The organism is Belliella aquatica, assembly GCF_014637795.1.
GTDB classification, from domain to species: Bacteria; Bacteroidota; Bacteroidia; order Cytophagales; family Cyclobacteriaceae; genus Belliella; species Belliella aquatica.
The window spans coordinates 1-230686 of sequence record NZ_BMFD01000006.1 but is presented as its reverse complement, the minus strand read 5'-3'; the positions used below and the strand labels follow the sequence as shown (position 1 = coordinate 230686).

Sequence of the window (230686 nt, the reverse complement as noted above, 5' to 3'; positions counted from 1 at the left end):
AATCGCCAGTAATTTCAAACATACCCATTACAAATTCACCCGAAGTATCATAACCACAGGCTTTGCGAGGTTACTCAATGCAGCCCGGGTAAAAGGATTCAAGAGACTTTTCAGCAATCAGTATTCTTTACAGGATAAAATTCAAATCATCGGAGAAACAGAACAACTCCGGGATTTGGCATCAAGAGGAACGATCATCATGGTTCCAACACATTTTTCTAACTTGGACAGTATCCTGATCGGATGGATTATTTCTGTTTTGGGTTTACCACCTTTCATTTATGGAGCGGGACTGAATTTATTTAATATAGATATTTTCGCCTATTTCATGAATTCCCTCGGAGCTTACAAAGTAGATCGAAGAAAGAAGAATCTTCCTTATTTGGAGACATTGAAAACCTATTCTTCAGAAGCTATTCAATTTGGGGTTCACAGTTTATTTTTCCCTGGAGGCACTCGTTCTCGTAGCGGGAAGATCGAATCTAAACTCAAACTTGGTTTGCTCAGCACAGCAGTAGAAGCACAAAGGGCCAACTACCAAAAAGGAATCAATGATATCAGTGGCAAGGTTTTTATCGTGCCTGTCACGATCAATTATCACTTTGTATTGGAAGCACCAAGCTTGATCAAAGAATATTTGAGTATGACTGGTCAAGAAAGGTATTATGCAGAATCGGATGAATTTTCTACTTCTTACAAGATTTCGAAATTCCTCTTCAAATTCTTCACAAAAGGATCTGATATTTCAGTTTCGGTAGGAAGGGCTATGGACGTTCTCGGCCATTATGTGGATAAAGACGGGGAAAGTTTAGATAAAAATGGAAGAATCATCAAAACGCGAGATTATTTCATCGCAGATGGGGAAATCAATGTTGATCCCCAAAGAGAAGAGGAATATACGAATAGACTTGGGAATAGAATTGTTCAAGAATTTCACTTGATTAATCGGGTATTTAGCTCCCATTTGGTGGCTTTCACTGCTTTTCAGATGATCAAGAAAGTTAACAGAAAGCTGGATCTATTCAACCTTTTGAGACTTCCTGAAGAGGATATCGTAATTCCCTATGAAGATTTCAAAAATGAATGTCAGCGTGTATTGGATCAGATTTTTGAATTAAAAGCCAATAATAAAATCCATGTTGCTCCTCATTTGAAGAAAGGAATCGATGAAATCATTGCACATGGCCTGGACAATGTCGGCATGTATCATGCAAAACGCCCTTTGGTAAAAGACAGCCAAGGGAATATCATTACCGAAGATATGAGTCTTCTGTATTTTTACCACAACAGATTAGATGGATATGACCTCGAAAAACTCTTCTAAAAACAAATCGATAGGTGTAGTAGGGATGGGTAGTTTCGGAACTGCCATTGCCAACATGCTTGCTGAAAAGAATCCTGTTGTAGCTTATGCAAGAAGAGCCGAGCTTGTTGACGAGATCAACCAAGAGCATAGTGTAGACGGCTCTCCTGTAAGTGAAAACATCCTTGCAACGCAAGATCCTGAGATGCTTTGTAAATCTTGTGAAATCTTGTTTTTTATGGTTCCCTCGAGTGCTTTTCAGGAAGTAGTGAGGGCATTTTCACCTTATTTGTATCCGTATCACATCATCATTCACGGTACAAAAGGACTTTGTTTGAATTTACCGAAAGGTAAAACGCTTGCAGACATGGAAGTCATCAAGCGAGAGCATATTCTTACGATGAGTGAGGTTATTCTCAAAGAAACTGTAGTGGTCAGAGTTGGCTGTCTTGCCGGCCCTAACTTAGCGAAAGAACTAGCGAAAGGTCAACCAGCTGCAACTGTTGTAGCAAGCAAATTCAATGAAGTCATTCATCATGGTCAAAACTTATTGCGCTCGGATAAATTCCAAGTTTATGGCAACTCTGACATCATCGGTGTGGAGTTGAGCGGGGTATTGAAAAATATCATCGCTATAGCTGCGGGCGCATTGGCAGGTTTGGGTCTTGGTGAAAATGCGAAAGGCTTATTGATTTCCCGTGGAATGGTAGAATTGATTTACCTGGGAAATGCACTCGGTGGAAGTTTGAAGTCATTTGTAGGCTTGGCGGGAATTGGAGATTTGGTGACAACATGTAACTCCACACTTTCCAGAAACTACACGGTAGGCTTCAGGCTGGCACAAGGAGAAAGTCTGGAAACCATCCAAAATACCATGCAGGAAGTCGCAGAAGGGATCAACACAGTAAGGCTGATGAAGACTTTTGTAGAAGGGACCGGCATGCGGGCGCCAATAACTGAGAATTTGTATAAGGTGTTATTTGAAGATTTATTAATAGAAGATGCGCTTCAATATTTAATGAAATATCCTTTTAGCGTAGATGTAGATTTCTTATAAAAACCACTGGTGTATTCAGATTTGGAAATTGTAATTTTTTTGGCCTGATTGAGGATTGCTTTTGAATTCAATCATATCTATTTGGTAGGATTTAATCCTTTTCTCAAAAATTCAGACCTCTTGTAGGGGAGGGATTTTGAGAAAAACAGCAATCAAGGCGTCAGCAATTTCAATAAAATCCAAAATTTTGAAAAATCCACTATCCCTCAAAAGAGGCATTCAGAGATGGGATCTCGTATTTTTGATCATCAATTCAGTGATTGGAGCGGGAATATTTGCATTGCCAGCAAAGGTTTTTGCTTTGTCGGGCACTTATTCTATCCTAGCTTTTTTGGTTTGTGCTTTTGTGATGATGGTTTTGATTTTGGTCTTTGCGGAAGTCAGCTCGAGATTTGAACAGACTGGTGGACCTTATCTCTATGTGCACAAAGCTTTCGGAAGCATTCTTGCTTTTGTGATTGGGTGGCTTTTGATGTTGACAAGGTTATTCAGCTATGCGACTTTGATCAATCTGATGGTCTTGTACCTCTCGTTTTTCTCAGACTCATTCAATCAACCTGAAGTGCGAGTGGGAATGATTCTATTGATCACCGCTTTGATCACTTATTTCAATTGGATTGGGATCAAAAACACCGCTAAAGTCAGTAATATCCTTACCATTGCAAAGCTCTTTCCTTTATTGGTTTTTATCCTTGTCGGTCTTTTTTTTATCGATTTTGAAAACTTCAAAGGTGGTCCTGTCCCAAGTTTGAATGACTTTTCAGCAGCTTCTCTCCTATTGATTTTCGCCTTTGGAGGTTTCGAGGCAGGCTTGGTCAATAGTGGTGAAATTGTCAATCCAAAGAAGAACCTGCCTTTTGGATTGATTACCGCCGCAGCTGTGATTGCTGGAATTTACATTTTGATACAGGTCATATCGATAGGTACGTTGCCAGATTTGGCAAGTTCTGACAAGCCACTCGCTGATGCAGCTACTGGATTTATGGGCTGGTGGGGAGGTGTTTTTATCACAATTGGAGCTGTAATTTCTATTTTGGGCACGCTTAATGTCCAAATATTAAGTGGGTCAAGACTGCCCTTTGCCTTGAGTGAGGAAGATCAACTACCAAAAATATTCGGAAAAATCCATCCCAAATTTGCTACTCCTTATATTTCATTGTTATTCTTTTCTGGACTTGTTGCCTTTGTCGCCATATTTTGGGGATTTATGAACTCCTTGGCTGTATCAGTGATCTCTAGACTATTGCTTTATGCACTGGTCTGTGCATCATTAATCAAGCTGCGCAAAAACCAACCTCCTAGTGATAAATTTTTCAAAATCCGATATGGCAATCAAATGGCAATTGCAGGCATTCTGCTTACCATTTGGCTTCTTTCAGGAACACAAGCAGAAGAAATTATAGATACCTTTATCTGGACAGGGGCAGGACTAGTGATTTTTATGATTCATAGTTTGACTAAAAAGAAGGGGTAAAAAAGTTAATTATAATTTCTTTACAGAGAGTTATTTCAACCTTTTCTTCCAAATCTCAGGATCTCTACTTGTGTGAGTAACGGAAAAAACAATTATTAACCTAGTGTCCTCCTCAACCAAAAAATATATTTTATGTGGGAATTTATCAATTAAGATAGTTCTAATTCCCTTGTATACAACTTGACAATGCAAAGGGTGCTTTTGTATGTATTTTAATTTTGATCTTAAGCCGATTAAAAATTTCTTTGCTGCTATTTTGTTTTGTTTTTCATACCAAGAAAAAATTTCATCAATATCTTCTTTTGAAGCAGGCAATAATTTTACTTTGAAGATCATAATTTATCTTCTAATTCTTTTAAAAGGTCATCCCAATCTAGTAAATCGTCAGGATTATTTCTGTAAGATTCGAGCCTTTCATCTAAAAGATTCTTCTGAGCTTCCGATAAAGTAAATCCATGCTCTTCTTTTACCGACTGTAACTTCTGCAAAACTGAAGCATCTTGCAATTGAGAAAGCCAGAGTATTAAGTCTAATTTTATAGTCTGAATATCCATAGTGCCAGTTTTTTAATAAAGATAGCAAAATATCATGTTTTTGCTTATCATCTTTTCCCCAAAATATGTCCTACTATATTCTCTGCATGGACTATAGAGTTTTCAATGAAAAACTCTCTGGTATTTAACCCTCCACAAACTACTCCAGCTAAATAAACTCCCGGGATATTTGATTCTTGGTTGGTTTGATCGTAGCAAGGCTGTCGTTTATCATCCAAACTCAATTCTACTCCCAATTGATTTAACAACGAAAAATTAGGAACATAACCTGTCATCGCCAAGACAAAATCATTTTCGACGACTTTTTCACCATCAGGCGTGGTGATTACAACTTTAGTTTCTCTAATTTCCTTGATCATTGAATTTGAAAAAGCTTTGATAGAACCTTCTTTGATTCTGTTTTCTATATCAGGTTTCACCCAATATTTGACATTTGCATCTATACCGTCACTTTTCAGGACCATGGTGACCTCAGCACCTTTTCTCCAAGTTTCAAGTGCCACATCCACAGCTGAATTTGCACCACCAACAACAATGATTTTTTGACCAATGTACGGCCAAGGCTCTTTATAATAATGGGAAACTTTTGGTAAATCCTCCCCAGGAACTTTCATCAGATTTGGCAGATCATAAAATCCGGTGGACATGATGATATTTCTAGTCAAGTAAGTTCCTTTGGCAGTGACGATTTCAAAAATATCTTCCTTTTTGTCCAATGTCTTTACTTCTTCATATAGCCTGATGTTCAGCTTCCACTTTTGGGCTACCCTACGGTAATATTCCAAGGCTTCTGTTCTAGTCGGTTTATGTGAAACGGACATAAAAGGGATCCCTCCCATTTCTAACTTATCGGAAGTGGAGAAAAAAGTCATATTCAAAGGGTAATTATAGAGTGAATTAGTCAATACTCCCTTTTCGACAATCAAATATTTCAAATCTGCTTTCTCACACTCAATCCCACATGCCAGTCCAATCGGGCCAGCCCCAACGACCAACACATCCAATATCTCTTCTTGATTTGTCATCATACTCTATTAACCTCGTGTATAAAAATCTGTTTAATTAAGGTTTGAATACTTCAAACTCTACTTTAGAATCTGAAGTCTCTCCTTTCAATTGATCAAAAGTCCGCTCCAGCATCACTACTTCACCAGAATGTTTCCAAAGCAACACAGTGGAATTTACAGTCCCGTAATAATCATCTATTCGAATAAATTGCGCTGATAAATGCTTCTCTTGATGATAAGTTGCACCTGTATCAGGGAGCAGCTCATCTGGATCCATTTTCTTTGAATGAACTACTTCAAACATTGAACCGTAATCAAGCTGACCTTCTTCAATATTTTGCACTAAGCGATTTTTGGCGATTTCTAGCTTTGTCCATGGTGTATCTAAGAGCGCATTACTGATTCCGTAAAGTCCAGGTTGAATTTCCTCTATGCCATCCTTATAATTAGATAAGTAAAAAAGATGGTCTTGATCTCCTACAAAAAGATTAAAACCTTCATAACTGTCTTTTTCAGCTTCAATTCTTTTCAGATATTCCAAAGGAGAAATTTCACTTTCCAAAAAGTCTTTGACCAGATTACCTCTGGTTTTAGGATCTTTTTTTGGGTTCTTTAAATCCCTGTAGTTCGTCAAAGTAGCAAATCGACCATTGGGATGCATTCCCATCCAGGTCCCTCCTGCCTTTAGGTCTTTTCCGGCAAAAAAACCTTGTTCCCATTTGCTCAAACTGGCACTAGGTCTCTCAAAAAACTCATCTCTATTCCCCACGAGTATCAGCTTGTACTCAGGGTGATTTTTCCAATTAAACGCTATTAGACACATACCTGCAAAATATAAAAAAGGCCGATATATATCGGCCTTCTTCACTGTTTATATCGATTTTGAGACAGATAATTTAGGGTAATCTGTGTATCCTTTTTCTCCAGGCGTGTAGAAAGTGTCCGCATCCCAATCTGCTAAGGGTGCATTTTGCTCAAATCGCTCCACTAAGTCAGGATTGGAAACATAAGGCTTACCATAAGCTACTGCATCTGCTAAACCTTCTAAAATATAGCTATTCCCTTTTTCTTGATCAAAATTAGCATTGATAATCAAAGTTCCTTTAAAGATAGGTCGGTAACGCTCTGCAATCTTCGTTACTGCATAAGGAATGTCTGATACATCATTGAACGGCTCTGATAAGTGCAAATAAGCTAACTTATATGCATTCAATTTTTCGATAATGTAATCGAAAGTTGGAATCGTCTCCTCGTCCATCGTCATTCCGAATATCCCGTTGAGAGATGGATTCAGTCTTAATCCAATTTTCTCTTCTGGCATCACTTCTTTGATCGCATCAATTACTTCAAATAAGATTTTTGCTCTGTTTTCAATGCTTCCACCATATTCATCTGTACGGATATTCGAAGTCTTGTTGAAAAACTGATGTAATAGATAGCCATTTGAAGAATGAATTTCGACTCCGTCGAATCCTGCTTCCATCGCATTTTTGGCAGCTGATTGGTAATCCAAAATAGTTTGCTTGATTTCAGCAAGCTTCATTTCTTTCGGAGTCACGGTATCTTTGAAGCCTTCAGGGGTGAAAGATTTTGCATTTGGATTGATCGCTGAAGGTGCGTGAGGCAAATCTCCTCCATGAAAATCTGGATGTGACATTCTGCCTACATGCCAAAGTTGGATGAAAATCTTTCCTCCTTCTGCGTGCACAGCTTCAGTAACCTTTTTCCAGCCTTCTACTTGCGCTTTTGTATGAATCCCCGGAGAGTTGATGTACCCAACTGCCTTCTCGGAAATTTGAGATCCTTCAGTGATAATCAAACCTGCCGAAGCTCGTTGACGGTAGTATTCTACATGGATGTCAAAAGGTGCTTTTTCTTCATTTGTCGCTCTACTTCTCGTCATAGGAGCCATTACTACTCTGTTCGACAATTGAAAATTTCCCTTTTCTAATTTTTCTAAAAGTGGTTGCTTATTCATTTTAATAATTGGTTTTTTGATTTAATGTATATACAACTATTATTGAGCAATGTTCGTTCCACAGTCCGTTTTAAGATTTTTAAGAATATTATAAGTCTCTATTTTCCCGAGAATTAAATTCAATACGAAAATAATCGTAGTAAAATTTGGAATACGATTTTCTTCGTATAACTTTGTACGAAACATATCGTACATCAGAATTATGAAAGCGAAACCCACTGAATCTGAATTAGAAATCCTTCAAGTCATCTGGCAAAAAGGAAAAGTCACCGTAAGGGAAGTTCATGAACATCTTGCAACTATCAAAGATACCGGCTACACGACTACCTTAAAACAAATGCAGAATATGCATGCAAAGGGCTTGCTTCATCGAGATGAACAAAATAGAACACACACTTACACCGCTGCTATCGAAGAGCAGGCAACACAAAAAAACTTGGTGCAAAATTTTATGGCGAGTGCCTTCGGTGGCTCAGCAAAAAATCTTGTGATGCAGGCTTTGGGTCAAGGGAATCCTTCAAAAGAGGAGTTAGATGAAATTCGTGCTTTTTTAGATCAGATTGAAAATGAAAAATAATGGAATGGATTAATGAAATCATACCAGAAAACTACCTCTATGCAATCGGTTGGATGCTTGTACATTCAATCTGGCAGATAGCGGGACTTGGTTTAGTTTTGTGGCTTTCACTTGGATTTTTACATAAAAAATCTGCCGAATTAAAATACAGACTAGGAGTAATTACCCTGCTTCTGCTTGTCTTCAGTAGTATCAGTACAGAAATTTTCTATTTTGAACCTACTCATGAGTCGACTGCTAACCAAGCGATTTTTATTCCAGAAAATGATATTGTTTATCTTCCAACAGATTTTGAAGTGCCTAAAACTTCTGAAACAACTTTTGAAATTCTATCAAAGCAAATAGAAAGGAGGATTCCAATACTTGTTAATATTTGGCTGATTGGAGCAATCCTCTTTATGATCAAGTTTGGTGGTGCTTTGGCGGAAATTAGAAACTTGAGTTTAAAACCCAAAAAGACTATTGAGGGAAGTTGGCAGACTGCTCTGATAGACTTTTCCCAAAAACTTAAGGTAAAACAAACTGTCAAACTATTTCTTAGCAAGTTTGTCTATTCACCTGTGACTTACGGAGTTTTTAAACCTGTAATATTGATACCTGCAGGCTTGATTTTTCAATTGAGTCCAAGTCAAATAGAAGCAATCATTGCACATGAATTGGCACATATTAAAAGATATGACTATCTCGTCAACCTGATTCAATCAGCCATGGAAGTCATCTTTTTCTTCCACCCAGCTTTTTGGTACATCAATTCCATCATCAAAACTGAACGCGAACACGCTTGTGATGACGCAGCGATTCAAGTAGGTATCCGAGCTCGTGATTTGGCTGAGGCGCTCGTGGTCATCGTCAATCATGCTAAGCAATCACAGCCTCAGCTCGCTTTAGCAGCGGCGAAATCAAAGACTCCCACTTTAGACAGAATCAAAAGAATTATGGGGTTTCATACCTCCCACAAACAAACTTCCACTTTAACTCGATTTACCATGATGCTTACTTTAATTCTCAGCGCCTCACTGATCCTAGGAGCTCAAACAGATAAATCAAATGATTTTAACAGTGATCCCACGCTCACAAAGATTCATTCGGAATTTAATTTAGCGGATGATTTTTGGTTAAATTTTCCACAAGATGAAAATGCAGGTAAAAATATAGAAAAAGAGATAGCAAATGATTTGAAACACAATCTAGGAACACCACTCAAAGAATTGAGCGAGTCTTTAGGATTTATCTCAAAAGCATTTTCTGCTTTCTCAAATAATGCAGAAAAACCAAAGTCATATGACTTCAAAGTAAGTCTGTCCGAAGATGGGAAGCCATTTTCTATTGAAGATATTTCAAAAGACATGAAATCAGACCTTTTATCAAGATTTGATAATCATAAATTCTATGGAGACACTTTACATGTTTGGTCTAACTTGAAAACAGACAGCGACAAATCTTACATAAAATCGATCAGTGATAATCTCAATTCTAACGGTAGTGTTTCTCATACGATGAAAATTACTCCATTAGAGTTTCAAGGAGGTGATTTCAGTGCCATGCCCTTGCTGACACTTTCCGAAAAAATGACTATCCCACATATACATTTGGATTCCATTAAAAAACTAAACTCAAAACAAATTTCTCAAGTCACTATTAAAGAATATAAAGCGGATTCTGTATTGCTTAAAAAACTTTTAGAAAATCCTTCCTTCAAATTAGCTAATGATTCTTATGAAAAGTCTGATTCTAAACATTTTATCACTTTCTTAGAACCCTTTAAAAACGCTAAATTTGATCCATTAAAAAATATTACTCCAGGCTTCAAATTTAATTTAAATGTTGATTCCCTGATGATAAAGAAAGAGCTAGAGCTAGCTAAAATAAAGGCTAGTGAATTCGCGCAAAAGCAGACTTTGGGTTTAGCTAAAGTTCAAAGCGCTCCTAGAATTGGTTCCAATATCAATTCCCACCAAAAAGACTCTCTTGATCTAACAAAGCAACTTCGGGTAGCAGTAGAAAAACTTAAATCAGCTACTAATGAAAAGGAGAAAGCTGAGGCTGTCAAAAAAATCTCTGAAATAGCCAATTACCTTGACGACTATAACATCGGCAGAGTTCAGCCTCCAATGGAAGTCGATTCGGAAGCTTACAATCGCTTGCTGCTTGGCCAGACATATTCTACTTCTCCAAATTATTCTGAATCAAGGAAACTGACAGAAGCCGAGCAAAAAGAAAAGAAAAAACTTGAGGAAACATATAAAACTGAGTTTGACAAATATCAAAAGGAGTTTGGATCTTTTATGAAAGAGTACCAACAGAAACTAGAAACATGGCAAAAAGAACAAGAACCACTCCTCAAAGCCTATCAAGAAAAAATGGCTAAACTAGAAGAGGAAGCTAAACCCTTGATGGAAGAGTATCAGCAAAAGATGAACACCTGGATGAAAGAAAATGAAGGCAGGTTCAAATTTTATCAAGAAAAAATGAGCTCTCTTCAAAAAGAATATGCCATCAAAATACAAGAGCTTCAGAAAGAAATTCAAGAAAACAAAAAGTCTGAAAAAAACTGATCAATACAAAAACCCAAACAACCACAAAGGTATAGTATTTCCAAAACCGATTTCAATGTTATCCTTCAAAAGGAATGCATTCTCGGTTTTGGAAATTTGTTTTTTACCCTTGTTTGGCCCGCCAATCTCTATGGTATAAAATTCGTCTAACAAAAAATCCGCTCTAGGTGCCAAGTTTAGTTTCGCTATTCCTTTCACCTGATTTACAAAAAAAGTCTCTCTGACAGTCCCTTTATTTTCATAATCATCACCCAAAGCGTATAAGATATTCGGATTATTTAAAAACACTTTGTCAGGCTTTGTCAATATACCAGTACCTGAATTCACTTTATTGACAGATTGAATGATTCTTGCTTTTTCCAATAGATCTAAACTTTTGAGAAGGCTTGGCCTTGATATGCCCAATTTATTGCTCAATTCTGTAATATTCGGAGTGAAAGGTGCAGATGTAGCAATCAACCTACTGAGCTTTTTGAGCTTGACGAGGATGTCATAATTCAAATTCTCCACCGCATTCAAATCCACATCAATGATCAGCTGAATTGTATTTCTCAATCTTGACAAATAGGAAACCTTGCTTTCTTTGAAAAATGGATAAACACCATATCTCAGGTACTCTAAAAACTTTGCGTTTACTTGAATCTTACTATTCAATTCAGAAGCTATAATTACATGATCCTCTAAGATGGTTTGTAAAGAATACATAGGTAACTTCAAACCTAAATCCAACTCTATAAACTCTCGTAGAGATAATTCACGTAAATCATAAGTAACGGCCCTCCTACTCAGATCAGATTCTCCCGCATAGATTTCTAGAATAGACGAGGATGTAAATACAATCTTAAGCTTGGGGAAATTATCATACATCAACTTTAATTCCCTTGACCAATTAGGATATTTGTGAACTTCATCTATCAACAAATACCTTCCCCCTGACATATAAAATTCCTCTGCTAAGCTTAGCAAGTTATTGTCTGTAAAAAACAAGTCATCCATTGCTACATAAAGCGCGGTTCCATCCAATGGAAGATGCTTTTTTATATGTTGAAGTAAAAGAATCGTCTTCCCACTCCCTCTAGCTCCTTTGATGGCGATTAGCCGATCAGACCAATCAATTTGATCTAACAAATACCTCTGAAAATCCATTTCCACTGCTTGGACTTTCATAGCTGATAAAATTCTAAGCTTCTCCACGATTGATATTCAACTTTTTGTTAAGCAAATTTAGCAAATTAAAATCACTTTTGTTAAATACACTTAACAAAAATGACTATTTATTGTAAATCATAATTAACAATATCGCTAAATGAAGCGGCTTTTATTGGCTCTATCGTTCCTAAAAAGAGTTAGGACAAGTCGCTCATCGTCGTAATCGGAATATCTTTTCGCTTCAAATTTTCCAATGGTTTGACATCCGACTGTGGATAAGTATATCCATCTTCTTGCAAGGTCCAAAGTAAAGGTGCGAGGTTCTGAACTGCTGCTTTGCATCCTTGCAGGATAGCAGCCATGTTGCCCGTCTGCTTGGAAAGCTTGGCTTCATTTTCGATTTCGAAGGGTCCTTCAAAGCCCTTTTCTCTCAATGCCATTACAAACTTTCTCCAATCCATCGAATCACACAGCCCAAAGCCAGGTAAAGTTGCTTCGTAATGGTGTCTATCCCATTCATTGGTACTGTAAGGAACCCCCGCTTTCTTGGCCAATTCCGCTTTTACTTTTTGCATCGGGTACATATTTCCCCAAAATGGATCCGAAATATTCCTTGTGGATTTGACATGGATTCTTTTTAGTCTTGATAAATCGGTATGCTTGATCACCTCTACGGGATCTGTGTTTTGCCATACATCATGGGAGGGGTCATATATCTCTCCATGTGCATGGCTAGGAATCAATTCATACATCAATTTGCGTGCTGCCAAAACTCCGGTGAGATTATTAAAAGTGGTGGAATAGCCAGAAGACCGCCAACCTTCCATTGGGCAATTCTCATAGAGCACTGTCACGCCCAGACTCTCTGCATACTTAATAATAGGTGTGAAAATCCTTTGATATTCTTCCAGATTCCTTTCAAAACCATTTTCCAAATTACCCAATTCGTGATTGTAGCCAACGAAAGTCCCAACTTTGACATCATTTTCGTCCCCACCAAGCAAATGTGCCATCCGAATTAACTTGAGAAGATGATTTTGATTTTTGACCTTTTGTTCTTCCTCTCCCCCAATCAAATTGTCAAAAGCACCGACTGAAAGTCTAAGCTTAGCTGCATTAAACTTATCAATAAGCTGACTTGCTCTATTGGTATCAAAACCATCATAATTTAAGTGAGTCGCAACAAAATCATCTCTTGTCCCATTCTTTCTAAAAACACATACATCCAGCCCTTGTACGCCGGCTTCTTTTGCTTTCTCAATCGTCTGATCTATATCCAACTGATCAAATGCTGAGGTCATTATCCAAATTTGGTTATTCATCTGATTATTTTTATAGGTCTATTTTTGTTAAATTCTAAGATACTTGAAAGAATCCAATATTACATTTTCAAAAGGGGACTATGGAATACCTTTTGCATAATATGACAAACAATTCATTTGAAAATTGATTAGATTTGTAACAAAACCAACTTCTTACATATGAAATTAAATAAAAATTTAGCTTTTATTTTGGGCGCAACTTTATTCTCTGGAATAATTGCTTGCTCCGAACCTACAGATAAAATCGAGGCCACAGAACCTGACCCCTTTGCTGTAGTTTCTGAAAAATTGACATTCTCTGTTGATACATTATACTCTGATTTTGAAAACCCTTGGGGAATGACTTGGCTTCCAGATGGAAGAATGCTTGTCACTGAAAGAAAGGGAGAAATCCTGATTTTCAAGGATGATAAATACACTGGTGAAAAATTAACTGGAGTTCCGGCTGTTCATGAAGTGAATCAGGCTGGCCTTTTAGATATCGCCGTTCACCCCGACTATGCTAACAATGGCTGGCTTTATTTAGCTTATGCAAAAGACATGGGTGAAGGTGGGGTTTTAGTCATTTCAAGAGCCAAGCTTGAAGGCAATGCTTTGGTTGATTTGGAAGAACTAGCTGTCAACATGCCTGAGTGGAAAGGTGGACGACATTTCGGTACAAGGATCGTTTTCGATAACGAGAATTATCTTTATTACTCTAATGGAGATAAAGGAAACAGACCTCAAAATGCACAAGAATTAGATAATTCACATGGTAAGATTCATAGAATCCATGATGATGGAAGAATCCCATCTGACAATCCTTTTGTAGATGTAGCTGGAGCTATCCCAACCATCTGGACATATGGGAATAGAAATCCTCAAGGAATCATTTTTGATAAAGAAAACAACAGACTTTGGGCAGTAGAACATGGCCCTAAAGGTGGTGATGAATTAAACTTGATCGAAAAAGGAAAAAACTACGGTTGGCCAGAAATCACTTATGGTATTGACTATGATGGATCAATCATTACTGAGGAGACTGAAAAAGAAGGTATGGAACAACCTGTTACCTATTGGGTTCCATCTATCGCCACATGCGGAATGACTTTGGTGACTTCTGACAAGTATCCTACTTGGAAAGGTAATATCCTAGTAGCTGGTTTAGCAGGTCAGCAAATCGCTAGAGTTGAGTTGGATGGTACGAGTTATGTAGCCGAAGAAAAAATCCTAGATGGTATCGGTAGGGTGAGACAAGTATCTCAAAGCCCAGATGGCTATATCTATGCCATTGTAGAAGCAACAGGATTGATGGTGAAACTGATTCCACAGAATTAATCATTACAAAAAGCAAAAAGGCTATTCTGATTTAGAATAGCCTTTTTTTATGCTTCATACCAAAAATCCAGTGGGTTAGGAATCTTAAATTCCAAGCCAGTTTCTAGGATTTTTTCTCCGGAAATCTTTTTCCATTGTTTAGCTCCTGAATTATCATAAGATTGTGGAGGATCAAAACCCAGCTCGCTAGCGTTTTTTTCATAAACGTCCCTCCGCTGCGGATGCAGGGGCGTCACTCCATTAAAAGTCTCATTCCAAAGATTTTCCCGAATGATCCAAGCCAGCATATTCACGGCATCATCTCTATGAATATAGTTTACAGGTGAATCTCCTTCCACATTTTCTTTTCCTGAAAAATATCGTCCAGGAATCCTGTCTACACCAAGCAACCCTCCAAATCTCACTACCGTAAGATCATAAGTTTTGTCTCTCCAGAGCAAATTTTCAGCTTCCAAAAGAGCGATATTCCCTGTATTTTCTTTGGTAAGTAAATCCGATTCTCTAGCAGTCTGATTTTCATCTGGATAAACAGATGTTGCCGAGACATAAATCACTTTTGAGATCTTCTTTTGAAGGATTATTTCTTTCAGAAATTTGATTTGCTCAGGATGAAAGGTAGGAGCAGCCGTGCGTGTTCTTGGAGGAATATTGATCACAAGCAGATCCGTTTCAAAAAGCTTTTGAAATGCACTGCCTTCTGGATGTGGATTGAATTTCAAAACTGCATTGGTGTAGCCTTTTTTTGAAAGAAAATCCGACTTTTCTGGTGATGTCGTACTTCCTGATACTTGATGGCCGAGTTCTATTAAATGATCTGCTAACGGCAATCCCAACCATCCTAAACCTATAATTGAAATTTTCATGAAATATATTTAAGTAAAAAAACCCTCTCCAGATGAAGAGGGTTGGTTTTATTTATCTTTTTTTGGCATCGTGCCTAGTATATAATCCCATAGTGGAGAACTCACTCCAAATGCAACATCAGGATCCTTATAGTGATGCACTGCATGATTGACCCACAGGACTTTGAGGAAATTTTTTGGTGGCTGATATGCATGAACGATATAGTGAACTCCTAAGTAGGCAGAATATCCCAGCAAGAACCCAGGGAGAAAATATAAAGCATAATCACCCATAATCAGCGTGAAAACTAAATAAAAAACCAAGGCATAAAAGGCGCTTATAAATGGAGGCATTGCTAATCTATCCTTATCTTTTGGATAATCATGATGCACACCATGAACAGAATATTGGAGTTTGTCCTTCGCAGGAGTATCTGGTTCCATATGGAAAAAATGCTTATGCATCATGTATTCTACAAAAGTAAATGCAAAGATACCTATAAGCAAAACAGCAAGACCAATCGTCAGACTGATTGAAGTACCAGTGATCGCATAATAGAATGAAACTGTACTTATACTTAAAAATAAAATAATTGGAATACTAATATGTGTTCTGGATATTTTCTCTAATAGTGGGTTATCAAACATGTGGGCTGAACCATTATTGTCTGGTCTATCCAGCCTCCCTATTTTTTTCATTGTGGCACTCATAATTGTAGATTTTATTGATCTTGAATTCAACAAGTTAATTTTTACAAACACAGAATTTAATCCAAGTTCGGTTCAAATTTAACACCAATGGTTTATATAACGAACAAAAGTTTGAAAAGTTAATTTTTTTTTGGACTAAATCTTGGCTAATAAAACCTTAGCCTTTTCAATAGTTTGGTGATAAAAAGCCTCGTACATTGGTAATATATTGGTAACATCAAACTGCTTTGCTCTCTTCAAAGCGCGATCCTTGAAACCTGGTAAGTTTTCATCTTTCAATATCTCTAAAGCCCTCTTCGTCATCGTTTCTACGTCACCTATATCACATACAAAACCAGTTTCACCATCAATATTCAATTCAGGTATTCCACCGGCATTAGAAGATAAAATTGGCACTTCGCAGGCCATAGCTTCCAATGCTGCCAATCCGAAACTTTCTTTCTCTGACGGCATCATAAATAAATCCGCAACAGAGAGCACCTCTTCTACAGCTTCCAATTTTCCTAGGAATCTAATATCATCACAAGTGCCTAATTCGCGACACAATCTTTCCATCTTATCTCTTTCTGGACCATCACCAACTAGTAATAATTTGGCTGGAATAACTTTTCTTACCTCGAAAAACACCCTGATAACATCCTCAACCCTTTTGACTTTCCTGAAATTCGAGGTATGAACGATCAGCTTTTCATTGTGAGGACAAATGGCAAGCTTAAAATGGTCTTTTTTCTGTTTTTTGAATCGATCAAGGTCTATAAAGTTTGGTATTACCTCAATATCTCTCTTGACTGGAAAAAGCTCATAAGTTGCTTTTCTTAAATCTTCAGATACGGCTGTCACACCGTCAGACTGATTGATGCTAAAAGTAACTACAGGTTCGTAACTTGGATCTTTGCCTACCAAGGTAATGTCTGTGCCATGAAGCGTCGTAACTACAGGAATATAAATCCCCTCCTCCTTCAATATTTGTTTGGCCATATATGCCGCTGACGCATGGGGGATTGCGTAATGAACGTGTAACAAATCTAACTGTTCGTATTTGACTACATTGACCATTTTACTTGCCAAAGCCAATTCGTAAGGCGCATGCTCAAATAATGGATAACTTTTAATGTCTACTTCGTGATAGAATAAATTTTCACTAAAAAAATCCAACCTTGTAGGCTGCCTATAAGTGATAAAGTGAATTTGATGCCCTTCTTTGGCTAAAGCTTTTCCTAATTCAGTAGCGACCACTCCACTTCCTCCAAATGTAGGATAACAAACAATTCCTATTTTCATAATTTTTCTCTCAATTGGAAATAATAGTTCACTAACAACCAATGGGCTATATAATGTTCAATTTATCTAATTTTATTCCTCTGCTAATCTAGAAGGTCTCTCAGGCTTCATCATAGATCGGTAGATAACATCTTGAATTTCAGTTCGGACACCTTCCTTTAATAAAGCATTATTACTTGCATCAGGATGGACACGATTGGACAAAAACACATAGATTAAATCATTTTCAGGGTCAGCCCATACTGCTGTACCCGTGAAACCTGTATGCCCAAATGTGCTTTTTGGAGCTAAAACACCTGCTCCTCCACCTTTTCCTTTTTCAGGATCTGGCTTATCCCAACCCCAGCCTCTTCTACTTTGATTAGATTGTCTTTTTGTAAATTCTTTAATCGTCTTTTCATCCAAAAGATTGACATCCCCATATTTCCCTCCGTTGAGCATAAGCTGCATCATGACAGCAAGGTCGTTGGCAGTACCAAATAAACCCGCATGACCTGCCACGCCTCCGTACATTGCTGCTCCAGGATCATGAACAAAACCTCGAACTAGTCTTTTTCGAAACGCAACATCATCTTCTGTCGGTGCTATGTTTTCTAAGGAGATCTTCCTCAAAGGATTGAAGGTCAATGTATATAAACCCAATGGCGTATAGAAATTTTGATCCATAAATTCATCCATCGGCTGATTTGTCATTCTCTCCACAACTGCTTGCATCAAATACATCGTCAAATCCGAGTAAACATAGCTGTATCTTCTTCTGTTTGGATCAGGCTTTCTTAAATCAGACTTAATTGTCCAATTCCAAATACTATCTCTAAGACTTTGCCTACCATACATGTCATTTGAAATCGGAATATTATAATCTTCGGAAGCTGAATCTCGATAATACTCATTTTTCCAAGAACCTGCTTGTACTGTATTTACATAATAGGGAATGAAGGCAACCAATCCAGCTTCGTGAGCCATGATATCTTTCAGTAGCAAATCTCCCTTATTCGTAAGCTTCAGCTCTGGTAAATATCTTGAAATTGGCTTATCCATATCAATAATGTCTCTACTCGCCAAAAACATGACCGCTTGAGTAGTGGCCAAGACTTTGGTTATTGAAGCCAAATCATAGATAGTTTTGGTATTGACTGCTTGAGTTTTCTCATAATCGTGATAGCCGTAGGCCTTTTCAAAAACTACTTGACCATTTTTAGCAACCAAAACAACACCTCCTGGAGTTGCTTTCTTCCTAATCCCAGCTTCCATGATCTGATCTATCTCCGACAAAATCGTACTATTCATTCCCTGACTCTCAGGATAGCTGTAAGAAAGCTTTCCAAGACCTTCGAGATAACCTCCACTTCCTACTTTGATATTCTCACTGATTGATACAGGCATCATCCCTCTTGCGGCTCTCCCCCCGAATATTATCTCAGGTACAAGCCTCTGGGTAAATTCATTGTTTTCAAAAGTCAAAATATTGTGTGGCAAACCATTCAGACTTTTAGATGCATAGGCATTCCCAAAAAGTGCTACTATGACAGACTTTTCTTTGCTAAGTTCTTTAATAAAGTTGATATCTGACTGATTGATTCCAAAGCCTCGAGACGGACTATTCGTGAGACCCATTAAGCCTACAATCACCGTATTATAAGGGGCTAATTTGTCATTAATTTCTTTGATAGAATTGCCATTAACTCCTTTGTCAATATTAAAATGATCCACCTTGGCATATTTGTCAATTTTCTCTTGAAAAACTTTCCCATCTCCTCCAATAGTCAAGGAAGCGATATTTAACAAGTCTAGATTTCTCAAGGGTAAAAAACTATTTTTATTAGAAGTGACTGTTATTGAATTAGCAAATAGCCTTTCTACCAAAAGTGAAGTCTGCTTTGAATTTAATCGATCAATTAATCCGTCTATTTTAATTTTGGGAGCTTCGTTTAACCCAGCCCAATATTTGGCTTTCAAAACTTTGATTACTCTGCTATCTATTTCTTCTTGAGAGATTTTCCCCTCAGAGATGGCTTGCATGATCATCTCTTTGGCTTTAGGCACATCTTCTGAATAAAGTAAAATATCATTTCCGGCCTGCAATGCTAATAAATCTACTTCACCAGGTTTGTAATAACTACTCACACCTTTCATATTCAAAGCATCAGTAAATACCAATCCCTCAAAATTCATCTGATCTTTCAACAAATCAGTCACTACATACTTTGAAAGCGTAGTTGCTTTATTTTTTTCACTGTCTAGACTTGGGATATGCAAATGCGCCACCATCACACTCATCAAATCCTCGTCAATCAATTCTCTGTAAGGATAGAGATCAATATCAAAAATTCTATTTTGAGAATGTCTAATTACAGGGAGTGTGTAGTGAGAATCTGATTCTGTATCTCCATGACCAGGAAAATGTTTCGCATTGGCAATTACCCCATGCTCTTGCAAACCTTTCATATAAGCCATGGATTTTCTGGTAACCAAGCGCTTCTCCTCACCAAAAGCCCGGTAACCAATCACGGGATTATCTGGATTAGAATTCACATCCACTACTGGTGCGAAATTGATATGCATTCCTAGTTCAGTAAACTGTCTGGCGATTTCTTTGCCCATATCATAGATCAACTTCTCGTCAGGCAGTGCACCTAAGGTCATCGCCTTGGGGAATGTGATCACTGAGTCTAGTCTCATGTTGATACCCCATTCTGCATCCATCGCGATGAATAAGGGTGTATCAGAAATAGATTGGTAATAGTTAGTAAGATTAGCTTGTCTCACTGGCCCTCCTTGAAAAAATATCAATCCGCCAAGATTTTGCTCTTTAATTAGTTTGGCAATTTCCTCACGATGCTTGGCGTCTCGATTTGAATAAGCAGCTACCATAAAAAGTTGCCCTAGTCGCTGCTCAAAGGTTTGACTATTGAAAACAGAGTCAACCCAAGACATCTGTTTGCGGTAATCTCCCGCCATCAGAGGATCCTTTCTTTCTTTTATTGATTCTACCGAATCTTTTATAAAACTTGAGTTCCCAACTTCAATTGTATTGGCATTTGAATACATGCTGGGAAAATCCCAACCCGAAACTCCATCAGCCTGAAAAATCATAGCTAAACCTAAAAGTGTGCTCCAAACTTTTATCCGCATCCTGCTGTTTAATTTTTATTGCTTAATTTTTAAAATAACTTTGTATGAATATACATTGTATTCTGCAAACATATAGGAATTTTCCTTTGGTCTTGTATCAATTATGATAAAAGGACGTATGTCATGAATACAACGAGAAATATCAAAAAAGAATCTAATTCATTATGAAATTCCCTTCAATCTTTAGAACAGCTAAGCCAATGAGCTTCGATATCAAGCCAAGATATTACGATCCTGTGCGTGAAGAAATCGAACAACGAACTGCGAGGATCAAAAGAAATCTTCAGGCTGAAGGCGTTATAAAATCTGATGAGGAACTTTCAGAATCATTTATGCAAGATTATGGCTCCTCGATCAAGGGGGCCTTTACTCAAGGTGGCCCCATCAAAGGAAGACAATCATCACCGTTGACTTCTGCTGGATTCTTGCGATTTGTGATATTTTTACTCTTAATTGGAGGGTCCTTTGGATATATATTTTATGGCCCAATTGTTCTTTATGGCATACTCTACCTCACTGGAGGTGGATTTCTTTTTGGACTATTTTTAAGATTGAAAAGAAAACGAAGCCGATGAATGATATCATACAACTTCTTCCCGATGCAATTGCCAATCAGATTGCGGCTGGTGAAGTAGTTCAGCGTCCAGCATCTGCTTTGAAAGAAATGCTCGAAAATGCGGTGGATGCAGGTGCCACACAAGTTCAAGTGGTCGTCAAAGATGCTGGAAAGGCCTTGATGCTCGTCATTGACAATGGAAAAGGAATGACTTTGACTGATGCACGTATGTGCTTCGAAAGACACGCCACTTCCAAAATCAGAACTTCCGCAGACCTTTTTGCCATCCGTACTTTTGGATTTCGAGGAGAGGCTATGGCTTCTATTGCCGCAGTATCTCAAGTAGAGATGAAAACCAGGCAAGAAGATGACGAATTAGGAACCTTAATTCAAATTGAAGGGTCTGAGTTTAAGAAACAAGAACCTATTTCATGTCCTCAAGGAACTTCTATTGCTGTTAAAAACCTGTTTTTTAATGTACCTGCTCGCAGAAATTTTCTCAAATCCAATGCGGTAGAAATGAAACATCTCGTAGATGAGTTTCAGAGAGTAGCTCTCTCCTATCCTGAAATTGGATTTAAGTTTACTCAAAATGACATGGAGCTTTTCAACTTAGTCCCAGGAAAATTGAGTCAGAGAATCGTGGGGATTTTTGGCAAAAACTATCAAGGACAACTAGTCACTTGTCAAGAAGAGACACCTCACTTGAACATAAAAGGCTATATCGGAAAGCCAGAAAATGCAAAGAAGACTAGAGGAGAACAGTATTTCTTTGTCAACAATAGATTTATCAGAAGCAATTATCTTCATCATGCTGTTTCGAACGCATATGAAGGATTGATGCCCTCGGACATGCAGCCTTTCTATGTGTTATTTTTAGAAATTGATCCTTCACACATTGATATCAATGTACATCCAACCAAAACAGAAATTAAATTCGATGATGAACGTACTGTCTATGCCGTAATTCGATCAGCCGTAAAGCAGTCCTTAGGAGCACACAACGTGGTTCCTGCTTTGGACTTCAATATGGATGTGAACTTCACTGAAAATTGGAAAAATGACGAAGTTAGGAAAAGTGATGTACGATTAGAAAACACATATAAACCCGATGATTTGGGGAAGGAAAACAGTTATAAAAATTTCCAGACTCCAAGTTTCAGAAAGCAGGATGTATCCGGATGGGAGAGACTATTCGAAGGAGGAGAAAAGATAATCACCCCTGACTTCGATCAAAAAGACGCGTTGGATTCCTCTTCGGACTTTCTTACTTTCTCATCCAAAGCCAATGATTCGAATCAAAGAGAGAATATCTTTCCGATAGAACAAGAAAATACAGGAACCACCTTCCAAGTAGAACTGAGCTACATTATCGCCCAAATGTCTTCTGGCTTATTGATCTTAGATCAGCAGGCTACCCACGAGAGAATCCTCTACGAGCGCTATTTGAAGCAATTGAAAAATGCAGCTGGAATTTCGCAGCAGTGTCTTTTTCCTCAGCACATTCAACTCAGCCAATCAGATTTTGCGCTTGTGATGGATATCAAAGAAGAATTGAACAGCTTGGGCTTTGTAATTGTTGAATTTGGGAAAGAGACAATTCTCATTCAAGGTGTTCCCGCCGATATTCAAGTTACCAATGAAAAAGCACTCTTTGAAGGCTTATTAGAGCAATTTAAGCATTTCAAATCTGAGCTTTCCTTAGATAACCGTGAAAACCTTGCAAGATCTTTGGCAAAAAAATCTGCTATAAAAAAAGGAGCGCGACTAGATTCTACAGAAATGGAAACTTTGGTTGGCCAATTATTTGCCTGTCAAAATCCAAATTACGGACTTGGTGGGAACAAAACCTTTGTCAAACTTGATTTACATAAAATACACGCTTTTTTCAACCGATAAGCCATGTTTAGAAACTTAACACCTGTTGTTAAAAATTTACTCTTGATCAATATAGCCATGTTTGTCGTGGCAAGTTATTTGATGCCTCAGTTGGAGCGTGTTTTCGCGCTTTATTTTGTACAAAGTAGCTTTTTCCTTCCTACTCAATTTGTAACATACATGTTCATGCATGCCAACGGATGGCATTTATTTAGTAATATGTTTGGGTTGTTTATTTTCGGACCTCTTCTCGAACAGTTTTTGGGACCGAAAAAACTCCTCATACTTTGGATGGTTTGTGGAGTTGGTAGTGGTCTTTTATATTCAGGTTATAATGCCTACAAAATCAATCAGCTTGATAACAAGATTGAAGCTTTCTACGAAAATCCTAGCCCCGAAAAGTTCAATGATTTTGTAAGTGAAAATCGTCATTTATTCAAGCCAGGTGTTTTTGATTTTATTGATGAATACAGTAAAAATCCAGAGAATCCTTCGCTGATTCAAAGAGCTAAGGAAAACTTTATGGGAATTAGAGATTTTCAAATCAACATCCCCATGGTTGGGGCTTCGGGGGCTTTATTTGGGATTTTAATTGCTTTTGGTATGTTTTTTCCAAACACCGAGTTACTTTTATTGTTTCCTCCTATGCCGGTCAAAGCCAAATATTTGATTTTATTTTACGGATTATATACCATTTACAATGTGATTGTAAATAATCCCACAGATAATGTAGCTCATTTTGCTCACTTAAGTGGCTTAGTAATTGGGGCAGGTTTGGTATATTATTGGAAAAAAGGCAGAAACAATTTTTATTAAAATCTATAAACTATGTACGGAGGATTTTGGGATAACCTTAGAAATGCATTTAAGTACAATAACAATAGCCTATATAAGCTTATTGCAATCAATCTTTTGGCCTTTGCTGGGATCTTAGTTGCAAGAATTATCCTCAGCTTTGCTGGAGCAGCTGACCTTTACAAATTATTGTTGGGTTATTTAATGATGCCAGCTGATTTAGGTACATTCATACTTCAGCCTTGGTCCATTCTGACCTACATGTTTTTGCACGAGGGAATATTTCATATTCTTTTTAATATGATATTCTTATACTGGTTTGGTATGTTGGTCAACGAATACCTAGGCAGCAGAAAATTGGCAAACCTTTATATTTTAGGTGGAATCGCTGGGGCTGTGTTTTACGTTTTGATGTACAACATCTCACCGCTTTTCACCGACGTTGTTTCTGCCTCAAAAATGCTCGGAGCGAGTGCAGGCGTGTATGCCATTGTTATTGGTGCTGCGACTTTAGCACCCAATACAACATTCCGCCTTCTTCTTTTGGGGGATGTAAAGATCAAATATATTGCGATTTTCTATGTAGTGATTGCTTTTGCTAATTCTGCAGGTAGCAACGCTGGTGGTGAATTGGCACATCTTGGAGGAGCAGCGATGGGTTTTTTCTATATCTTACAATTGAGAAATGGATCCGACTGGGGGAGACCTGTTCAGGCTGTTGGGCAGTTTTTTGAATCTTTATTTTCCGCCAAGAATAAGATCAAAGTGACCTATAAAAAGAAGAGTTACTCAGAAGAAAAAACAACAAAATCTACCACTTCAAGCACTTCAGCGTCGTACCCAAAGTCTGCTGATGCTACACAAGAAGAAATCGATCAAATCTTGGATAAGATAGCCGATAAAGGCTATGAAGCACTCAGCAAGGAAGAGAAAAGAAAACTTTTTGAATTCAGTAAGAAATAAGCTTTAATTCAAATTCAGCACCGCGCCAACCCTCAATACTGGCCAACGGGTATTTTGACTTTGCATTTTGAATTCAGTAATGAAACCAAATTGTTCTGTTGCTTTGATGAATGCACCTGCACCGAAATTACCTCCTGGTCTTGTTTGTAATAGTCCAGCATCGCCAGGCTGCGTATTGATCCAATAATTACTGTATCCTACCAATAGATAAACTTGAGAAACTCCTTCGGTAAGGTAGTATTTCAAATCCATATTTAAATTGAAAGAATTTCCGATTTCGGGAAACCAAACAGTAAAAGATGGAGCTAAAGAGAACTTATCTACGAAAAAATATTCAGCACCTAAGAAAGTTCCCAATTCCTTGATTGTCAAGCGATAGTCCCCACCTGCCATCACCCTCGCCTCTCCTTGTTGTTGTGCTTGGAGTGATACTACCAAAAATGAGAAACACAAAATCAATACTATTTTTTTCATAGGAGCTAAAATTAAAATCCTCAGTAAAACCTAAATTTTTGATAAATTAATAGGCTTAACTGAGGATTCAAAATATGAAGCGGAATTCTTATTTTTTTGAACCTTATATTTACTCTGAGCCCAATTCTCCTACTTCATTTTTATTGGCCAATTGACCACATGCAGCATCGATATCTTGGCCTCTTGATTTTCTCACTTTGGCGATGATTCCTTGATTTTCTAAAATCCTCACATACATTTCTACGGCTTCTTGTGACGCTTGTCTAAATTCCCCTTCATCAATTGGATTGTATTGAATGATGTTGACTTTGGAAGGGATGATTTTACAAAATTTAGCTAAGGCTCGAGCATGAGTTTCATCATCATTGATTCCGTCCCAGATGACATATTCATAAGTTACTTTTCGCTTGGTCTTTTCATACCAATACTTCAAAGAATCTGCTAAATCCTCTACAGGGTTGACATTATTGATTGGCATCAACCTGCTTCGCGTTTCATTGATCGCAGAGTGAAGAGATATAGCAAGGTTAAATCTCACCCCATCATCAGCCATCTTTTTGATCATCTTGGGAATACCCACCGTAGAGAGTGTGATTCTCCTGGGGGCCATTCCGAGTCCTTCAGGAGATGTGATTTTATCAATCGCCTCTATGACATTGTTGTAATTCAAAAGCGGTTCTCCCATGCCCATGAAAACAATATTCGTCAGAGGCCTTTTAAAATACGTCTCTGCTTCATCTTTGATCGCTACTACCTGATCGTAAATCTCATCCGGATTTAGATTTCGCATTCTTTTCAATCGCGCTGTTGCACAGAAATTACAATCCAAGCTGCAGCCCACTTGCGAAGAAACACAAGCGGTAATTCTTTTAGAGGTAGGAATAAGTACAGATTCCACGATTTTGCTATCATATAACTTAACTGCATTTTTGATCGTCCCATCAGATGAATGCTGCATCAGATCCACAAGGATGTGGTTGATCGCAAAGTTGTCCTTTAGCATTTCTCTAGTTTCTTTGGAGATATTAGTCATATCATCAAAGTTTTTTAGAGATTTGTGCCATAGCCATTCGTAAACCTGCTTGGCGCGAAACTTTTTATCTCCCTTGCTAACAAAAAATTCTTCCAATTGGGCTAAAGTCAGTTTTCTGATATCTTGTTTTGCCGTACTTTCCATCCTGCAAAGGTAAGTAAATTAGGGCTGTTAAAAGTTCAAGAAGGAAAAATCTTAGAATTAGCATTGTTCTCTATAATTCTCTAGTTTTAAATCTCACCAAAAATTACCTCCTATCAAACGTCACATTCTTTTAGTTCTCTATTCTGTCAAACTCCTGCTCTCCAAGATCAAACTCCGAATTGGGATTGCTCTAGGTCTGGTAAAATCCATCCTGATAATGCCCTATATTGGTTTTGGAAATGAAAAAGAAGTTTATTTGCTGGGAAGAGTTCTCCGAAATAGAGAAGTCGGATACGCAACAATAGACGATAGTCGCTTCAAGAATTTCAAGAAAATGTACAAGCGATTTATGACTTGGGAAATTCCAAATATCAGAATTACGGCAAGTTTTGAAGGTAAACAATGGACGACGATGACTGATGAAGAAGGATACTTTGAGTTTCAGATTAAAGAATATTCTTTCCCAAAAACAGATCACTCTTGGAGAGTCTTTGACCTTGAACTTGTAGATCAAGTTTTGCCAAAACAGGGAATGGTGAAAACTGAAGCCAATATTTTTATCCCTACCAAGCTCGTAGAATATGGAATTATCTCAGATGTAGATGATACCATCGTTCCGACAGGAGCTACAAGATTTTGGGAAATGATCAAAACCACCTTTCTTGGGAACGCATATTCAAGAATCCCTTTTCCAGGAGTAGCTGCATTCTATCAAGCATTAGCAAAAGGAACTGATGGAAAAGAAAACAACCCTTTGTTCTATGTCTCTAGTAGCCCGTGGAATTTATATGATTTTTTGCTGGAATTATTGGTGGTACACCAAATTCCAAAAGGACCACTGATGCTTCGGGATTTGGGTTTATCGAGAGATCAATTTATTGCAGGAAGCCACTTCGATCATAAGCTCAATCAAGTAGAAAAGATTTTTAGGCTAGTTCCAGATATTCCATTTATTCTAATCGGTGACTCAGGACAGTATGATCCTGAAATTTACTTAGAAGTCATCAAAGATTTCCCAGGACGAGTCAAGCGAATTTACATTCGACATGTCGCCGAAAAAAGAAAAGAAGAGGTTCTCCAAATTCAAACTACCATGCTTCAACTTGGTGTGCAGATGCTTTTAGTTTCCGACACCGTTGAAGCTGCGGAAGATGCACTTGCTCAAAGATGGATTAGAGAAGTTGATGTGCAAAAAATTATTGAAGAGAAAAGCGAATCTGAAATCAAAAATCCCTAACTCCCAACTCTCCTTGCTGAACAAACCAATAATTAGTCCAGTCAAACTCCCAATTCATCAAATTCAGGTTTGATAAATTGATAGATGCATTTGCCCTGAATACTTTTACTGCTGATTCATTCAAGTCCCAGGTTAGGGGAACACCTTGGGAGAGAATCTCAGGAGCCATACCAGATTGCTCCAAAAAATAGGCGTTATTTTGACCCACTATTTGAATTCCCCCATTGGAATCGATCAATACTGCGGTCTTTTCATCTACTGCGATTGCTCTAATAGGAAAAGTCGATTCAGCACTGATTCTAGCCATGAAAGCGATTAAACGTCCCTCCCTATTTCTTTGCGAAAAATGCTGATCAGTAATCACATTTTGAAGTAATGGATGATTGATCAAACTCGATTCCCTTACAGTAAGCTTTGTATCAAATGGATTTCCCAAGGCCTCTGTGCTGAGCACGCTTCCATTCTCACCGGTATAGACATACTCTCCCATGATGGCACATCCTGCACTTGTTCCACCGATTGGGATTTTCTTTTCATGAATCAAATACTGAAGCGCTTCCTCGACTTTGGTTCCTTCCCAATATTTGAGATAATTGGACTGATCACCACCAGCGATAAAGACTCCCTCAGCATTTTTTAAGGTCTCAAAAACCCGAATATCGTTAGCAGCTTCCAAAGATGTGATCTTTAACGTTTCTACAGAGTTGGCATTACCTAATCCTAAAATATAGTTATTGTAAGCATCTGCCCCTGAGACTCGGATCACAACTATATCCCCTCCACCTGATTTTTCGATCATCCAACTGAATGCTTGGTCTACATCCGTACTTCCGCCCATCAAGATCACTCCTGTTTCTGAGCTTGTCTGAACATCTTCCTGATTACCAACTCTACCTAAAGAAAATGGATTGTTATCTTGATTTGGTGGTATTGGAGCTGTAAACTCTTCACTTCCATAACTTAAGAGTACTGAGGCAATTAATGATAGAAATATCATAATATAAGGTTTTATTGTTTTCACATTAGATTAAAATAAAGTGCAAAAATAACACCATCAATAATGCGGTCAGCCCCATCAAACCTGTCAAACTTGTATAGTATTTCAAGGCTTCTTTTACCGAAAGTCCCGAAAACTCCTTCACAATCCAAAAATAACTGTCATTTGCATGGGACACAGTCATTGCTCCAGCACCAATCGCAGCAATGAAAAGAGCAGATTGAGTTGAGCTTACCACCAAACTAGCAGGAACAATACTTAGAAATATTGAAGCGCTGATCACCATTGCAGAAGTACTAGAGCCTTGTGCTGTTTTAAAAAATGCTGCCATACTAAATGCAATCAAAATCCAGAAAAGACCATTTTCAGAACTTAGCAATGATCCTTGAATCAGCTCTTCCAAGCCTAAGCCTTTCAGAACAGCACCAAACCCCGCTCCTGCTCCTGTCAAAACCAAAATTGGCCCAGCTGTTAAAATCCCTTTTTCAAAAGATGCTTTTACCAAAAATTGCCCATCAGTAGGGTTTCTTAATTTTAGAAAGCCGATACCCATCCCAACTGAGATGGCGATAATGGGATGTCCAAGAATACCCAAAGCGCTTATAATACTTTCATTCTGAAAAAACTGCTCCAAATTACCCAAAGTAATCAAAAGCAAAGGGATGACAATCGTAGCTACAGACCAAAAAACGGAGGTGTTCTGATAGAATTCAGTAGGTTGGTCAGGTGTGTTTTCAATTGATTCAACCTGAGTTACCTTCAATTTTCTTGCCCACCAAGCTGTCACCAAAATCACAGGAATCAAAACTGCTAGTCCTATGATTAAAACTTTTCCCAAATAAGACCCCATCCCCATCAACCCTGCGACTGCTAGAGGACCTGGCGTAGGTGGAATCAAAATATGTGTTGCATAAAGTCCACCAGCCAATGAAATACTGAAAAGGAGCGGTGAAAACCCAGAAGTCTTTGCTAAATTTTTTCCGATAGGGTTCAAAAGAATAAACCCAGAATCACAGAATACGGGAATACCAACTACAGACCCCAAAAATGTGGTACTCAAGGCAGGAAAACGCTTACCTATTCCATTCCAGAGAAAATTTGCAATGCTTATCGCTGCGCGACTTTGATCAAGTAAAATCCCAAATATGCTTCCTAGAATGATTACCATTCCCACTTGCCCTATCAAAGCTCCAAAGCCAGCAGTGAAAACTTCAAGACTGTCCAAAAAACCCAAACCACCAGTAACGCCAACATATATCGCAGCAAAAAACAAAGCAATCAAAGGGTGGATTTTGAATTTTGAAGTACTCAAAACAATCCACAGAATGGCTAGTAAAATATGTAGGAGTATCCACATGTTTTGAAAGTAGGTGCTATTTACAATATATCCAACTTATTCATACAAGCTCTTTGAAATAGCACAAAAAAAGCCTAACCGATTGATTAGACTATAAGATTCTAGCGCTTAGAAAAGCAACTCATTGAAAATTAAGGTATAATGTAATACTTTTTCTTCTTAATGACTGTATAGAACTTGCATATGCAGGATCTGTTGCCTCGGGTCTATACATGTCCAGTAAACCGTGAGAAAATCTCACTTCAGGTGAAAATTTAAAGTATTTGAAATACATGTCAAATCCAAGTCCGAGATCAATTGTAAAATCTCTTCCCAAAGTAGCAATCGACTCTATATCAGCCTCCTCTTGGTCTTTTGTGCGAAACATAGCCGAACCTCCCGCTGTAAAAAACATTCTTGAGTTATTAAATCGTTGCGCTTTGTATTTAAAAAACAATGGAAATTCTACCATCGTAGCTTCATTTATCACTGTTTCTGTTGTGTAAAAATTGGTTTCGTTGATTTCCGCATCAGGAACACCACTAAAAGTATTGATATCAGTTCTGAATTCATAAAAAGCAACCTTCGGTGTAAACACAAGATTCAATTGATCATGAATTCTTACGGTCGCCAAAAACCCTAGAGAAAACCCAGGTGTAAAGACAGGCATGATGCTTTGAAGGTTTGGGTCAGAGAGAAACTCTTCGGTATATTTTAATCTCCAAGAATTGGTGTGAGTAGCCAGGAAAAACCCGTAAGAAATAAATTTATCATCTTGTCCAGACTGACTGATCTCATTGAATCTTGCCTGAGCAAAAACCGAACTGAATGAAACAAGAAGTGTAAGACTTAAAAGAATTACTTTTCTCCAATGTAAATTGAGCTGATACCGAATGTCAGTGGTTTGCATTTTGTGTTTTTAAAGCCTACTTTTTCCAAAACGTTTAGGAAATCTTCTCCGTCAGGAAAAGCTTGTACCGATTCAGGCAAATATGTGTACGCTGAATTATCCTTAGAAACGAGTTTGCCAATTTGAGGCAAAATATATTTGAAATAAAAGTTATATCCTTGTTTCATTGGGAATTTTTTTGGCTTGGAAAATTCCACGATTACTGTTTTACCTCCAGGCTTCAAAACTCTATACATGTCTGCAAGACCCTTTTCAAGATTCTCAAAGTTTCTAACACCAAAAGAAACGATGACAGCATCAAAATTATTATCCTCGAAAAGCAGCTTTTCTGAATCACCCATTTGCATGTCGATGATATGATCAAGCTTACGCTTTTTCATTTTCTTCTTCCCTTCTTCCAACATTCCCGAAGAAATATCTACACCGATGATTTTGTCAGGATTGAGCGCAAGGGCTTCAATTGCGAAATCTCCAGTTCCTGTCGCGATATCTAAAATGAACTTTGGCTTATCGGGCTGCAATAACTTGATAGCCTTTTTTCTCCAAATGATATCAATGCCCAAGCTCAAAAGATGGTTCAAGAAATCATATTTCTTACTGATGTTGTTAAACATCTCTGCTACTTGCTCTTTTTTACCCGAGTCTTTTTCTTTGTATGGTACTACTGACATGAATTCAATTATTTGGAGTTACAATATTACTAAGTAAACCTGAGCAATCGAAAAATGTTGAACATTAATGCATAAAGTTACCTTGATTTGTAAGCTTTCGAATACAGGAAAAAGGAAGTATCAATTGGCAAATCAGAAAATTTAGTAGGAAAGGATTACCTTTGTACAAAAATTAACATCATGATCAAAAATGCAACCTTTTTAATTAGCAATACAGACCACAATAAGTGCCCTGTTCCGGACAAAGCTGAATTTGCTTTTATTGGTAGGTCTAATGTTGGCAAAAGCTCGTTGATCAATATGCTTGCTAATAACAAAAATCTTGCGAAAACTTCTGGAAAACCTGGAAAAACACAGTTAATCAATCATTTTGTTGTGGACAACAAATGGTATATGGTGGATTTGCCGGGTTATGGATTTGCTAAAGTAAGCAAGAGTCTGAAAGCTGATTGGGAAGGCATGATCAAAGACTATTTGGTCAATAGAGAGAATCTCGTGGCTCTTTTTGTACTTATAGACAGTAGGCTTGAACCACAGAAAATCGACTTGGAATTCATTACTTGGTGCGGGGAGAGTGATATTCCTATTGTCCTGCTCTTCACCAAAGCTGACAAACAATCAAAACCTAAAACTCAGTCTACAGTAGCGAAATTCATTAAGGCTTCAAAAGCTATTTTTGAAGAAGCTCCCTTATATTTTGTCACTTCTGCCACTTCGGGAGATGGGAAAAATGAGGTCGTAACATTTATTGAAGAGCAAGTAGAAGAATATCGAGGCCAAACAAACTAGGGCTTGGGCTTTTGAAGCGAAGTTCTATATTTGCAAACTTATTTTAAGAAAACGTGACTATGAAATTTAACGAAATAGCGACAGTATCAGGCAAAGCAGGCCTTTATAAGATTTTGAAACCTACGCGTAGCGGAGTGATTTTAGAGTCTATGGATGATAAAAAAGGGAAATTGGTAGTTGGTGCAAACCAACGAGTGTCTGTTTTGAGTGAAATCTCTATTTACACCATGACAGAAGAAGGCGCTTCTCCACTTGAAGATATAATGATTAAAATTGAGGCTGAGTTCAAAGGAGACCTTGGCTTAGACAGCACAGCTGACGGGGATGAATTAAAGGCTTTTTTAAAGCATGTCCTCCCTGAATTTGACGAAGACAAGGTTTATCCTTCTGATATCAAAAAGTTAGTGTCTTGGTATAAAATCATAAGAAATTATGCTCCTGAAGTACTAGAAGAGCAAACAGAAGAGCAAAGCGAAGAAGAAAAAGAAGCTTAAAAAGCTCTTTTTAACCATAAAAAAACTCGCAGTTTGTAAATCTACATCTGCGAGTTTTTTGTTTCATAATTCATGATGTATGGAAAATCAATTTATACAAGAGACTTTTCAATTGATCAAAAAAGACTTTGAAATTGAGTCAAAGAATGACGTAGATGCAGAAGAGCAGCTTTTAGCCCTCCTTACCCCAATCATTCATCAAATGCTAAATCGGGACTTCGAAAGATTACTTCAAATCTGCTACAGGATCGATTTGGGTGAACAGCGTCTCAAAGAGATTCTTCATCATGCTGATCCAGAAAGCATGTCGAAAGAATTGGCACAAGCTATTATCCAGAGACAAATGAAGAAGATCGAAATCCGAAGAAGATATTCTTAATTATGCATTAGACTTTCTTATACTTTTTCTTTTGCCAAAAAGCCCATTGCTTCTTTTACCATAATATTTGACCCGATATAAAGCGGAGTCCTTTGATGTAAAGACGTGGGTTGGATATCCAAAATTCTATTTTCTCCATCGGTAGCAGATGCTCCTGACTGTTCCGCGATAAATGCCAGCGCATTGGCTTCATAAAGTAATCTAAGTTTCCCGTTAGGGTTTTTAGGATTTGCTGGATAGATGTAAATTCCACCCTTTAGAAGATTTCTATGGAAATCAGCTACCAAACTCCCGATATATCTTGCGCTGTACTCTCTTTCTTTACAAACTTTTAGATAATTCTTCAGCCCTTGATCAAATTGATTGTATCCACCTTCATTGATACTGAATATTTTCCCATCAGCAGGAGCTTTCATATCTGGATGAGACAGAAAAAACTCACCTAATGATTGCTCGTAAGTAAAGCCATTGACACCACAACCTGTCGTGTAAACCAACATCGTCGAAGAACCATAAAGCACATATCCCGCGGCTACTTGTTTGTTACCAGGCTGCATGATATCCTCTAATTGGATAGGGCTGCCGATTGGCGTCACTCTTCTATAAATTGAAAATATGGTTCCGATGGAAATGTTAACATCAATATTTGACGAGCCATCTAGTGGATCAATTGCGACAACATATTTTCCAGAGCTGTTTTGAAGATCTATGACTTCATCATCTTCTTCTGATACAATTGCACAAACTTCTCCTCCCTTTGTCAGTGCTCTTGTAAAACGAATGTTTGCAATAACATCTAACTTTTGCTGTTCTTCTCCTTGTACGTTGGTTTGCCCGAAGGCTCCGCCAATATTAGCAAGACCAGCTCGATTGGTCTCTCGATTTACTATCTTTGTGGCTAGAGCGATATCACGTAGCAATTGTGACAACTCTCCAGAAGCATAGGTGAAATCATCTTGTTTCTTTTTGATAAATCTGTCTAAAGTCTCTCCAACCGAATAGGCAATCGACGACTCGTTGTGAATATAGGGCTTAATTTTCATATCTTAGAAAAGTACAAATTATAAATTGAACAATTGAAATTACAACATAATTCTCTATGTCAAAAGTAAATGTTTTCAAATTTGGGGGAGCATCTGTAAAAGATGCAGATTCTATTAAAAACCTATTCAATATTATTTTCAATCGATTGCAAAATCCAACAATTATTGTGATTTCGGCAATGGGTAAGAGCACAAATGCGCTTGAAACTATATTGCAGCTAAAATTAGATAAAAAGTCCTTTTCTTCGAATTATACAATTTTTAGGGACTACCATATAAACATTTGTATGGAGCTCTTCCCGAAGAACCATGCTATTTTCAATATACTTGATGGGCAGTTTCACGATGTATTGGAAATGCTAAACGAAACTTTATTACCAGAGAATTACGATGAATACTATGATCAAATTATCTGCTACGGTGAAATAATTTCAACACTTATCGTTCAATCATTTTTGAGCTTGAAAGAAATAAAATGTGCTTGGCAAGACGCTAGAGAAATAATAGCTACAAATAGCGATTATAGATTTGCGAAAATTGATTGGGAAGAGACCACTCAGAACTGTGTCTCCAAACTGACTCCCATTTTAGAAAATAATACCGTCATCACACAAGGATTTATAGGAAGAGAAACTTCAGGAAAAACCACTACTTTAGGAAGGGAAGGCTCTGACTTTACCGCATCGATTCTTGCTTCTTGTCTGCAGGCAGACGCTGTTACGATTTGGAAAGATGTGGAAGGCGTCCTCAACGCTGACCCCAAAAGATTTGAAAAAACAATCAAATTTGATAAGCTAGATTACAAAGAGGCAGCCGAGCTTACGTACTATGGAGCATCAGTGATTCATCCAAAAACTATCAAGCCTCTAGCTAATCTTGGTATCCCGCTCTATGTCAAATCCTTTCTTAATCCAGAAGGTGCGGGCACTAAAATACATACCGTCACGACGCTGAATACCGTACCCTGCATTGTAGTCAAAGACAACCAAATCTTGGTCAGTTTCAGAGTGACAGACTTCACTTTCATTAATGAATCTCACATTCAACAGGTTTTTACGGTTTTAGAAAAGCTCAAACTCAAGGTGAATCTTCTGCAAACTTCAGCAATAAGCATCTCCATTGTCATCGACGAGCAGATCTTTAAATTGGAAAAACTTATGAAAGAACTCGAGTCGATTTTTAACATCAGATACAATGAACAGCTTCAACTTCTGACAGTAAAAAATCATACAGAGGAAATGGTAACCGAACTTTTAAAAAATAAAGAGATCTTATTGGAACAAGTGACTAGAACGACTTTCCAGATTGTCTACAAATTGACTTAAATCAACTTTGTTATGACCTTTTGAATTCCAGAAAGGTAGCTTTTGCCAAATAGTAAAAGGTGAACTAACAGGGGATAGAGATTATAGACGTCCTTTCTTTCATCAAACCCATCTGACAGAGGAAATACAGAATCATAAGCATCATAAAATCTCTGATCAAAACCTCCAAACATCCTCGAGAAAGCAATATCCATTTCTCTATTCCCAAAATAAACCGCGGGATCTATCAGAGCGGGGAAACCATTCGAGTCGGCCATTACATTTCCAGACCATAAATCCCCATGCAATAAAGCCGGGCGTTCCCTTGGAAAAAATTCTTGAAGTTTGGGGTAAATCGACCTGAATTTTTTAAGAAAATCTTCTTCAATAAGCCCATCGAAATAAGCCTTCCCCATAAGCGGTTCCAACCTTTGCTCTATAAAAAAATCTACCCAGGTAGTCGTCATTACGTTATTTTGAGAAAGTGAAGAAATATAATTTGAATCTGACAAACCAAATGACTCCTGACTAGCCATATGTAGTTGTGCCAATCCTTCACCTAATCTTTCCCAATAGTCAGTGGACCTTTCACCTGACTCCACCCATTCCATTAATAAATAATTATAATCCTCAATTTGACCGTAATGATAAACCTCTGGGACGGTCAATGGGCAATTGGACGCTAGAAGCTGAAGTCCATGCGCTTCTTTTTCAAAAATATCTCTCAAGGCTTCAAAGTTAACTTTCAAAAAGTAATTGCCTTCACTTGTACTAAGCTGAATCCCTTGATTGACGTTACCGGCTGCTACTAACCGAGATTGATTAATTGTAATTTCTTTGCCAAAGCTTAAAAAAAGTATTTGTTCATACCGGGCATTCAAATCAAACATAAACTTTATGCTCCTCTTTTAAAAACTCTAAGAAATGAGTGATAGATTCATCTAAGATATTGTAAACATTTTCGAACGCTTCTATTCCACCATAATATGGATCTGGAACTTCAATATTGTCTGGATGGGGCTGAAATTCTCTAAGAAGGTAAACCTGCTCATGCCTTAATCCACTACTATCTATAAGTCTTTCGATATTGATTTTATTAGACTTATCCATTGCTATCAAATAGTCAAACTCTCTAACATCTACTCGATTGATTTGTCTCCCTCGATGATTGATTTCCAAACCTTTATCTGCTGCACACTGAAGTGTTCGCTCATCAGGCAATTCTCCTATATGGTAATCTGAGGTTCCACAACTATCACTTTTAAACTTCATTGTGAGGCTACTTTCTTTAACTTTTTGATTGAAAATAGCTTCTGCAAGAGGTGATCTGCAAATGTTACCTAAACAAACGAATAATACTTTAACCATTGAATGCGATAAACTTTACTTTAAAACGTAAGCGAGGTACAAGATAAATAAATTTTACTAAGGATATCAAACACTTGAGACACAAAAAATAACAAAATCAAAATTTTATAAAAATAATATTTGGCGATACATTTTAATCCAATACTTCATTGAGTATAGATTGAATATAATCAACATTATAAACCACTTTTTTTACAAAATTCAAAATACACAAAATTTCATTTGGCTAAAGTTTTGAAAGATTTTTAACTATCGTTAATTTTGCATAACAATTTGGAAATCAAATGAGTTATAATTTATCAAAATGATAAATATTGAAACAAACTGAAAGTCAAGTATCGATTTGAGCTTCAGAATAATAGAATTTACCAAATTAAATAAGGAACAATTTAGCTTATCACAATTAAAATAATAGAATTATGTCATTAGTAGGAAAAAAAGCACCTGTTTTCAACGCTCCAGCAGTAATCAATGGTGAAGAAATCATTGAAGGTTTTTCTTTAGAGCAGTTCATCGGAAAACAAGAGGTTGTATTCTTCTTTTATCCAAAAGATTTCACATTCGTTTGCCCAACTGAAATCCTTGCATTTCAAGAAAAATTGGCTGAATTCGAAAAAAGAGGCGTAGCAGTAGTAGCAGCTTCTACGGATACAGAAGAATCACACCTAGCTTGGTTGAACACACCAAAAGAACAAGGTGGTATCATGGGCGTAACTTACCCAATCGTAGCAGATACAGCAAAAACTATCGCGCACAATTTTGGCGTATTGGCAGGAGAGTGGAATTACAATGAAGAAGGTGAATTGACTTTCGAAGGTATTCCAGTAGCTTTCAGAGGTACATTTTTGATTGATAAAAATGGTATCGTAAGACAAGAAACCATCAATGACCTTCCACTTGGAAGAAGCATTGACGAAACTTTGAGATTGGTAGATGCACTTCAGCACGTAGAAAAATTCGGTGAAGTATGTCCAGCAAACTGGGAAGAAGGAAAAGAAGCAATGACAGCCACCAAAGAAGGTGTGTCTGCTTATTTGACTAATAACTAAGATTAACATCTTAAAAAATTACAAACGCCTCGATCAAATTTTGATTGAGGCGTTTTTTCTTTCAAACTGATTCCCTTTAATTACTGGATTATTATTTCTAATTTTCCGATAACCTAATAAACCACACATAAATTACTTTTAAAAAATGAAATTGATATACAATTTTTCAATGGAGCTGTTCTCCATTCTTACCAATTTGCTCCAAAATACCAATCCGAAACTCAAGCTTTTTGTCAAAGGAAGAAACAAAGTTTGGCAAGTTCTTGAGGATTTTAAAAAGACTTCTAAGCAGCCAATTGTCTGGTTTCATGTCGCCTCTCTGGGAGAATACGAACAAGCCAAGCCTGTGATCCACCAACTTAAAAAGCAAAAACCTGACTTCAGTGTAGTGGTTAGTTTTTTTAGTCCATCAGGATATGAAAACGTTCGAAAAAAGAAACAAGAAGATGTGGATTTTATCACCTACCTTCCCATAGATACTGCAAGAAATGCGAGGCGCTTTCTCAAAATTCTAGAGCCAAAAATGGCCTTTTTTGTAAAATATGACCTTTGGGCGAATTATATTTTGGAGGCTAAAAATCAAAACATCCAGCTTTACCTTTTTGCTGCCGCCTTGAGGGAGGACCAAGTTTACTTCCAACCTTTTGGTGGTTTTTTTAGAAAAATCCTGAAATCTTTTGATCATATCTTTACTCAAAATGAAAGAAGTCTTGATCTACTGCATCAAATAGATATCAAAAACAGCAGTATTGCTGGGGACACAAGATTCGATCGCGTTTCGCAAATCAAAGCAGCACCAGTTGATTTCGGAGAGATTAAACGATTGATCACAAACAGAAAAACAATAGTAATCGGATCTGCATGGCCCCAAGACATGAATATTTTGATTCCTTTTATCAATGAGTCTGACCAATACAGTTTCATCATAGCACCCCACGATATTCATGACGGTACGATGACAGATTGGGAAGGAAAAATAAATAAGGAGACAATTAGATTTTCTCAAATCTCTACGAAAAAAAGTGCTGAAGTAATTATCATAGACAATGTTGGCATGCTTTCATCGCTTTACCAATATGCTTTTATCGCATACGTTGGAGGTGCATTTGGAAAAGGATTACACAATATCTTGGAGCCTTTGGCATTCGGTATTCCAGTAATTTTTGGTCAACTCAAAAAAGCAAAAAAATTTCCTGAAGCAAAAATCAGCTTAGATTATGGCGCTAGCTGTTCTGTTGCTACCTTTGATGAACTGAAGACTATTATCTCCGAGTTGGAAAACCCTGAACTTTATCAAGAAACTTGCAAAGCAGCAAACAAATTGGTAAAAGAAAATCTAGGAAGTGCCAAAAAAATCGTGGAGTTGGTATTGATCGAAAATCAAAAATAAATGAACGGAAGGGTAATCAAATCCACAGGCAGCTGGTATATTGTCAAGACCGAAAGTGGTCTTGTGAAGTCACGATTGAGAGGAAAATTCAAACAAGATGACCTCAAACTGACAAATCCAATAGCTGTGGGCGATTATGTGACTGTCGCTAAAGAAGATGGGCAACCTACTTGGACAATTGATGAAATCTTGCCAAGAGAAAATTATATCATCCGTAAATCAACCCGAAAGACTCATTTTTCGCATATCATTGCATCTAATATTGATCAAGCTTTTTTAATTATTACGCTTCGCAATCCTAGAACCTCGCTAGGTTTTATTGATAGATTTTTGGTGAGCACGGAGAGTTTTAGGATTCCCGCAAGCATTATTGTCAATAAAATGGACTTAGAGTACAAGGACAAAGACCTCGATTACCTCCAAGATATCCGTGATATTTATAATATTTTGGGATATAATGTTTTGGAAATCTCAGCCCTTGATGAAAGTGATCTTCAGGAACAGTTTATGCCCTTGCTGAATGGAAAAACTACGCTGCTATCAGGGCATTCGGGTGTAGGCAAATCAACCTTACTCAATAAAATCATCCCAGAAGCAGAACAAGTCACCCAAGAAATATCCAAATTCAGCGCGAAGGGAGTACACACGACTACTTTTGCAGAGATGTTTGAGATTCCAAATGGTGGATATTTGATAGACACTCCGGGGATCAAGGAGTTCGGGATATTGGATATCAGTGATTCTGAGCTCTCCCACTATTTCCCTGAAATGAGAAAATACCTTGGTCAGTGCAAATACAACAACTGCCGCCACATCAACGAGCCCGGCTGTGTGGTTTTGGAGAAATTGGAAAAAGGTCATATTCACCCTTACCGCTATGACAGTTATATCAATATCCTCAATGAAGAAGATGACCACCGATAGCATTAAGGAATAAATGTGTGCTAGAAAGTCAAAAAAGTTTGAAACCAAAATCATTTCCTGTAAATTCACTTTCTAAAAAAAACTCGAAAACCTTCAGATGATCGATCATAAAACTTTGGTACTTAACCACCGTCAAATTCAACAGAAAATAACGCGGATGGCTTATGAAATATACGAGCGCAACGCTACAGAAAACCAGGTTATTTTTGCTGGAATATCTGGCATGGGAAGAATATTCGCAGAACTTTTAGCCAACAAATTAAAGGAGATCTCTCCATTGGAGGTAGAATCTGTAGAAGTGCTTGTAGATAAAATGGCAATTGTCCAAGGAAATGTAACCTTGTCTGAAAATATCGACATGGAAAATAAATGCTTGATATTAGTCGATGACGTACTGAATACTGGCAAAACCTTAGCATTTGCACTCAAACCCTTTTTAGAGATTCCTATCAAAAAAATGGAGCTTGCAGTCTTGGTCAATAGAAGTCATAAATTATTCCCCGTTTCCCCTGACTACACAGGATTAGAACTTTCAACCACGCTCAACGAACATATTTCTGTCAACCTAAGCACTGACAATTACTCTGTCCACCTTCACTAAGCCCAAAATGTCTGTACACCAATCTTCCAATATCAAGAGAATCACCACACACACACTTCAAGAGATGAAATCTCGAGGAGAAAAAATCTCCATGCTCACGGCTTATGATTTTTCTATGGCTACCATTGTGGATGGTGCTGGAGTAGATATCATCTTGGTAGGAGATTCTGCATCCAATGTCATGGCTGGTCACGAGACGACTTTGCCGATTACAATGGATCAAATGATCTATCATGCAAGTTCTGTGGTACGTGGTGTGAAAAGAGCTTTTGTGGTCGTGGATATTCCTTTTGGGTCGTATCAGGGAAATAGTTCGGAAGCACTTCGGTCAGCTATCAGAATTATGAAGGAATCTGGAGCACATGCTGTAAAAGTAGAAGGAGGATCTGAAATCAAAGAATCTATCACAAGAATTTTGAGTGCCGGCGTACCCGTGATGGGACACCTAGGATTGACTCCACAATCCATTTATAAATTTGGAACATACACCGTAAGAGCTAAAGAAAAGGAAGAAGCAAATAAACTCCTTGAGGACGCTAAGATTTTAGAGGAAACTGGCTGTTTTGCGCTTGTTTTAGAAAAAATCCCAGCTAAACTTGCCAAAAAAGTAGCAGAGACGGTCAGTATCCCTGTCATCGGAATCGGTGCAGGTGGTGATGTAGATGGGCAGGTTTTGGTAGTTCATGATATGCTTGGCATCACCCAGGAGTTCAAACCAAGATTTCTAAGACAGTATGCTGATCTGCAAAACATAATGACTAAAGCTGTTCAAGATTACATCACTGACGTCAAATCAAAAGACTTCCCCAACGAAAGTGAGAGTTATTAAGGCTTCAAAATCACTCTCCTACTGACCTGCTCACCATTTTCTAATCTAAAATTCAAGATATACACTCCTGGAGCTAAAAATGCTGCTTGCAAATCGATTTCTCGATTTGATTGAATTTCTATGCCTTCAATTAAAACCTGACCAAGACCATTAATTAACCTCACCGTTGCCGATTGATTTGCGATTATGCGAATGGGACCATCAGTAGGGTTGGGGAATATTTTCACCAAAAATTCTTCACCTGATGGACTATCAATATTTTCAGAAGCCTTGAGGTAAATCAAACCTCCTGCTGTCGTCCCCAAAAGCAAATCATAATTGGAGCCAAATGCATCGGGAATGGCATTGATCCAAGTATTCCTGCCGAGTCGTGTAGGTCGAAACTCTTCTCCTATTCTAACCAAAACCTCTTCCCTATCACCTGAATTCATAAAATCGGCAATAAAAAATATACCACCTCGCTGATCTACTGCATACAAACTCGGTCGCTGCCCTGCAATAACATGAACGTTGAGATTGCGAGATGAAGGATTATCTTGGAATCCTAAAAAATTCCTTTCCAAGAGACTAAGTTGTGGCAAAGCATTAGAAAAATTCACTTCAAATAAAATCAACTCCCCTGTTTGCCTTGCTATTAGAACATAATTTTGATTCTCAAAAGAGAAAAACTCAAAATGATCCAGAGGTCTTGGCGTTATGCCCGGAACATTAATTTCTTGAAGATTTTGAAGATTTGACTGTGTAGCATAAAATAACTTCTTGACTAATGATAAATTCACGGTATCTGTTCCCGCCAGCCAAAAACTCTCTTGCCCTTGTGCATTCCGAAAAGCCTGGAATTGCAAATCGGTCAAATCAAGTTCCGATAATCCTAAATAATCTTCCTCTACAAATTCCCAAGCCTGATCGGTAACAGATATCCGATTCAAATTTCCTACGACCCGATTCCCGATTAAAGAATTTGCCGAGAGTAGAAGTGACCCATTTAACTTATTGCCTTGAAAAGAAGGCCTCGCATTTTCTCCCAAATCCAACATCTGGTTTTGAAGAAAAGGCTCCAAGCTCCCACCGTCAAGAGGAACAGAAAATATATTTCTAGCATAATCAGCCCGAAAAGGCCCTGCTATAGATGACGAATTGATACTAATCAATAGTTGATTTTCCCACAGCTGTGCAGCATGAAAAATAGGAAACTCCGGTAATTCCCCAACCATAGGAATCGAGGTCGCAAATTCATCAAAAACAGGATTGTTATTTGTCCCTTTGTTGGGTAAATAATAAAGTTGATTGCATTCATCCTGTCCCATCAACAAGTCAAATATCCCATCTCCATCAAAATCCGAGTATAAAATCGAGTGCCCTCCAGCGTGTTGGATTCTTTTGTTTTCATCATCAAGTATCCTCCCGATTGGAAAGCCTGAACAGGTAACTCCAAAACTAAAACCCCCACAACCACAAAACTCAAAGCCTCCCCATCTTGCCTCTGGAAACGCAAAACCATCAATATCTGCAACCCCTTTTCGCTCGATAGAGGTATTTCTGTAAAACTCCAAGAAATCCCCTGAAGCGAAATTGAAGGTGACAATATCCAAATCCCCATCTCCATCTACATCCATGATTAGCGGAATATCAAGATTATTCGCTTGAAGATTCGAGTTGTTGTCCAGTCTTAAAAAATTCTGAGCTAATTCCCAACTTGGAAAAGTCGCACCAACAGAACTGACATTTTTATAAGCTCTAATTCCAAAAGGACTACTTGTAAATAGATCTTTTTTTCCATCGCCATCAAAGTCAGCTAGAACCAAAAATCCATTTACATCGGAAGGAAAATAGTAAGCCAATTCAGGATAGAAAGTGTAAGCACCATTTTCAATTTTAAAAATAGAAATCTGACGGGCATTGATATCCCAAATGACCATTTCCTCTTCACCATCTCCATTCACATCCATTGTTTGGATCTGAGCGGCGTTGAGTCCTCCTGAAAAGGGCAATTCTAAATTTTCACCATTTTGAGTGAGATTTATATTTTGATCGAATTGAAAAGAAGTTTGCGCAAAGCTTGCGCTCAAAGTGAAAAGGAATAAAAAAGTTAAATACTTGATCATGGATATAAATAACGACAGAATTTTGATAAAGATGTTTCGAATATCTTAATTTTAAAGTCTAATTGTAAAATTAATGATGAACATCGAACTTCTCTACCAACACTTTCTCAAATCCTCAGGCATCAGCACCGATACAAGGAAAATTGATCAAGGAAATATATTTTTTGCACTTAAAGGACCAAATTTCAATGCCAATACATTCGCAGCACAAGCATTGGAAATAGGTGCCGCTTTGGTAGTGGTAGATGAAGCAAAAGTAATCCCGAATAGTGACCCGAAATATTTTCTCGTTGATGATGTTTTGACTGCTTTACAGCAACTTGCCCTGCATCACAGAAGACAAATCAGCATTCCAATTATTGGTTTGACTGGAAGCAATGGGAAAACCACATCCAAAGAACTCCTTCACGTCGTCCTAAAACAAAAGTTCAAAACCTCAGCCACAGTAGGGAATCTGAACAACCACATTGGAGTGCCATTAACTTTGCTCGCAATAGAAAAAGATACCGAGATCGCGATTGTAGAGATGGGCGCCAACAAGCAAGGCGATATCAAAGAGCTTTGTGACATCGCAGAACCTACACATGGGTTTATCACCAATATTGGGAAAGCTCACTTGGAAGGAATGGGCGGAGCTGAGGGTGTATTGAAAACAAAAACAGAACTTTTTCAACATCTTAGAGAGAACAAAGGAACAGTCTTTATCAATTCTCAAGATACTATCCTTTCCAACATGGCCAAGCGATTTGAAAATCCAATTCTCTACCCTGCAAAAGGAGATTTCTGTGAAGTCGAATTTTTCGATGCCAATCCCTTTGTAAGATTCAAAGTAGAAGGAAGCGAAGCAACACATCTCAGTTCCATGATAGGAGCATATAACTTTGGAAATATCGCCACTGCTATTACTTTGGGTAAGTTTTTCGGTGTACCTATAGAAAAGGCAGTTCAGGCTATCGTCAATTACAAGCCTTCCAATATGCGCTCCCAATTGGTCGAGAAGAGAAGCAACTTGATCATCTTAGATGCATACAACGCCAACCCTTCGAGTATGGAAGTGGCGATCAAGACTTTTGGCGAGATGACTGGGAAAAAACACAAGATGATCATCTTGGGCGACATGTACGAACTTGGTGATAGCACCCAAGTCGAACACGAGAAATTAGGTGAATTGGTCAGCCAATATGATTTTAATAAAATCTGCTTTGCCGGAAAGCATACTCAAGCGGCTTTGGCCAAAGCTCCGATGAAAGCACTCTATTTCCCAGATCCTTTTTCCTTCCGAAACTGGCTTCAAGACTCCAAATTCGAAGATCATCTGATCCTGATCAAAGGTAGTAGGGGAATGAAATTGGAGGGGTTGGTTGATTTTATATAAAAAACTCCCTAATTGATTTCTCATCATATAGGGAGTTTATCAAATTTAATAAGCTTACTCGACTATATTTCTAGAGCTTGAACTTGATCACTGGAGTAAACTCAAAACTTTCGAAACTATCAAAGCTATACCCTTGTGTGTAGAATAATCTAGATCTTAATCCAACCTGGAAATTTCTAATATCATAATAGTATTCCAATCCAACCCAAACACCAAAATCAATTACTCTTACTGAATTTCTAATATTTACTATAGTTTCGTCAGAGATAGCTATAATCCCGATGTCTTCATCTCGATATCTCAAATTATAGAAACCAACAGTTGTCAAAAGTTTATCTTCAATTAGATGCCTTTTCCAATGTATAGAGTGGAAATTTTTTGAATTTCTTAATAGATTATCATCAAAATTTATTGTGGTAAAGCTAGTATTTATCGATTGATTGTAAACTCTTCTATGGACTTGTTTTGAAAACCCAAAACCTATCTCATTTTTACCTTTCAATCGATAGCTGTATTCAAATCCAAAGATTTGACCCCAAACATCTCGTTCAGTTAAATCCAAAGTATTACCAGGCCCTCCACTATCAATACTTTTTGCAAAAAAATCATGTGATATGCCATAATTAAAATTCAGATTAGATTTTTCCAATATCTTATCAAATTTTTGAGCTGAAAGTTGAATGTAAGAAATAAATGTAATTATTGTGAGTAGTAATATTTTTTTCATTTCTATTTTTTAATACTAATAAAGATTATAAAAAAAATCAATGTGCTAATATTTAGTTTTAATTGATGGTCTATATATAATTCTCAATTTTCTATAATTTTAAAAAGATTTTTTATTTCTCTAAAAGTAAAAAAGTAATTTTTACCTGCAAGCTTTTATAAAAACTTTTTATTAGGTTGTCACCGAGTTAATTAATAAATCAACTAAAAAACATCCTCCATCTTCTTTGAAGGATGTTTTAATCGTCAAAAAAAATACTTTTTATACATTAAAATTTTTCTCTTTTCGAACCTCTCCTCAATTCTCGTGTTACTTTTACAAAAAATCCTATTATTATGCCAACTCCATACCTTGATTTTCTAAAAGAATTAGCCAGTAACAACTCCAAAGAATGGATGGATGCCAATCGGGATTGGTATCAGAAGGTGAGAGGGGAGTTTATTGAAGATGTAGGAGAATTGTTAGGCGGCATAACCTCTTGGGAGCCTGCATTGACGGCTTTTAAAGCCAAAGATTGTGTTTTCAGGCAAAATAGAGATATCCGTTTTTCTGCAAACAAAGCCCCTTACAAAACCAATTTAGCAGCATACTTCTCCGTAGGAGGTAAAAAATCCAATGATCCAGGGTATTATCTCCATATACAACCCGGTGGCAGTTTCATCGCTGGCGGAATATGGATGCCTCCCGCTGATATCCTGAAAAAAATTCGTCAAGAAATCGATTACTCTGGAGAAGAACTACTTAAGATCCTCAATGAACCCACTTTCAAGAAACATTTTTCCAGCTTGGAAGGCGAGCAACTCAAAACAAGCCCAAGAGATTATGATGCCGAGCATCCACATATTGATTTGCTGAGATACAAGAGTTTTATCGTATCTACGCCTTTGGCTGATAAAGACATTTCTTCTGGCAATTTCAAGACCAAAACCCTTGATACCTTCAGGCTGATGAAACCTTTTCACGATTTCCTTCACAAGGCAGTAGATGAAGCTGAAAGTGGGGAGGGGTTGTTGTAAGAAAGTATGAAGAAAAAAATATATAAGATAGTTATCCTAGAGCATTATTTCTTTTTCAATCCTAATTTTACAGTTAAAATAAAAGAGAAGATTAAAATAATTACGAATAAAATATTTTGGATTCCTATTACTACAAATACACTTTTGTATGCATTAAAAGCTAATGACTTATCCAAACTTGGCACAAAATGAACAAACAACATCATTAGCAATAAAATCGATACGAACATACTGATCTTAAATTCAAAATTTTTCATATTTCAGTAGGTATAAATCTTGATCCAAATAATAATTCATAAGTAGTAGATTCATTGAAATCGAATATGCTTGATCTAAATTGAAATTTATTTATCAATCGATCCTCAGTCAATATTTTTACAATTTCAATATATTTTCGAAAGTTTTATCCCAACAACACCTCCTCAATCATCACCGCTACTCCATCTTCTTTATTACTCAAAGTCACTCGATCTGAAATTGCCTTGACTTCCGCTCGTGCGTTGCCAACAGCTACTCCCATCCCTACAGCTTGGAGCATTTCTATATCATTATAATTATCTCCAAAAGCCATCACTTCATCCATCCTTATTTGATATTTTCGATCGAGTAGCAACTCAAGTGCTGATGCTTTGGATATTGATTTAGGTGCAATTTCTATATAGGTGTCTTTTGAGCGGTAGAGGTGCAAGTCTTCTCCAAGGTGTTGTTGCGCATTTTGGAAGAAAAAGTCAATCTCTTCTGCAGGTCCCATACACATCACTTTGTGCGCTCCTTTTTTTCTTGATTTCCACAAGGCCAAAACCTGATCTAAGGGTTGAACAGTGGGATCTACCCGCGTATTTCTCGCTTCCCGTTCTGCCCAATAGTCATATTGAGGTTCAAACCAATCCTCTCCTTGATAAAGACTCACATGCACCTGCGTTCCTTTGGCGATTTTGACCAATGCTTCGCAATGATCAAGTGAAATCGACACATCATCGATGATCTCCTTTTGCTCGTCATGGATGACAAAACCTCCATTATAACAAATCAAGGGCTCACCAAGTCTACCCATATCCTGCTGCAAATGGCGCATGGCATCAGGCATCCGAGAAGAAGCGAGTATAATTGGGAAATCTTTGGGTAATCGCGCTATCGCTTGAAGTAATCTTGGGGACAAAACTCTGTCCCCATTGAGTAAAGTACCATCAATATCGGTACAAATCGCTTTAATTTGCATTAACTTATATCGAATTCATCTGGGTTAAAATTATCGAATATCCCGGAAATTGCTCCAAATCCAATAAACATAAAGATTATTATACCAATTCCAAATGCAATGGCAATCCAAAGAAGTTTGGCTTTTGCCCAGTTAGCTTTGCTAGGGTTTCCATTTTTGTCCAAAGCCCATACAATAAGCATAATAAAACCTATTAGCGGGATATTGGCAATAAATACTGTCAAAAACCAATCTGAGGTGTTGACAGGTGGGTGTTGAAATTCTTGATTCAAATTCATAAAGCTGGGGAGTTTATTTGAGTAAATTTATTTTTATCGCTTATTAATAGAAACGGAATCTCCTCTTTCGTATTAGTCTCTAATCCAATTTTAAAATATAATGCTTCGCCTAATTAATAACTAATCTACTATTAATAAATAACTATTAATTAAAGGAAATCTTTGACTTCAAATACATATTCGGTTATCGCGATATTGTCTGGATTAAACGGGTCCGTTTGAATCAGATAAATCATAATTTTTTGGTAATCTTCAATCTTTGAAAAACCTTCCGCATATAGCTCTGCACATTTTCTAGCTGTGCCCTCTTCATTAAATCTTAGCGCTTCAGAATTTCCATTATAAAGCTTCAACTCAATCGTACCGGCAGCTTCACCATTTTCTGTTTTCTGCTGCAGATTCACTTCTGTTCTCTGAAAAGCTCCTAAAGCAACTATCTCATCGGAAGGCAAGAAACCCTCTCCAATAAAATTATCCATGCCCCATTTGAGTCCCTTAAAAACATCCTCCACATCACAAGAAGACAAAGAAAAAACCAAGCAGAAGGCTATTAATAATGAGCGTTTTTTCATTTTGCAGCTACTGCTTCGATTTCTATTAGTAAATCAGGATTGGCTAAAGCATAAACAGCGATGGTACTTCTCGCTACTTTATTCGGATTTTCATCATTATTGAAATACTCCCCATAGGCATCAAACCAAGCCTGCCAATCTACTTTGCCATCTTGATCTGGAGCCAAGTAAACTCGAAGGAAAAACACATCTTCCATCTCAAAATCAGCTTCTTTCAAAGTAGCTTTGATTTTTTCTAGGGTACTGATGCTTTGCTGATAGGTATTGCCGTAGCGCTCGTAAGTCCCTGGTACGGCTTCAGGATTGATCGCATCTGCTACCAATCCCGAAGTATAAAAATATGATTTGTCTGCAGGAATATGTACTCCCTTGAGAATACTCGCATCAGGTCTATCAAATCGCGTAATGATCAATTCTTTTTTACTAGACTCTACTTTATCATTTTTCTGATCAATTTTCAGATGACAGGCACTTAGAACCGCCCCAATCAAAACAAAATATATCCAGGATCTCATTTTCATTTGGCGTTTTTCTCTTTTATCCTTTTATCTACTCTGAGAATAAAATCACTTAATACATTCATATAATTGATAAATGCATCATAAGGAGAATCGTAAGGGCTAAAATAGGCGTGAATATCTCCATCTGAGAAAAACTTGGTACACATATAATAGAAGTGATCAGATGTTTGTAAATAAACCCAATCCCTTTGAATCTCAGCATCATCGATCTGCTTGACCTTTTCCTCTAATTCATAGAGCTTTCCAAAGGCCTCATCTTGCAAATCATTCCCCAACCAAGCTGTCAAATCCCGCTCTTCATCAGCCCAAGAAATAGGTGTTGGGACGTGAATTGTAGAAATCATCTTCGCGCCTTTGAGAACTTCTGATGGAGTAGAAAAACCAAAATCACTGCCGTTGAATACCGCATTTGGCAATGCTCTCATAAATTCAAATATTCCTGAATCTGCCCATTGATGCTCTCCGAAGGTTTCATAATCCATAAATAGGTTTAATGTTTCTTCTTCTTTTGGAATATTATTGATCCATCTGACAAATTTGTCAGTGGTCAATGGATAATCTGCCCAAGTTTTATTTGAAAATCTGAAAGCAATATCATCACTGAGTTGGAAGTTTTTCAAGAGGACTTTCAGCTCAGGTTTGATTGAATTTTGGTAAACATAATTTGGACTCTTCCAGCCCAAGATATGCTTAGCTCCTTCTGTCAAAATCCCCTCATAACCCATCTCTGCTACTGTAGCACCGATAGAATCTGAATAGATCAATTCTGTATTTCTAAACACCCTTGGCTCATAGCCATCAAAATGCTTTTTGATTTTTTCCTTATGTGTTTTCACCATTCTGGTGAACTCATCCTTACTTTTTAAGGCACACAATGCATGACCATCGGTCTCACTCAACAATTCCACATGACCCGTAGCCACGAGTTTCTTAAAACTCTCGAGTACATCAGGTGCATAAGCTTCAAACTGATCTAAACAAACGCCTGAAATTGAAAAACTGACTTTAAAAGCCCCATTATAATGGTTGATCAAGTCTAACAGAAGTGCATTCATGGGTAGATAGCATTTTTGTGCTACTTTACGCATGATACTTTTATTGCTGTAATCGTCCCAATAATAATGATCATCACCTATGTCAAAAAAACGATAAGGCTTAATCCTTAAAGGCTGATGTACTTGAAAATAAAAACAGATCGTTCTCATGGCTATTCTTTAGTTATTTTTTCATAAACAGTGACTAATTTGGCAGCGACGTGTTCCCATTTTAAATTTTTCAATTCTTCGCTACCTAATTCTTTGAACATTTTGGAAATGCTCGGATAATGAAGCAAGGCAAAAATGGCATCTGCCATCGCATCGACATCCCAAAAATCAATCTTGACAGCATTTTGCAAAACTTCAGCTACTCCCGATTGCTTGGAGATAATCACTGGAGTATTGTGCCTGACCGCCTCTAGAGGTGCAATTCCAAATGGCTCAGAAACAGATGGCATCACATACACATCTGACATGGCGTACATGTCATCTACATCTTGACCTTTGAGGAATCCTGTAAAATGAAACCTTGTTCCCATACCCAATTCTGCTACTCGATCAATCATCCTATTGAGCAGATCTCCATTACCTGCCATGACAAACCTCACATTTGGATCTCTATCGATGACTTTTTTTGCTGCTTCTACAAAATACTCAGGCCCTTTTTGGAAAGTAATCCTTCCCAGGAATGTTACAATTTTTTCAGGAACCTTTTTCTTTACTTTGGACTCGATAATACTTGCATCCAACACCGCATTGTGGAGTACACTCACTTTATCTGGATGAACACCATATTTGTTGATGACAATATTTCTTGTCAGATGACTAACAGCGACCACATGGTCAGCAGCATGAAGTCCTGCATATTCAATATCAAAAACTGGCTTGTTTACAGATTCTCCCGATCTGTCAAATTCAGTCGCGTGGATATGCGCTACAAGTGGTTTTCCGCTCATATGCTTGGCCGCAATTCCCGCAGGATAGGCTAGCCAATCATGGGCATGAATGACATCGTGATCTTTTGATTTTGCGATTTGAGCCGCGACTAAAGCATATCTGGAAACTTCCTTCATGAGGTCTTTTCCATATTTACCGCTAAACTCAAATTTATTGCTAAACACACTTTCATCTACATCCACCCTGTCGTGCATGGCATAATCAGTATATTTTTTGAATTCCTCAGGCCCCAAATAAGGAACTAAAAAACTCCCTACTTCCAAATAGGTGAGATTCTTCCAAATCTGCTTGAATTTCTTTTCTCTATAATCTATGGTCACACCGCTAGCATTAACAAAATCCGCTAGAGGCTCCTCATCTCCCCATAGTTTAGGAACTACAAAAATAATATCCTGTTTGTGATGAACGAGTCCTTTGACCAAGCCATAACAGGCTGTTCCAAGACCTCCAGATATATGTGGTGGGAATTCCCACCCAAACATTAAAACCTTCATAAAATAGCGTTAAACTTTGTTCACTAAATACATCATTCTTAATAACTCACCTACACTCCATGCTTGCGAAATCGCTCCCTTTGGGCGGTGTGGGGGATCACCATCATAGATTTCAGCTACAGTCCCAACACCATATTGAGTCATCACACTATCAAAACCCTTGATGATTTTTTCGATGAAGTTTTTACCTGACTTATCATGCAGCTTTAAGTAGGCCTCTGCGAAGTGTCCCAAAAGCCACGCCCATACTGTTCCATTATGGTAGGCAACATCACGCGTATACTGATTGCCAAAATAGTAACCTTTATATCCTGGATCATCTGGGGATAGTGATCGCAATCCCCTAGGAGTAAGCAATTTAGATTTTACAATCTCTAAAATACTGTCCATCTGACTTTCTTCCAAAGGACTGTAAACCAGAGAAGTAGCAAAAATCATATTCGGCCTAATTGCCCAATCCTTATAATTTCCATTGATATAATCTGCCAAATAGCCTTTCTTTTCATCCCAAAACTCTTCCACGAAACTTATTTTGACTTTTTGGGCCAAATCTCCAATCTCGCTGTCGTCAGTCAGCTCGTTGTAAAAACAAAGTGCATTATACCAGAGTGCATTCACTTCAACAGGACAGCCGATTCTTGGTGTCACAGGTCCATCAGAGTTGACCGCATCCATCCATGTAAGGGCGATACCTTCTTCTCCTCCGTACATCAAGCCGTTTTCAAGCATGTGGATGTTGTAGTCTGTTCCAGCTCGATAGCCATCGATGATCCCTTTCATCTTTTCTAGATACTTCTTTTTAATAAGCTTCGTATCTCCCGTGAAAGCCACATACTGCTGCAGTGACCAAAAAAACCAAAGCGGAGCATCCATAGAATTCATATTGCGCATCACTCCGCTTCCTACATTTGGAAACAAAGGACCGTGCAAATCAGCTACCATGGTATCCATAATTTCTAGGAAAGTATCTTTATTATCTTCATTAGCCAATGTCAAGCCTGGCGCGGCAACAAAAGTATCTCTGCCCCACCACCCGAACCATGGATAACCAGCGATCACATGAGTTTTCCCTTCTCTTTTTTGAATAAATTGTCCTGCAGAATTTTTTAAACAATTTTCAAAATTACTTCTAGGGATTCTCCTTGCCAATTCTTTTTCAAATGCGCGCTGTCTTGTACTAGGATCTGCTTCGGTCAAACCTGCAGAAAAAATAACTGACTCTCCTTTTTCAATGTCAAATTCAAAATAGCCAGGCACAAATAAATCTTCCTGATAATCATATCCCCTTTCCCTCTCTAAAATATATTCGATATTGTTATACCAGTTCGGGTTTGATTCAAAGTGATTCTTTTTTGAGACTTGTAAGTATAAGGGAGAATACGCTGGGTATAGTTGAAAAATTGCTCCATTTGGAGCTTTCTGAAACTCTTTATTGATATCAGCATTTTCTTTGGAGAGATTGTGATATCCTCGAAAGGCAAGAAAAGGGCTAATTCTGATTTTGGTTGGTGAATGGGCGTCTAAAAGCGTATATCGAATCATCACCCTATCTCGATTGGTATCCAAAATAAGTTCTTTTTGCAATACCACTCCTCCCACTCTATAAGTCAATTTAGGAATCGGTTCTGAGTCGAAATCCTCCAAATATTTGTGACCTCTCGGAGAATAATTCCCTGGATATTTATTGATTCCTAAATTAAAACTTGCTCCCCTTTGTATGACGGTTTCATGAACTGTAGACAGTAAGACGTGGAGTTGAGAATCAATCTGAGGCTGCGGAGAAACCAACAACCCATGATATTTTCTTGTATTACAGCCAATAATGGTCGTACTCGTATAAGAACCTCCTCTGTTGGTTCTGATTATTTCGCGATCTAGGGAGTAATTAAGATTTATTAATTGGGTTTTGTCAAAATGGATGTAACTCATTTGGTTAAAAGTTTGGAGATTTCCATAAAAATAGTTTTTTACACCATGAAAGAAAAACTATTAGACAAAAAATAAAGGTTATGTTTCCATAACCTTTAAATCTATGCTCTTAACTACGAGCTAACACTTTCTTTTTGGAGTTCTTCAAAGGTCTTAATCGACTCTTCAAACTTCTCAATGTATCGCTGAATGAATTTGACATTTAGCGGTTGCACCTTAGGAAATTTTGGTGAAGCTTTAAATAATGTAAACATTACAGTATAGTTGATTTAATTTTTTACTTTTTTTAGACAAAACTTATGCCATTTTAGTTCATTTTAATCTCTTAAAAATGAAAAAACCCCTCACGAGGAGGGGTTAAGGGTGGAAGACCGGGTTCGAACCGGCGACCTCTGGATCCACAAACCAGCGCTCTAACCAGCTGAGCTACAACCACCATGTAGTTACTAATTTCAGATCATCTATCTGAACGGACTGCAAAAGTAGTATTTCGGATTATTCTAAGCAAACAAAATCAATTTATTTTCTAGAAAATTTTAATCGCTCTCCCTTCTTTTCTTCATTGAATGTGCCATTATCGTACGCCAAGTGTCCTGAAACGATCGTATGCGTGATTTTTGATTTGAAAGTATGTCCTTCAAAAGGTGACCAACCACATTTCGAAAGCACATTTTCTCTCTTGACTTCCCAAGGACTATCCAAATCTACTATAACCATATCTGCATGGTAACCTGGTCTGATAAAACCACGCTTTTCGATTTCAAATAAAATGGCCACATTATGACTTGTCTTTTGCGCAATCTCTTCAAGCCTGATCTTGCGATCATGATACAGATCCAACAAAGCAACCAAACTATGCTGTGCCAAAGGACCTCCTGAAGGAGCCTTTAGATACTTTTCACTTTTCTCTTCTAATGTATGCGGCGCATGATCCGTCGCAATGACATCAATATTTCCTTCCAGCACACCTTTCAATACTCCTGCTCTATCCTCAGCTGTTTTGATCGCTGGATTCCATTTGATAAAATTACCCTTCTCTTCGTAGTCCTCTTCCGAAAACCAAAGGTGATGCACACAAGCTTCCGCAGTAATTCTTTTCTCTTCCAATGGCAAATTGCTGTCAAACAACTCTACTTCTCGAGCTGTACTGATATGCAAAACATGCAATTTAGACCCATACTGTCTTGCTAAGTCCACCACACGCTTTGACGCATCATAACAAGCCTCATCTGTTCTTATTTTTGGATGATATGACGTCGGGATATCTTCCCCAAACTCTTCCTTGTATCTATCCAAGTTCTCTTTAATGATGTCGTCATTTTCGCTGTGCGTAGCGATCAATAGTTTACATTCCGAAAAAATTCTCTTGAGGCTCTCTTGATTATCTACCAGCATGTTTCCGGTGGACGATCCTTGGAAAACCTTAATCCCGCAAACATTTTCTGGATCAACTTTTAAAATTTCATCAATATTGTCATTGGTTGCCCCTAAATAAAAAGAATAATTCGCCAAAGATTTTTCAGAAGCGATCTTGTATTTGTCTTCAAGCAATTCTATCGTAGTGGCTTGCGGAACAGTATTGGGCATTTCCATATAAGTGGTAATTCCACCTGCTACGGCAGATTTACTTTCAGTATAAATGTCCGCCTTATGCGTCAAACCTGGCTCCCTAAAATGGACTTGATCATCAATGAGACCTGGAAAAATGTACTTTCCTCTTGCATCAATTTTAATATCCGCATCAAATTCTGACAGGTCTTTTCCAATATTATAAAATAAGCCATCTTGGATCAAGATATCCAAGGGGGTAATCTTACCTTCATTTACTATATTTGCACCGGTGATCAATATACTTTTCATGGAATTTTAATTTTATGTGAAAGGTTATTAACATCTGTAATTGACAAAAGGAAAAAGCCAATTGCTAAAATCAATCCTTAAAACTTCTTTTGAGTTCATATTCAAGCCTTTTTCCTAATTCTTCAAAATTAATCAATCATGTCCGATAGCACCCAATCTTTTGAAAATTTTAAATTAAATAAACAGCTTTTAGAAGCCATCAAAGAAGCGGGCTACATCAAACCTACACCCATCCAAGAGAAAGCGATCCCACTTGCTTTGGCTGGACATGATGTATTGGGTATCGCTCAAACTGGAACTGGCAAAACCGCAGCTTATGTTCTTCCTGTTCTTTTCAAAGCCAAATATGCTCAGGGACAAAATCCTAGAGTGTTGATTTTAGCTCCGACAAGGGAATTATGTATGCAAATCGAAGAGGCTGTTATTGGCTTCGGTAAATTTACCGATTTGAGATATGTTTGTCTTTTTGGTGGACTAGGTCCAAAAACGCAGATCGAAAAACTTAAAGCCGGTGTGGATATCATCATCTCCACGCCAGGAAGATTTATGGATCTGTATAAAAAAGGTGAAATCTTCGTTCGTGAAATTAAAACCATGGTGATGGATGAAGCCGACAAAATGCTAGATATGGGATTTACGCCTCAAATCAGAGCTATTTTGGAAGTGATACCCACCAAGAGACAAAACCTACTTTTCTCTGCAACTTTCAGTGAAAAAGTAGAGCGCCTTTCTACAGAATTTTTAGAATTTCCTGAAAGGGTTGAAATCTCCGCACAGGCTACTACAGCTGAGACCATTCATCAGATCAAGTACTTGGTCCCTAATATCAAAACCAAAACCAACATTCTCGAACATATTCTAGCAGACGAAAACGTAAAACGAGTGATCGTTTTTACCAAATCGAGAAAAAATGCGGAATCTGTTTATACATATTTAAGCAGAAAAAATCTTGGAGAAATCCGTGTGATCCACGCCAACAAAGGACAAAACACACGCATCAACTCCATGGAGGATTTTAAAGCTGGAGATGTAAGAATTCTCGTTGCTACTGACGTGGCAGCAAGAGGTCTGGACATCACCATGGTCAGCCATGTAATCAATTTTGATGTGCCTTTGATTTATGAAGATTATGTTCACCGTATCGGAAGAACAGGTCGCGCAGAGCAAGATGGTGCAGCCATTACTTTTGTCAATCCTGCGGAAATCTATCACTTCGAAAGGATTGAAGAAATTATCCGAATGACAGTTACTGAAGCCAACATTCCTGATGAAGTTTCCATCACGCCAACTCCTTTTATCGAGAAACAAATCTATGATCGTGAGATTGATGGTCAGAAGCGGAAGGAAAATCCTGATTTCAAAGGGGGCTTCCACGAGAAAAAAGCAATTCCAAGACCCAACCCCAACAAGCCAAAGGAAAAACGCGGCAACAAAAACTCTAAAGCCAAACGCAATAGAAACCAAATGAAAACCCAAGATAAGTGGAAGAAGAAGGGGAATTAGGAGATTGAGTTATTGGTGAATAGTTGATTAGGGATTGGGAAATTATGTTTTAATTTTGGAAGGTTGTAAAGTTGGAAAATTGGCTTACTCGTGAAAAGATGGGGGTTGATTGAGTTATTGGGGATTGGTCAATAAGTTACTTGTGAGTCATATCGACCATTAGGGAGATATCTCAAATTGTAGGATTAAAGATTGGAAGATTTTGGGATGTAATGTTGGAAGGTTGCAATGTTGGAAAGTTGGCTTACGCACGAAGAGATAGGATTGTTCAAAGATTAGAAAATTGAAAAATTGGAAGATTAGGGGACTGGAAGGTTGGAAGAATATATTGAAAGGTTGCAAAGTTGGCTTGCGCTCGAAAAGCCTGTCACAGAGAATTGCGAGAAGAAATCTCAAATTCTATTTCATAGAGATAGCTTAAACAAGACGAATAAGGGATTAGTTGAATAAGCTACTTGTGGGTTATATCAACCTTACGAGAGATATCTCAAGTTGCAACTCTTGATTCACTAGCAAATAAGCTGATATGATTATGTTGGAAAAACTTACATCCCTAATCGACTTAACAATCTAATTGACCAATCACTTAATCAATAAATAACTATATCCACCCCTAATTTCTTGGTGGATTGATCATGATGTGGGCGCGGTGTGTTCCGGGATCCATGATCCATGGCATGGCTGGTCCTGAAGGGCGAAGTGGCAAACCGGTGCTTTCAGAAGTTGCCCATGGGATATAGACCACATAGCGGAGATAAGAATCTTTGACTTCTCCTGTATTTCTATTGTAATCAGCATCTTCAGCCGTCAATACAAACAATGTCGCTCCATCCTTAGGCATTTTTAATTTTCCGCTCTTCGCCTCTACTTCTCTGATATCAAAAATTTCTTTGGTGTTTTTCCCTTCCTTTTTCAACTGTCTGCCTCTTTCCATAAATTCATCTAACTCTTTGTAGTAACAGGAAGCGTTGAATCCCGGACTTTTTGGATCATCAGCCAGGCAGATGAGCTCGTTGGTTCCTTTGCGCAAGACAACAAATTCTCCTTTTTCATCATATCCATAGACAATGGCACCCGCTTTCATTTCCTCTGGAGCAGCAAGCAAGGCTGTTTTGATTTGGATTTCTTTGCTTGGAATCTCTTGTGCACTAGTCCAAGTGATAAATAGCAAAAAGCAAATAAAAGTGAGTTGATATTTCATAACTTCTTAGTGTTTAGAGTTCTCTTAAAGTTAGGGAATAATAAGCAAAAAGGGAAATGGAGTATCTTGTGGTTTCTCGCTAAGCCTGTCCCGTAGAATTACAGGAGGATGCGAAGTACGCTAACGAATCTTATGTCTTGTATCTTGTGTCTCATATCTCATTTCAAAAACAAAAAAACCTGCCAGAATCAATATCCAGCAGGCCTTAATTTAAAAATTTTGATATAAATCTAAAATCTGAATTCTTCCCGATAGCTATCGGGACTAAGATTCTTCATCCCTCAGATTTCATCTTTTTATTATCTGTCCGTTCTTGTGTTCGTTCCATCTACAGGAGTTCTTTGCTCTCTGTTAGCTAGATCCCAAGAAGTATGGAAGATCAATTTTGCTCTTTTTGTCATCAAAGGGAATTCTATTTTATCAACTGTGTCTGTGTGCTGATGGTAATCATCATGAACACCATTGAAGAAGAAAATTACAGGAATATTGTTTTTTGCAAAGTTGTAATGATCCGATCTGTAGTAGAATCTGTTTGGATCATCCTCTGCATCATATCTGTAATCCAATTTCAAACCAGTGTAAGTAATGTTATTGTATTCGTTGATCACTTTCAATTGTGAAGAAAGCATCTCAGAACCGATTACATATACATAGTCTTGGTCTTCGGCATCTTGATATTCATAATCTATTCTACCCACCATATCAATGTTGATGTTGTTCACTGTATTTTCCAATGGGAAGATTGGGTTGTTGGCATAGTATTCAGAACCCAAAAGTCCTTTTTCTTCACCTGTTACATTCAAGAAAAGAATGCTTCTTCTTGGCTTGATACCATCTTTGGCCGCAGCTGCGAATGCCTCAGCAATCTGCATCACAGAGACAGTTCCAGAACCATCATCATCTGCACCATTGTTGATTCTTCCTTGGCTGTCGATACCAGTATGGTCATAATGAGATGAAATCACCAAAACTTCATCCTTCTTGTCTGTACCTTCCAAATAACCCATTACATTTTCAGTAGGAACCAATTTGGTAGCTTTCTTAATCAAATAAGAAGCTTTTTGAGACTTGATTGACTCAGGGTTGTTTTTTGCTGCTTCTTTCAAAATCTCCACAGGAGTTCCGAATAGCGAAGACATTTTATCAGAGCTTACCAAGAAGATCGGTTCTTGTTTAGAAGGTTGTTCGAAACCTAATCTACCTCTACCGCTAAGTGATTTATATCTGTTTGCCAGTCTATCAAAATTTGCCTGACCTTCCATTGTTACGATTACGATACCCGCAGCACCTGCATCCATCACATCTCTCACAACAGTCTGTGCTCTTTCACCGATCGCCCAAAGGCCAACAAGCTTACCTTTGACATCTACTTTGGCTAAGTTCTCTTCAGAAGCAAGACCCAAGAATACCAAGTCAGCTTTGGCAGCTTTTTTCATATCTCCGTCACCGATGAAAACAAAATCTTCATTGTTGACAAGCTTCTGCTTTCCAACTGTCATGTTCACTTCTGAAAAAGAAACTGAAGCTAAGTTGAATTTTTGAAGGTATTCACCATTCACAGGACCTGCAAGACCTAAAGTTTTATAATGATTGGCTAAATATTCAGCAGCCATTTTTTGACCTTTTTCTCCTGTATCTCTTCCTTCCATTTCGTCAGAAGCCAGGTAAGTCAATTTTTCTTCTAAGCCCGCAGCAGTGATTTTTTCTGCATATTTCAAGGCTGTAGCATCTTGTGCACTCACCTGATAGGTCAGACACAATGATAACATTCCTGCTATCCAATAATTTCTCTTCATAAATAAAATCTAATGGTTTTCTAAACTAGAGTATAAACTTAGAAATATTTCTTAATAGATTAAAACCGTTTATCAATTTGAACTGTTACGGTGGTATAAATCTTAGAGTTATCAAATTGATATCCTACAATAATTTATACCTTTGCGGTACGAAAATCAATGAGGATATAACCCCAATAAATTCCCTTTACATTATTGATTATGAAGATTAATCTTTCCCCATCTACAAAGTTTGAAAATAGGCATAATGGACCATCTCAGGAAGATGTGAACATGATGCTTGAAAAAATTGGTGCTGCTTCAATTGACGAGTTAATTGATCAAACCATCCCAAAATCTATTCAATTGACGAAGCCTTTGGACTTGCCAAGCGCAAAATCTGAAGCTGCTTTTTTGAAAGAATTCAAGACTTTGGCTTCAAAGAATAAAATCTTCAAATCATTTATTGGTTTGGGATATTATGATACTATCGTACCAGGTGTGATTTTGAGAAATGTGCTTGAAAATCCAGGATGGTACACCGCCTATACTCCTTATCAGGCTGAAATTGCTCAAGGAAGACTTGAAGCTTTGATCAACTACCAGACGATGGTCATGGATTTGACCAAAATGGAAATGGCAAATGCATCTCTTCTTGATGAAGCAACGGCTGCTGCTGAAGCGATGACGATGTTACACGCCTCTAAGCCTAGAGAAAAGAAAAATGCAAACAAATTTTTCGTAGATGAAAAAGTATTTCCTCAGACAAGAGACTTGTTGATCACGCGCTCTACTCCTGTTGGAATTGAACTGGTGATTGCACCTTTATCTGAGTTGGACTTGACTGATGCTGATATTTTCGGAGTATTGATACAGTATCCAAATATGGATGGAGAAGTGATTGATCACGCTGCTCTTGTCGCTGCTGCGAAAGAAAACAATGTATTGACTGCATTTGCAACTGATCTTTTGAGCTTAACACTATTGACACCTCCAGGAGAAATGGGAGCTGATGTAGTAGTAGGTACCAGCCAAAGATTGGGTGTTCCAATGGGCTTTGGAGGACCTCATGCAGCATTCTTCGCAACAAAAGAAACTTACAAAAGACAAGTTCCGGGTAGAATCATTGGTGTGTCACAAGACAGAGATGGAAACAAAGCTTACAGAATGGCTTTGCAAACCCGAGAGCAACATATTAAAAGAGAAAAAGCAACTTCCAACATCTGTACTGCTCAAGTATTGCTTGCAGTAATGGCAGGAATGTATTCTGTATATCACGGACCAAAAGGCTTGAAAGAGATTGCAGCTAGAACACATGGATTAGCAAGTTTGACTGCGCAGGCTTTGAAAGTAATGGGATTTGAGCAGGAAAACAGCAACTTTTTCGATACAATCAAAATAAAAGTTGATGCGGTACAGCAATCAAAAATTCAAGCATTTGCACTTTCTGCGGAAATGAACTTCAGATATGAAGAAGGAGCTATTTTCCTTTCTTTTGATGAACCAAAAACGCTTGAAGATGTAAAAGATGTGATTGAAGTATTTGCTAAATCAACCAATCAAAAAGCAGAAATCAACTGGGACGAATTGATCGAAGGATTGGAAATAAACCTTCCAAAAGGTCTGGAAAGAACTTCGGATTATTTGACTCACCCTGTATTTAACCAATTCCATGCTGAGCACGAGATGTTGAGATACATCAAGCGTTTGGAAAACAAAGATCTTTCATTGGTGCATTCAATGATTTCATTGGGCTCATGTACCATGAAGTTGAATGCAACAACAGAAATGATTCCTGTTACTTGGCCAGAATTTGGCCAATTGCACCCGTTCTGCCCACAGGATCAGGCAGCAGGATATTATGAATTGTTCCAAAACTTGAGAAACTGGCTCACAGAAATCACAGGATTTGCTGATACTTCTCTACAGCCAAACTCTGGTGCTCAAGGAGAGTACGCTGGATTAATGGTCATCAGAGCTTACCACATGAGCAGAGGCGATCACCACAGAAATATTGCAATCATTCCAACTTCCGCTCACGGAACCAACCCTGCTTCTGCTGTCATGGCAGGAATGAAAGTGGTATTGGTGAAGTGTGATGAAAAAGGAAATATCGATATCGATGATTTAAGACAAAAAGCAGAAGCACATAGCAATGAATTGGCTGCTTTGATGGTAACCTATCCTTCTACTCACGGTGTGTTTGAAGAGGCTATCCAAGAAATTTGTCAAATCATCCACGACCATGGTGGACAAGTCTATATGGATGGTGCCAACATGAATGCACAAGTTGGATTGACAAGCCCAGGAAGAATTGGTGCTGATGTTTGTCATTTGAACCTTCATAAAACTTTCTGTATCCCTCACGGTGGTGGTGGACCTGGCATGGGGCCGATTTCTGTAGCTGAGCAACTAGTACCTTTCCTTCCTGGAAATCCTTTGGTTCAGACTGGTGGCACCCAGGCGATCAATGCAATTTCAGCAGCACCTTTCGGTAGTGCTAGCATCTTACCTATCTCTTATGCTTACATCGCCATGATGGGCGGAGATGGCTTGACGAATGCTACAAAAATCGCAATTCTGAATGCTAACTATATCAAAGTAAAATTAGAGCAATATTATCCAATTCTTTACACTGGTATCGGTGGCAGAGCAGCGCACGAAATGATCTTGGACTGCCGAGCTTTCAAAGAAGTCGGAATAGAGGTAGAGGACATCGCTAAGCGATTGATGGATTACGGATTCCATGCACCAACAGTATCATTCCCGGTAGCCGGAACACTGATGATCGAGCCAACTGAATCAGAAACCGTAGTTGAATTGGATAGATTCTGTGATGCGATGATCGCTATCAGAGCAGAGATTCAAGAAGTATATGATGGAGTTGCGGATAAAGAGAATAACGTTCTGAAAAACGCACCACATACGGCTGTTCTAGCTTTGGCAGACAATTGGGACCTGCCTTATACGAGAGAAAAGGCAGTCTATCCGCTTCCTTATGTTAGAGGAAATAAATTCTGGCCAACAGTAAGAAGAATCGATTCTGCTTTTGGTGATAGAAACCTAATCTGTAGCTGTATTCCTGTTGAAGAATATGCTTCGGAAGTAGAAGGATAAAAACAAAAAATCCCCTATCGGAATCGATAGGGGATTTTTTGTTTTTATCTACTTATTGAATTCGGAAAATCTTTTCCTGACATGATCAATTACAAAAAAACCCTCTGATTGCTCAGAGGGTTTTTAAATTTTAGAATTGAGGGTTGATTAACCTTCAACAGTTTCTTCAACTTCTACAGCAACCTCTTCAGTAGCTTCAACAGCTTCTTCGATTACTTCTTCAGTTGCCTCTTCAGTCTCTTCGATTACTACTTCAATCTCAGTTTCTTCAGAAACTTCTTTGTTGCCACAAGATGCAGTGAATAACATTCCTGCTACAGCGAATAATGCAAATACCTTTTTCATTTTTTTGTTTGTTTCTTAAATTAAGCATGCAAATGTAACACCGTTTATGTAATTGTCAAGTGTTTTTCACAAATTTATTTTTTACTTCTTTTTATACGTGATTTTGATCGGAACACCCTCAAAATCAAAGTTTTCTCTAAGCCTATTTTCCAAGTACCTCGTGTAAGGATTCTTGATATATTGAGGTAAATTACAGAAGAAAGCAAAAACCGGATTTTTGGTCGGAAGTTGAGTCACATACTTGATCTTAATGTACTTTCCTTTCCATGCTGGTGGTGGGTATTTTTCGATCTCAGCCAACATCACATCATTGATTTTTGAAGTTGTCACCTTTCTAGTTTTATTTTCATAAACCTTCACTGCCAACTCAATCGCTTGAAAGATTCTTTGCTTGGTCAACACTGAGGTGAAGATCATTGGAATCCAACGATTCTCACCCAACTTCTCAATCATATCTTTTTTGATGGTATCCATGGTCTTATGATCTTTTTCGACCAAATCCCATTTATTCACCATGATCATGATTCCTTTGTTGTTTTTGATACCCAAAGAGATCAAATTCATATCCTGCGCTTCAAATCCTCTCTCAGCATCGATCATCACAATAATCACATCAGACTCCTCTAATGTTCTCAAAGAACGCATCACCGAATAAAATTCAATATCTTCTTTTACTTTGGACTTCTTACGAATACCTGCTGTATCTGTAATTATGAAATCTTGCCCATAAAGCTTGTATCTCGTATTGATCGCATCTCTTGTAGTGCCAGCTTCATCTGTTACGATGGATCTTTCTGTTCCAAGCAGTGCATTTAGAAAAGATGATTTCCCAACATTTGGTCTTCCGAGAATAGAAATCTTCGGAATCCCTTCATCGGGATCTTCTATTCCTCCTTCTGGAAAATGTTTGATCACTTCATCCAGCAAGTCACCTGTTCCGCTTCCTGAAACAGCTGCGATTGGGAACACATCATAATCTCCTAAACCTAAGGCATAGAACTCAGATGCATTCAATTCTTTTTCTTGCGTGTCTGCTTTGTTAGCGACAATATAAACTGGCTTTTTAGAGGATCTAAGCACATTTGCAAACTCCTTGTCCAAATCAGTCAATCCATCATGACAATCTACAACAAAAAGGATCACGTTGGCTTCTTCGATTGCCAAGGTTACTTGTTTTCTGATCTCAGCTTCGAATACATCATCCGAACCGATAACATAACCACCAGTGTCAATCACTGAAAAGTATTTTCCTCCCCACTGTGCGTGACCATAATGCCTATCACGGGTAACCCCAGATAAGTTATCCTCTATCGCTTTTCTTTCCTCAACCAAGCGATTGAAAAAGGTAGATTTCCCTACATTAGGTCTCCCTACAATTGCTACTATATTTGACATTTTCTTATTTCTTATTGGTCGTAACCAAATTTCTTCAACTTATTTTTGTTCTTTCTCCAATCCTCTTCCACTTTGACATACGTCTCTAGGAAGATTTTCTTACCAAAGAAATTTTCCATCTCAGCCCTAGCTTGGATACCAACTCGTTTGAGTGCTTTTCCGCCTTCCCCGATGATGATCCCTTTTTGGCTATTGCGCTCTACATAAATGATGGCGCGTACACGGATGATATTTTCTTCTTCATAAAAATCCTCAATAGCAACTTCAGTGCTGTAGGGGATTTCTTTTTTATAATTGATGAAAATCTTTTCGCGCACGATTTCAGAGGCGAAAAATCGCTCTGGTTTGTCTGTCAATTCAGCCTTGTCATAAAATGGAGGATGAAAAGGTAGACGGTCTAGAATTTCTTGGAGAATTCGCTCAGTGTTGAAGCTTTCGGTTGCAGAAATAGGAATAACGCTTTCTGTCTTGATGCGCTGTGTCCAATAGGCTGTTAACTCTTCAAGTTGACCTTCTTTAGAAAGATCTACTTTATTGATAACAAGGAGTACAGGTACGCCTGACTGGTTGATCTTTTCTATTACGTCTTCTATTTCTTCGTCTGTTTCGAATAGATCGGTTACGAAAAGTATCACATCTGCATCCTCCAATGACATGTGGACAAAACTCATCATGTTTTTGTGAAGCTCATACTTAGGCTTCAACATTCCCGGTGTATCCGAGAAGACTACTTGATAGTTGTCATCATTGATTAGGCCCATGATCCTATGACGGGTCGTCTGGGCTTTGGAGGAGATAATCGAAAGTCTTTCACCTATAAGCACATTCATCAAGGTGGACTTGCCGACATTGGGTTTCCCAATGATATTGACAAAGCCTGCTTTGTGTGTGTTTTCGGTCATGACAATAATTTTGCACAAAGGTACTTGATTTTTTCCGAGTGATAATACTATTGAACAAATTAACCAAAGAAAGTTTGGAAATTAAAAAAATCTAGGAATCGGCCAACGGTCTTACTTTTGATTTTATTTATTATATATGTCCGCTTTTACACCAGTAGCTACTTAAAATATTCTTATTCCTATATTTGAAGTGCTACTGGTATCATTGCGGATAATCATATTATTTATTCAACATCCTCATCAGGCAACATCTCAATATCCTGAATTAAGACTCTTTTTGAGATGTTTTGACCTGTAAGCGTAGCTGCTAGGCCTCCCATAGCGGTTTCTTTGTACTTGCTTTCCATGCTAGAACCGATTTCACCCATTGCCTCCACGCATTCATCTACAGGAATCACTGCACTCACATCAGCCAAAGCAATTTGTGCTGAGCTATTCGCAATGGCAGCCGCACTTGCATTTCTAACCACGCAGGGCACTTCTACCAATCCAGCAACTGGATCACAAACTAATCCAAGCATACATTGAATAGTAATTGCAACAGCATTAAAAATTTGATCAATCGATCCTCCAAGACAATAGACCATTGCTCCAGCAGCCATCGCCGCAGCAGAGCCAGTTTCTGCTTGACAGCCACCAACAGCTCCCGCCAAACTTGCTTTCTCTTCAATAATTAAAGCGATTCCTGCTCCTACTAAAAGTCCCTCGAGGATTTTTCTATCTGAAAGTTCATGGATTTCTTGAAGCGTATATAATGTTCCTGGCAAAATCCCAGATGCTCCTGCCGTAGGTGCAGCTACAACCCTACCCATGCAAGAATTCACTTCTTTTGCTGCAAGCGCTCTTGAAATCAATCTTTGAAATTCAGGTGATAAAACTACCACAGGATGCTTATAAACCTTCTTTGCTCCGTTGTTGATCATACCTGATCGGGAAGTCATTTCTTCATTGAGTCCTGTTTCTACAGCATCTTTCATGACCCCATAGGCGTGCTGCAATCCATCCCAAATGGCTTGCTCTTGCTTTCCTTTTTGGACTGTCTCATATTCGATAACTGCCTCGAATAGTTCTACATTATTTGCTTCACAATACTGCTTCCAGCCTTCAAAACTGGCAAAAAGATAACTCATGACTTATTTGGGTTTATAACAGAACAAAGTTGAACAATGATAACCACAAAACAAATTTCAAAAGATTAAAAAATCCCCTTCAATATTAACTGAAGGGGATGAGAAAGCTTACTTCACTTCTTTAATGGTAGTTTTGAAAAAAATGGGCTCAAAAGGTCTTGCGACTGAGTTGAGTGCTCCTTTATTAAATAAATCCTGCCTGATTTGAAATGGAAAAACCTGGGCGGTGGTTCCAAAAGCTAATTGAGAAGGAGAGAATACTTCTATTTTCATCCCAGCTTTTGAGTCCTTCAAAATTAGATTCAGAAAATCTAAATTACCTTGATCTCCAACTTTCACTTGTAAGGGTGAATTGGCATTGGTCTTCGAAATTACTGTTTCGGAACCCATTTGTGTCAATTCAAATTCAAAAGCTACAATATCATCCACGGCAGCCACTTTAGCGTCTGTAGCACTTTCGTCCGTAATTTTCACATAAAGCCCTTCTTCTGTCCTTTCAAAACCAATTTTCCCTTGCTCTTCTAGATAGGCTTGAATCAAGCTATCCTCTAAATCTTCCACTTCTTCTTCAGAGAGAATACTTGCATATTTTATTTTGATTTCTAAGTTGGAATTTGGTAGAATCAACTGTTGAAAACTATATTCCTGATATGCCAAAAATGAAGGCGCATAAATTATAAAAGTCTCCCCTTCTTTCCCCAAACCTGAACTGAAATTCATTACACGAGGCACAAGTCCTCCCTCATCATGAAGAAAAATCCTTGGTAGCTTTGTCTCATCAAGATAGCTATCTATCAATTGTCCATCTATCGTTTTGATTTCATAGTATATGCCTAAAATATCTTTATTAACAATTTGGTTTCCTACGTCATTTGACTCCGCTTTTTGATAAAAATATCCCAGAGGATTTTCAATGGCATCAATTCCATTTCTCTCCAAATATGCCTTCAACAACCTTGTGTCTCTATTTACAATTTTTTCGTAATCAGACGCTTGATCTGAAAGACAACTTGTCATCACTGCCAGCAATACAATTAGAAGCGAAGGCAATTTCATTAATTTCATACTCTATAATTTATTTTTTGATTTGAAAATTCATTCTCAAGTTTAATCCACCTATGGCAAATTGTTGGTTGACGAAAGTTTGACCTCCCACGGATAATTTATAAAAAGGCTCAACCGATATAAATGTTCCATTTTTCAGATTGTACTCGTAGCCTAAAGACAGGTTCACCATTTGACCAACATTAACATCACCGCCATCATCAGTACTACTTGGTGTGACTGTTTCTGTAAAAGTCTGTACAGCTTGCTGATTTAACATCAGTCCATTGTTTGCAAAATTAGCAGAAGTAAATGTCCCAACATTCTTTTGATTCAAATAAACCATATTCGACACTCCTGTGATCAAATAAAAATCCGAATCTTTATTTTCAATAATTTTATATTTGAGATTCAGAGGAATTTCCAGCTGACCAAAACTCAGTTCATAAGTTGCATTTACAAAATTATTGGAGAAACTAGCTGTTCTGAAATCTCCAATCGGACTATCCATGCTACTTGTTGCTCTTACCTCTTGGTTCACATTTGGATTGATAGATTGTTGTGCATAAGCAAGTCCTACATCAAGTTTTAACCTTTTCGAAAAGGAAAATTCAGACATCAACCCTGCACCTAAGTTCATCGCTTGCGTATTGCTGGAAATGGTCTGTGGAGCTAAAATCACTCCCAATCTCATCACTTTATCAAGATCCTTTGATTTGACTTCTTTATCACTGTCTGTCAAATCTTCTTTTAGCCAAGCATCTATCATCTTCTGCGCTTCTTGTTCATCCGCAAGCAGAGCATTTTTTAACTCAAATTCTGAGATTAGGCTTTTCGGTTTTTCTACTTTTTCTTTTTCAGCAAGAGCGGGAGTAGAATTGCCTTTCTCTTGAATATTTTCAGTGATGAAGGATTTATTTTCATCTATTTTGGTAGGCAATATAGAACTGATTGAGCTATCTGATTTAGGATCGTTGACACTTTCCTTACTCAAATTTTGATTTTGTGCTACATTTCTAGAGGATTCGGTTTGATTTTTCGCGACGCTAGAATTTCTTTCTGTTGCTAAATCTTCACTTTGGCTTGCTCTTTCTTTATTTGCTTCTCCTCTATTTTTTCCAATATCATTTTCAGAATTATCAAATATTGAAATCTCTTCCTTAGAGCTTGATTCCTCACTTTGTTCTGAAATTTTTTCATCTTCAAGCAAAGAAATTACCTCTTGATTGAACTGATCAATATCATTGAATGGTGACAAAAGGAGAATTCCAATCAACAGACTCGCTGCGATCCCAGAAGTCCACCAAATCCATGCGAACTTTTTGCGTGGCGCTTTGGACCTGAAATAAGTTGCTGAGAATTTCTCCCATTGTTTGGGATCAAAAGGCTCTTGGTGATTAGCAAAGGAGTCTTTGATTTTTTCAGCAAGTTTTTTATCGAACTGCTCCTTCATTATTGATATGATTAAGTGCTACTATTTTTTCTCTTAAATATTGCTTTGCTCTTGCGAGATAGGTTCTCGATGAACTAGGAGGGATTCCAAGTTCATCGCCAATTTCTTTGTGCGAATACCCCTCGATCTCGTACATGTTGAAGACAATTCTCAACATCTCTGGAAGGCTCCTCAAGGCTTGAAGAATATCTTCTTGGGAAAGTTGATCAATGATCTCGGGGTTACTACTTTCGAAAGCTGCTTCGTCAATGTCCATGACTGCAAAGTGCTTTACATTCTTTCTGTAATAATCGATAGAGGTGTTGACCAAAATTCTTCTAAACCAGCCTTTGAAGGAGTTTTTTTCTTGATATTGATCAAGCTTGTCAAACATTTTCATGAAGCTGTCATTGACAATTTCACAGGCTTCATCTCTAGAATTGGAGTAGCGCAAAGCAATACTTATAGCATAGCCATAGAAATGCTTATATAGCATTTCCAAAGATTTTGGATCTCCATTTCTGGCTTTTTGAATAAGGTGCTGCTCCAACGAACCGGTTTATTTTCCTAAGTATAAATACAAGACGCAAAAAATCATGAAAGTGCTACAATGAAACATCAATTGTTTTTGCTTGCACGATTTCAGAATTGAAATGTGTACAATGCTGCTGATAAATAAATTAAAAATAGACCAATATCAAATTAGCGTGATTTGTCTTTAGTACATCAAATGCTAATCTAGCTTAAAAATTGAAAATAACCGTCTGCTTAAGTTCTGGGTCTAGGCTTAGGGCAACTGGGCAGGTTTTTGCTGCATTTTTTAATTTTTGAAGCATTTTTTCATCCTCAGGAGCATTTTCCCAATGAAACTCTACGATGATTTCAGCAATTTTCCTTGGATGAGGATTCATTACTTTGGTTACTTCCCAAGTCAACCCTTCCATCTGTAGTCCATCTCTTTCAGCCACGATTCCCATGATCGTCACCATACAGCTTCCCAAAGCCGCAGCTACAAGATCCGTCGGTGAAAAAGCTTCTCCTTTTCCATTGTTATCTATCGGCGCATCAGTGATAACTTCAGTTCCTGACTGAAGGTGTTTCATTTGGGTTCTAAGATTTCCTAAATATGAACTTTTAATAGTAGGCATAAACTCTTACTTTTATTTTTGGTTTAGTAACTTAGAACCAAAATTAGCGTTAATTTCCTGATAACTATGACAAAGGGATTAAAATATATCATCACAGGCCTGTTTGCATTGATTTGGATCGACGGGTACGGACAGAGAGAAGATGCTGGGAATTATGAGTATGACCAAGAGATTTTTTTTGGACTCAATAAAAATACAAATGGAGGCCTAATCGGCGGAGCATCTTTCAAAGTGGGCTTCAGATTGGACGATACCAATTTCCAGTTTTTTGGCGTGGACCTAGCCAATGTCAAAAATCCCAAAGAAGTTAGATACAACACTGTATTAGGCAATTCTTATGTTTATGGTAAATCTAATTATCTCTACGCCATTAGACCTTACTATGGTAGGGAGATTATATTATTCAATAAAGCACCACAACAAGGCGTTCAGATTTCTGCTTTGGCAGCAGTAGGGCCATCAATTGGACTGATTTCCCCATACATCATAGAATATGCCGTCAGCAGAGTCGAGACAGTTCGGGAGCAATATAACCCAGAAGTACATCAAAGCAGATTCAATATCTTAGGTCCCGGAAGGATTTTTGAAGGACTAAGCCAATCAGAAATTGCCTTTGGTGGAAATGCAAAAGCAGCATTATTTTTCGAATTTGGTACATTTAAATCAAGTGCGATTGGATTGGAACTTGGTTACCAATTAGAGGGTTTTACAAAGGAAATAGAATTGATGCCGACAACTGAAAACAGACAAATCTTCCATTCGGCTTATTTCACACTATATTATGGCTTCAGGAAGTAGCCAAACCATTGGTTTTATAAACCTAATACCTTTAATTTTGCCCAATCAATAAGCTAAAAGAGATGATTGAATTACCAGTAATTTCCGAAGAATCCACAAGAAGAAAAAAACCTGATTGGCTCAGGGTGAAGTTGCCTGTCGGAAAAGAATATGCTAAAGTTAGAAAACTCGTCGATCAACATAAATTAAATACCATTTGTGAAAGTGGCAATTGCCCAAACATGGGTGAATGCTGGGGAGCTGGTACAGCCACTTTTATGATCCTCGGAAATGTATGCACAAGATCTTGCTCATTCTGCGCAGTAGCCACGGGGAGACCGCCAGAGTACGATACCGACGAGCCGAGAAGAGTTGCCGAAGCTATTCAACTGATGGGGGTCAAACACGCCGTCATCACCTCAGTCAATAGAGACGAACTAAAAGATAAAGGTGCTGAAATTTGGCATCAAACAGTCGTAGAGACAAAAAAACTCTCTCCTCAGACTACTATTGAAACACTTATTCCAGATGTAAAATCAAACTGGGATGCTTTGTATAGAATGATCAGTGGAGGACAAGAAGTAGTCTCTCACAATATGGAAACTGTGGAAAGCTTATACAGAAGAGTACGTCCACAAGCCAAATACGCTAGATCTTTAGAACAAATCAAATTGACCAAAGAATACGGCAAGAGAACCAAAACGGGGATTATGCTCGGTTTGGGAGAAAGCAAAGAAGAGGTTTTCAAAGCCATGGATGACCTTGCCGCAAATGGCTGTGACATTCTAACCCTAGGACAATATCTTCAGCCAACAAAAATGCACATCGAAGTAGCCGAATTTATCCACCCGGATATGTTTGCCCTCTATAGAGAGGAAGGGCTCAAAAGAGGTTTGAAATATGTGGAGTCGGGACCATTGGTGAGGTCTTCTTACCATGCCGAAAGACATGTCAACGTATAATAAAAGAGGCTGTGAAATTCACAGCCTCTTTTATTTATCTATTCATCTGCATAATTAAAAGCATCGACTTGCTCCATTACCCAGTCTTTATATTTATCAAGCTTATACTCTACCCAGCGTTCATTATATTTTCCAGAGCTGTCAATTAGGAATTTGAATCCTGTAGCAGCTTTTGGCTTACTCAAGGCATTGAAGAGATCGTCTTGAAAGTTTTTTTCCTTGACAACCCTGTCCGCGAAACTTTCCATCATTTGATGCTCTTGATTAGAGTCCATTTTCGTGAACTCCGCATAGTTGTCAGGATTTTCGTCTATTTCATCTAAAACATCTTCCTCTTCAGGCGTCAAATCATAGTTGAAATAATCTTCATCATCGGGCAGATGATGTATTTTCTTGCTGTTTAATTGATAAAAACAAATCATTCCTTTTTGTAGCAAGGAGGCAATTTTCTCAATTTCTTTTTCTGTCAGGGATAGCATTACAGAGGGTATGTAAAATTTTTAGAAAATTAAGTAACTGTTATTTAAAATCAAACTTTTTGACATCATGAAACCATTAATTTTATCCGATGAGTTTCATTAACGTAGGAAGATGAAGGTCATGACCTCCAGGATAATCGTATTTCTCTACTTGAATATCTAAAACTGAAATTAGCTCATCTTGTTTTTGAATAGATTCACTTGTGATGAATTCATCTTGATCTCCCAAGACAATGGCTACAGAAGTCTCTTTAAATTTATCTCCCATCTTGTCAATATGCAGGTCAGCGGCAAAACCACCTCCCCAGAGGACCAACTTTGAAATGGGTATGCTCAATTGTCCAATCCAACGACTTGCCGTAGCTGCACCTTGGGAAAAGCCTAGTACATTGATTTTTGGTAAATCTTCATATTCTTCCAATACAGAGTCTAGAAGCCTATTCAAATATTGATGGTTATTATGAATCGCTAACTCCCGCTCGTGTTTGGTCATCCAATTGGCACCAACTCTCCCATTAAACCCTTGGAGATAGCCATAATTTGTAGCTTCTGGAACCACAAAAAGACGTTCTTCAGAAAAGAGACTATTGAACTTTCTCAAGAAAAACTCTGCCAACTGGCCATAACCGTGAAATAAAATCCAAATCTCTTTTTCTTTTCCTGTCAGCGAATGTGAAAGATGATATTGCGCTGTATGCTCGTAGGATATTTCAAATTTCATCAGCTATTCAAATCATTAAATCTAAAAGGAAGCAATTGATCAATACCTGAGGCTTTGAGGATTTCTCCTTGGGGATTCAGCATCAAAATTTCAATTGGACTTTGAAATTTCACTTCATATTCATTGATCGTCTGCCTGCAAAGACCGCAAGGTGTGACTGTTGCAAACTGCTCGTCCACTCTCCTTTTTGCTACAATCGCAATTTTCTTGGGTCTCACTCCTGGAGAATTCGCCATTGCATAGCTCAAAACTGCTCGCTCTGCACAAACACCAACAGGGAAAGACACATTCTCCTGATTGTTAGCCGTGAAAACTTCTCCATTTTCTAAAAGCAATGCGGCTCCAACCAAAAAGTTGGAATAAGGCGCATGCGCATGCTCCAGAATTGACTTTGCTTTTTCTATCAATTTCGCATCTTCTTGAAGCCATTCCTCTTTTGAGAAAACTTGCAAAGACACATTTATTTCTATTTTTTTCACCATGATTTAATTTAAAAAAGGGATTGAATTAACAAAAAAAAATCGGTTTTTGTTATTCTTAGTGAATTTATCGGCCGTGATTTTTTACAATCATCCATTTTTCACATCTTCGAATATCAAACCCAAATATCTTTTATCATGCAGACCATTTTGATTTTAGGAACTGGAAAATCCTCCACATATTTAATCGAATACTTGATTGGAACAGCAGAAGCAAAAAACAGACAGATAATTTTAGCAGATATAAGTACAGAAGTCGCTGCCCAAAAAAGTGGTAATAGCCCATTTGTAATCGCTAGAGCTATTAATTTGAAAGAAAAAGAAAATCGTCAGGCTATAATTCAATTAGCAGATGTGGTGATTTCTATGCTGCCAGCATTTTTACATCCTGTGATAGCCAAAGATTGCCTTGAACTGAAAAAACACCTTTTTACAGCCTCCTACGAATCTGAGGAATTGAAGGGAATGAAAGATGAAATCGAAGAAAAGGGTCTCTTTTTTCTAAACGAATGTGGACTAGACCCTGGCATTGACCATATGTCCGCTATGAAAATCATCCACGAAGAAAAAGTTGCTGGGAATAAAATTAAAAGTTTCAAGTCCTATACAGGCGGTGTTTTAACTCCAGAAAGTGAGAACAATCCTTGGAAATATAAATTTACATGGAATCCGAGGAATGTGGTCTTAGCAGGTCAAGGGGTTTCTAGATTTATAAGAAATGGAAAGTACAAATACATTCCTTATCACATGCTTTTTAGGAGGTTGGAGACGATCACTTTTGACGAAGTGGGTGATTTCGATGGATATCCAAATAGAGATTCTTTGAGTTACAGACAAATTTACGGGTTGGAAGATATCCCAACCTTACTTAGAGGAACACTACGCAGAGCAGGTTTTTGCCAAAGTTGGGATGTGTTTGTTCAGCTTGGAATGACTGATGACAGCTTCGTGATGGATCTTCCTGAAGGATTCACTACCCGGATGTTTGTCAATTCATTTTTGCCCTATGATGAAGTGCGTCCTGTAGAAACAAAAATAAAAGACCTTCTCCCCTGGGTGACAGATGAGATTTTAGAAAAAATAGCTTGGCTTGGGTTATTTGAAGACAAAGAATTACCTCTTCTAAAAGGTAGTCCGGCTGCTATATTTCAAGTGATTTTGGAAGACAAATGGAGTTTAGAGTCAGGTGACAAAGACATGATCGTGATGCAGCATTTATTTGAGATAGAAACTCCCCACGGAACAAAAAAACTTACTTCAAGTCTCGTTTGCAAAGGCGAAAATCAGACTTACACTGCTATGGCCAAGACCGTTGGTTTGCCCCTTGCGATGGCTGTCGACCTTTTTCTCGATGGAGAAATAAAAGTTAGAGGACTTCATACTCCTGTCATTCCTGAAATTTATGATCCTATTCTCAGATTGCTAGAAATGGAAAATATTGTGTTTGAAGAAAAGGTGAGCTTTGACTAGAAAATCAACAAGAAGTCTTTTAGCAACTTTTGGTACGCATCAGCAAAAGATCCATCAGGATTTTTGATAAACAATTCATGTTCTAAAGTAGATTCATTCAAGTATGAAAAACCTTGAATCACCCGGATGATTTTGGATTCTTGTTTATCTTTCAAATTCACTTTATGAAAAGGAAAAAGCTGATGTGATTTGCAAATATTATCTAAATCCTGCATTTGTCGAGGTGGCAATATCACCCAAAACTCACCTGATTTTTTTAAGCATTTACTAACTCCTGCCACAAGTTCAGCAAAGCTCAATGCGTCATTGTGAAGTGCCTTATTTCTTTGAGCGTCTTTGGTCTTGATGTGATCGGGGAAATACGGTGGATTGCTAATAATCATGTCAAATTCCTGCTCAGACTTATCAGAATAGGTTTGAAAATCCTGATTCAGCGCAATAACTCTTTCCGCAAATTTTGACTCTTTAATATTTTCTACTGCTTGACCAAAAGCCTCAGTATCAATCTCAACGCCCAGTACTTTTGCTGTCTCAAACCTCTGCGCAAGCATCAGAGCAATGACCGCTGTACCCGTACCTATGTCCAAAATGGATTCATACGCATTCCGTCCAGCCAAAGCTCCGAGGACCACCGCATCAGTACTCACTTTCATCCCACAGCGATCTTGATTGATATTGAATTGCTTAAACTTGAAAAAAGTGTTAGACATAGGGAATTCTTGAAAAGTTAAAATAATCCAGAAGAGGAATTTTTCTCTAATTCATAAGCTTCATCTGCCTTGAGATTTTTTCCTTCTGCTGCTGCTACGGCCAGTTGATCACAGCGCTCGTTTAGCGGATTTCCGGCGTGACCTTTTACCCAAATAAACTTAGGTTTGTATTTCATATGAAGAGGAATATACTTTTTCCACAAATCCACATTCTTCTTGTCCTTGAAGCTCTTTTTCTGCCAAGACCATATCCATCCTTTCTCTACAGAATCGACAACATATTTACTATCAGAATAAATGGTGACAGGGATTCCTTGCACTTTCAACTCCTCAAGCCCCCTTATTACTGCAAGGAGCTCCATTCTGTTGTTTGTGGTAAGTCTGAAGCCCTCAGAAAGCTCTTTTCTGTGCTGATTGAAAAGCAACACTGTACCAAACCCACCAGGACCTGGATTGCCCTTCGCTGCACCATCTGTATAAATCGTAATCATCCTGCAAAGAAAGAGACTTCTAAAGACTTATCCTCTCTAGAAACAAAAAATCCAAAAAGCTGTGCCATTTGGATTTTTTGAATCTTATTAAAAATCATCGTCATCAAAACTATCTCTTTCCCTTTCATCACCCCCTAGCTTATCTTTAAATCCTCCAAATCGGTAGGTAAATGACAATGTTCCAATTCTTGTTTCTCTATTAAACATTCTGTCTTGAGTAAAACGCTGATCTTCTGTTCTGATCTTGAATATTCTTGTATTAAAAATATCACTTACATTGAGACTGATAGTAGCTTTTTTATCCAAGATATCTTTTCTCAAACCAACGTTAATTCCCCACAAAGGCTCAATTTCACCTTGAGGCAAAACAATAGGGCCTCTATAATCACCTTGGATTTGTACGGTAGCAAACTTTGGAATAGCCATATTAGCCAGCATATTCAATGTCCAAGAGAAATTAGAGTTGTTAAAACCCGCTTCTATATTATCGCCTTGGATTTCTGAGTAGAAAAAGTTTCCGGACAGTGTTGCATCAAACCATTGTGTTATTTGAATTTGATTAATCAATTCTAGTCCCGTACTGGCTCTGCTATTTGCATTTTCTCTGGTTTGTATGGCTACATTATCTTCATTCAGCCTGATGACTCTTGTTTCAACATCTGTAGAATATCTATGATAAACAGTCGCGTTTAAGAGGTATTTCTCCCAACCTTTCATATATCCTACTTCATAGCTATTGGTGAATTCTGGCTGAAGCTGCTGATTACCAATACTCAAGTTATACAAATCTCCAACCCTGTAAATCGGTGCTAATGCCCAGATATTGGGTCTTGAAATCCTTCTACTGAAGTTCGCTGTGAATTCTTCTTCCTGTCTGATTTCATAACTTAAATACGCACTTGGAAAAAGATTAAAGTAATTATTAACGAATGGTTCTTGAGAACTCTCCAATCTCGAAATTGTCTCTGTGTATTCTGCTCTCAATCCACCTTGATAACCGACTTTACCTATCTTATTTCTAAAACTCAAATATGATGCATATACATCTTCTTTGAAATTAAATCCATCACTAAAGAAATTATTCAAAACTGGGTTGAAATTATTTTCTTCATTTCCTTCTGAGAAATTCTGAGACCTATTCCATTCCCCAAAAGTACCTTTCAAGCCTGCCTCCATACTCCCTCCACTCAAGAAAGGCTTTTCATAATCCAACTGAAAAACATAAAGATTGCTTGTCTGTGGGCGGTCATTTATTTGTAAAATTCTATTGGATGGAACCTCTTGGTTATTTTGATTAAAGAATGTTTGATTATAAATTTCTTCTTGTGTTCGCTCATCTCTAGAAAATGATGCTGATGTAAATAGTCTCTGTCCTAATGTATCTAGCTCTATAGAATAATTGATCCCCGATTCGAAATTTGAAGAAACGCGTGTTTCATTAATATCTCTAATAAACAAACTATCTAGCGCTTGGATTGAATTGATATTCCTTTGATTCAATAATTCCGAACCACTCCTATCTCTGAAGTTCCCCTGAGCATACACTCCTAAAGTTTGATTTTCTGACAAACTCCAATCGATCCCTCCTCTGATTAGGTGATTTATATCTCTATTGAGTTGAAAAGCATCTTGATCTAAAATTGGAGAGACGCCAGTCAAATTCGATTGCCTGAAAGATTCACTTTCTCTAAATCTTCTACGGTCTTGGAAATTATAAGACATGTAATAATTTGCTTTTTCGGTACCATAGTTCATATTGAGACCAGCATTATATTTATCACGAGTACCTATTGATGCGTTTACTTGACCGTTAAGTCCTGTCTTTTCATTCTTTTTCAGAATAATATTAATGATTCCACCTACTCCAGCAGCGTCATATCTTGATGATGGATTTGTGATTAATTCAACGGTTTTGATACTGTTAGCAGGAAATTGTGCTAAAACACTTTCTGCATCATCTCCCGATAGGTTGGATGGACGGCCATTGATGTAAATCAGAATATTACCACTTCCTCGCATCGAAATTCTTCCTTCATCATCCATCTGAATAGAAGGTAAGGTACTTAGTAACTCCGAAGCAGTGGCTCCTTCAGCAACAATACTATTCTCCACATTATAACGGCGCTTATCAATATCACTTTCGAACATTGAGGTCACTCCTTCTACTACTACCTCTTGAAGATTTTGAGCATCTTTCCTTAACCTCACATTTCCAACATTTTCTTCTTTTTTATCGCCAAGAGAAATATTCTTAAATCTGCTTTCAAAACCAATAAAACCAACCCTCAGAATATAATCGCCAGCAGTGGTGGTAAATGAAAATGTCCCATCCAATTCACTCATGGCACCTGTGACTAACGAAGAGTCATTAACAGAAAGCAAAGCTATATTTGCAAATTCAAGAGGGTATGATGTCTCGGCCTCTATTACTTTGCCTCGGATAGATATCTCTTGTGCCGTTACCGTCAAAGGAATAGCTGATAGCAATAAAAGTGATCGCAATAAATGTGGTAAAATAGGTTTCATGATATTGTATTGATAGTTTACTTAAGACAAGATTTTAGATCTGCTTAAATGAAATTGATTGAATATTTCGAAGACAAGAAAAAAGGAAATTGAATAAGCAAAACCTCGAAGGATTTGAGTTAAGCAATATTTAGTAAATTTCCCTATGATAAAGTGCAGCATAAAATAAGTATTGAACTTAAACTACACAATTAAATAAACGGCTGTGAGTCTCCTTTGTTTCCGAAATCCATGTATATACATATATGGTCAAATAGGTTGTTGTACTGAAATATTTTTATGTAAAGGGGGTTGTTAAGAGTTAATAATCAGTTATTTTTGATATTCTAGACATTTAATATTTTAAGAGTTTTAGTTTTCATGTTTGCATCAAAAAAAAATCAGTATATATTTTTCCCATTATTATTCTGTATTTTTTCCATATATAGTCTTGAGTTAGCCGGATATCAAAAAATAAATAAAGACTCTCTAACCACTTTTTTATCTTCAAAAGCTTCATCGAAAGACAAATTTGAAAAGTTAAAGACAATCCTATCTGGTCTAACGAAAAATGATCCCCTAAAAGAGGTGATATTTTATTACCAAGAAGGAATCAAACTTGCTGAAGAAACAGAAAATTATGCTGATTTAGGAGACTGGTCAGTGCTGCTTTATGAAATCTACAGAGGAGAGTCCAACAAAGAGCAGGCAGCTTTAGATTTGATGCTTTATGCTTCAAAATTTGTCTCAAAAATTGAGGAAAGTCGAATTAGAGGAAATATTTATTTGAAGCTTGCAGCGGCATACTACAGTCAAACAAACTTTTCAGAAGCAATCAAAGCTTACTCGCAAGCAACGGAGGAATTCTCTGATAAGGATTCAATTTTTGTCGCTGATGCCTTGTTTTTCCGAGCTCAAGCCAAGGATTATAAGGGTGAATTGCTTGGCTCTATGAATGATTACCAATTGGCTAGAACTTACTATGAAAATTTGAAAGATCAAGATTATGTCAACTACGTCAATAACGGCATGGCTGTACTTTTTAGCAAGTATGGGATCTATGAAGAAGCCGAAAAAATCAGGTTGAAGATTAGTGAAAATTATCTTTCTGAGAAAAACATCTATGATTGGAGTATAACGCTATATAATCAATCAAGAGATTATGCAAAGCAAAAGCAAAATGAAAAAAGCTTTGAGATTTTGAATCGAGTATACCAAAAAATTGGAAATGATTCGACCTCTGATCCCGAAATACGAGCAATTGTCAATCTTTCACTTTCTAATCATTATTCAGAAATCGAAGATTTTAAAAATCAACAAAAATTATTCGATGAAGCAGTAAACATTATTGAAAAAGAGCTGAAAGGAAATACTTTTATCAAGCTTCCCTTTCTTAAATCTCGAATACTGATGGAAGAAAGCAGGGGTAATCTAATGCAAGCAAAAAGCTTAATACGAGAATACAGATTAGATGCTATTGAGACTGCTAACATGGACCAAATAATGGATGCACATTTGATGGAATCTAGAATTTTGAGGAAAACAGGAGATTATAAGACAGCTTATGAATCATTAGAAAAATACAAATCATTCAATGATTCCCTCTTTCAAGCCAATCAGGCAAATAGCTTTGTTTACTACCAAACACTCTACGAAACGGAGAAAAAAGAGCGGGAAATACTGAATAAGTCGAGAGAAATAGAACAGATTACAGCTTCTACACGGACGAAAATTATAATCCTCGTAATCATTAGTTTTTTAATTATCGCTGGACTTGTCTTATGGTTTTTACTTAAGAATCTAAAAGCAGCTAAAAAAGCAAAATCCCTACAGGAAAAATTCTCAAGGGATCTTTTGCTTAGTCAAGAAAATGAACGTAAAAGGATATCCAAAGACCTCCATGATGGATTAGGACAAAGTCTCCTACTCATTAAAAATAAAGTGGCAATGGATAAAGACACCGCTGCGGCCAACTTACTCAATTTGGCTATAGAAGAACTTCGAGGGATATCAAGATCACTCCATCCGTTTCAGTTGGAAGAACTAGGTCTTACTAATGCTATTAAAAATGTATTGGATCAGATAGATGAAGAGACTGATATCTTTATTTCTTCTGAACTGGACCCCGTCGATGATCTTTTCAGCATTGATCAACAGCTTCACATTTATAGACTCGTTCAAGAAACATTCAATAATATATTAAAACATGCTAACGCTACCGCCGTCAGGGTGACGATCATTCGAGACAAAAAGATGGTCCACCTATCTATTGAAGATAATGGCGTTGGTTTTAATTTTTCAGAAAAATATCAGGACTTCCAAAGCTTAGGGTTGAAAACACTCAAAGAAAGAACAGCAACATTAGGAGGGATAATGAAAGTCGATTCTGAAAAAGGGAAAGGAACAAATTTTTCATTTTTATTTTATCAATAAGATGTCTATAAAGCTCATAATTGCAGACGATCACCCTCTACTACTGAAAGGACTCAAAGACTTTCTAGAAGAAAACAAGTATGAAATCTTGGGTGTAGCATCTAATGGAGAGTTAGCCTTGCAAATGATTGAAAAGTTTAATCCTTCAGTTGCAATATTGGACTTAGAAATGCCCAAAATGACTGGCATTGAGGTTGCAAAAGAATGCTTGAAAAGAGGTATTAAAACTAGGATAATTTTACTCACCCTTCACAAAGAAAAGTATATTATCCAACAAGCAAAAAATTTGAATATCGCTGGCTATTTATTGAAAGACTTTGCTACAGAAGATTTAATCAATTGCATTGAAAAAGTAAATGAAGGTGGGGAATATTTCAGCAACCTTATTTTTCCTAAAGAAAAAAACATCAATCCAACTACTGCCGAAGACAAGCTTACCCCTTCAGAAATAAAAATACTGAGACACATCGCGGATGGCGTCACATCCAAAGAAATCGCAGATAAACTTTTTATAGCTGAACGGACTGTAGAGAAACATAGAAGCAACATTATCAGCAAGTTGAGATTAGACAAAAAATATAATTCCTTACTTATTTGGGCAAAAAACAATAAAGGGATTCTTTTTTAAAACCACTTTTTTGCATTAAAAACCAAAAAATACGTATTACTACGTATTGCCACGGGCAAGTTATCCGAGTACCTTTGATCATAAGTTAAAATTAATTCTTATGGAAATCACATGTACTTTTGGATCTTTCAAGATCATGCAAACAATGGAAAACAAAGACGAACTCCTGATCATTTCCAAATGGAAAAGTCTGAGTAAAGTTTTTGGAAGTAGCAGGATTTTTATGATTAATAAAGAAGATTCAATTTTTGGAGTCTATGTGTGCAAGCAGGAATGCGCTGAAACGCTGATTGAGTTAATTAAAAGTATAGATTACAGGGATTGGGACCATTTCAAAATAAGCAATGAAATTTTTTCAACTCGATTATTAGCATAAGGGTGATTACCAAAAAATGGCGGAATGTTATTCCGCCACTTTTTTTAATGTATGTTTGATTAAATCATCCACTATATCATAAGCATTATCCGCAAATTCTTTTGTAATTCTATTAGCTACAATTGCATTCAAGCTCAAAACTTCGTGACCTAAAAGCCTTCCCATGGCATAATATCCTGAAGTTTCCATTTCGAAATTAGTAATCCTAAATCCATCAACATTTATCGAAGCTAACTTTTCGATGATATCTGGAATTGCAGGCTTTACTCTAACTTCTCGCCCTTGTGGCCCAAAAAATCCTGGACAGGTCGCGGTATTTCCAATTACCAAACCTTCACCCAAAAGATTTAGTAACTTTGGAGAGCCTTCTATGCAATATGAAACAAATGGAAGATTCAATGAATGCTGAACTTCATTGGCTACACTTTTTTCTAAATCAGTATATTCGGTAGAATAAAAAGCCATCAAAGTATCCAATCCAATTCCATAGGCTGAGGCTAAAAGTGTACCCGCCGGAATGTCTCTTTGCATACTTCCTGATGTACCAACTCTTATGATATCTAACGTAGTATGTTGCTCTTTTGGAAGACGGGTTTTGAGATCCACATTCACCAAAGCATCCAGTTCAGTCATGAAAATTTCAATATTATCAGTCCCCATTCCAGTACTGATGGCAGTAATTCTTTTCCCTTTATAATAGCCAGTGTGAGCGACAAATTCTCTCTTAGAAGTTTTGAGCTCTATGCTATCGAAATATTGCGAGACCTTCTCGACCCTGTCCGGATCACCAACCGCAATAACAGTTGAAGCCAGATCTTCTGGCTTCAAGTTAAGGTGGTAAATGCTCCCATCAGGATTGATGATCAACTCGGATTCAGGAATGCGTTTGGTCATGAACTGATTGATTTAGTTTCTTTATCTTTTTTACGTATCACCCCTTTATAAGGATTGTATCCATTTGTATTTTTCTGATAGTAGCCTGTACCATCATATGGTCTCTTTTCGGGATGTTCCTTACATTCTAAAGAACAGGCGCCATCGAGTTCCCATCCGCATTCTTCACAAATAGCTAAATGTTCGTTGCATTTTGGATTTGCACAGTTCACCATTCTATCTGAGTTAGTCCCACAAACATGGCATTTAGAAACGATGGTCGGATTTACTTTATTGACATCAACAGCTATTCTATTATCGAATACATAGCATTTCCCTTCAAAATCCTCTCCACCAGCTTCCAATCCATATTTGATGATTCCTCCATGTAGTTGATACACATCTTCGAATCCTTGATCCAATAAAAATGCTGAAGCTTTCTCACACTTAATCCCTCCCGTGCAATAAGTTAAAACTTTCTTTCCTTTCAGATGCTCTAGTTCTTTTACCTTTTCTGGAAAATCTCTAAAGTTGTCAATATCCAAGGTTATCGCATTTTTGAAGCGACCTAGTTCATGTTCGTAATTTGATCTCACATCCAAAATCACCACATCTTCCTGATCTTTTAGTGCTTTGAATTCATTTGGAGCCAAATGTTTTCCGGTTTTCACCTTTGGATCAATGTGCCTCAAACTGCTGTGAACAATCTCTGGCTTTACTCTTACATGGATTTTAGTAAAAGCATGTTTGTCATGGTCTTCTACTTTGAACTCGGTTTTGGCAAATCTTGAATCGCTGTGAATGTAAGCCATATACTTTTCACAGTCTTCCTTCCGACCCGAAACTGTACCGTTCAATCCCTCTGAAGAAATGATAATTCTTCCACGGATATTATTTTCGATGCAGAACAAATGGTGTTCTTCTCTGTATGCTTCTGTATCCTCGATATCAGCATAGCAATAGTATAGTAATATACTGTAGTCTTTATTTTCCATAACTTAGGCCTTGTTTCCGACAAGGTGTTTTGGTTTTATTGAATAAGAAATAAATATAACAAATAGCCCTAAGAGCTATAAATTGATTATTTTTTGATAGAAGCAGCTGGATTACCGAAGACGGTATCGTTAGCTTTTACATCTGAAATAACTACAGAACCTGCACCAATTCTAGCATTTTTCCCGACAGTGATACCTGATACTAAAATCACTCCCGAACCAATAAAAGCACCTTCCTCGATGGTTACATTTGAGTTAGCAATCGATCCAGCCCCAAGCTGTACAAAATCACCAACTTTTGAGCCATGATCTATAATTGCTCCAGAATTAATAATACAATGACTCCCAATAGTAGCTCCTGCTCCGACATTAACTTTAGCATTCACAAAGTTTCCATGCCCTATTGTAGCATCTGTAGAAATATAGGCAGTATGGTGAATTGCATTGATTGGCTGTACCTTTCGGTTGTCATTCAACATCTTTACCAAAAACTGTCTGTATTTATTGTCATCAACGGCAACAAATGCCTCACATTTCTTACCTACCAACTTTAGAAAACCTTCATCTTCAGGATTTCCTAGGATTGGAACCACATTGATTTCTTGACCATGCAATTTTTCATCTTCATCCAAAAACCCATACACAACCACTTTATTGCTATTAAATATCTCTAATGCTGGATGTGCAATCCCCTTCGCTCCTAAAATAATTACTGGTTTTTCCATAATTCTTTCTTAATTGGATGGCAAAAGTACTGCTTATTGCGGTTTTTAGCAAAAGTCATTTTTTCGAGGGCTTGAGGAGGTTTTGCCCAACCTTACAATCAAGACATTTTTTTGGTTTACAATAATTATGAAATTGGCCAATCATCCCCTGCGTATCGAAAGCTGTTTTTGGATTCCAATTGCAAGCGTTAAACTTTCTGATGATGAAATTCTCTTCTGGTTCCATTTCCTGTAAAAGGTCAAAACATTTCTCTTGCCAACCATTGTCCTGTATATATTTTCCGTAAGCAAACCATAAAGGCACCACAAAATTGATCAGTAACAAATTGATTGTCTGATTACTCAGTGATTTCGGAAGGTTTCGATTGGATGGCTTATCAATCTGATAATGGTGCTGCCAATATTCCGGAATTTGAATTGAAAAGAACTTTTTAAAGTTTGAAATGCTGCTAGTTTCATGGAGCACGCCAGATAGCAAACTTGGATTTTTAGCTATGATTTCTGCAACTTGGACAATCCTTAGTGTGGGAAAATTACCGGGTCTTACCCCCATAAACTTCCATTCAGAAGGATGCATCGCATTTCCAAACCCGTACTTTTTGTGATAAAAATCATATTCCCTTTGCAGCAATTGACCATAATCATCATTGATCGATGGAGGAATCAAACCTGCCTGACCTAGCAGCATGGCTTGAATAATCAAACTGTTTCCACTGTGTTTTTTAAGCGTTTTAAAAGAAACCAATCTAGATAGATGGAGCATTGATTCACTATTTGTTTTGAACCCAAAAGCATTCATCAACCAACGGAAGCAGGTTTCTTCCCAATCCATATTGCATTCCTCTAAAAGGTCAAGAATTAATTTTGCTTTGATTTCTAGTCGCTCAACCAAGGACTTTTCTAAGGTGGAAAATCGAATAATATCTGGAATAAAATCCAATCCCGAGGCACAAAGCAACTCCCCTTCCCCATTCAAGAGTCTCTCGTAATTTCTAATCACATCCAAAAGAACTTTCCCTTTCAAAACCAGCGTAGGGATGGTGGTTCCATCCTTTCTAAGAATTGGCTTATCATCATCCCAGACTACATGCAGCACGACACTATTATATCTTTCATCATTATTATGATCATGATTTTTCCAATCGGATGATTTTCGATGAATCTCCACATGCCCATAATAATCAATATTGCCAAGATGAATTTGAGATTCTAAGAAATCAGGACCTTCATAAAAATTATGATAGCCAATTTTGATGATCGAAAGCGGAGTACCATCAGTGGTCTGTAAGCCGTTTTTATCAAAATATTGATATTTCCATACAGATTGCAGGAAGTTTTCTTGAAAATCCATCTTTAAAAATTTTATATAAAACAATCATTACCAATACAATAAAAATAAACTAAAAAATTTTATTACAAAAATCTTTAATAACAATACTTGTCCAACAACTCAGACATTTCTTGCTGTAATTTCATTGCCTCCACTTTTGCAGCAGCAGCAAAATTCTTTTCTTGACTTGCATAAATGATCCCTCTTGAAGAATTGACTAGCAACCCACAAGTTGCATTCATTCCAAACTTCGCTACCTCTTCAAGACTTCCTCCTTGCGCTCCTACTCCAGGAACTAAGAAAAAATGCTCAGGAACAATCTGACGTACCTCCGCTATTTTCTCACCTCTCGTAGCCCCTACGACATACATCATGTTATCAGGATTTCCCCAATGCTGACTTTTCTCAAGTACTTCCTGAAATAAAGGCTTTCCTGATTGTGACTCTATCAATTGGAAATCCATGCTTCCTTCATTCGATGTCAATGCGAGTAAAATCACCCACTTGTCTTTAAATGCTAGAAATGGCTTGACACTGTCCACTCCCATATAAGGTGCGACAGTAATCGAATCGAAATTCATGGTCTCAAAAAATGCTTTGGCGTACAAACCAGATGTGTTACCAATATCTCCACGCTTGGCATCAGCGATTGTAAAGATATCATTTGGAATATAGTCGAGAGTCTTTTGCAAGCTTTCCCAGCCTTTCGGTCCTAGAGCTTCGTAAAAGGCAATATTCGGCTTATAAGCAACTGCCAAATCAGCTGTGGTATCAATAATCTGCTTATTGAATTCAAAAACAGGATCGCTGGAACTTAAAAGGTGTCGAGGGATTTTTGTCAGGTCGGTATCTAAACCGACACATAAAAATGATGATTTTCTCTTAATTTGATCGAATAATTGTGCCTTGTTCATGCCTCAATTGGGTTTGGGCAAAAGTAGGTATTTTTAGCTTAAAAAGTAAAAATGCGCTAAAGCTATTCCTTAGCGCAAATCAATAACTTCAACTTTCCCATATTTCGCTGCATTGAAAACAAAGTAGCTGTCAGGAAGAGAGGTTTTGGTATCTACAGATCTGAATTGGTACATCAATTTCCCACCTTGATCGTCAAGGATTTCCCATCCTACCAAGTCTTTTTTATTTTTGTCAACCATCAAGGTTACTTTTTTAAAAGGTTCACCTGATTTCTCAGCTGTAAGTTCTATGATTTGGACCAAAACGCCATTCTGTGTTTTCTCTCCCTTCAAAGAATAATTATAGCCTTTCTTATAGATTGTGTATACTGAGGAAGGCTTTAATTCATCCTCCATTTCACTCGCCGAATTGATTGTTACTTCTTTGTAAGTTCCTGAGTTGATAAAAGTCCAAACTGTCTTTCCATTATTGAAAATCTCTTGTCCTTGATCAGGAAGAATTAAGTGATACTTATCGCCTTTGATAGCAATCTCTCCAGTTTGAATTTGCGGAGAAGCTTCACCAGCAACACTGTAAGAATATTCAAAAACAGCTTTCAAACCAGGTATAGACTGATATTTCTCACTTACAGCATCTAAAATAACTTTAGCTTTTGGATCTTTTTGAGAAAAAGACAGTCCAGAAATGAATGAAAATATAAGGATAAGGAAAACACTTTTTTGTAACATGGCAATATCATAATCTCATTTTGATAATCGTATCTCAGTTTTACAAACTACTCAACAACCGTTCCAAACTTGCCTCATCTTGGATCAAAACTTCACGAGCTTTACTGCCCTCGAATGCACCTACAACACCTGCTGCTTCCAGCTGATCTATAATTCTCCCTGCTCGATTATATCCCAATTTTAGTTTCCTCTGAATCAACGAAGTACTTCCTTGTTGATGCATTACAATAAGCCTTGCTGCATCGTCAAAAAGAGGATCTCGATCAGATAAATCAACATTTAGGTTACTACCATCTCCATCTTCTCCAACAAACTCGGGAAGTAAGTATGCATCAGGATACCCTTTTTGCTCTCCAATCCAGTCGCAAATGGCATCTACCTCAGGTGTGTCCAAAAATGCACATTGAAGTCTTGTCATTTCAGAACCTGTAGAAAGCAGCATATCACCCATTCCAATTAACTGATCGGCACCTCCAGCATCTAAAATCGTCCTACTATCAATCTTTGAAGTAACTCTAAAGGAAAGTCTCGCCGGGAAGTTGGCTTTGATAATACCTGTGATCACATTGACAGATGGACGCTGTGTCGCAACAACCAAGTGAATCCCAATCGCTCTGGCCAATTGTGCCAATCTCGCTATTGGTGCTTCGATTTCCTTTCCTGCTGTCATCATCAAATCCGCCAATTCATCTATCACCAAGACGATGTAAGGCATAAATTTATGCCCTTTCTCAGGATTCAATTTCCTTGCAACAAATTTGGCATTATACTCTTTCAAATTTCTACAACCTGCATCCTTGAGCAAATCGTAACGGTTGTCCATCTCAATACAAAGTGAATTGAGTGTATGAATTACCTTTTTCGTATCTGTAATAATCGCTTCCTCGGAACCAGGGAGTTTGGCTAAAAAATGTCTCTCGATTTTATTGAAAAGCGTCAATTCCACCTTTTTTGGATCTACTAAGACAAACTTCAATTGCGAAGGGTGCTTTTTGTAAACCAAAGAAGCCAAAATCATATTCAAGCCGACTGACTTACCCTGACCTGTGGCCCCTGCCATCAGAAGGTGAGGCATCTTTGCCAAGTCCATAACAAATACTTCGTTAGAAATAGTCTTACCCAAAGCCACAGGAAGATCTTTGTCGCTGTGCATAAATTTCTCCGTTCCCAAAACTGCTCGAGCAGGAACCAACTCTCTATTCTTATTTGGAACCTCAATACCAATTGTTCCTTTTCCTGGAATTGGAGCAATAATCCTAATCCCCAAAGCCGCCAAACTTAGCGCAATGTCATCTTCTAAATTTTTGATCTTGGAGATCTTCACTCCAGGGTCAGGGACGATTTCGTATAAGGTAACTGTAGGGCCGATGGTGGCCTTGATTTCTTGGATTCCTATTTTAAAATTGACAAGCGTCTCTACAATCTTGTTTTTATTTTCTTCGAGCTCTTGACGTGTTACAGTGACTTTCTTTACATCATATTCATTCAACAAATCGAGCGTCGGGTATTGATATTTGGGTAAATCCAAAGTAGGATCATAAGGATCTAAATTAGAAACCTCATCAGCTGTTTTTTCTTCTCCTATTGGCGTTACAGAAAATCTCTTCTCTACTGGCTCTTCTTTCACCAACTCCTCTTCAGGCAACTCATCAGCACCTTCAATGGTAAACTCCAGTTCGGGTGCGGCAGTAGTTTTTTTATCTTCTTTGGCTTTATTTATTGTCCAAGAACTCCCGTCGTCCTCTTGCTCAATGTCAGAACTCTCTTGCTCCTCCTCATCCAAAGAACCATACATTTCTTTGAATTTGTCATTCAAGTCAGTATCGTCATCATTTTCTTCTAAATCATTCTCTTCCAAGTCACTTCCTTGGTGCTCAGCTTCGCTGACATCATCCTCCACAGCAGAAGATGCTGTGTTCGAAAACCAATTTAATTGATCTATATTGAAGAAGAACACTACAAAAATCAACAGCGCGCCTGCGATCAAAACTATTGTCCCCCAGCCTAAAAAGTCATTTCCTATTTTCCCTAATTCATAACCAAAACCTCCACTCAGGTTATTCAAGGCAGAATATCCCTCAGTAAGCTGGACAATATAGCCCGTCAACAAACCTATCCATAGTGTGAAGAAAATCGCAAAAACACTGTATCGTGTCAACGAAATAAAACTATATTTAAACGTAAGCTTGATCCCCAATAAAATCAAAAATGGAGGCAAAAGAAATGCTGCTATACCAAACCATCTTTTGATAAAAACTTCTGCGAGATATGCTCCAAAATAACCCTGCCAGTTCTTGGTTTGTGTGGCATTTTCTCGTAAACCCAAGTCTACCTCTGACAAGGTACTTTGATCAGCCTCGCCAGTAAAAAGAAAACTTATAAAAGCAAAAAACATCACCAAACCCAACACAATAAGGACAATTCCTACTGTGATTGGGATTTTTTTATCTTTCATAAAATCTACAGAAAACTTTCTGGAAGGCTTCACTCCAGCTTTTTCTCTAGACTCATTTTTTTTTCTAAAAGTATTTGTTTTGGGGGTCGATGACGCCATAATTTGAACTTATCAATCTTGAAATGAAAGTGATTTAATCGAAATATACAGAATTCTACTTTATTGATTTTGGAAATGTGACAAAAGCCCTTTTTTGATTCTCTTGATCATGCTAGGTCCCTCATAGATCATACCAGAGTAAACCTGAATCAGACTCGCCCCTGCTTCCAATTTCTCAATGGCATCTTGAGCCGTGAAAATCCCCCCGACTCCAATGATCGGAAAAGACCTGTTTGATTTGTCAGCCAAATAACGAATAACTTCTGTACTTCTTGTGGCCAACACTTTGCCACTCACACCACCTGCTCCGATAGATTCGACTTGTGAAGCATCTGTTTGCAATGCACTCCTATCAATCGTAGTGTTCGTAGCAATTACCCCGTCAATTTTTGTCTCTTGTACGATCTCCACAATATCGTCCAACTGCCCATTGGTCAAATCAGGGGCAATTTTCAATAAGATTGGCTTTGGCTTCTCCTTTTTATCATTGGCTTCTTTGACTGCCAAAAGAAGTTTTTTCAAAGGCTCTTTTTCCTGCAAATCTCTTAGATTAGGGGTGTTGGGTGAGCTTACATTCACCACAAAATAATCCACAAAAGGATGCAATGCTTCCAAACAAATCAAATAATCATCCACTGCATTTTCATTTGGAGTCAGCTTATTCTTGCCTATATTCCCCCCAATGATGACATCTGATTTTCTGCTTTTCAATCTTTTCACAGCCTCTTCAACGCCCCCATTATTGAATCCCATCCTATTGATCAAGGCTTCATCTTGTGGAAGTCTAAAAAGTCTTGGCTGTGGATTTCCTTCTTGTGGCTTGGGTGTAAGCGTTCCAATTTCGATAAACCCAAAACCCAGCATGGACATTTCATCAATCAACTTTGCGTCTTTATCAAAACCCGCTGCTAATCCAACTGGATTTTTGAATTTCAATCCAAACACTTCCCTTTCCAAACGGCTATCCTCAAGTCCAAATTGACTTTTAATAACCGATTTGACTAGGGGGAGATTGAAAGTTCTCTTAATCCACGAAAAAGTAAAATGGTGGGCGGACTCTGGATTTTTTTGGAAAAGGATCGGCTTGATGATGGATTTGTACACGTAGTCAGATTTTAATGGAAACGCTAAATTACAGCATTTAAAAATCTTTTGCGAAGCAAATCGTAAATTCAAGAAGAAATATAACAACAGAGTATCTTGAATCAATAACTAAACTTCCTCAACATTTTCACGTAAAAAATACCAAGTTCATAAACTCTTTAATATCATTTCTATGAAAAAGTCAATTTCACTTCTTAGTCTCTTTTTCCTTCTTTACTTCACTTCTTACAGTCAAAATGAAATCGCCGGAATTCATATCAATACAGGAATTCCATCAGGAGATTTTCAAGAAGAAGTTGGTAGCATAATTTTTCCATCAATCAGTGTCAGTGGCTTATTTAAAATTCCCAAAACGCCCATCTTTCTTGGTGGTGAATTAGGGTACAGCAGATACGGCACAGCAATGACGCGAAGCAATAATATCATCAATGGTACAGATCAAAGTTTCCGAATCAGAAGAAATAACAATGCGGTGTACCTTTCCGGTGTGGTGAGAGTGATGCCTGAAACACCATTTTGGGTAAGACCATTTGTAGAAGGGCAGTTTGGTGGAATTCACGCTTACACCCGCTCTAGGGTGAGAGAAAATCGAATTTCAGAGCCGCTTTCTTCAGGAACCGAGATTGCAGATTGGGCATTGATCTATCAAGTAGGTGGTGGACTGATGATTCCTTTGGATAAAAGCAAGGAGACTTTTATAGAATTGAGAGTGAATTATGTCCATACTTCCAATATGAATATTCTCACAAAAAGAGACGCAACATACAACGATCAAGGAAACGTCACTTTAAGCTCAAGGAACACCGCTTTTCAATTGATCCAACCAAGTATTGCTGTGAAATTTGCGTTGTAGTTATTTTCTAGGATGAAATTCATTGAGCACTTGCCGCAGATAATCTCTATCTAAGTGCGTGTAAATCTCAGTGGTGGTGATGCTTTCATGACCGAGCATTTCTTGTACTGCTCGGAGATCGGCACCGCCTTCTATCAAATGTGTCGCGAAGCTATGTCGGAAAGTATGTGGACTTACATTTTTCTTTAGTCCGATGGCTTCCACTTGTTTTTTGATGATCAAAAAAACCATTACCCTTGTCAGTTTTTTACCTCTTCGATTGAGGAAAACATATTCTTCATGACCTTTGGCGATGTTCAGGTGAAAACGAAAGTCTTCCAAATATATTTTTAAATACTTCAAAGCATCTCTTCCCACAGGCACAAGTCGTTCCTTATTCCCCTTCCCTATCACTCTCAAAAAGCCAATATCTGCATATACATTCCCAATTTTCAATTCTGTCAACTCAGAAACACGCAGCCCGCTACAATACAAAATCTCCAGCATCGCACGATTTCTATGTCCTTCCGGTAGCCCTAATTCTATACTTTCAAGGATCTGACTGATTTCATGATAACTCAAGGTATCTGGCAATTTCCTTCCAAGTTTTGGCGCTTCTAGCAATTGCGCAGGGTCTTCTGATATCAAATCTTCATACATCAAAAACTTATAGAAAGCCTTGATTCCAGATATAATTCTGGCCTGGGTGTACTCAGAAATCTCTAGCTCGGCTAATCCATTTACAAAATACTGAAGATGCTGCAGCTGAACTTGTAGTGGACTAACTGATGGAAAACTTTGCTCCATATAGCGAATCAACTTTGCCATATCTTGCTGATAAGCCAGAATAGAGTTTTTACTCAAAGATCTTTCGATTTTGAGATAATGTTGAAATTGCTTGAGATAGGAAGTCCAGGAGGACATTGTTGAGTTGGTTAATGTACAAGTAAAGAAGCAAAAATCTATCAACTTGCACAAGTGCTTTACAGAAGTACTGCCCTCCCTTTTACAAGTAAATTTCAGCAACGATATTCATTAATTATCTCGTTAAGTCTTTTTGAATCATTTTCATCAATATCGCTCAAGTCAAAAATATAAATATTTCCATCGTACTTATAAATAGTCAGCATATTGGCTTCCAATTTCGAACTTTTAATATCATCAAATGCAATTGATTTTCCCCAAAACGGTTTGATACGAATTACAACGCCCTTTTTATTCCATTGAACATAATTCTTGAACCAAAACATTCTTGAAAAATAAATGGTCATCAACAAATATCCTAGTGCACTAATTCTTCTATTAATTTTAGTGTTTTCAAATTCAAATATTTCAAAAAAACCAAAAAGTACACATAAAAAAGAAACGACAATCGTTGAAATAAAAAACCAATTAAACTGTAAGTTGTCGAATTTAATTCTTTTCATAGTTACATTATTACGGATTCAGCTTTGAGACTGCGTACATTCGGGGCCGTATCCTTCAAGCTAGCTTTTTGAAAATACTTGTTTTTATATTAATGAGTACTGCCCGCTGTATCCAAATTGATATTTGCGTTTCGGCTTTCTTTTCTTCATATCAGAAATATTCCAATCATTACTAAAACTATTGCCAACCCAATAATTTGATAATGAGCAGCTTTTCCGGATACGTTTTCATTTTTTTGTAAAGGGTTCCGAATTTTGTAAATCAAAATCAGGGCTCCAAAAACGATTAGTAATATTCCCAAAATCAAATCAAAAATTTCTTCTGACATGAAATATCTAATTTAGGTTTTCAATTATGATTCGTCACTTATTGGCTGGCGTGTTTTTTCTTTGCTAAAAGCAAAGATTTCACCACATGAATGGAATTATAAAGATTTGGTTCGATTATCTTATATTAGATCCAAGCAGATCTCCTCAGATTTCTTTTTCTTTGACTGATTTTGGCTTCTTTTTCCATATCATAAAAATCAAAATGTAAAAGAATGTAAAAACAGCACTTCTAAGAATTGACTCTTTGACGCTATAACCACCTTCATACACACTCAGCACCCCAAAAACCAGGAAGCAAATGATTGCGGCTGAAATAATTTTTACCTTTCTATTCATCACTATTCTCAATTTGATTTTTGCTTTTAAATGGATTCAATTCGTACATCCAACACATAAAGGCAAGAAAAACTAAAGAGCCAACCAAAATTCCTGAAAGGGACTTTAAGGAGTTTGGATCACCTTCACTCCTAAAATAACCAAACACATACATCACTACTACAAATCCTAAAGTTTGAATCAGTAGATTTTTAAAAGTCATTCCAAATTTATTCTTTTCCATAAAAATACTTTTAGTCTCTAAATATTAAAAAATATTCTTAGTTACCCAAATCTATTGCTGCATTCAATTAAAGTTTAATTTGGTGTTTTTTGTGTTATCTCTTATTAATCAAATAACTTTGTTCCATAATTGAAAACCACTAACCAAACACCATTTTGAAAATCATCATTATCAACGGGCCAAATCTCAACCTACTCGGAAAAAGAGAGCCAGAAATATATGGGAATCAATCTTTTGAAGATTATTTTTCTACATTAAAAAATAAATTTCCTGAAGTCGACCTGAGCTATTTTCAAAGCAACATAGAAGGGGAAATTATCAACAAAATCCACGAAGTTGGTTTTGAGTGTGATGCCATTCTACTGAACGCAGGCGGCTACACGCATACTTCTGTAGCAATTTCTGATGCCATAGCAGGAGTAAGTACTCCCGTGCTGGAAGTCCATATTTCGAATATTTATAAAAGGGAAGAATTCCGACACAAGAGCATCATCAGCAAAGAATGCGTAGGCATGATTTCGGGCTTGGGGCTCAAAGGATACGAACTTGGATTGCAATATTTTCTCACAACCTCTACAAACCTATGATTACATTTTCTCCAGGACCATCTAAAGTTTACGATGCCCTACCCAAATATCTGCAAGAAGCATACGATTCAGGAATTCTAAGTGCGAGTCATAGAAGTGCAGCATTTATGAACTTGTACAAAGAAACAGAAACATTGATGCAAGAAAAACTTCATGTTCCTGAGGGATACAAGTTACTTTTCACCTCCTCCGCCACGGAAAACTGGGAGATCATCACCCAATCTATCGTGCAGGAAGCTGGTTTTCATATTTTCTCAGGTTCTTTTGGTAAGAAATGGTTTGAATATGCCGAGCATATCAATTCTAAAACTGAAGCTTTGAAAATCGATGCAAATGAGACCATTGATGTGGAAAAACTTCAGGTTGGAAATGAGTTTGATGTTATTGCCATTACGCAAAACGAGACTTCCAATGCAACTCAGGTAAAGAACGAAACCATCGCAGACATCGCAGACAAGTTTCCCGAGAAGATGATTGCCGTAGACACAACCTCTTCTATGGGTGGTATAGAGTTGGATTTTAGCCTAGCAGACATTTGGTATGCTTCCGTGCAGAAATGTTTTGGTTTGCCAGCTGGACTTGGAGTCTTACTCCTTTCTCCAAAAGCAATAGAAAAGATCAGAGACAAAGGAGAGCGGGGACACTACAATAGTCTAAACTTTATGCTAGAAAATGCTGCTATTTATCAGACGCATTATACGCCGAATGTCTTAGGAATCTATTTGTTGAATAGGGTTTTGAAGGATATGCCAGAAATCCAGCATGTAGACGAGCTGATCAAGGAGCGCATGCAAAAACTGGAATATACAGTAGCCATGACGAGCAAATTGAAACTTTTGATAGAAAATGAAGCAAGTCGCAGTTCTACTGTTTTGGCCATTTCAGGTTCGGAAGAATTTATCACTTCAGTCAAAAAAGCTGCTGAAAGAGAAGGGATGCAGATGGGTGGCGGATACGGTCCATTGAAACCTACCAGCTTCAGAATAGCTAATTTCCCTGCCATCACAGACGCTGATTTTGACAAGCTTATCAACTTTCTAAAACAATATTAAATGGGAACTTTTGATTTAAAGGAGATCTTATCTGTGACTTTGATCCTCTTTTCAGTCATTGATATACTGGGGTCCATCCCAATTGTGATCAATTTGAGGAAAAAAGTCGGACATATAGAATCCGAAAAAGCTACTTTAGCCGCAGGAGTTTTAATGATTCTATTTTTGTTTCTCGGTAAATCTATCCTCAACCTTTTTGGAATTGGGGTTGAAGATTTTGCGATAGCAGGAGCCTTGATCATTTTTGCTTTGGGAGCGGAGATGATTTTGGGAATTGAGCTTTTCAAACCTGATCCTGAAGCAAGTGGCGGGGCATCGATTGTACCAATCGCATTCCCTTTGATCGCAGGAGCAGGTACCCTTACCACAATCTTGACATTGAAAGCAGAGTTTGCTCAAATCAACATTGGGATAGGGATTATCATTAACCTGATCATCGTCTATGTAGTACTGAAAAGTACAACGTGGCTAGAGCGAAAACTTGGAAAGACAGGTTTGGATGTATTGAGAAGGATCTTTGGGATTATTCTTTTATCCATTGCGATTAAAATCTTCAAAAGTGCACTGTTTTCGGGAGAAATGATCTAAAAAAACGAGGCTCTGAAATGTTGAATTTCAGAGCCTTTTTCACAACAACTTATATTTTAAAGATTGAGACCTCTCCTAGGGTTGAGGTGACTTTGTGGTCATTTCGACTAAAAGGAGAAATCTCGAACTGTAATTCACACAAAAACCATATACTAGAGGACAATCCCTCTCCTACTCAATTACTCAATCCCTTCCAACTCACTCAATTCCAACCATCTCAACTCAACAGACTCGATCTCTTGATCAATTTCCTGAATTCTATTGGACCAATCCATTAGTTTTTGATGATCCTCGGTGCCAACAGTGATCAAATCTACAAGCTTACCTTTCTCTGCATTCAACCCTTCTATTTTCTTCGTCAATTCCTCAAACTCCTTCTTTTCCTTAAAAGTGGCTTTTGGCTTTGAATCGTTTGTTGGGCTTGTAGCTTGTTCTTTTTTCTCTTCTTTGACTGGCTTATCTTCCTTTTGGATTAGTTTTTCCTCTTTTTCCCACTCTCTAAAATCAGTATAGTTTCCAGGGAAATCTTTGATCTGACCTTCTCCTTCAAAAACAAAAAGGTGCTCCACCAACCTGTCCATAAAATACCTATCGTGAGATACAATGATCAAGCAACCTGGAAAATTATCCAAAAATTCTTCTAGCGTATTCAAAGTCACAATATCCAAATCATTGGTTGGTTCATCGAGAATCAGGAAATTTGGACTTTTGATCAAAATCATCAATAGCTGTAATCTTCTTCTTTCTCCTCCACTGAGTTTGGCTATTGGAGTATGCTGTTGCTTGGGTGGAAAACCAAATTTATTCAAAAACTGCGCAACCGTAATCGTTGCTCCCCCTGCGACAGTCACCACTTCTGCGACTTCTTTTACGATGTCGAGTAGTCTTTTATCCTCATCAAATGAATCTTCTTCTTGTCTGTAATATCCAAAAGCCGTTGTTTGCCCAATGGCAACTTTGCCACTGTCAGGTGCCAAAGCGCCAGTAATCATATTTAGAAAAGTAGTCTTTCCCGCACCATTTGGACCTACAATTCCAATTTTATCGCCTTTCTTGAAGGTATAACTGAAATCTTCAACAATCTTCTTGTTGCCAAAAGACTTATTGAGTTTCTCGATCTCAATGATTTTATTCCCTAATCTTTGGGAAGTCACAGAAAGCTCAATTTCTCTTTCTTCTCTTTTGTTGAAAGCCTTCTCTTTCGTTTCTTCAAAAGCATCGACTCTATATTTTGCTTTTGTACTTCTCGCTTTGGGCTGTCTTCTAATCCAGTCCAATTCCTTTTTGTACAAGCTTTTTGCTTTATCCAGTTCGGTCGCCTCTATCTCTCTTCTTTCAGCTTTTTTCTCTAAGAAATAACCATAATTCCCCATGTAGCGATGGATACTACCATTGTCCAACTCAAGGATTTGATTGGTCACTTTCTCTAAGAAATACCTATCGTGAGTTACCATAAAAAGGGCAAGATTGGCTTTTGAGAGATATTCTTCGAGCCATTCTATTGTCTCCAAATCGAGGTGGTTGGTGGGTTCATCCAACAAAAGTAAGTCTGGCTTCTCCAAGATAGCCTTCGCCAACGCTACACGCTTTCTTTGTCCACCACTAAGGTTTCCAACAGAAATATCTGTATCATGCAAACCTAATTTCCCCAAAACCTCCTTTACCTGATACTCAAAATCCCAAGCTTCAAGCTGATCCATTTTTTCAAAAATAGTCTGCAAAAGGTCAGAATTATCTTTCCCATTTTCAGAATCCAACATGGCTTTATGGTAATCCTCAATTACTTTGAGCGTCGCATTGGTACTTCCATCAAAAATCGTTTGATAAATACTCAATTCACCCGAAAAAACAGGGTTTTGATGTACATAGGCAACTTTGACTTGCTGATTGACGGCTACTTGGCCCGTGTCAGCTACTTCCAAACCCATGATGATTTTCATCAAGGTGGATTTTCCAGCTCCATTTATTCCGACTAAAGCTACTTTTTGACCTTGATCCAAGCCAAATGTTATGTTTTGAAAAAGTTTGCGCTCGCCAAAGGACTTGCTAAGGTTTTCTACTGATAGGTAATTCATGCCGCAAAGATAAGGGAATAAAAGATTGGAAAAATTAAAATTCCCAAATCAGCTCAGAAAGTGATGACTTATTAAAATTTAAAAAAAATATTGCCTCTCTATTTAATGAAGCTTAAATCGAAAACTAAAAATCTATCCTGATTCTTAAAGTTACATTAGATTTTAATAAGAGCGAATTGAGCCATTTTTAATACTTTTTACATCTAAATAAAGTGAATTTGTATGAATCTCAAGCACCCATCTTGGGGTAAGTAAAATGATAGTATTCAAATATTTTTTTGATAATTATTTTTTCTTTTACATTTATTTTTTCATAACTTTCTATTATTAAAGTGTTTATCATTATCGTTTTTATTATTTTAATTTTTATTTAATCTTTAAACAATACTATTATGAGCTATGCAAACAGAACATTAAGGTCATTACCATTCGGAAGAGTCATTGGTGGACCAATGACAGCAGCCATTCAGGCGCAATCTTTAGCCGCACAGGCCACAGTCAATTTCATCAAGGAAGTTGGATTTACTAGAGTAGACAGCACACCTTCGGCTGGAGAAGCATCAGATGCAAATGGTGATATGGGTGAAGTCAGAAATGTGACTTTCAAGTACAAAAGAAAATCTGTTACAGGAGTTGAGGAAGGCAATAATGACGGAGAAGAAGAAGTTAGTTTAACTGTACCAATTCTGACCATAGTCCCCATTCCCTATATCAGAATTGAAGAAATGACTATTCAATTCACAGCGAATATCACCGAACAGCAAGAATATTCCAGAGGCTCTACAAACAATAGCAGTGTGGCAACTGACACCTCTATTGATTTCAAGGCGGGAAGTTTTTTATCTCCTGTTAAGTTTGGATTGAATGCCAAGGTTTCTACTCGTCATAACAAAAGCGAAACAAGCAACTCTAAGACAAATAACTCAACACAATATACCATCGATATCAATTTAAAAGCTGTGCAGGATGAAATGCCTGCTGGCCTTGCTAAAATTCTACATATCATGGAAAATGCGATTTTAGAAAAGCCAGTGACTACTCCTTAACATTTCTCACTTTTAATTTATGATATGATGAGTCAACTAGATAGAATTTTATCTTCGATTTTTAGCGACATCAACACAGCCAAGGCACGGGCAGATATGACTTCAAGAGAAATTGCCAACAGGTACATCTCAGACGAAATTCTGCAATATTTTCCCATCCCTCGAGTGGGTATCGACAATTTGGAGGTTGAACTGAAATATGTTATCGAAAATGTAGAAGAAAAGGTAGAAAACACCAGTCAGTCTCAACAGAGGCTGACTGATTTTATCCAAAACTTTTCTGTAAGTACAGCACAAGAGCTTAGAAAGACCATCTCCAATGAAGCAAAATCCAACGAACTCTATCAGGAGCTAGAAGGCTATCCGGATCAAAACTGGGAATCTAATATTGCTGAAATGCTAACTGGAAGTTTGAAAAGTATCAACTTGAGTACTCCAAATGTTCAAAATACGATTTCAAAAAGCTTTCAATTAATCCAAACAGAAATTAAAGAAGTCATTCCAAAAGCCAATATTGTTGGTTCATTTGCCTCAATCCCTACCTTGAAAGGGACTTACAGTTTGATTTCTTTGGACGAAAAAGGACAGACTGAATTCAAACTTAAAAATGAATTCACCAATGAAAGAGAAGCCATCACAGAAGCCAAAGGATTGATTGAACAAATTTCAAAAAATCAGCTCAAGATAAGTGACAGCAAATCATCCGGTACGGTCAACACAGCCAAACTGGTCTCTGGTAATAAACAGTTGGAAATACTCGCAAAAGCTGACCCCAATAGCAGATTCAATCCCAAAGCGCTATTCGATAGCTCTATTGCTAAAAAAGCTGTAGCGGTCAAAAATGCTCCGATCGCTAATTCTTGGGTTCTTGGTAAAAAAATCTCACCACAAGAAGCAAGAAACACCAGTAATGCAGTGCAAGAGAAAGTAGATGAAACACTATTCACTGTTAGTAAAAATCTCTTAAGTAAAAAATCATTGGACTTTCAAAATGGAATTCAAAACATTCTAGACCAAAGTAAAATCACTACACTAAAAATCGCTGTGGATGCCGAAAAGATTTCTAAAGCTAAGCCAGAAAGCGTCCTGACTTTGAAATTCAACCTCAGCGCCAAAGATTTTGCAATGATCAATGAAAGTGATTCCCCTTCAAACTTCTAAACTTTATTTAACCGATGATATCTCCAAGATTTATTTCAGATTTACTAGGCGCCCCAATGGCTGCAATTGTTCAAGCTGAAGCTATTGCTGCAAGAGCAACAGCTGATTTTATTAAAGAAGTAGGCTTTACTAAACCTTCTGATGCATCTGATCTGGAATATGGCAATGTTAGAAATATTACTTTCAATTATTCTAGAAATATTGGTGGAAATGAAGAAGTAGTCACCTCAATTGAGGTCCCGCTATTGACCATCGTTTCGATCCCAATGCTGAAAATAGCTGAAGCGGAAATTGAATTTGACTTAGTCTTATCTCAACCAGATACAAAGGACTCTTCTTCTAATTTAAAGAAATCACAGCTAGCAAAAGCAACACCTTTAAAAGCAATTTTCGGAAAAAAACCACAAGCTGGAAAACCACAAACCACTTCGAATACAGAAGCTAATATGAATGTTAAAATCAAGCTAGCTCAATCCGAACCAACCATTGGAGTCATTCAACTTTTAAATATTCTTGAAGCAAACCAAAAATAAGTCATGCCAAATTATTTAAAGAAAATCAATAATTGGTTTCAATCACTATTCTCTGCTAAAAAACCAGTTAAGGTAGAAAATAACGCTACTCCTTCAATATCGATTTCTAAAAACCCTGGTCTAAACTGTCCAGAGTGTAGTACACGAATCCCTATAAGTATACAGACGCTGCTCTCTTCAAACGGAGTCACGTGTCCTAATTGCGATTTGGAATTAGAAATAGACAAAGAAAAGTCAGAGGGTGCGCTTCATGCACTCGAAAAACTTCAATCTGGCATTCAGAAGGCTTCTTCTATCAGAAACCAATCAATTTAAAGATAGGATAAACAATTTATTTTTTTCCACTAAAAAGCACAGTAAAAGCTTCCCCTAACTGTTTGAATGCATTTTTAAAATGCTTTTGAGACTTCTTGAGGTTAGGTTCCATTTCGGTTTTTTTCTCTTGATAGATCTTCTCTACTTTAACTTTCCCCTTCTTAAATTCTTCAGCGAGTGTTGTCTCTTTGTCTTTTAGCTCTTTGATTTTTTTCTCAATTTCTTCTTTTGCTTCTCCACTGACATCCGCAGCTTTTTCAATTAATTGTTCTATTTTAGTACCGATATCCTGAAGGAGATTTTCTACTTCATCGAAACTATTCTTTTTAGCTGTCATGGTATTTCATTTAGATTTAAACCCAATTTACAAATGTTATCTGATATTATTAATAAAATAGAAACGACAAGCCAACTCAAACAAAAGCTATTTGAGCAAGTGACTTCATTTTTTACAGATTTAGAAAAAACATGCAGAGAAGTTGCCATAGAGCTTCAAAAAAAATCTGCGAATAACGCTATTGCTGTGAAAATAGAAAAAATCAATGATTACGAGTTTCTCTTCAGAGTAGGTGGAGATGTGCTGGTTTTTATCCTTCAAAGCAATATTGTAAGGCTATCTGATGACGCTTACATCAGCAAATCCAAATACCTCAAAGATGATGTTACCTTGAGGTATTTTGGTCAAGTATTGGTTTACAATTTTCTAGCAGACACCCTGACTTATGGAAGACTAGATGACCCTGGCTATTTGATCAGCAGGATTTTGATCAATAGAGAAAATCATTTTTTCCTTGAAGGAGACAGGAAGATTGTATTTGAATTCCCTGAACTCAAGGATAATCCCATTACCAAAGAGAAAAACAGGAAACTTGTAGAAAATCTAGTTCTATCTGCATTAAACAACGACTTACTAGCGCCAAATTTTAATGATATCATGCTGATCAGCTACCATCAAAAATTAGAACACACCTCAAGTATGGGTAATCCTAAGAAAATTGGTTTTGATTTCTTTGCTAAAAACAGGGAATAGCCTACTCTTCAACCGTTTCGTTGTTTTGTGTTTGCTTTTCATAAAGCTCAGCATACACCCCTTTTTTATCAATAAGGTAATCATGTGTGCCTTGCTCTACCATTTTCCCATCATCTAGGACGATGATTTTATCTGCCAGTTTCGCACTCGAGACTCGGTGAGAAATGATGATAGAAGTCCTGTTGACCATGATTTTTTTCAATGCATTAAGAATTGAATTTTCTGTTTTGGTATCAACAGCAGAAAGACAATCGTCCAAAAGTAAAATACTCGGCTCTTTGGCTATGGCTCGCGCGATTGAAACTCTTTGCTTCTGCCCCCCTGATAACGTAATCCCTCGCTCTCCCAATTTGGTCTCAAAGCCTTTTGGGAAATCTATGATATTTTGATAAACATCAGCATCTTTTGCAGCTTTTTCGATCAGCTCTAAAGTATATTCGTCCAGACCAAATCCAATATTGTTGGCTATCGTATCGCTAAAAAGGAAAACATCCTGAGGTACAAATCCAATTTGCTTTCTCAAAGATGCGGTATCATATACTTGAATGTTTCGTCCATCAATATCGATTTGACCAGAAGAAACATCATACATCCGCATGAGCAGATTCGCAATTGTAGATTTTCCAGACCCTGTAGTCCCTATGATTGCTAAAGATTCTCCAGAGTTGATGCTAAAAGAAACATCTTGTAAGGCTTTGATTCCAGAATCAGGGTAAACAAAGGACACATTTTTGACATGTATGTCTCCTTTAATCAGCGTATCAAGATTTTCTGTGCTGATGATGTCATTCTTTTCATCTAAAAACTCATTAATTCTCTGCTGGGAAGCGGCGGCTCTTTGGATTATACTTGTCACCCAACCCAAGGAGGTAACAGGCCAAGTCAGCATATTCACATAAAGAATGAACTCGGCAATCACACCATATCCGATTGTCCCATCTATGACTTGCATCCCTCCGATGTAAACAGTCAAAATCGTACTGATTCCTATTAAGGCTAAAATCAATGGATAAAATAGAGATTGCACCAAGGTCAATCTGATCGATTTATCTTTATAATCCTCACTCGCTTTTCTAAAATCATTGGCACTATCATCTTCTCTTACAAATGCCTTTAGTACACGAATACCAGAAAATGCCTCTTGCACGAAAGTGCTAAGACCTGATAAGCTCCTCTGGATTTTCTCCGAACGCTCGTTGATTAAGTTGTTTACAAAATAAATACTGATAGACAGTACAGGTAAAGGCAATAAGGAATAAATGGTCAATTCAACATTGACACTGAGCATATATCCAATCACAAGTGGAAAAAGCACAACCAGATTAAGACCATACATGATTGCGGGACCCAAATACATTCTAACTCTACTGACATCTTCAGTAATTCTAGCCATCAAGTCCCCAGTACTATTTCTTCTGTAAAAGCTGAGTGGAAGCTTCTGATAATGGTCGAAAATCTCATTTTTCATGTCGAATTCGATGAGTCTGGACATGACAATAATGGTTTGTCTTATGAGGAATAAGAAAAAACCTCTCAACAGTGCCATTACGAGTATCAAAAACCCAAAAATAAATATGAATTTTAAAAATGCCGACCTTGCCTCTACACTTAAATCCCCTTCACTGAATACCTGATAATACGCAAAACTCTCTACCACATAATCTATGGCAATTCTCACTAATTGAGCGGGAATTATTACAAAAATATTAGAAATGATAGTAAATAAGATCCCCATCAAGAGGTAACCCTTATATTTTAACAAATACTTATTTAATCGCCAAAGTGGTTTCACGAAATAAAAACTTTTAAATCTCTTGATTAGTTTTATTTAACTCTCTTAATTGCATTGGTAAAGCCCGAGAAAAATATATAATTTTGCATCGGTAATTTTACTAAACAGCAATCCCAAATATAACACAATTAAAAATTCCAAGTTCAAATGCTAGATATTAATACTGGGGAAAAAGTTAGAGAAGGGTCTATCTACGGACAGATTACTTCCCTAGGCCACGAGCAATTGGTCATCTGTTATGATGAGCCAACAGGGCTAAAGGCTATAATTGGTATTCACAACACAGTTCTTGGGCCAGCTTTGGGTGGCACAAGAATGTGGAATTATGGTTCTGAGGAAGAAGCCATTACTGATGTTTTGAGACTTTCTAGAGGCATGACTTTTAAAGCTGCCATCTCAGGCTTGAACTTGGGTGGTGGAAAAGCTGTCATCATAGGAGATCCTAAACTAAAGAACGAGGCCTTTTTAAGGAGATTCGGAAGATTTGTGGATAGCTTAGGAGGTCGATATATCACTGCCGAAGATGTCAATATGAAAACTAGCGATATGGAATATATCGCTATGGAAACAAAATATGTGACCGGCTTACCAGAGGTAAGAGGCGGTGGAGGAGATCCATCACCAGTGACAGCATATGGAACATACCTTGGGATGAAGTCCGCTGCCAAAAAAGCTTTTGGATCTGACTCTTTAGAAGGAAAAAGAATTCTTGTTCAGGGAATTGGACAAGTAGGCAAGTATCTAGTCTCTCACCTAACCAAAGAAAACGCGGAAGTTTTTATTACTGATATTTACGAAGATAAAGTAATCGAAATTGCAAAAGCTACAGGCGCTACAGCCATAGACCCAAATATGGTTTATGACTTTGACATGGACATCTATTCTCCATGTGCACTTGGAGCGACTATCAATGATGACACGATCGATAGATTAAAGTGTAGTGTGATTGCAGGTGGTGCAAACAATCAATTGAAAGATGAAGAAAAGCACGGCAAAATCCTCCTAGAAAAAGGAATCATCTATGCTCCTGATTTTCTTATCAACTCCGGTGGATTGATCAATGTGTGTGCAGAATTCATGGGTGGATACAATAGAGAATCTACTTACAAGCATGCAGAGAAAATTTACGATATCACGACTTCTATCTTAGACAAATCAGCAGTGGAGAACATTCCTTCTCAACAAGCTGCAATTGAAATGGCTTGGAATAGAATTGAAGCAATGGGAAGAGTAAAGCTTCCTTATTAATCATATGAAAAACACACTCACCTGAATTACCGAGAAAATCTTGGTAATTCAGGTGATTTTATATTAAAACAATGGCATTTGATGAATCCATTTCAAAACCTTCGTCTAAAATATTTATATTTACGTTCTTTAAATTCAGGTATGTTAAACAGAAGAATTCTCCGGGTTAAGGCTTTTCAAAACCTTTATGCTTACGAGCAATGTAAAGCCTCAAATTTCAATCTTGCAAAAGATCAAATAAAGGAAGCATTTCTTCCTGATCTAAATAGCATGGAGGTTCAAGACAAACCTCAGCTCAAAAAAGATGCTGAAATTGCTGTTTCACTTTTTTCAAAAAACCTGAAAAACAAATCTCTTGTCTCTCAAGAAGATGTAAGCACTAAAATCAAGTCCGAAGCAATCAAAGCAATTAATGTCTATCATAAATCAAATGAAAAGGATTATGAGTTTTTGTTGAAAAACATGATCAGCTCTGCTGAGATGATTCCTCAGCTATACCTCAATTCGATGCTTCTTTTGGTAGCGTTTGGAGATCATGTGGAAAAAGAAGCTGAAAGAAAAAAGAAAATTTCTCCTGACCAAATCGTAGGCAGTAGCAGCGAACTTAACCTTGCCAAGAACGTTATTCTAGCTAAACTTAAGGGACTCGCTGAATTCGAAACAGCCGTAATTCGCTACGATGCCCAGTTGGATGAACTGGAATTGGAAATTAAAGAATGGTTTAGAGATTATGTCAAGCCTTCTGAAGCCTACCAAGAATACATCAAAGTAAGTCAACCTAGCAGAGAGGATGACTATAAAATTTTGGAATCGATTTTGAAGAAAATCATTTTCAAGAATGATACGATCTTAAATTTCTTTTCTGAAAAAGACATGAATTGGACAGAAAACAAGTCTATCGTAAGAAGCCTAGCTAGCAAAGTGCTCAAAAACGTGTACGAACAGTTAGAAGAAGGTGCGGAATTACTTCCTGAAATCGCAATGAACTGGGAAGATGACAAGGAATTCTTCCAAAATATCTTTAACTTGAGCATTGAAAATGAAGACTTGAATAAAGAACTCATCGCCCAAAAAACCCAAAACTGGGATATTGAAAGGGTTGCTTTTACAGACAAAATCATCATGTCCATGGCAATCACGGAGATGAAGAATTTTCCAAGTATTCCAGTTAAAGTGACAATAAACGAGTATATAGATATCTCGAAAACTTACAGCACACCAAAAAGTAAGCAGTTTGTAAACGGTTTGCTAGATGTTCTCTCCAAAGAAATGATAGAGAACGGTGAAATCAAAAAGAGTGGAAGAGGTCTTTTAGACAATAAATAATAAAGTTATGAGCAAAAGCAGTAATGGATGGATCGCATTTTTAGCTGGTGCCGGAATTGGTGCAGCTTTAGGGGTTCTGTTTGCCCCTGATTCAGGAAAAAACACAAGAGGTAAATTATCTTACCAATTATCTAGATACAAAGAGGAATTGGAAGAACTTGTTCAGGATTTGAAAGAAGGTAAAAACATGCCTTTGAACGAAGCAAAATCCGAGGGGAATAAAGTGATCTCTGATGCTAAAAATAAAGCTGAGAATCTTCTTAGTGATGTCAACAAACTAATAGAACAAATTAATCAAGAAGCTAATTAATTCATTTATGAAGTATCTAAATTTATCAGCATTATTGCTTGTGGGAACAATTGCAGTTTCAAGCTGTAGCAACAACAACGACCAAGCTGAAAAAATAGCTGCCCTAGAGCAAAAAATCGCCCAAATGGAAAATAGTACTACAGCAGTTCCTGCCAATGTACAATCAACTACAGCCGTTGATCCCTCAACTTTAGGAGCATTCAAATTTGAAGAGGTAGAATTTGATTTCGGAACAATTGCAGAAGGTAAAATAGTTGAGCATGTGTTCAGCTTTGTCAATGATGGACAAGCTCCATTGGTTATTTCTAATGTAACGGCGTCTTGTGGTTGTACTACTCCTGATTACACCAAAACACCTGTTAAGCCAGGTGACACTGGTTTTGTGAAGGTAGCGTTTAATTCTACTGGCAAGCCTGGAACACAAGCTCCAACAGTAAGTATTCAAGCTAATACAAGTCCAAATGTCAATAGACTGAGACTAAAAGGAAATGTAACACCAAAAACAACAGCAAGTGCAGCAGGTCAATTCGGCCCTGTTAAAAAGTAATTATGAACAACTTTATCTTATTGCAAGCAGAAGGTGCTGGTGGCGGCATCATGGGCCAAGTATTCTTATTTGGATCTATCATATTGATCATGTACTTTTTCATGATCAGACCTCAGCAGAAAAAACAAAAAGAATCAAAAAATTTCCTTGAGGCAGTTAAAAAAGGAGATAATGTCGTGACAATCGGTGGTGTACATGGAAAAATCTACTCAATCGAAGGTGACACAGTTTCTCTTGAATTGGACAAAGGGTTGAAAATCAAAGTTGAAAAGTCCGCGATCTCATTGGACTTCACCAAAAGAGCTAACGGAACAAAATAATTTGTCCCTTGACGAAGCTAAAAAAATTCTTTTCTACATCCAACCCAAGAAAGGTTGCAAATATGAAAGTGGTAGCCCTGTGTTTTCTAGCGGCTGCCACTTTCTGGTTTTTGAATGCCCTGAATAAGGACAATTACAATACTGTCGTGGATTACCCAATCGAAATTATTTACGACAAAGAAGAATTCATGGCAGTACAAGAGCTGCCTGAAAAAATTAAAATAGAGATTAATGGAAACGGTTGGGATTTATTGAGGAAATATTTCAATTTCAATGACAGTCCATTTCTCATTGAAATCAACAATCCAGCAACAAAAAATTACATTCTGACTTCAGAAATCAGAAGAAGTTTAGCTGAAAACATTAGCCCCACTGCTTTAATATCAATGGTTTCTGATACGATTCATTTCAGAATTGACAAAGTGGTAACTAGGAAAATCAAAGTTGAAATAGACACTACTTCGAATACACTTGCAAATAATTTCAGATTGGCAGACAAAATAACTATCGATCCGTCCACTATCAGTGTAAAAGGACCAACTTCTGCCTTAGAAAAATTAGATGGAAAGATCAGAATCCCTTTATCTGAAGATAAAATCAAATCAAATTATAACAAAATCATACCAATTTCGCTACCAAGTCATCTTGCTGAATTTTTAACACTAGAAGAAGAAAGCGTATTGGTCAAATTTGATGTAGTGCAATTTTTAGAAGGTAACAAGAGACTGAAAATTAATAAAACCAATTTTCCAGAAAATGTCACTTTACTTCAAGAGCCAAATAACATCATGATGTATTATTTAATTGATGAAAGAAAAGTCGAAGAACTCAAGGCTATAGAGTTCGAAGCTGTTTTGAATTATGCCAATAGAAATAAACAAGATAGCACTATCGAGGCGGTAATTAGGCCACGCAACTCGATTTTGGAAAACGTTCGAATAGAACCATCCATTTTCAGATTGAAATATGAAGAGAAATAAACCGCTCTTAATCGGCATCACTGGAGGTATAGGTTCGGGAAAGTCTACAGTAGCGAGAGTTTTTTCAATCCTTGGAATCCCTATCTATTTTGCAGACGAACGTGCAAAGTGGCTGATGGAAAACAACTCCAATCTGGTCAAAGAAATTAAAAATGCTTTTGGTACTGAATCCTATTTACCTGATGGGAGATTGAATAGAAAATTCCTTTCTGAAGAGGTTTTTGGCCATCCTGAAAAAACCAAAACTATCAATAGTCTAGTGCATCCTGCCGTCAAAAAAGATTTTGAAGCATGGACAAATTCTCAGCACACTCCATATATCCTTAAAGAAGCTGCCTTGCTTTTTGAAACGGGATCTTATGTAGAACTTGACAAAATAATCACAGTCACCTCTCCAATCAAAGTGAGAATTAACAGAGTTCTCATGCGTGATCCTCACAGGTCAGAAGAGCAACTTCATGCCATTATTGATCAGCAGATGCCTGACGAAGAAAAAACTTCCAAAAGTGACTATGTGATAAAAAATGTAGACAATAAGCTTTTAATTCCTCAGGTACTTCAGCTTCATGAAAAGCTTTTGAAATTGGCTAAAGAAAACTGATCATTATTAGCATTCCATATTGATATTAATTTGATCAAGGTAAAATTTCATTCTGGTATGTTGTCGATTCAAGAAATCTATCTTGTCAATTTTATCTTGCTTGTGGTTATAAAAAACCTCCACGTAGTCATTCCCCAAAAGGTATAAATTCACCTTGTGCGTATAGTATCTTATCGCCACGACGAAGGTCCCATCTACATATAACTTTTGAATTTTGCTCTGCAAGGTAAGCTTCTTGAAATCTTCTCTACTCATCCAATAATTTTGCTAATTCCATTTCTGATGCAATATACCCAAATGCAGACCAATATCCAGTATTGATCACATTTTGAAATATAGATTTGGCTTTAGAAGTGTCTCCTTCTGCTAAATAATAATTTCCTAGACCATACCCTTGCGTGACATATTGTAACTTTTGTTCATCAGATGTCATTTCACTTGCCAAAAGATCTTCAGGTTTCAATTGACTTTTATATAATAGTAGTCTTTTGAAGTACGCATCATTTTCGATGATATTCATATTCTTATCCACAGGTTTGATCAGATCCATAGCTTCCGAATTGCGACCCATTTTCTTCAAAGTCATGTAATACCAATCCAAAGTTGCAACTTTCAAATCATCGTTATTAGAGACTTTCAATCATTCTTGATAAGCCGTAAGCGCATTTTCCCAGTCACCTTTCAGGTAATGTGCCAGACCCATATGATACCAAACATTAAATTGAATATTAGACAAAGGAATGTTTAGCTTATTGGGCATACCATCTTCTTCAATTTGTATTTCTGAGCCTTCCATCAGGCCCGAAGCTTTATAAAAATCCTGAATTGCTTCATCAAATTTCCTGATAGAAATGTAGCGGTGTCCACGATGACGAAAAGGTTCAAATGCTTCAGGATACTCAGAAATGGCTTTTGTAAATGTTCGAATCGCCAAATCGTACCTGCTTAGATATGCTTCTCTCCTACCAATCCAAATCAAATTTTCTAAAGAGGAATTTTCTAAATACGCTTCTTCCGCTTCCTCCAATTTGTTTAGTTGATTCTTCTGAGCAACGGAATCTATCGTAGTATTCAAGGAATCACCCAGCAAGCTTATTCCTTGAAAGACCTCCTCTTCAGGGACGACAAAATTATTCTTTGACTTTTGTCTATTCTCAGAATTGTTATTACAAGCAGAAATCAGGAAGACGATCATTACAAAAAAACTCGATTTCAAATTCATAGCTGTGGATTTTCTTATTCGTTAAAACTTTGAAACATTAATATTGGTACGTATACTTGAATTTAATTAGTTTCTAGTGAAAATGAAGACAAAACCAAGAAAATTTTACAAGATTAGAAGTCTATTCATCTTTCTTTCGCTTTTTTCACTTATCCAATTAACTTCTTGCTCTTCTACGAAGAAAATCAGAAGACAAAATATCAATCAAGTAGTCGATACGGCCAAGTCCTATCGTGGAACTCCTTACAGATACGGCGGAACCACCCGATCAGGAATAGATTGTAGTGCTTTAATTTTTCATGCTTTTGCGAGTGTAGGTGTGACGATGCCTAGAACTTCAGAGCAGCAAAGCAAAATCGGTAAAAAAGTTGCTGAAAGAAACTTAGAGAAAGGGGATGTTGTCTTTTTCGCCACTGGAAAAAAGAAAAGGCAAGTTAGCCATGCTGGAATTGTCACCGATAATGCAAGAGGGCAAGTATGGTTTATTCATTCTTCCACTTCATTGGGAGTGACAGAAGACAACCTCAACAACAGCTATTGGTCCAAAGCGTATTTATTTGGTAGAAGGGTTTTCTGAAGAATATTTTTCAAAACAAAACACACTTAAGCTTCTATAAATTAGAAGTTCTAATAAAAAGGCGAATAATAGACGATTTAATTTCCAAACATCCTTTGGTATTAAGCTTTTATAATTAATTTTGCACTCGAATTAATAAAGCGTCATTCCCTTTTTACATCAATACATAAAAATGGCAAATCTTGGTAAAATAACGCAGGTAATTGGTCCAGTAGTGGATATCTCTTTTGAAGGAGGTAAATTACCTAATATCCTTGATGCACTTGAAATAACCAAAGAAAACGGTCAAAAAGTGATCTTGGAAGTTCAACAGCACTTGGGTGAAGACAGAGTAAGAACAATTGCAATGGATTCTTCCGAAGGAATGGTGAGAGGCATGGTAGCAACCGATCTAGGTGCACCTATTTCTGTACCAACTGGTGAAGGCATCAAAGGTCGTCTTTTCAACGTAGTTGGAGAAGCTATCGATGGTCTTCCACAGCTTCCAGCTGGAAAGAGACTTCCAATTCACAGATCAGCTCCTAGGTTTGAAGATCTATCAACTGCTACGGAAATTCTTTATACAGGTATCAAAGTAATTGATTTGATCGAGCCCTATGCAAAAGGTGGTAAAATTGGTCTTTTCGGTGGTGCCGGTGTAGGTAAAACAGTATTGATCCAAGAATTGATCAACAACATTGCAAAAGCATATTCAGGTCTTTCTGTATTTGCAGGTGTAGGTGAGAGAACTCGTGAAGGTAATGACCTTTTGAGAGAGATGATCGAGTCAGGCATCGTAACTTATGGAGATGATTTTGTACACTCTTTGGAAACAGAAGGTGGATGGGATCTATCTAAAGTAGACATGAAAAAATTAGAAGAGTCGAAAGCAACATTCGTCTTTGGTCAAATGAACGAACCTCCTGGGGCTCGTGCAAGAGTAGCCTTGACAGGATTAACTTTGGCTGAATACTACAGAGACGGTGATGGTGATGAAGCAGGTAAAGATATCCTATTCTTCATTGATAACATCTTTAGATTTACGCAAGCAGGTTCTGAAGTATCTGCACTTCTTGGACGTATGCCATCTGCAGTAGGTTACCAACCAACATTGGCAACCGAAATGGGTACGATGCAGGAGAGAATTACTTCTACTAAGAATGGTTCGATCACATCTGTACAAGCAGTATATGTACCTGCGGATGATTTGACCGATCCAGCTCCAGCGACTACCTTCGCTCACTTGGATGCTACTACTGTACTTTCTAGAAAAATCGCTGAACTTGGTATCTATCCAGCGGTGGATCCATTGGATTCTACTTCTAGAATTCTATCTCCAGAGATTCTTGGAGAAGAGCATTATGGCTGTACTCAGAGAGTAAAAGAGATTTTACAGAGATATAAAGAACTTCAGGATATCATTGCCATCTTAGGTATGGAAGAGCTTTCTGAAGAAGATAAATTGGTCGTACATAGAGCTAGAAGGGTACAGAGATTCTTGTCTCAACCATTCTTCGTAGCAGAGCAATTTACTGGTCTAAAAGGAGTATTGGTTGATATCAAAGACACTATCAAAGGCTTCAACATGATCATGGATGGTGAATTAGATCATTTACCAGAAGCAGCATTCAACTTGGTAGGTAGCATTGAAGATGCCATCGCCAAAGGTGAAAAAATGCTTGCTGAAGTAAAATAAGTGACTAGAAATCAGTTATTGGTTATCAGTCTTGATAAAATAACACAACTGCTAACTCAATAACTATTTACTCAATAACTAAAACAAAATGCAACTAGAGATTGTAACACCAGACAAAAAAGTATTTCAGGGAGAAGTCTCTGAGGCAAGCTTTCCTGGAGCAAACGGTGCTTTTCAAGTTTTGAAAAATCACGCACCCTTGGTTTCTGCTTTGGCAAAAGGAACTGTTTCCTTTACCACCAGAGAAGGGAAGCAAAGCATGATTGTAGATGGTGGTGTTGTTGAAATAAAAGATAACAATATTGTCTTATTAGCAGAAAAGGTGCTATCCTAAACATTATATTATACTAATACTAAAAAAGCCCAGCACCTGGGCTTTTTTTTATTTCAATGACTTTAAAGTTTTTTTAGATTGCTTTTTTGGAATACTTAATCGGTATGGCCTATTTCATTTATATAAAATAAGTTTAATCGGATAAATTATTTCATATTTAGATTTACCATTACATATTGATCTTCTTTCAACCTTTCTAAATTCTTTTGAAAGAAGTCATGAACATTTCCCTTTACTCGCTTTACGCTTTTACCACCAAAGCACTTTATGTAGGCATTATAAAATTGATTGGAATTTATTATAAGAATTATTGAATTCTCAGAATAACTCCAAGGCACTCCATCTAATTGCATCCCATCTATATCATTATCTAAATCATAACCATGGTATAGTAACTCAAAATCCTTATTGTAAACAATGAAGTGATTGATAGCTCTAGTTGGAGTAGCTTGTCTCAAGTGAATAAAGAAATGATTCCGCATTGGAAAAAAAGTATCAGTATTTGTGATAAGGTTCCTATCTTTAGCCATTTGCCTTAGACTTCTCTCCTTTGACCAAAGACTACGTTCCTGTTTAGTCATACTTCCATTCTTAATATCCAGTTCGATAACTTTATCAAGAAATCCATTTTCATCAAATCTAACTATTTCATAACTATATGGAATAACAAAATAAACTGAGGATTGTAAAAAATCTTTCATAAATCCATTTTTAGAGCCGACATTGATATGATCATATTCGTTTGGAAATGAATATTGAAAATGTAATTCTTCACTTAACTTATCTTTCCTCAGAAAAAGTTGGGAGTTTGGACCATTAGAAAACCCCATGTAAGCCAATTTCCAACGATCTGTTTCATGGAAATAATAGTACAACTCATCCTCGTCTCGACTTTCATCTAACAATGTTCCTTCAAAGTTGTATGTAAATGACTTATTTTGAGGATAATCCCTGATTTTAATCCAGTTAGCTCCTATCTGAAAGTCTTCTGATTGCAAAAACTCTCCAGGACCAGGATTTAAATGAGCTCTAATAACCGAATACAAGCTTCCATCTTTATTGTAAATCATGATATTTGAAAGCCTTGAATCCCTTACAAATATTAGACTGTCTTCTACTATCAAATTTGCTGGCATAGCTAAAACTTCATTGTCTCCAGCGTCTAACAAAGTATACTCGATAGTATTAAAGAGAGCAGATAGCTTCCCTTCTTGTCCATTCTTTAGATCTATTGTAAGAATTTTATTATCCTTCAAGGTTACTTCTTCTGAACACGAAAAACCAATCAGAACTAAAATACCTAAATAAATATGTTTATGCATCTTCTTTGAATTTAAAAAAAGTCAGAAAACCATTTCTAGTTTTCTGACTTGATTAATTTAATCAGGATTTTCGTCACAAACTGTCTGCTCACTTATCCAACATTCATCACCTGGAGATTCACGACATACATCATAAGTACCCCCACCTGGACATGCCTCCTCCTTCATCTTATAACCTGGAATTGCAAAACTGGCAAAACTAAGGGAAATAACCCCTAAGACTAAAACGAACTTTTTCATTTTTGTGAAATTTTAAGTTTAAAGATTTATTAAAATAATAAATTAAATAAATGGCCGTTTAAATAATCAAAAGTAAATAAGTAAATAAGTAAATAAGTAAATAAGTAAATAAGTAAATAAGTAAATAAGTAAATAACATCCAAATAATTTAACTAAAAAAAAACTAATCCTTCAAAATTAAATCTGTTCGGAAACAACCGCAGAATACAAAGCTGTTCTAAAGATAGACAATGTTTAAAAAAACATTAATTACAAAACATGAAAGCAACTTATCTAGCCTTACAAAATTATTATCCAGAGTATATTTTTTAACCAAATAATAATCCCTACCTTTGCAACCCTGAAAGGAGGTGTAAACATATGATCATAGTCAACGTAAAAGAAAACGAATCTATCGAGAAAGCGCTTAAGCGTTTTAAAAAGAAGTTCGATAAAACTGGTGCTGTAAGAGAACTTAGAGCAAGACAGCATTTTGTAAAACCTTCTGTTAAAAACAGAGAGCAGAGAATTAAAGCTGCTTACAAACAAATGTTACAAACTGAAGAAGCAAAATAATATTACCCATTGTTTGCTATCTTTTTGAGATACACTCAATTAGCGCATCTACCGAAAGTGGATGCGCTTTTTTTATTTATAGACACCTATGGATCTCAAAGACAAGCAAGAAGCAGCGCTTCTTAAATATAAGTAATTTCTAATTTCAAGACTCTTCCACAAGAGTAGCTTTTATTTAAGCTTAGTATCCACGGGATTTATACTTTTATTTTTAAACATATCATACCCACTCAATCAAAATATTCAGGGTGTAGTTGAAAACTACAGCTAGAAGATTGCCCTGTTTCTTAAAGCTCTATCGTTAAATTCAGCCTCGTTAAAATATCCACAAATATCTAGTCCAATGCAATAAATCTATTTCAATTGTATTTCTACCCTATTCCCACTTTATATCTACCGTATTTCAATTTTATATCTATAAAATCTCTAGCCCATTTCAACAATATTTCTACCATTTTTCATTTAAAATAATTAACTTGAAGTATCCGAAAGCCATTACATGATTGCATCTTTCATCAATTTCTTAGAATACGAAAAACGAGCAAGCCAACACACTGTACTTGCCTATAAAAAGGATTTAGAACAGTTTGAAGAGTTTTGTACTCAATCTTTTGAAACTGATGATATCAGCTTTGTAGGACATGCTGAATTGAGAGCTTGGATAGTTGACTTGGTGGAACAAGACCTAAACCCAAGTTCTGTCAACAGAAAAATAGCTACACTTAGATCATTTTATAAATTCCTCTTGCGCTCAGGTGAAATCTCAAAGGATCCCACTTACAAGCTACGAGCACTCAAAACCCCAAAAAGACTTCCTGAATTTGTCCAAGAAGAATCCATAGAAAAAATCATGGATCAAGATATTTATAGTCCGGACTTTGATGGGCAGAGAGACCGGATGGTGATGGAGTTTTTGTATCTGACGGGCGTTCGGCTTTCTGAATTATTAAGCCTAAGATGGAAAGACATCAATCTTCATGAAGACTATGTAAAAGTACTTGGAAAAAGGAAAAAAGAAAGAATAATTCCCATCACAAATGGGCTGAAAAAAAATTTAATTTCGTATAAGAAAGTATTTGAAGAAACATTTCATTTTCTAGACGAGAGTGACTACTTTATCGTTACAAATACAAAAGAACCTGCTTACCCTATGAAGATATATCGCATTGTAAGACATTATTTAGATCTTTTTGCGCAGACTTCTAAGCGAAGCCCACATTTACTCAGACATACGTTTGCCACACATTTATTGAACAAAGGGGCAGACTTAAATGCAGTTAAAGACTTACTCGGCCATGCTAATCTAGCCGCTACACAAGTCTACACGCACAACTCAATGGAAAAACTCAAGGCTGTGTTTGATCAAGCACATCCGAAAGCGTAATATAAGTTTAACTATAAACAAATACCGTTATGAAACTTCAAATGCATTCTATCCACTTCGATGCCGATCGCAAGCTGACAGACTTTATCCAAAGAAAAGCAGATAAGTTAGACACTTTCTACGACCGCATTATTGACGGAGAAGTTTTTATGAGACTTGATAAAAATGAAAAAAACGCAAATAAGATCATTGAAATCAAGCTGAATGTACCCGGAAAACAACTTTTTGCTAAAAATCAAAGCGACTCCTTCGAAGGAGCTGCGGATGAAGCTGTCGAGGGACTAAGGAGACAAATCAAGAAATTCAAAGAAAAGGTAGTCTTAGCTAATCAATAAACCCCATAAAATTCTGACAAAGGCCTTTCCATAGTGGGAAGGCCTTCTTTTTTTAGCATATTTGCACTGTAAATATGACCAGATGAAGAATTATACTTTTCATAGAACCCTTACGCTTTGCACCCTTGCACTAGTAGCAATTTTTAAACTAGTTTACTTTAGTTTTTCCAATCACAGCATATTTACCGAAGAAGCTCAATATTGGCTTTGGTCGAAGCATCTAGACTGGAATTATTATTCGAAACCCCTGATGATTGCTGTTTATAACTTTATCAGCACAACCATCTTTGGGGACACGGATTTCGCCATCAAATTCAATGCTGTGCTGTTCAGCTTTTTGTCAGCTTGGGTGGTATTTGAACTAGCACTTACGATCTACAAAAAAACAAATATTGCTTTTTGGTCCGCCATGATGCTTACTGTCATGCCCTTTTTTCATCTTGGATCGATATTTCACACTACAGACTCTTCACTCTACTTTTTCTGGATATTGAGTTTGTATTTGATATGGAAAGCATTAGAATCAGATCGATTGAAGTGGTGGATTCTTGCAGGGATTGCGACAGTTTTTGGTATTCTTTCTAAAAATATCATGGTCCTGACCTTACCGATTTTAGGACTTTACCTTCTTTTAACTGACAAAAAAAGATTCTTCACCAAAGGCCCTTGGCTTTATGTATTAGTCTCTTGCCTTTCTCTCCTTCCAATTCTTATCTGGAACTTTCAAAATGACTTTGTCACTTTTAAACATGTAGGTACATTAGGAGGGGTCGAAGGTGAAAAGAAAAGTCTCACTTTAATTCAATCACTAAAATACATGGGTGAGTACCTTGGTGGTCAACTTGGTTTTCTCTCTCCATTTTTTATTCCTATCCTTTGGATGAGTTTCAAAAAAGCCAAACTCAGAACAGATTCAAGAACACTTTTCCTAATTCTTCCAACGCTAGTTGTTTGGGCTCTCTTTTTTGTAATGGCAATTTTCAAAAATGTTAATGTCAATTGGCCGGCATTTGGGATGCTTACACTACCCATCGTTATGGCGCATTACTTAGATGCAGCGTCAGAAAAATGGAAGAAATACACCTTGGTATCGGGAATTTTGACGGGTTCACTTTTATTGATCCTCTTATTCCCGGCTCCTTTTGATGCTATTGGCTTCAAAAAGATCCTCAAACCATCAAAAGATCCATTGAACCGATTGGCAGGCTACAGAGAAATGGGAGCTCGTGTTGACTTTCTTAAGGATAGTTTAGAGCTTGAAGACTCGTTTGTCTATAGCGATAGCTACCACCTTTCTTCTGAGATGGCATTTTATGTTCAAGGAAATCCACAAACATTCAATATCAATCTAGGTAGAAGAAAAAATCAATTTGATCTTTGGCCAGGAATTGACCAATTTGAGAATAAAGGCCTAGGTGGCATATATATCACGCGAGAAAAAGAAATTCAAAATGTCGTGGAAATGGGTTTCGATCAGAAAGTGCTCGAAGAAAAGTTCTACACCATATACCGAGGTGATACTGTCAAAACTTACATCATCGCCGTTTTTGAAAACCTGAATCATATCCAAGAGGTACAAACAAACAGCTACTAACTCTTCGAATGATTTCTAGAAAACAAGAACTACTAAAGAGGTTTGGCCCAATAGAATTTTTTGCCAGTTTTGAATTTCACTTCTTCAGCATTTCCATCCCATATTCCTTTGAACATCTGAGTGAAGTATTTCGGGTCCCAATTCAAAGCTGCTAACTCTACATCATATTTGTCTACCGGCAACTTGGAGAGATGCTTTTCTTCTAAAATCAAATAGTCAAATTCACGATAAAGTTGATCAAAGTTCTTTTCATTCATATCGGTCATGAAATATTCTGGTCCCAGACCAATTCGAATTTTACTCCCTGTATGCAGATGCCCTAAGTATCCGATTTTACTACCCAGAGCAATTTGCTCTTTTTTCGCATACTGCTTGACATGCTGTCCTGCATCAGGAAGAGAAATCTGATAAGTAGAGATACTCACTCCAAAAAATAACAACAAGACACTAAGAGAAATTGCTAGTGGTAAATCATTTCCTCGTTTTGATTTTATGGCTAAATAAAGAAGTATCAAAGCTGTAAAAACTATTTGAATCCAAACCCAAAAGCTCGTGGGCAACATCGCATTAAAAAAAACGCCGATAATTAATATCAAGAAATTCAATCCAAAAAAGAAGAAAAGTATCCCTTTCATCAGCTTCACTTTCTCCAAAATACCATTTCTAATTAACAACCATGCTAACCAAACCGTAGCCATAGGGATTACTGGAAGAAGATATCTTTCATAAAACTTAGACACTACGGCAGACATCAAAAGAATGGCAATCACCCACAAAACGGTAAATCCAGTAAATGCTTTTTCTTCTGAAAACAGTTCTTTGAAATACTTTTTGAAACCCTTGAATGAAAATATAAACCAAGGGACAAATAAAGCAATCATCAAAACAGAGGCAATAAGTAAGTTTTGAGAAACCAACAAATAACGAGAAGCCACACGCATCCCCACTTGATCTTCTACAAATGAATTCAAATAATCAGCCCCATGAATCCAGTACATGGCTACAAACCAATAAGAAGCGATAAATAAACCAGCGAGCAAGGCCGGGAAGTAAGCAAGTTTGCTAAGCTTGATTCGCTGCCATGGATTTATCAATAAATACAATAAACCCAAACCACCCAAAGCCGCTGCAGGTAAGCCTTTCACTTCAAACGCGAAAGCCAACCCTAAATACAAAATCCAACTGTATCGTTTTGGAGTGTCATTACCGTATTTCAAAAATCCAACAAACCCAGCTGCGCTCATCGCCATAAACATCCCCAAGAGCACATCAGGAATGGATCTGGTAGAACTTAAAATCAAAACAGGATGCGATGCCATAATCAAAGCTGCAAGATTAGCCACTCTATAATCTTTGAAAAAGATTTTGGCAGCCCAAAATACAAATCCAATCGTAGCAGCACCCGCTAAAAGAAATAAAAGCCTAGATGAAAAAGGTGATACACCAAACAACTCAAAACCTGCCAACACAAACCAATACGTTAGAATTGGCTTTTTGAATCTCAATTCACCACTTCCCAGATATGTGGTCTGAATATCTCCAGTCTGCAGCATCTTCACAGCAGCATCCGAGTAATACATCTCGTCGGGATAGTGCATGTGAAAACTCAAAGCAAAAGGACCCACCAACAGTACAAAAGCCAGCATGATATACCAAATGGAAAAATTCTTTTCAGTCTGCATAGTTAAGATTTGTCGACAAAGATAATATTTTCAACATTCCATAAAGCCATTTCACAAGACTAAAGGAAAATCAAATGATGAAAAAGACATGCTAAAACCCGCATTATTTGTAGTGACAAAATTAAAAGAGTATTTTTGACCAAATTTTATTTTCATGACCAAGCCATTGATTTCTGTAGTCATCACCGTCTACAATGAAGAAGAAAACATCAAGCCATTACTAACTGCAACATATGATGCTCTCAAAGACATAGACTATGAGGTCATCTTGATTGAAGATGGGTCGACTGATGGGACTGTTGCAGAAGTAAAGAAATACGCCAATAACAGAACCAAGCTGATCATCTTTAATAAAAATTATGGTCAGACCACTGCACTTGCAGCGGGAATTGACATGGCAGGAGGCGAATATATCGCTACTATGGATGGTGATTTGCAAAATGATCCAACAGATATTCCCGCTATGTTACAGAAAGCTATTGATGAAAACTGGGACGTAGTAGCTGGTCGAAGAGCCAATAGAAAAGATGGTTTTGTGTTAAGAAAAATACCAAGCAAAATCGCCAATTATATCATTAGACATACTACAAAAGTATATTTGAATGATTATGGATGTAGCTTAAGGGTTTATAGATCACATATTGCTCAAAATATGGGGCTTTATGGCGAACTTCATAGATTCATCCCTGTACTAGCGAAACAAGAAGGAGCAAGTATGACCGAGGTCGATGTAAAGCATCACCCGAGGATTCATGGAACATCGAAATATGGATTGAGCCGAACATTCAAAGTAATGGCGGATTTGATCCTCATGCTCTTCTTCCAAAAGTATTTCCAAAGACCCATTCACATTTTCGGTACACTTGGCCTATTATCTCTTTTTATTGGAATAATAATCAATTTCTATCTATTGATTGTCAAATTAATGGGTGAAGACATTTGGGGCAGACCGATCTTACTTCTAGGCTTTATCTTCCTTCTGGGAGGTATCCAATTGATAACAACGGGGATCATTGCTGAGATTATCATCAGGACCTATTTTGAGTCTCAAGACAAAAAAACATACAAAATCAAATCAGTCTATCAGGGTGAATAAGAAAACACTCAAATTATTCTTGAAGCTAACCCTCACCGGGTTAGCTGTTTTTTTGGTTTTTCGAAAGATAGACACCAATGAACTTGGCCTTATACTCAAATCAGCAAGTCCTGTTTGGCTATTTTTTGCATTTCTCCTCTTTGTGCTGAGCAAAATCTTCACCGCTTTTCGACTTAATCTCTATTTCAAAAATATAGGACTTCAAATCAGCGAAAAGAAAAATATCATCCTTTATGGAATAGGGATGTTCTATAATTTATTTCTTCCAGGAGGAATAGGTGGAGATGGATATAAAGTCTATTTACTTAACAAGCATTTCAAAACACCAGTCAAACAGCTTGTTCAAGCTTCTCTTTTAGATAGATTAGGGGGATTGGTAGCTATAATTTTCATTTTACTTGGCCTTTTACTTTTTGTAGATATAGACATCAGTTTGATTCCGGCAGTACCAATTTCGACTATTTCCATTATTTTACTTTTAATAACTTACCCCGCCTTCTTTTTGATTAACAAATTAATTTTTTCAAAATTCATTCCCTCTTTCTTAACCGCAAACCTCTATTCCATCGGAGGACAAATAGCCCAAATGGTAGCAGCTTATTTTATTTTAATAGCTCTTGGGATAGACGAGAAAATCTTGGAATATCAATTTGTCTTTTTATTGTCATCGATCGTGGCGGTCTTACCGCTCACTATTGGGGGAGTTGGCGCAAGAGAATTGGTTTTCATTTATAGTCACGAATACATCGGAATCGATAAAAATGCGGCTGTTGCATTTAGCTTAATCTTCTTTTTGATCTCAGCGATCACCTCCTTAATTGGTGCATTTTTAAAAATTGATTTTGAAAATGAACAAATACCCAAAAACAGCATTTAAAGAGTTTTAAACCTATTTTTAGGTGAATCCAATTTGATTTTTAAAAAACCAAGTTATATCCAATCCCCGCAAGTAGGCCGATAATGATGATAATCGGAGAAGAAAGATTAGTGAAATTCAGGAGCAAATAGGTTCCCAATATTGCTAAGACGTTGAACAAATTCGCATCCAATGGCTCAAATAATAAATAAGCCGCTGCGATTAGCATCCCACAACTTACGGCATTCACTCCTTCCAATGCTGCCCGAACAGGTCGGTATTTCTTCAATTGATCCCAAAAACGGATCACAAAGAATATCAAAAATGTCCCAGGCAAGAAAATCCCAGCTGCGGCGATAAACCCACCAGTCAATAAACCCATCACGCCATATTCTCGCATAGACAGAGCTCCCACATAGGAACTGATGCTAAAGGTTGGCCCAGGCATTCCTTGGGAGATTGCATAGCCCGTCAGAAATTCTTCCGAAGAAAGGAATTTTTTGAACTCTACAAACTCAGTAAAAAGGTAGGGCACCAAAACTTGGCCACCTCCAAAGATCAAACTTCCATTTCTGTAGAAATTCTCAAAAAGAAGAACAGATTGGTTTTTGGTAATCGCACCCAAACCAGCCGCTAAAATCAAAATACCAGCCCATAGATAAAAGTTAGACCAAGAAATTCTTAATTTCTTGTCCCCTTTTTCCCTAGGATGATTCCTGTAATTCATAGATGTAACCAATCCTCCAACTAGCAATAAAACAGGGAAAACGTAGGGAGAATTATAGAAAAATGAAACAAAAGCTGCCAGCATCATCAACACTGTTGCCTCTGCAGTTTTGACCATTTTAAAAATAGTCTTTTGAGCAGCGTAAATGATAAACCCAATTGCCATGGGTTGGATAAATTTGGCAAAGTTTAGTGCTCCAGGTGTGTTTTCCTGTAAAAAATCAATCAGGAACGCTGCTGCTATCATCAAAATAGTAGCAGGCAAAATCCATAAAAAAAGTGACAGATAAGCTAAATTTGGACCTCCAATCCGATAACCTATTGCTGAGATAGTTTGAGTAGAAGTAGGTCCTGGCAAAACTTGGCAAAGTGCATTGAGCTCCCAGAGCTCTTGTTCAGAAATGTAGCCTCGCTTCCTCACCATGAGTTCTAAGACCATGGCAAGGAAAGCTTGTGGGCCACCAAATGCTGTCACAGAAAGTAGTAAAACATCCTTCAGATAAAGATAATATCTTACTTTCTTAACCGTCACCTTATTTCTTCAATCCAAGTTCTCTAAGACGTTCATCCAAAAACTCACCTGCTGTTGCATCTGTAAATTGCTTTGGATTACTTTCATCTATACAACTTTCCAGACAAGTCAAGTCCATCTCTGATCTTGGGTGCATAAAGAATGGAATGGAGAATCTACTCGTATTCATCAATTCTCTTGGAGGATTAACTACACGGTGGATGGTTGATTTCAATTTTTTATTGGTCAATCTTTCCAACATATCACCTACGTTGACTACCAATTGGTCAGGAAGTGCTGTGATAGGAATCCATTTTCCGTCTTTTCTCAAAACCTGAAGTCCATCTGCACTTGCTCCCATAAGCAAAGTAATCAAATTGATATCTCCATGCTCTGCGGCTCTTACTGCATCCGCAGGAACTTCATCAGGATTCTCTATCGGGAAATAGTGAATTTGTCTCAAGATTGAATTCCCGTACCTTACTTTATCTTCAAAATAATTTTCTGGTAACTCTAAATAAAGTGCAATAGCCTTTAGCATGTTTTTACCAGCTGATTCCAAAGTCTGGAATGCTTCCAAAGCAATAGCTTCAAATTCAGGCAACTCAGAAGGCCAAATATTATCTGGATATTCGACTTTGATTGGATCTGAATCAGGTATACCTGCTCTATCTTGCCCCACATGGTAAAACTCTTTCAAATCTCCTGTATTTCTACCTTTGGCATGTTCTTTACCTTTACCAGTATAACCGCGTTGATAACCAATTTCAGGCTTTTCATACTTCACTTTTACATCATCAGGAAGAGCAAAATATCTCTTAATGATATCATAAAGCTTATCTTGTAATTCTTTATTTAAGCCATGGTTTTTTATTGCAACAAAGCCAATATTATTGTACGCTTGCCCAAGCTTTTCTACAAAGGCTGCCTTTTTTATCGCATCTCCAGAAGTGAAATCTGCCAAGTCTAAAGATGGGATTTCGTCATATAAAATCTCAGTCATAAGTATATAATTTACTTCGAAATATACGGCTTTTTACGCTAATTTTAAATATCTTTAGCTATACCACTTGAAACCATGAAAAACTTCTATCTCTTTACTTTCGGTATCATTTTTCTTTTTTTTGTCTCTTGTGAATCAAGGAGAGAAAAAAAAGATGAAGTTAAGATCCCAATTACGAGTAGTGACTCACTTTCCATTCCACTTCCTGAGATCAGTTTTTATTTTTACGAAGAAAAAAATGACTATCCTGATGCAATCATTGAAATGTTTAGCCCATTAGGCAATCAAGTATTTAAACCTGGCAAGATTCCTTTCGAATTCAATGTAAAAAATTATCCCTATGGTGAAGGTTTGAGCGGTTTTCAACTCAAATTAATACTCAACTCGGGAGATCCAATCGGTTATAACATGCCGATTTTCCAAAGAGAACTCAAAGAAGGCACATATAGGGCCGTAGCGTACCTAGTAGATCAGGAAGGATTGATGCTAAAAGAATTCGGGAATTATGTGGATAGAGATTTCCGTGTTGGAGAGACTAGACCGTTCCCTTATTCTGCTGAGCCTTATATTGCTGTAAACTTACCTTCAGATGGTCAAGAATTCACCTCTGAAGAAGAGGTAACTATTGATTTTTTGGTTCTAGGTGGAGAATTAAAGTTAGATCAGCTTAAAGTAGAAATCTCCATCGATGATATGAAATATGAAATCCAACAAGTAACCCCTGTTAGAATCGCGAATCTCCCCAAAGGCGAGCACAGTATCGCTATCAAACTCTTGTACCAAAATGGTAAAGAGCTTGATGGACCATTTTCTACAATTAGAAAGAAAGTCATTGTAAAATAAATCGTTTTTTGGCTTTCTTGTAAGATTTGGAAGAGACCTTTTAAAGAACATCCTTATCTTTGCAGCTATCAAATTTAAGACTCAAAGACACAATATATGTTACTTGTAAATACAATCAGGGACAATTTTGAGACCGTATTGGAAGGTCTTCAGAAGAGGAATTTTACCCATGCTGAGGCTACCTTGCACCAAGTCTTGGAGTTGGACAAGACTAGGAAAGAAACACAGACAGAAAGGGATAATTTACAAGCCGAATCAAACAACATATCGAAAGAGATTGGTGCTTTGATGCGTGAAGGGAAGAAAGAAGAAGCAGAAAAAATCAAATCTAGGACGGTAGAGATCAAATCTCAAATCAAAATCTTAGAAGATAACTATAATAATGTAGAAGAAGATTTAAAGCAAATTTTATATACTATTCCAAACGTCCCTCACATTTCTGTACCAGCAGGAAAGTCAGCAGAGGATAACGAGATCGTATTAGAGCATGGCAGCATTCCTGATCTTCCTGAATCTAAACTACCGCATTGGGATTTGATCAAGAAATATGACATCATCGACTTTGACCTTGGTGTGAAAATCGCTGGTGCAGGTTTTCCAGTATATAAAGGACGAGGCGCTAGATTGCAAAGAGGTTTGATCAATTTCTTCTTAGACGAGGCGATGAAAGCAGGTTACACTGAAATACAACCTCCAATCCTAGTCAACGAAGACTCTGGCTACGGTACAGGACAACTTCCTGACAAAGAAGGTCAAATGTATGAAGCTACTGCAGATAAACTCTTTTTAATTCCAACTGCTGAGGTGCCTATTACTAACTTATATAGAGATGTAATCCTAAATGAACAAGACTTCCCAATCAAAAATGTAGCTTACACACCATGTTTTAGAAGAGAAGCGGGAAGTTGGGGTGCTCATGTAAGGGGGCTAAACAGACTACATCAATTTGACAAAGTAGAAATAGTACAGGTTGTCCATCCTGATAATTCCTATGAAGTATTGGAAGATATGAATATGTATGTTCAAAGCTTATTACAAAAATTAGAATTACCTTATCGTGTGCTTAGGCTTTGTGGTGGTGACATGGGGTTCACTTCATCACTAACTTATGATATGGAAGTCTATTCTGCTGCACAAGAAAGGTGGTTAGAAGTAAGTTCTGTGAGTAACTTTGAGAACTATCAGTCAAACAGGCTGAAATTGAGATATAAAGGCGAAGACAAAAAAACGATTTTAGCACATACTCTAAATGGTTCAGCCTTAGCATTGCCAAGAATTGTTGCTTCTATATTAGAAAATAACCAAACAGAACATGGTATAAAAATGCCAAAAGTCTTGGTGCCTTATCTAGGTTTTGACATGATCTAGTTCTGGAATTCCCCAGAATTGAACCTTAAATCCTTAGAAAACATCAAGAGTTTTCTAAGGATTTTTCATTTTTAAGACCTTTATAAATTTAAACAGATAAAATTTTTTCAATAATTATTTTGAAGTCAATTCTTTTGAACAAAAAATTATAAACTCAAAATTCAAAATATTATTTGGAAAGTCATGATAAATAGCTGCCTACATTTTCCATGATAACGTTTCCGTAAAAATTTTTCATCAATTACGGTATTTTTATCTTTATGATTAATTTATTATGGATTTATTAATAAAGAATATTTTTTATTGTCTTATTTGTAATTTAACCAATTACTAATTATGTTTGCATCATCACATTTTAAGTGATACCCCCCAAAGTAGCTGGCCTCTATTTTACATGTTCGACAAATCGACTCAGAGGTTAATCAAAAAATAAGTATTTCTTAACCCTATTAAATTATACTATTATGAGATTATTGACAGCAATGATTCTTGCAATGAGCTTTTCATTTACAGCTTTTGCAAAACAAAACACACAAGAAGGAACTGTTAAACTTAAAAAAGTTGAAGACAGCAAAGTACAATTAATTTATGGAATGGTGCCCAGTGGTGCAATCACCGTTAAAATCTATGATGATTTCAATACGTTACTCCATACGGACAGAATTCTTTCAAAAAAAGAATTCTCAAAAGCTTATGATTTCTCTAATCTAGCAGAGGGGAAATACCAAATAGGTGTATTCAACAATACTGGAGAAATCGATCATTTGGAATTAAATCTAGGAAACGACCGGAAAGTAGAGCCTGTAGTATTCTCGAAACTGGAAAAAGTAGAGAACAATCAATATAAATTATTAGTGAATTCCTTATTGCCTTCAAACATGACTGTAATGATCTATGAAGACAATCAACTGGTACACGAAGAAGCACTTTATGACTCAAAAGGTTTTCAAAAAACCTATGTTTTCAAAAATAGCAGAGCAAATTCGAAAATTGAGTTCTTTGTAAAATCTGATAATGGTTTCGCCAAACTGCTCGCCACAAAATAGTTGGCTATAATGATAAAAAAAGGCGTTTTCTATTCGAAAACGCCTTTTTGTTTTATTTGAAATATTTCAAATTGATGACTTCCTTTTCAGTAAGGAATCTATACTTTCCTCTCGGTAGATCTTTTTTATCTAACCCAGCATAGGTAACCCGATCGAGTGCAATCACTTCATATCCAAAATGTGCAAAAACTCTTCTAACGATTCTATTTCTTCCTACGTGAATCTCTAAACCAAGAATGGTCTTATCCTTTGAAAGTACCTGCAAATCATCCACTTTCACATCACCATCTTCCAAAGTAAAGCCTTCTATAATCGTCTCCTCATCAGCTTTTGTCAATGGCTTATCAAGTGTTACTTGATATATCTTTTTGATCTGATTAGAAGGGTGCGAAAGCTTAGCGGCAAGCTCCCCATCATTTGTAAATAGTAATAGACCTGTGGTATTTCTATCTAAGCGTCCAACTGGAAAAATGCGCTCTTTGCAAGCATTCCCCACAAGTTCCATCACCGTCTTTCTCTCCATCGGATCATCAGTAGTCGTAATGAAATCTTTTGGTTTGTTTAAGAGAACGTAAACAGGCTTTTCAGGATTGATATTTTTTCCTTTGAAGGTCACTACGTCAGCTCTTTGAACCTTGTAGCCCATTTCCATGATGATTTCTCCATTTACTCTGATATCTCCATTTTGAATCAAGGTATCAGCTTCTCTTCTTGAGCAAATTCCTGAGTTGGAAATATACTTGTTCAACCTTATCTCATCATCATCTTGATTTTTATTGAGCTTTTTCTCAATTCTATCAAAATTATATTCTGGTCTAGGTTCAGTAGGTGCTTCATGGAATTTAGGCTTTTGAGACTTCTTTCTAGCAGCCAATTTCTTGTCTACCTCTGATTTTTTTACGGTCTCAAAAACAGGTCTCTCATCTTTTCCTCTGCCTTTATACACTGTCTTAAACTCACCTGAATTTAATTTAGGGTCGCCAGTTTTTGATCTTGAGCTGGTTTTTCCGTAAGACGGACTATTCCTTCCTTCTTGCGGTTTTGGTGTGTATTTCTTCTTTGGGTAACCTTCCAAGCTAAATTCGTCTTTTTTGCCTGAATTAGTCTTGGAAACATCTCCTTTTGATTTTCTTATTGGAGCAAATTTCTTTTCATATGGTCCATCAGATTTCTTAAAACTTGGTTTTGCACCTCTCTCAGTCTTAAAATCATCTTTTGATCTGGACTTTTTGAAGTCAGAATCCTTCGAAAAATCTTTTTTTCTGTCACTTCTACCTTCTTTGTTATAAGGCTTGCTTGGTTTGGAATCTCTATTAGATCCTTGATTTCTACTATTATCTTTTTTCATTTTCCATGCAACATCTCTGCTGTATTTTTTGGTAAGTCCGCTTCAAATCAAGAAAGTCTAAGTTCCTGAATTTAAAGGGGCTGCAAAGATACGGATTATTTCTTATAAAAAGCTTCAACGGCCGCTCTCACTGAACCATGTTTAAGAAGAAGGCTTTTAGATATTTCCTCATCTAGCCCAGTTGATTCAGCAATCATCCTCGTGCCTCGTTTTATAAGTTTTTCATTGGACAATTGCATATCCACCATTTTATTTCCTTTTACACGACCGAGCTTGATCATCACAGTGGTGGAAATCATGTTTAGTACTAGCTTTTGAGCCGTTCCTGCTTTCATCCGTGTACTTCCTGTGACAAACTCAGGACCTACAATCACTTCTAAGGGGAACTCTACTTCAGCAGCCAAAGGTGAATTAGAGTTACAAGTAATACATCCTGTCAATAAACCATTTGTCTTAGCTTGCTTCACTCCACCTATTACATAGGGAGTAGTTCCCGACGCAGCGATTCCAATCACAGTATCACTTGCATGAAATCCATAAACCGAAATGTCATTCCAAGCTTGATTTTGATCATCTTCTGCATTTTCTACAGCTTTTCTTATCGCCTTGTCTCCACCTGCAATGATCCCGATAACACGGTCATGCGAAACTCCAAAAGTAGGTGGGCACTCCGAAGCATCCAAGATTCCTAATCTTCCACTTGTCCCTGCTCCTATATAAAATAGTCTTCCTCCGGCCTGCATCCGTGGGACTATTTGCTCTACGAGAGCTGTAATTGAAGGTAAAATTTTTTCTACAGCAGCAGCAACTTTATAATCTTCTTGGTTGATATTCTTCAATAATGAAGCAACATCTAAGTTTTCAAGATTGTCATACAGGGAATTACTTTCTGTTGTGCTCATGGTTTTTGATGATAAAGTGTCAAGCCAGCAATAGGGCTTTCAAGAATTAAATTTACATGGATACCAAGATCAAAAGCGGCATTTCTTAATATGTCACTGTTATGAAACGCAATGGAGCCCACAAAATTGACTGGCTTTCCTTGAAAACCTTCATACTTCATTACATACCTTTTCAAAAAGTCCTGAAAAGCATTCCAAAATAATAAATAGCAATAGGGATCAGCTTTATTTTCTGTCAGAAACTTGCAAAAAGAAGCCATGTATCTCCCAGGAAAAGGATTCTTATAGACCTCGTGAATAATCATATCGTAGCTAAGACCCAATTGATCAACTGCCTTTTGGTAAATTGCTTCAGGCATCTCCTGATAAATAAAATCTTGCAGGAATTTTTTCCCTATAGATGACCCTCCACCAAAGTCTCCCAATATATATCCTGGTGCAGGCATGGATTCCATGATATTTTTACCATCATAATCACAACTATTTGATCCAGTCCCTAGGATACAGGCTATTCCTGCATCATGACCACAAGTCGCTTTTGCCGCTGCTAACATATCGTGTTCAATGACAATTTCTGCTTTGGGAAAAATAATAGAAAGTGCTGAGTTCACCTGACCCCTTCCAGATTCACTTGAACATCCAGCTCCGTAATAAAAAATCTGATTCACTTCATTTGAAATTTCCAAAAGAAATTCATCTCGAAGTAAGCTTATCATTTCCTCTCTGGATTGATATGTCGGATTAAAACCGATACCACGATGTTGCTTGATCGTACCATTATCAGCAATTACTCTCCAATCTGTCTTACTTGATCCGCTATCTGCTATTAATATCATTTTCCTAAATCAATTGTCCAATTGGATCAAATTTAACAAACACTTTTTCAGTATGTGGCGCATCTACAAGTTCATCTGTCAAATCTTGCCCTGCCCAATGTTCATAATGCTTGCCGTTTTTCCAAAGTCGAGATTCGGTCACATCATAAATCATACCCTTGTAGGCGACCCAAATCTCAGGCTTATCCTGCCCATTCCTCAAAGCAAGCTGCTGCCTTGTATATGCCTTCATTTCAAAACAACTTTAATTGGGCATTGATCCATCTTTCAGGAATCTCTCCCGATTGTGCCATTTGATAGTCCTTGTAACTACAAGGGATGATCGTGGTTCTTTCAAATTTCTCTTGATCATTTTGAGGGATTTCCATCCACCATTTATCGCTCCTCTTACTTTTATAAAAAATAATAATGGAAGGCTTTGCGTCTAAAGAAACTGTGTATTTGATGTAGTCATTGCTTTTGAAACTTAGACTGTCTTTTCGATCATAAAAACCTTCAATAAAATACCAGATCATCGTCGCAATGATCGAGGCTGTTTTATTTCTGCTGTCATCATAATAAGGCTGATAGCCATAAATTCCAAAAGAGCTCAGTTTCTCATTCATCCCTGCAAATCGGCAAATCTGACAAGCTTCTTCACCTGTTAATCCGAACGGCTGGGCATCAGCTGCACCCGGAGCGTCTGAAGATTGAATCGCACAGACGTCAAAGCTCATCAAATCTGCATTTCGAATTATTGGCTCTATTTCCTTGAAATTTGCCCTTACATTTCCCAATCTGATGTGATCGAAATATAATTTTTCCATTACATTGATCAAATCCTTATCCACCAAGAAGCTCTGATACGCCAAATGCGAATAATTGAAAAGGAAATTTGGTTGATGGAGAATGATATTTTGGGTGTGGGTTTGATAAGGAAGGCCATCTTCTTCCATATCAATCTTGGCATCTACAGTGACTAGACTGACCAGCTTTTTCAATCTTTGATAAGAAAGATATTGTCCATAATCTAAATCATGTGATCCCCCAATGTAAATTGGTAGAATTTGCTTCTTCAAGAGAAACTCACCGACCGTTTTAAGGATTTCAATGGATTCATCTAAGGTTTCTCCAGGAAGAAGATCGCCTAAATCCACAATTTTGTAAAGTGCTTCCCCTTTTTTGAGGTGATATAATTTCTCCCGAATCTCAATAGCTGACCTTTCTATGGTATCAGCATGCTTCATCCCTCTTTTTTCTGACAAGCCTACAATCGCAATCTGTACTCCCTTAATATCGGGAAAAGTTTCTCCATGAAAATGGATGAAATTATAAAAAGAATTGTGTGCAAATTTCTGATTGGTGATGATTTCAGGAACTGGCTCAAAGAAGGATTTGAGATTCATAGAGTGTAGCTAAGTCTTTTTCAAAAATAAGTAAAAAAATCAGAGTGAAATAAAAAAGTCCCGCTATTGCGGGACTCAATTTATAAATTAACCTCCAAAGTCATCAAATCTGATGTTTTCTTGAGGAACTCCCATATCATCTAGAAGCTTCAATACAGCTGCATTCATCAATGGAGGACCACAAAGGTAGAATTCTACTTCATCTGGATCTGGGTGATCTTTCAAATAATTATCATAAAGAACTTGGTGAATAAAACCTACGTATCCATCTCCTTCTCTATCTTCCAAAGACTTTTTCACTTTCCAGTTATCTTCTGGTAAAGGCTCTGACAAGCCTATATGGAAGTTGAAGTTTGGAAAGTCCTTTTCTATATCTCTAAATTGTGGCGTGTAGAACAATTCTTTTTTAGATCTACCTCCGTACCAGTAAGAAACTTTTCTATCAGTTTTTTCCGTGTGGAATAAATGGAAAATATGAGATCTCAACGGAGCCATACCTGCACCACCACCTATGTAAATCATCTCTCTATCCGTTGGATTGATGTGGAATTCACCATAAGGACCAGAGATGGTTACCTTATCACCAGGTTTTTGCGCGAAAACATACGAAGAACAAACTCCTGGATTAACATCCATCCATTTATTATTCGCTCTATCCCAAGGTGGAGTGGCAATTCTAATTGTTAACATAACAATATTACCTTCAGCAGGGTGGTTGGCCATGGAGTAAGCTCTGAACAACTCTTCATCATTCTTCATCACCAAATCCCAAAGACCGAATTTATCCCAATCACTTTGATATACATCCTGAGGGTGACCCAAATCTGGATGTGGAGTGATATCCATGTCTTTGAAGTTCACTGTAACTGCAGGAACGTCAATTTGGATATACCCACCAGATTCAAAGTCGAGATTTTCTCCTTCTGGAAGTTTTACTTTAAATTCTTTGATAAATGTGGATACGTTATAGTTAGATACAACCTCACATTCCCACTTCTTGATTCCAAAAATTTCTTCTGGAATTCTGATTTTCATGTCTTGCTTTACTTTTACTTGACATGACAATCTTACATTACCTTGCTTTTCTGCTCTACTCAAGTGACCCTCTTCTGTTGGCAGAACTTCTCCACCACCATCTTCAATCACGCACTTACACATTGCGCAAGTACCACCTCCACCACAAGCGGATGGTAAGAAGATTTTTTTGTTACCCAGAGTATTCAACAGGGTTGAACCTGCGGATGTCACAATTGGATTGCTTTCATCACCATTTACGATGATTCTTACGTCTCCAGAGTTGACTAACTTAGATTGGGCAAACAAAAGGATAAAAACGAGTAGCAAAATAATCAGAGTAAATGCTACAATCGAGGTAATAATTACTGAACCCATTTAATGATAATTTTTACTTTTAATTTTTCAGTATTTAGCCCCTACTTAGGGAATACAAATATATTTATAAATAGATAAATAAGGCCAAAATCTATATGAATTTTGCCATTTTTATCTTTGCTCTTGTCTATTGTATAACTGATTAATTGTTCAGTAAGTTTAGCAAAGTTGTCAATCTGTTCTTCAACTGCCTTCTATCGATGATAAAATCTAAGAATCCATGTTCCAAAACAAATTCTGAGCTTTGAAAACCTTTTGGAAGATCTTTACCAATCGTCTCTCTAATGACCCTTGGACCTGCAAAACCTATCAAAGCTCCAGGTTCTGCAATGTTGAAATCACCCAACATCGCATAAGAAGCGGTAACTCCTCCAGTTGTCGGATCTGTCAACATTGATATATAAGGAATTCCAGCTTTATCCAAAAGTGCTAATTTCGCAGAAGTCTTGGCCATTTGCATTAAACTGAAACCTGCTTCCATCATTCTAGCGCCACCTGACTTGGATATCATCAAAAATGGGATTTTCTCTTTCAATGAATAATCTATCGCTCTTGCAATTTTTTCACCTACCACAGATCCCATCGACCCTCCAATAAAATTGAAATCCATACATGAAACGACCAAGTCCAAGCCATTCATTTTTCCAACCGCTGTCCTTACGGCATCATTCAGCTCTGTTTTGGCGATTGTTGCTTCTATTCTTGAAGAGTAAGGTTTGGTATCAACAAATTTCAAAGGATCTCCCGATGTCATATTCGCATCGATCTCCTTGAATTTATTTCCATCAAATAATATTTCAAAATATTCTTTTGACCCAATCTTTACATGATAATCATCATCGGGACAAACGTAAGAATTATGCTTTAATTCACGTGTATGAATAATATTACCTTTGGGTGTTTTAAACCACAGGCCATCAGGAGCATCTTTCTTTTCCTCTGTTGAGGTCTTTATTCCTTTATCTGTTCTTTTAAACCAAGCCATAATTTATCCTTGTTAAGCCCCGAATATTTATTTCAGGGATTACAAATTTATAGCTTATATCCATTAAATAAAATTAACCTCTTAAGTTCCTCAAAGTCAATTCATCTAAATCCCTATATACCAATATTTTGAGCTAAACATTAAATCAAAAGCAACATTTAAAAAAATCTATTAATTAGACAAAATCACCCTTGATCTAAGTTGATATTTGTATTCTGCTGAATAAGCATGATATTCAAGTCTCAAAACCTAAACTTGTCTATTAGCATGAATCTAATCACTTTATTGAGTCTATCTGCTCTTATATTGATTGCTGCATATTTTATTTATGGAAAATATGTATTCAAAAAATTCAAACTAGACAATAAAAATATCACCCCTTCACATCAATATTCTGATGGAATTGACTATATCCCAAGTAAACCAATAGTTGTATTAGGACATCATTTCGCGTCCATTGCAGGTGCTGGGCCGATAGTAGGCCCCATTATCGCACTCACCTTTGGTTGGATTCCTGCTGTGATTTGGATTCTAATTGGCGGGATATTTTTTGGTGCGGTTCATGATTTAGGGAGTATGGCTGCTTCTTTAAAAAACCAAGGGAAATCAATTGGAGTAATTATCCAAAACAACATTGGCTACAGAGGTAAGCAACTTTTCATCCTTTTTAGCTTTTCTACTTTGATCCTTATCATTGGTGTTTTTGCAGATATTATTGCTAAAACTTTTGTCAGTAATCCTGGAGTGGCATCAGCATCTCTGCTTTTTATCATCTTGGCTGTATTATTTGGGTTTGTAAGTAAGGCTGTTGGAGATAAAAAACTGGCTTTTATTCTCATTTCAGTTATTGGAATCGTCTTAATGTATTATTTTGTGTATCTCGGAATGCAATTTCCAATTGTCCTAGATTATCAAACTTGGATTTACATTTTATTAGCTTATGCATTTATTGCTTCGGTTACTCCCATGTCTATGCTTCTTCAGCCAAGGGATTATTTAAATAGTTTTTTACTTTATGGATTAATCATCGCAGCAGTTATTGGTGTTTTTATCGCCAACCCTACGATTGTAATGGATAATGACATTCATTTTACTTCTGAGAATTTAGGATATATCTTCCCTGTTTTATTTGTAACTATCGCCTGCGGTGCAATCAGTGGGTTTCATTCTTTGGTCGCTTCAGGAACTACCTCAAAGCAAATAGACAAAGAAAGCGATGCGAAAATTGTAGGATTTGGAGGCATGTTGATTGAATCATTTCTAGCAATTATTGCTGTTGCAGCGGTAGTTGTCCTATCAAGAGCGGAGTATCTAGAGAAAATAGACACTTTAGGTCCCGTGCCTTTATTTGCCAATGGCTTGGGAAATATTATCTCTAGCTTAGGGATATCAGAAGGGTTTGGGATTGGATTCGTTGCATTGACAGTATCCGCATTTGCATTGACAACTTTGGATACTTGTACACGATTGGCTCGATTTACCTTTCAGGAATATTTCGAAGATGTGAAAAATCCTATCGGTGTGAAGCTTGCAAAAAATCGCTACCTGTCAACAAGTATTGTCATTGTACTTTCGGTGCTTCTATTGACATCTGGAGGTTTCAGTGTCTTATGGCCCATCTTCGGATCCGCAAACCAACTTTTGGCAGCATTGGCATTATTGGCAATCTCCGTTTATCTCATCAGACAAAAGACCAATGCTACCTTTGTCTTGATTCCGATGTTCTTTATGTTCACAGTTACTTTAACTTCCTTGGCATTATTTGCTTGGAAGAATTTCCAAAATCAAGGATACATTCTAACAGGAATCGCAGTGATTCTATTTATTTTATCATTGGCTTTGATTCTTTTGGCAGGGAAAAGTTTGAGAAAGGAGACTAGCCTTAAAAGCTAATCTCCTTTTGATATGTATAATTATTCAATATTATTAAATACACTTTTTACTTTCTTCGGTATCCTCCAAGCCAAATTTACATTGATTAGATAATCTGCAAAGGCAGCATCTCCATGCCTACGATTATCTGGTGTGGAATCAGCAATATCTGTGAGGCTCCTAGTTCGATTCCTGATCAATGCCACTGGAACAGTTAAAGTCGTGGTAAAATTACCCAACATGTAACTAATCCCTGGTTCAATAGAAACAATATATCCAGGTCTACGAAACCCATCACTTTCTCCAATCAAGTCTCTTATTGGAATTCCTTCAGCTCTTCCTCCCAATGAAATTCCCAGTCCATGAAGCCTAGGAATTGGTTTAAAAAGACCTGCTCTGAAAGCAAACTGATCAGGAACACTCATGATTGATTCAGATGCTCTGCTCCTATTTGTCATAGTCCCATTGGTATTTCTTGGATTGAACATATAGAATCCATCATAGTATAAAAAGAAATTAGAGCGCAAATTCCAAATCCCCTGCGCATCTAATATTAGTCCCAATCCACCATCTCCTAACTGAATAGATTGATCAACAGGTCTTACTTCTGAAGTACCATTTGGACCTACATTATAAAAAGTACTTTGGGCATTGTAATCGCCCGTTGGGATTTTGATTCCTAAACCTATTGCTGTATTTCCTTTCTTCGCTTTTTCTGAAGGTAGCAACCAATAGCCAGCCCCAATTCGCATATCTGCCAATCCTTTAGAATAAGTCATGTGGCGTGAATTTCTTCCATGTTCATATAAAGAACTCCTTTCATTATATGCAAAAGGCAATGAAACTACAGCATAAGCTCTCTCCGAAATGGCATAACTTACATTTAAATCCACTCCATGCGACCAGTTAATCACTTCGGTATTGTCTGCAACTCGATTTGGGTGCTCTTCTGTACCACTGAAGTGTCGGAATGACTTAAAATAGCGATAATTTGAGCTAATATTCCATTCTCCTTTTTCAAGGATATTTCCTTGTCCAACTGCGTTTCCGATACCCGTAAATTGCCTAATCGCCACGCAGCCTTGGGCAAGGATTTCAATTTGTACAAAAAATGGCACAATTATACCAAGGAATATGGGTAATAATCTTTTTATATTAATTATTAAGTTAAAATTTGAGTTTGTTTTTTTAAAAATCAGTTCATTCAAAAAATGGCTAAGTCCCCCACCAAAACTGAAGCTTTGGTGGGGTATATTAGTTTTTTGCCCAGCCAATAAATTACATGACACCTGTGATAAACAAGATAATCGCATGCACCTTCGGAAAGTGGACAATTCATTGCTTTTTGAATAATCAACAGAAACACAGCATGAAGAGAAAATCATCTATGTACAACAAACCCCTTTGAAAACATAGAATCCTCTCCACAAAAGCTGAATTTTAATGTGTGATTATCTAAAGAAAATAGCCAATGATGAATGGTTTAAATCAAACCAATTCTGGAGGAGGAGTATTATTACTGAGGAATAATTCATTATAAGGTGAAAAAATAAACCCTATGTAGTTCTTCTCTTGATTCATGAAAGGTGCAAACACAAAGTCTTGATTGGGCTTGGTGTAATCCTTTATGAATATTTTTGAAAGTAAAGAATTGCTATTTTCTGTGGGAATTTCATCTGACACTAACGAAGTGATCCACTTTTTCACAACATTATTAAGCTTGCTCTTTGCTGTATCAGGAACATAGACAATTTGTAAGGTATCATTTGAATACTTCTGCTTTACAGCCCGGTAATTTTTCCCGTCTTTTTCAAATGTAGTATTTGTAACCTGAAAATCGGACTGATCTGCCATGTATGGAACAGAAATAGGGATCTCCATAATCTCCTCAGTAGACTCTTCAGTTTCGAATATCTTATCAGTCCAATATGATTCTAATCTAAAATTGAGAGAATAATAAAATCCATAGTACCCAAAATGGTACAAAGCAAACACGCTTAGAAGTAATATGGAGATAACTTTTCTCAATCTTAGGGAATTTTAAAATCAAAAATAATTAAAATTACCCAAAAGCCACCATATCAAAAGATATTATTCAAAAATATTAGGAGCACAAAAATAAGTAGTGCCAAACCATATATTTTCAATACTTTCAATCTATTGAAACGATCTAAAAACCAAAGGGCTAAAACAGGTTTATATAATCCCAAAATCAATGAAATGACACTGAAAACAACGAGGATTTGAAGAAAAATATGGATAGCCTCTCTCATAGGAAATAAAAAAAGGAACAACCTTGCGGAAGTTCCTTTTAATGATTTATAAATTGATTATTTCTTGCGCTTGATCTCTTGCATGGTGTAACCCTCAATCGTATCATCAACAAGGATATCGTTGAATTTCTTAATTGAAATACCACATTCGTAGCCTGCTTTCACTTCAGACACATCGTCTTTGAATCTCTTCAACTGATCGATTTCACCATCGTGAACTACAATACCATCACGGATAACTCTGATCTTATTCTTACGGGTAATGAAACCATCTGTAACATAAGAACCTGCAACAGTACCAATTTTAGAGATTTTGAATATTTCTCTCACTTGGATATTACCAGTGATGATTTCTTCAAATTCTGGCTCAAGCATTCCTTCGATTGCATCTTTGATTTGGTTAATCGCATCATAGATGATAGAGTAATGTCTGATTTCGATCTCTTCTTGTTCTGCGATCTTCTTCGCATTTGGAGAAGGTCTTACTTGGAAACCAATGATGATTGCATCAGAAGCTGAGGCCAACAATACATCGGATTCAGAGATCTGACCCACACCTTTGTGAATGATATTTACAGAAACTTCGTCTTTAGACAATTTCAATAAGGAATCTGACAATGCTTCGACTGATCCATCCACATCACCTTTGATGATGATATTCAATTCCTTAAAGCTACCGATAGCCAATCTACGTCCGATTTCATCCAATGTGATGTGTTTCTTGGTACGCATACTTTGCTCTCTTTGGATCTGCTCTCTAGAATTGGCAATTTCTCTCGCCTCTCTTTCAGAATCGTAAACTTTGAAAGTATCACCTGCTTGAGGTGCGCCGCCAAGCCCAAGTACCTGCACTGGTGTAGATGGTGCTGCTTCTTTCAGCTTTTTACCTTTGTGATCAAACATGGCTTTTACTTTACCATAATGTTGACCTGCTAGCATCACATCACCTACTCTAAGTGTACCTGCCTGCACCATCACTGTAGTCACATATCCTCTACCTTTGTCTAGAGATGCTTCAACTACAGTTCCGACAGCATTTTTATTAGGGTTGGCAGTAAGTTCAAGAACTTCAGCCTCTAGAAGTACTTTTTCAAGCAATTCTTCTATACCCGTACCTACTTTTGCTGAGATATCTTGAGATTGGTATTTACCACCCCATTCTTCTACTAGTAGATTCATATTTGCCAATTGCTCTTTAATCTTATTCGGATTAGCATTTGGCTTATCAATTTTATTGATCGCAAAGATCATTGGTACGCCAGCTACTTGAGCGTGATTGATAGCTTCTTTTGTTTGCGGCATGATGTCATCATCCGCAGCTACAACTATGATTGCAACATCCGTAATTTTCGCACCACGTGCACGCATGGCAGTAAATGCCTCGTGACCTGGTGTATCTAGGAATGCGATTTTTTCTCCAGTGTTGGTCATCACATCATACGCACCAATGTGCTGGGTAATTCCACCCGCCTCATCATCAGTAACTTTCGCTCTTCTGATATAATCAAGAAGGGAAGTCTTACCATGATCTACGTGTCCCATGATTGTGACGATCGGAGCTCTTGTAACAAGATCTTCTGGATTATCAATTTCTTCTACGAAATTCTCTTCCTCATCAGATTTAGTGAATTCAACTTCATAATCAAACTCGTCAGCAATAATAGTAATTGCTTCCGCATCTAGTCTTTGATTGATCGAAACGAACATTCCCAAAGACATGCAAGTTGAAATTACCTGATTAACTGAAACGTCCATCAAGGAAGCCAAGTCATTGGCTGAGATAAACTCAGTTACTTTTAAAACTTTGCTTTCTTCGATTCCATCTTCAGTATCTCTACTTCTTTCGGCTTTCTTATCTCTTCTATTCTTCCCTTTACCTCCACCAGCTTTACCACCTTGAAGTCTAGCAAGTGTTTGCTTAATTTGATCTTGGATTTCTTTCTGAGTAGGTTCAGCTTTCTGAACACGTCCTCCAGCATGACCTCCTTGAGCGGGTCTTCCTCCTCCTTGTCCTGGTCTTCCCTGCGGACTTCTTCTCTCTCTACTATTTGGACCTCCTCCAGCACGATGTCCTCCTTGCGGTTGTCCAGGTGTGGCAGGTCTTGCTCCTCCAGCGGCAGCTCCGCCCTTTGCAGCGTCACCTCCAGGTGTATTTTTATCTATTCTCTTACGAACTCGTTTCTTTTTGTCCTTATTTCTCTCGTCAGAAGATGCAACTGGCTTACCTTTTTTCTTAGGCTTGTCAGTTGGTAATTCTATCTTACCCAAAACGGTCAATCCCTTCAAAGAATCAGCTTTCGCAGCAATAACTTGTTGTGGTACCACTTCAGGTTTAGCTGGAACGACAACAGGTTTTGGTTCCTGCTGTTTTGGTGCTTGCTCTTTAGGAGTTGGCTTGTTAGAAGTAATTGGAGCAGGTTTTTGTGTTTTAGCGTTGTCATTTTGCTGAGGCTTCACAGCCTGAGTGCTCTTTTCTTCCTTTTTGAACTCTTTTCTTGGAGCCTCTTCTTTTTTAGGTTGAGGCTTTACTTCTTCCTTAGGCTTTTCGATTGCCTTCTCTACTTTTTTAGGAGCAGGAGTCGGTTCGGCTTTTGGAGAAAGGTCTATTTTTCCTAACACTTTTATGCCAGGTAATTTAGGCGCTTCAGGCGTAACCTTTGGTTCCTCTACTTTTTCTTTTTCAGGAGCAGCAGGAGTTGGCTCAGGCTTTGGTGCTGGAGCGGGCTCTTTTGCTTCTACTTTTTTCTCCTCCTTGACAGGCACAGGCTTAGACTCTTCTCGAGCATCTGAATCTGCTTCTATAGTAAATGTCTCATGATGACGTTTACCTATAGAAAGGTGGGATGCCTCTTCCTTCTCTTGAGCGGAGGACTTAAATTCCTTGGCCAGCACACTGTATTGATCCATGCTGATCTTAGAATTGGGGTTGTTTTCGACTTCAAAGCCCTTTTTAGCCATAGATTCCACAATCGTAGCTATTCCTACGTTGAGTTTTCTGGCGACTTGGCCAAGTCTCATCATTTTTTCTTCTGACATACGCTAAAAACCTCTTTCTAATTCTTTGGCAAATATAAGACCTATATTTGGGTAAATTGGTCTTTATTTATTGTTCAAATTCTTGTTTTAATATTCTGAAGATCTCGTCAATGGTCTCTTCTTCAAGCTCAGTTCTTCTCAACAAGTCTTCTTTCGTTAAAGAAAGTACACTTTTCGCTGTATCTAATCCTGTCTTTTTCAATTCATCAATTACCCAATCTTCGATTTCATCTCCAAACTCATCCAAGACTACATCTTCTTCATCCTCGATTTCATTCAATTCTCTGAATACATCGATTTCATATCCAACCAAACGGCTTGCTAGTCGGATATTAAATCCTCCTTTTCCGATTGCCATAGATACTTGATCAGGCTTCATATAAACCGAAATCCTTTTCTTTTCGTGATCTGGCTGAATTGATATAACTTTTGCTGGACTAAGAGCACGAGAGACATACAAATCTAAATTCTCTGTATAATTGATCACATCGATATTCTCGTTTTGCAATTCCCTCACGACAGCATGAATTCTACTTCCCTTCATCCCCACACATGCTCCTACTGGATCAATTCTGTCATCATAAGATTCAACTGCTACTTTAGCTCTCTCACCTGGCTCTCTTACAATCTTTTTGATTGTGATCAAACCATCAAATACCTCAGGAACTTCATTTTCAAACAGTCTTTCTAGGAATATTGGAGAAGTTCTAGAAAGAATAATTCTTGGATTACCGTTGACCATTTCTACTTTATGGACAATAGCTCTGGCAGAATCTCCTTTTCTAAATCTATCTTTTGGAATCTGCTCTCCTTTTGGAAGGATGAGCTCATTGCCATCACCGTCCATCAAAAGCACTTCTCTACCAAGTATTTGATATACTTCTGCAGAAATGATCTCTCCTACTAATTCTTCGTATTGATTGAAAAGTAAATCTTTTTCAAGATCCTTAATTTTCTGAATCAGTGTCTGACGAGCCATCATAACAGCTCTACGGCCAAAGTCTTCTAGCTCTATCTTCTCGTAGACTTCTTCTCCAACTTCAAAATCCGGTTCGATTTTCCTCGCGTCTGTAACACTGATTTTATCAAAATCCCAAATATCTTCAGAGTTGTCGTCTACGATTTCCCTAATTCTCAATATTTCAAGATCACCTTTATCTGCATTTATCGTCACATCGAAATTTTCGTCTGTTTCGTATTTCTTGCGAATCATCGCTCTAAACACATCTTCGAGAATGCGGATCATTGTTGGACGATCTACATTTTTTGATCTTGCAAATTCTGCAAATGATTCTATAAGAACTTTAGCATCCATTTTTTTTACTTAAAAGAGACTAGTACAATTGATTTCTTTATTTCTTCTAAGGTGAACTCAACCTCCTCTTCGGTGGCTTTCTTTCCCTTTTCTTTTTTCACTACCTTCAACTTGATATCCGAAGGACCTACTGATAGAAGTTCTCCCTCAATTTCCTTTCCATCTGTCAAGGTTACTTTGAGTTTTCTACCGACATTTTTTAAATATTGTCTTTTAGAATTGAGCGGATAATCTACTCCAGGAGATGAAACCTCCAAAACATAGGCATCAGCAAGCAATTCTTTTGCTTCGATTTCTTCTCCAACTTGTCTGCTAATAAAAGCACAGGTATCAATTTTTATACCATGATCTGCATCAATGAGGATTTTGAGCTGTGGTTTACTTACATTTTCAATCAGCTGAATTTCGACGATGAAGTGTTCTTCATCTGGCAAATGCTTCTCTACTATTTCTTCTATTGTGTTTCTTAAACTCATATTACAATTTACCATAATGAAAGAGGGGACTGTCGTCCCCTCCTAATATTCGGCTAATACGGCACAAATTTAATAAAATTATTTCTAATTAAAAAAGAGTCTCTACATACAGAATAATATAAAGTAACTGAAATCAAACAACCTACCTTTGTCAAAGGCAAATTTCCATAGCATAATGAGGAGTTGGTATATCAATTGCTCCAAGAGCATCAACTCACTGTTAGCATACCTATTAGATAGGTAAAAAAACGGTGATCAGCACCTACTTTAAGCGAAATGAAACAATGTTTCAAAAAAAAAAGACATTATGATAAGAAATTGCAATTAAGATAATAATTTTGCCTTCCCGCGTTTCATGTTATGCATCTATAATGCTAACTTTAACAAATTCACATAAAAATTCAACCAACAGACATAATGGGATTATTCGATTTTTTCTCCAGTGATATTGCTATCGATCTAGGTACTGCAAATACGCTTATCATTCACAAGGACAAAATCGTGGTAGATGAACCTTCTATCATTGCGATAGACAGGACGACCAATAGGGTTTTAGCTGTTGGAAAAGACGCGATGAACATGCATGAAAAGACGCATGAAAACATCAAAACTATCCGACCTCTGAAAGATGGTGTGATTGCTGACTTTTACGCTGCAGAGCAGATGATCCGAGGGTTGATCAAAATGATTCCTGGTCATAAAAAAGGTATGTTCCCTCAATCTCACAGAATGGTAATTTGTATCCCTTCTGGAATCACCGAGGTTGAAAAAAGAGCAGTACGTGACTCCGCTGAGCATGCAGGCGCCAAAGAAGTTTACATGATCTATGAACCTATTGCAGCAGCGATAGGTATTGGAATTGATATTGAAAAGCCAATGGGCTCCATGATAGTTGACATTGGAGGTGGTACGACAGAAATTGCCTTGATTGCGCTTTCAGGAATAGTTGCTGATCAGTCTATCAGAGTAGCTGGTGATACCTTTACAAAGGACATCTTAGATTACATGAGAAGACAACACAACCTTCTCATAGGGGAAAGATCAGCGGAGAAAGTGAAGATCGCGATCGGATCTGCCTTGACTGAATTAGATGATGCTCCTGAAGATTATGAAATCAGAGGAAGAGATTTGATGACAGGTATCCCAAAGGTTATCAAAGTTTCTTACTCAGAGATTGCTTTTGCCTTAGACAAATCAGTATCTAAAATTGAAGAGGCTGTTTTGAAGGCCTTGGAAATTGCCCCACCAGAATTGTCAGCTGATATTTATGACAATGGTATTCACCTTACTGGTGGTGGTGCTTTGCTCAAAGGTCTAGACAAAAGACTTCACCAAAAGACAAAATTACCTATTCATATCGCTGAAGATCCACTAAGAGCTGTTGTAAGAGGAACTGGAACCGCCTTGAAAAATATTTCCAATTTCAGAACCGTTTTGATGAGTTAATGAAGAATGCAGCGCATCTTACTATTTCTATACAGTTTAAGAGCATTTCTTTTATTCATTTTATTAGAGGTTATCGCTATTTGGCTTATCGTATCTTATAATACTCAACAAGGTTCGGTTTTCTTTAATAGCTCTAATCAATTGAGTGGTAAAATATTAGGCACTAAAAATAATGTCTCAGAATATTTTTCTTTAAGAGAAGTCAATACACGTTTAGTAGACACTAACGCTGAGCTTTTGGCAGAATTAGAAATGTATAGAAAACCTGCTGACAGTGTGTTTATCGAATTAGACAGCACATTGATGGCGAGTTTTGAATTCAAAGGTGCGAAAGTAATCAACAATTCCATCAGGCTTAGCCAAAATCATCTCACGTTAAATAAAGGAGCTAACCAAGGAATCAAACCTGGAATGGGTGTTTTCAATGGTCAAGGTGTCGTGGGACGGGTTAAGGGCGTTTCAGATAATTTTGCAACAGTCATTTCTCTTTTACATACAGAACTTCTAGTCTCCTCAAAAATAGAATCTACTGAGGTTTTCGGGTCTATCAAATGGGACGGAGCAAGTCCCAAAAACGCAAAACTGCTCTATGTCCCAAGGCACGTCAAAGTACAAGTTGGAGATAAGATTGTAACCTCGGGATATAATGCTGTATTTCCCGAAGGCATAGCAATCGGAAAAATACTTGAGGTTAATCAAGGAACGGACACCAATTATCTTGACATCACAGTCGAGCTCTCAACCGACTTTACAAGAGTTTCCTATGTTTATTTGGTAGAAAACACAATAGAAGCAGAGTTAGATTCTTTATACATTAATTCCGAGCTGATCAATGAACGCCAATAAAATCTTTCTTTTAGTTGGTGGATTTATTATCTACCTCTTGGTGCAAATTTTAGTACTCAAAAACCTAGTGCTTTTTGGTGCTGCTTTTTGCTTTTTGTACATCCTCTATTTGCTTTTACTTCCTATCGAAACGAAAACTATCCCAACGTTATTGATCGCATTTGTAATGGGGTTAGCTGTGGATCTTTTTTATGATACCTTAGGAATTCATACGGCAAGTTTACTGACAATTGCATTTATAAGAAGACCTTGGATCAAAATTTTAACACCAACAGGAGGCTATGATGAGGATCTGCAGCCTTCTCTTTTGAATATGGGGTTTGGCTGGTTTACCACCTACAGTTTACCCCTCTTGATCATTTTCAACAGCTTCTTTTTTTTTATTGAAAGTATGGGTACTGATTTATTTGTTCCTGTCGTTCAAAAAATTATAGCGAGTGCTATTTTTGTATTTGTAATGAGTATTATTGTTCAACTGTTATTCTACAGAAGAAGGAGAGGATTATAATGAACGAACAAAGACCGATTACCATCATTGTTGTGATTATACTGATTGGAATCGTATTGTTGACCAAACTATTTATGATTCAAGTGGCGGACGACAGCTTTTTGAAAAGAGCTGAACGTAATGCTGTGCAGAGACTTGTAGATCATCCTTATAGAGGTCTTGTTTACGACCGGACAGGTAAAATTATGGTTTACAACAACCCTATTTTTGACTTGATGGTCATTCCGAAAGAGTTTAATGTAAAAGATACCACAAGGTTTTGTGAGATTTTCAACATCGAGAAAGAAGAACTAATCGAAAAATATACAGCTGCAAGAAAATATTCTTCTGTCAAACCATCGATTCTTATCCCACAGGTGTCCACTACTGAATTTGCTAAAATTCAAGATTATTTGATTGATTATCCTGGTCTGTTTGTAACTACGCGTGCAGTCAGATCTTATCCCCAAGCAAGCGCTGCAAATACCCTCGGTTATATTGGTGAAATTAGCGGAAGGCAACTTGAAAGAGATACTACGAACTATTATCGACAAGGAGATTTTGTAGGCTTGAGCGGTTTGGAAGGATTTTATGAAAAAGAACTCCGTGGAGTAAAAGGCGTAAAGTATAAAATGGTCAATGTCCGAGGCATTGATAAAGGATCTTTTAAAGACGGAGATTATGACACTGCTTCCGTAGCAGGAAGAAATCTTACCTCCACCATCGATCTCGAGCTTCAGCAATATGGGGAAAAACTGATGGCAGGCAAGGTCGGTTCCGTAGTAGCGATAGAACCCAAAACAGGAGAGATATTAGCGATGATTTCTGCCCCAACCTACGATCCAAACTTACTGGCTGGGTCAAAGTTTGGTTCCAATTTTGGGGTATTAAATAAGGATGAGACAAAGCCACTCTTCAATAGGCCAATCATGGCCATGTACCCTCCAGGGTCAATTTTCAAAATTGTCCAGTCTTTAATAGGACTTCAGATGGGGGTTTTGACGCCTAATACAACATATGCATGCAACAGGTCCCTTGTGGCTTGCCATAACCATCCTTCTCCAGTAAATCTATTTGGAGCGATCAGGAATTCATGCAATCCATATTACCATCAAGCATATCGCGCGATGATTAATAGAGAAGTGTCGAGTAATACTTTTAAAGATACCGAAATCGGCTTAGACTTATGGAGAGACAAAGTGCTTCAGTTTGGTTTGGGTGGATCTTTGGGTATTGATATGTCTGGTGAAAGTAAAGGTAGCATTCCTTCAAGCAGCTATTATGATAGAATCTATGGGTCGGGTAGATGGAAATATTCTACGATTTACTCTCTTTCTATTGGTCAAGGAGAGATGATGGTTACCCCGCTTCAAATGGCTAACCTCGCAGCCATTTTTGCCAATAAAGGTTATTATTATACCCCACATTTAATCAAGGCAATCGATGGGGACAATACAAAAATTAACAAGGACTACAGGACAAGGCGAGAAGTGGGCGTCGATGCACATCATTTTGATTTGATTCAAGATGCTATGGCAGAAGCAATTTATGGAACCGCAGCGAGAGCGGCTATGCCGGATATCACCTTAGCGGGAAAAACTGGAACGGCCCAAAACCCTCAAGGTGAAGATCACTCAGTTTTTATCGCTTTTGCACCTAAAGAAGATCCTAAAATCGCCATTGCTGTGTATGTAGAAAATGCAGGCTGGGGTGGACGCGCAGCAGCAAGTACAGCAAGTTTGATGATAGAAAAATACATCAAAAGAGAGGTCGCTAGATTAGATCTAGAAGATTATGTCTTAATAGGTAAATTCATGTAATTTGAGACAAGACGACTTATACATTAATAAAATTGACTGGATTTCCATACTAATCTATGCTGCGCTAGTCATCATAGGTTGGTTCAATATCTATGCGGCAGTTTTTGATGAACAAAATGCCAAAAGTATTTTTGATTTGTCTATTAACTCAGGCCAGCAACTTTTAAGAATTTGTGCAGGAGTAATATTCATTCTTTTAATTATGGTAGCAGATTATCGCTTGTATGATAATCTTTCTATGATACTATATGTTTTTTTTATGATCCTATTGATAGCTACTCCTTTTATTGGAAAGGAAGTAAATGGTCAGATACTAACAGTTGGTATTGGCTCTGTCCGAATCCAACCTTCTGAATTTGCCAAATTTGCGACTGCATTGGCATTGGCAAAGTTTATGGAGCGTCCTAGTTTTGACCTCAGTCAAATGAAATACCAGCTTCAGGCACTAACAATCATCATGATCCCTGTTATCTTGATTATGCTACAACCTGATACTGGTACGGCGATGGTATATTTTGCTTTTTTCATTATGCTTTACAGGGAAGGAATGCCTCAGCGCTATTATGTTCTAGCTTTAACTTTTATCGCTATTTCTCTTTTGGCTTTGGGGATAGAAAATAACCTTTATTTAGTTTTTGGCATCTCCGCTATCGTTTTACTCTTGATTTTTTTAGGTAAGAAGAAAATATCAAGAATCATTTCCTTCGCAGTTATTGGTGTATTATTGATCGGCTATGTATATAGCTTAGATTATGCGGTGTCTAAACTCCCGCAACACCAGCAAAATAGGATTATGGTACTTTTCAACCCAGATTTAGATCCATTAGGAGTAGGCTGGAACGTGACACAATCAAAAATTGCCATTGGTTCTGGTGGTTTTGTAGGGAAAGGCTATTTGGAAGGTACACAAACCAAATTTGACTTTGTTCCCGAACAACATACGGATTTTATCTTTTGCACACTTGGTGAAGAATTTGGCTGGTTGGGAAGTTTGGTTGTGATTACACTCTTCTGTACTTTGCTCATCAGACTCGTATTTCTTGCTGAAAGACAAAAAACAAGGTTTTCGAGAGTATACGGATACTGCGTGATTTCTATATTATTTTTCCATTTTATGGTCAATATTGCAATGACTATTGGCCTTTTTCCAGTAATTGGGATTCCACTTCCTTTCTTTAGTTATGGAGGTTCCTCACTATGGGCTTTTACAATTCTCCTTTTCATTTTTATCAAACTTGACTCTCATAGAATTCAAATGCTAGGCAGAATGAATTAAAGTAATTATCCATTGAAATCCCTAAAGTTGATTAAATATTTGAATTGTAGCGGGTAATGGATGATAGTTATCAGTGCTTCAAATAAAGTTGAATATTTCGGATGCTAAAAAAATGAGTAAAAAGTAACATTTAAGAAATGTTATCCTTAGTTCTTTTACAATAAAAAAGCCTTCCAATCTGAATTTTGATTGGAAGGCTTTTGATTTAAAACTAAACTTGATTACTGATAAAGATTATTGAATAACATCTTGAAAGTTCCGTGAGATTGTGCTCTATAGGTGATTTCTGGTGTGTAAACTACCAATTCACCTTTCCCAATCGGAGCTACAAAACCTGTAATTCCATCTTCCAAATAAGCTTCTCCCCAAGCCCAGCCACTTCTCAATGGTGTCTGTGAGTCAAACCAACTCAAAGCTTGAATTCCTTGAAGTTTGGCTTCTGGCTTAAATTTAAATACAGGGTTGTTATTGAATAAGACAAAAGAATTCTCATCCATCCCCCAATTTTGAGTTGCCTGCGTATTGATTTTTGTTTGCAAAACACTGCCCGGCACGTAATATTTCTCTCCTGGCAATGACCTTTCTGAACCATCTCTCTGGATTTCAACCAAGGCATTTCTTACAGGCAAATCAAGATGATATGCCAAAATAGATGCTGAACCTACAGCTACTACTTTTCCTCCATTTTCGATGAAAGTTTTCAGTTGTGGGATTGATTTATCTGTACTAATCCCACCAATCATATGATGATATTCTGCTGGGATATCTTCTTCTTTAGGTCCTCTTGAACCACCTGTGCTTCCTACATTAGGGATTCCACCACTGATAAATAGAATCGCATCATATTTTGAGTTTAGATTTCCTTGATCTATTTCTTTCGCAAAGATCAATTCAAATTCAAAATTATACTGCTCTAAAATCCATCTCACCCAACCACTTGGCATAGACCCTCCATAATTGTCATATAATGCTACTCTTGAAGGTTTGATTGGCTTCAAATCACTCGGTTGAGATTTAGCAGATTTGATTTCTACCCCAAAACTCTTTCCATAATCAGCAAGAACTTTATATCCATTGGCAGGAATATAAAATGATCCCGTAGGCATCCCTTCAACAGCCTTAGTTGTACGAGAAACCTTCACTCCTTTCTTCAAGAGTTCATTTGCGATAGCAAAGGCATCATTATGAACACTGCTAATCAAAAATCCATTTCTTGACTCTGTCAAAGTACTTTCTATCGGAGATTCCAAAACGCCATAAGTCAATGTTTCGAAAGGGCCATCGAATCCTTCAAGAATTCTGTCAAACTCAATACCCATCTGGAAAGCCAATGTCCATCCTGCCGCATCATAAGGACGAATTGGAGGTCCTCCAGGGTATTGGAAGTCATTAGGATAATCCTGCGGCTCAAACATATCAATGATATGTGGCCTAAATGCCTGATCTGTTTTTACTACATAAGAGCCCTTAGGATAGGTTTTTCCTTGAACTTGGAATTGATTATTGGCTTTCTCTATTCTGATACCAGTTTTGATCAAAGCATTGATAAACTTAACTGCTGTTGGAAAGTCCTTTTGATCTGAAGGAATGATAAATCCTCTAGGATCACGTTTTTCAGGTGCTTGGTAAATGCTATCATAAAAAACAGCTGGAATTCCCCAACGTGATCCACCTTGACCATTGGTTCTTGATTCTGCATAGGCAGTTTTTATCGCCTCTACCTTTTTCGGAAATGGCGTCCAATAATCCTGACTTCCACGTTGCACGGAGCCTTTAGCCATGCTATACATGTTATATAACAGATGATCGCTATTTCTAGCCGCATAATCCAAAACCGCATAATTCAAGGATACTGAATAGTCTATGGATTGCTGGTATCTCCAAGTTTCTTGAGGAGTAACGGGGAATGGCGTATTTGCATTTGGCACCAATCTATCTGGAACCAATGGAATAGATTCAGGATTTGGACCACCCACGATTTCCGTTAGAATTCCTATGATATTGTGGTAATGGGTTGTTGTTCTCAAACCTCCATTATACCAAGTAGAAAAAGAAGAACCATTCATTCTGGTAAATCCAGGCTTACTTTCAGCATTCAGCCTATTGTACATCGCCGCTCCAACAGCATCAATTCCTGTGACCATCATCGGGTCAAATACATAATTGAATGGATCTCTGTAGGGAGGTCCGGCCAAAACAGACCCTGCAGGTCCTCTTTGGTGGTGATTGTACATCACTTGAGGAATCCATTCTACAAAAAGCTGATGCCCCATATTCACAGATTCCTTCATATTCTGAATATAAAAATCTCTGTTATTATCATGCCCAATATATTTTTGATATAAAACGGGCAGCCCTGAAAGACTTCTCTTCTCTGGCTCAGGGTTTCTCATGTACCAATTGCCGATCTTTTCGTGTCCATCGGGATTGGCATGAACAAACAGAATGACTACATTTTCGAGTATTCTTTGATTTTCTTTATCATTTCGAGAGAGTACATTATATATCGTCTCTGTCAATTGATGCGTCCCTACAGTTTCAGTGGAGTGTAACCCGCCATCAATCCAAACGACTGCTTTCCCTTGATCTGCCAAAGCTCTTGCATCTGCTTCAGTCATGTTTTCAGCACGAGCCATTTTCACAGAGATCTCTTTGAATCTATCCAAATTCTTGTGATTCTCTGGCGATGTAACGATCATCATCCATTGATCTCTACCTTCTTCTGTTTTTCCAATAGAGACTAATTTTGCTCTATCAGAAATCTCTGCTACTTTTTTAAAGTAAGCTTCTGTTTGGGTGTAATTGGAGACGTGGTAATCTTTTCCCATCCCAAATCCAAAATGCTCTTCAGGAGTTGGTATTCGCTGTCCAAAAACAGCCTGTACAGATAGGATCAAAAAGCCGAGTAGAAGAAGTCCTAAGCGACTTACTGTGGGTGTTCGTTTTATCATAATTATTTGTTTGAGTAAAAAACAGGAATCTCTTTGCGTCAAGGATCGATAGATTTAGATGCTGCAAGAGGATTTAAACCAAAAAGTAGTCAATAGAATACAGCAAACAAAGTCGAGTATTAGAAATGGTAGATAATATGGATAAATAGAAAATAGAGTAGTTGAGAAAAAATAATCTCCCTAAAATTAAAAAATCTCCACCAAATAGTTCTTTGATGGAGATTTAAAAATGAATAAAAGGAGTGCTATCCTTTTTGATCAAATTTCCGGAAAATCAATTGAAGAAATTCCTCTACAGGTTCAGAATTTTTATCCCAATTCAATTCTGCCACATACCTTTCATTGACGAAAGAAATCGCCTCCATAAAGCTATCACATTGATCGATGGACTTTAGGGCATGCTTCATCAGGTCAGGGTTTCCGTCAAAGAGTTCTTTGGTAAACATAAATCTTTGATTGATACCAATACTTTCTGAAAGCTCACCAATAGTCCCTTTCATCACACTGTATTGCTCTGACTCGAATTTTGCCCATGCTTGTAAAGGATCTATTGCTTGGGAGGAATCTGCGGTTTTGTAGACTTTTGAAGTGACCTCTACTTTTTCTACCGCCACAATCTCTTCTTCCTTGGTTGCGACTTCTTCCTTGATTTGTACTTCTTGTTCCTCAACAATGTCCGACTGCTCTTCAGGTACAGTTTCTGGCTCGGAAACTTTCGGAAGATCAGATACCACCTCAAACAGAATATCGAAGTCCAAATAAAGCGTTTCTTTCAACTCAGAAAGTAATTCTTCTGCTGATTTCAATTTGTCTTTTTGCTGATCGAAATTCTGAATCAAAGCAGCCAAATACGCATCTTTTGTTTGGCTAATTCCAGCACGATCGATCAAGTTTTCAATTAAACTTGTATGCCATTTGTAATACTTTTTATTCTCTTTCAAAAAATCATTGACACTTCCTGCGGCAGGTTTCTCAAACTCATTTTTGAAAAAAGAAAGTGGCTCCAGAGCGAGAAGGATAGAAAATGCGACTGCTTCACCTAATAAAGGCTCAAAATTTTCTCTATCAATCTTGATTGATCTTGAAAGCACGTTCATGAATTCATTCAGTGCTCGATGAACGTTGTTATCTCTGTAGTCGAAATAGGGATTACTTTTTAGTTTTTCTAACTCAGCATGCCAAGCTTCAAACAAAGACTTGATCACAAAGAAATTAACCTGCTTGGAAGGTGTTAGACCAAGAATTTCTGTACCTGTCATATACTTTTTAGAGGAAAAGTATTGATCGCAAACTTTCTTAGAGAACTCAATTGCATAGTTTTCTAAATATTTGCTATTAATTTTGACACTCATAATTCGGTAATTTTAATATTAAGTGGAGCAGAAATCATGCTGAAAATTATAATTGAGAATCTAAATAACAAAGAAATTATTTCTCAAGAAAGTAAGCGTAAAGTTATTGAGTTAATTCACGAAAACTTCATCGATTGGATGCACGCTTGTGGTAAAAAAGGAAGATGTACCTCCTGCAAAATGATCATCACGGAAGGAATAAAAAACTTAAGCCCTCTTACAGATAGAGAGGAATTTTTTAGAGAAAAAGAAAGATTAAAATTGAATGAAAGATTAACTTGCCAAGCTGAATTGATGTCAGGCACACTAAAAATCAAGGTCGCAGAAGCAAATAAATTTCCACACATGGATTATAGTTGAAAGACAATGGCTATGCGGATGTAAGGTTGGAAGGTTTTAAAGTTGAAAAGTTGGGGAGTAGTGAGATTGGGAGAACTTTTCTGAAAGAGCGGATTGTAAAATTATAAGATTAAAAAATTGGAAGATTGGTCTTGCTAAGTGGATGTAAGGTTGGAAGGTTTTAAAGTTGAAACGTTAGGAAGTAGTGACATTAGAAGAACTCTTCCGATAAAGCGGATTGTAAAATTATAAGATTAAAAAATTGGAAGATTGGTCTTGCTATGCGGATGTAAGGTTGGAAGGTTTTAAAGTTGAAAAGTTGGGGAGTAGCGAGATTGGAAGAACTTGTCCGCCAGAGCGGATTGTAAAATTATAAGATTAAAAAATTGTAAGATTGGTCTTGCTAAGCGGATGCAAAGTTGGAAGGTTTAAAAAGTGAAACGTTGGGGTGTAGTGAGATAGGTGCTTAAATCTTGAATCTTGTGTCTTATGTCTTACTTCTTGTGTCTCACGTCTCAAGTCTTATTTTAAAAAGAAAAAATGTTTATAGAGCCATTTATAAGTATAAAAAATAAAAAAGATAAAAAAGGTCACATTGAGGTGATCTGTGGATCGATGTTTTCCGGGAAGACCGAAGAGTTAATCCGCCGATTGAATCGTGCCTTGATTGCGAAGCAAAAAGTTGAGATTTTTAAGCCATCTATTGACAAGAGATATCATGACCTTGATGTGGTCTCGCACAATGAAAACGCCATCCGATCAACACCAGTTAATTTTGCCGAAGACATCCTTCTCCTAGCAGGAGATTGTGATGTGGTGGGAATCGATGAAGTGCAGTTTTTTGACAATCATATTGTGCACATCGCCAATGTTTTGGCAAATGGTGGAAAAAGAGTGATTCTCGCAGGCTTGGATATGGATTTTGAAGGAAAGGCATTCGAGCCCATGCCGCAACTCCTAGCCATAGCAGAATATGTCACAAAAGTTCATGCAATCTGTATGAACTGTGGGGATTTGGCATCCTACTCCTACAGACTCACAGACACCAAAGACAAAGTTCTTCTAGGAGAAAAAGACAGTTACGAGGCGAGATGTAGGAAATGCTTTTATGAAGGAAAAAGTTAACCACACTTCCAAATGAAGCAAAAAATCAAATCACATCTCTTCAAAAAAATATCCCACATCAAAAAGGATCTTGTTGGAAATTTATTCTCTCAATGGGTAATTGGAGGTATCGCTTTGATTTTTACTTTGCTCCCTTTGATATCTTTTTCACAATCCAACATCCCAGTTGGCATATGGAAAACCCACCATTCATACTTAGATCCAGCAAGCCTAACTGGATCTAATCAGACGATATTCCATGTTGGACAAGAAAGCTTATTTTATTTTTCCATCGATTCAAGAGATGTAAATTCCATCACCAAAATCGATGGACTTTATGGACATGATTTCACTACAGCAGCTTTTGATTCACAAAACAAAAAACTCATCCTTGCATACACCGATGGAACCATAGATTTGGTTGGAGAAAGCGACATCATCAGCATCCGTACCTTGCGCGACAATGTGCAGCTGGAAAGCAAGCAAATCAATTCCATCAAAATCATTGATCAGCGTGCCTATTTGGTTGGTGATTTTGGTGTGAGTATCATCGATGGGCAATCGGGAAGATTTGTGGATTCGTACCTCAATATTGGAGCAAATGGCAGCCCGCTTCGCGTCAATGATATAGCAGCAGATGAAAACAGCTTCTTTTTGGCGACTGATTTAGGGATTTTGGTTGGAAATAAAAATACCAATCTGAAGGATTTCAGAAACTGGACATTGACCAATGCTAACGTTTCAGGTGGATTTCAAGAAATTGAAAGCATAGATAACTCAAGAGTCGGCTTAGGCAATGATAAGAATATCTATTTAATAGAAGAAAGTGGTTCAGAGTTGATTTTCGGCACAGGAAATAGCCAATCTTTAAAATCCTTTTCTTCAGGCGTCTATTTCAAAAAAGATAATGGGTTTTTTAAAATGGAATCCAACGGTTCATTTCAAGAAATTTACTCTTCCTCCTTTAGTTTTTCGGATTTTCATTTAGCGGAAAATGAAGTCTACTTAAGTGTTCAAGGTCGAGGAATTGTAAAATCCTCTGATGGAACTGCCTTTTCAACAATAGGGCCAAGTACAAAAATTCAAAACTTTGGCAAGGATGAAAATTCTATTTTTGCCTTCCCGACTTTTAGAAGAGCTTCTGCTGCTGTTCGCCAATCTTCAGGTTCCTCAAGTTCTCAGATTCTGGATGGAATGTGGGAGGAACTTGATTTTCCTAATAATGCAGTTGCCTCCGTTTCGGTAGGAAATAGGCAATATATTGCAACAAGAGCTGCTGGACTTTGGCTAAAGGAAAATGGAGAATTGAATAGAATCCCACTTCAAGGACTTCAAGAAAACACTTCCATTCGTTTGCTCCAAAAGGATTATAGCGGACAAATTTGGGTAGGAATAGAAGATAACCAAGGGAGATTGTTTAAGATTCTGTCCGATGGTTCGATTGAAATGGTCTCTATCCAAGGAATGAGTTTTCCGCAAAAAATCGAGCTTGATCAAGCTGGCAACCTTTGGATTCTACAATCCAACAATACCGGATTCACGCAACTGCGGGTTTTCAAAGCTGATTCAGGTTTGAATAGACTTATATCTACGGCAAATAACCAAGGTGGATTGCCAAACGGTATCGTTCAAGATATTAGTTTAGATCGAGAGAATAGGCTTTGGGTTGCACTGAGTTCAGGAATTGCTTTTATCCCGAATGCTTCTTCTGCGAACAACAGCTCGTCTATCAATGCGATTCAGCCTTTATTCGAAAACGCACCCTTGTTGAATGGGGAATCAATAACAGCCATCGCCACCGCACCTGATTTGAGTGTGTGGTTAGGGACGGAAAAAAATGGCCTTTGGAATTTTACAAATCAAGGAACCACACTTCTACATCATTTCACCAGAGAAAATAGCCCAATGTATTCCAATGAAATTGTGAATCTAAATTTTAATGACCGTTCGGGAGAGTTGTTTGTCGTTTTGCCTGAGGGTGGGATATCTTACAGAACAGGTTCCATAGCTCCATTTGAAACCTTAGAAACACTCAAAATTTATCCAAATCCAGTTCGACCGGATTTCAATGGCTTTTTAAGCATTGAAGGCTTATCAGATTTTGCAGAAGTGAAAATCACAAATTCGGCAGGAAGAGTGATTTATTCCATTCAAGTTAGAGGAGGAAAGCTTGCATGGAATCTTAGGGACAATTCTGGCAATAGACCAGTATCAGGGGTATATTTGGTATATGTGTTGGATGAATTTGGGAGAGAGCGCATAGCAGGAAAATTTGTGATCATCTGATGCAAAAGAAGACCAAAGGAATTGTCATTTCCTATATCCGATACAAAGAAACCTCGATTATCGTCAAGGTATTTACGCGCGAATTGGGTTTGAAATCCTATATCATCAACGGTGTGAGAAGCAGCACTGGCAAATCTAAAATGGCACTTTATCAACCGCTAACCCAATTAGACTTGGTTGTGTATGATAAAGAAGGAGCAGGTTTGAATCGAGTCTCAGAAGCTAAATTGCACCTCCCCTATCAACTTATTCCTTTTGATTTTATTCGTTCTGGTATAGCCATGTTTGTAGCAGAAGTCTTGGCAAAATCAATCTTTGAGAATTATCAAAACGAACAATTATATGATTTTCTGGAATCTGCTTTGGCCCATTTAGATCATGTTGATGCTAAATTGGCTATCTATCCCCTTGTATTTCTCTTTGAAATGTCAAATTATCTCGGCTTTGCTCCTAGTGATGCAGCTTCATTCTTTGATGAAATCATCCAAGAAATCAAATCCCCTGCCCAATTAATTTCGGAGCGTGACGCGCTTGATATCATCATTGCAGAATCCTTTTCTTGCAATCAAACAATTCCCTCAAGTGTCCGAAAGGGGCTTTTAGATCACTTTTTGGTTTTTTATTCCCAACACTTAGAGGACAACAATCCATGGAAGTCTGTCAAAGTGCTCAGACAGTTAATCTCTTAAGAGGAAGTCATTAAGCTAAAAATTTGCGTATGTAGAATGTATGGTGTAATATTGCATTGTAACAGTATTTCAAAATCCTCTCCCCGTGGATTTTATACTTTCCTGAATATATTTTTAATTCAGTTCAGTAATACTCAAAATCAGTTTATCAAAACACATCTTTAGTAAATTAATCAACATCATAAGCTTTTTATGTATAACATAGAAGAACTAAGAATCAGACTTCTTTCTGAATTGAAAGACATTGCAGAGGAATTGGGAGTAAAGAATTTTAAGACACTTAAAAAAGACGATCTCGTATATGCTATATTAGATCAACAAGCCATCACCCCAGAAAAGGCCCTTCCAAAGAAAAAACCTTCCGTAGCTGAAACTGACGAAAGCCAAGCTGCACCAAAAGCAGCCGAAGCCAAAAAACCTGAATCACCCCAATCAGAAGACGCAGACAGCAAGCCAAAATTCAGAAGACAAAATGTAACTGAACTTCCCAAAGAGGAAGAAAAAGCAGAGAAGAAACCAACTCCTCGCGAAAAAGCTCCAAGAGAAAATCAACCTAATAAACGAGAACACGCCAAAAAGGAAGATCATCCAAAAAGAGAACAACAAGAGAAGCCAAAAGCTGAACCTAGCGTAGAACCAAAAAAATCAATCCCTACTCCTACAGCTGAGGAAGAAAAACCAAAATTCATCAGACCTAGAAAAAGAGTCATTGACGAAATTGAAGGAGCAGCGCCAGTTTCTACATCCCCTGTTCAAGAGACAGAAGTAGAGCTTCCAAGAAGGAAAAACATTAGAGATGTAGAAGAAGCACATATCCCAGCAGCGGAAGTGGTTCCAAACAAGAGAAAAACTTATGTAAGTCCTAAAGAATTTGAAGGCATCATCGAAAATGAAGGTGTGCTTGAAATCATGACAGAAGGCTATGGCTTTTTAAGATCATTGGATTACAATTACCTCGCATCTCCAGATGATATTTATGTATCTCCATCACAAATCAAACTTTTTGGTCTTAAGACAGGTGACCATATCAAGGGTACCATAAGACCTCCAAAAGAAGGAGAAAAATACTTTGCACTTCTAAAAGTCATTACGGTAAATGGTAAAACTTCTGAAGAAATCAGAGATAGAATTCCATTTGAGTATTTGACTCCACTTTTCCCAGAAGAGAGACTTAACCTAACCACAAGAGCTGACAATTATTCTACAAGAATTCTAGACTTATTTGCCCCAATCGGTAAAGGTCAGAGAGGGATGATCGTCGCGCAACCTAAGACAGGTAAGACCGTTCTTCTTCAGCAGATTGCCAATGCAATTTCAGAAAATCATCCTGAAGTACATTTGATGATCCTTTTGATCGATGAAAGACCAGAAGAAGTAACAGATATGGCAAGATCCGTAAAAGCTGAGGTAATTTCTTCGACTTTTGACGAACAAGCTGATCGTCATGTAAAAGTGGCTTCTATTGTATTGGAGAAAGCGAAGAGAATGGTAGAATGTGGCCACGATGTAGTGATCCTTCTTGATTCTATCACGAGACTGGCAAGAGCATACAATACAGTCGTTCCTTCATCAGGAAAAATCCTATCCGGTGGTGTGGATGCCAATGCATTGCACAAGCCAAAAAGATTCTTTGGAGCTGCAAGAAATGTAGAAAACGGTGGTTCATTGACCATCATCGCTACAGCTTTGGTAGAGACAGGTTCTAAGATGGATGAAGTTATCTTCGAGGAATTCAAAGGTACCGGTAACATGGAACTTGCCTTGGACAGAAAGCTTTCCAACAGAAGAATCTATCCAGCTATCGATGTCCCTGGATCAGGTACAAGAAGAGAAGATCTTTTGATGGACAAAGAAGAAATGCAGCGTGTATGGATACTCCGCAAGTTGATGTCCGACATGAATTCTCAAGAAGCTATGGAATTCTTACTTCAAAGAATGCGTGGAACGAGAGACAATGCTGAGTTTTTGATCAGCATGAACAGTTAAGAAAACAAGTTTCCTAAAATACCTTTAACCCCTATCATTAACTTGGTAGGGGTTTATTTTTTCTAAAAATAAATCAATTTATTTTTCTAAGGATTTAGTCAATTTAATCTAGCAACTAATTTGGATTTTAAATACTGAAAACCGCTTTGTAAACTAATAAATTGTTTAGTATTTTTTCCTATATGATATTTGCTTTCAGAAGGTTATATATTCTTCTCAAGTCACCTTAGAAGATTAAAGTAATTGTATTTAAAAATTCAAACCTAAGGAAAATTGAAGATTGATTTTACAAATATCAAAGCAATAAATTGGACTAAGAAGTTTCATTCTTTGGGAAAGGCTTCTTTGATTCTATTTTTATTGTTTTTGGTTGTCAAAATTGATGAAAGCCATGCTGAAGGCTCTGGGGATTGGGGCACCGCAACAAATCGACAAAGCATGCTTTGGGTACCGGGAAACCAAGCTGTGTCTGGACTGACAGTAAGAGGGTCCATGATGGTTCCTTCAGGAACTCCTGGTTATAATGCAGGGCATCGGTTGTATGTTTATGTGAAACAAGGCGAGACCGTATTTTGGGGATTTAGAAGAAGTGGATCAACTGGAAATATTCGAGTACGATGGTTTTATGATGCAACTTCTTCCGGTTTTTTCCCGCAAGGAACTACAGGTACTTCCAGATCATTTCATGGAGGTTACGAAATCAATCCAAGTGATGCAGGCGGTGGGTTTGGCCGTCCTGCCGATGGACTTGCCGCACACACTGGCCCTACCCAAGTCACTGGTACAGGCTATACAGGCCTGTCATTTATCAATGATACTGGAGCAGATAGAGCTTTTTGGGTAGAAATTTCTGGGACTGACGATTTAATCATACCCAGTGGATTCAATATAAATTTTTGGGACATCACTGCGGCATCAGGGACTCCTGGAAACTATACTGAACAGAAAGGCAGGGTTTATTCGAGATATTGGAGCACTTCGAATTCTAGGTCTAATGCTGCTCAAAACAATTTAATGATTCAAAATAAAGGGCAAGCAGATGCTTATTCATTTCACCAAGATTTTGGATTCTATGTACCTATAGACAATACCTACACCGCTGCTACAAATGACTATTTTGTCAAGCGAATCAAATTTGACGGATCATCTGGCGGATGGACTAATTTTTTTGCCAATCAAGATGGACCGAGGAATCACTTATCATTTGAAGAAAATAGAAAGTCCATAGCTGGCACATCCTCTAATAATTACCAATACCCGTTATTTATCAATGACCCCGATCCCAGTATCTGGGCTTCTACTACTCCGCCGTCAGCTGTTCTGGATATCATTTACAGTGAGAAAGCTGCGCCTGCGACAGGTGGAGAAGCAAACGTCAACATTAATATTAGCTTACCAGCCATTGTCGATATTTTGATCGACATCAATGGAAACGGAGAATTTGACAATACAGATGTCATTCTTTCTGCCATCTATGAAAGCCCTGGAAATTATACGATATATTGGAATGGCGAAGATGCCAATGGTGTCGAATTACCCAGTGGTGGAGAAGTGAATTTTATTGCTTCCGTGGCTTTTTTCCCTGTTCATTTTCCAATTTTTGATTTGGAGCAGAACCTTGGGATTGAAGTGACGAATATCCGTCCTGGTGATGTGGCCAATGATTTTATATTTTGGGACGATTCAAATATTCCCAGAACAGGCTTGACCCCCTCAGACAGTCCACAGTCTATAGCAGTAAATGTAACAGGTGTAGAAAGTCCCGAACATATTTGGTGGGCTACGGGTGACAATGGTTTCAGTAATAACATTACGATAAACACTTGGACTGCATCATTCTATCGCGTTGTTCAAAGAACTAGTGGGTTCACCTTTCTATCTATATCCGGAAATGTCTATGAAGACCTCAATGCACTCACTGATAATAGGGTAAACGGCACGGGAGTCAACATTCCTGATTTCTATGCTGTCCTGATCGATGGGGCAAATAATGTAGTGAGTTTTGGTACTATCCAAAATGATGGAACCTATGTCATCAATGATGTTCCCAATGGAACTTTTAGCATTATGATTACTACACAACTCCCTACTATAGGACAGCTCGCTCCAGATTTGGTTCTTCCATTGTATTATGAAAATACGGGGGAAAACTTGGGTTCTGGTGAGGGAAGCGACGGACTAGCTAATAGCATTTTACCAAATATTGTGGTAAATAACGCTTCACTCACCGATGCTAACTTTGGAATCAGGCCTATTGAATATGACCTTGTGGTAACAAAAGATGTTAGTGCGCTTAAGCCTAATGTCGGAGATGAGATCAACTTTACCATTACCGTCTCAAACCAAGGTTACAGTATTGCAAGGGAAGTATTCTTAAATGAAAATATGCCAGTGGGCTATCAATACGTCAGTCATGTCGCCTCTCAAGGAATCTATGATCCATTTTCTGATCCAGGTTTATGGAATATTGGAACATTGGAAAGCTGGCAAACAGTTACTCTAACCATTACTGTGGAAGTCTTAGAATCGACAGATTACTTCAACTCAGTAGTTACATACAGTGCCACAGGAATTCCAGAGACAAACGATCAAAATAACTATGCTGATGCAGATACAGAACCAATCTCTGCGCTTCCTGTAGATTGGTTAAGCTTCGATGGGAAATTGCTACAAGAATCTGTACATCTCCATTGGTCAACAGCCAAAGAACGGTACAGTGATCACTTTTTGATTCAAAGATCTCAGGATATCCAAATGTGGGTGAATATTGGAGAAGTGCAAGCTCATGGTTTTACAGATCAGGTAACGAATTACGAGTGGCTTGATACATCACCATCTATTGGTGTTAATTATTACAGATTGACCCAGTTTGACTTGGATAGTAGTTATAGTAAATCTAAAGTGATCAGAGTAGATTTTCATCCAACTTGGGATGTAAAGGTCTATCCGAATCCATTTATGGAATATATATTTATAAAAGGTAAAGATTTGAAATTATTCAGCTGGACTTTATCTGATTATTCAGGCAGAATTCTCCAAAATAGTTCTGGGAATAGCCCTGTAAATGAAGTCAGGTTGGAAACGGGGAAATTACATTCAGGGCTTTATTTCTTAAAACTTCAAAATGGAACAGAAACATTTATCTATAAACTCAAAAAGAATTGATCTTTAATTTCGTTTTAGAGTATATAAACCACATTTTTTAGTAAATAAAACGTGCAAAGCTTTTATTATCTGCACATCTCTATATATATTTATGTGCCCTAAGTAATTATTGTAAATACTCACCCCATTTCAATAATTTCTCAATCCCCTTATGCTTACCAACTTCTTGATTAAAAAAATTAGTGTATTGCTAATCACGCTATTGCTGTGTGCTTCCATTTCTATAGATAGTTTTGGACAGAGTTGTCCTGAATGTGTACCGACAAGAGCTATTATACCCTTAGGAAATTCAGGGACTGTAAATTCTCCTACACCTATAACTGTTAATAACCCTAGTAATCAAATATTCCAGTTTACTGGAAATGGCTTTTTTAGTTGGTCAACAAATAGTACTATAACTCTTAGAGGTATTGTTTTAGATCCCGGAGTTTACATGACTTTAGGGACAGCCAATAGCAACGGAAATAATGATGCCTTCAAAATAGCAGGTACATCGGCAACCGACAGGGGATGTATTACTGTTAAAAATGGAGCAACACTAAATTTAGCTTGGATTTCAGAACTCCAATTTGTTGATGTATGTGTAGAAGATGGAGGCAAGATTATATTTGATTCAGAAAATGCAAAAAACGGAGGAAGAAACGAATACACATTTGATGGTGTATTAATTACTTTAGCCGGTCCTAATGCTCAATTAAATTTTGGAGATGCAAAAATTACAATTGATAGAGGATTGGACATCGTTGGCTGGACAGGAGATCAGGTCTGTGATAGTGCTAGTGCTGACAACCCATCTTCATCAGGTCAATCAGGGAATATATCATGGAATAGCGAAACTGCGAATATTTGTGCAATTCTAAACTTTGGAATACTCCCAGTCGAATACCTTTCTTTTACAGCCAATCACAACAGTTTAGAAAGATCCAATGAAATAAACTGGGTAACAGCGTCCGAAAAAAACAATTCCCATTTTATCATTCAAAGATCCATCAATGACATCAAATCATGGGAGGATCTTGGGGAAGTGAATGGCGCAATCAATTCCGATATGCCAATAGCATATGATTTTACAGATTCTTTTCTTCCTCTTGCTGGCGGAAATATTTATTACCGACTGAAGCAAGTAGATCTTGAAGGAAAGTCATCTTTGAGTGAAGTTATCTCTGTAAGAGTTGGAGGCATGTCTGGTAAGGGTACATGGAGAGTTTTCCCGAATCCAATTAATGGTGAAGCTATCCGACTAGAATTGCTCAGTAAAGAAAAGTATAAAGGAGAGGACGTCTCTATTCGGCTATTATCCAATTATAACAGCCTAGAAAATAAACAGATTGTGACCAAGGATATTTTTGATCTTAGTAATCAGCTACAGCAATTGCTTCAACCACTGGGTAAAGGTGTAGCTGTACTAGAAATTATATGGGGTAATCAAGTGGAGCACATTAAAATTCTTAAGAAATGAGTTTAAAGGTCGACAGTCGACGGTCAACTGTCCACGGTTGATTGAAAGGAACTTCATACATTATTATCACTGGCTATTTTTATGGTGTTTGGGATTAAAGTCTGGAGACTTGAACTAGAAGGTCGACAATCGACGGTCAACTGTCCACGGTTGATTGAAAGGAACTTTGTACAATGTGATCAGTAGCTACTTTTATGGTATTTGGGATTAAAGTCGGAGACTTTTAGTGGCAGTTTGAAAACTGCAAAGAAGTAGTCCAAGTCGTGAGACTTGAACTAAAGGGTCGACAGTCGATGGCTAACTGTCCACGGTTGATTGAAAGGAACTTCATACATTATTATCACTGGCTATTTTTATGGTGTTTGGGATTAAAGTCTGGAGACTTTTGATGGCAGTTTGAAAACTGCAAAGAAGTAGTCCAAGTCAGGAGACTTGAACTAGTCGACTGTTTACGGTTGATTGAAAGGGACTTTGTGCATTGTTATCATTGGCTAAACGTTAGAAAGCGGATGTGGATGTTAAGCATTGAAAAGTTTATATTATTTATTCATTTTTTAATAAGACTTAATCACACTGCATTTATGCAAACTTTTTTATACATAAGAGTTGCAAATAAGTGTATATGAACAAGATTTTTGTTTTGATATAAGTAAATTTCACCTTAATATTGTATTATAAAATCACCAAATAAGTAATTTAAAAAAGAGTTTGCCTTAACAAGCGCTTCACTTTTTGAGTTACCCAAACAAAGTATTCAGCCCTAGTATACTTTCAACTTAGTAAAATCACCCGGTTTTGCACAAACCCTTATGCTTGTTATTATATGAAGATTAAATTTTATTTGGCTTTTGTTTTTGGTCTTTTGATTAATACAATCCTACCAGAAAAAGCTTTTAGCCAAACATTCAGTAGCAATCAGAATGGAAATTGGACTAATGCAGGTATTTGGACTAGAACAAATCCTTTTGGCTGTGTTTTCCAAAGAAATGCACCTCCTAGCACTAATGATTATGCAGGAAACTGTAGAGTCGATGTTAATATTAATCATGAAGTATTTTACAATCAACCAAATGTGGAATTTGGAGGTGGATATTTTAAAGCCTTAAATGTAAATGGAATCAATGGAAGGTTGACCTTCCAAGGTAATGTATTATTTAATACAGCTGGGTCAAGTTTACCTGCTCCAAACAATGTGATTTTTAATGTGAATAACGGAGGAGAAATTAATGTTCCAAATGGAACATTGCAAGTTAACAGAGGTGGTGTAATCGATATAACGGGAAATAGTACTGTGATCGTAAGAGATTTAGTCCTACAGTCCAATAATGCTCAGATTAACGTAGAAGAGGGTTCAAAACTAATAGTTCTAAATACAACAACTTTAAATTCCAATACCACATTAAATATTTCAGGTGAATTTATAACTCAAAATTTAAACTTTACAAGTGGTGGAAATTTAAATGCTGTAGATAACTCTTTAATTAGAGTAAGTAATAATGTGAATTTAGGAAATGGAGCAATCAATGCCTCAGGAGAAACTGATATACGGGTTTCAAATAATTTCATTCAAAGTGGTTCAGGAAGATATAATGGTAGTGGCAATTCTTATATACAAGTCAATGGAAATCATGAAATAATCAGTAACAATCAAGTAAACCTGTCAAACAATTCAAAATTTTATGTTGACGGAAATAGAACTGGCTCTATGTCTGGTTCTATAGGGCCTAATGCTTGTTATAGAAGTTCTAATGTGAATTCAAACGGATGCAGTCCAAATTGTAGAGTTACACAAACATTAAACGATGGTGAAACTGTAATAATCACATTTTTCTGTGATGACACATGGTCGGCTCCAGAAGGTTTAACAGAGTATCAAGTTCTGATTGTTGGCGGCGGTGGTGCTGGAGGAAGAACAAATAATGGGAATGATAGGAAAGCAGGCGGCGGAGGCGGCGGCGGGGGTGTTATTTTTGAAACTTTTAGTATCCCTCAAGGTCTAACCGCTGGATTATCTTATCCTATTGTTATTGGAGCAGGTGGAACTGGAGCGAGTACCTCAGTACCAGAAAGAAATGGAAGACCTTCTTCATTTGATAATGGGACAGTATTTTTGGCTGGAGGCGGTGGTGCTGGAGGTCTTTCCAACAATCAAGATGGTAGAAACGGGAATAATCAATCTTCTGGTGGAGGAGCAGGAGCTCAATCGAATGGTAATGATGGTGATGGTGGTGATGGCGATGAAGAAGGTAATGATGGAGGAGATTCTGAATCAGATAGAAATTCCACTAATCAATTTGGAGGCGGTGGAGGTGGTGCAGATGAAGAGGGTGAAGATGGAGATGATGGGGGTCATGGAGGAGATGGAATCGGGACGAATATAACAGGAATTAGTAGGAGATTCGCAGCTGGAGGCGGTGGTGGCGCCGGAGGTTCAAATAATTCAGGAAATGGAGGAAATGGAGGTGGAGGAAACGGTGGAAATAATTCCTTAGTAGCTCAAAATGGAACACCAAACACTGGTAGTGGAGGTGGAGGAGCTGGAGGAAGAGATAGGGCGGGTGGAAACGGTGGTTCAGGTATTGTAATTATCAGATACGAAACCTTCAAAATCCTTCCAGTAGAATTCCTTGATATTAATGCTACCTTTTTACAAGAATCAAGAACTTCTCAGATCTCCTGGGCGACAGCGAAGGAGTGGGAAAATTCGCATTTTTAAGTGGAAAGATCCATTGATAATGTCAAAAATTTTGAGAAAATAGGAGAAATTGAGGGTGTTGGTTACTCAGACGATCGATCGGATTACTCCTTTACAGATATGGAATTACCGCTAATAGGCTCGATGGCTTATTACAGAATTAAGCAAGTTGATTTCTCAGGTTCTTATGCATATAGTAAAACCGTAGGGGTAAATATCCCACAAGTTCATACAAGTAAAGGGACTTGGCGTGCCTACCCAAATCCAACTACAGGTGAACAATTGAAAATTGCGCTTGTCGATAGAGGACAGTATGCAGAAGAGCAAATTACCTTTAGAATTATTCACCCAAATCTAATCACCCAATCTAGGACTGTAAGATCAGAAAGAGAAATGAATGATTCTCTGTCACAGCTTATTACGCGAGTTCCCAAAGGTGTATTTGTGGTAGAAATTCAATGGGGTAAGCAAATAGAGCATATCAAAATTCTTAAGAAGTAATTCGGTCGACTGTCAACTGTCCACGGTTGATTGAAAGGAACTTTGTGCAATGTGATCATTGGTTACTTTTATGGTGTTTGGGATTAAAGGCTGTAGACTTGAACTAGAGGGACGAGGGACCACAACGGCTTCAAAATATAGTATTTGCATTATTTTTAATAGCTACTTTTAAAAAATCAGATATGTAAGGAAAATAGTTATCGGTCGATTAGTAATTCGTTTATTTGACATAGCTACTATATCATGTTAATAACCAATATTTAACATATTTTTTTAATAGTAACTACTTTCCTCAAAGCTTAACATTCTAAACAGAATCATCTTAGAAATACCTTTATAACCGCTCAAATAGGGCTTTATGTCTAGTTGATATTTAATTAAATATATGTTTGATATGCGTTTGATATGGCGTTGATACGGACTTGATACGATGTTAATCCGTGTTTGTATAGGATAAGCAACAGATTATCATTACTTTAGAGTCTAACCAAACACTAAGAAATTATGGCTAAGCAAACAGGATCATTAACGCTAGAAGGAACAATGGGAAACGTTATCTTCTACAAGAGAAATGGAAAGTTTTACTCTAGGTCAAAAGGAAGCATCAGTAAGAAAAGATTAAAGGAAGGTCCAGAATTTGAAAACTCTAGAAGGGTGAGTTCTGAATTTGGTCATGCTTCAAAATTTGCTGCTAAACTATCTCGCTCTTGTATAGGTCTTTTAAATCCTGGGAGGCATGATGGTTTACATGGAAGGTTGACTTCAAAAATGCACAAAGTGGTTCAGTCTGATCCTGTCAGTGTATATGGAGAAAGAAGGTTGCGATTAGGCAATTTGGATTTAATGAGAGGATTCGATTTTGAAGCTACTTCTTTAAGAAGTCTGATCGCAAACTTACCTGATGTTGCTCGTCAAGGTCAAATAGTTCAAGTTGACTTTAGTAGGATTGGAGCTATGGATAGAAAGACTACTCCTGGAGGAGCTACGCATTATAGAGTAGATTTACTTTGGTGTAGGCTTCATGAAGTCAATGAAAAAGTAGGTTATCAGGAGTACCAAGGTGATACTTTTGAATTAGGTGCCTCTCTTGACTTGAATGGAGTGGTGGAAATGGACCTAGGCAACGCGCTGCAAAGCGAGGAGGTGTTATTTGTAGTGATGGGGATTGTCTTTTTGCAGGAGGTCAATGGGAAAATGAATGAGTTGGCGGGTAAAAGGGCTGTTGGGGTTTTAGAGGGATTGAAAGGATGAAGGCGAAAGGAAAAAGGGGAAAGGTTAAAGGAGGTTAAGAAAGGATGAATTAGGAAGGATGAAGGATGAAAAAAGGCGAAAGGAAAAAGGTTAAAGGATGACCACGAATTTAGCGAATTGAACGAATTTGGATTTAAGGGATTTGGAAGATGATTAGGGTTTGATAATTTGAAATTTGATTTATAAGGATTTATAAATTATAGCGCTGAAGCGCTGTGGATTGACACGAAGAGTTTGAGGTATAATCGTTGAAACTTGGAAAATGAAAGGTTGAAGGATGAATGCTAAGGTTAAGAAGGAGGATATACGCATAAAATAGTTTGCTAAATTAGACACATATTTAGCTAAAACATAAGGATAGGGCTGAATGAGGCCGCTGATTGTCTAGCGAGGTATTGACTGAGACCTTTTTAATGAAGGGTTTGGTAGTTTACTTCTATGTAATCAAAAAGAAAGATGGAGGTTAGTTAAAAGGATTAAGAAGTAATCTATTAAACCTATCAGGCTTAAAAGAATTAATGTCGCGAAATCAGAGCAAATTTGGCTATTTAGTTTGCGTTTATTCATAAGCCTAAAGCAGAAAAACGATCAATTATTTTGAAAAAGAGATTTTGAAAGAGAAAACATGTATTATCTTTAGTTGAAAATGGTAAAAAAGCTATTCCTTTCATTGGGTTCAATTTTCTTAGCTTATCGCTCTGTAGAGCTAGTTAAATTTTTGGACAATACCTACGCTAGTCAATTTAATTGGATTGGAGTAGTAGCTTACTCATTTGCCCTTAATTTATTTATCACTGGAGTTTTTGCATTATTAGGGTTTGCATTTATTACAAGCAGAATTTTGCCGGACTCTTACTATAAAATCAATAATATCAAGGTTATAACATCACTGTATCGCATCTTAGGTGTGGAGTATTTTAGATTTCTACTTCTTAAGTTTTTTTGGGGTAAAGAGAAAAATAGAAAAAAGTATTTTAGTGGGAATAAAACTGGTCTCGAAAACTTTGAAACTCAGACAAGGCAATCAGAATTCGGCCATTTAGCATCCTTCATTATAGTTGCAATTGTTTCCTTCTATATCCTTCTCAAAGGCCAAATAGAAATTTTTTGTGTCAGTAGCTTGATCAATGTAATCGGAAACCTTTATCCGATTGTACTGCAAAGAAATCACAGAATTCAGATTGAGCGTCTTAAGCTAATACTGGACAAGAAAAAATAGATTATTTAATCGAAGGAATATTGATCTAATGTGTCTATTCCTAATGACAGCAGTATGCGGATATCTCACTTTTAAGTATGCGAATAATTATAAACAGTCCCAAAACAACATTTAACTGATAATCTAAATCTGATGTTTACATTATTTTGGATGGCTACTGGCATGAAAGCAGGTAGGTTTCAAAAATAAAAGTCACCAAACTCACTGTTTGATGACTTTCAGAATTTCAACCTGATTTCCCCAAGACAATTCTACAACTAGAATTCCTTTCGGAACATTTTTAATCATGTCCCCAATATCTATTTCATAGGGATCGAGACATTCGGGAAGTATTTGATAAGCGACACCAAGATTCGAAATCATTTTTACATGAAGGTGTTCTCCATTGTATGCTTTTGGATTCCTCAAAGAGATTTTTAAGTCATTGCCAATAGCAGGATTGGGGTAAAGTTGCCAAGTGGACGTTTGTTGTTCTTGCGTATTCACATTGACCATCAAAACCTTGCTGTATTCAAAGCTTCCATCTAGATCAACTTGCTTCACTCTGTAGTAAACCCTAGTAGTATTTACGGGTATGGTGTGGTCTGTAAACTGATAGTTCTTAATTTCAAAACTATAGGTAGATGCTGCAACAGAATCTATTACTTCGAATCGATCTGCATTATTCAACGACCTTTCGATCTCAAAATGGCTAGACTCCCATTCTTTAAGTGTTGACCATTTGATTTCTGCACATTGCTGATCGGGAGTAGAGGTAGCTGATATTTCGTGCCAAACAACTGGGAGTTCGATAGGCAGATCTACAAATATCTCACCTACATCTCTACTGCATTTAGAGTTTGAATAATTGCTACAGTTATAAGTTGTTTCAACCGTTGGTCCACTATCTTGGGTAGCCCAATAAAAATGAGGTTGTTGGAAAGATAAATTAGTACCACATTCCCAAGTAAACTCCTGGTAAATAATCATTTTCCCACTCCCTCCATTTGCGGCACTTGAGAATTCCCCAACATACTCATCAATGAAGATCTCAGTTAAACCAAATTTTAATTTACCTTGAAATCTTGCATTAACCCTTGTCGCAGCTGTGTTGAATGAATAATTCATTTCCAATTTTACTTGAAAAGTATCTCCATCTTGACATTCCGAAATTGAATTAAAAACAGGAAGACCTGTGGTAGCATCAACTAAAGAAAAACCAAGAATTGTTATATCATTAGAAGTACAGCCAAAATTACATGTACTTAAATCAAAGTCTTGGCCATACCCCTTTATCACAGGTGCTAGCACCATACCCATAAAGACAAAATATATGACCAACTTTTTCATCGCTCTCTGGATTTAAGTGAAATTAAATCACACTTAGGAAGAGAACCTTTCCTAAGACTTTATTGATGTAAAGATAGTAAAAAGAATTATATTCTGTATATCAGTATTATACTTATTTTTTATTCTGTTTCACACCAATAAAAATGATTCACAAGGCTTAAAAAATGTATTTGGTGACAGAAATAAGTTTTGATTTTATACAAGTGCCGAAAAATTATATAAACAGCATCAATTCTGAGAGTTAGCTTTTTCTAGCAAAATGATTTTGATTAAGCAAACGAGTGATCCAAAAGCTGACAGAGGATCGTAAATTAATTCATTGAAGTATCTAATAATGGAATCTAATAGTGCTTAGAATAGCATTTAAGTTTGAAAATAAGATTAATAAAATGAAAAAAATTGTACTCTTTATTGTTTTTCCTCTTCTCATATTCCTCCAAATAAATGATGTTTTCGGTCAGGTTTTAAGAAACACAAGAGTTGTATCAAATTGTATAACAGAATATACATTCGGTTCTGCGACGGAAAATGAATTCGTCATTGTTGTTATCAATTGTAATGAGACAGCACAAGGAACCTCATGGCAACCGCCTCTTGGATTGATAGAATTAACCGAAATGCTTATGATTGCCGGTGGTGGTGCTGGAGGAAAAAGAGACGAATTAGGACAAAGAGGTGCCGGAGGTGGTGGCGCGGGAGGTGTTTTGCATATTACTGATCGTAGTACGATGGTTTTTAATATTGGAAATCAGGAATCTCCTACTCAATCTCCAAATTTAGATTTCAGAATAGGGAATGGAGGATTAGGAAATATTTTGAGTTCAACAAGAGGTTCCAATGGAGAAAACACAACTTTGCAAACCTTAAATCCCAATTTCAACAATAGAACGGCACTTGGAGGCGGTGCAGGTGGAAGTTCAAATGGATTTGGTACTTTATCATCCACAATTCAACCTTACACAGATCAAAGAAGAGGTAATTTTGGAGGATCTGGTGGAGGATCAGTTGGAGGTTGGACCAACGGGAATAATCCAATCTTAGGAGGAGAAGGCATGGTACCGCAAGGATTCAATGGAGCCAACGGAAGAGGTAATGATGAAGTGAATGGAGGCGGTGGCGGTGGTGGTGCAAATCAAAATGCACCTGCGATCAATGGAAATGCTAATGGAGGGAATGGTGGAGAAGGAAGAGGGGTATCTAATAACTTTTACCAAAATCTAGTTTTAAATCTCCTTCCAGCATCAGTACCGAAAAATTTTGCGGGCGGTGGTGGTGGAGTGGCTGGGACTCCAAGTGGTCAAGGTAGCGCAGGTAATGGCGGTCTTGGTGGTGGAGGTGATGCAGTTACTTTCGGGAATGGAACAAATGGCTCAGTAAATACTGGCGGAGGTGGGGGTGCTGGTGGTGCACCTGAAAACAACAATGGTTTTAGAGGAGGTAATGGAGGTTCAGGAATTGTCATATTTCGATATGATTTTTTCAGGATTCTTCCAATCGAGTTGTTAGAGTTAAGCGCAAGATTTGAAAAATCAACTAATTCGGCTGTAATTAAGTGGATCACTGCAAAAGAAACTGGAAATTCTCACTTTGAAATCGAAAGATCAGAAAATGGTATAAGTCAATTTGAAAAAGTTGGTGAGATTGATGGCATGGGTTGGACAGACTTACTTACTAAATACGAATTTATAGATAACAAACTACCACTAAGTGGAGGGAATATCTTTTATAGAATCAAACAGGTTGACTTTGATGGAAAATCAACCTATAGCAAAGTACTTTCAGTGAGAGCAGAAGGTATTATGGCTTCGTCTGGAGTATGGAGAGCTTATCCCAACCCTACTATTGGTGATCAATTGAGAATATCACTCCTAGACAGAACCCAATATGACGAGGAGCAAATAACTTTTAGGATTGTACATCCAAACCTCATCACTCAGGGAATCACTGTCAATTCAGAAAATGAAATGAATGATCAATTAGCTCTAATGATTCCAAAAGCGCCAAAAGGAATTCTGGTGGTAGAAATCCAATGGGGACAAAAAGTAGAACATATCAAGATATTAAAAAAATAAATGATTATCCGCTATGATATCAGTACGTGAGTATTCTGCATATAATTATTCGAATAATTGCCAACAGTCCATACTCAAATGAGCTCAGCTGATTGAATTGAACTTCCTATAATATTTTGAATGATAACTGATAAGAAAGCGTATGTCCGTGAAAAATAAGTAACACATCTTAGGGGAATTTAAAAAGGCTGCTCAAGTAATGCATTATTTGTCTTTATTTATTACAACTTTCAAACCTTTTCTTTGACCTAATTCATTTTTAAATTTTGGGCCATCGTGTCTAAATCATAGATAAAAACTCAAATAATAATCCCGTCAGTAAGCTCAGAAATCAATGCACGAGGAAGTAGCAATTAATTTATGATAAATAGAGTTGTACTTGAGGTAAATTTTAAATCAGATTAGAGCGTACTTTATTTGGGGAACTACCTATTCAATAGTCAGTTTTATACTTTTCACGTGAATTAGACGCAGGCTGAAGAATATAAATTTGTTTAAAATTGAATCAAAACACTAGGTTACGCAAAATAATGTATTAATTACTTGTTTTACGAAATACATTTTTATACCTTTGAAATACAATTTCATAGCATTAACACCCTTGTGATGAAGAAACTTATATTAATAGCCTTTTTTGCCCTGACAGCTCTATTTGGAGTGGGGGAAGTTTATGGGCAGCAAAGTCCAAGTGATTGTGAAGAATGTAAACCTACTGGAAATAATAGGCAAAATTTCGTCATACTCGAAGCGTACTTAAGTGATGCAGGCGGCACTAGACTAGATGTGAATAATTGTATTTCAGGATCTTCTTTTTTTATCACATTAAATTACACTTCAAAACAAGATTTAGATAATTTAAGAATTTTAGCAGATTTGGTAATAATTGAGAATCTAGATAGTACTGAGACCAGAGAAATCCAAATAAATCACTTCGTGACGTTAGCACCTTCCGCAAATGGTAATAATCCAAATCAAGTCACTATTGAAATTTCTCTTCCTAGTGGATTCGATTGCAAAAAAGAAAGACTTGAATTAGTAGATACTAGAGGCTTTTGGAGTGCAAATGATAAACCAATTTCAGATATTTGTGATTATCCTCCCGGTTTATGTAATAATTCAAATAGTCCAGTTATAAACGTAGGTGTAGATGGTTTCGTTTATGATTTTGATTTTGTTATTGAATGTTTAACCACGAATGAAGAAACTGTTGATGTAACATTTTTTATTTCATCTTTGGCTGGAGGAACAAGACCTTTAAATATTAATTGGAACATTCAAGTAGGTGGTACTGAATATACAGAACATCCAGATGGTGAGTTTTCTTTTACAATTAGAGGACTAAATGGAGGTGAAGTAATAAGTCCAAGTTTAACAATAAATGATAGGTTTTCTGACACAGAATTAAGTGATGATGATATAAATGTGCCTTTTATATTTACTGCTACACCATTATCTAAGGATAATGATACAAGCCAAGAAATACAGCCAAATGGGTTTGCTTCGATAAATATCGATAATCCTGAAAATTATACTTTTATTTGGAGGGATGATTTTGGAAACTTTTTTGACCCAACAGATCCTACATATTTAGGAACATTAGATGATGGCTTGTATAGACTTACCGTAATAGATAATACGACTGGATTATGTAGAGAATACGAATTTCCAATTAGTTCAAGAATCCTCCCAGTAGAATTACTTAACCCAAATGCTAGATACGAAAACACAAATAAATCTTCTCTAATATCTTGGGCAACAGCTAAAGAAAATGCTAACTCCCACTTCGAAATCGAACGTTCGGACAAAGGTATCAATGACTTCAAAAAAGTAGGTGAAATTGATGGAATGGGATGGAAGGATACAGTTACGGAATATGAGTTTACTGATGATAAACTTCCTCTCAGTGGTGGAAATATTCTTTACAGAATCAAGCAGGTAGATTTTGATGGCAACTTTACTTATAGCAAAGTACTTTCAGTAAGAGCAGAAGGTACTCAAGCTACACAAGGTGTATGGAGAGCATTCCCTAACCCAACTTTGGGAGATCAATTGAAAATATCACTACTGGATAGAAGTCAATACGATGAAGAGCAAATTACTTTCCGAATCGTACATCCAAGCCTTATCACTCAAGGCATCACGGTTAACTCAGAAGATGAAATGAATGATCAATTGGCTCAATTAATCCCAAGAGCACCTAAAGGAGTCCTCGTGGTAGAAATTCAATGGGGCCAAAAAGTAGAACATATTAAGGTTCTTAAGAAATAGATTAGTAATACTTTTTAAAACTAAAAAAACCAGCCTGTATTCAGGCTGATTTTTTTATGCTCTTTTTCGATTCTCCGCTGTGACTTTTTCAATAAAAAACAACATTAATCAGTCCAAAATAATTTATTAATACGTATTTCTAAAAAAATATATTGTATAAAATACTAAATTAATAAAAATATTATTTTTATTTACGATATATAAACAATAATTTATTTTGAATTACAATTATTTAAATGTGAAAAACAAAATTTTGCTATGAAAAAAATCTATCCAATTATTTTCCTTTTTACTCTGCTATTTTCTTGTGATTGGAGTGAAGAAAACCCAGGTTTTGAAAAAAACATTTTGATCAACACAGACTCCCAACAACTTTCCAAGAGAATTAGTAATGACGAGTCCGGTGTCATTAGCGTCCTAGGTGCTGACTTTGTTAACGGAAGAATCTTAGAAGATGACATTCCTGCTGGTAAACTCCCAATGATTCTGGTAGCGCAAGTCGAAGGTCCTATACACAATGGCAAAATTCTAAAAGCGACTCATGTTGATATTCATGGAGATTACGCTTACGTGAGTTATAATAAAGAAGGGGCTGAGTTTATTGGTGCAGTAGAAATATATGATATTTCACAACCCACCAAACCTTCTATTACAGCTCAGGCTATCTTCACTACAGCCGACATCAATGCTCTAAAATATCATGAAGGAAGACTACATCTAGCTGCTGCATTCGATATCGATGCGGAAAGAGAAATCAGCATCGCAGCTCAATATCTTAGTGTCAGTGTAAGTGGTGGACAATTCACCTCTGATTTTGTCCTAACGGATCTAGAAAGTTTCGCAGGCACAGGGATCACCCATACCGACAGTCATGCAGCGGTCACCTCTGGAAATCAAGGTATAGTTGCCTTGATTGATGCTAATAATAATGTGACAGCGCGCACATCTATTCCTGATTTGAGAGATGTAGCTTATGGCAACAATATTCTAGCAGCTCTGAGCGGTGAGGAAGGTGTTAGAATTTTAAATCCTACTGATCTAAATGAAATAAGCCAAATCAGTATGGACAGAGATGTTTCTGGTGCAAAAAGAACTTTAGATATTGGAGAAAATTTATTGTTTGCCTCAGAAGGAGCAAAAGGAGCAGGGATATATAGACTTCCTTCAGGAACACTGATAGATCATATTGCAATTCTTTCTAATCCTGATGGCGTAAATAGTGAGGATATCGTGACCAATGCAGTGTCATTTGATGAAGGTTTACTTATAATGGCCAATGGTGGTGCAGGTGTAGAAATTGTAGAGATTTCAGATAATAATGAAATCAATACACTAGGATTGCTATCCCTTTTTGGCTCTTCAAATTTTGTGAAGTTGCAGGGCAGACATCTTTTCGTGGCCTCTGGAGCTAAAGGTCTTCAAATTTTAGAAATAGAAAGAGAAGCAAGTGTGCCAACTCCAGGAATCAACTGCGAGGACACTACTCCTTACAGAGGTGGAAATAACCTTAATAACAATTCTAATGATGTGATGAGGTATTCAGGTTCTGCTTCATTGAATAACATGAATATCAATGGATCACTGACTTTCTGTGGATCGGTAGCTGTTCAAAATAATATAAATATCAACAGCAATGGATTTTTTGAGATGTCAGGGAGCTTTGCTTTCGGGAAAACTAACGGAAGTAGTAGAATGACTATCAATAATAACGCTGTTTTCAAGTTTAACGGGAGTGCTGTAATCTATGGTGATTTGATATTAAATTCTGGATCAACGATAGAGTTTGTCGGAGAAGGAACGAGCATCACTGTATATGGAAAAGTAACTATCAATAACAATGTGACAATCAAAGGAGACTTTATTGATACAGAGGGAAAGTTTAAATAATCATTTTCTTCAATTTGTGAGAATCAAAAAATAATAATCAAAAAGGCTGTCCCGAAATCAAGACAGCCTTTTTTCATTTTTAAATTGAAGACCTGCCAGGTTTTTAAAACCTAGCAGGTCTCTTATCTTTTATCAGAAATTTATTGTGCGAAATTTATTTCAATTCATCCGCAATCATTGCATCCACTTTGGTTTTCACCTTTTCACTTTGTGTGTAAGCCATATACATTTCTTGGAATTTTTGTTCTGACAAGTCACTGTCCGTAATGGTTTTCATGATATCAGTTTGCAGCACTTGCTGCATTTCCATCACTTTCTGTCCTGCCATGTTGAAATTGGCCATCTCTTGGGCATCATTTGAAACTTCTGTCAAAGTACCTGCTTGTTGTGCTTGCGCCAATTCTTGAAATCTTTCTACCTTCAAATCATTGTCTTCAATAGCCTTTACCATGTCTTCCTGAGATTTCTTTTGCAGCGGAATCAATACCAAGTTTATTTTCACAAATTCCTTAAACTCATCATCCGAAAAATCTTCTTTTACTTCCATTTGAGGTGGCATTGTTTGCTGAGCATTAGCGCTGAAACCCATAAATAAAGCAAAAATGAAAGTGATACTCAATACTCTAGGTACTAGATTTTTGTAACTCATAACGTGATTTTTATTTTGGTTTGTCAGGTAAAAGTACAAAATCCAATCCAAAAACACATTTTTAATGATATTTTTAATGTTTATTAACAATTTCAGAACGGAAATGTCATATTTAAAAATTATGGTTATTCGCAATGGCACTAGTAGGAGAATATACTACTTATATTTATGCGAATAATCGTCAACTGGGCGCACAAGTATCAACAGACCATAGCTGATTGTAATGAACTTCATACAATGTTATAAATGGCTTCTTGTAAGAAAGCGGATATCAATATTAAAGATTTATCAACTCTATGACTTTTCATTATCTTTTAAAGCCCATTTCATCAGTGGACCACTTGTCATACTGGTAATGATGGCCATGACTACCAACGCTACGAAGAGTTTTTCATCTATCAGACCATTTTCCAATGCTATCAAGCCAAGAATAATTTCCATGGCACCTCTCGCATTCATCCCAAATCCAATCGCCAAGGATTCCTTAATGTTAAATCCACCTTTGAAAGCTCCGTAGCCACTACCGATGATTTTACCTGCAAATGATATCGCCAATACCGCCAATGTCAGCAAAATCTCAAAGTTGGTAAAGAAGTTGATTTTCAAACCAATAGAAACAAAGAAAAGCGGAGCGAAGATATTGTTGATAAATTGATGTACAATCTCCTTAGCACGCTCTGACATGTGCTCCGAATCTCCCAATGCCACTCCCAAAAGGAAAGCGCCGAAGATCGAGTGAATCCCCAGCCATTCTGTAAATGCTGCTGCCAAAAAGCAGAAAGCCATTGATAGAGAAAGCACTCCACCAGGCCAAGCTAATTTTTTATTGACCCATGGAAGAACCTTATTGATGATGATTTTCCCAAGGGTAAGCATAAAGAAGGTAAACATCAAAGTTACGCCTATAGTCTGTGCCAATGAAAGTGAACTCCCTTTGCCCATGAATGAAAGAATAACAGAGAAAATCAACCAACCAATGATGTCATTAACCATCGCGGAGGCGACAATCAACATCCCCATCTTCGTCTTGAAGAGATTCATATCCATTAAGATCCTGACGACGACTGGCAGGGCGGTAATAGACATGGCTGTCCCCATAAAGAGAGAGAAGAGCAACCGGTCTCCATCTGCTAATCCGAAGAAGCTTGAGAAATAATAAGGGAATATGAAACCTAGGATAAAAGGAACTACCAATCCTAAAAGGCTAATGCTCAAAGCAGATTTACCTTGAGACCAAACTAAATGCAATTCAACTTCCAGTCCAGCGATAAACAAAAGCAAGACTACCGCGATCTGCACAAAGCCATCTAGTGCTAAATTAGCACTTGGATTACTAGCAAAGAGATAATCGAAAATCTCTGGAGTCAATGTCCCCAAAATCGTAGGACCTAGAATAATTCCAGCCAGCAACTCCCCCACTACTGCGGGTTGCTTAAATTTCTGCGCTATTTCTGCAAATACTCGCGCAAGCAAAAGCATTGCGGCAAGCTGTAGAAATAGATTGACTACATCTTGATGTGATAAACTTTCCATGTAGTCTTATTTTTTTATGATTAAAAGGTTGCAAGGAAGATCGCTGAGTATATCTTCCAAATCATGCGGGAAGAGTCGATCAAAAAATCCAAGATTCCCCTCGTCCCCCACTACCAAAAGGTCTGCATTGAAATCAGTAGCAAAACGGGCCAATTCAACCGCCCATTTTCCACAAGTGATTTTTACATTTACCCTTAAGTCACCTTTATCTACAGTCTTCAATATATTTTCTACATAATCCACTTCTTCTCCCACCAATTTCCTTCTAGTACTTGCAATTTCACCTTCCCCACCTTCACCAGCCGTCGCCATCTGTAAGCCATACATTTTGATTTCGTTGACTACATATACTTTTTTGGCTTTGTCTAATTTGCACCATTCGATTCCTTTTTGAATAACATAAGGAGTTTGCTCTTGTTGTGTCCCATTGATCACAACTTTCTCAAATGGGGTGGGATCTTCGAGAGGCTCGATCAAAGTAAGCACCGAGCATTTTGATTTTCTAATGATTTTTCTAGCAATTGACCCCAAATAATATTTAAAAAAACCTTCTGTCTTCAATGCTCCTGCCACAAGTAAATCCACCCCTTCTTGATTACAAGCTTGAATGATTTTCTTGGCAGGATTTCCTGTTTCCCATAAAATTTTAGTCTTTTCTCTATCCACCCCATGTTTCTCTAGCATAAACTTGAGGTTTTCCTCTAGAGTAGCTGTTTTTTCTCCAACGTGGACGAGAATCAATTCTGCTCCAAACAAATCCTTCAATCGCTTAGATTCACAGATCAAGGCCTCCATGCGAGGAGAGAAAGAAATGGCCAATGCTATTTTTTTAAACATAACTGTCAATTTTGTTGGGAGAGTGAAAAATAGCAAAAATTACCCTTGTATCCTAAATTCACTGTTCCCAAAAATCAGTTCATAAAATACATTTACACATGATTAATCAAAGTTGCTCTTATATTTACATTGAATTAGAATCAAAAACTCGAATGCTAAACACACTCCTTGATCAGATTGAGATTTTCCATATCATGGGCACTGCCCTAGATAGTACAAATACAATGAAATTGGATTTTTCTCCAAATAACAAAACTTTAGAGACCATTGATCTGGGAAATACCGATGCTTTTAACACTTATGTTTTCGGAATCTTGGAGCAGTCCAGCAAAACTTATGGCATAGGAGGCTACTTTGAACATCGCGCTATTTACAGAAGAAGTGAGGTTTTTGCGACAAATGAAGAAGATTTTAGAGATATCCATCTCGGCATAGATATTTGGGCAAAAGCGGGACACCCTGTATTTGCGCCTATAGACGGAAATGTTCACAGTTTCAAAAATAATGTGGGTTTTGGCAACTATGGACCTACCATCATATTAGAACATCATATTGAAGGCAAATCATTTTACAGTCTTTATGGGCATTTGGCTTTATCTGATTTGGAAAATCTAGAAGTTGGACAAAAAATCGGAAAAGGAGAATTGTTTTGTCACCTTGGCCCATTTCCCGAAAATGGAGATTGGCCTCCACATCTACACTTTCAATTGATGTGGGATATGATGGGAATGGTCGGTGACTTCCCGGGTGTGTGTAGTCAAAGAGACATGGATAAATTTCAAAAAATCTGCCCTGATCCCAATATACTTATTGGATTCAAATAGGCTGATTTGCAATCGTAATCAGGCGAATCCCTTCTAAAGTCAGATTTCGATCTACTGCATCAAAGCTCGATTGGAGATTGGAAATGATAGAGGATAAACCTCCTGTTGCGATGATCCTCGAAGAATATCCCAATTCCTTTTCAATCTCAATAAGCATCCCTCTTACTAAACCTGAATACCCAAAGTATATCCCTGCTTGAATAGATTCGACTGTATTTTTACCTATTGCTGACTTGGGCTGCACCAATTCTACTTCGGGCAACTTGGAGGTATTGTGAAATAGCGACCGCATGGCAGTATGCAAGCCAGGTACAATATTCACCCCCTGAACAGCCCCCTTTTTATCCACAACTGTGAAAGTCAATGCTGTCCCAAAATCCACAATGACACAGGCATCTTGAAATTTCTCATATGCAGCGGCTACATTACACATGATATCTGTCCCTATTTCATTTGGCCTCCTACTGCTGACTTTTAGCTTTTGGTAGCTTTTCCCAGCGATTAGATAGCAACTCTTTCCTAAAAATTCAGAGCAAAACTGAGCGATCATTTGATTCAACTCGGGTACCACCGAACTGAACCCCACTTGATCGATATGCGCGATCTTGATGTCATTTTCTAAGAAAAAAAGATGAAGTTCCTTTTCTAACTGAAGCAAGGAAATCTCTGTTTTTGTATTGACTCGACACTCGTATTTCCATGTGGCAGATTGCGCTTCATAAAATCCAAAAACAATATTCGAATTACCTGCATCGATAGAGAGAAACATGAGATAGCTGATTTGATGATGTCCAAATAAAAATTAACTGGCCCAAATATAAAAATTGATTTTAAGGTTTTTAGAATTATGGTTACTTTCGGCTATGTATGAAATCAGAAAAGGAGAAAAAAACGACCTTCCAAGGGTTTTAGAATTAGTCAAAGAACTGGCACTTTACGAAAAAGCACCTGAGCAAGTGATCAATACTGTCGAATTGATGGAAGAAGACGGATTTGGCGCTAATCCAGTCTATGGTTTTTTTGTAGCTGTCAAGAAAAGTACAAAAGAAATCATTGGAATCTCGATTTACTATTACCGTTATAGCACTTGGAAAGGGAGAAGGCTCTATTTAGAAGATATCGTGGTCACTGAATCAGAGCGAGGAAATGGCGCTGGTAAACTTCTTTTTGATCGAACCATGCTCAAATGCCTTGAAGACAACTGCTCTGGCATGATGTGGCAAGTCTTGGATTGGAACGAGCCTGCCATCAATTTCTACAAAAAATACGGCGCCGACCTTGAAGGACAATGGATCAACTGCAACCTGCAGGCTGATGAAATCCAAGCCCTGCTTGGAAAAGTTAATTAAGTGGATTAAGGGATTGGTTATTAGTTGCAAGTCACAAAGACTAATTATTATTCAGTCCCATATTTTTCTTAGCAAACTATTTCCACATAATAACTGATAACCAATAACTCTTTAAGATGAACATTTCACTAAAAAATCATAGAATCCTCGTAACTGGCGCTTCCAGAGGAATCGGACGCGGCATTGCAGAGCAACTTTCCGCTTCTGGAGCTGAAGTATTGATTCATTTCAACAAAAACGTAGATGAAGCCAAAAGCTTACAAGACGCCTTACCAAACGCATCTCACTTGGTTCCTTGTGATTTGTCCGATCTTTCATCCGTCCAAGGCTGGATTCCAGAATTGATTCGTATCTATGGCCCGATTGACGCCATTGTCAATAATGCGGGAATAGCGATTTCTATAGAAGACAATGCGCCAACAGATGACTGGACGGCTGCATGGCTCAAAACTATGGATGTCAACATCAATGCTTTAGCGATTATTTGTAAGGAATTTATTGCTCATGCTAGAGAAAAGAAAAATGGAAGGATCATCAATATTTCTTCCCGGGCAGCCTTCAGAGGTGATACGCCTGATTATTTAGCTTATGCCGCTTCCAAGGCAGCAATTGTCAGCTACACGAGATCCATTGCTAGGTATTATGGGAAAGAGGGCATCAAGGCATTTATCATCGCGCCGGGATTTACGCGCACGGATATGGCGCAGGACTTTATGGATCAATACGGCGAGGAATACGCCCTCAATGACATTGCGCTTACCACATTGACTGAACCTAAAGATATCGCACCCATGGTCACGCTTCTTTGTTCTGGCCTAGCAGACCATGCCACGGGGTGCACCATCGATATCAATGCGGGATCTTATGTGCATTAATTGATTTTTTCGATTAATTAGTTTCGGAAATATTTAACCTAAAGCAAAAAATGAGGTTATTAGAATAAAATAACCTCTTTTATCTAATGTCTAAAAACGATACCCTTTCTCCAGAAATGCTCAAAATCATCAAGATTTTTGGAATTGGGTCATTGGCTTTAGTCTTCATCCTCTCCTTTTTTAATGAAAAGAGGGCAAATAATTCAGGTAAAGAAGCGTCTATTTTAAGCATCACAGATGCTGAACGTTTATATTTAAAAAATGTCAGAGGTTTATATTATGATCTGGAGGGTCGAGATGATGCAAAAATGTCCGTGTATCGGTACGGAAAGCGAGTTCAAGAGGCAGATCATCCGCTCCTCAATCTTTCTATTTTGATCAATCGAGTAAAAGATGAGGCTTACCTTTATGTAGAACCTTCAAACGATCTGAGTTCCTTTTCTCTGAGAGCAACAGTTGCCGATCAAACTGATACCCTAGAATTTATATCGGGCGATAAGTTTTCCCATTTTAATTTCGTGGAGCAACTCTATCCATTTTTGATAGAAAATGCCTATTTTGAGCTGTTGATAGACGAGGTTTGGGTTCCCATATTGGAAGATGAAAAAGAAAGAGACGCCTTGAGAATCCCAATCAAAGACTTCTATCGCTTGATCAACAAACCCGAATAACTTCATGGATTTAAAGAGAATTGATAACCTATGGAAGTTTCTAAGTCTCAAAAACAACTTCCAACTCAATCACCAAGTTGGCAAAGAAGTCAGCTACAGCGTCAACAGAGGAAGTCAAAGCCTCACACATCGATTCAATCCAAAACTTTTACTTGATTCTTCTCTACATTTGAAAGACATCCAATTTCAAGAGAATCTACTTCACAGACATTATCAAGCTTCAAAAAAGAGATTTGGCGTTAAAGAAAAAGCCTTTTCTCCTGTATCATCCGTTGTGTTTTTCCCAAAGGAACTGCTCAAACTCGGGCTTAAGTATGATTTAGAAATCAAGCAAGATAGACATGAGCATTTTTCGATCCGAATAAGTCCTTTCAATCCTAAAAACATCTACGACATCCTCAATACTGTCAACTTGATCAGCCGCACACTTTGGGTAAAGAATTTCTTTGCAGAGGGTATTCGGAACTAAAAAGTCGAGAGAGAAATAGTTGATTAAGTTATTAAGGGATTGTAAGATTAGAAAATTGGAAAATTAAAAGATTGGTCCCGATTGCTACAAGGGTGGAAGGTCAGGAAGTTATTTGACATTTCATTATACTTTATAATTTGAAATGAAGTAGTCGTCATATCGACCACATGGGAGATATCTCACTTTGTTCGATATGACCATACGCTTTTATCTAACCTCTTATCCAATTTTCCCTGTCTTACTATTAAATGTTTTTTGATTCTAGAGACTCATCCAACTCGGTAGAAAAGTCTTGTCGCTTCTAGTGTTTCACAAAAAAAGCACCCCCGAAACCGAGGATGCTTTTATGCTTAGTAAAACTTAAACTTTATTTAAAATCTCATTTTCACTCCTGCAAGGAAGTTGGTGCCAGCCATTGGGTAATAGAAATTCTCCGTAATTAATTCTCTTCCTGTTCCGCCTTCTCCAGGAAGAAAGTAAGAGAAGGTATAGCCATTTGGTTCGTAGAGTTTATTGAAGATGTTGTAAACCATCAGCGTGAACTCCATATTTTTCACAAATCTTGGTCTTAAAGCATAATTTAATCTCAAATCTGTTGTCCAAAATGCATCTAGCATTCGGTTATCATTCATGGTATTGTCCATGAATTGATTGCCAACATATTTATTTAACAAGCTAATTTCAAAGTTTTTGCTTGGCTTATAGTCCAAAATCGCTGAAGCAACAGCATTAGGTGAGAAAGCAATATCCGTATCTGTGTAAGTAATTTCTTCTTGAAAAAATTCTGCGGCAGCGTAATCATCAATATATTCTGTAAACTCAGCGATTTTATTTCTACTGATTGCCAAGTTTCCTCCTAGAGTAAATTTTGGAGAGATTTTATAAGCTCCATCAATTTCGATTCCTGCACGATAAGAATTGGCTACGTTGTCTCTTACATAGGCACCAACATCATTCAGCTGTCCAGTTAGGACAAGTTGATTGTTGTAATTCATATAATATAGATTCACGTTGTAAGAATACTTGCTTGTATTGGCTTTGATACCTACTTCTATATTTTGGAGATTCTCGGCCTGAGGCGCACGATCCACTATAGGGGAATCTGTAAAATCTCTTCTTACTGGTTCTCTATTTGCGACTGCATAAGATGCGTACAAAGAATTGCCTGAGCTCGTCTGATAAGTCAATCCAAACTTAGGATTAAAGAAATTATAACTCACATCACCCGATACGTTTCTCAAGTCATTGTTCAAGCCTTCAAAGCGATAGTCTACTCCTCTATACTGTAAATCGCCAAAAAGGAAAAGCCCTTCTGTAGCTTCATATGTACCTTTTAGATAAATATTTCTATCGTCCTTTACCGCATTGTTGTCATAATATCTGTCTCTAATATTCACACCTGCTGCATATTGCATCCAAATAAGCTCCCCAAAATGGTCCCCATCATAGCGATTGATTCCACCACCTAGGACCACATCCCATTTGGCGTCATCTGAAATATAATTCAAGGAAAAAACACCGCCATAAAAGTCATTATCTAACCATCTTCTGCGAATGATATCCATCCTAGCAATGCTCTCTCCACCAATAACAACTGGAGGAAGTGCATAATTACTGAGTCTATCATTTCCTCTAAACTGCTCGTAGTAACCACGTCCATAAGTATAGTGAAGGGCAGCATTCGCTTTCCAGTTTTGATTTATTTTTCCTGTATAAATAAACTGATAATGATCCTGCTGATAGTTGTCGGTTTGGTTGTCGTAAGTATAAAGATTGAATGTTCTATTTGTTTCCAAAAGTGCTTCAGGAACACCTTCCCAAGCTTGATATGTTTTTTCAGCACCAGAAAACACATTCAGTTTGAAAACATGATTTTCTCCATAGTAACCACCTGTCAAGAAATAGGATCTGAGGTTTGAAGACGCTCGATCCATATAGCCATCGGAAGTAATTTGCGATAATCTCGCATCAAAAGCCCATCGGTTATTCAAAAGTCCTGTCCCTGCTTTTACTGTGTGCCTTCTTGTGTTGAAGGAGCCGAAGGAGTTATCCACTTCTCCGTAGGCTTCATCCTGACGTGTATCAGTCTGAATATTGATGCTCGCACCGAAAGTAGCAGCGCCATTTGTGGATGTTCCAACACCTCTTTGAATTTGCATATTGTCAACTGAAGAAGCGAAATCAGGCATGTTCACCCAAAACACACCATGCGACTCTGCATCGTTCAAGGGAATTCCATTGACAGTTACATTGATCCGAGTCTGATCGGAACCTCTAATTCTTAATCCAGTATAACCAACGCCTGCACCTGCATCCGAAAAACTCACCACCGAAGGCGTATAATTCAATAACATAGGGATATCCTGTCCAAGATTGAGCTTGGCAATTTCTTCCCTCTTGATGTTTTGGAAAGTAGTTGGAGTCACATCTGATGCTCTCGTTCCATTCACAACAAATTCTTCGGTGAAAATGCTACTTTGCTCCAAAGCGATATCGATTGGCTCATTAGTGGGCACGGATATCTTTAATATTTGAGTTGTATAGCCCAAAAAAGATACCCTCAAGTCGTAATTTCCTTGAGGAATATTGCTGATTTCAAAGTTTCCAGACATATCAGCAGTTGCGCCTCTTCCTGTCCTTTCTAAAATGATGTTGGTTCCCACCAATAATTCTCCCGTAGAGGCATCCTTTACGGTTCCATTGATTTTGTTTTGCGCGGTAGCGACAAAACACACGAGCAAAACTGCTAATGTAAGTCCTAATTGCTTCATTTAAATTATTTAATATGCCGAAAGCCAGCTGGTTAAACTTCAGAAAACCAAGGGGATGATTTTCTTCATTTTGTTTACCCATTTCCAAATCAAATACAGCAAAATTGCATGTCTGCGCGGAGCCTAAGTTTTATAGACTAATCCAAAGTCTTCGGCGAAAACTTTTTGCATGTACTTTCATTGGTTACTCATTTCCCTTCGCCGGCACTACCCGGATCAGGTATTGTGGGTATGATCTCAGCCCGATATTTTAAGGCACCCCTAATGATCTATGCTGCAAATGTAGGTGTAAAAGCTTAATAACCAAAAATGGCCTAAAATAAAAAACCCGCTGCTCATAGTTGAACAGCGGGAAAAATTAAAATTCTTAGACTTATTGGTTACCGCCTAAATTCCTCAAGTGATTGACGTGAGAGGCAAAGGCCATACTTAATTTTGGATGTTCTAAATATGGTATCCCATACTCTCTACAAGTTTCTTTGATTATCTTACTGATTGCAGGATAATGCACGTGTGAGATATTTGGAAATAAATGGTGCTCAACTTGAAAGTTCAAACCGCCTACCAACCACGATAGTAACTTATTGTTAGTGGCAAAGTTAGAAGTTGTCTTTAACTGATGGATTGCCCAATCGTCTTCCAATTTATTTGTTTCAATATTAGGCATTGGGAAAGAAGCTTCTTCTACTGCATGTGCTAATTGGAACACCACACTTAAGAGAATCCCCGTAGAGATTCCATATACAAGAAAACCTATCAACCAAGGCATAAACCCTACCATATAGAGTGGAATAGCCACGAATAATATGATATGAATGAGTTTGAATCCCCAAAAAGAGAAATGATCAGCAACAGTCATTTTCTGAATTGGGACAATCCCCACCTTTTTGGTCACGTATTTCTTGTAATCCGTCACAAAAATCCAATATAAGTAAAGCAGTGAATACACAAATAAGAAATACTTATGCTGATACTTATGGATTTTATGGAATTTTTGATTTGGACAAAGTCTCAAGAAAGGTCTTGCATTCATGTCATCATCTACTTCGTCAATATTCGTAAACGAGTGATGTACGACATTGTGCTTTGTTTTCCACATGAAAACATTCGCTCCCAAAAAGTTGATCGATACTCCAGCGAGTTCATTGACCCAACTCTTTTTACTAAAACTCCCGTGTGCCCCATCGTGCATCACATTGAAACCAATAGTAGAAGCCAAAGCTCCTAGTAGCACACAACCGACTAGGGCAATCGCCCAATGTGGTGTGAAGAATACGAGTGTTACATAGGTTGCTATGTAAGCGCAAACAAGCAAAATAGCTTTAAAATAAAGCGAGAAATTTCCAGTTTGGTTAAGATTTTTTTCTGTAAAGTGATTTTTGATCCTCAATTTTAAATCTGAATGGAAAGAGGATGCGGCACTGAATCTAGGCGGACGCATAATAATGTATTTAATGAATTTAGTAATCAGAATGCAAAATCGCTGGATGATTGTCAGACATTCTGCTATAAAGATACATCAAAAAAAGTTAGAAATTAAAAAACTGACAAATATCATCTTCTTGACCCTGTTGCATTTAAGAAATATTAACACCTTATTCAAACACATTATAACCCATTACTTTTCAGGGCTTTCATTGCTGAAACAAATCTATCAATATAATTTCCTTCAATAATTTCGAATGGAACATTTGATTTTTGAAGCAACTTGTGATAGCGATCGAAAAAATAATCTCGCATTTCAGGATCAGGATGCTCTCTTTGCGGATCGTCTTCCCAAGGAATGTCCACATTTGTCAAAAGATATAAATCATATTTCCTGTTTTGAATTTGTTCAACAATCCATGGATCTGTTTTACCGAATTTGTGATTACTCCAGACATCGATAACATGCAAATCAGTATCAATAAAAAGATACTTCTTTGCATTTTTCAATGCAGAATCCTCCGCATAAATTTGACCCTTTGCGATTTGAAGCAAATCCTCAAATTCATAAGGTCGATGCAGATTTTCTATATATTGCCTAGCGTATTCATAAACCCAGGGTTCATTGTACGCAGCCGCTAATGCTTGAGTAAGCGTACTTTTTCCAGTAGATTCTGGTCCTAAAATCACAATTTTTTTAATACCCATTTGAAATGTTCCTCGCGGACTTTATCCAAGAAAATAAACCAATAACTGCTAAAACAGTAAAAAACATAAATTGAAAAGATGTCAATACCAAACCCTTACAGAGATACAATGGAATAGAAACTAAGTCAGTGATAATCCAAGCAATCCAGTTTTCCACCTTCTTTTTGGCCATCAGCCACATTCCTACGAATGCAGATGAAGTTGTAAAGGAATCCCAATAGGGAACGTCACTGTCTGTGAAATTCGCTAGTATAAAATACAGGACTCCATAGGAAACGAAAAATAAGGCAATTGATTTGAGAACACCCATGCGGCTAAGCCAAGTCACTGCTAATTCTTCGCTTGTCCCACTCGGCCTACTCCACAGATACCAACCGTAGATAGACATTCCGAAATAATAAGCATTGATTCCCATGTCTGCATACAATTTATATTTTAGACAGATGTAAACATAAATCAAGGTGCTTATCATTCCAGTTGGAAATACCCAAATGTTCTTTTTGATAGAATAAAACACACTAGCAATGCCGAAAAATACTGCTATCGCCTCCAGCCACGACATTTCTGCAATCCCTTGCTGGAAACTTTCCAAAACCCAATCAAAATCCATGTGGCGAATTAAGTCAATATTTTTCTTTGGTACAAAAGAAATAGTTCAATATCTAAGAAATGGTATTCTCCTGATTTAAAAAACCAATAGCATAAAGTGGAATATTTACTAGCCAATCTTCTTTTCTATATCCTGACATGGATGTTCGTACAGAAACTGGAATTTTATATTTCTCAGAAAAAACTTTGAGACTTTTTGCTTTTAAATTTTCTTCTGCTTTGACCTCAACAGGATAAACTTTACCATCTAATTGAATTATAAAATCAATTTCTGCTGTCGATTTTTCTGTAGACCAATAGAACGGATGAATATTTCTTGCAAGAAATTGCTGAAGAACATACTGTTCAGTCAAAGCCCCTTTGAATTCTTCAAAGAGGTTATTTCCTTCCAAAATTGACTTGGAATCTAAGTCCGTTAAAGCTGCTAAAAGTCCAATATCAAGCATAAAAAGTTTGAAGGAATTGATATCCTCATAGGCTTTTAATGGAATTCCAGGTTTTGAAATTTTATTCACCCGATGAACTAATCCAGAATCATAAAGCCATGCCAAAGCCAATTCAAAGTCCTTTGCTCTAGCTCCTTGTTTGACATGTCCATAGATGAATTTTTTATTCTCTTTTGTTAATTGAGAAGGGATAGCATTCCATAGCATTCGAATTCTAGGTACGATTTCGACTGGTGCGTGCTTAGAAAAATCTTGTTCATAAGCTGCCAAAATTCCCTTTTGAATTTTTCTAACTTCCTTCAAATCCTTATTTTGAGCATAATTTGTAACTGCTTCAGGCATTCCACCCACGAAGTAATATTGTTTCAAAAGCCCAATATATTTCTCCTTAAAAGTATTGATCAAAGCCCAATCCTGATTCTTGACTAATTCAATTAGGTCTTCTTCATTCATAGCCATTAGAAACTCTTCAAAATCTAATGGATAAAGATTTAAAAAATCAACTTTTCCCACTGGAAAAGAAACTTGCTGATGCAATACAACTCCTAATAAAGAACCTGCTGCCATCACAAAATATTCTGGAGCATTTTCTTGAAAATATTTCAATGAAGTTATGGCAAATGGAGATTCTTGAATCTCATCGATGATAACCAAAGTCTCTCCTTTTATAACTTTTACTCCTGAGGTTATTTGTATAGCCAACAGAATCCTATCGATTTCAAAATTTTGTTCAAAAGCATCCTTCAATTCTTTATTCGTCTCCAAGTTCACGTAAGCAACAGACTGAAAACATTCTTTTCCAAAAGTTTTCATCAACCAAGTTTTACCCACTTGTCTTGCACCTTGAATCAAAAGTGGCTTTCTACTCGAGGCGTTTTTCCAGGATGCAAGTTGATTAGTCAATTTTCTTTTCATGAATTTCCAAAGATTAACGAAACAAAAATACACTTTTTCCTAGGGAATAAATGTATCAGAACACACTTTTTCATACGAAAAAATGTAAACCATTCCACTTTTTCAAAGGGAAATAAATTGAAGACCATATTGTAAACAAAAAAAAGCCCTCAAAGCATGACTCTGAGGGCTTTTTGGTTGAAGAAACTACTCTTTATTTTCTTCAATAAATTGTTTTTGAATTTCGTCTTCTGCTTCAGGATCTTCCTCTTTGAAGAATCTGCTTTGGAAAACCAAGATGATAGCTACCCCAGCAAAGATCGATGCATCTGCTATATTGAAAATTGGCCACAATGCAGTGTAGCTTCCACCCCAGAGAGGCACCCATTCAGGAATATACCCTTCCCAAATATCAATATAAAACATATCCACAACCTGTCCATGAAACCAAGGAGTTACAGCATTGTAAGGGGCATTGTTCAAAAAGACACCGTAAAAAACAGAATCAATCAAATTCCCTATTGCTCCACCCAAAATCATTGCGATACAGATAATGTAACCAACATGCATCTTTTTTTCAATGATGTAATAAAGGTAGTACCCTATCCCAAACATGGCAACCAATCGAAAACTAGTAAGTATCAGTTTTCCGTATTCAGATCCCAACTGCATTCCGAAGGCCATACCTGGATTGGTCGTGTAATGCAACTTGAACCAGTCTCCGAAAATCTTTATCTGACCAGGAGTGCCAAAATCCATTTGATAATGAACCAGTAACTTGACCACCTGATCAAGGATAATCACTGCCAACGCAATTCCAAAATATTTTAGATACTTCATGTATTCCTATTAAAGCCACAGATTTAAGGATTTTTTTTGATATTGACCCTTTTCGCAGCTGATATTTTTCTTAGTTAGCTTTTGAGATTTTTACAGACAACTCAAAATCATCCATATCCAAAGTGATGGATTCGGTAACAGACTCTACTATTTCCAAGTTTACAGCTTGTGTTTCGGTCTTGATATATCCACCAAAATTCTCAAATGATGCATTTACCAAATCATCATGCTTTGCAATCTGAATATGGATTTTATCTTGTACTTCAAGTCCCATATCCTTCCTTAGATTTTGGATTCTATTCACCAAGTCTCTCGCAATCCCTTCCTGCTTCAATTCTTCAGTCAAGGTCACATCAAGTGCAACTGTCAATCCCTGATCAGAAGCTACTGACCATCCAGGGATATCCTGAGAACTGATCAATACCTCTTCCAACAACAATTCTAGGGATTCTCCATCGACGTCAACATTGATTTTACCGTTTTTCTCGATTTCAGAAATCTGCTCTTTCCCCCAAGAATTGATCGCTGCTACGACAAATCGCATCTTAGGTCCTAACTTCTTACCCAAAACAGGCAGATTAGGTTTCACACTCTTCACCAAAACGTCCGAAGCATCATCTATATATTCAATGGCCTTGATATTGACTTCAGACATGATCAATTCTTCTACATGCTGAATCTGAACTCTTGTCTTATCATTCAATACAGGAATCAAAATTCGCTGCAAAGGCTGTCTTACCTTAATCCCAATCTTAGGATTTTTTCTTAGGGAATGCACCAAAGACGAAACTCTTTGAGCTAAATCCATGCTTTCTTCCAAATCCTTATTGATCAAGGATTCGTCAACATTGTTCCAATCAGTCAAGTGAATCGACTCCATTGGATTTGCTGTAGCCTCTGTCAGATTCTTATACATCCAATCTGAATAGAACGGTGCAAAAGAAGACATCAACTGACTCAGTGACATCAAGCATTCATACAAAGTCTCGTAAGCGGCTTGCTTATCAGTGTTTAAATCTCCTCTCCAGAACCTCTTTCTTGCCAATCTCACATACCAGTTAGACAACTGATCGACTGTGAAATTCATAATCGCTCTCGTCGCTTTAGTCGCATCATAGTTGTCCATGGAATTCTCTACTTCTGCTATTAAAGATTGAAGTTTTGAAATAATCCACTGATCCAATTCTGCTCTTTGTGCAACAGGTATGCTCTTGTTTTTGTCATAGACAAAATGATCCAAATTCGCATAAAGTGCGAAGAAGTTATAGGTATTCTGTAGCGTTCCAAAGAATCTTCTTTGTACTTCTGCCACACCTTCCAAGCTAAACTTCAAATTATCCCAAGGATTGGCATTGCTAAGCATATACCAACGCAAGGCATCAGGCCCATATTCTTTCAAGGTTTTGAATGGATCCACAGCATTGCCCAATCTCTTAGACATTTTGTTGCCATTTTTATCCAATACTAAACCATTTGCAATGACATTTTTGAAAGATACTGAATCGAATAACATGACAGACAAGGCATGTAGTGTAAAGAACCAACCTCTGGTCTGATCCACACCTTCTGCAATGTAATCTGCTGGATAATTTGCATTGAAAATCTCCTCGTTCTCAAATGGATAATGCCATTGTGCGTAAGGCATCGCTCCCGAATCAAACCAAACGTCGATTAAGTCTGGCTCACGATACATGGCTTCTCCCTTTTGAGAAACCAAAATCACATCATCTACATAAGGTCTATGCAAATCAATTTCTTCTTCATTGATTGGAGAAGATTCCATCAATCCAGCTTCAATGGATTTCTTGATTTCTGATTTCAGCTCATCAATAGATCCGATACAGATTTCTTCAGACCCATCTTTTGTTCTCCAAATTGGAAGTGGAGTACCCCAGAATCTGGATCTACTCAAATTCCAATCCACCAAATTCTCTAACCAATTCCCAAAACGACCGATTCCAGTTGCCTCAGGCTTCCAGTTGATCGTTTTGTTCAATTCCACCATTCTATCTTTGTAAGCGGTAGTTTTGATAAACCAGCTTTCTAATGGATAATAGAGGATAGGCTTGTCAGTTCTCCAGCAATGTGGATAGCTGTGTTCGTATTTTTCGACCTTGAAGGCCTTGTTTTCATTCTTTAAAATAATGGTGATGATGATATCTGTATTCTTGAAATCTTTGCTCTCTTCATCATCATTGGTGTAATTTTTTACAAAGAAATCATCTTCACCAAACTCTTTATGAGCTGTGATTCCATGCTCTTTCATTTTGGCTGCGAGGTATTTCCCTACGACTGGCAAGAATTTACCTTGCTTATCGACTACAGGGATTTCATTCCCTTTTTCGTCCTGAACAAATACTCCTGGAATATTATTTTGAACCAAAGTTCTAAAATCGTCTGCACCAAATGCCTTTGCAAGGTGAACGATTCCTGTACCATCTTCAGTAGTCACATAATCCCCAGAAATGACAGTAAACGCTGGATTTGGAAGTGTCAAATCAGCTATTGGAAAAATTTGTTCATATTCCAATCCAAGCAAATCAGCTCCTTTCATTTCCGCTACAACTTCATAAGGAATCAATTTATCCCCTGCTGTATAATCAGCTATAGCTAAATCTTGTGCTTTTGCATTGAAGTAAGAACCAATTCTAGCTTTTGCTAAAATCACTTGTTGTGGCTCAAAAGTATAGGGATTGAAAGTCCTCACTTTCACGTAATCCAATTTTTCTCCAATTGCCAAAGCGGAGTTAGAAGGCAAAGTCCAAGGAGTGGTAGTCCATGCTAAAATATAAGTATTCTCTTCTCCTTTAAGCTTAAACTGTGCGGTGATGGAAGTGTCCTTCACATCTCTGTAGCAGCCCGGTTGATTGAGTTCGTGTGAACTCAGACCTGTACCTGCGGCTGGAGAGTAAGGCTGGATAGTATACCCTTTGTAAAGTAAATCTTTGTCATAGAGTCTCTTCAACAAATGCCAAAGTGTCTCTATATATTTCGCATCGAAAGTGATATAAGGATCATCCAAATCAACCCAATAGCCGATTTTTTCTGTCAAATCATCCCATTCATCCTTGAATCTCATGACTGTTTCACGGCATTTGCGATTGTATTCCTCTACGGTGATTTTCTTCCCGATATCTTCTTTGGTAATCCCGAGTTCCTTTTCTACCTGAAGTTCAACAGGAAGACCATGGGTATCCCAACCGCCTTTTCTTTTTACCTGAAAGCCTTTAAGTGTCTTGTATCTACAGAAAATATCTTTGAGCGTCCGCGCCATCACATGGTGAATGCCCGGTGTACCATTGGCTGAAGGTGGTCCTTCAAAAAATGTAAAAGTCTCTGCCCCTTCTCTATTGACTACAGATTTGTTAAAAATGTCATTTTCTTTCCAGTACTGAAGTACGCTCTCCCCGATATTGGGATAATCTACTTGCTTAAACTCCTGATATTTTTTCACAGTATTCCTTGATGTTTTTTTTGAAAACCACTCTCCTCTTAGTCTTGAATGATTTTTTGATACTCAAAAAGGTGCTAAATTCAATGCTTATTGAAGAAAACACCCTTCTCAAATTCTTCTCCTTTTATAAAAAAGGAAAGCATATCCCTTTGGATATGCGGGCATTCCAAAAATGGAATGCAGGCGCAAAGTTAAGATATTTTGTAGGATTAGGGATAAATAATCTTAGAATTCGATTTTGGTGCAGATTAATATTTCCAAAATGATTCCTAGTAAGTATAAAAGCTTTAAATTATGGCAGTAAAGCACAGCAATTATGGGAAAATCAATTTATTCAAAAGGAGCAATTGAAGAAATTTCAACTCGAATGAAAGGCTTGCAAGCAGATCAAATACCACTTTGGGGCTCGATGAACCCTACTGAGATGCTTGTTCATTGTAACCTAGCCAATGCAGCGATCCTAGCTTCACCAAAAGCAACCCAAACTCCCAGCATGAAGCAGCGATTCTATAAATTTATTTTTTTCCATGTCAAAAAAGATTTCCCAAAAGGTGCTAGAGGTGCCAAAAGATTTGATGTGAAGGGAAAAGTAGATGAAAAAACTTTCGAAGAAGAAAAATCAAAATTCTTTCATCTTTTGAATAAATTCAGAGATTTGGATCATAAACTGGAAGGGCCTCATCCAGTATTTGGAAAGCTAAATCATACTTACTGGGGCAAATTCGTCTGGAAGCATTTGGATCATCATTTGAAACAGTTTGGGTTGTAATTTAATTATTGACCGATTTACCCTTCATTTAGCAAAATATCAGCTGGTATTTTCAAACCTTTATAAAGCGATTTAATCATTCCTAAAGTAAGTTTCCGCTTCCCATTCAGAATTTCACTTACACGACTTTGACTGCCAAGATATTTCACCATATCGCTTGCAGTCATACCCATTTGCTCCATTCGGAACTTTATTGCATCAATGGGATCTGGAGGTGCAATAGGATAATGTTTCATCTCGTATGACTCAACTAAAGTGACTAACAAATCTAACTCATCTCCTTCAAGACTATCCTTTTTTGCTCCCCACAACTCCTCTATTCTGCTAAGAGCAGTATAATAATCCTGTTCAGTTTTAATTGGTCGAATATTCATAGTCAAATTGTCTTAACGTCTATTTTATCATACTGCTTGTGAGTACCAATGAATCTTATGAAAATCACTTGAAATTCATAATCAATTGCAACTACAAGTCTGTAGTCATTGCCTTTTATATTGAAAACCACTCTTCCCTCTCCTACAATGCTTGCATTTTTGTGATGCATTTTCAATTCATTTGAATTTCTCCATTCAGCTGATTTAGCATCATGATACCAAGCTCTCAAAGAGACTTCTGAATCAGAATATTCTGGTTTTTCAAAAAATTCTCTCAGGGTTCTAAATGCAATTATTCTCATAACTATGCTGTAAAAATACAAAATTAAACATTAAATCCCGATTTGGGATATTTAAATCGCGCGATTCAATGTATCAGCTTTAACTTTCCCTCTCTATTTTCAACCTAACAAAGCCCAAATCGTCATCTACATTTTCATGAATCCACAGGCTTCCATCTTTGGCGAAGTAGGACCCAGGTCTTTTTCTGTAGTCCTCCAATTCCTTTTCGGCTAGCATTTTAAGATTTGAATCAAAAACCGTTAAAAAAACTCTCGTTTGTATACTTTCAGGATTATCGAAGCTTGAAGTATCATAGTATGATAGTCTATAAAAATTTTGATTGCTATCATCCCAAGCCCATCGACCAAATTCAATTTGTTTTCTCAATATTTTTTGTTGCTCACTGAACTCTTCCCTAGTACTCACTTTTTGCTGGTGGCCTCCTTCTTTTTGATTTGAAGTAAGTTGACTTTCATATTCAATCTGCTCGTATGCTTGTGTTTCAGGATCAAAAACCAGACAATCATTAAAGTAATTAGAGTGGATAAGAACTTTATCACCATGCTTCTGCTTATACACGCTTCCTATAGAAGCCATCATAATATCGCCATCCAAAACAACAGAGAATTTATCCAATCTTTCCGCATAGGGGAAGTCGATCAACTCCATTTTTTGCTGTTTCAGATGTAGTTTTGCAATTGAAGGAATATTTTCAAACATGCTCATCAAACCAATAATTACCGTACTATCATTCAAAAACACATATTCGCTTTTGAAAGAGAAATCAGTATCCGGATTGCTATCTGCATAATCGACTGGATGAAAACTCAATTTTTCAATTAAATTTCCTTCAAAATCATACACTCCACTTTTATCAAATCCATGTAAAAACAGATTTCCATCTGACCAATTCCGCATACTGATTACATAAGCTGACAGTGCATTTGGACCATCATTATTGAATTGTGCCTTTTTGACTAGCTTCAGCTCTTCCAAATCAAAGATTTCCAGATTCAAAGATTTTCTATCAAGATTATAGAGCATTTTTTTATCCTCACTTAGTACTGAGAGCCACATGTTGGAACCTGCCATTACTATTTCTTCACCGGTATTTACCAGTAATGTATCTTGACTTACGACAATGGAAAAAGAGGATTCTGAGCTTGATTTTTGATCATTAGATCCACATGACCAAATAAAAAAGCCTAATAACAAAAGGAAAGAATATTTCATATAAATAGAGTTTAGTCTAAATTAACTAATTAGTTTTTAAGATCCTAATATGCTAGGCTAAATCATTTAACAAAGCAAAAAATAGAATTCTGTAGATTAATAAATTTGATAATCTCGACGACAATCAGGAAACCTTCTAGAATATTAATTACAAAAATACCTTTAAAATGATTCGGGATTTATTTAATGTTGTTGTTACCATATTGATTACCCTATTCTTTTTGCTAAATCATTTAGCAATAACTATATAAAATTGCTAACTAGATTAGCAATAATGAACTTATGCTTAAAATCAAGCCCCAGGTAATGCTATCCCTTTTACTCTTCTGTATAAATTAAGTGCATATTTATCGGTCATTCCAGAGATAAAGTCCATCAAAACACGGAGCATCGGGTACGGATTTACATTGGTCTCCCAACCATCCAAAGGAAAGTCTTCAGGAAGCAATCTTAGAATACTTTTATCTTGGCCAGAATACAGATCTGTTTGATAGAATTTATGATTCAAAGCCTTGGAAAAAACCTCAAGAAGTCCTTCTAAAACTTGGAAACCTGCAGCCTCTTTCTCAAGAACAGGTTTGGATCTGTATATTTTTTTGACAGACAAATCGGATATAATCTCCAATGCTTGGGCTGAAGGAATGATCTCGGTTAAGGCCTGATCGAATTCTCCTTTGAGCATGGCTTCTTCATTTTCCTCAAAAGCTAGTACAGTTTCTTGGATCAATTGATTGATTGCCATTGCTCTCAGAATTGCTAATTTTTGAGTTTGTGTTTGGTAAGTCTCTAACTTCCCGGCATCAAATCTTTCTTTTAAAATGGAAGCTAGCAACTCGATTGTTTGCTCTAAAGTAACTAGACCCAATGTACAGCCATCCTCCAAATCTATAATACTATAGCAAATATCATCAGCAGCCTCTACCAAAAACGCTAGTGGATGTCTTAAATAACAGCCATTCTCAGCTTTTTCTATACCTAGTATTTCTCCTAAATGTCTATAATCTTCCGCTTGATCTGAATAATACCCAAATTTTTTCTGACTTCTTCGTTTTCGTTCTTTTTCAAAAATATGAGCTGGCCTAGGATATTTTGTAAAAGCAGCTAAAGTAGCATAGGACAATTTCAATCCATTATTTTTAGCTACTAGCATGCGAAAACCTTGAGCATTCCCTTCAAAATTACAAAGATCTGCCCATTGCTCAGCCGTCACGTGTCGCTGCCAAACTTGTCCGTAGGGATGGAATTTGAAAAAATCTGAAATCGCTGTTTCTCCTGCATGCCCAAAAGGAGGATTACCAATATCGTGAGTTAGTGCCGCAGCAGCCACTATAGCCCCGATGTCCGCTGCACTAATCGTCGAGTCTTTTAAATGTGGGTATTTATTGAGGAGAAATTCCCCTGCTGTTTTTCCCAAAGTCCTGCCGACTGATGACACTTCCAAACTATGCGTCAATCGGGTGTGTACAAAGTCGTGATCAGGAAGAGGAAACACCTGCGTTTTGTCTTGAAGATTTCTAAAAGGAGCTGAGAAAATGATTCGATCATAATCTCTCTCTGGTTCACTTCTAAACTGATTTTCAGGCTGCTGCTTGATATTTTTCGGATCAAACCTTCCAGCAGTTAGTAACTTTTCCCATTTCATCATTGCCAAAAATACAATCTATTCAACAAAATCAAGTAGTCTCTACTGTCTTTCATCAAAAATTCATAATCACAAAATACATTGGCACATTGATTGAAAAAATGTCAATCTAGAAAACTAAATTAACCAACATAATTATGAAAACTTATTTTAAAAATTTTAATGTGCTGTTCCTAGCAGCACTATCCATTTTCGCTTTTTCTTGTAATCAGGAAGATGATAATGGAATTTCAGAAGGTAATGCAAGAGTAAACGTATTCTTAGTCGATGCTCCTGCTGATTATGATGCTGTTTGGGTAGAAGTACTGGGTGTTCAGATTTTACCTAAAGGTGAAAACGAAGATAACGGATCTGCTTGGATCAATATTGGGAATGATGCCGCTGATGACAACATGATTAATCTACTCGAATTAGTAGGTGGAAATGCTGCAAATCTTGGTGAAGTAGAAGTTCCTGCTGGAGAAATCTCACAAATCAGATTGATTTTAGGTGACAACAACTATCTAATGAAGGGTGATGATAAAATTGATTTGAAAACACCTAGTGCTCAACAAAGTGGACTCAAAATCAAGATCGATAAACCTTTGATGGCTGGTATTTCTTATGATTTGGTTCTCGACTTTGATGCCGGAAGATCAATTGTGAAAGCTGGCAACTCAGGTCAATATATATTGAAACCAGTATTAAGGGCTATTGCTGAGGAATCTGCAACAATCGAAGGGGTAATCACTCCTATAGAAGCCGCTCCTGTTAGAGTAATTGCAATCATTAATGATGATTCAGTAAGTACTTTTACCAGTGAAAATGGATCATTTATGATCAGAGGCTTGATTGAAGGCGAATACACACTTTCAATCCTACCAAATGAACTTTATCTTGCTGATACGCTAAGAAATATCCCAACTGTAAAAGGTCAAGTAACAACCCTAGAGCTGATTGAATTAGAACTTGCGCCTGAAACTGATGGCGGAGAATGATCGTAATTGAACGCTTGAAAATAACCCGTGGAAGTATCCTCGGGTTATTTTTTTGACCTATTTTATCAGAATTTCGTACAATCCACAATCTTTCTTTAATTTTAAGTCGTGAAAAAAATACAAATTCTCAGTTTTCTACTTTTCGTTCTATTTTCCTGCACTGGCACAGAAGAGCGTACAGGTGCGCTGCTTAACGTATTCTTGGTCGATGCACCAGCAGACATTGAAGCACTTTGGGTTGAGGTTTTAGGAGTTGATATTCAAATAGTATCTCCGGGAAGGGAAGAAAGACCCGAGTCCATATTTTTTCCATATCAAGCAGGCGACAAGTTAGTTGATATTGCCCAGCTGATTGCAGGACAAGAAGTATTGATTGGGAGAGGAGAGATCAATGTGGGGAACATATCTAAAATTACCCTGCGCTTAGGGAATGAAAAATATTTAAGAAAAGATGGTTTAAGAATCGATTTAGATCTTCCTGAAGAAAATAAAGCAGGTTTAGCAATAGATATGAATTTTGAATTAAGACCAGGAATTTCACATGACATTTACATTGATTTTGATTTACTTCGGTCTTTAAAAGCTCCCGAAAGACCTTTAGAAAGTTATCAATTCACCCCACAACTAAGTGCCTTTACCAAAGTCAATACTGGCGAAATATCTGGAAGTATCAGGCCGAATAGAGAAGATGCGTTTTTGTATGCCATCCAACAAAATGACACCATTACAACTGGAGTAAACGTGAGGGCCAATGGCCAATTCCTTTTTAGAGGATTAGAAGGCACATACACCATTTACATCATCCCAAAAAATGATGATTTCTTAGCAGATACAATCCCCACGGTGATTGTTCAGCCACAGACCGTTACGCAATTAGGTAATATAACCTTAAGACCAAAAGAAGATTAAATCCCGTTTTGGAAAATCACATCAAATTCATGCGAAGAGCTATCGAGCTCGCAGAATTAGGAATGGGAAATACAAGTCCCAATCCAATGGTTGGCTGTGTAATCGTCCATCAGGATCAAGTCATCGCTGAAGGCTATCATGAATATTATGGTGGGCCCCATGCCGAACCCAATGCGATTTCGCAAGTAAATGATCAAAGTGTCCTTCAAGAAGCCACCGTTTATGTGACCTTGGAACCTTGTGCACACTTTGGGAAAACTCCTCCTTGTGCCAATTTGTTGGTCGATAAAGGAGTAAAGGAGGTTGTCATTGGAGCAGTAGACACTAACCCTCTTGTTGGCGGAAAAGGGATGGAAATCCTCAGAAATGCAGGAGTCATGGTGATTTCAGGAATTCTAGAAGCAGAAGTCCGCTATCAAAATCGAAGATTTTTTACCTACATCGAAAAACAAAGACCCTACATTATTTTGAAATGGGCCCAGACTCAGGATGGTTTTGTTGCAAGAGAAAATTACGATTCCAAATGGATCAGCAATCAATACAGCAGGCAGTTGGTACACCGATGGAGAGCTGAGGAGGATGGTATTATGGTAGGAACAAATACAGCGAGATATGACAACCCAAAACTTGATGTAAGGGATTGGGATGGAAAAAACCCCACCCGAATAGTCATTGATCGAATGTTGCAGCTCAGTCAAGAACTTTCCGTTTTTGATCAAAGTCAAAGTACCATTTGTTTTAATTTGGTTAAAGACGAAAAGTCCGAAAACATAGAATACATCAAATTAGACCCTGATTTTGCTCTGGGGGAAATATTCCGGGTTCTCTACCAGCGCAAGATTCAAAGCATACTCGTGGAGGGAGGCACATTTTTACTCCAAAAATTAATAGACGCTGAACTTTGGGATGAAGCCCGCGTGTTTACAGGACAAATCAATTTCGGAAAAGGAATTGCTGCTCCACAAGTCCAAGGGAAAATGATCCACAAATCAGAAGTTTTCGGAGATGAATTGAAAGTTTGGAGCAAATAAAAAAACAGAATATAAGACATGGCAGAATCACTATTTATACCAACAGAAGCTTCCAAAGAAGAAAAATATGGGGCTATTCTTCCTCAAATTGAAGCATTGATCAGTGGAGAAAAGGATCTAATCGCTAATCTGGCAAATATCTCGGCGGTGCTCAAGGAATCTTTTGGATTCTTTTGGGTAGGATTCTATCTCGTCAAAGACAATCAATTGGTCTTGGGGCCATTCCAAGGACCTATCGCCTGTACACGAATCAATCTAGGAAAAGGTGTTTGTGGTACTGCGTGGAAAGAAAACAAGACACAGCTCGTGCCAGATGTCGACGCATTTCCAGGACATATCGCTTGTAGTTCTGCTTCCAAATCAGAAATCGTCCTTCCTTTTTCTTCAAATGGTGAAGTAGCTGGTGTTTTGGATATTGATTCAGACAAGCTTGCTGACTTTGATGAAACTGATCAAGTTTATTTAGAGAAGCTGATTTCAATCCTTGAAAAAACAATGTAATCGCAAAATTCATATAAATTTTGCGATTACGATCGCTGATTTAATATAAAATTTGCGTTTAGAGGAGAAATTCTTCCAGATTATCTGAATGAACAACTTTTATTTCAGCATTCGGATAAGCATTTAGGGAAGTGTTTGGGATGTCTATTTGACTTCCCATTTTTCGATAAACTTAGGTTGAAATGCAGCCATTTTATCTAATAACTCCACTGGATCAGCAGAGATAATCAGCAAATCTAACTGTGCCTGATGCAGGAATCCTTCCTCACAACTGAACTTCAAAAAATCAATTAATTTATCATAGTATCCATTCACATTATAAAGTGCAAGCGGCTTTCTAATATATCCTAATTGATTGAGCGTCATGATCTCAAATAACTCTTCAAAAGTACCGATTCCGCCTGGCATAGCCACAAAACCATCACCTCTCTCAGCCATCAGCCACTTTCGGTCACGCATCGTCTCTACTACTGTCAATTCCGTGCAGCCAATATGAGCTACTTCAATATCAACCAACTTCTGAGGAATAATCCCATAGACTTCCTTCCCTGCTTCCAGCATTTTATCGGCTATCACTCCCATCAACCCTACATTTCCAGCTCCATAAACTAGAGCCATATCTCTTCTAATCATCTCAGTTGCCAAGGATTGCGCAGCAGTGACATACATCGGATTCCTCCCCTTATTTGAACCACAATAAACTGTTACCTTTTTCATTCTATTAATATTTTGCCCAAAGTTAGGGAAAAGGAGTTGTAAAGTTGGAAAAGTTGAGGAAGTTGGAAGGTTTTGGGATGGAGATATTTATTTGGGAATGTGGGTTTGGTTACTGGTTGATTGAGGGATTGGGGGATCAGGTGAATACACTCACGCTAAGCCCCAACTATAAAACATTACAATTTTGTAACCTTTAAACTCAATAAAAAATCATCTATTTTTACAGGATGAAAATTTGCTTTGCTACAAATAACAAGAAGAAAATCGAGGAGGTAAAAGCTGCTCTTGGGAATGATTTTACAATAGTTTCACTGGAAGAGATCGGCTGTCATGAAGAATTGCCTGAGACAGGAAATACGCTAGACCACAATGCGTTTCAAAAAGCCCGCTACGTCAAAGATCATTATGGTGTAGACTGTTTTGCTGATGATACGGGATTAGAAGTTGATGCTTTGAACGGAGAACCAGGTGTTTACTCAGGAAGATATTCAGGAGAGCCAAGAAGTGATGAAAGAAATATTGATCTTCTTTTAAAAAATCTTGATGGAAAGACCAATCGTCAGGCAAAATTCAGAACTGTCATTGCGCTAATTTTAAACGGAGAGGAACATTCCTTCGAAGGAGTTGCAGCAGGCGAGATACTAGATAAACGGACGGGCACAGGTGGATTCGGATATGATCCGATCTTTAAACCTTCAGGATTTCACAAATCATTTGCTGAATTGACTATGGAAGAAAAGAACGAAATCAGTCACCGGGGAAAAGCTGTAAAGGCACTTGTGCAGTTTTTGAAATAAATCCCTAATTTTGTCCTCCATGAGCAAGCCTTACATTGTCGGAATCACAGGTGGAAGCGCCTCCGGAAAAACCCTTTTCTTAGACAAACTACTTAACTCCTTTGAACCAAACCAAGTTTGTTTAATCTCACAAGACAATTATTACAAACCTAGACATCAGCAACCTATTGATGATAAAGGAGTACATAATTTCGACATGCCAAGCTCTATTGATTTCGAACAATACGCGCTAGATATCAAGAAAATTCAAGCAGGAGAGACTGTTTATAGACAAGAGTACACTTTTAATAATCCAAACAAAAAACCAAAAATCCTAGAATTTGTACCTTCTCCCGTGGTAGTGGTAGAAGGTATTTTTGTGCTTTACTATCCAGAATTAGCAAACCTGCTGGATCTCAAAGTTTTTATAGATGCCAAAGAGTACATCAAACTCAAAAGAAGAATTGTCAGAGACAAAGTAGAGCGAGGTTATGATTTAGATGATGTGCTTTACAGGTACGAAAGTCACGTGATGCCGACTTACGAAAAATACATTGAGCCATTTAAACATGATGCTGATCTGATTGTACCCAATAACAGAAATTTCGATAAAGCGCTCGATGTGATCAAAACTTACCTACGAGCAAAGATTTAACCTACTGATTTTCAATACAAAAATCAAGTTTTGGGACAATTCGCTATGGAAGTTTTCAATTATTTATATATTTGCAGCCCGTGAAAGTAGAAAAAGAAAATATCAACCTATTCAAGCAACGCATCACACTCGTAATGGTGATGTTTTTTTGCATGCTTGTCTCTGGCATGGAATATTTCCCGAACCTTTCGCAGGATGACAATACAGAAAAACAAGAGACTTCTTCGGAGAAAGAAGGTACTCAGAAAAATCAGACTTTTTTAGATGTAGCAGTTGACGCGGTTGTCCCATTCGTGACCACTTTAGGTAGTCAGGTATATTACATCATTTATGAAATTATAAATTTTGAAGCTCCTTCAGCTTCTTTAGCGCTAAGTCAAGCGATCATCGATTTAGAATTCAGGGAAATACTTTTTGAAAGGATCATTTCGACCAATGCTCCCTGAACAACCTTCTTCCCTTCAATTTTTGAACATCCATTTTAAGATGTTCTACTTTCTCTATTCATTTTAAAAATCAATCTATAATTATACAATTACTATGCGTAACAAAGGTGTTATTGTGTTTTTGACAGTAATCGTTACAGCGCTTTGTCTGTACTACTTGTCATTCACATTTGTATCGAGCAATATTCAGCAGAAAGCTGTAGAGTATGCTACTGATGAAGTCGGAAATGTTGACTTCGGAAAAAAACAATCTTATTTGGACTCTATTTATAGGGAGCCAGTTTACAACTTCTTAGGAGCGGATTTCACTTACAAAGAAATCAAAGAAACCGAACTTGGTTTGGGTCTTGATTTGCAGGGTGGAATGCACGTTACCCTTGAAGTTTCTCCTGTAGAAATTGTCAAAGGACTTTCTGGAAACAGCAAAGACCCGATGTTCAATGCTGCATTGGAAGAAGCTACAGAAGCTGCAAAAACTACCAACGAGAAATTTGTAGATCTTTTTTACAGTTCTTGGCAGTCTAAAGCAGGAGGCAAAAATCTAAACACAGTATTTGCTACCGCAGCAAACAGAGGTAGAATTTCTTTGGAATCAACTGATGCTGATATTTTAGGTATTATCGATCTTGAGATTGAAAATGCCATCGAAAGATCATTCAATATCTTGAGAACACGTGTTGATAGATTCGGTACTTCTCAGCCAAACATTCAGAGAATCCAAGGTTCTGGTAGAATTCAAATCGAATTGCCAGGAGTAGACAACCAAGAAAGAGTTAGAAATTTACTTCAAGGAGTTGCCAAGCTACAGTTCTGGGAAGTTGCAGAAATCAATGATTATTCAAGTGAGCTAGAAGCTGCAAATGCACTTTTAGTAGCAGAAGCTAAAGCAAGCAAATCTCCAACGGCTGCAGACGCAACTACTGATACAGAAACTGAATCAGCTGAAGAAGAAGCTTCTTCTCTTGAGCAGCAATTGGCAGATGGGGACAGCACTTCTGATTTTTCATCTGAAATCTCTCCAATTTTCGCATTGACAAAAGCCAATTATGGTTTGATCTATGAAATCAGAGATACAGTAACAATCAATAGAATCTTCGCGAGAGAAGATGTAAAATCTGTATTGCCAAGAGATATAAAATTCCTTTGGGCAGTGAAGCCACAGGCAGCTGACGGAATGGAGTTGTTAGAGCTTTATGGAATCAAAATGACTAGAAACTCGGACCAAGCGCTTTTGGAAGGTGATGTCATCACTGACGCAAGACAAGAGCTTGATCAGTCTTCAAGACCAGCTGTGAGCATGCAAATGAATGCTGATGGTGCTAGAAAATGGAGAAAACTGACTGCTGAGAATATCGGAAAAAGAATAGCTGTTGTCCTAGACGATTATGTTTATACAGCTCCAACAATTCAAGGAGAGATTCCAAGTGGTCAATCTCAAATCACGGGTGATTTCACTTTGGACGAAGCAAAAGATTTAGCTAACATTCTAAAATCAGGTAGCTTACCTGCACCAACAAAAATCGTAGAAGAAGCATTTGTTGGTCCTACTTTGGGTAAGGAAGCCAGCAATCAAGGTGTGATTTCAATGATTGCAGGTTTGGTATTGGTTGTATTGTTCATGGTTGCATACTATGCAAAAGGTGGTTTTGTTGCTATCGCAGCATTGGTATTTAACATCTTCTTTATCTTGGGTATTTTGGCACAGCTTGGTGCTGCATTGACCTTGCCAGGTATCGCAGGTATTGTATTGACTATTGGTATGTCGATAGATGCTAACGTTTTGATCTTCGAGAGGATCAAGGAAGAACTCCGAAATGGTTCCGGCTTATTGGTAGCAATCAACGAAGGTTACAACAAAGCATTCTCTGCTATTTTGGATTCAAACGTAACGACATTCTTAACTGGAGCGATTCTTTATGCTTTGGGTCAAGGTCCAGTGAAAGGTTTTGCTATTGTATTGATGATTGGTATTGCATCTTCATTTTTCTCAGCTGTATTTATCACAAGAGTGATTGTGTACTGGATGAGCAAAAAAGGTGGAGATAAGAGTTCCATTTCTTTCGCAACTCCTTTTGCCAAAAATGTATTGAGTGACTTGAATATCGACTTCTTGAGTAAGCGTAAAGTTGCATATATATTCTCTACAGGATTTATCGTTGTTGGTTTGGCAGTTGCATTAATCAGTGGATTGAAATTTGGTGTGGATTTCACCGGTGGTAGATCCTATATCGTCGAATTCAACGAACCAATTGCTACATCAGAATTAAAAGTTGGTTTGGATGGTGAGTTTGATGGTTCTGTAGAAGTAAAAACTTTTGGTGGAAACAACATCTTGAAAGTGACTACTTCCTATTTGATCAATGAAGATGATGATGCTTCTAATGCAGAGGTAGAGCAAAAAGTAAAAGAAGGTATCGCTACTGTAACTGGATTAACTTTGGCAGATGATGCTTTGAACCTTCAAGATGGTCAATTTGCTATCACGGGTTCTTCTAAAGTAGGAGCTACAGTGGCAGACGACATCAAAGCTTCTTCTGGAGAGGCGATGTTCTTCGCGTTAGTAGCTATCTTCTTGTACATCTTGTTGAGATTCCGTAAGTGGCAGTTCTCTCTAGGTTCCATCATTGCATTGGTTCACGATGTGTTCTTTGTAATTGCTGCATTCGCTATTGCTAGTGCACTGGGAGCTACATTTGAGATCGATCAGGTATTTATTGCAGCGATGCTAACTGTAGTAGGTTACTCGATCAATGATACTGTGATTGTATTTGATAGAATCAGAGAAAATATCGAAAATAGAGGTACTTCTAAATTGGTGAAAATGTTCAATGACGCCATCAACCAAACGATGGGCAGAACATTGATTACTTCATTTACTACTTTGATCGTAGTATTGGTGTTACTTATCTTCGGTGGTGAAGTATTGAGAGGATTCTCTTTTGCACTCTTCATTGGTGTATTGGTAGGTACTTATTCTTCTATTTACATTGCGACTCCAATTGTGGTGGATTTGATGAAAAGAGAAATTGCTAACGAGGCCGATTCTGCTAAGAAGCCAGCTTAAAACCATAAAGCTTATATAGAAGAAGGGAGTTGAGAAATCGACTCCCTTTTTTTTGTGTATTATATTGATTAGTATTGGATAACACTTTATGAAATAGTAATAAAATGAAGCTTAACAAATCTTTAAGTGCCCTAACATTTATTTTAATTCTTTTTTACATTAGTTTAAGAGAGAGAATCACAGAATCTATTTTCATTCAATCGACATTTTTAGGATGCATCTTATTTGTAGCCATTGCCGCACTGATCTTCAAGAATAAAGAACATCTCATCAAAAAAAGTGAAATTATCGTTTTAGGATTTTCGATTTTAGGATCATTCCTAATCATGTTTTACTTCTTTTGGGTTTAGGTATATCAAACTACTCTTTTATATTTTTCATTTAACTATTTCAACCGATCTTATAAATAATCGCGGGAAGTAAAGTTTAAAGCTATTTTCCTGAAAGAGCCCAACCCGCTGGATTTCGGGAGAACAAATCTGATTAACCCCTGATAAAATCCGGTGGAAAGAATAATCCTCGATACTAGCTGCTACCAACTCCAGATGAATTGAGTTTGGTATAAGAGACTTAAAGGGAGAAGATGATTCAACACCTTCGGTGTTGTTGGGGGATGTGGTTGATTATTCTTTTCCTCCGCATTGGCATGCGGGGCTAATCATGGTTCATTCCCTTCGGGAATGTGGGATCTAATTCTGCTGAACAGGCTTGCTGGGGATAGGGTTGGCTCCTCAAATGTTGGAGAGACTCACTTAGGAATGGTAGATTGATATGAATGTAATTGCTTAACAGTAAAATATCGGTTGATTTTAAAGCACCGTTCCCGAATGGGAACAAATCTGATTAACCCCGGATGAAAATCCGGTGGTATGGATGAAAAACATAACCTAACAACTACCAACTCCGAAGGAGTTGAATTTCATGAAGGCAGGTTAGATAATGAAAATCAACTATCCTTACACCTTGAATTATTTTTTTAATCTTTCTATCTTAGTTATGATTTTTAACATTAACTATTTAATCATGAGCACTTACACATCTCTACTTTATCACATTGTCTTTTCAACATATAAAAGAGAAAAAACTATAACTCAAAGCAATAAAAAAGAACTATTTGCCTATATCTATGGGTATTTGAAAAATAAAAACTGCCATCTCTACCGCTTAAATGGAGTCGAAGACCATATCCATATTTTTACACATATTCATCAATCAATTTCATTGGCAAGTTTGGTGAAAGATATCAAACTATCTACATCTACATTAATAAAAGATAAGCTACTTTTTAAAGATTGGAATGGATGGCAAGAAGGTTATGGGGCTTTTACTGTCAATGCGAATAGTAAGGATAAGCTAATTGATTATATCATCAATCAAGAAGAACATCATAAGCATGTTTCATATTTAGAGGAGTATAAAAAGTTATTGAATGATCATGGGGTCATTTTTGATGAAAAATATCTACTTTAAATTCAAGCAAACTTTAGTATTACCGTTCCCGAATGGGAACAAATCTGATTAACCCAGGATAAAAATCCGGTGGTATGGATGAAAAACATAACCTAAAAACCACCAACTCCGAAGGAGTTGAATTTGATATAAGAGACTTAAAGGGAGAAGATGATTCAACACCTTCGGTGTTGTTGGGAGGTGGGGTTGATTATTCTTTTCCTCCGCATTGGCATGCGGGGCTAATCATGGTTCATTCCCTTCGGGAATATAGGGTTCAATTCTGTGGAACAGGTTCATCTGGGAAGGTCAGATGTAATACTGCTGAACAGGCTTGCTTGGAATAGGGTTGGCTCATCAAATGTAGAATATACTAACTCAAGAGTAGGAGAAAGATATAAAGGTAATTACTGCCCAGTAAAATATCGGTTGATTTTAAAGCACCGTTCCCGAATGAGCCTGTCCCGCAGGATTTCGGGAGAACCAATCTAAGGTGAAAAGAACAATCCTCAATACTAGATACTACCAACTCCAGAGGAGTTGAGTTTGGTATAAGAGACTTAAAGGGAGAAGATGATTCAACACCTTCGGTGTTGTTGGGGGATGTGGTTGATTATTCTTTTCCTCCGCATTGGCATGCGGGGTTAATCAAGTTTCATTCTCCCGCAATTCTGCGGGACAGGCTCGTCTGGGAATGTGGTACAGGTTCCAGCAGAAGTGTAGGGAAAACTCCTTAAAATATGTGAGACTAAGAATCGCCTAGGAATAAAGGTAAAGCTTGCATTAAAATGTGAGGTTGGTCGCCCAGAAGTATTATACAAATACAAGTTCAACCTAGACTTTTACCATTGTCAATAAAAGCACTGATTCGAAAGAAACCTCTAAAAAATACCCTGTTCAGGGTATTTTTTAGAGGTTTTATATCTCTTAACTTTGTAATTAATCTATAGCTAAGGTACATGAGTCCAAATTTTTATCTCGTTTGCATAGGAGTTAGCCTATTTGCTTCTGTTTTATTTTGGGGAATCAAAAACAAACCTCAAATCAAAAATCATGGTGTCATCCTTGCAATCCTTTTTTTAGTGTTTTTAATGGAGATTACTGGAGATTATACCGCATCAAGGTCAATCAACAATTCTCTCCTCTACAATATCGGATGGGTTTACCTAGAGTCTGTCCTTTTAATTTTCTATTTCTATACTTTAGAAATCGACGCTTTAGTAAAGAAAAAAATTAGACTCATTACCATTTCTATGATGACTTGGGGATTGGGAAACACACTTTTCTTTCAAGATATCACAAGTACTTTTCAGTTCTTTTCTTTTCTCCCTTTTGCCATAGCCATTATTATTTTAAGTGTTCACTTTCTCTCAAAAATTTTGAATCTAAAAATCTTCGCTGAAAGGAATATCTTAAGTGTCCCTCACTTTTGGATTGTTTGTGCCTTGTTATTTTTCTATTGCGAAGCGGTTTTACTCTTTGGGACCTATCAATTTTACCCAAAGCCTATTATTGAAAATGTAGCGCTTTTATTTAATTTCAACCGTTTGCTAGCTGGTATTATGTACCTGACATTTGGACTTTCTTTTTTTATCCCGTTCTTTATATCGAAAAGAAATTCAAATGCTTTCTAGTAAAAAAATAAGTTTAAAACTGAAATAAATTAAACATCATGCCTTTTCAGTTTATCTGCCCAATAACAAACAACTAACCAAATAAAACATGAAAAAAGGATTAATTAAAAAATTCCGCGAAAATTATGCGAAGAATGGAAAGATCAACAAACCAGGCATAGGTGCTGATGGCAAACCTATCAAAGAGCAAACAAACTGGGTGTGGTTTAACAGAGAAACTATTGAAGCGGCTTTGGCAAAGGCTGATGCAGATGGGAAAACTGGAGGCTTGAAAATGTTTTTCGGTCAGTATGACAAGGAAACTATTTCGATGATCCCAGCAGATCGCCCAAAAAGAGAAGACTATATTGGAAGAATTTCATTAGTTTTGGTTCCGACAAATTTAACGGAAGAGGGTCTACAAGAGGTAAACCATGTTCAAGAGCCTACATCTGACGAAGATGATGATGGTTGGAATGGAGGGATGTTATGCCCACCGGAATGCATAACCAATTAAAAAATATGAAATACTGGTATATCGGTTTAATTATAATGGGGCTGCTTTTAAGCATCCCCTCATTTTTTTTTCCAAACAAATATAAAAATCAACACTTTATTATTTTTTTAATCTTACTTCTAAGTGTATGTCTAGAAACTTACGGAACATATACTTTGCTAAGAAAAATCAATAATACCATTGCATACAATCTTTTCTTTATTTACTTAGAAACGATATTAATACTTTTGTTTTTCAAAAGTTTTTTGAAAACTAAAATAATTAAAAATTCGATTAACATGGCTATGATTGCTTTTCTGTTGTGGGGAGTAGGCTATAGTTTATATTTAGGTCAACTAGATACTTTTCAGACCTTATCTTTTACTTTCGGAAGTTTACTTATTATTATTTGCTGTATCTATTTCTTTGTTTCAATTTTCTTGAAAGATTGGTTTTTAGATGAAAAGCTAATCCTTAATCCGCTCTTTTGGATTTCAACCTTTATATTTCTGTTTTATACAAGTACTTTTTTATACTTTTCATCAGTAATATTTCTAACAGACTTAGATAAAAATTTAATTTTAATTTTAAGTACTTCAAAAAGAATAATGGCAGTGATCATGTACCTAGGAATGGGTCTTGCATTCTACCTTCCTTATTTCAATAGATCCGAAAAAAAAAATTAAATGGGGTTTTCAATTCTTTTCTCAATAGCTGATTTGAAAAGACTAAATTGGAAGAATTTCCTTAGTTTTGGTACCAACAAATTTGATCGAGGCAGATCTGGAAGAAGTAATTCAAAACCAAGATCCTGAATCCGAAGAAGAGGATGATGGCTGGAATGGAGGAAGAATGTGTCCTCCAGATTGCTAAAAATATAAAGAATGGAACATATAGATTGGTATGTAGCTGTAATTTTAGTGGGGTTGCTTTTAAGCATACCTCACTTTTTTTTAAAAAGCAGCTTTAAGAAGCAACATCTTATCACATTTATTATTTTATTACTAGGATTGTGTCTTGAGTCATATGGAGCCTATACTGTTCCAAGGAAAATAAACAACATTGATGTCTACAACATATTCTTTGTTTATTTGGAGACTGTATTGATCCTATGGCTTTTCGAAAGTTTTTTTGAATCTAAAAAAGCAAAACTCCTAATCAAAATAGCCTCCATTTCATTTCTGTTTTGGGGAATTATCTATACCCTTTATATTGAAGACTTACATACTTTTCATACCTACTCTTTTTCTTTGGGGAGCTTTATGATTATTCTTTGTTGCATTTACTTCTTTATTTCTGTCTTCTTAAAAGACTGGTTTATCGATGAAAAACTGCCTTTGAATCCTCTATTTTGGATTACTACCTGTGTATTTTTATTTTATACAACTACTTTCCTTTACTTTTCTTCTGTAACATTTGTAACTGATTTAGATCGAAATCTAATTTTAATTTTAGGTTCTATAAAAAGAACAATGGCAGTAATCATGTATTTAGGAATGGGACTGGCTTTTTATCTTCCCTACTTAAAAAAATCAGTACAAAAAGCCTAAATTAGGGATCCAAAATGATTTGAAATCTAGGATTGTAAGCCATGGGAAATGAAGGCAGTAATATTTTTCTTTTGATTCTATTTGGGTCACTGCTGACCTTGCTGATGGCTGGCTTTATCGTTACTATGGTATTGATTCACAGAAGCAGGCAAATCAAAAACAAACAAAAACTAGAAAGCTTAAAAGCTGAATTTGAGAAGACCATCCTGAATGTAGAGAAAGAAATTCAAGAAGAAACACTTAATCACGTGGGCAGAGAGCTCCATGACAATATTGGGCAGCTTCTTTCCCTCACAAAACTTACGCTCAACAGCACCAAGGATGATAAGGTTTATGAAGGAAAGCTGCTAATCAATCAAGTTATCAAGGAAGTTAGAACACTTTCCAAAACCCTCAATTTAGATTGGGTGGAAACAGTCGATCTGGAAACGTTTATTAGAAAAGAACTCGACAAGCTTGAGCAGTTGGAGTTTTGTAAAATAGAATTTGAAACGAAAGGCGAATTGCAAGATTTTGAAAACTCTAGGAAACTTGTTTTAATCAGAGTGATCCAAGAATGCCTCAACAATGCAATCAAACATGCTAAACCCAAGTTGATTCGAGTAGACCTAAACTTTATATCCGAACATTTGGAAGTGCTAATCACAGACAATGGCATCGGCTTCGACACCACAAAAGAGAGTAATGGTTCTGGTATGCATAATTTAAAATCAAGAATGAAGACAATCGGTGGCACGATAGAAATCGATTCCAACCTAGGAAAAGGCACGCAAATCAAACTTTTATTGCCAAATTGATTTGCATAAGCTATCTTTTGGATAATTACCCTTATCATGATAAAAATAGCAATCGCAGACGATCACAAACTATTCGCCAAAGGAATCGAAGGCCTCCTTGCTGAGGAAGAGGATTTTCAGATTTGCGGGACTTTCATCAATGGTCAGGAATTGATCAATTTTCTTGAAAATAACCAAATAGATGTAGTCCTTACAGATATGAATATGCCGGTTATGAGTGGAGATGGTGTCATTAGCGCAATTAAGTCAAAATATCCGCGAACTAAGGTCATTGTCTTATCCATGTATGACGAAGAGATTATTTTTAAAAAGTGCCAAAAACTTGGTGCCAATGCTTACATTCTCAAGGATGCTGATCCAGATGAACTGATTTATACCATCAGAGAAGTCTTAGATGGCAGTCACGTGATGAGTTTTCAAAAAGTCATCCAACAAAACAGCGATAATTACTTTTTTGATTCATTTAGAGATAAATACAAGCTATCTAAAAGAGAACTACAAATCTTCCTGATGATAAAAGATGGGAAGATTAACAGAGAAATCGCAGAAGAATTGCACCTCAGTCAACTTACTATAGAGTCGCACAGAAAGAAAATCAACTCCAAACTTGGGGTAAGTTCTGCCTTAGAATTAGTAAAAAAGGCAATGGAGATGAATGTATAATGTGATTATCCGCAAAAATGTAAATGAGAAAATTCAGGCAAAGTCAGAGAGTCAACGGTCAACGGCCGACTGTCAACAGTAGTCCCAATATAATAAGTGAAACATTTTTTAATGGCTACAGTGTAGAAAGCAGATAATTAAAATATTTAATCTGATATCAGCTTTTATGGTAGTAGCCATTTATAAGAGTGTATGAAGTCCAACACAATCAGCTGTGGTCGGTTGACTGTAGACTGAGGACGATTATCCGCATGATTAAGTGTGAGATATTCAAATACTAGTACTATTGCGGATAATCATAATATTTAAAAAATGACGAAAATAAAAGCGGCTTTGGTGGGATATGGATCGGTGGGGGAAAAAATCCATGCTCCGTTGATAACTGTTTGTGAAAATTTGGAGCTAGTTGCTGTTGTAGAAAGAAATTTAACAAAATCGAAAGAAAAATATCCTCAGGTTCAAATATTCAAAAGCTTAGAAACCTTATTAGAGGCTGATATAGCAGATTTAATTATCATCGTCACTCCTAATCATTTGCATTTCGATCAAGCCAAGCTTGCGCTTTCTTATGGAAAACATGTGGTGGTAGATAAGCCGGTTACGATTTCTTCCAAGGAAGCCGAGGAGTTGAAAGCGATTGCAGCGCAAAAAGGCTTATTGCTTTCGGTTTTCCAAAATCGAAGGTTAGACGGAGATTTTCAGACAATTAAAAAGATTCTACATGAAGGAATTTTGGGACGTTTGGTACATTTTGAATCTCATTTTGATCGCTTCCGCCCTGTGCTAACTGAAAATTGGCGAGAAAAAGACGTTCCCGGAAATGGCATCACCTATGATTTGGGAACACATTTGATAGATCAAGCCTATATACTTTTTGGAATGCCTCAATGGATTTCGGGAGATATCCGAAGTCAAAGAACCGGTGCTCTTGCTGATGATTTCTTTGAGATTACTTTGGGCTATGATGATGTTTTTGTCAGACTCACTGCTTCTGTACTTTCCAATGCACCCATGCCGAAATTCCTTTTACTAGGTGAAAAGGGCTCCTTTTCTAAATTTGGTCTGGATGTTCAAGAGCGGGCGTTGAAAGCAGAGACATTGCCTCAAGGTACGGATTGGGGTTTGGAATCAGAAGAAAGTTGGGGAACCATCTACCTAGAAGACCGAAGCTTCAAATACGAAACCTCGCGTGGGGATTACAGGCTTTTTTATGAAAATATTGCCAAAGCTATTCATGGAATAGAAGCTCCCTTCGTGAAAATTGACGAAGCCATTGCTGTTCTTCAAATCATAGAAGCGGCGTTTGAGAGCAATCAGCAGGGGAAAAGAATCCTTCTTTCTTAGGAATTGATCCTATTTTTGGCAAAGTCTTTGCAAAACGAACGGAAACCAACTATTTACGATTTATGAAAAATTTAAAGTTATTTTCGATGCTGTTGTTTTTTGCAGCGATCCTTGAGTCACAAGCACAGATCAGCGCAGGAGTGTATAGATTAAGTTCCGCAACTTTTGCCTCGATCGGAACTGATCCGGAAAACAAAATCTTCGGAGAGGCTCGCGTTTCTACAGGAGGCCGAGTGGGGATAGAAGGTACATTTGGATACAATTTCGTCCAAAAAGAAGAAGTGAATTTCTACAGTGGTTTCCTTTTGGGTACAGAAGGCAATAGAGATGGGCTGTACTTGGGCGTACCACTTGGCGTTTTGGTAAAGCCATTTGCCAATACCAGAAACTTTGGCTTCTTAATGGAGGCATCGCCGATTTTCCCAACTGAATACGGGACTTACTTTAGAGCTGGTATAGGCTTGAGGTACACTTTTAGGTAGGAAAGTCGAGAACAAAAGGATTTTCTAATACATAATCGGCTGTATTTAGAGCTTGCTGAAAAAGTCTCAGGTATTTACCTTTTTTTCGGACTTTTTCAGTAAAATTCTCAATGAAGAAGCCAAGACTGAAACCTTGATATTTAGGTTTGATTATAATGTTTTGAAGATTTTATTTTGATATATATATATTGCTATTCAACTAAAATCTTTATATTATGAAAAATTTACTAAAAAGTTTCATGCTGATTGGCTTGTTTGTTTTTGCTTCAAGCAGTATCCCACTCACAAATGCTATGCTCTTGGAGAATGAGGTGGACTTAATAGAAAATTGTCTAACTTTTGAGGTGGAGGATGATTTGTTAGAATGTAGCGAGCTAGAGGAAAAACTTATGGGGGAAATCAGTCTTTTTTGTCCATACTATATTCTTCTAGCAGAAATGTATGGAGGTGCGTGTGCATCAACAGGGAATCCACAAGATTGTATTAAGTTTGCCTACTATCTTTCAAAAATAGAATCAGACTGTTTCCCGTCTTAGTTTTGTATTAATGAAGATTCAATTTTCCTATACCACACTCTTTTTTTTCTCTGTGCTTTCTGCCTTCGGTCAGCAAAGTCTAGAGCTGAAGAAGGGTGTGGTCTTTGAACAGGAGCCGATTGATTATTATTTGGGAGTGGACAGTGCATATTTTGATGTGCCTCATTATGTTCTTTGGGTAGATCCGATAGACAAACGCATCGTAGATTTTAATATCCACATCCCCATCGCACCTGTGTCCAAAGGCAGTTTTTATATAGAAGAGGCACTGTCCGCTTATGGCGCCTATGTACTTTTAGCCATACCGAAGATTTCCCCCGAGCGCATCAGCTATGCACATGTGGATATCCTTCCTGCTAGTACAGACTTGCAACAAGTCTGGCGCAAGCAAGTGGAGACGACCAACCCAAACTGGAATAGAACTACTCAAGAAGTAGCATTTCAGTTTGCCTCGAATACCAAACAGCCACAAGAAATCAAATCGGGAGAACTGAGTACCAGACTACAAGAAGATAATTGGGAGCTTAGCATGGCTAATCCAGTCCCTACCGAAGTAATCACCGTGCAGATCATGACCAAAGACAGTGTAGTGTTCCAAGCCAATGGTACACAGCAAAACATGAAGATCCCTGCAAGGATGCTACCTCCAGGGGAACTGAAAATTAAAATTCAAACAGAAGAAACTGAGCTCACTGAACTAGCCATCTATAATCCCCTAATCGCAATCAGGGAAGCAGATATCAGCTTTGAAACATTGAACGATAGCTTAGCACTAGTAGCGCTGAGTAAGTTGATCAATCCTTGGATAGCCATGTCAGATGTCTCAGTGAAGCTGTCGATCACTGACTTTCCAGAGTTGGTGGTGGATATGGGGCATACAGGAGATATAGTACATGAAGGGCAGGAATTTGATGAACAGACCATAGCGGTGTTCCACTCCCATCAGAATGGAAAGAAGAAGGGCGGTCAGAAGATTGTGGTATTCAATAGAGAAAACGAGATCTACTACACCAGCGATTCGGATGGCAACTACTTCTTTGATCAGTTTGACTACAGCATGCTAGACGATGACTACCATGTGGTGAGCCATGATGACTTTCAGGGAAAAGTGGATGTAGCGGTGACCTATCCTGATCTTGAATCCTTAAAGTCCATACTCCCTGATTTACTTGCTACTATCCCTGCAAGGAAGCTGATAGAGCAGGGCAAGCCAAAGTTCACCTTCAATATGGAGAATACAGGCATCTTGCTAGATGAAGTCAGTGTGACAGCCAAGCGCAAGCGTGCTACTTTATTAGACGAGCGTGAAAAACCCAATTCTGTGCACTTTAGGAATACAGATGGTATCTGTTTATTTGGAGTGTTAAACTGTGATCAACATCCACCATATATAGGGATTAATGGTGAGGCAACCTCAATTGACGTTAAAGGTATAAAAATTAATCCATGGAGGGGAAAGACTTCTCAAAGGCCCTTACATTTATATAAGACTGAAGATGATAGGCCTATTTTGAAATACTGGACTTCGCACAGAAAGAATGCTGGTTCTATGTTACCTTATCCACTTACTTTCTTTGAAGTAATCGAATCCAAAGAACGAATCAGGAATGTTCAAGAACATTATTTTTGGGAAGAGCAGGTATTTGGTTTTTACTCAGAGCTGATATCTCAAGCTTACGGGTCTCTTTCCTTATTGTATTTCTCAGAGCTAGAACTGCCTAAGCTCTATTCCGATGCTTACCTGGTCATGGAGCTGATCCACCACCCCTCAGGCAGCAGACAGCAGGTGGTGAAAAAGATAGCAGCAGGCACACAGGCTATGAACTAAAATCATTATATTAAAGAAAATTTTGTGTAATGGCTGTATTTTATAGAGAGCTTCTTTTAGTACTTTTTATGTTTTTAGGGCTATCTGCTTTCGGTCAGCAAAGCCTAGAACTGAAAAAGAGTGTGGTTTTTGAGCAGGAGCCGATAGATTATTATTTGGGAGTGGACAGTGCTTATTTTGATGTACCCCACTATGTGCTTTGGGTGGATCCGATAGACAAGCGCATCGTAGACTTTAACATTCACATCCCCATCGCTCCTGTGTCCAAAGGGAGTTTTTATATAGAAGAAGCATTGTCTGCGTATGGTGCATACGTACTTTTGGCCATACCGAAGATTTCCCCAGAGCGCATCAGCTATGCACATGTGGATATCCTTCCTGCTAGTACAGACTTGCAACAAGTCTGGCGCAAGCAAGTGGAGACGACCAACCCAACCTGGAATATAACTACTCAAGAAGTAGCATTTCAGTTTGCCCCGAATACCAAACAGCCACAAGAAATCAAATCGGGAGAACTGAGTGCCAGACTACAAGAAGATAATTGGGAGCTTAGCATGGCTAATCCAGTCCCTACCGAAGGAATCACCGTGCAGATCATGACAAAGGACAGTGTCATTTTCCAAGCCAATGGTACGCAGCAAAACATGAAAATTCCTGCAAGGATGCTGCCTCCTGGGAAACTGAAAATTAAAATTCATGCAGAAGAAACTGAGCTCACTGAACTAGCCATCTATAATCCCCTGATCGCAATCAGAGAAGCGGATATCAGTATGAAGGCTCTGAATGATAGCTTGGCACAAGTAACGCTCAGCAGGATGATCAATCCTTGGGTAACTATGTCAAATGTTTCGGTGAAGCTATCGATCACTGATTTCCCGGAGTTGGTTGCAGAGATGGGACACACAGGAGATATAGCTCATGGAGAGCTGGGATTTGATGAACAGACCATAGCGGTATTCCACTCCCATCAGAATGGAAAGAAGAAGGGCGGTCAGAAGATTGTGGTATTCAATAGAGAAAACGAGATCTACTACACCAGCGATTCGGATGGCAACTACCTCTTTGATCAGTTTGACTTCAGCATACTAGACGATGACTACCATGTGGTGAGCCATGATGACTTTCAGGGGAAAGTAGATGTGTCAGTGGCTTATCCTGATCTCGAAATCTTAAAAAGCACTCTCCCAGATCTGCTTGCTGCCATCCATGCGAGGAAGCTGATAGAGCAGGGCAAGCCAAAGTTCACCTTCAATATGGAGACTACAGGCATCTTGCTAGATGAAGTCAGCGTGACAGCGAATAGCAAGCGTGCAAGTCTATTAGACGAACGTGAAAAGCCTAATTCTGTGCACTATAGGAATACGGATTATATATGTGCATATGGTGTTTTAAATTGCAAAAGTCATGATTCCTTTATAGGTTTTAAACCTCAAGAACTTTCGTTTATATCAAAGGAAGGAGGTTTTATAAAAGTGACGGAAGAATCTCAACTAGAAATCCCACTACACTTAATTGTTAATGAAAGTGGAAGTTTAAGAATGAAATTTAGGCCATCGCATGGTGAAAGCACAGGTTGGTTTACTTATCCTAATACCTTCTTAGAAGTAATCGAATCCAAAGAACATATCAGAAATATTCAGGAACACTATTTTTGGGAAGAGCAGATATTTGGTTTTTACTCTGAGCTGATATCTCAAGCTTACGGGTCTCTTTCCTTATTGTATTTCTCAGAGCTAGAACTGCCCAAGCTCTATTCCAATGCCTACCTGGTCATGGAGCTGATCCACCACCCCTCAGGCAGCAGACAGCAGGTGGTGAAAAAGATAGAAACAGGAACACAGGCTATGAACTAAAATCAAAAGTTGACCGCTGATTAATTTTTGGCCATCTTTGCATTATGAAAGGCAAACTTTTCCTCATTCCATCTATCCTTGCAGAAAACACTTCACAGACTGTCATGTCTCCTCAGATCAAGGAAGTAGTCAAAAACACAAAGCATTATCTTGTCGAAGAACTTAGAACTGCCAGAAGGTACATCAGCAGCTTAAAGCTTGGACTAGTTATCGAAGATTTACATTTGGAGATTTTGAACAAGAAAACCCGGACTCCACAATTACAAGAATTGATGCAACCTATTCTTAATGGTGAAGATATGGGGATTATTTCTGAGGCGGGTTGCCCGGGAATCGCAGACCCTGGAGCAGTAGCTGTAGCTTGGGCACATGAAAAAGGCATTCAAGTTGTCCCACTTTCAGGGCCAAGTTCCATGTTTTTGGCTTTAATGGGTTCTGGGTTCAATGGACAATCTTTTGCTTTTCATGGCTATCTGCCTATCGATAAAAAAGACAGAATCGCCGCCATCAAAAATCTAGAAGCAGAATCCATCAAAAGCAACCGTACCCAGATTTTTATGGAAACGCCATTTAGAAACAATCCACTTTTTGAGGATTTGAAAAACACCTTACATCCAAACACAAAGCTTTGTATTGGAAAAAATCTAACCGGTGCAGATGAATTTATCCAAACGAAAACAGTCCAAAATTGGAAGAAGGCGAAGATTGACCTTCACAAAATCCCAACTGTTTTTATTATCTACGCAGGAAATTAGTCCTGTTTTTAGAGTTGAAACCTGTCAGGTTTTAAGCATGAAGTTAAATAAGCAGTAGAACCCCATGAAACCTGACAGGTTTAAAATTTTTGTAAAACTGCAATTAGGCAATAACGCCGTAAAGTTCTTTCAATTTTTCGACTGTATAATCAACTTCTTCGACTGTGTTGAAGCGGCTAAAAGAGAATCTGACAGCATCTCTTTCCGAACTTGCACCCAATGCTCTCAGCACATGTGAACCAACAGAAGCTCCACTGCTACAAGCAGAACCCCCTGAAGCAGAAATTCCATTCAAGTCTAAGTTGAAAAGTAACATTCCTGCATTGTCCTCAGAAGGAGGTAAACTCACATTCAAAACTGTATAAAGACTTTTGTCTAAATCAGCAGACAAACCATTGAATTCAACACCAGAAATATGAGCTCGAAGCTGTTCTATAAATCTAGATTTCAGTCCTTCGACATGTTTCCTGTGGCCTTCCATATCCTCATAAGCCAATTCTAAAGCCTTGGCAATCCCGACGATACCGATCACATTTTCAGTTCCACCGCGCATATTTCTTTCTTGCGCTCCACCATAGATGAAAGGCGAGATTTTTTTCGCTTTATTCACATACAAAAAGCCAGCACCTTTTGGTCCATGAAACTTATGCCCTCCGGCTACAATTGAATCAACAGGCAGATTTTTTAGATCATGCTTGTAATGTCCCATCGTCTGAACTGTATCCGAATGAAAGAAAGCATCATATTCTTTGGCTAAGTTTCCTATTGCATTCAAATCATTGATGTTGCCAATTTCATTGTTGGCATGCATAATAGAAATCAAACTCTTTGGATTGGATTTTAATAGCTCTTGCAAATGCTCTAAGTTATGCTCACCCTTATCATTGACTTCAAGCATACTGAGAGTTAACAGACCTTTTTTCTCGCATTCTTCTAGCGTATGCAATACTGCATGATGCTCCAAAGGAGAAGTGATGGCATGTTTGATGCCGTGAGTTTGGATTCCGCATACGATAGCCGTGTTATCCGCCTCAGTTCCACCTGAGGTAAAAAATATTTCTGAAGGCGACGCATTTAATAATTCCGCAACTTTCTTTCTGGATTTTTCTATGGCAGAACGCACTTCTCTTCCATGACTATGCACAGAAGACGGGTTGCCATAGTGTTCTTTCATAAAAGGCAACATGGCTTCTATAACTCTGTCATCCATCGCCGTTGTTGCGGCGTTATCAAAATAAACTCTCATGATCTCTTCAATATTTGGGCTGGTAAATTGATACTATAAAGTCTTGCAGAATTAACAAAACTCAATTTATGAGGAAGTTACAACCTCTTTGATATCAAGCATAATTTTATTTGCTAAATGCTCTGCTGTCGCCTGACTTTCAGATTCAGAATAGATTCTGATAATCGGTTCCGTATTTGATTTTCTCAAATGAACCCATTCCTTGTCAAACTCTATTTTCACCCCATCAATATCATTGATAGGCTGCTTTGCATATTTTTTCTTAATTGCCTCCAAGACCTGATCTACATTGATTTCAGGTGTCAGCTCTATTTTATTTTTGGAAATATGATACCCTGGATAAGTTGCTCTCAAGCGAGAAATCGACTTTCCAAAATTCGCCAAATGCGTCAGGAATAAACCAATTCCAACCAAAGCATCCCTTCCGTAATGTGACTCAGGATAGATGACTCCACCGTTTCCTTCTCCACCGATTACCGCATTGGTTTCCTTCATCTTGTTCACCACATTCACTTCTCCAACTGCTGCAGCTTCGTACTTGCCATTTCTCTTTTCTGTCACATCTCTCAAAGCTCTGGTAGAACTGAGGTTTGAAACCGTATTCCCAGGCGTTTTTGAAAGCACATAATCAGCAACTGCAACCAAAGTATATTCTTCACCAAATGGAGAACCATCTTCGTTCATAAAACAAAGTCTATCCACATCTGGATCGACTACAATTCCAAGATCATATTTACCCTTTTTCAATTTCTCAGAGATATCTCTTAAATTTTCTGGAAGTGGCTCTGGATTGTGTGGAAAATGCCCATCAGGTGTACAGTACATTTCTTCGATATGGTCTACACCAAGTGCTCTCAATAATTTTGGTAGGGCAATCCCTCCAGTAGAGTTGACACAATCTATGACTACTTTGAAATTTCTAGCTGCTATTGCTTCCTTATCGACCAATTTCAACCCAAGAACATGTTCCACATGTCTGTCTATATAATCATCGATGATTGTATAAGAACCGAGTTTTTTGACTTCAGCAAAGTGAAATGCGTCATTCTCAGCTTTCGCCAAAATATCTTTTCCTTCTTCATCAGAAATAAACTCGCCCTTCTCGTTCAATAGCTTGAGTGCATTCCACTGCATGGGGTTATGGCTAGCGGTAAGGATGATTCCACCGCCTGCATTTTCTAAAGGTACAGCAAGCTCCACAGTAGGCGTGGTGCTCAGCCCCAAATCAATCACATCAAGTCCTAAGCCTTGAAGTGTCGCAGCAACAAGTTTGGAAACCATTTCCCCAGAAATCCGGGCATCTCTTCCTATTACAATTTTTGAATTGCTTGTGTTTTCTTTTACCCAAGAGCCATACGCCGCAGCAAATTTTACAACATCCAAAGGGGTTAATCCTTCACCAGGTTTGCCACCAATGGTACCACGAATACCAGAAATCGATTTTATTAAAGCCACTAGAAAGTAGTTAAGGTGATATTGAAAAATCCCAGATTTGGGAATTGAAAAGAAATATTATTTAAACTTAGCAAGCACTTTGTCAACCTCATTATCTGGGTTGCCACAGCTGCTGTTGGCATCGACGGTTTTTCCGCAGTAGCTGCAAGAACCACCTTCTTTGTTAAGATAAGGATTTTGTGAAGCACAAGTACCTTTAAACTCGCCGTTTTTAAGGAATATAAGTCTCACTGACATCATAACGAAAAACAGTGCCAGAAAGCCTAATGTCAAATATAGAGTTGCCATATCAAATTAATTTTTACAAATTTACGCAATACTTTCAAAACCCCCATACATTCCAATTAGTTTCCCCAATATGTCTGAATTATCCTCTAGAAAAGAACAGCTTGAAGCTTTTGATCGCTTATTGACAATCATGGATGAGCTAAGGGAACAGTGTCCTTGGGACAAGAAGCAAACGATAGAAAGTCTTCGTCATTTGACTATTGAGGAGACTTTTGAGCTGTCTGATGCCATCTTGGAGAATGATATGGAGGAAATTAAAAAAGAACTGGGAGATATCCTGCTTCACATTGTATTCTATGCCAAAATAGGAGATGAAAAAAAGGCGTTTGATATCAAGATGGTGATTGATAGCCTTTGTGAAAAACTGATCAGAAGGCATCCTCACATCTATGGTGATACCATCGCTACTGACGAAGAAGCGGTCAAGCAAAATTGGGAGAAAATCAAATTGAAGGAGAAGGGAAATACTTCTGTTTTGGGAGGAGTTCCCAAGTCATTACCTGCTTTGATCAAATCCATGCGAATACAGGAAAAAGCCCGGGGAGTTGGATTTGATTGGGAAGAGAAAAATCAGGTTTGGGAAAAAGTTGAGGAGGAAATGCAGGAGTTCAAAGCAGAATTCAATGCTGACTCGGACAAAGAGATCGATCGTGAAAAAGCTACGGGAGAGTTTGGGGATTTACTTTTTTCCTTGATCAATTACGCCCGATTTATTGAAATCAATCCTGAGGAAGCTTTAGAAAAAACAAATATCAAATTCATCAAAAGATTTCAATATCTAGAAAATGCTGCCAGAAAATCAGGCAAGAAAATCGAAGATATGACCTTGGCAGAGATGGATGTTTATTGGGAAGAAGCTAAAAAAGCTTGATTTTTTACCGTTTATAGAAAAGCAGGCATCAAGATTAAACAGATTGAAGAATTCTCAGTCTAATAGACATTCACAAAAATCAACTCAATAAGAAATTATGAAAACAATTGCGCTTATCTTTTCTATGCTTGGTCTACTTTGGACCAACTCAGCTTCAAATTTAGAAGCACTCAATATCAGTAAAACAGAAAGTACAGTAGGTTGGAAAGCTGCTAAGGTTACAGGCGAACATTGGGGGAAAGTAAAAATTTCTTCTGCAAACCTAGATTACCAGAATGGAAGAATCACGAGTGGAAGCTTTGAAATCGACATGACAAGCATCACCGTAGAAGATATCAAAGATGCCAATTCAAATGCAAGATTAACCAACCACTTGAAATCAGATGATTTCTTTTCAGTAGAAAAATTCAATAAATCGTCTATGACCATCACGGAAGCGAAAACCAGCAATGGTAAAGATTATGAAATCAAAGGAAATCTAGTCATCAAAGGCATCAGCAATCCAGTCACCTTCCCTGCACAAGTAACAGAAGAAGGGAATAAAGTTATAGCAACTGGTAAAATCACTTTTGATAGAACCAAATATGATATCAAATACCGTTCAGGAAACTACTTTGAGAATTTAGCTGATAAGCTTATTTACGATGAAGTGACTTTGGAAGTGAAGTTGGTTGGGATGAAATAAACGGAAATTGACGTTGAAGATGTTAAATCAAATAGAAGCTGTCTTGGTTAGGCAGCTTCTATTTTTGTATCACTGACAGTATTTCTCCAATATCATATTTAGCAAATTCATCAGTCCGACTATCAAAAGTATAAATCTCATTATTAAGAAAATCAATATCGAAAGTAGATATATGACTTTGGAGTTTCAATTTGGCTAAAGGATTACCCTCCCAGTCAAACAAAAGAATCTCAGGGAGATTTTTTCTTGATGTAAAGTATGTTTCTTCCTTTTCATTGACATATACTAATCCAAAAAAATTATCATAAACTCTTACGTCAGAAAATCGAAATATTCTGTCAACATTTTCTTTACTTTCAATCTGTCCAATATCATCTAATTTGGATTCAACACAAATAGTTTTTCCAAAATCACCATCTACAGCGTATAAGTTGATATAGTTTAACCCAAAATTCATTTCTACAATCTTATCATGAATCTCATTGTACCTTGTCATTGTAGTCATTACAGTAAAATCAATACCTTTCATTACAGAAGCTTCATTGAGTTTTGCCATATTGATGTTTACTGACACATTACCAAAATGATCTAGAGATCTTAACTGCTGGGTTTCCATATTTGATATTTCTCTGTAAAAATACCTACCGCTATCAAGCATCATAAAATCAAATAAAAACTTGGGCAAGGAATCATCAATAACAGATATTATAGTTTCTTTATTTTTCAAAGATTTATTTATATTTAACTTTAACAGCCTACCATTGTCAAAATCATATATGTATGAAAATAAGACACCACCTATTTCAGAAAAATTGACTTTGTCTGTAACGCTTGGGTAAGAAGAAAATTCCAATGGTCCTTCTCCTTTAATTAGGAAATCACCTAATTCATTTAGCTCAGGAAGAGATAGAAATTTCCATAATCCATTATTATTTCTAGTTGAAAAAATCATCAAACTATCTTGAATTGCAAAATCCCAAGCTCCAACTATATCGAGACCAGTTTCCATTTTGTTATCAAGTATAAATTCACTTGGAAACTCAGTGGCATACACAAATGAATCTAACACCATAAATCTCGTCCTGTCCAATTCACTTCTAGTATTACATCTAATGAAAAGTATTAATAATAAGATTGATCCGTATTTGATTTTATTCATTTGAAGGATATTAAAAGTTTAAATTCGAATAAAACACCTGCTTTGAAAATTCAATCACAAAGCAGGTAATTTGTAATAAGCAAATAAAATTACTCTATAACTGGATCTTCTTGACAAACACCCTGGCCTGATCCCTTACTATTTGCAATCCAGGTACACGTCCCGCAATACCTAGCAGGATAACCCTTCACAGATGTTATTGTTACCCAACATTCTTTATAAAGTCCACCTCCATCAGGCTCTCCTTCCCCAATTGCCATTGCTTTATTTCCTAATTCAATTAAGGCAATAGATGGGAGGATATTATCCTTATCGAATTCCAGACTAATCATAACATTCAGTACCAGCATTAAACTTAATGCACCTGTTGCTACCAAACGTACCACTTTACTTGTTTTGAATTGGTTTTTCATTGTGTTTTTGGTTTTGTTGTGAATAATGAAAATACCTTAAAATGTATCCCTACTAATTAAGGTAATACCAAGAAAGAAAGAAAGAAAGAAGCAAATTTTTAGTTAAAAAATTTAAATATATTTTTGAAAATTAAGCTAAAAAATTAATATTTACTTTTAAATAATTCATAAAATATGGTTTTATATGGATTTATTATTACCTCCTACTCTTTGGCTATAGCCTCTAAAGCTGATGAATTTTTCCAATCCTCCAGCTAAAGCAGATGGCTATCCACAAAAAAACCACAAACTTCGCAGCTTGTGGTTTTTTATATCTGTAAATCTAAAATCTGATCTAATGGTCAAAAATAGTTGGTAAAAACCCTGTAACGTATTGATTTAAAATTATTTACAAAAACCTTATTGAAATCAGTTTCAATAAGGTTTTTTTGTTT

Annotated in this window: 213 protein-coding genes, 1 tRNA gene and 1 riboswitch (1 of these 215 cut by a window edge); of the genes, 108 read left to right on the top strand and 106 right to left on the bottom strand. The window is 37.4% G+C overall.

Translation table 11 applies throughout. The features are described from left to right. The 3 genes from IEV57_RS11050 to IEV57_RS11040 form a co-directional block, all read left to right on the top strand. Positions 1–1324, top strand: partial view of a 1-acyl-sn-glycerol-3-phosphate acyltransferase gene (locus tag IEV57_RS11050; RefSeq protein ID WP_188442712.1) — the 3' portion only. The gene continues 374 nt to the left of window position 1, outside the view; only the last 1324 of its 1698 coding nucleotides appear in the window; its start codon lies beyond the left edge, outside the window; the stop codon is at positions 1322–1324. Then, positions 1302–2360: an NAD(P)H-dependent glycerol-3-phosphate dehydrogenase gene (locus tag IEV57_RS11045; RefSeq protein ID WP_188442709.1), complete on the top strand. Its 1059-nt coding sequence runs from the start codon at positions 1302–1304 to the stop codon at positions 2358–2360. Before IEV57_RS11050 ends, IEV57_RS11045 begins: the two co-directional genes overlap by 23 nt. 187 nt (positions 2361–2547) lie before the next feature. Continuing rightward, entirely contained in the window at positions 2548–3834 is a 1287-nt protein-coding gene (locus tag IEV57_RS11040; protein WP_188442707.1) for an APC family permease, read from the top strand. A gap of 30 nt (positions 3835–3864) precedes the next feature. Here IEV57_RS11040 and IEV57_RS11035 read toward each other — a convergent pair whose 3' ends face one another. The 5 genes from IEV57_RS11035 to IEV57_RS11015 are packed head-to-tail and all read right to left on the bottom strand — an operon-like array spanning position 3865 to position 7373. After that, the gene (locus IEV57_RS11035; RefSeq protein WP_188442704.1) at positions 3865–4170 is read right to left on the bottom strand and encodes a type II toxin-antitoxin system RelE/ParE family toxin; all 306 of its coding nucleotides are present in this window, start codon (positions 4168–4170) and stop codon (positions 3865–3867) included. Continuing rightward, positions 4167–4388: an addiction module protein gene (locus IEV57_RS11030; protein WP_188442703.1), complete on the bottom strand. Its 222-nt coding sequence runs from the start codon at positions 4386–4388 to the stop codon at positions 4167–4169. The genes IEV57_RS11035 and IEV57_RS11030 overlap by 4 nt, the downstream gene beginning before the upstream one ends. A 47-nt stretch (positions 4389–4435) precedes the next feature. Further along, entirely contained in the window at positions 4436–5413 is a 978-nt protein-coding gene (locus tag IEV57_RS11025) for a YpdA family putative bacillithiol disulfide reductase (protein ID WP_188442759.1), read from the bottom strand. A 37-nt stretch (positions 5414–5450) separates the two neighbouring features. Beyond that, on the bottom strand, positions 5451–6218 hold the full coding sequence (locus tag IEV57_RS11020; protein ID WP_188442701.1) for an NRDE family protein: 768 nt from the start codon (positions 6216–6218) through the stop codon (positions 5451–5453). 48 nt (positions 6219–6266) lie between these two features. Beyond that, the gene (locus IEV57_RS11015) at positions 6267–7373 is read right to left on the bottom strand and encodes an alkene reductase (protein WP_188442699.1); all 1107 of its coding nucleotides are present in this window, start codon (positions 7371–7373) and stop codon (positions 6267–6269) included. 202 nt (positions 7374–7575) lie between these two features. On the opposite strand from IEV57_RS11015, the gene IEV57_RS11010 reads away from it, so the two are divergent. Together IEV57_RS11010 and IEV57_RS11005 are read left to right on the top strand one after the other, a co-directional pair. Next, on the top strand, positions 7576–7950 hold the full coding sequence (locus IEV57_RS11010; protein ID WP_188442697.1) for a BlaI/MecI/CopY family transcriptional regulator: 375 nt from the start codon (positions 7576–7578) through the stop codon (positions 7948–7950). Then, the gene (locus IEV57_RS11005; RefSeq protein ID WP_188442695.1) at positions 7950–10505 is read left to right on the top strand and encodes a M56 family metallopeptidase; all 2556 of its coding nucleotides are present in this window, start codon (positions 7950–7952) and stop codon (positions 10503–10505) included. Before IEV57_RS11010 ends, IEV57_RS11005 begins: the two co-directional genes overlap by 1 nt. On the opposite strand, the gene IEV57_RS11000 is transcribed toward IEV57_RS11005, so the two are convergent. Together IEV57_RS11000 and IEV57_RS10995 are read right to left on the bottom strand one after the other, a co-directional pair. Beyond that, the gene (locus IEV57_RS11000; RefSeq protein WP_229744408.1) at positions 10506–11699 is read right to left on the bottom strand and encodes an ATP-binding protein; all 1194 of its coding nucleotides are present in this window, start codon (positions 11697–11699) and stop codon (positions 10506–10508) included. Between the two features lie 152 nt (positions 11700–11851). Further along, a complete protein-coding gene (locus tag IEV57_RS10995) occupies positions 11852–12976 on the bottom strand; it encodes a sugar phosphate isomerase/epimerase family protein (RefSeq protein WP_188442693.1) in 1125 nt (374 codons plus the stop codon). A gap of 159 nt (positions 12977–13135) precedes the next feature. Between IEV57_RS10995 and IEV57_RS10990 the strand changes: the two genes are divergently transcribed. Further along, a complete protein-coding gene (locus IEV57_RS10990) occupies positions 13136–14293 on the top strand; it encodes a PQQ-dependent sugar dehydrogenase (RefSeq protein WP_188442691.1) in 1158 nt (385 codons plus the stop codon). 47 nt (positions 14294–14340) lie between these two features. On the opposite strand, the gene IEV57_RS10985 is transcribed toward IEV57_RS10990, so the two are convergent. From IEV57_RS10985 to IEV57_RS10970, 4 genes are all read right to left on the bottom strand, one after another. Then, the gene (locus IEV57_RS10985; protein ID WP_188442689.1) at positions 14341–15156 is read right to left on the bottom strand and encodes an NAD(P)-binding domain-containing protein; all 816 of its coding nucleotides are present in this window, start codon (positions 15154–15156) and stop codon (positions 14341–14343) included. Between the two features lie 48 nt (positions 15157–15204). Continuing rightward, positions 15205–15834 carry a sterol desaturase family protein gene (locus IEV57_RS10980; protein WP_188442755.1) on the bottom strand — a complete coding sequence of 210 codons (630 nt, stop codon included), beginning with the start codon at positions 15832–15834 and terminating at the stop codon, positions 15205–15207. Positions 15835–15981: 147 nt separating this feature from the next. After that, positions 15982–17127 (bottom strand): N-acetyl-alpha-D-glucosaminyl L-malate synthase BshA, encoded by a 1146-nt coding sequence (bshA, locus tag IEV57_RS10975; protein ID WP_188442687.1) that lies wholly within the window; start codon positions 17125–17127, stop codon positions 15982–15984. A gap of 72 nt (positions 17128–17199) precedes the next feature. Further along, positions 17200–20262: a serine hydrolase domain-containing protein gene (locus IEV57_RS10970; RefSeq protein WP_188442685.1), complete on the bottom strand. Its 3063-nt coding sequence runs from the start codon at positions 20260–20262 to the stop codon at positions 17200–17202. A 164-nt stretch (positions 20263–20426) separates the two neighbouring features. On the opposite strand from IEV57_RS10970, the gene IEV57_RS10965 reads away from it, so the two are divergent. From IEV57_RS10965 to IEV57_RS10950, 4 genes are read left to right on the top strand one after another with little or no spacing between them, the layout of a single operon-like run. Continuing rightward, positions 20427–20837 carry a hypothetical protein gene (locus tag IEV57_RS10965; RefSeq protein WP_188442683.1) on the top strand — a complete coding sequence of 137 codons (411 nt, stop codon included), beginning with the start codon at positions 20427–20429 and terminating at the stop codon, positions 20835–20837. Continuing rightward, positions 20834–22717: a DNA mismatch repair endonuclease MutL gene (gene mutL, locus IEV57_RS10960; RefSeq protein WP_188442681.1), complete on the top strand. Its 1884-nt coding sequence runs from the start codon at positions 20834–20836 to the stop codon at positions 22715–22717. Before IEV57_RS10965 ends, mutL begins: the two co-directional genes overlap by 4 nt. Before the next feature lie 3 nt (positions 22718–22720). Beyond that, positions 22721–23512, top strand: a complete 792-nt coding sequence (locus tag IEV57_RS10955; RefSeq protein ID WP_188442678.1) for a rhomboid family intramembrane serine protease — start codon at positions 22721–22723, stop codon at positions 23510–23512. Between the two features lie 12 nt (positions 23513–23524). Beyond that, a complete protein-coding gene (locus tag IEV57_RS10950) occupies positions 23525–24454 on the top strand; it encodes a rhomboid family protein (RefSeq protein ID WP_188442676.1) in 930 nt (309 codons plus the stop codon). A gap of 3 nt (positions 24455–24457) precedes the next feature. On the opposite strand, the gene IEV57_RS10945 is transcribed toward IEV57_RS10950, so the two are convergent. After that, entirely contained in the window at positions 24458–24928 is a 471-nt protein-coding gene (locus IEV57_RS10945; protein WP_188442670.1) for a hypothetical protein, read from the bottom strand. A 109-nt stretch (positions 24929–25037) separates the two neighbouring features. Continuing rightward, positions 25038–26105 (bottom strand): dual-specificity RNA methyltransferase RlmN, encoded by a 1068-nt coding sequence (rlmN, locus tag IEV57_RS10940; RefSeq protein WP_188442668.1) that lies wholly within the window; start codon positions 26103–26105, stop codon positions 25038–25040. Between the two features lie 217 nt (positions 26106–26322). Between rlmN and IEV57_RS10935 the strand changes: the two genes are divergently transcribed. Continuing rightward, the gene (locus IEV57_RS10935) at positions 26323–27342 is read left to right on the top strand and encodes an App1 family protein phosphatidate phosphatase (RefSeq protein WP_229744394.1); all 1020 of its coding nucleotides are present in this window, start codon (positions 26323–26325) and stop codon (positions 27340–27342) included. Here IEV57_RS10935 and IEV57_RS10930 read toward each other — a convergent pair. The 4 genes from IEV57_RS10930 to ubiE form a co-directional block, all read right to left on the bottom strand. Further along, positions 27329–28339: a cyanophycinase gene (locus tag IEV57_RS10930; RefSeq protein ID WP_188442666.1), complete on the bottom strand. Its 1011-nt coding sequence runs from the start codon at positions 28337–28339 to the stop codon at positions 27329–27331. The two genes, IEV57_RS10935 and IEV57_RS10930, sit on opposite strands and share 14 nt — an antisense overlap. Positions 28340–28364: 25 nt before the next feature. Continuing rightward, complete coding sequence (locus IEV57_RS10925) at positions 28365–29696, bottom strand: GntP family permease (RefSeq protein WP_188442664.1); 1332 nt, start codon at positions 29694–29696, stop codon at positions 28365–28367. A gap of 121 nt (positions 29697–29817) precedes the next feature. Next, positions 29818–30585: a type IX secretion/gliding motility protein PorT/SprT gene (porT, locus tag IEV57_RS10920; protein WP_188442662.1), complete on the bottom strand. Its 768-nt coding sequence runs from the start codon at positions 30583–30585 to the stop codon at positions 29818–29820. Next, positions 30534–31256: a bifunctional demethylmenaquinone methyltransferase/2-methoxy-6-polyprenyl-1,4-benzoquinol methylase UbiE gene (ubiE, locus tag IEV57_RS10915; protein ID WP_188442660.1), complete on the bottom strand. Its 723-nt coding sequence runs from the start codon at positions 31254–31256 to the stop codon at positions 30534–30536. Before ubiE ends, porT begins: the two co-directional genes overlap by 52 nt. Positions 31257–31436: 180 nt before the next feature. Here ubiE and yihA point away from each other — a divergent pair, with 180 nt between their 5' ends. From yihA to IEV57_RS10900, 3 genes are all read left to right on the top strand, one after another. Next, the gene (gene yihA, locus IEV57_RS10910) at positions 31437–32045 is read left to right on the top strand and encodes a ribosome biogenesis GTP-binding protein YihA/YsxC (RefSeq protein WP_188442658.1); all 609 of its coding nucleotides are present in this window, start codon (positions 31437–31439) and stop codon (positions 32043–32045) included. A gap of 59 nt (positions 32046–32104) precedes the next feature. Next, complete coding sequence (locus tag IEV57_RS10905) at positions 32105–32539, top strand: DUF5606 family protein (RefSeq protein WP_188442656.1); 435 nt, start codon at positions 32105–32107, stop codon at positions 32537–32539. A 79-nt stretch (positions 32540–32618) separates the two neighbouring features. Beyond that, a complete protein-coding gene (locus IEV57_RS10900; protein ID WP_188442654.1) occupies positions 32619–32918 on the top strand; it encodes a hypothetical protein in 300 nt (99 codons plus the stop codon). A 17-nt stretch (positions 32919–32935) separates the two neighbouring features. Here the strand turns inward: IEV57_RS10900 and fbp are convergent, their stop codons facing one another. Beyond that, positions 32936–33961, bottom strand: coding sequence for a class 1 fructose-bisphosphatase (gene fbp / locus IEV57_RS10895; protein ID WP_188442652.1), 1026 nt, complete (start codon positions 33959–33961; stop codon positions 32936–32938). A gap of 56 nt (positions 33962–34017) precedes the next feature. Here fbp and IEV57_RS10890 point away from each other — a divergent pair, with 56 nt between their 5' ends. After that, positions 34018–35286: an aspartate kinase gene (locus tag IEV57_RS10890; protein WP_188442650.1), complete on the top strand. Its 1269-nt coding sequence runs from the start codon at positions 34018–34020 to the stop codon at positions 35284–35286. On the opposite strand, the gene IEV57_RS10885 is transcribed toward IEV57_RS10890, so the two are convergent. Both IEV57_RS10885 and IEV57_RS10880 read right to left on the bottom strand, forming a co-directional pair. Continuing rightward, entirely contained in the window at positions 35283–36155 is an 873-nt protein-coding gene (locus IEV57_RS10885) for a fructosamine kinase family protein (protein ID WP_188442648.1), read from the bottom strand. The two genes, IEV57_RS10890 and IEV57_RS10885, sit on opposite strands and share 4 nt — an antisense overlap. Continuing rightward, positions 36148–36633 carry a low molecular weight protein-tyrosine-phosphatase gene (locus IEV57_RS10880; protein WP_188442646.1) on the bottom strand — a complete coding sequence of 162 codons (486 nt, stop codon included), beginning with the start codon at positions 36631–36633 and terminating at the stop codon, positions 36148–36150. The genes IEV57_RS10885 and IEV57_RS10880 overlap by 8 nt, the downstream gene beginning before the upstream one ends. A 419-nt stretch (positions 36634–37052) precedes the next feature. Between IEV57_RS10880 and IEV57_RS10875 the strand changes: the two genes are divergently transcribed. The 5 genes from IEV57_RS10875 (at position 37053) to panB (ending at position 41426) form a co-directional block, all read left to right on the top strand. Beyond that, complete coding sequence (locus IEV57_RS10875) at positions 37053–37682, top strand: peroxiredoxin (RefSeq protein ID WP_188442644.1); 630 nt, start codon at positions 37053–37055, stop codon at positions 37680–37682. 145 nt (positions 37683–37827) lie between these two features. After that, positions 37828–39072 carry a 3-deoxy-D-manno-octulosonic acid transferase gene (locus IEV57_RS10870; RefSeq protein ID WP_229744392.1) on the top strand — a complete coding sequence of 415 codons (1245 nt, stop codon included), beginning with the start codon at positions 37828–37830 and terminating at the stop codon, positions 39070–39072. Beyond that, complete coding sequence (rsgA, locus tag IEV57_RS10865; RefSeq protein ID WP_188442641.1) at positions 39073–39996, top strand: ribosome small subunit-dependent GTPase A; 924 nt, start codon at positions 39073–39075, stop codon at positions 39994–39996. 97 nt (positions 39997–40093) lie between these two features. Continuing rightward, complete coding sequence (locus IEV57_RS10860) at positions 40094–40597, top strand: phosphoribosyltransferase family protein (RefSeq protein ID WP_188442639.1); 504 nt, start codon at positions 40094–40096, stop codon at positions 40595–40597. A gap of 7 nt (positions 40598–40604) precedes the next feature. After that, positions 40605–41426: a 3-methyl-2-oxobutanoate hydroxymethyltransferase gene (gene panB, locus IEV57_RS10855; protein WP_188442637.1), complete on the top strand. Its 822-nt coding sequence runs from the start codon at positions 40605–40607 to the stop codon at positions 41424–41426. Here the strand turns inward: panB and IEV57_RS10850 are convergent. Next, positions 41423–43531, bottom strand: a complete 2109-nt coding sequence (locus IEV57_RS10850; RefSeq protein ID WP_188442635.1) for a T9SS type A sorting domain-containing protein — start codon at positions 43529–43531, stop codon at positions 41423–41425. The genes panB and IEV57_RS10850 overlap by 4 nt on opposite strands. Before the next feature lie 76 nt (positions 43532–43607). On the opposite strand from IEV57_RS10850, the gene IEV57_RS10845 reads away from it, so the two are divergent. Further along, positions 43608–44906: a UDP-N-acetylmuramoyl-tripeptide--D-alanyl-D-alanine ligase gene (locus IEV57_RS10845; protein WP_188442744.1), complete on the top strand. Its 1299-nt coding sequence runs from the start codon at positions 43608–43610 to the stop codon at positions 44904–44906. A 70-nt stretch (positions 44907–44976) separates the two neighbouring features. Here the strand turns inward: IEV57_RS10845 and IEV57_RS10840 are convergent, their stop codons facing one another. Beyond that, positions 44977–45633 (bottom strand): hypothetical protein, encoded by a 657-nt coding sequence (locus tag IEV57_RS10840; protein ID WP_188442633.1) that lies wholly within the window; start codon positions 45631–45633, stop codon positions 44977–44979. 335 nt (positions 45634–45968) lie between these two features. On the opposite strand from IEV57_RS10840, the gene IEV57_RS10835 reads away from it, so the two are divergent. Beyond that, entirely contained in the window at positions 45969–46649 is a 681-nt protein-coding gene (locus tag IEV57_RS10835; protein WP_188442631.1) for a DUF2461 domain-containing protein, read from the top strand. 403 nt (positions 46650–47052) lie between these two features. Here IEV57_RS10835 and IEV57_RS10830 read toward each other — a convergent pair whose 3' ends face one another. The 9 genes from IEV57_RS10830 to IEV57_RS10790 form a co-directional block, all read right to left on the bottom strand. After that, positions 47053–47868: a Cof-type HAD-IIB family hydrolase gene (locus IEV57_RS10830; protein WP_188442629.1), complete on the bottom strand. Its 816-nt coding sequence runs from the start codon at positions 47866–47868 to the stop codon at positions 47053–47055. Then, positions 47868–48146: a hypothetical protein gene (locus IEV57_RS10825; RefSeq protein WP_188442627.1), complete on the bottom strand. Its 279-nt coding sequence runs from the start codon at positions 48144–48146 to the stop codon at positions 47868–47870. The genes IEV57_RS10830 and IEV57_RS10825 overlap by 1 nt, the downstream gene beginning before the upstream one ends. A gap of 149 nt (positions 48147–48295) precedes the next feature. After that, positions 48296–48718, bottom strand: a complete 423-nt coding sequence (locus tag IEV57_RS10820; RefSeq protein WP_188442624.1) for a hypothetical protein — start codon at positions 48716–48718, stop codon at positions 48296–48298. Continuing rightward, complete coding sequence (locus tag IEV57_RS10815) at positions 48715–49233, bottom strand: RidA family protein (RefSeq protein ID WP_188442622.1); 519 nt, start codon at positions 49231–49233, stop codon at positions 48715–48717. The genes IEV57_RS10820 and IEV57_RS10815 overlap by 4 nt, the downstream gene beginning before the upstream one ends. Positions 49234–49235: 2 nt before the next feature. Further along, on the bottom strand, positions 49236–50444 hold the full coding sequence (locus tag IEV57_RS10810) for a glycoside hydrolase family 57 protein (RefSeq protein WP_188442620.1): 1209 nt from the start codon (positions 50442–50444) through the stop codon (positions 49236–49238). A 2-nt stretch (positions 50445–50446) separates the two neighbouring features. Then, positions 50447–51727, bottom strand: coding sequence for a glycosyltransferase family 4 protein (locus IEV57_RS10805; RefSeq protein ID WP_188442618.1), 1281 nt, complete (start codon positions 51725–51727; stop codon positions 50447–50449). A gap of 9 nt (positions 51728–51736) precedes the next feature. Then, entirely contained in the window at positions 51737–53656 is a 1920-nt protein-coding gene (locus tag IEV57_RS10800) for an amylo-alpha-1,6-glucosidase (RefSeq protein ID WP_188442616.1), read from the bottom strand. A 361-nt stretch (positions 53657–54017) separates the two neighbouring features. Then, positions 54018–54093 (bottom strand) — tRNA-His (locus tag IEV57_RS10795). 82 nt (positions 54094–54175) lie between these two features. Further along, on the bottom strand, positions 54176–55516 hold the full coding sequence (locus IEV57_RS10790; protein WP_188442614.1) for a dihydroorotase: 1341 nt from the start codon (positions 55514–55516) through the stop codon (positions 54176–54178). Between the two features lie 138 nt (positions 55517–55654). Here IEV57_RS10790 and IEV57_RS10785 point away from each other — a divergent pair, with 138 nt between their 5' ends. Further along, on the top strand, positions 55655–57019 hold the full coding sequence (locus tag IEV57_RS10785; RefSeq protein WP_188442613.1) for a DEAD/DEAH box helicase: 1365 nt from the start codon (positions 55655–55657) through the stop codon (positions 57017–57019). Positions 57020–57632: 613 nt separating this feature from the next. Here IEV57_RS10785 and IEV57_RS10780 read toward each other — a convergent pair. Then, entirely contained in the window at positions 57633–58220 is a 588-nt protein-coding gene (locus tag IEV57_RS10780; RefSeq protein WP_188442611.1) for a hypothetical protein, read from the bottom strand. A 299-nt stretch (positions 58221–58519) separates the two neighbouring features. Continuing rightward, on the bottom strand, positions 58520–60016 hold the full coding sequence (locus tag IEV57_RS10775) for a M28 family peptidase (protein ID WP_188442609.1): 1497 nt from the start codon (positions 60014–60016) through the stop codon (positions 58520–58522). 201 nt (positions 60017–60217) lie between these two features. On the opposite strand from IEV57_RS10775, the gene gcvP reads away from it, so the two are divergent. After that, positions 60218–63112 (top strand): aminomethyl-transferring glycine dehydrogenase, encoded by a 2895-nt coding sequence (gene gcvP / locus IEV57_RS10770; protein WP_188442607.1) that lies wholly within the window; start codon positions 60218–60220, stop codon positions 63110–63112. 147 nt (positions 63113–63259) lie between these two features. Here the strand turns inward: gcvP and IEV57_RS10765 are convergent, their stop codons facing one another. From IEV57_RS10765 to IEV57_RS10730, 8 genes are all read right to left on the bottom strand, one after another. Further along, positions 63260–63457, bottom strand: a complete 198-nt coding sequence (locus IEV57_RS10765) for a hypothetical protein (RefSeq protein ID WP_014772151.1) — start codon at positions 63455–63457, stop codon at positions 63260–63262. An 81-nt stretch (positions 63458–63538) separates the two neighbouring features. Continuing rightward, positions 63539–64852, bottom strand: coding sequence for a ribosome biogenesis GTPase Der (gene der / locus IEV57_RS10760; protein WP_188442605.1), 1314 nt, complete (start codon positions 64850–64852; stop codon positions 63539–63541). Between the two features lie 11 nt (positions 64853–64863). Beyond that, positions 64864–65754: a GTPase Era gene (gene era, locus IEV57_RS10755; RefSeq protein ID WP_188442603.1), complete on the bottom strand. Its 891-nt coding sequence runs from the start codon at positions 65752–65754 to the stop codon at positions 64864–64866. Positions 65755–65978: 224 nt separating this feature from the next. Next, on the bottom strand, positions 65979–66884 hold the full coding sequence (gene sdaAA / locus IEV57_RS10750; protein WP_188442601.1) for an L-serine ammonia-lyase, iron-sulfur-dependent, subunit alpha: 906 nt from the start codon (positions 66882–66884) through the stop codon (positions 65979–65981). Between the two features lie 108 nt (positions 66885–66992). Then, the gene (locus IEV57_RS10745; protein ID WP_229744390.1) at positions 66993–67949 is read right to left on the bottom strand and encodes an FKBP-type peptidyl-prolyl cis-trans isomerase; all 957 of its coding nucleotides are present in this window, start codon (positions 67947–67949) and stop codon (positions 66993–66995) included. Positions 67950–67959: 10 nt separating this feature from the next. Continuing rightward, positions 67960–69381 (bottom strand): outer membrane beta-barrel protein, encoded by a 1422-nt coding sequence (locus tag IEV57_RS10740; protein ID WP_188442599.1) that lies wholly within the window; start codon positions 69379–69381, stop codon positions 67960–67962. After that, entirely contained in the window at positions 69362–69910 is a 549-nt protein-coding gene (locus IEV57_RS10735) for an RNA polymerase sigma factor (RefSeq protein ID WP_188442597.1), read from the bottom strand. Before IEV57_RS10735 ends, IEV57_RS10740 begins: the two co-directional genes overlap by 20 nt. A gap of 193 nt (positions 69911–70103) precedes the next feature. Further along, positions 70104–70508 carry an OsmC family protein gene (locus IEV57_RS10730; protein WP_188442595.1) on the bottom strand — a complete coding sequence of 135 codons (405 nt, stop codon included), beginning with the start codon at positions 70506–70508 and terminating at the stop codon, positions 70104–70106. 66 nt (positions 70509–70574) lie between these two features. On the opposite strand from IEV57_RS10730, the gene IEV57_RS10725 reads away from it, so the two are divergent. After that, positions 70575–71306, top strand: a complete 732-nt coding sequence (locus IEV57_RS10725; RefSeq protein WP_188442594.1) for a hypothetical protein — start codon at positions 70575–70577, stop codon at positions 71304–71306. Between the two features lie 62 nt (positions 71307–71368). Continuing rightward, entirely contained in the window at positions 71369–72247 is an 879-nt protein-coding gene (gene lipA, locus IEV57_RS10720) for a lipoyl synthase (protein ID WP_188442592.1), read from the top strand. Between the two features lie 38 nt (positions 72248–72285). Here lipA and IEV57_RS10715 read toward each other — a convergent pair whose 3' ends face one another. The 3 genes from IEV57_RS10715 to IEV57_RS10705 form a co-directional block, all read right to left on the bottom strand. Next, the gene (locus tag IEV57_RS10715; protein WP_188442584.1) at positions 72286–72726 is read right to left on the bottom strand and encodes a UPF0158 family protein; all 441 of its coding nucleotides are present in this window, start codon (positions 72724–72726) and stop codon (positions 72286–72288) included. A gap of 82 nt (positions 72727–72808) precedes the next feature. Beyond that, positions 72809–73447 (bottom strand): alpha/beta hydrolase, encoded by a 639-nt coding sequence (locus IEV57_RS10710; protein ID WP_188442582.1) that lies wholly within the window; start codon positions 73445–73447, stop codon positions 72809–72811. Next, positions 73447–73929: a cytidine deaminase gene (locus tag IEV57_RS10705; protein WP_188442579.1), complete on the bottom strand. Its 483-nt coding sequence runs from the start codon at positions 73927–73929 to the stop codon at positions 73447–73449. The genes IEV57_RS10710 and IEV57_RS10705 overlap by 1 nt, the downstream gene beginning before the upstream one ends. 135 nt (positions 73930–74064) lie before the next feature. On the opposite strand from IEV57_RS10705, the gene IEV57_RS10700 reads away from it, so the two are divergent. Next, positions 74065–75396 (top strand): saccharopine dehydrogenase family protein, encoded by a 1332-nt coding sequence (locus IEV57_RS10700; RefSeq protein ID WP_188442577.1) that lies wholly within the window; start codon positions 74065–74067, stop codon positions 75394–75396. Here IEV57_RS10700 and IEV57_RS10695 read toward each other — a convergent pair. The 3 genes from IEV57_RS10695 to IEV57_RS10685 all read right to left on the bottom strand — a co-directional run bounded on the left by IEV57_RS10695 (position 75393) and on the right by IEV57_RS10685 (position 79123). Then, positions 75393–76106: a tRNA1(Val) (adenine(37)-N6)-methyltransferase gene (locus IEV57_RS10695; protein ID WP_188442575.1), complete on the bottom strand. Its 714-nt coding sequence runs from the start codon at positions 76104–76106 to the stop codon at positions 75393–75395. The two genes, IEV57_RS10700 and IEV57_RS10695, sit on opposite strands and share 4 nt — an antisense overlap. 17 nt (positions 76107–76123) lie before the next feature. Then, positions 76124–76597, bottom strand: coding sequence for a ribonuclease HI (gene rnhA / locus IEV57_RS10690; protein ID WP_188442573.1), 474 nt, complete (start codon positions 76595–76597; stop codon positions 76124–76126). Between the two features lie 87 nt (positions 76598–76684). Then, on the bottom strand, positions 76685–79123 hold the full coding sequence (locus IEV57_RS10685) for a TonB-dependent receptor (RefSeq protein ID WP_188442571.1): 2439 nt from the start codon (positions 79121–79123) through the stop codon (positions 76685–76687). A gap of 567 nt (positions 79124–79690) precedes the next feature. On the opposite strand from IEV57_RS10685, the gene IEV57_RS10680 reads away from it, so the two are divergent. From IEV57_RS10680 to IEV57_RS10670, 3 genes are all read left to right on the top strand, one after another. After that, the gene (locus tag IEV57_RS10680) at positions 79691–81535 is read left to right on the top strand and encodes a sensor histidine kinase (RefSeq protein WP_229744388.1); all 1845 of its coding nucleotides are present in this window, start codon (positions 79691–79693) and stop codon (positions 81533–81535) included. A 1-nt stretch (position 81536) separates the two neighbouring features. Further along, a complete protein-coding gene (locus tag IEV57_RS10675; protein ID WP_188442567.1) occupies positions 81537–82163 on the top strand; it encodes a response regulator in 627 nt (208 codons plus the stop codon). 100 nt (positions 82164–82263) lie between these two features. Further along, a complete protein-coding gene (locus tag IEV57_RS10670; protein WP_188442565.1) occupies positions 82264–82539 on the top strand; it encodes a hypothetical protein in 276 nt (91 codons plus the stop codon). Positions 82540–82566: 27 nt separating this feature from the next. Here the strand turns inward: IEV57_RS10670 and IEV57_RS10665 are convergent, their stop codons facing one another. The 8 genes from IEV57_RS10665 to IEV57_RS10630 form a co-directional block, all read right to left on the bottom strand. Continuing rightward, a complete protein-coding gene (locus IEV57_RS10665; RefSeq protein ID WP_188442564.1) occupies positions 82567–83433 on the bottom strand; it encodes a nucleoside phosphorylase in 867 nt (288 codons plus the stop codon). Beyond that, positions 83430–84407: an oxygen-dependent tRNA uridine(34) hydroxylase TrhO gene (trhO, locus tag IEV57_RS10660; protein ID WP_188442562.1), complete on the bottom strand. Its 978-nt coding sequence runs from the start codon at positions 84405–84407 to the stop codon at positions 83430–83432. Before trhO ends, IEV57_RS10665 begins: the two co-directional genes overlap by 4 nt. Before the next feature lie 86 nt (positions 84408–84493). Continuing rightward, positions 84494–85132 carry an acetyltransferase gene (locus IEV57_RS10655; RefSeq protein WP_188442559.1) on the bottom strand — a complete coding sequence of 213 codons (639 nt, stop codon included), beginning with the start codon at positions 85130–85132 and terminating at the stop codon, positions 84494–84496. A 55-nt stretch (positions 85133–85187) separates the two neighbouring features. Beyond that, a complete protein-coding gene (locus tag IEV57_RS10650) occupies positions 85188–86483 on the bottom strand; it encodes a DUF2851 family protein (protein WP_188442557.1) in 1296 nt (431 codons plus the stop codon). Between the two features lie 74 nt (positions 86484–86557). Next, on the bottom strand, positions 86558–87376 hold the full coding sequence (pyrF, locus tag IEV57_RS10645; protein WP_188442555.1) for an orotidine-5'-phosphate decarboxylase: 819 nt from the start codon (positions 87374–87376) through the stop codon (positions 86558–86560). A gap of 69 nt (positions 87377–87445) precedes the next feature. Continuing rightward, the gene (gene lolA1, locus IEV57_RS10640) at positions 87446–88105 is read right to left on the bottom strand and encodes an outer membrane lipoprotein periplasmic chaperone LolA1 (protein ID WP_188442553.1); all 660 of its coding nucleotides are present in this window, start codon (positions 88103–88105) and stop codon (positions 87446–87448) included. 40 nt (positions 88106–88145) lie between these two features. Next, complete coding sequence (locus IEV57_RS10635; protein ID WP_188442551.1) at positions 88146–90659, bottom strand: DNA translocase FtsK; 2514 nt, start codon at positions 90657–90659, stop codon at positions 88146–88148. Between the two features lie 60 nt (positions 90660–90719). Then, complete coding sequence (locus tag IEV57_RS10630) at positions 90720–91763, bottom strand: quinone-dependent dihydroorotate dehydrogenase (protein WP_188442548.1); 1044 nt, start codon at positions 91761–91763, stop codon at positions 90720–90722. 172 nt (positions 91764–91935) lie between these two features. On the opposite strand from IEV57_RS10630, the gene IEV57_RS10625 reads away from it, so the two are divergent. Further along, the gene (locus IEV57_RS10625; protein WP_188442546.1) at positions 91936–92616 is read left to right on the top strand and encodes a hypothetical protein; all 681 of its coding nucleotides are present in this window, start codon (positions 91936–91938) and stop codon (positions 92614–92616) included. Here the strand turns inward: IEV57_RS10625 and xerD are convergent, their stop codons facing one another. The 4 genes from xerD to IEV57_RS10605 form a co-directional block, all read right to left on the bottom strand. Continuing rightward, positions 92617–93519 carry a site-specific tyrosine recombinase XerD gene (xerD, locus tag IEV57_RS10620; RefSeq protein ID WP_188442544.1) on the bottom strand — a complete coding sequence of 301 codons (903 nt, stop codon included), beginning with the start codon at positions 93517–93519 and terminating at the stop codon, positions 92617–92619. 95 nt (positions 93520–93614) lie between these two features. Then, positions 93615–94022 (bottom strand): hypothetical protein, encoded by a 408-nt coding sequence (locus IEV57_RS10615; RefSeq protein ID WP_188442541.1) that lies wholly within the window; start codon positions 94020–94022, stop codon positions 93615–93617. A 146-nt stretch (positions 94023–94168) separates the two neighbouring features. After that, positions 94169–94351: a hypothetical protein gene (locus IEV57_RS10610; RefSeq protein WP_188442539.1), complete on the bottom strand. Its 183-nt coding sequence runs from the start codon at positions 94349–94351 to the stop codon at positions 94169–94171. A gap of 329 nt (positions 94352–94680) precedes the next feature. Then, entirely contained in the window at positions 94681–94911 is a 231-nt protein-coding gene (locus IEV57_RS10605) for a hypothetical protein (protein ID WP_188442537.1), read from the bottom strand. Positions 94912–95066: 155 nt separating this feature from the next. On the opposite strand from IEV57_RS10605, the gene aroQ reads away from it, so the two are divergent. Genes aroQ through IEV57_RS10590 form a run of 3 tightly spaced genes read left to right on the top strand, consistent with a single transcriptional unit; the run spans position 95067 to position 97138 of the window. Then, complete coding sequence (aroQ, locus tag IEV57_RS10600; RefSeq protein ID WP_188442535.1) at positions 95067–95498, top strand: type II 3-dehydroquinate dehydratase; 432 nt, start codon at positions 95067–95069, stop codon at positions 95496–95498. Further along, positions 95495–96550, top strand: a complete 1056-nt coding sequence (locus IEV57_RS10595) for an aminotransferase class V-fold PLP-dependent enzyme (protein WP_188442533.1) — start codon at positions 95495–95497, stop codon at positions 96548–96550. Before aroQ ends, IEV57_RS10595 begins: the two co-directional genes overlap by 4 nt. Then, positions 96551–97138 carry a MarC family protein gene (locus IEV57_RS10590; protein WP_014771184.1) on the top strand — a complete coding sequence of 196 codons (588 nt, stop codon included), beginning with the start codon at positions 96551–96553 and terminating at the stop codon, positions 97136–97138. A gap of 179 nt (positions 97139–97317) precedes the next feature. Here IEV57_RS10590 and IEV57_RS10585 read toward each other — a convergent pair whose 3' ends face one another. Beyond that, positions 97318–99213 carry an ABC-F family ATP-binding cassette domain-containing protein gene (locus IEV57_RS10585; protein ID WP_188442531.1) on the bottom strand — a complete coding sequence of 632 codons (1896 nt, stop codon included), beginning with the start codon at positions 99211–99213 and terminating at the stop codon, positions 97318–97320. A gap of 392 nt (positions 99214–99605) precedes the next feature. On the opposite strand from IEV57_RS10585, the gene IEV57_RS10580 reads away from it, so the two are divergent. Genes IEV57_RS10580 through IEV57_RS10565 form a run of 4 tightly spaced genes read left to right on the top strand, consistent with a single transcriptional unit; the run spans position 99606 to position 102268 of the window. Beyond that, positions 99606–100259 (top strand): DUF2589 domain-containing protein, encoded by a 654-nt coding sequence (locus IEV57_RS10580; protein WP_188442529.1) that lies wholly within the window; start codon positions 99606–99608, stop codon positions 100257–100259. A 24-nt stretch (positions 100260–100283) separates the two neighbouring features. Further along, complete coding sequence (locus IEV57_RS10575; RefSeq protein WP_188442527.1) at positions 100284–101420, top strand: hypothetical protein; 1137 nt, start codon at positions 100284–100286, stop codon at positions 101418–101420. 14 nt (positions 101421–101434) lie between these two features. Next, on the top strand, positions 101435–101953 hold the full coding sequence (locus IEV57_RS10570; protein WP_188442525.1) for a DUF2589 domain-containing protein: 519 nt from the start codon (positions 101435–101437) through the stop codon (positions 101951–101953). 3 nt (positions 101954–101956) lie between these two features. Beyond that, positions 101957–102268 (top strand): hypothetical protein, encoded by a 312-nt coding sequence (locus IEV57_RS10565; RefSeq protein WP_188442524.1) that lies wholly within the window; start codon positions 101957–101959, stop codon positions 102266–102268. 16 nt (positions 102269–102284) lie between these two features. Here the strand turns inward: IEV57_RS10565 and IEV57_RS10560 are convergent, their stop codons facing one another. Beyond that, positions 102285–102605, bottom strand: coding sequence for a hypothetical protein (locus IEV57_RS10560; RefSeq protein ID WP_188442522.1), 321 nt, complete (start codon positions 102603–102605; stop codon positions 102285–102287). Between the two features lie 33 nt (positions 102606–102638). Here IEV57_RS10560 and IEV57_RS10555 point away from each other — a divergent pair, with 33 nt between their 5' ends. Beyond that, positions 102639–103298, top strand: a complete 660-nt coding sequence (locus tag IEV57_RS10555; RefSeq protein WP_188442520.1) for a hypothetical protein — start codon at positions 102639–102641, stop codon at positions 103296–103298. A 1-nt stretch (position 103299) separates the two neighbouring features. On the opposite strand, the gene IEV57_RS10550 is transcribed toward IEV57_RS10555, so the two are convergent. Then, entirely contained in the window at positions 103300–105090 is a 1791-nt protein-coding gene (locus tag IEV57_RS10550) for an ABC transporter ATP-binding protein (protein ID WP_188442518.1), read from the bottom strand. 147 nt (positions 105091–105237) lie between these two features. Between IEV57_RS10550 and IEV57_RS10545 the strand changes: the two genes are divergently transcribed. The 7 genes from IEV57_RS10545 to coaE all read left to right on the top strand — a co-directional run bounded on the left by IEV57_RS10545 (position 105238) and on the right by coaE (position 110422). Further along, a complete protein-coding gene (locus IEV57_RS10545) occupies positions 105238–106338 on the top strand; it encodes a Glu/Leu/Phe/Val family dehydrogenase (protein WP_229744386.1) in 1101 nt (366 codons plus the stop codon). 141 nt (positions 106339–106479) lie between these two features. Continuing rightward, positions 106480–107664: a transcription antitermination factor NusB gene (nusB, locus tag IEV57_RS10540; RefSeq protein WP_188442516.1), complete on the top strand. Its 1185-nt coding sequence runs from the start codon at positions 106480–106482 to the stop codon at positions 107662–107664. A gap of 7 nt (positions 107665–107671) precedes the next feature. Beyond that, positions 107672–107974 carry a YtxH domain-containing protein gene (locus IEV57_RS10535; protein ID WP_188442514.1) on the top strand — a complete coding sequence of 101 codons (303 nt, stop codon included), beginning with the start codon at positions 107672–107674 and terminating at the stop codon, positions 107972–107974. Between the two features lie 7 nt (positions 107975–107981). Further along, positions 107982–108521, top strand: coding sequence for a DUF1573 domain-containing protein (locus tag IEV57_RS10530; RefSeq protein ID WP_188442512.1), 540 nt, complete (start codon positions 107982–107984; stop codon positions 108519–108521). Positions 108522–108523: 2 nt separating this feature from the next. Then, on the top strand, positions 108524–108841 hold the full coding sequence (gene yajC, locus IEV57_RS10525) for a preprotein translocase subunit YajC (protein WP_188442510.1): 318 nt from the start codon (positions 108524–108526) through the stop codon (positions 108839–108841). An 8-nt stretch (positions 108842–108849) separates the two neighbouring features. Beyond that, positions 108850–109821 carry a YbbR-like domain-containing protein gene (locus IEV57_RS10520; RefSeq protein WP_188442503.1) on the top strand — a complete coding sequence of 324 codons (972 nt, stop codon included), beginning with the start codon at positions 108850–108852 and terminating at the stop codon, positions 109819–109821. Beyond that, positions 109808–110422, top strand: a complete 615-nt coding sequence (gene coaE, locus IEV57_RS10515; RefSeq protein ID WP_188442501.1) for a dephospho-CoA kinase — start codon at positions 109808–109810, stop codon at positions 110420–110422. Before IEV57_RS10520 ends, coaE begins: the two co-directional genes overlap by 14 nt. Positions 110423–110428: 6 nt before the next feature. Here coaE and IEV57_RS10510 read toward each other — a convergent pair whose 3' ends face one another. Genes IEV57_RS10510 through IEV57_RS19375 form a run of 3 tightly spaced genes read right to left on the bottom strand, consistent with a single transcriptional unit; the run spans position 110429 to position 111644 of the window. Next, positions 110429–110677 (bottom strand): hypothetical protein, encoded by a 249-nt coding sequence (locus tag IEV57_RS10510; protein WP_188442499.1) that lies wholly within the window; start codon positions 110675–110677, stop codon positions 110429–110431. Then, the gene (locus IEV57_RS19380; protein WP_229744385.1) at positions 110670–111038 is read right to left on the bottom strand and encodes a hypothetical protein; all 369 of its coding nucleotides are present in this window, start codon (positions 111036–111038) and stop codon (positions 110670–110672) included. The genes IEV57_RS10510 and IEV57_RS19380 overlap by 8 nt, the downstream gene beginning before the upstream one ends. Before the next feature lie 24 nt (positions 111039–111062). After that, the gene (locus tag IEV57_RS19375; RefSeq protein WP_229744379.1) at positions 111063–111644 is read right to left on the bottom strand and encodes a tetratricopeptide repeat protein; all 582 of its coding nucleotides are present in this window, start codon (positions 111642–111644) and stop codon (positions 111063–111065) included. An 82-nt stretch (positions 111645–111726) separates the two neighbouring features. Here IEV57_RS19375 and IEV57_RS10500 point away from each other — a divergent pair, with 82 nt between their 5' ends. From IEV57_RS10500 to atpC, 3 genes are all read left to right on the top strand, one after another. After that, on the top strand, positions 111727–112221 hold the full coding sequence (locus IEV57_RS10500) for a C40 family peptidase (protein WP_188442497.1): 495 nt from the start codon (positions 111727–111729) through the stop codon (positions 112219–112221). A 172-nt stretch (positions 112222–112393) separates the two neighbouring features. Further along, positions 112394–113896 carry a F0F1 ATP synthase subunit beta gene (atpD, locus tag IEV57_RS10495; protein WP_188442495.1) on the top strand — a complete coding sequence of 501 codons (1503 nt, stop codon included), beginning with the start codon at positions 112394–112396 and terminating at the stop codon, positions 113894–113896. A gap of 88 nt (positions 113897–113984) precedes the next feature. Continuing rightward, entirely contained in the window at positions 113985–114230 is a 246-nt protein-coding gene (atpC, locus tag IEV57_RS10490; RefSeq protein ID WP_188442493.1) for an ATP synthase F1 subunit epsilon, read from the top strand. Positions 114231–114376: 146 nt separating this feature from the next. On the opposite strand, the gene IEV57_RS10485 is transcribed toward atpC, so the two are convergent. Together IEV57_RS10485 and IEV57_RS10480 are read right to left on the bottom strand one after the other, a co-directional pair. Next, positions 114377–115552, bottom strand: a complete 1176-nt coding sequence (locus tag IEV57_RS10485) for a 6-bladed beta-propeller (RefSeq protein ID WP_188442491.1) — start codon at positions 115550–115552, stop codon at positions 114377–114379. A gap of 57 nt (positions 115553–115609) precedes the next feature. Then, the gene (locus IEV57_RS10480; protein WP_188442489.1) at positions 115610–115792 is read right to left on the bottom strand and encodes a hypothetical protein; all 183 of its coding nucleotides are present in this window, start codon (positions 115790–115792) and stop codon (positions 115610–115612) included. 360 nt (positions 115793–116152) lie between these two features. Here IEV57_RS10480 and rpsU point away from each other — a divergent pair, with 360 nt between their 5' ends. The 4 genes from rpsU to IEV57_RS10460 all read left to right on the top strand — a co-directional run bounded on the left by rpsU (position 116153) and on the right by IEV57_RS10460 (position 119660). Continuing rightward, positions 116153–116347: a 30S ribosomal protein S21 gene (gene rpsU / locus IEV57_RS10475; RefSeq protein ID WP_014771205.1), complete on the top strand. Its 195-nt coding sequence runs from the start codon at positions 116153–116155 to the stop codon at positions 116345–116347. A gap of 499 nt (positions 116348–116846) precedes the next feature. Beyond that, positions 116847–117731, top strand: a complete 885-nt coding sequence (locus IEV57_RS10470) for a tyrosine-type recombinase/integrase (protein WP_188442488.1) — start codon at positions 116847–116849, stop codon at positions 117729–117731. A gap of 29 nt (positions 117732–117760) precedes the next feature. Then, positions 117761–118066 (top strand): ribosome hibernation-promoting factor, HPF/YfiA family, encoded by a 306-nt coding sequence (gene hpf, locus IEV57_RS10465; RefSeq protein WP_188442486.1) that lies wholly within the window; start codon positions 117761–117763, stop codon positions 118064–118066. Positions 118067–118148: 82 nt separating this feature from the next. Continuing rightward, positions 118149–119660: an ArnT family glycosyltransferase gene (locus IEV57_RS10460; RefSeq protein WP_188442484.1), complete on the top strand. Its 1512-nt coding sequence runs from the start codon at positions 118149–118151 to the stop codon at positions 119658–119660. Positions 119661–119692: 32 nt separating this feature from the next. Here the strand turns inward: IEV57_RS10460 and IEV57_RS10455 are convergent, their stop codons facing one another. Further along, positions 119693–121342 (bottom strand): ArnT family glycosyltransferase, encoded by a 1650-nt coding sequence (locus IEV57_RS10455; protein WP_188442482.1) that lies wholly within the window; start codon positions 121340–121342, stop codon positions 119693–119695. Positions 121343–121496: 154 nt separating this feature from the next. Between IEV57_RS10455 and IEV57_RS10450 the strand changes: the two genes are divergently transcribed. Continuing rightward, positions 121497–122438, top strand: coding sequence for a glycosyltransferase family 2 protein (locus IEV57_RS10450; protein WP_188442480.1), 942 nt, complete (start codon positions 121497–121499; stop codon positions 122436–122438). Next, positions 122431–123315, top strand: coding sequence for a lysylphosphatidylglycerol synthase transmembrane domain-containing protein (locus tag IEV57_RS10445; RefSeq protein WP_188442479.1), 885 nt, complete (start codon positions 122431–122433; stop codon positions 123313–123315). The genes IEV57_RS10450 and IEV57_RS10445 overlap by 8 nt, the downstream gene beginning before the upstream one ends. Before the next feature lie 40 nt (positions 123316–123355). Here IEV57_RS10445 and chrA read toward each other — a convergent pair whose 3' ends face one another. Continuing rightward, entirely contained in the window at positions 123356–124552 is a 1197-nt protein-coding gene (gene chrA / locus IEV57_RS10440) for a chromate efflux transporter (RefSeq protein ID WP_188442477.1), read from the bottom strand. Between the two features lies 1 nt (position 124553). After that, positions 124554–125534 carry an isopenicillin N synthase family dioxygenase gene (locus IEV57_RS10435; RefSeq protein ID WP_188442475.1) on the bottom strand — a complete coding sequence of 327 codons (981 nt, stop codon included), beginning with the start codon at positions 125532–125534 and terminating at the stop codon, positions 124554–124556. Positions 125535–125609: 75 nt separating this feature from the next. Here IEV57_RS10435 and IEV57_RS10430 point away from each other — a divergent pair, with 75 nt between their 5' ends. The 3 genes from IEV57_RS10430 to IEV57_RS10420 all read left to right on the top strand — a co-directional run bounded on the left by IEV57_RS10430 (position 125610) and on the right by IEV57_RS10420 (position 128791). Continuing rightward, a complete protein-coding gene (locus IEV57_RS10430) occupies positions 125610–126377 on the top strand; it encodes a hypothetical protein (RefSeq protein WP_188442473.1) in 768 nt (255 codons plus the stop codon). Between the two features lie 96 nt (positions 126378–126473). Then, the gene (serS, locus tag IEV57_RS10425; RefSeq protein ID WP_188442471.1) at positions 126474–127745 is read left to right on the top strand and encodes a serine--tRNA ligase; all 1272 of its coding nucleotides are present in this window, start codon (positions 126474–126476) and stop codon (positions 127743–127745) included. Between the two features lie 464 nt (positions 127746–128209). After that, positions 128210–128791 (top strand): hypothetical protein, encoded by a 582-nt coding sequence (locus tag IEV57_RS10420; RefSeq protein WP_188442469.1) that lies wholly within the window; start codon positions 128210–128212, stop codon positions 128789–128791. 52 nt (positions 128792–128843) lie between these two features. On the opposite strand, the gene IEV57_RS10415 is transcribed toward IEV57_RS10420, so the two are convergent. The 7 genes from IEV57_RS10415 to accD form a co-directional block, all read right to left on the bottom strand. Next, positions 128844–130139, bottom strand: a complete 1296-nt coding sequence (locus IEV57_RS10415; protein WP_188442467.1) for a pseudouridine synthase — start codon at positions 130137–130139, stop codon at positions 128844–128846. A gap of 95 nt (positions 130140–130234) precedes the next feature. Then, a complete protein-coding gene (gene murQ / locus IEV57_RS10410; protein WP_188442465.1) occupies positions 130235–131041 on the bottom strand; it encodes an N-acetylmuramic acid 6-phosphate etherase in 807 nt (268 codons plus the stop codon). Then, entirely contained in the window at positions 131038–131877 is an 840-nt protein-coding gene (locus tag IEV57_RS10405) for an N-acetylglucosamine kinase (RefSeq protein WP_188442458.1), read from the bottom strand. Before IEV57_RS10405 ends, murQ begins: the two co-directional genes overlap by 4 nt. A 4-nt stretch (positions 131878–131881) precedes the next feature. Next, complete coding sequence (locus IEV57_RS10400; protein ID WP_188442456.1) at positions 131882–132109, bottom strand: cytochrome b5 domain-containing protein; 228 nt, start codon at positions 132107–132109, stop codon at positions 131882–131884. Position 132110: 1 nt separating this feature from the next. After that, positions 132111–133262 (bottom strand): formimidoylglutamase, encoded by a 1152-nt coding sequence (locus tag IEV57_RS10395; protein ID WP_188442453.1) that lies wholly within the window; start codon positions 133260–133262, stop codon positions 132111–132113. 87 nt (positions 133263–133349) lie between these two features. Then, complete coding sequence (gene nqrF / locus IEV57_RS10390; RefSeq protein ID WP_188442451.1) at positions 133350–134654, bottom strand: NADH:ubiquinone reductase (Na(+)-transporting) subunit F; 1305 nt, start codon at positions 134652–134654, stop codon at positions 133350–133352. A gap of 142 nt (positions 134655–134796) precedes the next feature. Continuing rightward, on the bottom strand, positions 134797–135639 hold the full coding sequence (gene accD / locus IEV57_RS10385) for an acetyl-CoA carboxylase, carboxyltransferase subunit beta (protein ID WP_188442449.1): 843 nt from the start codon (positions 135637–135639) through the stop codon (positions 134797–134799). A 267-nt stretch (positions 135640–135906) separates the two neighbouring features. Between accD and IEV57_RS10380 the strand changes: the two genes are divergently transcribed. Beyond that, entirely contained in the window at positions 135907–137532 is a 1626-nt protein-coding gene (locus tag IEV57_RS10380; protein WP_188442447.1) for a carbon starvation CstA family protein, read from the top strand. A 20-nt stretch (positions 137533–137552) separates the two neighbouring features. On the opposite strand, the gene IEV57_RS10375 is transcribed toward IEV57_RS10380, so the two are convergent. The 5 genes from IEV57_RS10375 to rimP form a co-directional block, all read right to left on the bottom strand. Beyond that, entirely contained in the window at positions 137553–138629 is a 1077-nt protein-coding gene (locus tag IEV57_RS10375) for a transporter (protein WP_229744376.1), read from the bottom strand. A gap of 370 nt (positions 138630–138999) precedes the next feature. Next, the gene (locus IEV57_RS10370; protein WP_188442444.1) at positions 139000–139539 is read right to left on the bottom strand and encodes a hypothetical protein; all 540 of its coding nucleotides are present in this window, start codon (positions 139537–139539) and stop codon (positions 139000–139002) included. A 302-nt stretch (positions 139540–139841) separates the two neighbouring features. Beyond that, complete coding sequence (infB, locus tag IEV57_RS10365; RefSeq protein ID WP_188442442.1) at positions 139842–142820, bottom strand: translation initiation factor IF-2; 2979 nt, start codon at positions 142818–142820, stop codon at positions 139842–139844. A gap of 67 nt (positions 142821–142887) precedes the next feature. Further along, entirely contained in the window at positions 142888–144135 is a 1248-nt protein-coding gene (gene nusA, locus IEV57_RS10360; RefSeq protein ID WP_188442441.1) for a transcription termination factor NusA, read from the bottom strand. A 5-nt stretch (positions 144136–144140) separates the two neighbouring features. Then, positions 144141–144611, bottom strand: a complete 471-nt coding sequence (gene rimP / locus IEV57_RS10355) for a ribosome maturation factor RimP (protein ID WP_188442439.1) — start codon at positions 144609–144611, stop codon at positions 144141–144143. Positions 144612–145028: 417 nt separating this feature from the next. Here rimP and IEV57_RS10350 point away from each other — a divergent pair, with 417 nt between their 5' ends. The 5 genes from IEV57_RS10350 to rodA are packed head-to-tail and all read left to right on the top strand — an operon-like array spanning position 145029 to position 150486. Then, the gene (locus tag IEV57_RS10350; RefSeq protein WP_014771234.1) at positions 145029–146057 is read left to right on the top strand and encodes a rod shape-determining protein; all 1029 of its coding nucleotides are present in this window, start codon (positions 145029–145031) and stop codon (positions 146055–146057) included. A gap of 6 nt (positions 146058–146063) precedes the next feature. Continuing rightward, positions 146064–146903, top strand: a complete 840-nt coding sequence (mreC, locus tag IEV57_RS10345; protein WP_188442437.1) for a rod shape-determining protein MreC — start codon at positions 146064–146066, stop codon at positions 146901–146903. Beyond that, the gene (locus IEV57_RS10340; protein ID WP_188442435.1) at positions 146890–147411 is read left to right on the top strand and encodes a rod shape-determining protein MreD; all 522 of its coding nucleotides are present in this window, start codon (positions 146890–146892) and stop codon (positions 147409–147411) included. Before mreC ends, IEV57_RS10340 begins: the two co-directional genes overlap by 14 nt. Continuing rightward, positions 147411–149210 carry a penicillin-binding protein 2 gene (mrdA, locus tag IEV57_RS10335; RefSeq protein ID WP_188442433.1) on the top strand — a complete coding sequence of 600 codons (1800 nt, stop codon included), beginning with the start codon at positions 147411–147413 and terminating at the stop codon, positions 149208–149210. Before IEV57_RS10340 ends, mrdA begins: the two co-directional genes overlap by 1 nt. A gap of 1 nt (position 149211) precedes the next feature. After that, positions 149212–150486, top strand: coding sequence for a rod shape-determining protein RodA (gene rodA / locus IEV57_RS10330; RefSeq protein ID WP_188442431.1), 1275 nt, complete (start codon positions 149212–149214; stop codon positions 150484–150486). 221 nt (positions 150487–150707) lie between these two features. On the opposite strand, the gene IEV57_RS10325 is transcribed toward rodA, so the two are convergent. Next, positions 150708–153437, bottom strand: a complete 2730-nt coding sequence (locus IEV57_RS10325) for a M14 family metallopeptidase (RefSeq protein ID WP_188442429.1) — start codon at positions 153435–153437, stop codon at positions 150708–150710. Between the two features lie 245 nt (positions 153438–153682). Continuing rightward, a complete protein-coding gene (locus IEV57_RS10320) occupies positions 153683–154789 on the bottom strand; it encodes a DUF8457 domain-containing protein (RefSeq protein WP_188442427.1) in 1107 nt (368 codons plus the stop codon). Positions 154790–154825: 36 nt separating this feature from the next. Between IEV57_RS10320 and IEV57_RS10315 the strand changes: the two genes are divergently transcribed. From IEV57_RS10315 to IEV57_RS10265, 11 genes are all read left to right on the top strand, one after another. Next, positions 154826–155149: a 2Fe-2S iron-sulfur cluster-binding protein gene (locus IEV57_RS10315; RefSeq protein WP_188442425.1), complete on the top strand. Its 324-nt coding sequence runs from the start codon at positions 154826–154828 to the stop codon at positions 155147–155149. 519 nt (positions 155150–155668) lie between these two features. Then, on the top strand, positions 155669–156253 hold the full coding sequence (locus tag IEV57_RS10310) for a thymidine kinase (RefSeq protein ID WP_188442423.1): 585 nt from the start codon (positions 155669–155671) through the stop codon (positions 156251–156253). Between the two features lie 12 nt (positions 156254–156265). Continuing rightward, positions 156266–158518: a PorZ beta-propeller-like domain-containing protein gene (locus tag IEV57_RS10305; RefSeq protein ID WP_188442421.1), complete on the top strand. Its 2253-nt coding sequence runs from the start codon at positions 156266–156268 to the stop codon at positions 158516–158518. Further along, positions 158518–159207 carry a DNA repair protein RecO gene (recO, locus tag IEV57_RS10300; protein ID WP_188442419.1) on the top strand — a complete coding sequence of 230 codons (690 nt, stop codon included), beginning with the start codon at positions 158518–158520 and terminating at the stop codon, positions 159205–159207. The genes IEV57_RS10305 and recO overlap by 1 nt, the downstream gene beginning before the upstream one ends. Before the next feature lie 192 nt (positions 159208–159399). After that, positions 159400–161193 (top strand): transcription termination factor Rho, encoded by a 1794-nt coding sequence (rho, locus tag IEV57_RS10295; protein ID WP_188442418.1) that lies wholly within the window; start codon positions 159400–159402, stop codon positions 161191–161193. Positions 161194–161466: 273 nt separating this feature from the next. Next, positions 161467–164358 carry a T9SS type A sorting domain-containing protein gene (locus IEV57_RS10290; protein WP_188442417.1) on the top strand — a complete coding sequence of 964 codons (2892 nt, stop codon included), beginning with the start codon at positions 161467–161469 and terminating at the stop codon, positions 164356–164358. A 151-nt stretch (positions 164359–164509) separates the two neighbouring features. After that, positions 164510–165817, top strand: a complete 1308-nt coding sequence (locus tag IEV57_RS10285; RefSeq protein ID WP_188442416.1) for a T9SS C-terminal target domain-containing protein — start codon at positions 164510–164512, stop codon at positions 165815–165817. A gap of 823 nt (positions 165818–166640) precedes the next feature. Next, a complete protein-coding gene (locus IEV57_RS10280; RefSeq protein ID WP_188442415.1) occupies positions 166641–168533 on the top strand; it encodes a glycine-rich domain-containing protein in 1893 nt (630 codons plus the stop codon). After that, positions 168534–169013, top strand: a complete 480-nt coding sequence (locus IEV57_RS10275; protein ID WP_188442414.1) for a hypothetical protein — start codon at positions 168534–168536, stop codon at positions 169011–169013. A 504-nt stretch (positions 169014–169517) separates the two neighbouring features. Further along, positions 169518–170264: a hypothetical protein gene (locus IEV57_RS10270; protein ID WP_188442412.1), complete on the top strand. Its 747-nt coding sequence runs from the start codon at positions 169518–169520 to the stop codon at positions 170262–170264. Positions 170265–170910: 646 nt separating this feature from the next. Continuing rightward, positions 170911–171483 carry a glycosyl-4,4'-diaponeurosporenoate acyltransferase CrtO family protein gene (locus IEV57_RS10265; RefSeq protein ID WP_188442410.1) on the top strand — a complete coding sequence of 191 codons (573 nt, stop codon included), beginning with the start codon at positions 170911–170913 and terminating at the stop codon, positions 171481–171483. Between the two features lie 201 nt (positions 171484–171684). Here the strand turns inward: IEV57_RS10265 and IEV57_RS10260 are convergent, their stop codons facing one another. Next, positions 171685–172812, bottom strand: a complete 1128-nt coding sequence (locus IEV57_RS10260) for a hypothetical protein (protein WP_188442408.1) — start codon at positions 172810–172812, stop codon at positions 171685–171687. 389 nt (positions 172813–173201) lie between these two features. Between IEV57_RS10260 and IEV57_RS10255 the strand changes: the two genes are divergently transcribed. The 3 genes from IEV57_RS10255 (at position 173202) to IEV57_RS10245 (ending at position 179039) form a co-directional block, all read left to right on the top strand. Then, complete coding sequence (locus tag IEV57_RS10255; protein ID WP_188442406.1) at positions 173202–174884, top strand: glycine-rich domain-containing protein; 1683 nt, start codon at positions 173202–173204, stop codon at positions 174882–174884. Positions 174885–175490: 606 nt separating this feature from the next. Next, complete coding sequence (locus tag IEV57_RS10250; RefSeq protein ID WP_188442404.1) at positions 175491–177152, top strand: hypothetical protein; 1662 nt, start codon at positions 175491–175493, stop codon at positions 177150–177152. Between the two features lie 258 nt (positions 177153–177410). Then, a complete protein-coding gene (locus IEV57_RS10245; protein ID WP_188442402.1) occupies positions 177411–179039 on the top strand; it encodes an LVIVD repeat-containing protein in 1629 nt (542 codons plus the stop codon). Positions 179040–179193: 154 nt separating this feature from the next. Here IEV57_RS10245 and IEV57_RS10240 read toward each other — a convergent pair whose 3' ends face one another. From IEV57_RS10240 to IEV57_RS10230, 3 genes are all read right to left on the bottom strand, one after another. Beyond that, the gene (locus IEV57_RS10240; protein WP_188442401.1) at positions 179194–179688 is read right to left on the bottom strand and encodes a DUF4168 domain-containing protein; all 495 of its coding nucleotides are present in this window, start codon (positions 179686–179688) and stop codon (positions 179194–179196) included. A 294-nt stretch (positions 179689–179982) separates the two neighbouring features. Then, positions 179983–181221, bottom strand: a complete 1239-nt coding sequence (locus IEV57_RS10235; protein WP_188442399.1) for a cation:proton antiporter — start codon at positions 181219–181221, stop codon at positions 179983–179985. 6 nt (positions 181222–181227) lie between these two features. Further along, entirely contained in the window at positions 181228–182058 is an 831-nt protein-coding gene (locus tag IEV57_RS10230; protein WP_188442397.1) for a universal stress protein, read from the bottom strand. A 152-nt stretch (positions 182059–182210) separates the two neighbouring features. Between IEV57_RS10230 and IEV57_RS10225 the strand changes: the two genes are divergently transcribed. Further along, positions 182211–182882: a peptidoglycan DD-metalloendopeptidase family protein gene (locus IEV57_RS10225; RefSeq protein WP_188442395.1), complete on the top strand. Its 672-nt coding sequence runs from the start codon at positions 182211–182213 to the stop codon at positions 182880–182882. Here IEV57_RS10225 and IEV57_RS10220 read toward each other — a convergent pair. Beyond that, positions 182875–183651, bottom strand: a complete 777-nt coding sequence (locus IEV57_RS10220) for a type III pantothenate kinase (protein WP_188442393.1) — start codon at positions 183649–183651, stop codon at positions 182875–182877. The genes IEV57_RS10225 and IEV57_RS10220 overlap by 8 nt on opposite strands. Before the next feature lie 94 nt (positions 183652–183745). Here IEV57_RS10220 and IEV57_RS10215 point away from each other — a divergent pair, with 94 nt between their 5' ends. From IEV57_RS10215 to IEV57_RS10200, 4 genes are all read left to right on the top strand, one after another. Next, complete coding sequence (locus tag IEV57_RS10215) at positions 183746–184231, top strand: GNAT family N-acetyltransferase (RefSeq protein ID WP_188442735.1); 486 nt, start codon at positions 183746–183748, stop codon at positions 184229–184231. A 116-nt stretch (positions 184232–184347) separates the two neighbouring features. After that, positions 184348–185106: an SDR family NAD(P)-dependent oxidoreductase gene (locus IEV57_RS10210; RefSeq protein WP_188442391.1), complete on the top strand. Its 759-nt coding sequence runs from the start codon at positions 184348–184350 to the stop codon at positions 185104–185106. Between the two features lie 86 nt (positions 185107–185192). Beyond that, on the top strand, positions 185193–185777 hold the full coding sequence (locus tag IEV57_RS10205) for a hypothetical protein (protein WP_188442389.1): 585 nt from the start codon (positions 185193–185195) through the stop codon (positions 185775–185777). 4 nt (positions 185778–185781) lie between these two features. Next, positions 185782–186246, top strand: coding sequence for a hypothetical protein (locus tag IEV57_RS10200; RefSeq protein ID WP_188442387.1), 465 nt, complete (start codon positions 185782–185784; stop codon positions 186244–186246). 371 nt (positions 186247–186617) lie between these two features. Here IEV57_RS10200 and IEV57_RS10195 read toward each other — a convergent pair whose 3' ends face one another. From IEV57_RS10195 to ileS, 7 genes are all read right to left on the bottom strand, one after another. Further along, positions 186618–189017, bottom strand: a complete 2400-nt coding sequence (locus tag IEV57_RS10195; protein ID WP_188442385.1) for a TonB-dependent receptor — start codon at positions 189015–189017, stop codon at positions 186618–186620. A 176-nt stretch (positions 189018–189193) separates the two neighbouring features. Next, positions 189194–189290: riboswitch (TPP riboswitch) on the bottom strand. Positions 189291–189390: 100 nt separating this feature from the next. After that, a complete protein-coding gene (locus tag IEV57_RS10190) occupies positions 189391–190458 on the bottom strand; it encodes a fatty acid desaturase family protein (RefSeq protein WP_188442383.1) in 1068 nt (355 codons plus the stop codon). Positions 190459–190625: 167 nt separating this feature from the next. Next, entirely contained in the window at positions 190626–191150 is a 525-nt protein-coding gene (locus tag IEV57_RS10185) for an AAA family ATPase (protein WP_188442381.1), read from the bottom strand. Continuing rightward, positions 191140–191760, bottom strand: a complete 621-nt coding sequence (pnuC, locus tag IEV57_RS10180) for a nicotinamide riboside transporter PnuC (RefSeq protein ID WP_188442379.1) — start codon at positions 191758–191760, stop codon at positions 191140–191142. Before pnuC ends, IEV57_RS10185 begins: the two co-directional genes overlap by 11 nt. Positions 191761–191812: 52 nt before the next feature. Next, a complete protein-coding gene (locus IEV57_RS10175; RefSeq protein ID WP_188442377.1) occupies positions 191813–193120 on the bottom strand; it encodes an ATP-binding protein in 1308 nt (435 codons plus the stop codon). Between the two features lie 186 nt (positions 193121–193306). Then, complete coding sequence (locus tag IEV57_RS10170) at positions 193307–193939, bottom strand: lipoprotein signal peptidase (RefSeq protein ID WP_188442375.1); 633 nt, start codon at positions 193937–193939, stop codon at positions 193307–193309. 70 nt (positions 193940–194009) lie between these two features. Then, positions 194010–197393 (bottom strand): isoleucine--tRNA ligase, encoded by a 3384-nt coding sequence (ileS, locus tag IEV57_RS10165; protein WP_188442373.1) that lies wholly within the window; start codon positions 197391–197393, stop codon positions 194010–194012. Between the two features lie 316 nt (positions 197394–197709). Between ileS and IEV57_RS10160 the strand changes: the two genes are divergently transcribed. Continuing rightward, positions 197710–198162, top strand: coding sequence for a DUF1569 domain-containing protein (locus IEV57_RS10160; protein WP_188442371.1), 453 nt, complete (start codon positions 197710–197712; stop codon positions 198160–198162). Between the two features lie 17 nt (positions 198163–198179). Here the strand turns inward: IEV57_RS10160 and IEV57_RS10155 are convergent, their stop codons facing one another. From IEV57_RS10155 to dgt, 4 genes are all read right to left on the bottom strand, one after another. Continuing rightward, the gene (locus tag IEV57_RS10155; RefSeq protein WP_188442369.1) at positions 198180–198536 is read right to left on the bottom strand and encodes a helix-turn-helix domain-containing protein; all 357 of its coding nucleotides are present in this window, start codon (positions 198534–198536) and stop codon (positions 198180–198182) included. Between the two features lie 2 nt (positions 198537–198538). Further along, positions 198539–198838 (bottom strand): type II toxin-antitoxin system HigB family toxin, encoded by a 300-nt coding sequence (locus tag IEV57_RS10150; RefSeq protein ID WP_188442367.1) that lies wholly within the window; start codon positions 198836–198838, stop codon positions 198539–198541. Between the two features lie 79 nt (positions 198839–198917). Beyond that, positions 198918–200051, bottom strand: a complete 1134-nt coding sequence (locus IEV57_RS10145) for a DUF4221 family protein (protein WP_188442365.1) — start codon at positions 200049–200051, stop codon at positions 198918–198920. 292 nt (positions 200052–200343) lie between these two features. After that, positions 200344–201696: a dGTP triphosphohydrolase gene (gene dgt / locus IEV57_RS10140; RefSeq protein WP_188442363.1), complete on the bottom strand. Its 1353-nt coding sequence runs from the start codon at positions 201694–201696 to the stop codon at positions 200344–200346. A gap of 134 nt (positions 201697–201830) precedes the next feature. Between dgt and IEV57_RS10135 the strand changes: the two genes are divergently transcribed. From IEV57_RS10135 to msrC, 4 genes are all read left to right on the top strand, one after another. Next, positions 201831–202670: a DUF4382 domain-containing protein gene (locus tag IEV57_RS10135; RefSeq protein ID WP_188442361.1), complete on the top strand. Its 840-nt coding sequence runs from the start codon at positions 201831–201833 to the stop codon at positions 202668–202670. A 108-nt stretch (positions 202671–202778) separates the two neighbouring features. Further along, positions 202779–203579, top strand: coding sequence for a DUF4382 domain-containing protein (locus IEV57_RS10130; RefSeq protein ID WP_188442360.1), 801 nt, complete (start codon positions 202779–202781; stop codon positions 203577–203579). An 8-nt stretch (positions 203580–203587) separates the two neighbouring features. Further along, entirely contained in the window at positions 203588–204610 is a 1023-nt protein-coding gene (gene ribD, locus IEV57_RS10125; protein WP_188442357.1) for a bifunctional diaminohydroxyphosphoribosylaminopyrimidine deaminase/5-amino-6-(5-phosphoribosylamino)uracil reductase RibD, read from the top strand. A gap of 18 nt (positions 204611–204628) precedes the next feature. Next, complete coding sequence (gene msrC, locus IEV57_RS10120) at positions 204629–205111, top strand: free L-methionine (R)-S-oxide reductase MsrC (RefSeq protein ID WP_188442355.1); 483 nt, start codon at positions 204629–204631, stop codon at positions 205109–205111. Between the two features lie 144 nt (positions 205112–205255). Here msrC and IEV57_RS10115 read toward each other — a convergent pair whose 3' ends face one another. After that, positions 205256–205828 carry an LOG family protein gene (locus IEV57_RS10115; RefSeq protein WP_188442353.1) on the bottom strand — a complete coding sequence of 191 codons (573 nt, stop codon included), beginning with the start codon at positions 205826–205828 and terminating at the stop codon, positions 205256–205258. 227 nt (positions 205829–206055) lie between these two features. Between IEV57_RS10115 and IEV57_RS10110 the strand changes: the two genes are divergently transcribed. The 18 genes from IEV57_RS10110 to IEV57_RS10025 all read left to right on the top strand — a co-directional run bounded on the left by IEV57_RS10110 (position 206056) and on the right by IEV57_RS10025 (position 224135). Continuing rightward, entirely contained in the window at positions 206056–206625 is a 570-nt protein-coding gene (locus tag IEV57_RS10110; protein ID WP_188442351.1) for a non-canonical purine NTP diphosphatase, read from the top strand. Between the two features lie 19 nt (positions 206626–206644). Further along, positions 206645–207259 (top strand): uridine kinase, encoded by a 615-nt coding sequence (gene udk / locus IEV57_RS10105; protein WP_188442349.1) that lies wholly within the window; start codon positions 206645–206647, stop codon positions 207257–207259. Positions 207260–207339: 80 nt separating this feature from the next. Next, positions 207340–207705, top strand: coding sequence for a hypothetical protein (locus IEV57_RS10100; RefSeq protein ID WP_188442347.1), 366 nt, complete (start codon positions 207340–207342; stop codon positions 207703–207705). Between the two features lie 94 nt (positions 207706–207799). Continuing rightward, a complete protein-coding gene (gene secDF, locus IEV57_RS10095) occupies positions 207800–210769 on the top strand; it encodes a protein translocase subunit SecDF (protein WP_188442345.1) in 2970 nt (989 codons plus the stop codon). A 1023-nt stretch (positions 210770–211792) separates the two neighbouring features. After that, a complete protein-coding gene (gene tnpA / locus IEV57_RS10090) occupies positions 211793–212239 on the top strand; it encodes an IS200/IS605 family transposase (protein ID WP_188442343.1) in 447 nt (148 codons plus the stop codon). A 74-nt stretch (positions 212240–212313) separates the two neighbouring features. After that, positions 212314–212565 (top strand): hypothetical protein, encoded by a 252-nt coding sequence (locus tag IEV57_RS10085; protein ID WP_188442337.1) that lies wholly within the window; start codon positions 212314–212316, stop codon positions 212563–212565. A gap of 612 nt (positions 212566–213177) precedes the next feature. Next, positions 213178–213852: a hypothetical protein gene (locus IEV57_RS10080; RefSeq protein ID WP_188442335.1), complete on the top strand. Its 675-nt coding sequence runs from the start codon at positions 213178–213180 to the stop codon at positions 213850–213852. Positions 213853–213940: 88 nt separating this feature from the next. Beyond that, positions 213941–214348, top strand: coding sequence for a hypothetical protein (locus IEV57_RS10075; RefSeq protein WP_188442333.1), 408 nt, complete (start codon positions 213941–213943; stop codon positions 214346–214348). A 278-nt stretch (positions 214349–214626) separates the two neighbouring features. After that, positions 214627–215013 (top strand): hypothetical protein, encoded by a 387-nt coding sequence (locus IEV57_RS19370; RefSeq protein ID WP_229744353.1) that lies wholly within the window; start codon positions 214627–214629, stop codon positions 215011–215013. A gap of 198 nt (positions 215014–215211) precedes the next feature. Beyond that, positions 215212–215877: a hypothetical protein gene (locus IEV57_RS10065; RefSeq protein WP_188442330.1), complete on the top strand. Its 666-nt coding sequence runs from the start codon at positions 215212–215214 to the stop codon at positions 215875–215877. Positions 215878–215918: 41 nt separating this feature from the next. Further along, positions 215919–216674, top strand: a complete 756-nt coding sequence (locus IEV57_RS10060) for a sensor histidine kinase (protein WP_188442328.1) — start codon at positions 215919–215921, stop codon at positions 216672–216674. Positions 216675–216710: 36 nt separating this feature from the next. After that, entirely contained in the window at positions 216711–217337 is a 627-nt protein-coding gene (locus IEV57_RS10055; RefSeq protein WP_188442326.1) for a response regulator transcription factor, read from the top strand. 312 nt (positions 217338–217649) lie between these two features. Continuing rightward, a complete protein-coding gene (locus IEV57_RS10050; RefSeq protein ID WP_188442324.1) occupies positions 217650–218681 on the top strand; it encodes a Gfo/Idh/MocA family oxidoreductase in 1032 nt (343 codons plus the stop codon). 62 nt (positions 218682–218743) lie between these two features. Continuing rightward, complete coding sequence (locus IEV57_RS10045) at positions 218744–219163, top strand: outer membrane insertion C- signal (protein WP_188442321.1); 420 nt, start codon at positions 218744–218746, stop codon at positions 219161–219163. Between the two features lie 215 nt (positions 219164–219378). After that, a complete protein-coding gene (locus IEV57_RS10040; RefSeq protein WP_188442319.1) occupies positions 219379–219699 on the top strand; it encodes a hypothetical protein in 321 nt (106 codons plus the stop codon). Positions 219700–219709: 10 nt separating this feature from the next. Beyond that, positions 219710–221527, top strand: a complete 1818-nt coding sequence (locus IEV57_RS10035; RefSeq protein WP_188442316.1) for a hypothetical protein — start codon at positions 219710–219712, stop codon at positions 221525–221527. Positions 221528–221556: 29 nt separating this feature from the next. Continuing rightward, positions 221557–223380, top strand: coding sequence for a hypothetical protein (locus tag IEV57_RS10030; protein ID WP_188442314.1), 1824 nt, complete (start codon positions 221557–221559; stop codon positions 223378–223380). A 44-nt stretch (positions 223381–223424) separates the two neighbouring features. Beyond that, entirely contained in the window at positions 223425–224135 is a 711-nt protein-coding gene (locus tag IEV57_RS10025) for an SAM-dependent methyltransferase (protein WP_188442312.1), read from the top strand. Positions 224136–224238: 103 nt separating this feature from the next. Here IEV57_RS10025 and IEV57_RS10020 read toward each other — a convergent pair whose 3' ends face one another. From IEV57_RS10020 to IEV57_RS10010, 3 genes are all read right to left on the bottom strand, one after another. After that, positions 224239–225381, bottom strand: a complete 1143-nt coding sequence (locus tag IEV57_RS10020) for a cysteine desulfurase family protein (protein WP_188442310.1) — start codon at positions 225379–225381, stop codon at positions 224239–224241. A 66-nt stretch (positions 225382–225447) separates the two neighbouring features. After that, positions 225448–226836: a phosphoglucosamine mutase gene (gene glmM / locus IEV57_RS10015; RefSeq protein ID WP_188442308.1), complete on the bottom strand. Its 1389-nt coding sequence runs from the start codon at positions 226834–226836 to the stop codon at positions 225448–225450. 57 nt (positions 226837–226893) lie between these two features. Further along, entirely contained in the window at positions 226894–227124 is a 231-nt protein-coding gene (locus IEV57_RS10010; protein WP_188442306.1) for a hypothetical protein, read from the bottom strand. 70 nt (positions 227125–227194) lie between these two features. On the opposite strand from IEV57_RS10010, the gene mazG reads away from it, so the two are divergent. Beyond that, positions 227195–227995 (top strand): nucleoside triphosphate pyrophosphohydrolase, encoded by an 801-nt coding sequence (gene mazG, locus IEV57_RS10005; RefSeq protein WP_188442305.1) that lies wholly within the window; start codon positions 227195–227197, stop codon positions 227993–227995. 97 nt (positions 227996–228092) lie between these two features. After that, entirely contained in the window at positions 228093–228680 is a 588-nt protein-coding gene (locus IEV57_RS10000; RefSeq protein WP_188442303.1) for a YceI family protein, read from the top strand. Positions 228681–228738: 58 nt separating this feature from the next. Here the strand turns inward: IEV57_RS10000 and IEV57_RS09995 are convergent, their stop codons facing one another. Continuing rightward, positions 228739–229839, bottom strand: coding sequence for a BF3164 family lipoprotein (locus IEV57_RS09995; RefSeq protein ID WP_188442301.1), 1101 nt, complete (start codon positions 229837–229839; stop codon positions 228739–228741). 89 nt (positions 229840–229928) lie between these two features. Beyond that, on the bottom strand, positions 229929–230252 hold the full coding sequence (locus IEV57_RS09990; protein WP_089238228.1) for a hypothetical protein: 324 nt from the start codon (positions 230250–230252) through the stop codon (positions 229929–229931). Positions 230253–230686 lie beyond the last annotated feature (434 nt).

Coding starts and splice junctions, on each gene's coding strand:
- pnuC (WP_188442379.1), bottom strand. CDS start 191,760: ATGGATTTTGATTGGGTTTTGGAAAGTTTCCAGCAAGGGATTGCAGAA.
- IEV57_RS10830 (WP_188442629.1), bottom strand. CDS start 47,868: ATGCAAATTAAAGCGATTTGTACCGATATTGATGGTACTTTACTCAAT.
- IEV57_RS10875 (WP_188442644.1), top strand. CDS start 37,053: ATGTCATTAGTAGGAAAAAAAGCACCTGTTTTCAACGCTCCAGCAGTA.
- IEV57_RS10400 (WP_188442456.1), bottom strand. CDS start 132,109: ATGAAGGCATATACAAGGCAGCAGCTTGCTTTGAGGAATGGGCAGGAT.
- IEV57_RS10880 (WP_188442646.1), bottom strand. CDS start 36,633: ATGGTTAAAGTATTATTCGTTTGTTTAGGTAACATTTGCAGATCACCT.
- nqrF (WP_188442451.1), bottom strand. CDS start 134,654: ATGGGTTCAGTAATTATTACCTCGATTGTAGCATTTACTCTGATTATT.
- rnhA (WP_188442573.1), bottom strand. CDS start 76,597: ATGATTACGATTTATACAGATGGTGCAGCGAAGGGCAATCCAGGTCCT.
- recO (WP_188442419.1), top strand. CDS start 158,518: ATGCAAAAGAAGACCAAAGGAATTGTCATTTCCTATATCCGATACAAA.
- IEV57_RS10035 (WP_188442316.1), top strand. CDS start 219,710: ATGAAGATTCAATTTTCCTATACCACACTCTTTTTTTTCTCTGTGCTT.
- IEV57_RS10250 (WP_188442404.1), top strand. CDS start 175,491: ATGAAGAAACTTATATTAATAGCCTTTTTTGCCCTGACAGCTCTATTT.
- IEV57_RS10430 (WP_188442473.1), top strand. CDS start 125,610: ATGAAAAACTTCTATCTCTTTACTTTCGGTATCATTTTTCTTTTTTTT.
- coaE (WP_188442501.1), top strand. CDS start 109,808: ATGAAGAGAAATAAACCGCTCTTAATCGGCATCACTGGAGGTATAGGT.
- IEV57_RS10585 (WP_188442531.1), bottom strand. CDS start 99,213: ATGAATTACCTATCAGTAGAAAACCTTAGCAAGTCCTTTGGCGAGCGC.
- IEV57_RS10565 (WP_188442524.1), top strand. CDS start 101,957: ATGCCAAATTATTTAAAGAAAATCAATAATTGGTTTCAATCACTATTC.
- IEV57_RS10135 (WP_188442361.1), top strand. CDS start 201,831: ATGAAAACTTATTTTAAAAATTTTAATGTGCTGTTCCTAGCAGCACTA.
- IEV57_RS10810 (WP_188442620.1), bottom strand. CDS start 50,444: ATGAGAACGATCTGTTTTTATTTTCAAGTACATCAGCCTTTAAGGATT.
- IEV57_RS10320 (WP_188442427.1), bottom strand. CDS start 154,789: ATGAGTGTCAAAATTAATAGCAAATATTTAGAAAACTATGCAATTGAG.
- IEV57_RS11045 (WP_188442709.1), top strand. CDS start 1,302: ATGACCTCGAAAAACTCTTCTAAAAACAAATCGATAGGTGTAGTAGGG.
- IEV57_RS10820 (WP_188442624.1), bottom strand. CDS start 48,718: ATGAAAAAACGCTCATTATTAATAGCCTTCTGCTTGGTTTTTTCTTTG.
- IEV57_RS10230 (WP_188442397.1), bottom strand. CDS start 182,058: ATGTTTAAAAAAATAGCATTGGCCATTTCTTTCTCTCCTCGCATGGAG.
- IEV57_RS10240 (WP_188442401.1), bottom strand. CDS start 179,688: ATGAGTTACAAAAATCTAGTACCTAGAGTATTGAGTATCACTTTCATT.
- IEV57_RS10325 (WP_188442429.1), bottom strand. CDS start 153,437: ATGATAAAACGAACACCCACAGTAAGTCGCTTAGGACTTCTTCTACTC.
- IEV57_RS10065 (WP_188442330.1), top strand. CDS start 215,212: ATGGAACATATAGATTGGTATGTAGCTGTAATTTTAGTGGGGTTGCTT.
- IEV57_RS10470 (WP_188442488.1), top strand. CDS start 116,847: ATGATTGCATCTTTCATCAATTTCTTAGAATACGAAAAACGAGCAAGC.
- IEV57_RS10530 (WP_188442512.1), top strand. CDS start 107,982: ATGAAGTATCTAAATTTATCAGCATTATTGCTTGTGGGAACAATTGCA.
- IEV57_RS10480 (WP_188442489.1), bottom strand. CDS start 115,792: ATGAAAAAGTTCGTTTTAGTCTTAGGGGTTATTTCCCTTAGTTTTGCC.
- IEV57_RS10160 (WP_188442371.1), top strand. CDS start 197,710: ATGGGAAAATCAATTTATTCAAAAGGAGCAATTGAAGAAATTTCAACT.
- IEV57_RS10710 (WP_188442582.1), bottom strand. CDS start 73,447: ATGAAATTTGAAATATCCTACGAGCATACAGCGCAATATCATCTTTCA.
- IEV57_RS11030 (WP_188442703.1), bottom strand. CDS start 4,388: ATGGATATTCAGACTATAAAATTAGACTTAATACTCTGGCTTTCTCAA.
- IEV57_RS10205 (WP_188442389.1), top strand. CDS start 185,193: ATGTCTAAAAACGATACCCTTTCTCCAGAAATGCTCAAAATCATCAAG.
- IEV57_RS10590 (WP_014771184.1), top strand. CDS start 96,551: ATGGGAACTTTTGATTTAAAGGAGATCTTATCTGTGACTTTGATCCTC.
- xerD (WP_188442544.1), bottom strand. CDS start 93,519: ATGTCCTCCTGGACTTCCTATCTCAAGCAATTTCAACATTATCTCAAA.
- IEV57_RS10435 (WP_188442475.1), bottom strand. CDS start 125,534: ATGACTGAGATTTTATATGACGAAATCCCATCTTTAGACTTGGCAGAT.
- gcvP (WP_188442607.1), top strand. CDS start 60,218: ATGAAGATTAATCTTTCCCCATCTACAAAGTTTGAAAATAGGCATAAT.
- IEV57_RS10450 (WP_188442480.1), top strand. CDS start 121,497: ATGACCAAGCCATTGATTTCTGTAGTCATCACCGTCTACAATGAAGAA.
- IEV57_RS10350 (WP_014771234.1), top strand. CDS start 145,029: ATGGGATTATTCGATTTTTTCTCCAGTGATATTGCTATCGATCTAGGT.
- IEV57_RS10210 (WP_188442391.1), top strand. CDS start 184,348: ATGAACATTTCACTAAAAAATCATAGAATCCTCGTAACTGGCGCTTCC.
- IEV57_RS10310 (WP_188442423.1), top strand. CDS start 155,669: ATGTTTATAGAGCCATTTATAAGTATAAAAAATAAAAAAGATAAAAAA.
- IEV57_RS10195 (WP_188442385.1), bottom strand. CDS start 189,017: ATGAAGCAATTAGGACTTACATTAGCAGTTTTGCTCGTGTGTTTTGTC.
- IEV57_RS10765 (WP_014772151.1), bottom strand. CDS start 63,457: ATGAAAAAGGTATTTGCATTATTCGCTGTAGCAGGAATGTTATTCACT.
- IEV57_RS10655 (WP_188442559.1), bottom strand. CDS start 85,132: ATGGAAAAACCAGTAATTATTTTAGGAGCGAAGGGGATTGCACATCCA.
- IEV57_RS10235 (WP_188442399.1), bottom strand. CDS start 181,221: ATGGAAAGTTTATCACATCAAGATGTAGTCAATCTATTTCTACAGCTT.
- IEV57_RS09990 (WP_089238228.1), bottom strand. CDS start 230,252: ATGAAAAACCAATTCAAAACAAGTAAAGTGGTACGTTTGGTAGCAACA.
- IEV57_RS10625 (WP_188442546.1), top strand. CDS start 91,936: ATGAAAAAGTCAATTTCACTTCTTAGTCTCTTTTTCCTTCTTTACTTC.
- IEV57_RS10965 (WP_188442683.1), top strand. CDS start 20,427: ATGAAATTCCCTTCAATCTTTAGAACAGCTAAGCCAATGAGCTTCGAT.
- IEV57_RS11035 (WP_188442704.1), bottom strand. CDS start 4,170: ATGATCTTCAAAGTAAAATTATTGCCTGCTTCAAAAGAAGATATTGAT.
- mutL (WP_188442681.1), top strand. CDS start 20,834: ATGAATGATATCATACAACTTCTTCCCGATGCAATTGCCAATCAGATT.
- IEV57_RS10740 (WP_188442599.1), bottom strand. CDS start 69,381: ATGAAGGAGCAGTTCGATAAAAAACTTGCTGAAAAAATCAAAGACTCC.
- rlmN (WP_188442668.1), bottom strand. CDS start 26,105: ATGGAAAGTACGGCAAAACAAGATATCAGAAAACTGACTTTAGCCCAA.
- IEV57_RS10745 (WP_229744390.1), bottom strand. CDS start 67,949: ATGAAATTAATGAAATTGCCTTCGCTTCTAATTGTATTGCTGGCAGTG.
- mazG (WP_188442305.1), top strand. CDS start 227,195: ATGTCTGAATTATCCTCTAGAAAAGAACAGCTTGAAGCTTTTGATCGC.
- rho (WP_188442418.1), top strand. CDS start 159,400: ATGTATAACATAGAAGAACTAAGAATCAGACTTCTTTCTGAATTGAAA.
- infB (WP_188442442.1), bottom strand. CDS start 142,820: ATGTCAGAAGAAAAAATGATGAGACTTGGCCAAGTCGCCAGAAAACTC.
- IEV57_RS10560 (WP_188442522.1), bottom strand. CDS start 102,605: ATGACAGCTAAAAAGAATAGTTTCGATGAAGTAGAAAATCTCCTTCAG.
- IEV57_RS10950 (WP_188442676.1), top strand. CDS start 23,525: ATGTACGGAGGATTTTGGGATAACCTTAGAAATGCATTTAAGTACAAT.
- IEV57_RS10725 (WP_188442594.1), top strand. CDS start 70,575: ATGACAAAGGGATTAAAATATATCATCACAGGCCTGTTTGCATTGATT.
- IEV57_RS10945 (WP_188442670.1), bottom strand. CDS start 24,928: ATGAAAAAAATAGTATTGATTTTGTGTTTCTCATTTTTGGTAGTATCA.
- udk (WP_188442349.1), top strand. CDS start 206,645: ATGAGCAAGCCTTACATTGTCGGAATCACAGGTGGAAGCGCCTCCGGA.
- IEV57_RS10955 (WP_188442678.1), top strand. CDS start 22,721: ATGTTTAGAAACTTAACACCTGTTGTTAAAAATTTACTCTTGATCAAT.
- IEV57_RS10085 (WP_188442337.1), top strand. CDS start 212,314: ATGGATGAAAAACATAACCTAAAAACCACCAACTCCGAAGGAGTTGAA.
- panB (WP_188442637.1), top strand. CDS start 40,605: ATGTCTGTACACCAATCTTCCAATATCAAGAGAATCACCACACACACA.
- IEV57_RS10020 (WP_188442310.1), bottom strand. CDS start 225,381: ATGAGAGTTTATTTTGATAACGCCGCAACAACGGCGATGGATGACAGA.
- IEV57_RS11005 (WP_188442695.1), top strand. CDS start 7,950: ATGGAATGGATTAATGAAATCATACCAGAAAACTACCTCTATGCAATC.
- rimP (WP_188442439.1), bottom strand. CDS start 144,611: ATGAGTTTAAGAAACACAATAGAAGAAATAGTAGAGAAGCATTTGCCA.
- mrdA (WP_188442433.1), top strand. CDS start 147,411: ATGAACGAACAAAGACCGATTACCATCATTGTTGTGATTATACTGATT.
- IEV57_RS10700 (WP_188442577.1), top strand. CDS start 74,065: ATGCAGACCATTTTGATTTTAGGAACTGGAAAATCCTCCACATATTTA.
- IEV57_RS10045 (WP_188442321.1), top strand. CDS start 218,744: ATGAAAAATTTAAAGTTATTTTCGATGCTGTTGTTTTTTGCAGCGATC.
- IEV57_RS11025 (WP_188442759.1), bottom strand. CDS start 5,413: ATGACAAATCAAGAAGAGATATTGGATGTGTTGGTCGTTGGGGCTGGC.
- tnpA (WP_188442343.1), top strand. CDS start 211,793: ATGAGCACTTACACATCTCTACTTTATCACATTGTCTTTTCAACATAT.
- IEV57_RS10650 (WP_188442557.1), bottom strand. CDS start 86,483: ATGGATTTTCAAGAAAACTTCCTGCAATCTGTATGGAAATATCAATAT.
- IEV57_RS10535 (WP_188442514.1), top strand. CDS start 107,672: ATGAGCAAAAGCAGTAATGGATGGATCGCATTTTTAGCTGGTGCCGGA.
- IEV57_RS10670 (WP_188442565.1), top strand. CDS start 82,264: ATGGAAATCACATGTACTTTTGGATCTTTCAAGATCATGCAAACAATG.
- IEV57_RS10610 (WP_188442539.1), bottom strand. CDS start 94,351: ATGTCAGAAGAAATTTTTGATTTGATTTTGGGAATATTACTAATCGTT.
- IEV57_RS10800 (WP_188442616.1), bottom strand. CDS start 53,656: ATGAGTTACATCCATTTTGACAAAACCCAATTAATAAATCTTAATTAC.
- IEV57_RS10315 (WP_188442425.1), top strand. CDS start 154,826: ATGCTGAAAATTATAATTGAGAATCTAAATAACAAAGAAATTATTTCT.
- IEV57_RS10850 (WP_188442635.1), bottom strand. CDS start 43,531: ATGATCAAGTATTTAACTTTTTTATTCCTTTTCACTTTGAGCGCAAGC.
- IEV57_RS10155 (WP_188442369.1), bottom strand. CDS start 198,536: ATGAATATTCGACCAATTAAAACTGAACAGGATTATTATACTGCTCTT.
- atpD (WP_188442495.1), top strand. CDS start 112,394: ATGGCAAATCTTGGTAAAATAACGCAGGTAATTGGTCCAGTAGTGGAT.
- yajC (WP_188442510.1), top strand. CDS start 108,524: ATGAACAACTTTATCTTATTGCAAGCAGAAGGTGCTGGTGGCGGCATC.
- IEV57_RS10415 (WP_188442467.1), bottom strand. CDS start 130,139: ATGAAAAAAGATAATAGTAGAAATCAAGGATCTAATAGAGATTCCAAA.
- IEV57_RS10595 (WP_188442533.1), top strand. CDS start 95,495: ATGATTACATTTTCTCCAGGACCATCTAAAGTTTACGATGCCCTACCC.
- IEV57_RS10790 (WP_188442614.1), bottom strand. CDS start 55,516: ATGAAAAGTATATTGATCACCGGTGCAAATATAGTAAATGAAGGTAAG.
- IEV57_RS10270 (WP_188442412.1), top strand. CDS start 169,518: ATGGCTAAGCAAACAGGATCATTAACGCTAGAAGGAACAATGGGAAAC.
- IEV57_RS19375 (WP_229744379.1), bottom strand. CDS start 111,644: ATGAATTTGAAATCGAGTTTTTTTGTAATGATCGTCTTCCTGATTTCT.
- lolA1 (WP_188442553.1), bottom strand. CDS start 88,105: ATGTTACAAAAAAGTGTTTTCCTTATCCTTATATTTTCATTCATTTCT.
- IEV57_RS10225 (WP_188442395.1), top strand. CDS start 182,211: ATGCTAAACACACTCCTTGATCAGATTGAGATTTTCCATATCATGGGC.
- IEV57_RS10575 (WP_188442527.1), top strand. CDS start 100,284: ATGATGAGTCAACTAGATAGAATTTTATCTTCGATTTTTAGCGACATC.
- era (WP_188442603.1), bottom strand. CDS start 65,754: ATGACCGAAAACACACACAAAGCAGGCTTTGTCAATATCATTGGGAAA.
- IEV57_RS10900 (WP_188442654.1), top strand. CDS start 32,619: ATGGAAAATCAATTTATACAAGAGACTTTTCAATTGATCAAAAAAGAC.
- IEV57_RS10605 (WP_188442537.1), bottom strand. CDS start 94,911: ATGGAAAAGAATAAATTTGGAATGACTTTTAAAAATCTACTGATTCAA.
- IEV57_RS10265 (WP_188442410.1), top strand. CDS start 170,911: ATGGTAAAAAAGCTATTCCTTTCATTGGGTTCAATTTTCTTAGCTTAT.
- atpC (WP_188442493.1), top strand. CDS start 113,985: ATGCAACTAGAGATTGTAACACCAGACAAAAAAGTATTTCAGGGAGAA.
- IEV57_RS10510 (WP_188442499.1), bottom strand. CDS start 110,677: ATGAGTAGAGAAGATTTCAAGAAGCTTACCTTGCAGAGCAAAATTCAA.
- secDF (WP_188442345.1), top strand. CDS start 207,800: ATGCGTAACAAAGGTGTTATTGTGTTTTTGACAGTAATCGTTACAGCG.
- IEV57_RS10715 (WP_188442584.1), bottom strand. CDS start 72,726: ATGCTATCCCTGACAGAAAAAGAAATTGAGAAAATTGCCTCCTTGCTA.
- IEV57_RS10485 (WP_188442491.1), bottom strand. CDS start 115,552: ATGCATAAACATATTTATTTAGGTATTTTAGTTCTGATTGGTTTTTCG.
- IEV57_RS10215 (WP_188442735.1), top strand. CDS start 183,746: ATGTATGAAATCAGAAAAGGAGAAAAAAACGACCTTCCAAGGGTTTTA.
- IEV57_RS10170 (WP_188442375.1), bottom strand. CDS start 193,939: ATGAAGTATCTAAAATATTTTGGAATTGCGTTGGCAGTGATTATCCTT.
- IEV57_RS10455 (WP_188442482.1), bottom strand. CDS start 121,342: ATGCAGACTGAAAAGAATTTTTCCATTTGGTATATCATGCTGGCTTTT.
- IEV57_RS10970 (WP_188442685.1), bottom strand. CDS start 20,262: ATGCGGATAAAAGTTTGGAGCACACTTTTAGGTTTAGCTATGATTTTT.
- serS (WP_188442471.1), top strand. CDS start 126,474: ATGTTACTTGTAAATACAATCAGGGACAATTTTGAGACCGTATTGGAA.
- IEV57_RS10580 (WP_188442529.1), top strand. CDS start 99,606: ATGAGCTATGCAAACAGAACATTAAGGTCATTACCATTCGGAAGAGTC.
- pyrF (WP_188442555.1), bottom strand. CDS start 87,376: ATGAACAAGGCACAATTATTCGATCAAATTAAGAGAAAATCATCATTT.
- murQ (WP_188442465.1), bottom strand. CDS start 131,041: ATGAGCACAACAGAAAGTAATTCCCTGTATGACAATCTTGAAAACTTA.
- IEV57_RS10460 (WP_188442484.1), top strand. CDS start 118,149: ATGAAGAATTATACTTTTCATAGAACCCTTACGCTTTGCACCCTTGCA.
- IEV57_RS10570 (WP_188442525.1), top strand. CDS start 101,435: ATGATATCTCCAAGATTTATTTCAGATTTACTAGGCGCCCCAATGGCT.
- IEV57_RS09995 (WP_188442301.1), bottom strand. CDS start 229,839: ATGAATAAAATCAAATACGGATCAATCTTATTATTAATACTTTTCATT.
- IEV57_RS10925 (WP_188442664.1), bottom strand. CDS start 29,696: ATGTGGATACTCCTACATATTTTACTAGCCATTCTGTGGATTGTTTTG.
- IEV57_RS10340 (WP_188442435.1), top strand. CDS start 146,890: ATGAACGCCAATAAAATCTTTCTTTTAGTTGGTGGATTTATTATCTAC.
- hpf (WP_188442486.1), top strand. CDS start 117,761: ATGAAACTTCAAATGCATTCTATCCACTTCGATGCCGATCGCAAGCTG.
- IEV57_RS10080 (WP_188442335.1), top strand. CDS start 213,178: ATGAGTCCAAATTTTTATCTCGTTTGCATAGGAGTTAGCCTATTTGCT.
- IEV57_RS10405 (WP_188442458.1), bottom strand. CDS start 131,877: ATGATATTAATAGCAGATAGCGGATCAAGTAAGACAGATTGGAGAGTA.
- IEV57_RS11010 (WP_188442697.1), top strand. CDS start 7,576: ATGAAAGCGAAACCCACTGAATCTGAATTAGAAATCCTTCAAGTCATC.
- IEV57_RS10055 (WP_188442326.1), top strand. CDS start 216,711: ATGATAAAAATAGCAATCGCAGACGATCACAAACTATTCGCCAAAGGA.
- IEV57_RS10980 (WP_188442755.1), bottom strand. CDS start 15,834: ATGAAAAAAATAGGGAGGCTGGATAGACCAGACAATAATGGTTCAGCC.
- IEV57_RS10110 (WP_188442351.1), top strand. CDS start 206,056: ATGAAAATTTGCTTTGCTACAAATAACAAGAAGAAAATCGAGGAGGTA.
- der (WP_188442605.1), bottom strand. CDS start 64,852: ATGTCAAATATAGTAGCAATTGTAGGGAGACCTAATGTAGGGAAATCT.
- IEV57_RS11020 (WP_188442701.1), bottom strand. CDS start 6,218: ATGTGTCTAATAGCGTTTAATTGGAAAAATCACCCTGAGTACAAGCTG.
- yihA (WP_188442658.1), top strand. CDS start 31,437: ATGATCAAAAATGCAACCTTTTTAATTAGCAATACAGACCACAATAAG.
- IEV57_RS10200 (WP_188442387.1), top strand. CDS start 185,782: ATGGATTTAAAGAGAATTGATAACCTATGGAAGTTTCTAAGTCTCAAA.
- IEV57_RS10190 (WP_188442383.1), bottom strand. CDS start 190,458: ATGCGTCCGCCTAGATTCAGTGCCGCATCCTCTTTCCATTCAGATTTA.
- IEV57_RS10395 (WP_188442453.1), bottom strand. CDS start 133,262: ATGAATCTCAAATCCTTCTTTGAGCCAGTTCCTGAAATCATCACCAAT.
- IEV57_RS10615 (WP_188442541.1), bottom strand. CDS start 94,022: ATGAAAAGAATTAAATTCGACAACTTACAGTTTAATTGGTTTTTTATT.
- sdaAA (WP_188442601.1), bottom strand. CDS start 66,884: ATGAGTTATCTTTTTGCCAGTTTTGAAGGCTGGAAGCAGTATTGTGAA.
- IEV57_RS10305 (WP_188442421.1), top strand. CDS start 156,266: ATGAAGCAAAAAATCAAATCACATCTCTTCAAAAAAATATCCCACATC.
- IEV57_RS10775 (WP_188442609.1), bottom strand. CDS start 60,016: ATGAAGAGAAATTATTGGATAGCAGGAATGTTATCATTGTGTCTGACC.
- IEV57_RS10175 (WP_188442377.1), bottom strand. CDS start 193,120: ATGAAAAGAAAATTGACTAATCAACTTGCATCCTGGAAAAACGCCTCG.
- IEV57_RS10805 (WP_188442618.1), bottom strand. CDS start 51,727: ATGAAGGTTTTAATGTTTGGGTGGGAATTCCCACCACATATATCTGGA.
- trhO (WP_188442562.1), bottom strand. CDS start 84,407: ATGGAAAATAAAGACTACAGTATATTACTATACTATTGCTATGCTGAT.
- IEV57_RS10150 (WP_188442367.1), bottom strand. CDS start 198,838: ATGAGAATAATTGCATTTAGAACCCTGAGAGAATTTTTTGAAAAACCA.
- IEV57_RS10050 (WP_188442324.1), top strand. CDS start 217,650: ATGACGAAAATAAAAGCGGCTTTGGTGGGATATGGATCGGTGGGGGAA.
- IEV57_RS10835 (WP_188442631.1), top strand. CDS start 45,969: ATGCCAACTCCATACCTTGATTTTCTAAAAGAATTAGCCAGTAACAAC.
- ubiE (WP_188442660.1), bottom strand. CDS start 31,256: ATGTCAGTAGTACCATACAAAGAAAAAGACTCGGGTAAAAAAGAGCAA.
- IEV57_RS10280 (WP_188442415.1), top strand. CDS start 166,641: ATGAAGATTAAATTTTATTTGGCTTTTGTTTTTGGTCTTTTGATTAAT.
- IEV57_RS10785 (WP_188442613.1), top strand. CDS start 55,655: ATGTCCGATAGCACCCAATCTTTTGAAAATTTTAAATTAAATAAACAG.
- IEV57_RS10555 (WP_188442520.1), top strand. CDS start 102,639: ATGTTATCTGATATTATTAATAAAATAGAAACGACAAGCCAACTCAAA.
- IEV57_RS10845 (WP_188442744.1), top strand. CDS start 43,608: ATGAACATCGAACTTCTCTACCAACACTTTCTCAAATCCTCAGGCATC.
- IEV57_RS10030 (WP_188442314.1), top strand. CDS start 221,557: ATGGCTGTATTTTATAGAGAGCTTCTTTTAGTACTTTTTATGTTTTTA.
- IEV57_RS10185 (WP_188442381.1), bottom strand. CDS start 191,150: ATGGGTATTAAAAAAATTGTGATTTTAGGACCAGAATCTACTGGAAAA.
- IEV57_RS10870 (WP_229744392.1), top strand. CDS start 37,828: ATGAAATTGATATACAATTTTTCAATGGAGCTGTTCTCCATTCTTACC.
- porT (WP_188442662.1), bottom strand. CDS start 30,585: ATGCAAACCACTGACATTCGGTATCAGCTCAATTTACATTGGAGAAAA.
- IEV57_RS10780 (WP_188442611.1), bottom strand. CDS start 58,220: ATGAAATATCAACTCACTTTTATTTGCTTTTTGCTATTTATCACTTGG.
- mreC (WP_188442437.1), top strand. CDS start 146,064: ATGCAGCGCATCTTACTATTTCTATACAGTTTAAGAGCATTTCTTTTA.
- IEV57_RS10885 (WP_188442648.1), bottom strand. CDS start 36,155: ATGTTTGATTTGAATGCCCGGTATGAACAAATACTTTTTTTAAGCTTT.
- IEV57_RS10060 (WP_188442328.1), top strand. CDS start 215,919: ATGGGAAATGAAGGCAGTAATATTTTTCTTTTGATTCTATTTGGGTCA.
- IEV57_RS10040 (WP_188442319.1), top strand. CDS start 219,379: ATGAAAAATTTACTAAAAAGTTTCATGCTGATTGGCTTGTTTGTTTTT.
- IEV57_RS10420 (WP_188442469.1), top strand. CDS start 128,210: ATGAGATTATTGACAGCAATGATTCTTGCAATGAGCTTTTCATTTACA.
- IEV57_RS10675 (WP_188442567.1), top strand. CDS start 81,537: ATGTCTATAAAGCTCATAATTGCAGACGATCACCCTCTACTACTGAAA.
- accD (WP_188442449.1), bottom strand. CDS start 135,639: ATGGCTTGGTTTAAAAGAACAGATAAAGGAATAAAGACCTCAACAGAG.
- IEV57_RS10840 (WP_188442633.1), bottom strand. CDS start 45,633: ATGAAAAAAATATTACTACTCACAATAATTACATTTATTTCTTACATT.
- nusA (WP_188442441.1), bottom strand. CDS start 144,135: ATGGATGCTAAAGTTCTTATAGAATCATTTGCAGAATTTGCAAGATCA.
- IEV57_RS11015 (WP_188442699.1), bottom strand. CDS start 7,373: ATGAATAAGCAACCACTTTTAGAAAAATTAGAAAAGGGAAATTTTCAA.
- IEV57_RS10685 (WP_188442571.1), bottom strand. CDS start 79,123: ATGAAACCTATTTTACCACATTTATTGCGATCACTTTTATTGCTATCA.
- IEV57_RS10815 (WP_188442622.1), bottom strand. CDS start 49,233: ATGAGATCCTGGATATATTTTGTTTTGATTGGGGCGGTTCTAAGTGCC.
- IEV57_RS10000 (WP_188442303.1), top strand. CDS start 228,093: ATGAAAACAATTGCGCTTATCTTTTCTATGCTTGGTCTACTTTGGACC.
- IEV57_RS10145 (WP_188442365.1), bottom strand. CDS start 200,051: ATGAAATATTCTTTCCTTTTGTTATTAGGCTTTTTTATTTGGTCATGT.
- IEV57_RS10260 (WP_188442408.1), bottom strand. CDS start 172,812: ATGAAAAAGTTGGTCATATATTTTGTCTTTATGGGTATGGTGCTAGCA.
- IEV57_RS10380 (WP_188442447.1), top strand. CDS start 135,907: ATGAATCTAATCACTTTATTGAGTCTATCTGCTCTTATATTGATTGCT.
- IEV57_RS10075 (WP_188442333.1), top strand. CDS start 213,941: ATGAAAAAAGGATTAATTAAAAAATTCCGCGAAAATTATGCGAAGAAT.
- IEV57_RS10635 (WP_188442551.1), bottom strand. CDS start 90,659: ATGGCGTCATCGACCCCCAAAACAAATACTTTTAGAAAAAAAAATGAG.
- IEV57_RS10825 (WP_188442627.1), bottom strand. CDS start 48,146: ATGAATTTGAATCAAGAATTTCAACACCCACCTGTCAACACCTCAGAT.
- IEV57_RS10010 (WP_188442306.1), bottom strand. CDS start 227,124: ATGGCAACTCTATATTTGACATTAGGCTTTCTGGCACTGTTTTTCGTT.
- IEV57_RS10285 (WP_188442416.1), top strand. CDS start 164,510: ATGCTTACCAACTTCTTGATTAAAAAAATTAGTGTATTGCTAATCACG.
- bshA (WP_188442687.1), bottom strand. CDS start 17,127: ATGAAAATAGGAATTGTTTGTTATCCTACATTTGGAGGAAGTGGAGTG.
- IEV57_RS10220 (WP_188442393.1), bottom strand. CDS start 183,651: ATGTTTCTCTCTATCGATGCAGGTAATTCGAATATTGTTTTTGGATTT.
- IEV57_RS10995 (WP_188442693.1), bottom strand. CDS start 12,976: ATGAATAACCAAATTTGGATAATGACCTCAGCATTTGATCAGTTGGAT.
- IEV57_RS19370 (WP_229744353.1), top strand. CDS start 214,627: ATGGCTATGATTGCTTTTCTGTTGTGGGGAGTAGGCTATAGTTTATAT.
- IEV57_RS10985 (WP_188442689.1), bottom strand. CDS start 15,156: ATGAAAATTTCAATTATAGGTTTAGGATGGTTGGGATTGCCGTTAGCA.
- IEV57_RS10935 (WP_229744394.1), top strand. CDS start 26,323: ATGCCCTATATTGGTTTTGGAAATGAAAAAGAAGTTTATTTGCTGGGA.
- IEV57_RS10115 (WP_188442353.1), bottom strand. CDS start 205,828: ATGAAAAAGGTAACAGTTTATTGTGGTTCAAATAAGGGGAGGAATCCG.
- IEV57_RS10730 (WP_188442595.1), bottom strand. CDS start 70,508: ATGCCTACTATTAAAAGTTCATATTTAGGAAATCTTAGAACCCAAATG.
- msrC (WP_188442355.1), top strand. CDS start 204,629: ATGGCAGAATCACTATTTATACCAACAGAAGCTTCCAAAGAAGAAAAA.
- lipA (WP_188442592.1), top strand. CDS start 71,369: ATGATTGAATTACCAGTAATTTCCGAAGAATCCACAAGAAGAAAAAAA.
- IEV57_RS10905 (WP_188442656.1), top strand. CDS start 32,105: ATGAAATTTAACGAAATAGCGACAGTATCAGGCAAAGCAGGCCTTTAT.
- rpsU (WP_014771205.1), top strand. CDS start 116,153: ATGATCATAGTCAACGTAAAAGAAAACGAATCTATCGAGAAAGCGCTT.
- IEV57_RS10665 (WP_188442564.1), bottom strand. CDS start 83,433: ATGACCAAACGCATTCCTGAATCCGAGTTGATCATCAATCCTGATGGG.
- IEV57_RS10695 (WP_188442575.1), bottom strand. CDS start 76,106: ATGTCTAACACTTTTTTCAAGTTTAAGCAATTCAATATCAATCAAGAT.
- rsgA (WP_188442641.1), top strand. CDS start 39,073: ATGAACGGAAGGGTAATCAAATCCACAGGCAGCTGGTATATTGTCAAG.
- fbp (WP_188442652.1), bottom strand. CDS start 33,961: ATGAAAATTAAGCCCTATATTCACAACGAGTCGTCGATTGCCTATTCG.
- IEV57_RS10500 (WP_188442497.1), top strand. CDS start 111,727: ATGAAGACAAAACCAAGAAAATTTTACAAGATTAGAAGTCTATTCATC.
- IEV57_RS10890 (WP_188442650.1), top strand. CDS start 34,018: ATGTCAAAAGTAAATGTTTTCAAATTTGGGGGAGCATCTGTAAAAGAT.
- IEV57_RS10025 (WP_188442312.1), top strand. CDS start 223,425: ATGAAAGGCAAACTTTTCCTCATTCCATCTATCCTTGCAGAAAACACT.
- IEV57_RS10705 (WP_188442579.1), bottom strand. CDS start 73,929: ATGGTGAAAAAAATAGAAATAAATGTGTCTTTGCAAGTTTTCTCAAAA.
- IEV57_RS10990 (WP_188442691.1), top strand. CDS start 13,136: ATGAAATTAAATAAAAATTTAGCTTTTATTTTGGGCGCAACTTTATTC.
- nusB (WP_188442516.1), top strand. CDS start 106,480: ATGTTAAACAGAAGAATTCTCCGGGTTAAGGCTTTTCAAAACCTTTAT.
- IEV57_RS10930 (WP_188442666.1), bottom strand. CDS start 28,339: ATGATATTTCTATCATTAATTGCCTCAGTACTCTTAAGTTATGGAAGT.
- IEV57_RS10245 (WP_188442402.1), top strand. CDS start 177,411: ATGAAAAAAATCTATCCAATTATTTTCCTTTTTACTCTGCTATTTTCT.
- IEV57_RS10860 (WP_188442639.1), top strand. CDS start 40,094: ATGATCGATCATAAAACTTTGGTACTTAACCACCGTCAAATTCAACAG.
- IEV57_RS10255 (WP_188442406.1), top strand. CDS start 173,202: ATGAAAAAAATTGTACTCTTTATTGTTTTTCCTCTTCTCATATTCCTC.
- dgt (WP_188442363.1), bottom strand. CDS start 201,696: ATGATGAAATGGGAAAAGTTACTAACTGCTGGAAGGTTTGATCCGAAA.
- IEV57_RS10545 (WP_229744386.1), top strand. CDS start 105,238: ATGCTAGATATTAATACTGGGGAAAAAGTTAGAGAAGGGTCTATCTAC.